The organism is Comamonas composti DSM 21721 (genome assembly GCF_000429845.1).
Lineage (GTDB): Bacteria > Pseudomonadota > Gammaproteobacteria > Burkholderiales > Burkholderiaceae_C > Comamonas > Comamonas composti.
Window position 1 is genome coordinate 62198 of record NZ_KE386971.1, and the last position, 226223, is coordinate 288420.

General features: G+C 63.5%; 207 protein-coding genes, 1 tRNA gene and 1 riboswitch (1 of these 209 cut by a window edge). Of the genes, 87 read left to right on the forward strand and 121 right to left on the reverse strand.

Annotated elements, in window-relative coordinates; genetic code table 11:
• Positions 1-1948, forward strand: a 1948-nt coding sequence (locus G486_RS22735) for a YDG domain-containing protein (RefSeq protein ID WP_245587362.1), incomplete at its 5' end; no start/stop codon positions are given.
• A gap of 200 nt (positions 1949-2148) precedes the next feature.
• On the opposite strand, the gene G486_RS0117265 is transcribed toward G486_RS22735, so the two are convergent.
• Complete coding sequence (locus G486_RS0117265) at positions 2149-2448, reverse strand: putative quinol monooxygenase (RefSeq protein ID WP_027016644.1); 300 nt, start codon at positions 2446-2448, stop codon at positions 2149-2151.
• A gap of 137 nt (positions 2449-2585) precedes the next feature.
• On the opposite strand from G486_RS0117265, the gene speG reads away from it, so the two are divergent.
• The gene (gene speG / locus G486_RS0117270) at positions 2586-3140 is read left to right on the forward strand and encodes a spermidine N1-acetyltransferase (protein WP_245587363.1); all 555 of its coding nucleotides are present in this window, start codon (positions 2586-2588) and stop codon (positions 3138-3140) included.
• 42 nt (positions 3141-3182) lie between these two features.
• Here the strand turns inward: speG and G486_RS24130 are convergent, their stop codons facing one another.
• On the reverse strand, positions 3183-3356 hold the full coding sequence (locus tag G486_RS24130; RefSeq protein WP_169728616.1) for a hypothetical protein: 174 nt from the start codon (positions 3354-3356) through the stop codon (positions 3183-3185).
• Between the two features lie 37 nt (positions 3357-3393).
• The gene (locus G486_RS0117280; RefSeq protein WP_084455398.1) at positions 3394-4128 is read right to left on the reverse strand and encodes an ABC transporter ATP-binding protein; all 735 of its coding nucleotides are present in this window, start codon (positions 4126-4128) and stop codon (positions 3394-3396) included.
• Between the two features lie 91 nt (positions 4129-4219).
• Between G486_RS0117280 and G486_RS0117285 the strand changes: the two genes are divergently transcribed.
• Both G486_RS0117285 and G486_RS0117290 read left to right on the forward strand, forming a co-directional pair.
• Entirely contained in the window at positions 4220-4579 is a 360-nt protein-coding gene (locus tag G486_RS0117285) for a hypothetical protein (RefSeq protein ID WP_027016647.1), read from the forward strand.
• Positions 4580-4805: 226 nt separating this feature from the next.
• The gene (locus G486_RS0117290) at positions 4806-6413 is read left to right on the forward strand and encodes a methyl-accepting chemotaxis protein (protein WP_027016648.1); all 1608 of its coding nucleotides are present in this window, start codon (positions 4806-4808) and stop codon (positions 6411-6413) included.
• A gap of 111 nt (positions 6414-6524) precedes the next feature.
• On the opposite strand, the gene G486_RS0117295 is transcribed toward G486_RS0117290, so the two are convergent.
• Genes G486_RS0117295 through G486_RS0117310 form a run of 4 tightly spaced genes read right to left on the reverse strand, consistent with a single transcriptional unit; the run spans position 6525 to position 15837 of the window.
• Entirely contained in the window at positions 6525-7982 is a 1458-nt protein-coding gene (locus G486_RS0117295) for an efflux transporter outer membrane subunit (protein WP_027016649.1), read from the reverse strand.
• Positions 7983-8002: 20 nt separating this feature from the next.
• Positions 8003-11158, reverse strand: coding sequence for an efflux RND transporter permease subunit (locus G486_RS0117300; RefSeq protein WP_027016650.1), 3156 nt, complete (start codon positions 11156-11158; stop codon positions 8003-8005).
• Positions 11155-14331 carry an MdtB/MuxB family multidrug efflux RND transporter permease subunit gene (locus G486_RS0117305; RefSeq protein ID WP_027016651.1) on the reverse strand — a complete coding sequence of 1059 codons (3177 nt, stop codon included), beginning with the start codon at positions 14329-14331 and terminating at the stop codon, positions 11155-11157. Before G486_RS0117305 ends, G486_RS0117300 begins: the two co-directional genes overlap by 4 nt.
• 30 nt (positions 14332-14361) lie before the next feature.
• Positions 14362-15837: an efflux RND transporter periplasmic adaptor subunit gene (locus G486_RS0117310; RefSeq protein WP_084455400.1), complete on the reverse strand. Its 1476-nt coding sequence runs from the start codon at positions 15835-15837 to the stop codon at positions 14362-14364.
• Between the two features lie 812 nt (positions 15838-16649).
• On the opposite strand from G486_RS0117310, the gene G486_RS0117320 reads away from it, so the two are divergent.
• From G486_RS0117320 to G486_RS0117330, 3 genes are all read left to right on the forward strand, one after another.
• On the forward strand, positions 16650-18365 hold the full coding sequence (locus G486_RS0117320) for a glycoside hydrolase family 9 protein (RefSeq protein WP_211233807.1): 1716 nt from the start codon (positions 16650-16652) through the stop codon (positions 18363-18365).
• Positions 18366-18642: 277 nt separating this feature from the next.
• Positions 18643-19245, forward strand: coding sequence for a TRAP transporter small permease subunit (locus G486_RS0117325; protein WP_027016654.1), 603 nt, complete (start codon positions 18643-18645; stop codon positions 19243-19245).
• Between the two features lie 18 nt (positions 19246-19263).
• Positions 19264-21060 (forward strand): TRAP transporter large permease, encoded by a 1797-nt coding sequence (locus tag G486_RS0117330; RefSeq protein WP_027016655.1) that lies wholly within the window; start codon positions 19264-19266, stop codon positions 21058-21060.
• A gap of 98 nt (positions 21061-21158) precedes the next feature.
• Here G486_RS0117330 and G486_RS0117335 read toward each other — a convergent pair whose 3' ends face one another.
• The 4 genes from G486_RS0117335 to xseB form a co-directional block, all read right to left on the reverse strand.
• Positions 21159-22241: a TRAP transporter substrate-binding protein gene (locus G486_RS0117335; protein WP_027016656.1), complete on the reverse strand. Its 1083-nt coding sequence runs from the start codon at positions 22239-22241 to the stop codon at positions 21159-21161.
• A 171-nt stretch (positions 22242-22412) separates the two neighbouring features.
• Complete coding sequence (gene dxs, locus G486_RS0117340) at positions 22413-24299, reverse strand: 1-deoxy-D-xylulose-5-phosphate synthase (protein ID WP_027016657.1); 1887 nt, start codon at positions 24297-24299, stop codon at positions 22413-22415.
• 81 nt (positions 24300-24380) lie between these two features.
• Positions 24381-25301, reverse strand: a complete 921-nt coding sequence (locus G486_RS0117345; protein ID WP_407059808.1) for a polyprenyl synthetase family protein — start codon at positions 25299-25301, stop codon at positions 24381-24383.
• A 20-nt stretch (positions 25302-25321) separates the two neighbouring features.
• On the reverse strand, positions 25322-25558 hold the full coding sequence (gene xseB / locus G486_RS0117350) for an exodeoxyribonuclease VII small subunit (RefSeq protein ID WP_027016659.1): 237 nt from the start codon (positions 25556-25558) through the stop codon (positions 25322-25324).
• 323 nt (positions 25559-25881) lie between these two features.
• Here xseB and G486_RS0117355 point away from each other — a divergent pair, with 323 nt between their 5' ends.
• The 6 genes from G486_RS0117355 to G486_RS0117380 all read left to right on the forward strand — a co-directional run bounded on the left by G486_RS0117355 (position 25882) and on the right by G486_RS0117380 (position 31103).
• Positions 25882-27009 (forward strand): aromatic ring-hydroxylating oxygenase subunit alpha, encoded by a 1128-nt coding sequence (locus G486_RS0117355; protein WP_027016660.1) that lies wholly within the window; start codon positions 25882-25884, stop codon positions 27007-27009.
• A gap of 337 nt (positions 27010-27346) precedes the next feature.
• Positions 27347-28240 (forward strand): DMT family transporter, encoded by an 894-nt coding sequence (locus G486_RS0117360; RefSeq protein ID WP_027016661.1) that lies wholly within the window; start codon positions 27347-27349, stop codon positions 28238-28240.
• Positions 28241-28595: 355 nt separating this feature from the next.
• A complete protein-coding gene (locus G486_RS0117365) occupies positions 28596-29504 on the forward strand; it encodes a sulfurtransferase (RefSeq protein WP_027016662.1) in 909 nt (302 codons plus the stop codon).
• Positions 29505-29781: 277 nt separating this feature from the next.
• Entirely contained in the window at positions 29782-30108 is a 327-nt protein-coding gene (flhD, locus tag G486_RS0117370) for a flagellar transcriptional regulator FlhD (protein ID WP_027016663.1), read from the forward strand.
• 15 nt (positions 30109-30123) lie between these two features.
• A complete protein-coding gene (gene flhC, locus G486_RS0117375; RefSeq protein ID WP_027016664.1) occupies positions 30124-30666 on the forward strand; it encodes a flagellar transcriptional regulator FlhC in 543 nt (180 codons plus the stop codon).
• 8 nt (positions 30667-30674) lie between these two features.
• Positions 30675-31103, forward strand: a complete 429-nt coding sequence (locus tag G486_RS0117380) for a hypothetical protein (RefSeq protein WP_156920087.1) — start codon at positions 30675-30677, stop codon at positions 31101-31103.
• A 182-nt stretch (positions 31104-31285) separates the two neighbouring features.
• Here the strand turns inward: G486_RS0117380 and ppc are convergent, their stop codons facing one another.
• Positions 31286-34132: a phosphoenolpyruvate carboxylase gene (gene ppc, locus G486_RS0117385; protein ID WP_027016666.1), complete on the reverse strand. Its 2847-nt coding sequence runs from the start codon at positions 34130-34132 to the stop codon at positions 31286-31288.
• A gap of 77 nt (positions 34133-34209) precedes the next feature.
• On the opposite strand from ppc, the gene hemC reads away from it, so the two are divergent.
• The 7 genes from hemC to G486_RS0117425 all read left to right on the forward strand — a co-directional run bounded on the left by hemC (position 34210) and on the right by G486_RS0117425 (position 40862).
• Positions 34210-35148 (forward strand): hydroxymethylbilane synthase, encoded by a 939-nt coding sequence (gene hemC, locus G486_RS0117390; RefSeq protein ID WP_027016667.1) that lies wholly within the window; start codon positions 34210-34212, stop codon positions 35146-35148.
• An 8-nt stretch (positions 35149-35156) separates the two neighbouring features.
• Positions 35157-36002 (forward strand): uroporphyrinogen-III synthase, encoded by an 846-nt coding sequence (locus G486_RS0117395; RefSeq protein ID WP_027016668.1) that lies wholly within the window; start codon positions 35157-35159, stop codon positions 36000-36002.
• Positions 35999-37177: a uroporphyrinogen-III C-methyltransferase gene (locus tag G486_RS0117400; protein ID WP_027016669.1), complete on the forward strand. Its 1179-nt coding sequence runs from the start codon at positions 35999-36001 to the stop codon at positions 37175-37177. Before G486_RS0117395 ends, G486_RS0117400 begins: the two co-directional genes overlap by 4 nt.
• A gap of 15 nt (positions 37178-37192) precedes the next feature.
• Positions 37193-38503, forward strand: coding sequence for a heme biosynthesis HemY N-terminal domain-containing protein (locus G486_RS0117405; RefSeq protein WP_027016670.1), 1311 nt, complete (start codon positions 37193-37195; stop codon positions 38501-38503).
• 518 nt (positions 38504-39021) lie between these two features.
• Positions 39022-39609 (forward strand): cytochrome b, encoded by a 588-nt coding sequence (locus G486_RS0117415; protein WP_245587364.1) that lies wholly within the window; start codon positions 39022-39024, stop codon positions 39607-39609.
• 44 nt (positions 39610-39653) lie between these two features.
• Positions 39654-40214: a YceI family protein gene (locus tag G486_RS0117420; RefSeq protein ID WP_027016672.1), complete on the forward strand. Its 561-nt coding sequence runs from the start codon at positions 39654-39656 to the stop codon at positions 40212-40214.
• Positions 40215-40286: 72 nt separating this feature from the next.
• Positions 40287-40862 carry a YceI family protein gene (locus G486_RS0117425; RefSeq protein ID WP_027016673.1) on the forward strand — a complete coding sequence of 192 codons (576 nt, stop codon included), beginning with the start codon at positions 40287-40289 and terminating at the stop codon, positions 40860-40862.
• Between the two features lie 225 nt (positions 40863-41087).
• Here the strand turns inward: G486_RS0117425 and G486_RS0117430 are convergent, their stop codons facing one another.
• A complete protein-coding gene (locus G486_RS0117430) occupies positions 41088-41426 on the reverse strand; it encodes a DUF805 domain-containing protein (RefSeq protein ID WP_027016674.1) in 339 nt (112 codons plus the stop codon).
• A 415-nt stretch (positions 41427-41841) separates the two neighbouring features.
• Entirely contained in the window at positions 41842-42090 is a 249-nt protein-coding gene (locus tag G486_RS0117435) for a DUF1272 domain-containing protein (RefSeq protein WP_027016675.1), read from the reverse strand.
• A gap of 161 nt (positions 42091-42251) precedes the next feature.
• Here G486_RS0117435 and G486_RS0117440 point away from each other — a divergent pair, with 161 nt between their 5' ends.
• The 3 genes from G486_RS0117440 (at position 42252) to galU (ending at position 46923) form a co-directional block, all read left to right on the forward strand.
• Complete coding sequence (locus tag G486_RS0117440; protein ID WP_027016676.1) at positions 42252-42872, forward strand: VOC family protein; 621 nt, start codon at positions 42252-42254, stop codon at positions 42870-42872.
• A gap of 169 nt (positions 42873-43041) precedes the next feature.
• Positions 43042-45954 (forward strand): valine--tRNA ligase, encoded by a 2913-nt coding sequence (locus tag G486_RS0117445; protein WP_027016677.1) that lies wholly within the window; start codon positions 43042-43044, stop codon positions 45952-45954.
• Positions 45955-46035: 81 nt separating this feature from the next.
• Positions 46036-46923 (forward strand): UTP--glucose-1-phosphate uridylyltransferase GalU, encoded by an 888-nt coding sequence (gene galU, locus G486_RS0117450; RefSeq protein WP_027016678.1) that lies wholly within the window; start codon positions 46036-46038, stop codon positions 46921-46923.
• Positions 46924-47007: 84 nt separating this feature from the next.
• Here the strand turns inward: galU and G486_RS0117455 are convergent, their stop codons facing one another.
• The 3 genes from G486_RS0117455 to cysM all read right to left on the reverse strand — a co-directional run bounded on the left by G486_RS0117455 (position 47008) and on the right by cysM (position 48903).
• Positions 47008-47235, reverse strand: a complete 228-nt coding sequence (locus tag G486_RS0117455) for a sulfurtransferase TusA family protein (RefSeq protein ID WP_027016679.1) — start codon at positions 47233-47235, stop codon at positions 47008-47010.
• Positions 47236-47241: 6 nt separating this feature from the next.
• Positions 47242-47802, reverse strand: a complete 561-nt coding sequence (locus tag G486_RS0117460) for an NUDIX domain-containing protein (protein ID WP_027016680.1) — start codon at positions 47800-47802, stop codon at positions 47242-47244.
• Positions 47803-47997: 195 nt separating this feature from the next.
• A complete protein-coding gene (gene cysM / locus G486_RS0117465) occupies positions 47998-48903 on the reverse strand; it encodes a cysteine synthase CysM (protein WP_027016681.1) in 906 nt (301 codons plus the stop codon).
• A 40-nt stretch (positions 48904-48943) separates the two neighbouring features.
• Between cysM and G486_RS0117470 the strand changes: the two genes are divergently transcribed.
• Positions 48944-49028, forward strand: a tRNA-Leu gene (locus tag G486_RS0117470).
• Positions 49029-49602: 574 nt separating this feature from the next.
• Here the strand turns inward: G486_RS0117470 and G486_RS0117475 are convergent.
• The gene (locus tag G486_RS0117475; RefSeq protein WP_027016682.1) at positions 49603-49824 is read right to left on the reverse strand and encodes a hypothetical protein; all 222 of its coding nucleotides are present in this window, start codon (positions 49822-49824) and stop codon (positions 49603-49605) included.
• A gap of 188 nt (positions 49825-50012) precedes the next feature.
• Here G486_RS0117475 and G486_RS0117480 point away from each other — a divergent pair, with 188 nt between their 5' ends.
• Both G486_RS0117480 and G486_RS0117485 read left to right on the forward strand, forming a co-directional pair.
• Positions 50013-50408, forward strand: a complete 396-nt coding sequence (locus G486_RS0117480) for a CidA/LrgA family protein (RefSeq protein WP_027016683.1) — start codon at positions 50013-50015, stop codon at positions 50406-50408.
• Between the two features lie 50 nt (positions 50409-50458).
• Entirely contained in the window at positions 50459-51136 is a 678-nt protein-coding gene (locus G486_RS0117485; protein ID WP_407059809.1) for an LrgB family protein, read from the forward strand.
• A gap of 245 nt (positions 51137-51381) precedes the next feature.
• On the opposite strand, the gene G486_RS22745 is transcribed toward G486_RS0117485, so the two are convergent.
• On the reverse strand, positions 51382-52344 hold the full coding sequence (locus G486_RS22745) for a DMT family transporter (RefSeq protein ID WP_051303653.1): 963 nt from the start codon (positions 52342-52344) through the stop codon (positions 51382-51384).
• An 86-nt stretch (positions 52345-52430) separates the two neighbouring features.
• Between G486_RS22745 and G486_RS0117495 the strand changes: the two genes are divergently transcribed.
• Positions 52431-53360 (forward strand): LysR family transcriptional regulator, encoded by a 930-nt coding sequence (locus G486_RS0117495; RefSeq protein WP_027016685.1) that lies wholly within the window; start codon positions 52431-52433, stop codon positions 53358-53360.
• 192 nt (positions 53361-53552) lie between these two features.
• Here G486_RS0117495 and tenA read toward each other — a convergent pair whose 3' ends face one another.
• Complete coding sequence (gene tenA, locus G486_RS0117500) at positions 53553-54230, reverse strand: thiaminase II (RefSeq protein ID WP_027016686.1); 678 nt, start codon at positions 54228-54230, stop codon at positions 53553-53555.
• Positions 54231-54378: 148 nt separating this feature from the next.
• Positions 54379-55335 carry a LysR substrate-binding domain-containing protein gene (locus tag G486_RS0117505; protein ID WP_027016687.1) on the reverse strand — a complete coding sequence of 319 codons (957 nt, stop codon included), beginning with the start codon at positions 55333-55335 and terminating at the stop codon, positions 54379-54381.
• Positions 55336-55536: 201 nt separating this feature from the next.
• Here G486_RS0117505 and G486_RS0117510 point away from each other — a divergent pair, with 201 nt between their 5' ends.
• The 3 genes from G486_RS0117510 (at position 55537) to G486_RS0117520 (ending at position 59498) form a co-directional block, all read left to right on the forward strand.
• Complete coding sequence (locus G486_RS0117510) at positions 55537-56733, forward strand: acyl-CoA dehydrogenase (protein ID WP_027016688.1); 1197 nt, start codon at positions 55537-55539, stop codon at positions 56731-56733.
• A gap of 394 nt (positions 56734-57127) precedes the next feature.
• Positions 57128-58387, forward strand: coding sequence for a CaiB/BaiF CoA transferase family protein (locus tag G486_RS0117515; protein ID WP_027016689.1), 1260 nt, complete (start codon positions 57128-57130; stop codon positions 58385-58387).
• Positions 58388-58517: 130 nt separating this feature from the next.
• A complete protein-coding gene (locus tag G486_RS0117520; protein ID WP_034388315.1) occupies positions 58518-59498 on the forward strand; it encodes a tripartite tricarboxylate transporter substrate binding protein BugE in 981 nt (326 codons plus the stop codon).
• A 337-nt stretch (positions 59499-59835) separates the two neighbouring features.
• Here the strand turns inward: G486_RS0117520 and G486_RS0117525 are convergent, their stop codons facing one another.
• Positions 59836-60906, reverse strand: coding sequence for a helix-turn-helix transcriptional regulator (locus G486_RS0117525; protein ID WP_027016691.1), 1071 nt, complete (start codon positions 60904-60906; stop codon positions 59836-59838).
• A gap of 84 nt (positions 60907-60990) precedes the next feature.
• On the opposite strand from G486_RS0117525, the gene G486_RS0117530 reads away from it, so the two are divergent.
• Entirely contained in the window at positions 60991-62979 is a 1989-nt protein-coding gene (locus G486_RS0117530; protein WP_051303655.1) for a TonB-dependent receptor domain-containing protein, read from the forward strand.
• Between the two features lie 132 nt (positions 62980-63111).
• A complete protein-coding gene (locus tag G486_RS22750) occupies positions 63112-64875 on the forward strand; it encodes an alpha/beta hydrolase-fold protein (protein WP_084455403.1) in 1764 nt (587 codons plus the stop codon).
• A 37-nt stretch (positions 64876-64912) separates the two neighbouring features.
• Here G486_RS22750 and G486_RS0117540 read toward each other — a convergent pair whose 3' ends face one another.
• From G486_RS0117540 to G486_RS0117550, 3 genes are all read right to left on the reverse strand, one after another.
• Complete coding sequence (locus tag G486_RS0117540; protein WP_027016693.1) at positions 64913-66130, reverse strand: sugar transporter; 1218 nt, start codon at positions 66128-66130, stop codon at positions 64913-64915.
• A gap of 192 nt (positions 66131-66322) precedes the next feature.
• Entirely contained in the window at positions 66323-67456 is a 1134-nt protein-coding gene (locus G486_RS0117545) for a branched-chain amino acid ABC transporter substrate-binding protein (protein WP_027016694.1), read from the reverse strand.
• 163 nt (positions 67457-67619) lie between these two features.
• Positions 67620-68144, reverse strand: coding sequence for a 6,7-dimethyl-8-ribityllumazine synthase (locus tag G486_RS0117550; protein WP_027016695.1), 525 nt, complete (start codon positions 68142-68144; stop codon positions 67620-67622).
• 97 nt (positions 68145-68241) lie between these two features.
• Positions 68242-68403: riboswitch (FMN riboswitch) on the reverse strand.
• A gap of 239 nt (positions 68404-68642) precedes the next feature.
• Between G486_RS0117550 and G486_RS24135 the strand changes: the two genes are divergently transcribed.
• Complete coding sequence (locus G486_RS24135) at positions 68643-69074, forward strand: hypothetical protein (protein ID WP_156920088.1); 432 nt, start codon at positions 68643-68645, stop codon at positions 69072-69074.
• A 101-nt stretch (positions 69075-69175) separates the two neighbouring features.
• On the forward strand, positions 69176-69859 hold the full coding sequence (locus G486_RS0117560; protein ID WP_034388317.1) for a DUF4124 domain-containing protein: 684 nt from the start codon (positions 69176-69178) through the stop codon (positions 69857-69859).
• Positions 69860-69949: 90 nt separating this feature from the next.
• Here G486_RS0117560 and G486_RS0117565 read toward each other — a convergent pair whose 3' ends face one another.
• Positions 69950-70906 (reverse strand): NAD-dependent epimerase/dehydratase family protein, encoded by a 957-nt coding sequence (locus G486_RS0117565; protein WP_027016698.1) that lies wholly within the window; start codon positions 70904-70906, stop codon positions 69950-69952.
• Between the two features lie 104 nt (positions 70907-71010).
• Here G486_RS0117565 and G486_RS0117570 point away from each other — a divergent pair, with 104 nt between their 5' ends.
• Together G486_RS0117570 and G486_RS0117575 are read left to right on the forward strand one after the other, a co-directional pair.
• Positions 71011-72060: a CDP-6-deoxy-delta-3,4-glucoseen reductase gene (locus G486_RS0117570; protein WP_027016699.1), complete on the forward strand. Its 1050-nt coding sequence runs from the start codon at positions 71011-71013 to the stop codon at positions 72058-72060.
• Between the two features lie 99 nt (positions 72061-72159).
• Entirely contained in the window at positions 72160-73128 is a 969-nt protein-coding gene (locus G486_RS0117575; protein WP_027016700.1) for a Bug family tripartite tricarboxylate transporter substrate binding protein, read from the forward strand.
• A gap of 118 nt (positions 73129-73246) precedes the next feature.
• On the opposite strand, the gene G486_RS0117580 is transcribed toward G486_RS0117575, so the two are convergent.
• The 4 genes from G486_RS0117580 to ptsP form a co-directional block, all read right to left on the reverse strand.
• Positions 73247-74266, reverse strand: coding sequence for an SIS domain-containing protein (locus tag G486_RS0117580; protein WP_027016701.1), 1020 nt, complete (start codon positions 74264-74266; stop codon positions 73247-73249).
• Positions 74259-75362, reverse strand: a complete 1104-nt coding sequence (locus G486_RS0117585) for an N-acetylglucosamine-6-phosphate deacetylase (protein WP_027016702.1) — start codon at positions 75360-75362, stop codon at positions 74259-74261. Before G486_RS0117585 ends, G486_RS0117580 begins: the two co-directional genes overlap by 8 nt.
• Before the next feature lie 127 nt (positions 75363-75489).
• Entirely contained in the window at positions 75490-77190 is a 1701-nt protein-coding gene (gene nagE / locus G486_RS0117590; protein ID WP_027016703.1) for an N-acetylglucosamine-specific PTS transporter subunit IIBC, read from the reverse strand.
• Positions 77191-77254: 64 nt separating this feature from the next.
• Positions 77255-79810 (reverse strand): phosphoenolpyruvate--protein phosphotransferase, encoded by a 2556-nt coding sequence (ptsP, locus tag G486_RS0117595; RefSeq protein WP_027016704.1) that lies wholly within the window; start codon positions 79808-79810, stop codon positions 77255-77257.
• A gap of 648 nt (positions 79811-80458) precedes the next feature.
• Here ptsP and G486_RS22755 point away from each other — a divergent pair.
• Both G486_RS22755 and G486_RS0117610 read left to right on the forward strand, forming a co-directional pair.
• Positions 80459-81247, forward strand: a complete 789-nt coding sequence (locus tag G486_RS22755; RefSeq protein WP_245587365.1) for a GntR family transcriptional regulator — start codon at positions 80459-80461, stop codon at positions 81245-81247.
• Between the two features lie 169 nt (positions 81248-81416).
• Positions 81417-81956 carry a hypothetical protein gene (locus G486_RS0117610; RefSeq protein WP_027016705.1) on the forward strand — a complete coding sequence of 180 codons (540 nt, stop codon included), beginning with the start codon at positions 81417-81419 and terminating at the stop codon, positions 81954-81956.
• Positions 81957-82036: 80 nt separating this feature from the next.
• On the opposite strand, the gene folK is transcribed toward G486_RS0117610, so the two are convergent.
• Genes folK through hda form a run of 4 tightly spaced genes read right to left on the reverse strand, consistent with a single transcriptional unit; the run spans position 82037 to position 85609 of the window.
• Positions 82037-82549 (reverse strand): 2-amino-4-hydroxy-6-hydroxymethyldihydropteridine diphosphokinase, encoded by a 513-nt coding sequence (gene folK, locus G486_RS0117615; protein ID WP_027016706.1) that lies wholly within the window; start codon positions 82547-82549, stop codon positions 82037-82039.
• Complete coding sequence (pcnB, locus tag G486_RS0117620) at positions 82533-84161, reverse strand: polynucleotide adenylyltransferase PcnB (protein WP_027016707.1); 1629 nt, start codon at positions 84159-84161, stop codon at positions 82533-82535. The genes folK and pcnB overlap by 17 nt, the downstream gene beginning before the upstream one ends.
• Complete coding sequence (locus G486_RS0117625; protein WP_027016708.1) at positions 84158-84859, reverse strand: histidinol-phosphatase; 702 nt, start codon at positions 84857-84859, stop codon at positions 84158-84160. Before G486_RS0117625 ends, pcnB begins: the two co-directional genes overlap by 4 nt.
• Positions 84860-84910: 51 nt before the next feature.
• Positions 84911-85609 carry a DnaA regulatory inactivator Hda gene (gene hda / locus G486_RS0117630; protein WP_027016709.1) on the reverse strand — a complete coding sequence of 233 codons (699 nt, stop codon included), beginning with the start codon at positions 85607-85609 and terminating at the stop codon, positions 84911-84913.
• A gap of 294 nt (positions 85610-85903) precedes the next feature.
• Here hda and purM point away from each other — a divergent pair, with 294 nt between their 5' ends.
• Both purM and G486_RS0117640 read left to right on the forward strand, forming a co-directional pair.
• Positions 85904-86974 (forward strand): phosphoribosylformylglycinamidine cyclo-ligase, encoded by a 1071-nt coding sequence (purM, locus tag G486_RS0117635; RefSeq protein ID WP_027016710.1) that lies wholly within the window; start codon positions 85904-85906, stop codon positions 86972-86974.
• Between the two features lie 29 nt (positions 86975-87003).
• Positions 87004-88065 carry an AI-2E family transporter gene (locus G486_RS0117640; RefSeq protein ID WP_027016711.1) on the forward strand — a complete coding sequence of 354 codons (1062 nt, stop codon included), beginning with the start codon at positions 87004-87006 and terminating at the stop codon, positions 88063-88065.
• Between the two features lie 76 nt (positions 88066-88141).
• Here the strand turns inward: G486_RS0117640 and G486_RS0117645 are convergent, their stop codons facing one another.
• A complete protein-coding gene (locus G486_RS0117645; protein ID WP_027016712.1) occupies positions 88142-88987 on the reverse strand; it encodes a SirB1 family protein in 846 nt (281 codons plus the stop codon).
• Positions 88988-89051: 64 nt separating this feature from the next.
• Entirely contained in the window at positions 89052-90617 is a 1566-nt protein-coding gene (murJ, locus tag G486_RS0117650; protein WP_027016713.1) for a murein biosynthesis integral membrane protein MurJ, read from the reverse strand.
• A 170-nt stretch (positions 90618-90787) separates the two neighbouring features.
• Here murJ and rpsT point away from each other — a divergent pair, with 170 nt between their 5' ends.
• Positions 90788-91084 (forward strand): 30S ribosomal protein S20, encoded by a 297-nt coding sequence (gene rpsT / locus G486_RS0117655; protein ID WP_027016714.1) that lies wholly within the window; start codon positions 90788-90790, stop codon positions 91082-91084.
• 126 nt (positions 91085-91210) lie between these two features.
• On the opposite strand, the gene G486_RS0117660 is transcribed toward rpsT, so the two are convergent.
• A complete protein-coding gene (locus G486_RS0117660) occupies positions 91211-92758 on the reverse strand; it encodes a TerC family protein (protein WP_027016715.1) in 1548 nt (515 codons plus the stop codon).
• A 247-nt stretch (positions 92759-93005) separates the two neighbouring features.
• Positions 93006-93851, reverse strand: a complete 846-nt coding sequence (locus G486_RS0117665; RefSeq protein ID WP_051303657.1) for an AraC family transcriptional regulator — start codon at positions 93849-93851, stop codon at positions 93006-93008.
• A gap of 163 nt (positions 93852-94014) precedes the next feature.
• On the opposite strand from G486_RS0117665, the gene G486_RS0117670 reads away from it, so the two are divergent.
• Positions 94015-95187, forward strand: coding sequence for an MFS transporter (locus tag G486_RS0117670; RefSeq protein ID WP_027016717.1), 1173 nt, complete (start codon positions 94015-94017; stop codon positions 95185-95187).
• Positions 95188-95280: 93 nt separating this feature from the next.
• On the opposite strand, the gene G486_RS0117675 is transcribed toward G486_RS0117670, so the two are convergent.
• Positions 95281-95586, reverse strand: a complete 306-nt coding sequence (locus G486_RS0117675; RefSeq protein ID WP_027016718.1) for a DUF3579 domain-containing protein — start codon at positions 95584-95586, stop codon at positions 95281-95283.
• A gap of 263 nt (positions 95587-95849) precedes the next feature.
• Here G486_RS0117675 and G486_RS0117680 point away from each other — a divergent pair, with 263 nt between their 5' ends.
• From G486_RS0117680 to G486_RS0117700, 5 genes are all read left to right on the forward strand, one after another.
• The gene (locus tag G486_RS0117680) at positions 95850-97046 is read left to right on the forward strand and encodes an aspartate aminotransferase family protein (RefSeq protein ID WP_027016719.1); all 1197 of its coding nucleotides are present in this window, start codon (positions 95850-95852) and stop codon (positions 97044-97046) included.
• A gap of 9 nt (positions 97047-97055) precedes the next feature.
• Positions 97056-97985 (forward strand): ornithine carbamoyltransferase, encoded by a 930-nt coding sequence (gene argF / locus G486_RS0117685; protein ID WP_034388320.1) that lies wholly within the window; start codon positions 97056-97058, stop codon positions 97983-97985.
• Positions 97982-98146 (forward strand): hypothetical protein, encoded by a 165-nt coding sequence (locus G486_RS24360; protein WP_169728620.1) that lies wholly within the window; start codon positions 97982-97984, stop codon positions 98144-98146. Before argF ends, G486_RS24360 begins: the two co-directional genes overlap by 4 nt.
• 31 nt (positions 98147-98177) lie before the next feature.
• The gene (locus tag G486_RS0117695; protein ID WP_027016721.1) at positions 98178-98396 is read left to right on the forward strand and encodes a hypothetical protein; all 219 of its coding nucleotides are present in this window, start codon (positions 98178-98180) and stop codon (positions 98394-98396) included.
• 121 nt (positions 98397-98517) lie between these two features.
• Positions 98518-98868, forward strand: a complete 351-nt coding sequence (locus G486_RS0117700) for a YkgJ family cysteine cluster protein (RefSeq protein WP_027016722.1) — start codon at positions 98518-98520, stop codon at positions 98866-98868.
• A 117-nt stretch (positions 98869-98985) separates the two neighbouring features.
• On the opposite strand, the gene G486_RS0117705 is transcribed toward G486_RS0117700, so the two are convergent.
• The 3 genes from G486_RS0117705 to G486_RS0117715 all read right to left on the reverse strand — a co-directional run bounded on the left by G486_RS0117705 (position 98986) and on the right by G486_RS0117715 (position 103984).
• Positions 98986-99939, reverse strand: coding sequence for an alpha-E domain-containing protein (locus G486_RS0117705; protein ID WP_027016723.1), 954 nt, complete (start codon positions 99937-99939; stop codon positions 98986-98988).
• 29 nt (positions 99940-99968) lie between these two features.
• Positions 99969-101432, reverse strand: a complete 1464-nt coding sequence (locus G486_RS0117710) for a circularly permuted type 2 ATP-grasp protein (protein ID WP_027016724.1) — start codon at positions 101430-101432, stop codon at positions 99969-99971.
• A 122-nt stretch (positions 101433-101554) separates the two neighbouring features.
• The gene (locus G486_RS0117715; RefSeq protein WP_051303659.1) at positions 101555-103984 is read right to left on the reverse strand and encodes a ComEC/Rec2 family competence protein; all 2430 of its coding nucleotides are present in this window, start codon (positions 103982-103984) and stop codon (positions 101555-101557) included.
• Positions 103985-104348: 364 nt separating this feature from the next.
• Here G486_RS0117715 and G486_RS0117720 point away from each other — a divergent pair, with 364 nt between their 5' ends.
• Positions 104349-104807, forward strand: coding sequence for a RidA family protein (locus tag G486_RS0117720; protein WP_027016726.1), 459 nt, complete (start codon positions 104349-104351; stop codon positions 104805-104807).
• 66 nt (positions 104808-104873) lie between these two features.
• Here the strand turns inward: G486_RS0117720 and G486_RS22760 are convergent, their stop codons facing one another.
• The 4 genes from G486_RS22760 to G486_RS0117740 all read right to left on the reverse strand — a co-directional run bounded on the left by G486_RS22760 (position 104874) and on the right by G486_RS0117740 (position 112012).
• Positions 104874-106412 carry a methyl-accepting chemotaxis protein gene (locus G486_RS22760; protein ID WP_034388384.1) on the reverse strand — a complete coding sequence of 513 codons (1539 nt, stop codon included), beginning with the start codon at positions 106410-106412 and terminating at the stop codon, positions 104874-104876.
• 180 nt (positions 106413-106592) lie between these two features.
• Positions 106593-108974, reverse strand: coding sequence for a DNA topoisomerase IV subunit A (gene parC, locus G486_RS0117730; protein ID WP_027016727.1), 2382 nt, complete (start codon positions 108972-108974; stop codon positions 106593-106595).
• A gap of 35 nt (positions 108975-109009) precedes the next feature.
• Positions 109010-109837, reverse strand: coding sequence for a lytic transglycosylase domain-containing protein (locus G486_RS22765; protein WP_034388386.1), 828 nt, complete (start codon positions 109835-109837; stop codon positions 109010-109012).
• A gap of 192 nt (positions 109838-110029) precedes the next feature.
• Positions 110030-112012 (reverse strand): DNA topoisomerase IV subunit B, encoded by a 1983-nt coding sequence (locus G486_RS0117740; RefSeq protein ID WP_027016728.1) that lies wholly within the window; start codon positions 112010-112012, stop codon positions 110030-110032.
• A 139-nt stretch (positions 112013-112151) separates the two neighbouring features.
• On the opposite strand from G486_RS0117740, the gene G486_RS0117745 reads away from it, so the two are divergent.
• The 5 genes from G486_RS0117745 to bamC all read left to right on the forward strand — a co-directional run bounded on the left by G486_RS0117745 (position 112152) and on the right by bamC (position 116337).
• Entirely contained in the window at positions 112152-113375 is a 1224-nt protein-coding gene (locus G486_RS0117745) for an MFS transporter (RefSeq protein ID WP_027016729.1), read from the forward strand.
• 7 nt (positions 113376-113382) lie between these two features.
• Complete coding sequence (locus G486_RS24140) at positions 113383-113535, forward strand: hypothetical protein (protein WP_156920089.1); 153 nt, start codon at positions 113383-113385, stop codon at positions 113533-113535.
• Between the two features lie 41 nt (positions 113536-113576).
• A complete protein-coding gene (locus G486_RS0117755) occupies positions 113577-114131 on the forward strand; it encodes a class I SAM-dependent methyltransferase (protein WP_027016730.1) in 555 nt (184 codons plus the stop codon).
• Positions 114132-114288: 157 nt separating this feature from the next.
• Positions 114289-115185 carry a 4-hydroxy-tetrahydrodipicolinate synthase gene (gene dapA, locus G486_RS0117760; RefSeq protein ID WP_027016731.1) on the forward strand — a complete coding sequence of 299 codons (897 nt, stop codon included), beginning with the start codon at positions 114289-114291 and terminating at the stop codon, positions 115183-115185.
• 42 nt (positions 115186-115227) lie between these two features.
• Positions 115228-116337, forward strand: coding sequence for an outer membrane protein assembly factor BamC (bamC, locus tag G486_RS0117765; protein WP_027016732.1), 1110 nt, complete (start codon positions 115228-115230; stop codon positions 116335-116337).
• A 228-nt stretch (positions 116338-116565) separates the two neighbouring features.
• Here the strand turns inward: bamC and G486_RS23770 are convergent, their stop codons facing one another.
• The 4 genes from G486_RS23770 to G486_RS22775 all read right to left on the reverse strand — a co-directional run bounded on the left by G486_RS23770 (position 116566) and on the right by G486_RS22775 (position 120416).
• Complete coding sequence (locus G486_RS23770; protein WP_034388323.1) at positions 116566-116853, reverse strand: hypothetical protein; 288 nt, start codon at positions 116851-116853, stop codon at positions 116566-116568.
• Between the two features lie 330 nt (positions 116854-117183).
• A complete protein-coding gene (locus tag G486_RS0117775; protein WP_027016734.1) occupies positions 117184-118314 on the reverse strand; it encodes a JmjC domain-containing protein in 1131 nt (376 codons plus the stop codon).
• A gap of 94 nt (positions 118315-118408) precedes the next feature.
• Positions 118409-119323 (reverse strand): bestrophin family protein, encoded by a 915-nt coding sequence (locus G486_RS0117780; RefSeq protein ID WP_027016735.1) that lies wholly within the window; start codon positions 119321-119323, stop codon positions 118409-118411.
• Between the two features lie 103 nt (positions 119324-119426).
• Positions 119427-120416 carry an AraC-like ligand-binding domain-containing protein gene (locus G486_RS22775; protein ID WP_051303660.1) on the reverse strand — a complete coding sequence of 330 codons (990 nt, stop codon included), beginning with the start codon at positions 120414-120416 and terminating at the stop codon, positions 119427-119429.
• Positions 120417-120720: 304 nt separating this feature from the next.
• Here G486_RS22775 and G486_RS0117790 point away from each other — a divergent pair, with 304 nt between their 5' ends.
• From G486_RS0117790 to G486_RS0117800, 3 genes are all read left to right on the forward strand, one after another.
• Positions 120721-121950 (forward strand): amino acid ABC transporter substrate-binding protein, encoded by a 1230-nt coding sequence (locus G486_RS0117790; protein WP_027016736.1) that lies wholly within the window; start codon positions 120721-120723, stop codon positions 121948-121950.
• A gap of 202 nt (positions 121951-122152) precedes the next feature.
• Positions 122153-123604, forward strand: coding sequence for an aldehyde dehydrogenase (locus G486_RS0117795; RefSeq protein WP_027016737.1), 1452 nt, complete (start codon positions 122153-122155; stop codon positions 123602-123604).
• A gap of 282 nt (positions 123605-123886) precedes the next feature.
• Entirely contained in the window at positions 123887-124408 is a 522-nt protein-coding gene (locus G486_RS0117800) for an FKBP-type peptidyl-prolyl cis-trans isomerase (protein WP_027016738.1), read from the forward strand.
• A gap of 42 nt (positions 124409-124450) precedes the next feature.
• Here G486_RS0117800 and G486_RS0117805 read toward each other — a convergent pair whose 3' ends face one another.
• The gene (locus G486_RS0117805; protein ID WP_027016739.1) at positions 124451-124810 is read right to left on the reverse strand and encodes a PepSY domain-containing protein; all 360 of its coding nucleotides are present in this window, start codon (positions 124808-124810) and stop codon (positions 124451-124453) included.
• 188 nt (positions 124811-124998) lie between these two features.
• Here G486_RS0117805 and G486_RS0117810 point away from each other — a divergent pair, with 188 nt between their 5' ends.
• From G486_RS0117810 to G486_RS0117820, 3 genes are read left to right on the forward strand one after another with little or no spacing between them, the layout of a single operon-like run.
• Positions 124999-125340, forward strand: coding sequence for a PepSY domain-containing protein (locus G486_RS0117810; protein ID WP_051303671.1), 342 nt, complete (start codon positions 124999-125001; stop codon positions 125338-125340).
• 2 nt (positions 125341-125342) lie between these two features.
• Positions 125343-126017 carry a response regulator transcription factor gene (locus G486_RS0117815; protein ID WP_027016741.1) on the forward strand — a complete coding sequence of 225 codons (675 nt, stop codon included), beginning with the start codon at positions 125343-125345 and terminating at the stop codon, positions 126015-126017.
• A complete protein-coding gene (locus G486_RS0117820; RefSeq protein ID WP_027016742.1) occupies positions 126014-127462 on the forward strand; it encodes a sensor histidine kinase in 1449 nt (482 codons plus the stop codon). The genes G486_RS0117815 and G486_RS0117820 overlap by 4 nt, the downstream gene beginning before the upstream one ends.
• A 126-nt stretch (positions 127463-127588) precedes the next feature.
• On the opposite strand, the gene G486_RS0117825 is transcribed toward G486_RS0117820, so the two are convergent.
• The 4 genes from G486_RS0117825 to coaBC form a co-directional block, all read right to left on the reverse strand.
• On the reverse strand, positions 127589-128359 hold the full coding sequence (locus G486_RS0117825; RefSeq protein WP_245587366.1) for a hypothetical protein: 771 nt from the start codon (positions 128357-128359) through the stop codon (positions 127589-127591).
• A gap of 516 nt (positions 128360-128875) precedes the next feature.
• Positions 128876-129325 carry a dUTP diphosphatase gene (gene dut / locus G486_RS0117830; protein ID WP_027016744.1) on the reverse strand — a complete coding sequence of 150 codons (450 nt, stop codon included), beginning with the start codon at positions 129323-129325 and terminating at the stop codon, positions 128876-128878.
• 115 nt (positions 129326-129440) lie between these two features.
• On the reverse strand, positions 129441-130025 hold the full coding sequence (locus G486_RS23180) for a hypothetical protein (protein ID WP_027016745.1): 585 nt from the start codon (positions 130023-130025) through the stop codon (positions 129441-129443).
• A gap of 27 nt (positions 130026-130052) precedes the next feature.
• The gene (gene coaBC, locus G486_RS0117840; RefSeq protein ID WP_027016746.1) at positions 130053-131273 is read right to left on the reverse strand and encodes a bifunctional phosphopantothenoylcysteine decarboxylase/phosphopantothenate--cysteine ligase CoaBC; all 1221 of its coding nucleotides are present in this window, start codon (positions 131271-131273) and stop codon (positions 130053-130055) included.
• 104 nt (positions 131274-131377) lie between these two features.
• Here coaBC and G486_RS0117845 point away from each other — a divergent pair, with 104 nt between their 5' ends.
• The 5 genes from G486_RS0117845 to G486_RS0117865 all read left to right on the forward strand — a co-directional run bounded on the left by G486_RS0117845 (position 131378) and on the right by G486_RS0117865 (position 136241).
• Positions 131378-133036, forward strand: coding sequence for a CTP synthase (locus G486_RS0117845; protein WP_027016747.1), 1659 nt, complete (start codon positions 131378-131380; stop codon positions 133034-133036).
• A gap of 28 nt (positions 133037-133064) precedes the next feature.
• Positions 133065-133922, forward strand: coding sequence for a 3-deoxy-8-phosphooctulonate synthase (kdsA, locus tag G486_RS0117850; protein WP_027016748.1), 858 nt, complete (start codon positions 133065-133067; stop codon positions 133920-133922).
• Positions 133923-134068: 146 nt separating this feature from the next.
• Positions 134069-135355, forward strand: coding sequence for a phosphopyruvate hydratase (gene eno / locus G486_RS0117855; protein ID WP_027016749.1), 1287 nt, complete (start codon positions 134069-134071; stop codon positions 135353-135355).
• Between the two features lie 57 nt (positions 135356-135412).
• A complete protein-coding gene (locus tag G486_RS0117860) occupies positions 135413-135691 on the forward strand; it encodes a septum formation initiator family protein (RefSeq protein ID WP_027016750.1) in 279 nt (92 codons plus the stop codon).
• 82 nt (positions 135692-135773) lie between these two features.
• Positions 135774-136241, forward strand: coding sequence for a hypothetical protein (locus G486_RS0117865; protein WP_245587367.1), 468 nt, complete (start codon positions 135774-135776; stop codon positions 136239-136241).
• Positions 136242-136244: 3 nt separating this feature from the next.
• Here G486_RS0117865 and hslO read toward each other — a convergent pair whose 3' ends face one another.
• Both hslO and G486_RS0117875 read right to left on the reverse strand, forming a co-directional pair.
• Positions 136245-137237: an Hsp33 family molecular chaperone HslO gene (gene hslO / locus G486_RS0117870; protein ID WP_027016752.1), complete on the reverse strand. Its 993-nt coding sequence runs from the start codon at positions 137235-137237 to the stop codon at positions 136245-136247.
• Between the two features lie 95 nt (positions 137238-137332).
• Positions 137333-137857: a gamma carbonic anhydrase family protein gene (locus tag G486_RS0117875; protein WP_027016753.1), complete on the reverse strand. Its 525-nt coding sequence runs from the start codon at positions 137855-137857 to the stop codon at positions 137333-137335.
• 214 nt (positions 137858-138071) lie between these two features.
• Between G486_RS0117875 and G486_RS0117880 the strand changes: the two genes are divergently transcribed.
• The 7 genes from G486_RS0117880 (at position 138072) to G486_RS0117915 (ending at position 145052) form a co-directional block, all read left to right on the forward strand.
• Positions 138072-138878, forward strand: coding sequence for a ferritin-like domain-containing protein (locus tag G486_RS0117880; protein ID WP_027016754.1), 807 nt, complete (start codon positions 138072-138074; stop codon positions 138876-138878).
• Positions 138879-139123: 245 nt separating this feature from the next.
• A complete protein-coding gene (gene glnH / locus G486_RS0117885; protein ID WP_034388326.1) occupies positions 139124-139846 on the forward strand; it encodes a glutamine ABC transporter substrate-binding protein GlnH in 723 nt (240 codons plus the stop codon).
• Between the two features lie 27 nt (positions 139847-139873).
• Positions 139874-140530 carry a glutamine ABC transporter permease GlnP gene (glnP, locus tag G486_RS0117890; RefSeq protein ID WP_027016756.1) on the forward strand — a complete coding sequence of 219 codons (657 nt, stop codon included), beginning with the start codon at positions 139874-139876 and terminating at the stop codon, positions 140528-140530.
• Positions 140527-141252: a glutamine ABC transporter ATP-binding protein GlnQ gene (gene glnQ, locus G486_RS0117895; RefSeq protein WP_027016757.1), complete on the forward strand. Its 726-nt coding sequence runs from the start codon at positions 140527-140529 to the stop codon at positions 141250-141252. The genes glnP and glnQ overlap by 4 nt, the downstream gene beginning before the upstream one ends.
• A gap of 10 nt (positions 141253-141262) precedes the next feature.
• Complete coding sequence (locus G486_RS22785; protein WP_034388328.1) at positions 141263-142291, forward strand: C45 family autoproteolytic acyltransferase/hydolase; 1029 nt, start codon at positions 141263-141265, stop codon at positions 142289-142291.
• A 302-nt stretch (positions 142292-142593) separates the two neighbouring features.
• A complete protein-coding gene (locus G486_RS0117910) occupies positions 142594-143514 on the forward strand; it encodes a MurR/RpiR family transcriptional regulator (RefSeq protein WP_034388330.1) in 921 nt (306 codons plus the stop codon).
• Between the two features lie 260 nt (positions 143515-143774).
• The gene (locus G486_RS0117915) at positions 143775-145052 is read left to right on the forward strand and encodes an EAL and HDOD domain-containing protein (protein ID WP_027016759.1); all 1278 of its coding nucleotides are present in this window, start codon (positions 143775-143777) and stop codon (positions 145050-145052) included.
• Positions 145053-145098: 46 nt separating this feature from the next.
• Here G486_RS0117915 and xerD read toward each other — a convergent pair whose 3' ends face one another.
• Both xerD and G486_RS0117925 read right to left on the reverse strand, forming a co-directional pair.
• On the reverse strand, positions 145099-146052 hold the full coding sequence (xerD, locus tag G486_RS0117920) for a site-specific tyrosine recombinase XerD (protein WP_084455430.1): 954 nt from the start codon (positions 146050-146052) through the stop codon (positions 145099-145101).
• A gap of 149 nt (positions 146053-146201) precedes the next feature.
• Entirely contained in the window at positions 146202-147164 is a 963-nt protein-coding gene (locus G486_RS0117925; protein ID WP_027016761.1) for a tripartite tricarboxylate transporter substrate binding protein BugE, read from the reverse strand.
• A gap of 266 nt (positions 147165-147430) precedes the next feature.
• On the opposite strand from G486_RS0117925, the gene G486_RS0117935 reads away from it, so the two are divergent.
• Positions 147431-148336: an AEC family transporter gene (locus G486_RS0117935; RefSeq protein WP_027016762.1), complete on the forward strand. Its 906-nt coding sequence runs from the start codon at positions 147431-147433 to the stop codon at positions 148334-148336.
• On the opposite strand, the gene queG is transcribed toward G486_RS0117935, so the two are convergent.
• Positions 148337-149422 (reverse strand): tRNA epoxyqueuosine(34) reductase QueG, encoded by a 1086-nt coding sequence (queG, locus tag G486_RS0117940; RefSeq protein ID WP_034388332.1) that lies wholly within the window; start codon positions 149420-149422, stop codon positions 148337-148339. It lies immediately after the preceding gene.
• Between queG and tsaE the strand changes: the two genes are divergently transcribed.
• From tsaE to G486_RS0117955, 3 genes are all read left to right on the forward strand, one after another.
• Positions 149405-149947, forward strand: coding sequence for a tRNA (adenosine(37)-N6)-threonylcarbamoyltransferase complex ATPase subunit type 1 TsaE (tsaE, locus tag G486_RS0117945; protein WP_027016764.1), 543 nt, complete (start codon positions 149405-149407; stop codon positions 149945-149947). The two genes, queG and tsaE, sit on opposite strands and share 18 nt — an antisense overlap.
• A gap of 17 nt (positions 149948-149964) precedes the next feature.
• The gene (locus G486_RS0117950) at positions 149965-151458 is read left to right on the forward strand and encodes an N-acetylmuramoyl-L-alanine amidase (protein ID WP_027016765.1); all 1494 of its coding nucleotides are present in this window, start codon (positions 149965-149967) and stop codon (positions 151456-151458) included.
• A gap of 163 nt (positions 151459-151621) precedes the next feature.
• Positions 151622-151849 (forward strand): glycine zipper domain-containing protein, encoded by a 228-nt coding sequence (locus tag G486_RS0117955; RefSeq protein WP_027016766.1) that lies wholly within the window; start codon positions 151622-151624, stop codon positions 151847-151849.
• 33 nt (positions 151850-151882) lie between these two features.
• On the opposite strand, the gene G486_RS0117960 is transcribed toward G486_RS0117955, so the two are convergent.
• Complete coding sequence (locus G486_RS0117960) at positions 151883-152533, reverse strand: DedA family protein (RefSeq protein ID WP_027016767.1); 651 nt, start codon at positions 152531-152533, stop codon at positions 151883-151885.
• 219 nt (positions 152534-152752) lie between these two features.
• Here G486_RS0117960 and G486_RS0117965 point away from each other — a divergent pair, with 219 nt between their 5' ends.
• The 3 genes from G486_RS0117965 to gdhA all read left to right on the forward strand — a co-directional run bounded on the left by G486_RS0117965 (position 152753) and on the right by gdhA (position 157049).
• Positions 152753-153013: a glycine zipper 2TM domain-containing protein gene (locus G486_RS0117965; RefSeq protein WP_034388394.1), complete on the forward strand. Its 261-nt coding sequence runs from the start codon at positions 152753-152755 to the stop codon at positions 153011-153013.
• A gap of 382 nt (positions 153014-153395) precedes the next feature.
• Positions 153396-155420 (forward strand): DNA mismatch repair endonuclease MutL, encoded by a 2025-nt coding sequence (gene mutL / locus G486_RS0117970; RefSeq protein ID WP_211233808.1) that lies wholly within the window; start codon positions 153396-153398, stop codon positions 155418-155420.
• 282 nt (positions 155421-155702) lie between these two features.
• Positions 155703-157049: an NADP-specific glutamate dehydrogenase gene (gene gdhA, locus G486_RS0117975; protein ID WP_027016770.1), complete on the forward strand. Its 1347-nt coding sequence runs from the start codon at positions 155703-155705 to the stop codon at positions 157047-157049.
• Positions 157050-157058: 9 nt separating this feature from the next.
• On the opposite strand, the gene G486_RS0117980 is transcribed toward gdhA, so the two are convergent.
• Positions 157059-157928, reverse strand: a complete 870-nt coding sequence (locus tag G486_RS0117980; RefSeq protein ID WP_027016771.1) for a hypothetical protein — start codon at positions 157926-157928, stop codon at positions 157059-157061.
• 306 nt (positions 157929-158234) lie between these two features.
• Here G486_RS0117980 and miaA point away from each other — a divergent pair, with 306 nt between their 5' ends.
• Complete coding sequence (gene miaA, locus G486_RS0117985; protein ID WP_027016772.1) at positions 158235-159203, forward strand: tRNA (adenosine(37)-N6)-dimethylallyltransferase MiaA; 969 nt, start codon at positions 158235-158237, stop codon at positions 159201-159203.
• Here miaA and G486_RS0117990 read toward each other — a convergent pair.
• The 8 genes from G486_RS0117990 to G486_RS0118025 all read right to left on the reverse strand — a co-directional run bounded on the left by G486_RS0117990 (position 159200) and on the right by G486_RS0118025 (position 168297).
• Positions 159200-160996, reverse strand: a complete 1797-nt coding sequence (locus tag G486_RS0117990; protein WP_027016773.1) for an acyclic terpene utilization AtuA family protein — start codon at positions 160994-160996, stop codon at positions 159200-159202. The two genes, miaA and G486_RS0117990, sit on opposite strands and share 4 nt — an antisense overlap.
• Positions 160997-161009: 13 nt before the next feature.
• A complete protein-coding gene (locus G486_RS0117995; protein ID WP_027016774.1) occupies positions 161010-161783 on the reverse strand; it encodes an enoyl-CoA hydratase/isomerase family protein in 774 nt (257 codons plus the stop codon).
• 21 nt (positions 161784-161804) lie between these two features.
• Entirely contained in the window at positions 161805-163058 is a 1254-nt protein-coding gene (locus G486_RS0118000; RefSeq protein WP_051303661.1) for a CaiB/BaiF CoA transferase family protein, read from the reverse strand.
• A 14-nt stretch (positions 163059-163072) separates the two neighbouring features.
• Complete coding sequence (locus G486_RS0118005) at positions 163073-164044, reverse strand: Bug family tripartite tricarboxylate transporter substrate binding protein (protein ID WP_027016776.1); 972 nt, start codon at positions 164042-164044, stop codon at positions 163073-163075.
• On the reverse strand, positions 164038-164898 hold the full coding sequence (locus G486_RS0118010) for an enoyl-CoA hydratase/isomerase family protein (RefSeq protein ID WP_084455411.1): 861 nt from the start codon (positions 164896-164898) through the stop codon (positions 164038-164040). The genes G486_RS0118005 and G486_RS0118010 overlap by 7 nt, the downstream gene beginning before the upstream one ends.
• 16 nt (positions 164899-164914) lie before the next feature.
• A complete protein-coding gene (locus G486_RS23185; RefSeq protein ID WP_051303662.1) occupies positions 164915-166057 on the reverse strand; it encodes a porin in 1143 nt (380 codons plus the stop codon).
• Between the two features lie 82 nt (positions 166058-166139).
• Positions 166140-167114, reverse strand: coding sequence for a Bug family tripartite tricarboxylate transporter substrate binding protein (locus G486_RS0118020; RefSeq protein ID WP_027016778.1), 975 nt, complete (start codon positions 167112-167114; stop codon positions 166140-166142).
• A 40-nt stretch (positions 167115-167154) separates the two neighbouring features.
• Positions 167155-168297: a CaiB/BaiF CoA transferase family protein gene (locus G486_RS0118025; protein WP_027016779.1), complete on the reverse strand. Its 1143-nt coding sequence runs from the start codon at positions 168295-168297 to the stop codon at positions 167155-167157.
• A 119-nt stretch (positions 168298-168416) separates the two neighbouring features.
• Here G486_RS0118025 and G486_RS0118030 point away from each other — a divergent pair, with 119 nt between their 5' ends.
• Positions 168417-169307, forward strand: a complete 891-nt coding sequence (locus G486_RS0118030) for a LysR family transcriptional regulator (RefSeq protein ID WP_027016780.1) — start codon at positions 168417-168419, stop codon at positions 169305-169307.
• On the opposite strand, the gene G486_RS0118035 is transcribed toward G486_RS0118030, so the two are convergent.
• The gene (locus G486_RS0118035) at positions 169304-170083 is read right to left on the reverse strand and encodes an AraC family transcriptional regulator (RefSeq protein WP_027016781.1); all 780 of its coding nucleotides are present in this window, start codon (positions 170081-170083) and stop codon (positions 169304-169306) included. The two genes, G486_RS0118030 and G486_RS0118035, sit on opposite strands and share 4 nt — an antisense overlap.
• A gap of 112 nt (positions 170084-170195) precedes the next feature.
• On the opposite strand from G486_RS0118035, the gene G486_RS0118040 reads away from it, so the two are divergent.
• Positions 170196-171017 carry a sulfite exporter TauE/SafE family protein gene (locus G486_RS0118040; RefSeq protein ID WP_156920098.1) on the forward strand — a complete coding sequence of 274 codons (822 nt, stop codon included), beginning with the start codon at positions 170196-170198 and terminating at the stop codon, positions 171015-171017.
• Positions 171018-171243: 226 nt separating this feature from the next.
• On the opposite strand, the gene G486_RS23190 is transcribed toward G486_RS0118040, so the two are convergent.
• From G486_RS23190 to G486_RS0118105, 14 genes are all read right to left on the reverse strand, one after another.
• Positions 171244-172272, reverse strand: a complete 1029-nt coding sequence (locus G486_RS23190; RefSeq protein WP_051303664.1) for a GGDEF domain-containing protein — start codon at positions 172270-172272, stop codon at positions 171244-171246.
• Positions 172273-172500: 228 nt separating this feature from the next.
• Positions 172501-174009: a PIN domain-containing protein gene (locus G486_RS23775; protein WP_169728621.1), complete on the reverse strand. Its 1509-nt coding sequence runs from the start codon at positions 174007-174009 to the stop codon at positions 172501-172503.
• Positions 174010-174136: 127 nt separating this feature from the next.
• Positions 174137-174355 (reverse strand): DUF2274 domain-containing protein, encoded by a 219-nt coding sequence (locus G486_RS0118050; protein ID WP_027016783.1) that lies wholly within the window; start codon positions 174353-174355, stop codon positions 174137-174139.
• Positions 174352-175629, reverse strand: a complete 1278-nt coding sequence (locus G486_RS0118055; protein ID WP_027016784.1) for a TrbI/VirB10 family protein — start codon at positions 175627-175629, stop codon at positions 174352-174354. The genes G486_RS0118050 and G486_RS0118055 overlap by 4 nt, the downstream gene beginning before the upstream one ends.
• A gap of 2 nt (positions 175630-175631) precedes the next feature.
• Positions 175632-176624: a P-type conjugative transfer protein TrbG gene (gene trbG, locus G486_RS0118060; protein WP_027016785.1), complete on the reverse strand. Its 993-nt coding sequence runs from the start codon at positions 176622-176624 to the stop codon at positions 175632-175634.
• Positions 176621-177325: a conjugal transfer protein TrbF gene (gene trbF / locus G486_RS0118065; RefSeq protein ID WP_027016786.1), complete on the reverse strand. Its 705-nt coding sequence runs from the start codon at positions 177323-177325 to the stop codon at positions 176621-176623. The genes trbG and trbF overlap by 4 nt, the downstream gene beginning before the upstream one ends.
• A 17-nt stretch (positions 177326-177342) precedes the next feature.
• The gene (gene trbL, locus G486_RS0118070; protein WP_027016787.1) at positions 177343-178725 is read right to left on the reverse strand and encodes a P-type conjugative transfer protein TrbL; all 1383 of its coding nucleotides are present in this window, start codon (positions 178723-178725) and stop codon (positions 177343-177345) included.
• A gap of 13 nt (positions 178726-178738) precedes the next feature.
• Entirely contained in the window at positions 178739-179476 is a 738-nt protein-coding gene (trbJ, locus tag G486_RS0118075; RefSeq protein ID WP_027016788.1) for a P-type conjugative transfer protein TrbJ, read from the reverse strand.
• On the reverse strand, positions 179473-181923 hold the full coding sequence (gene trbE, locus G486_RS0118080; protein WP_027016789.1) for a conjugal transfer protein TrbE: 2451 nt from the start codon (positions 181921-181923) through the stop codon (positions 179473-179475). Before trbE ends, trbJ begins: the two co-directional genes overlap by 4 nt.
• A gap of 12 nt (positions 181924-181935) precedes the next feature.
• Positions 181936-182205 carry a VirB3 family type IV secretion system protein gene (locus tag G486_RS0118085; protein WP_027016790.1) on the reverse strand — a complete coding sequence of 90 codons (270 nt, stop codon included), beginning with the start codon at positions 182203-182205 and terminating at the stop codon, positions 181936-181938.
• Entirely contained in the window at positions 182202-182570 is a 369-nt protein-coding gene (locus G486_RS0118090; protein ID WP_027016791.1) for a TrbC/VirB2 family protein, read from the reverse strand. Before G486_RS0118090 ends, G486_RS0118085 begins: the two co-directional genes overlap by 4 nt.
• Positions 182567-183643 carry a P-type conjugative transfer ATPase TrbB gene (gene trbB / locus G486_RS0118095; protein ID WP_027016792.1) on the reverse strand — a complete coding sequence of 359 codons (1077 nt, stop codon included), beginning with the start codon at positions 183641-183643 and terminating at the stop codon, positions 182567-182569. Before trbB ends, G486_RS0118090 begins: the two co-directional genes overlap by 4 nt.
• Positions 183640-184104, reverse strand: a complete 465-nt coding sequence (locus tag G486_RS0118100) for a ribbon-helix-helix protein, CopG family (RefSeq protein ID WP_027016793.1) — start codon at positions 184102-184104, stop codon at positions 183640-183642. The genes trbB and G486_RS0118100 overlap by 4 nt, the downstream gene beginning before the upstream one ends.
• A complete protein-coding gene (locus G486_RS0118105; RefSeq protein WP_027016794.1) occupies positions 184101-186095 on the reverse strand; it encodes a conjugal transfer protein TraG in 1995 nt (664 codons plus the stop codon). The genes G486_RS0118100 and G486_RS0118105 overlap by 4 nt, the downstream gene beginning before the upstream one ends.
• Positions 186096-186184: 89 nt before the next feature.
• On the opposite strand from G486_RS0118105, the gene G486_RS24145 reads away from it, so the two are divergent.
• Entirely contained in the window at positions 186185-186364 is a 180-nt protein-coding gene (locus G486_RS24145) for a hypothetical protein (RefSeq protein WP_211233809.1), read from the forward strand.
• On the opposite strand, the gene G486_RS0118110 is transcribed toward G486_RS24145, so the two are convergent.
• Genes G486_RS0118110 through G486_RS0118130 form a run of 5 tightly spaced genes read right to left on the reverse strand, consistent with a single transcriptional unit; the run spans position 186331 to position 191647 of the window.
• Entirely contained in the window at positions 186331-186594 is a 264-nt protein-coding gene (locus G486_RS0118110) for an EexN family lipoprotein (protein WP_027016795.1), read from the reverse strand. The genes G486_RS24145 and G486_RS0118110 overlap by 34 nt on opposite strands.
• The gene (locus G486_RS0118115; RefSeq protein WP_027016796.1) at positions 186591-187535 is read right to left on the reverse strand and encodes a LysR family transcriptional regulator; all 945 of its coding nucleotides are present in this window, start codon (positions 187533-187535) and stop codon (positions 186591-186593) included. Before G486_RS0118115 ends, G486_RS0118110 begins: the two co-directional genes overlap by 4 nt.
• Before the next feature lie 7 nt (positions 187536-187542).
• A complete protein-coding gene (locus G486_RS0118120; protein ID WP_027016797.1) occupies positions 187543-189060 on the reverse strand; it encodes an MFS transporter in 1518 nt (505 codons plus the stop codon).
• A gap of 2 nt (positions 189061-189062) precedes the next feature.
• Complete coding sequence (locus G486_RS22800; RefSeq protein ID WP_051303665.1) at positions 189063-190205, reverse strand: HlyD family secretion protein; 1143 nt, start codon at positions 190203-190205, stop codon at positions 189063-189065.
• Complete coding sequence (locus tag G486_RS0118130; protein WP_027016798.1) at positions 190202-191647, reverse strand: efflux transporter outer membrane subunit; 1446 nt, start codon at positions 191645-191647, stop codon at positions 190202-190204. The genes G486_RS22800 and G486_RS0118130 overlap by 4 nt, the downstream gene beginning before the upstream one ends.
• Positions 191648-191728: 81 nt before the next feature.
• Between G486_RS0118130 and G486_RS0118135 the strand changes: the two genes are divergently transcribed.
• Together G486_RS0118135 and G486_RS24150 are read left to right on the forward strand one after the other, a co-directional pair.
• A complete protein-coding gene (locus G486_RS0118135) occupies positions 191729-192382 on the forward strand; it encodes a TetR/AcrR family transcriptional regulator C-terminal domain-containing protein (RefSeq protein WP_027016799.1) in 654 nt (217 codons plus the stop codon).
• A 17-nt stretch (positions 192383-192399) separates the two neighbouring features.
• The gene (locus tag G486_RS24150; RefSeq protein ID WP_156920091.1) at positions 192400-192777 is read left to right on the forward strand and encodes a hypothetical protein; all 378 of its coding nucleotides are present in this window, start codon (positions 192400-192402) and stop codon (positions 192775-192777) included.
• 53 nt (positions 192778-192830) lie between these two features.
• Here G486_RS24150 and G486_RS0118140 read toward each other — a convergent pair whose 3' ends face one another.
• From G486_RS0118140 to G486_RS0118180, 9 genes are all read right to left on the reverse strand, one after another.
• Positions 192831-194774, reverse strand: a complete 1944-nt coding sequence (locus G486_RS0118140) for a relaxase/mobilization nuclease domain-containing protein (RefSeq protein WP_027016800.1) — start codon at positions 194772-194774, stop codon at positions 192831-192833.
• A gap of 436 nt (positions 194775-195210) precedes the next feature.
• The gene (locus tag G486_RS0118145) at positions 195211-195810 is read right to left on the reverse strand and encodes a S26 family signal peptidase (protein WP_027016801.1); all 600 of its coding nucleotides are present in this window, start codon (positions 195808-195810) and stop codon (positions 195211-195213) included.
• Entirely contained in the window at positions 195807-196352 is a 546-nt protein-coding gene (locus G486_RS0118150) for a DUF2840 domain-containing protein (RefSeq protein WP_027016802.1), read from the reverse strand. The genes G486_RS0118145 and G486_RS0118150 overlap by 4 nt, the downstream gene beginning before the upstream one ends.
• Positions 196349-196636 (reverse strand): hypothetical protein, encoded by a 288-nt coding sequence (locus tag G486_RS0118155; RefSeq protein ID WP_027016803.1) that lies wholly within the window; start codon positions 196634-196636, stop codon positions 196349-196351. Before G486_RS0118155 ends, G486_RS0118150 begins: the two co-directional genes overlap by 4 nt.
• Complete coding sequence (gene parA / locus G486_RS0118160) at positions 196636-197271, reverse strand: ParA family partition ATPase (protein WP_027016804.1); 636 nt, start codon at positions 197269-197271, stop codon at positions 196636-196638. Before parA ends, G486_RS0118155 begins: the two co-directional genes overlap by 1 nt.
• A 265-nt stretch (positions 197272-197536) precedes the next feature.
• Entirely contained in the window at positions 197537-198385 is an 849-nt protein-coding gene (locus G486_RS0118165) for a replication initiator protein A (RefSeq protein ID WP_211233810.1), read from the reverse strand.
• Between the two features lie 26 nt (positions 198386-198411).
• Positions 198412-198696, reverse strand: coding sequence for a helix-turn-helix transcriptional regulator (locus G486_RS0118170; RefSeq protein WP_027016806.1), 285 nt, complete (start codon positions 198694-198696; stop codon positions 198412-198414).
• 112 nt (positions 198697-198808) lie between these two features.
• Positions 198809-199579: a DUF2285 domain-containing protein gene (locus G486_RS0118175; protein ID WP_027016807.1), complete on the reverse strand. Its 771-nt coding sequence runs from the start codon at positions 199577-199579 to the stop codon at positions 198809-198811.
• A 321-nt stretch (positions 199580-199900) separates the two neighbouring features.
• Positions 199901-200248, reverse strand: a complete 348-nt coding sequence (locus G486_RS0118180; protein WP_027016808.1) for a DUF2958 domain-containing protein — start codon at positions 200246-200248, stop codon at positions 199901-199903.
• A 271-nt stretch (positions 200249-200519) separates the two neighbouring features.
• Here G486_RS0118180 and G486_RS0118185 point away from each other — a divergent pair, with 271 nt between their 5' ends.
• Both G486_RS0118185 and G486_RS24155 read left to right on the forward strand, forming a co-directional pair.
• Positions 200520-200825 (forward strand): helix-turn-helix domain-containing protein, encoded by a 306-nt coding sequence (locus tag G486_RS0118185; RefSeq protein ID WP_084455420.1) that lies wholly within the window; start codon positions 200520-200522, stop codon positions 200823-200825.
• Positions 200822-201712, forward strand: coding sequence for a hypothetical protein (locus G486_RS24155; protein ID WP_156920092.1), 891 nt, complete (start codon positions 200822-200824; stop codon positions 201710-201712). Before G486_RS0118185 ends, G486_RS24155 begins: the two co-directional genes overlap by 4 nt.
• Positions 201713-201894: 182 nt before the next feature.
• Here the strand turns inward: G486_RS24155 and G486_RS0118190 are convergent, their stop codons facing one another.
• The 11 genes from G486_RS0118190 to G486_RS0118240 all read right to left on the reverse strand — a co-directional run bounded on the left by G486_RS0118190 (position 201895) and on the right by G486_RS0118240 (position 213560).
• Positions 201895-202809 carry a HEPN domain-containing protein gene (locus G486_RS0118190; protein ID WP_027016810.1) on the reverse strand — a complete coding sequence of 305 codons (915 nt, stop codon included), beginning with the start codon at positions 202807-202809 and terminating at the stop codon, positions 201895-201897.
• A gap of 352 nt (positions 202810-203161) precedes the next feature.
• Complete coding sequence (locus G486_RS24725; protein WP_281171921.1) at positions 203162-203287, reverse strand: hypothetical protein; 126 nt, start codon at positions 203285-203287, stop codon at positions 203162-203164.
• Between the two features lie 81 nt (positions 203288-203368).
• Positions 203369-204208, reverse strand: coding sequence for a DUF932 domain-containing protein (locus tag G486_RS0118205; protein ID WP_027016811.1), 840 nt, complete (start codon positions 204206-204208; stop codon positions 203369-203371).
• Positions 204209-205281: 1073 nt separating this feature from the next.
• Positions 205282-206094, reverse strand: coding sequence for an HNH endonuclease (locus G486_RS24165; RefSeq protein WP_124207739.1), 813 nt, complete (start codon positions 206092-206094; stop codon positions 205282-205284).
• Positions 206091-207812, reverse strand: a complete 1722-nt coding sequence (locus G486_RS0118210) for an AAA family ATPase (RefSeq protein WP_027016812.1) — start codon at positions 207810-207812, stop codon at positions 206091-206093. Before G486_RS0118210 ends, G486_RS24165 begins: the two co-directional genes overlap by 4 nt.
• A gap of 2 nt (positions 207813-207814) precedes the next feature.
• Positions 207815-209443 (reverse strand): restriction endonuclease subunit S, encoded by a 1629-nt coding sequence (locus G486_RS0118215; protein WP_027016813.1) that lies wholly within the window; start codon positions 209441-209443, stop codon positions 207815-207817.
• 93 nt (positions 209444-209536) lie between these two features.
• On the reverse strand, positions 209537-210952 hold the full coding sequence (locus G486_RS22805; RefSeq protein WP_034388336.1) for a class I SAM-dependent DNA methyltransferase: 1416 nt from the start codon (positions 210950-210952) through the stop codon (positions 209537-209539).
• Positions 210953-211095: 143 nt separating this feature from the next.
• The gene (locus G486_RS0118225) at positions 211096-211398 is read right to left on the reverse strand and encodes a helix-turn-helix domain-containing protein (RefSeq protein ID WP_027016815.1); all 303 of its coding nucleotides are present in this window, start codon (positions 211396-211398) and stop codon (positions 211096-211098) included.
• Positions 211382-211765, reverse strand: coding sequence for a type II toxin-antitoxin system RelE/ParE family toxin (locus G486_RS0118230; RefSeq protein WP_003462995.1), 384 nt, complete (start codon positions 211763-211765; stop codon positions 211382-211384). The genes G486_RS0118225 and G486_RS0118230 overlap by 17 nt, the downstream gene beginning before the upstream one ends.
• A gap of 137 nt (positions 211766-211902) precedes the next feature.
• A complete protein-coding gene (locus G486_RS0118235; protein WP_027016816.1) occupies positions 211903-213102 on the reverse strand; it encodes a tyrosine-type recombinase/integrase in 1200 nt (399 codons plus the stop codon).
• A 164-nt stretch (positions 213103-213266) separates the two neighbouring features.
• The gene (locus tag G486_RS0118240; protein ID WP_169728622.1) at positions 213267-213560 is read right to left on the reverse strand and encodes a hypothetical protein; all 294 of its coding nucleotides are present in this window, start codon (positions 213558-213560) and stop codon (positions 213267-213269) included.
• 573 nt (positions 213561-214133) lie between these two features.
• On the opposite strand from G486_RS0118240, the gene G486_RS0118245 reads away from it, so the two are divergent.
• The gene (locus tag G486_RS0118245) at positions 214134-214568 is read left to right on the forward strand and encodes a VOC family protein (RefSeq protein WP_027016818.1); all 435 of its coding nucleotides are present in this window, start codon (positions 214134-214136) and stop codon (positions 214566-214568) included.
• 74 nt (positions 214569-214642) lie between these two features.
• On the opposite strand, the gene G486_RS0118250 is transcribed toward G486_RS0118245, so the two are convergent.
• The 11 genes from G486_RS0118250 to nuoK all read right to left on the reverse strand — a co-directional run.
• Positions 214643-215635, reverse strand: a complete 993-nt coding sequence (locus G486_RS0118250; protein ID WP_027016819.1) for a branched-chain amino acid ABC transporter permease — start codon at positions 215633-215635, stop codon at positions 214643-214645.
• A gap of 15 nt (positions 215636-215650) precedes the next feature.
• Entirely contained in the window at positions 215651-216535 is an 885-nt protein-coding gene (locus tag G486_RS0118255; RefSeq protein ID WP_027016820.1) for a branched-chain amino acid ABC transporter permease, read from the reverse strand.
• Between the two features lie 96 nt (positions 216536-216631).
• On the reverse strand, positions 216632-217828 hold the full coding sequence (locus tag G486_RS0118260) for an ABC transporter substrate-binding protein (protein WP_027016821.1): 1197 nt from the start codon (positions 217826-217828) through the stop codon (positions 216632-216634).
• A 101-nt stretch (positions 217829-217929) separates the two neighbouring features.
• Positions 217930-218652, reverse strand: a complete 723-nt coding sequence (locus G486_RS0118265; RefSeq protein WP_034388339.1) for an ABC transporter ATP-binding protein — start codon at positions 218650-218652, stop codon at positions 217930-217932.
• Between the two features lie 169 nt (positions 218653-218821).
• Positions 218822-219592 carry an ABC transporter ATP-binding protein gene (locus tag G486_RS0118270; protein WP_027016823.1) on the reverse strand — a complete coding sequence of 257 codons (771 nt, stop codon included), beginning with the start codon at positions 219590-219592 and terminating at the stop codon, positions 218822-218824.
• Between the two features lie 633 nt (positions 219593-220225).
• Entirely contained in the window at positions 220226-220729 is a 504-nt protein-coding gene (locus G486_RS0118275) for a DUF1178 family protein (protein ID WP_027016824.1), read from the reverse strand.
• A 43-nt stretch (positions 220730-220772) separates the two neighbouring features.
• Entirely contained in the window at positions 220773-221078 is a 306-nt protein-coding gene (locus G486_RS0118280; RefSeq protein WP_027016825.1) for a DUF2818 family protein, read from the reverse strand.
• 63 nt (positions 221079-221141) lie between these two features.
• Positions 221142-222644, reverse strand: a complete 1503-nt coding sequence (gene nuoN / locus G486_RS0118285; protein WP_027016826.1) for an NADH-quinone oxidoreductase subunit NuoN — start codon at positions 222642-222644, stop codon at positions 221142-221144.
• 24 nt (positions 222645-222668) lie between these two features.
• Positions 222669-224144 carry an NADH-quinone oxidoreductase subunit M gene (locus G486_RS0118290; RefSeq protein WP_027016827.1) on the reverse strand — a complete coding sequence of 492 codons (1476 nt, stop codon included), beginning with the start codon at positions 224142-224144 and terminating at the stop codon, positions 222669-222671.
• Positions 224145-224160: 16 nt separating this feature from the next.
• Positions 224161-226185, reverse strand: a complete 2025-nt coding sequence (nuoL, locus tag G486_RS0118295; RefSeq protein WP_027016828.1) for an NADH-quinone oxidoreductase subunit L — start codon at positions 226183-226185, stop codon at positions 224161-224163.
• A gap of 29 nt (positions 226186-226214) precedes the next feature.
• On the reverse strand, positions 226215-226223 hold the 3' end of the coding sequence (gene nuoK / locus G486_RS0118300; protein WP_027016829.1) for an NADH-quinone oxidoreductase subunit NuoK. It continues 300 nt past the right edge of the window; only the last 9 of its 309 coding nucleotides appear in the window; its start codon lies off the right edge, out of view — the gene reads right to left on this strand; the stop codon is at positions 226215-226217.

Sequence of the window (226223 nt, forward strand, 5' to 3'; positions counted from 1 at the left end):
CCAAAGCTATGCCACGGGCAGCGCCACGGCATCGGGGGGGAGCTACGGCAACTTTGCGGGCGCTTTAGTTGGTAAAAAAGATGGTGGAGCCATTGAGACCAGCTTTTGGAATGCCGATGCCAGGGATGCCAGCAACGTTCTGTTGAATGGCGTGGGTTCTGGCTCGGTCACAGACCCGAATGTTTCCACAGGCTTGACCCTGGGCCAGATGCAAAACGCTCGCAGCTTTGCCGCATGGGGATCGGACATTGACGACCAGGGCGGCACAGGCGCGGCCTGGCGTATTTATGAGGGCCAGAGCACCCCGCTGCTGCGCAGCTTTTTAAAAGCGGTGTCTGTCAGCATTTCCGACCAGGAATACAGCGGCACAACGGGCTTCACGCTGGACAGCAACCAATACCAGATTGGCGCCTTGCAGCCCGGTGACGCCCTGGACCAAAGCGCTGGCGGCCAGTTAAGCGCCACCACCGGCAGCAAAAATGTGGGCAGCTACCAAACCGGCAATGGCAGCTTGACGGTGTCTGGCCTGTACTCGCACCAGCAAGGCTATGACATCAGCTATGCGTTAAAAGTCACGCCCAAGGCGCTGACCGTGAGCGGTATCACCGCTGATGACAAGGTCTATGATGGTCTTACCGATGCGACCGTTAACTCCGGTGCAAACAGTCTCAGCGGACTGATTGCGAACGACCATGTGAATGTGACGGGCCAGTTTGACGACAAGAACGTGAATGCCAACAAAAACGTGACGCTGGCTTTTAGCGGTGCGGATGTTGACAACTACACCATCACCGGGCAGGCCAGCACCACGGCCAGCATCACGCCCAAAGCGCTGACGGTGAGCGGCATCGCCGCTGATGACAAGGACTATGACGGCACAACGGGGGCGGTCCTCAACACTGCGGGCGTCCACTATGCGGGCTTGATCGCGGGCGATGATCTGAGCGTCAGCGCCACGGGCGTGTTTGCCGACAAGAATGCGGGCCATGACAAGAACGTCGCCCTGACCAGCCAGTACGCAGGTGCTGATAAAGGCAACTACACCATCACCGGCCAGACCAGCACCACGGCCCGCATCACGCCCAAAGCGTTGACCGTTACGGCGGATGCTGCCAGCAAGGTCTATGGCGACACCGATGCATTGCGCTATACCAGCAGCGGTTTGCTGGCCGGTGACAGCCTGAGCGGCAGCCTGGGCCGTGCCGCTGGCGACAACGTGGGCAGCTATGCCATTGACCAAGGCACGCTGGCCAATGGCAATTACGCCATCAGCTTTGTGGGCAATACGCTGACCATCACGCCCAAGGCTTTGACCATTGCTGGCACCACGGCGGACGGCAAGGTCTATGACGGCACGACCACTGCCAAACTGAACGCTGGCACGCTTGTTGGCCTGGTGGGCAACGAAACCCTGGGCGTGAGCGCCACAGGCCAGTTCGACAGCGCCAATGCAGGTGCCCGCAACGCCACGGCCCAGTACCAACTGGCCAATGGCACAGGCCTGGCCAGCAACTACACGCTGGCGGACACCCATGGCCACAGCGCCACCATCACGCCCAAGGCGCTGACGATTACCGCAGCCCATGCGCACAAGACGGCGGGCGAGGGCCTGGTGTTCCAGGGCCTGGAGTTCACGGCACAAGGCCTGGTCGGTGGGGAGCAGATTCAGAGCGTGCAGCTGGACAGCGCAGGGGCCGCAGCCCGCGCTGCACCAGGCAGCTATGCCATCGTGGCCAGCCAGCCGCATGGAGGCGCAGGCTTTGATGCGCGCAACTACGACATTCGCTATGTGGATGGGCAGTTGCAGGTACGAGTACCGCGCACTGCCTTGGGGGGCGGCGATCTCTGGCGCATCTACCACCCGCAGCAGATGCAGCAACCAGACCCGCAGCAGAAAAAGCCGCTGCTGACCATAGAGCCCGACCACATTCGGATGGCTGCCATGTAAGAGCGTGCTCACGATCTCCTCGCGGCAGCGTAGAGATCGTGAACACGTTCTGAGGCCTGGCTAGCCTGCCAGCCCCAGCAGATCCGACCTATTGCCCCGGTCTGCACCGGAGCCGCAGGGCGGAGATGCACTCAAAAGCAGCAGCCATGACAGGGCTGGTTTCTGGAATTTGGCCTGGGGTTGAAGCAGGTATTCACACCCTAGGTTTTCCGAGGCTCTCCCACCTCATAAAGCTGCAGGTTCCTGCCCCCAATCCCCAGCCCCGCCCAACTCTCCCGCCAGGCCTCAAGATGCTCCGACACAAAATGCGCATCCAGCGCGGCCTGGTCGGTCCAGCGCTCTTTCACATGGATGAGCCCGGGCACAAACAAGTCCTCGGCATAGACATATTCCAGACAGCCCGCTTCGGCGCGCGAGGCCTCGACCATGGCCCGCATCACGGGTTTGGCGCGTTCCAGGTTTTCCGGCGGCAGGTGCACGGTACCGACGATGAGCAGCATCTCCAGCCTTTCTCTGAAAGTCCGCATGAGGCCCGCACTCTTGAGGCAGTACAACCCCGAGCCTCGCCGGGCATCGCATTTTGGCAGCAGTCCTGATGTATATATCCGGGACATCCGGCTTGCTGCACAGAACCTTCATGAAATCCACCGACGCCCCAGCTTCCCAATCCGACCGCAAGGCCATGCTGCATCTACGCCCGCTGGAGCGCGAGGATCTGCGCTTTGTGCACCTGCTGGACAACAACGCCACCGTCATGCGCTATTGGTTTGAAGAGCCTTTCGAGACCTATGACGAGCTCAGCAGTCTCTACGATGCCCATGTGCACGACCAGGGCGAGCGGCGCTTTGTGATCGAGCATGAGAAAGAGCGCGCAGGTCTTGTGGAGCTCGTGGAGATCGATCTCGTGCACCGCCGTGCCGAGTTCCAGATCATCATCGCCCCCGAGCACCAGGGCCGGGGCATGGCAGCCCAGGCAACGCGGCTGGCGCTGGACTACGGCTTCAAGGTGCTGAACCTGCACAAGATTTATCTCTATGTGGATCTGGAGAACGAAAAAGCCATTCACATCTACGAAAAAATAGGTTTTATCCCCGAGGGCGAGCTCGTGGACGAGTTTTTCTCGAATGGCAAATACCGCACGGTTCTGCGCATGTACATTCTTCAGACCCTGTATCTGAATCTGAACCTTTGATCCCCCGGAGCCCCAGAAGCCTGGGCGCCCGGGTTCAAGGTCTCATGGGCTGAAGAGGGCTTTTCCCCTGAGCAGCAGATGAATCGCCAGGGGCCAGAAGCAAGTGTTGGCGATATCGTGCAGGCTTGCTCTCCAGCGCCAGTGGCCCAGGCTTTGCAGGTCGTCGCGCATGTCCAGGGCCTCGCCAAGACAGGCTGCGAGCACGGCCAGCGCCAAGGGCCAGGTCGAGTGCAGGGGTTTTCTCAGAACGTGTTTACGATCTCCTCGGTGCGATGTCCTGCACGGGCAGATCCAGCACCTGGTCCCAGACCAGGCCCGGTGCGCCCTCCATGGCATCCCAGTGGGCCACGATGATGCAGCGCGGCGGCTGCTCAGGCCTTTCCTGCTGGTGGCTCCAGCGCCATTCGGCCAGGGCTTTTTGCACCTGGATCACGGAAGCCCTGTCCAGCGCGGCCAGAGGCTCGTCCATGAGCACCAGCGTGGCGCCGCTGGCCCAGGCCGCTGCCATGAAGAGCTTGCGCAGCGTGCCCGTGGACAGGGCCAGCAGGGGCTTGGCCATATGCGCCTGCAGATCCAGGGCCTGGACATGTTGCGCCCAACCATGCGCGCTCCAATGCGGATGGCGCAGGCTTTGGTCCCGGGCCCAGTCGCTGGCAAGCATGGCGCGCAGCTTCTCGCTCAGCGGCTCGCGCGGGTCCTGCCAGAAGACCGAAGGCGGGTCGGGGCTCCAGTCCTGGTCATGGGCCTGCCGGTATTGCAGGCTGCCGGCCTGCAGCTGCAAGTGGTGCGGCCGCTGCTGGCCGGACAGCAGGCGCAGCAGGCTGCTCTTGCCGCTGCCTTCGTCACCGCGCACCAGGCACAGGCCTGCAGGCCAGCTGTGCGATGCGCGATCCCACAGACATTGCTGCGGCGGGCCGAAGCGCAGGCCCCGGGCCTGGAGCAAGAAAGGGGCGGTGGCGGGTGGCGGGTGCCTGGGCTGGTCGGCCATGTTGTCTCCTTGGTGGTCCTGGTGGCTGTAGGCTTTGCGCCATGGCCTGCGGCACAATGGCCGCCCTTTCCTATTGTGTTGCTCCACTGCCATGCCGTTTGACTATCTGGATTTTGACTACAGCGAGGACGACGAGGGCACGGGCTGCTGGGATGCCATGGCCAACGTGACCGCACCCCGCGTGCCGGCGCTGGCCGCCGAGATAGCGCAGTTGCTGGCCTGGGCCCATGGGGGCTTCAACGGCCGGCGCGGCCCCGTGGAGCAAGGCGGGGACTGGGATTATGAGCTGCAGGCCCAGGATGATGAAGGCCGGCCCCTGGGCTGGCGCTTCGAGGCCGGGAGCCTGCAGGCGCCGGCCGCAGCCCCGGGCAGGACCACGGTCAGCCTGTCGCTGAGCGGCAACCGCTTTTTTGCCGATGCGCTGCACCAGGTCTTCGACCTGGAGGATTGAGCGCGCGCCCCATGCCATAAAACCGGCATGGAACTGGCATGAAAAGAGGCTGTTTACCAAGGCACGAGCACGGGTCTGCGGGCAATGAGCGTCCGTACGATGGGTAAGCTGGGCTTGAAGAAGCCGAGAGCTTGATCTGCTGCGGCGTTTGCAGGCTGTCTGCCTCTTGCCAGAGGGCGTGGTCAGCGCGGCGCATGGCTCCAACCTTTTCACACCACTCCATGCCATGAATCTGTTCAACCAATTGAAAGTGTCCGGCAAGCTCGCTGTGGCGTTCTTCATCATCGTGCTCATGATGATCTCGCTGGGAGCCTTCTCCATCAACCGCTTGCACAAGCTCAACGAGCAGACGAATTTCATGGTCTCGGCGCGCATGGCCAGTGTGCGTGACGCAGGCCAGATGAGCGAGGCCGCGAACACGCTGCGCCTGCTGGAGTTCAAGCTCGCGACCTCGCCGCCGCAGGATTGGCCGGGGATACGCAAGAGCATGGCCGAGGCCATTGCAGCCTATGACCAGGTGGACCAGCGCTACCCGGACTCCATTGGCGACCCCAACGAGCAGTCGATCTACGACCAGGTCAAGGCGCGCCATCCCGCGTGGCTGGCCATGCACCAGCGCGTTGACGGGCTGGTCGCACAGGGCCTGAGCGATCAGGCGGTGGAGCTTCTCAACGGCGAGAGCCAGGGCTTTTTCGTCGCGCTCAAGGAGCCGATTGCCAGGCTCGTCAAACACAACGAGGACAGCGCAGCCGCCGAGGCCAGGGACAGCAACGAGACCTATGCCAACGGCGTCTGGTTCATTCTTGGCGAAGTGGTGGCCGCAGCCGGGGCCGCGATCTTTCTGGCCTGGGTGCTGTCGCACAAGATCGTCGAGCCCCTGAGCCATGCGGTAAAGCTCTCCCACGCCATCGCCGCAGGCGATCTGACCCAGAGGCTGGATGCGCGCGGCAAGGATGAGGTCGGCGATCTGCTGCGCGCCCTCGCCTCCATGCGCGACAACCTGGTGCACATGCTGTCGGGCATGCGCGACAGCAGCGAATCCGTGGCCACGGCCAGCGCCCAGATCGCCTCCGGCAATGCCGACCTGTCGAGCCGCACCGAGCAGACCGCCAGCAGCCTGCAGGAAACGGCGGCCTCCATGGAGCAGATCACGGGCGCGGTCAAGAGCTCGGCCGATGCAGCCCGGCAGGCCAACAGGCTCGCACTCGAGGCCTCGGACATTGCGGTGCGCGGCGGCGAGGTCGTGAGCCAGGTCGTGGGCACCATGCGCGCCATCGATGCGAGCTCGCAGAAGATCTCCGACATCATCGGCACCATAGACAGCATTGCGTTCCAGACCAATATCCTCGCGCTGAATGCTGCGGTCGAGGCCGCCAGGGCCGGCGAGCAGGGCCGGGGCTTTGCGGTCGTGGCCAGCGAGGTCAGAAACCTCGCCCAGCGCAGTGCCGTCGCGGCCAAGGAGATCAAGAGCCTGATCAACCAGTCCGCCGAAACGGTGGACACGGGCACGGCCCTGGTGACCAGGGCCGGCGAGACCATGGGGCAGGTCGTCGACAGCGTCAAGAAGGTGGCCGAGATCATCAGCGAGATCAGCGCCGGGGCCATCGATCAGACCCAGGGCATAGAGCAGATCAACTCCGCCGTGGCCCAGCTCGATCAGATGACCCAGGCCAATTCTTCCGTGGTCGAGGAGTCGGCGGCCGCATCCTCCAGCCTCAAGGAGCAGGCGCTGCATCTGTCGGCGCTGGTGGAGCGCTTCCAGCTGTCGGATGCGGCACGCACGCCGCGAGCAGCACCCGCCTCCGCGCCCCTGCAGATGGCCCATATCGGTTGAATCGCCTGAGCCGCCTGCACCGCCTGAGCCACCTGTACCGCCTGCACCGGCCAGCCTGTGCACGACTGGCCGGGCTCGCACACCGGGCCTGACTGCAGGCCCGGGCCGTGCTCACCGCTCCAGCGGCTCCCAGCGCCCGGCCACGTTCTTGAGCAAGGTGTTGATGGCTGCGAGGCGCCGGTTCTGCACGCTGATCACATTGCTCTGCGTGCTCAGTACCGTGGCCTGGGCCGTGAGCACGTTGAGATAGGCCACGGTGCCGGCCTTGTACTGGTTGCTCACGATGTCCAGGGCTTTCTGTGCGGCCGCCAGTGCCTGGTCCTGCACCAGTTGCTCGCGCGCCAGGGCTTCGGCCGCAGCCAGGTTGTCCTCCACCTCCTGCAAGGCCGTGAGCACGGTCTGGCGGTAGTTGGCCGCCGCCAGATCCATGGAGGCGCGTGCGGATTCGACGGCGGCCGAGCGCGCCCCGCCATCGAACAGGGTCTGGGCCAGGGCCGGCCCCAGCGACCAGAACAGATTCGGCAGGCGCACCAGGTCCGAAAGACTGCTGCCCTGGTAGCCGCCAGCGGCCGACAGGGTCAGCGCCGGGAAGAAGGCTGCGCGCGCCACGCCGACCTGCGCATTGGCGGCGGCCACGCGGCGCTCTGCGGCAGCGATGTCGGGGCGCTGCTCCAGCAGCTGCGAGGACAGCATGGCCGGCACCTGGGGCGGCGCGGGCAGGCGCCCCGTGGCCTCGATGCCGAAGGCCGCAGGCGCCTGGCCCAGCAAGGCCGCAAGCGCATGTTCAAGCTGGGCGCGCGTGAGCCGGGACTCTATGAGCTGGGCCTCGGTGCTCTTGATCTGGGTTTCGGCCTGGGCCACATCGGCCGCCGAGGCCACGCCCGCCGCATAGCGGTTGCGCGTGAGCTGCAGGCTTTGCGCATAGGCCTTGAGCGTGTTCTCCAGCAACCGGGCCTGGGCCTCGGCCGCGCGCAGCGAGAAATAGCTCTGGGCCACCGAGGCCTGGGTGGACAGCCGCACGGCGGCGAGGTCGTCGCTGCTGGCCTGGGCGCTGGCCTGGCTCGCGGAGACCGCCCCCGACACGCGCCCCCAGAGATCGAGCTCCCAGCTGGCATTCAGGCCCAGCGAATAGCTCTCCGAGATCCTGCCGCTCCCCGACCCCGATGCGCTGCCCGTACTGCTGCTGCCGCTGCTGCGCGAGCGCGTGCCGCTGGCCGAAGCGCCCAGCGTGGGAAACAGGCTGGAGCGGCTGCCGGCCAGCGCCGCCTGGGCCGAGCGCAGATTGGCCACGGCCTGGGCAATGCCGGGGCTGCCCTCGGCGGCGATTGCCTGCAGGCGATCGAGCTCGGCATCGCCGAACCGTTGCCACCACGGGCCGGGCAGCTCGGCCTGGCCGCGCGCGGTCTGCCAGATGCCGGCTTCGCCCGCATCTGGCATGGCCTGCTTGAATTGCTCGGGCACGTCCATCACCGGCTTGCGGTAGGCCTCTTGCGTGGAGCAGCCGGCCAGCAGCAGCACGAGCAGGCTGATGGCGAGAGGCGTGGAATAATTTGGTTTTGATAGCTGCATGCGCTTGTCCTGACTTGACATCAGCTTGATATAGCCTTCAAAGCGCCATCTGACGAGCGCTTGCCGCTATTGAATTTATTGAGCACGCGTGTGCGCAGCCGGTCGAGCAGCACATACACCACGGGCGTGGTGTAGAGCGTGAGCAACTGGCTCATGAGCAGGCCGCCGACGATGGCAATCCCCAGGGGCTGGCGCAGCTCGGCGCCGTCGCCCCGGCCCAGGGCCAGCGGCAGGGCACCGCAAATGGCCGCCAGGCTGGTCATGAGGATGGGGCGCAGGCGCAGATCGCAGGCGCGGTAGATCGCCTGGGCCGCAGTCACATGGCCGCTGCGCTCCCTCTCCAGCGCGAAGTCGATCATCATGATCGCGTTCTTCTTCACGATGCCTATGAGCAGGATCACGCCGATCAGCGCGATCAGCGAGAACTCGGTCTTGAACAGCATCAGCGCCAGCAGCGCGCCCACGCCGGCCGAAGGCAGGGTGGACAGGATGGTCAGCGGGTGCACGAGGTTTTCGTACAGCACGCCCAGCACCAGGTAGATGGTGATGATGGCCGCCAGGATCAGCAGCGGCTGGTTCTCAAGCGCCTGCTGGAACACGCCTGCCGTGCCGCTGAAGCTGCCGCGCACGGAAACCGGCACGCCGAGCTCGGCCACGGCCTGGCGTATGGCTTGCGAAGCCTGGGACAGGGGCACGCCTTCGGCCAGGCCGAAGCTGATGGTGCTGGCCGGCGCCCCCCGGTCGTGGTTCACGGTCAGCGGCGTGTTCGTGGTCGTGATGCGCGCAAACGCGGTCAGCGGCACCTGCTCGCCATTGCCGTTGACGAAGAAGAAGCCGCGCAGGGTCTCGGGACTTTGCAGATAGCGCGGCGCGGCCTCCATGACCACGCGGTACTGGTTGAGCGGGTTGAAGATCACCCCCACCTGGCGCTGGCCGAAGGCGTCGTTCAAGGTGTTGTCTATCAGGCTCATGTTCAGGCCCAGGCGCGCGGCCGCATCGCGGTCCACGACCAGCGTGGTCTGCAGGCCGTAGTCCTGCACGTCGCTGTTCACGTCGGTGAGCCCGGGCAGTTGGGAGATCACCTGGCGTATGCGCGGCTCCCAGGCGCGCAGGTCCTGCACGCTGTCGGCCTGCAAGGTGTAGGAATACGAGCCCATGTCCTGGCGCCCGCCGATGCGCACATCGTTCTGGCTCATCATGAACAGGCGCGCGCCGGGCTCGTTCTTGAGCTTGTCGCGCAGCCTGGCGATCACCTGCTCCGACGAAGCCTTGCGCTCGGCCAGGGGCTTGAGCGAGATGAACATGTTGGCCGAGTTGCGCTGGCCGCCGCCCGTGAAGCCGGTCACGTACTCCACGGCCGGGTCCTGCTGGACGATGGCCAGAAAGCGCTTGAGCCTTTGCTCCATCGCCTGGTAGGAGCTGGCCTGGTCGGCGCGGATGAAGCCCATGATGCGGCCCGTATCCTGGTCGGGCAGAAAGCCCTTGTCTATGACCTTGTACAGGTGCACGTTGAAGGCGACCACGGCCAGCAGCGTGAGCAGCACCAGCGGCTGGTGGCGCAGGCACCAGGCCAGGCTGGCGCGGTAGCCCTGCATGCAGCGGCGCTCCAGCCGGCCCAGCCAGCCGGAAAAGCCCAGCCACCAACGCCCCCAGGGCCCGCGCGGCGCCCGGGCGCGCCCGGCCCCGGGCGAGCGCAGCAAGGCCGCGCACATCATGGGCGTGGTCGTGAGCGAGACCACCATGGACACCAGGATGGCGGCCGACATGACGACCGCAAACTCGCGAAAGAACCGCCCCACGATGCCGCCCATGAACAGAATCGGCACGAACACCGCGATCAGCGACAGACTCATGGAGACCACGGTGAAGCCGATCTCGCGCGCCCCGTCCAGCGCGGCCTGCAGCGCGGTCTTGCCGCGCTCCATGTGGCGCATCACGTTCTCCAGCACCACGATGGCATCGTCCACCACAAAGCCCGTGGCCACGGTCAGGGCCATCAGCGAGAGGTTGTCCAGCGTATAGCCGGCCAGATACATCACGCCGAAGGTGCCGGCCAGCGAGGCCGGCACGGCCACGCTGGGAATCAGGGTGGCGCGGCCGTTGCGCAGAAACAGGAACACCACGAGGATCACCAGGGCCACGGCAATGACCAGCGAATGCTCGACCTCCTTGATCGAGGCGCGCAGCGTGGGCGTGCGGTCCGAGACGATGGTGATGTCTATGGCCTCGGGTATCGAGGCCTTGAGCTGGGGCAGCAGGGTGCGCACGCGCTCCACGGATTCGAGGATGTTGGCCCCCGGCTGTTTGAAGACCTGCAGCAGGATGGAGGGCTTGCCATTCGCCACGCCGTAGTTGCGCACGTCCTGCACCGAGTCCGCGACCTCGGCCACATCGGCCAGGCGGATCGCCTGGCCATTGTTCCAGCGCAGCACCAGGGGGGCGTAGTCGGCAGCCTTGCTCGCCTGGTCGTTGGCCGTGACCTGCCAGTAATGGTCTTCACGCTCCACCGCGCCCAGCGGGCGGTTGGCATTGGTGTTGGTGATCGCCGTGCGTACCTGCTCCAGCGAGACGCCGTTGGCTGCCAGCCGCACGGGGTCCAGCTCCACGCGCACCGCAGGCAGGGCGCCGCCGCTGATCGAGGCCTGGCCCACGCCCTCGACCTGGGACAGCTTCTGCGCCAGCACCGTCGAGGCTGCGTCATACATCTGGCCGCGCGTGAGGCTGTCCGAGGTCAGCGCCAGAATCATGATCGGCGCATCCGCCGGGTTCACCTTGCGATAGGTCGGATTGCTGGGCATGCCCGTGGGCAGCAGCGTGCGCGCGGCATTGATGGCCGCCTGCACATCGGCGGCTGCACTGTCCACGGTGCGCGAGAGGTCGAACTGCAGCGTGATGCGCGTGCTGCCCAGGCTGGAGTTGGAGGTGATCTCGTTCACGCCCGCGATCGCGCCCAGGGCGCGCTCCAGCGGCGTCGCCACCGTGGCCGCCATGGTGTCGGGGCTGGCGCCCGGCAGGCTGGCCGTGACCGAGATCGTGGGAATGTCCACCTGCGGCAAGGGCGCCACGGGCAGCAGGAAATACGACACGGCCCCGGCCAGCGCCAGGCCCAGCGTGAGCAGCATGGTCGCTATGGGCCGGTAGATGAACGGCGCCGACAGATTCGCCAGGCCGCTCATGGCACCGCTCTTTCAGCGGCACCACGGGCTGCGCCGCGCTCTCTCCACTTGCGCGCCCAGTCCTCGAAGGTCAGGTAGATCACGGGCGTGGTGAACAGCGTGAGCAGCTGGCTCAGCAGCAGGCCGCCGACCATGGTCACGCCCAGCGGGTGGCGCAGCTCGCTGCCCACGCCACCGCCCAGCATCAGCGGCAAGGCGCCGAGCAAGGCCGCCAGCGTGGTCATGAGAATCGGCCGAAAGCGCAGCAGGCAGGCCTGGAAGATGGCCTCGCGCGCCGCCAGTCCCTGCTCGCGCTGGGCTTCGAGCGCGAAGTCGATCATCATGATGGCGTTCTTCTTCACGATGCCGATCAGCAGCACGATGCCGATCACCGCAATGATGTCCAGATCCAGCCCCGCCGCGAGCAAGGCCAGCAGCGCGCCCACGCCGGCCGAAGGCAGGGTGGAGAGAATCGTCACCGGGTGGATGGTGCTCTCGTAGAGCACGCCCAGCACGATGTACATCGTGACCACGGCGGCCAGCACCAGCAGCAAGGTGTTGGACAGCGAGGCCTGGAAGGCCAGGGCCGCGCCCTGGAAGCTCGCATCCACGGACAGCGGCATCTCCCCGGCTGCGCGCAGCTGCTGCATCTGCGCCTGCACCGCATCCACCGCATGGCCCAGCGAGACGCCGGGCGCGGTGTTGAACGAGATCGTGGCCGCAGGCAGCTGGCCCACATGGTTGACGGCCAGGGCCATCGGCCGTTCGCTGACCGTGGCCACGGAGGACAGGGGCACGGGCGCGCCGCTGGTGCTGGCCACGTAGATGGCGTTCAGCGCCTCGGGCCCGATCTTGAACTGGGGCGCGACCTCCAGCACCACGCGGTACTGGTTGGACTGGGTGAAGATGGTGGAGATCAGGCGCTGGCCGAAGGCGTTGTAGAGCGCCGTGTCCACGGCCGCCACGGTCACGCCCAGACGACTGGCCTGGGCCCGGTCGATCTCCACATAGGCCTGCAGGCCCATGTTTTGCAGATCGCTGCTCACGTCCATGAGCTCGGGCAGGCCGTGCATGGCCTGCACCAGGGCCGTGGTGCTTTTCTCCAGCTGGGGCATGTCGGGCGAGGACAGCAGCAGCTGGTACTGGGTACGCGCCACACGGTCCTCTATGGTCAGGTCCTGCACGGACTGCGCGAACAGGCGGATGCCGGAAAGCTGCTGGGCGTCGTCGGACAGGCGCCGGATCACGGCCGGCGCCGCATCGCGCTCGCCATGAGGCTTGAGGTCGATGAGCAGGCGCCCGGTGTTGAGCGTGGTGTTGCTGCCGTCCACGCCGATGAAGGAGGAGATGCTTTGCACGGCCGGGTCCTTGAGCAGCAGCTCGACCAGGGCCTGCTGGCGCTCGGCCATGGCCGCAAAGGAGATCGACTGGTCGGCCTCGGTCGTGGCCTGGATGGTGCCCGTGTCCTGGTCGGGGAAGAAGCCCTTGGGGACCGCGAAATACAGCAGTACGGTCACGGCCAGCGTGGCCATGAAGACGGCCCAGGTGAGTGCGCGGTGGTTGAGCACCTTGTCCAGCAGGCGGCCGTAGGCTTCGAGCACGGAGCCGAAGAATCGGTCCGAGGCCTGCAGCAGGCGCGCGGTGCCACTCTGCGGCCCGGACTCGGTCTGGACCCGCTTCTCGCTGCTGCCGGCCTCGGGCCTGTGGCGCAGCAGGCGCGCGCACAGCATGGGCGTGAGCGTGAGCGAGACCACGGCCGAGATCAGTATGGCCACGGTCATGGTGATCGCGAATTCATGGAACAGCCGCCCCACGACATCACCCATGAACAGCAGCGGGATCAGCACCGCGATCAGCGAGATCGTGAGCGAGATGATCGTGAAGCCGATCTGCTTGGCGCCCTTGAGCGCGGCCTGCATCGGCGGCTCGCCCTTTTCCACATAGCGCGCAATGTTCTCGATCATCACGATGGCGTCGTCCACCACAAAGCCCGTGGAAATGGTCAGGGCCATCAGCGTGAGGTTGTTGATGGAAAAACCCGCCATGTACATGATGCCGAAGGTGCCTATCAGCGACAGCGGCACGGCCATGCTGGGTATCAGGGTCGCCGAGGCGCTGCGCAGGAACACGAAGATCACGGCCACGACCAGGACGATGGCCAGCAAAAGCTCGGCCTGCATGTCGCTCACCGAGGCCCGGATCGTCACCGTGCGGTCGGTGAGCACCTGTACGTCCAGCGAGGCCGGCAAGCTTTCCTTGAACTGGGGCAGCAAGGCCTTGATGCGGTCCACGGTCTCGATCACGTTGGCGCCGGGCTGGCGCCGGATATTGAGAATCACGCCCGAGCGCGAGCCGGCCTCGGGCGAGCCCGCCCAGGCTGCCAGCCGCGTGTTCTCGGCCTCGTCCACGGTTTCGGCCACGTCCGACAGGCGCACGGGGTTGCCGTTCTTGAAGGCGATGATGAGATTGCGGTACTCGGCAGCCGATTGCATCTGGTCGTTGGCGTCTATGGTCGAGGCACGCGCAGGCCCGTCAAAGCCGCCCTTGGCCGTGTTCACGTTGGCCGCTGCCACGGCCGTGCGCACATCGTCCAGCGTCATGCCCAGGCCGGCCAGGGCCGTGGGGTTGGCCTGTATGCGCACCGCAGGGCGGCGTCCGCCCGCAATCGCCACCAGTCCCACGCCGCTGACCTGGGACAGCTTGGGCGCGATGCGGTTCTCCACGAGGTCGTTGACCCGGATCACGGGCATGGACGGCGAGGTGATGGCCAATGTCAGGATCGGCGCATCCGCAGGGTTCACCTTGCTGTACAGCGGAGGCATGGGCAGATCGCTGGGCAGCAGGCTGGTGCCCGCATTGATGGCCGCCTGCACCTGCTGCTCGGCCACATCCATGGCCATGTCCAACGCAAACCTCAGCGTGATCACCGAAGCCCCGCCCGAGCTCGTGGACGACATTTGCGACAGGCCCGGCATCTGGCCGAACTGACGCTCCAGCGGCGCCGTGACGTTGGAGGTCATGACGTCGGGGCTCGCGCCCGGGTAGAGCGTCGTCACCTGTATCGTCGGGTAGTCCACCTCGGGCAGGGCCGAGATGGGCAGCAGCCTGTAGGCCAGCAGGCCGGCAATGAGCACCGCCACCATGAGCAAGGAGGTGGCAACAGGCCTGAGGATGAAGATCCTGGAGAGATTCATGGCAGCAGTCGTGGGTCGCTAACGAAGCGCTCAGTGCGCTGCTGCAGGGCCCAGGGGCGCGGCTGCCGGCCCTGCAGCAGGAGCCGTCGGTGCAGGAGCCGCCGCCGGGGTCTGGCCCTTGGCCTGGGCTGCATCGCGTTCGGCCCTGAGCTTTTGCAGATAGGCGCGGCGCTCTTCGGGGGCCATGGTGGCAAGCCTGGCTCTCACCTCGGGCGGCAGATTGCGCACGCCGCGCGGCTGGCTGCCGGCCTCCTGCACGGCCTGGTCGACCTTTTGCAGCTTGTCGTCGGCAATCACCGTCACCGCAGCGCCTTCGCGCAGGCGGTCTATGCCATCGGTGACCACCTGGTCCCCGGGCTGCAGCTCGCCTTCGACCACCACGCGGTCGCCATCGGCCGTGCCGACCGTGATGCGCCTCTGGGTGACGGTGCCGTCCTGCTGCACCAGATACACATAATTGTTCTGCACGGCCGTTGCAGGCACGGTCAGCGCCTGCTCCAGCAGGTTGACCTGCAGCTTCACGTTGACGAACTGGTTGGCGAACAGCTTGCCTTCGCGGTTGTCGAAAGCCGCCTTGGCCTTGATCGTGCCCGTGGTCACATCGATGCTGTTGTCCAGCGCATTCAGGCGCCCCACGGCCAGACGGTTTTTCTGCTCGCGGTCCCAGAGCTCCACCGGCATGTCCAGACCCAGGGCCAGGCGCTGGGCCAGCTTGTCCACATGGACCTCGGGCACCGCGAACAAGGCGTCTATGGGCTTGACCTGGGTGATGGTGACGATGCCGTTGGCATCCGAGGGATTGACCACGTTGCCACGGTCGGCCTGCCTCAGGCCCAGGCGCCCGGCAATGGGCGCCGTGATGCGTGTGTAATCGAGTTGCAGCCGGGCTGCATCGACCTGGGCCTGATCCGAGGCCACGGTCCCCTGGTACTGGCGCACCAGAGACGCCTGGGTATCGACCTGCTGGCCCGCAATCGAGTCCTGGGCCTGCAAGTCCTTGTAGCGCTGCAGATCGAGCTGGGCATTCTTGAGCAAGGCCTGGTCGCGCAACAGCGCGCCCTTGGCCTGGTCATAGCTGGCCTGGTAGCTGCGTGCGTCGATCTCGGCCAGCAGCTGTCCGGCCTTGACCTCATCGCCCTCCTTGAAGTGCAGGCGCTGCAGCTCGCCCGAGACCTTGGCCCGCACCACGGCCGTGGCGCGCGCATTCATGGTTCCTATGGCGCTGACCAGAACACGCATGTCGCGCCTGTCCACCAGGCCCACGGACACGGGCTGGGCTGCTCCGCCTGCGGGACCACGCGCTGCGCTCTTGCCGCCGGGCTGAGCAGGGCCGGCCGCTGTGGCCTGAGACGCATCGCCTGCGGCATTCTTTTGCCACCACCAATAGCCGCCTGCGGCCAAGGCTGCGGCAATCAACAGACCAAGGACCAGAGCCTTGTCCGCACGCCCTTGCTGATGCCTGGCAGATGGGAAAGCGTTCAGGAAATGGCGAGGCAGGTGGGTCATGATCACTGCGTACAGAGCTGAGAGGAGGAGGATTCTTGTGGCGGCACAAGCCCACGGCCGATGCCCGGCCCAGGCTCGGCATATGGTATGCGAGCCCCCTTCCCAGCAAGGCCTGGGAACAACATGTTTACCCAGGCTTTACCACCCTGCTTCACCCGATGCGCAGGGGAAATAATTGTCAGATCGTGTTCACGATCTCCCCGGCATGCGCATCTCTTGCGGCCTACGGCACGAAGGCGGCAAGCCGAGAACACTTTCAAACCTCAACCCCAGTTTCCCCTCTCCTTCGGCAGCTCGCCGCAGCGCCGCCCACGCAGCCGCCAACCGGCCCAACTCCCCCCAGGACATGCGCCTTTTGAAGGCAAAGAGCCCGGATACCACGATGCAGCCAGCTTTTCTGCGACACGAGCGAGCAGGGCCGCAGCGCGCCTGCGAGTTACAGGCTCTGCTCAGCCTTCGGCAGCCCCGCAGCCTCGCCGGAAAGCCCTGTGGATGCATGACTTCTCAAGAAAAACCAGAAATTGACAATGCTGTCACTTTGCAAAGATAGTTCACCGACCGTCACGAATGTGGACGTTTCCACATGCGTGACAGCTCCCAAGGCGGCCATTCTGCGCAGACTCCGCCGTGTACGGCACCCGAATCCTGGAATCGAAGACTGCTGAACAACTCAGCCGAATGGCTCGACTGCCGTGACACGAAGACTCTGTGTGGGATGGCTTTATGTTTGGCTGCTGACGCACCGCGCAGGTGCTGCATGAATTGCGGGAAATATGCGAACCAACCTTCAATTTCCTCTGAAATGCCTGCCTTTGGTCATCACTCTCACAGGGTGCTCCACCCAGACCACGAATCAGCATGCGACACCCGCCATGTCACCCCAGGTGAACCAGGTGGGTTTTTTGCCCCAGGCCTCCAAATGGGCCGCCATCCCCGCCAATCGCACGCTGCAAAGCGATGCCTTCGAAGTGGTCAACGCCTCCACCGGAGTCACGGCCTGGCAGGGCAAACTGGGCCCTGAATACGACTGGGCACCGGCCGAGCAACGCTTTCGGATGGCTGACTTCTCCGCCCTCAAAACACCTGGACGCTACCAGGTTCGGGTCGAGGGACAGCCGGACTCCGCGCCCTTCGAAATAGACGAAAAGGCGCACGAAGCACTGGCCCAAGGCGTCATCAAGGCCTATTACTTTGCGCGCGCCGGCATGCCCCTGGAGGAGAAATATGCAGGCGCTTTTGCTCGCGAGGCTGGCCATCCGGACACCCAGGTGCTGGTTCATGCCTCGGCCGCAGATGCACTTCGCCCAGCCGGCAGCCTGATCTCCAGCCCCAAGGGCTGGTATGACGCAGGCGACTACAACAAGTACATCGTCAACTCGGGCATCACCACGGGCTTGCTGCTCGCGGCCTACGAGCATTTCCCCGAGATCGCAGGCACGTGGCAAAGCGGCATTCCCGAGGAAGGCAATGGGCTGCCGGATGTGCTCAATGAAGCCTCATGGAACATCGACTGGATGCTGAGCATGCAGGACCCTGCCGATGGGGGCATCTATCACAAGCTCACCAATCTGCGCTTCGATGGCATTGTCATGCCGCAAGCAGCCACCACGCCTCGGTATGTGGTGCAGAAGACGACTGCGGCCGCGCTGGATTTCGCTGCCGTCATGGCCCTTGCCAGTCGTGTCTATGCACGCCACGAAGCCCAGCGCCCCGGCTATTCCAGTCAGTTGCTCGCAGCGGCCCAGAAGGCTTTCCAGTGGGCCGAACAGCACCCCGATGTGCTCTACGTCCAGCCCGTCGATGTGGCGACCGGCAAATACGACGACCAGAACCTGCGCGATGAGTTCGCCTGGGCGGCAACCGAGCTGTTTCTCACGACCCAGGACCCGCTCTACCGCGAGCGGCTGGACTTGCGCAACCTCTCCGCCACCCCGCCGTCCTGGAAAGACGTCAGCGGCATGGCCTGGCTGTCGCTGGCCCAGCACGTGGACCAGCTGTCTGCCTCAGATGCCGCGCTCGTGCGCCAGACCCTGAAGACAAATGCACGGCGCTATACACATCAATGGAAGTCATCGGCCTATCGGATCACCCTGCCGCCGGTCTCATTTACCTGGGGCGGAAACAGCGTGATTCTGGGCGAAGCCATCTTGCTGGTCGCAGCCTATCGCCTAGAGGAAGCGCGCTCCACCCTGGATGCAGCGCAAAGTGCGCTGGACTACGTGCTGGGGCGCAACCCCCTGGACATGAGCATGGTGACGGGATTTGGAACGCGCACGCCCATGAATCCGCATCACAGGCCCTCTCAGGCGGATGGGGTGAAGGCGCCAGTGCCGGGCTTCATGGTCGGAGGGCCCAACCCCAATCAGCAAGACAAGGCGGAATGCCCACCTTACCCGTCTGCCCCGCCGGCGCTGGCCTATGTGGATCACACCTGCAGCTACGCCAGCAATGAGGTGGCGATCAACTGGAATGCCCCCCTGGCCTACCTTCTGGCTGCGCTCACCGCGCTCACTCCTTCGACGCACTGACCGGAAAGGACCGCAGAAAGGCCGCACACCGGCCCTGCTCGCACATCACTGGCCCCAGCTTCGGGCGGAAATGCCTTTTTGATCCCGCCAAGCATGGACGCCAGCCACACGCTCTTACGGGCCAGCCCCGATTTATGCCGGCAGACGATCCAGTTACGCTTGCACACTTCGTAGAATCGCCCTCTTGCGCCCGAAGCAAAGGCAGAAGGCGCCATGCACGGATCTACCCGCTCCGGGGCATGACAACGCACAACACGGCCTATTTTTTGGAGACACCATGCAGGCTTTACTCAAACTCTCGCGTGCCATCGACGGGCTCAACAGTCTGGTCGGCCGCGCAGTCATCTGGCTGATTCTCGCGTCCACCGTCATCAGTGGCATCAACGCCCTGGTACGCAAGATCCTGCACACCAGCTCCAACGCCTATCTCGAGGTGCAGTGGTACTTGTTTGCGGCCGCCTTCTTGCTCGCCGCCGGCTATACCCTGCTCCAGGGGGAGCACGTAAAAGTGGACGTCTTCAGCAGCCGCCTGCCCAAGCGCACCCAGATCTGGATAGAGATCTTCGGCTTTGTGTTCTTTCTCACACCCATGGTGCTGACCATTCTCTGGTTCAGCGTTCCCTTCGTGAAGCAGGCCATGGTCACGGGCGAGATGTCGGGCAACTCCGGGGGACTGATCCGCTGGCCCGTCTACCTGATGATTCCCGTCGGCTTCACCCTGCTCTTTCTGCAGGGCGGCTCCGAGCTCATCAAGCGCATCGCCTTTTTGCGCGGCCTGATCGACGACCCCACGATCAAGAAGAGCGAAAAGACGGCCGAGGAAGACCTTGCCGAGGCCTTGCGCGGCCTGGTCAAGACCAAGGATGGCCAGAAAGCCTAAACAAGAAGAAGACCCATCATGGAATTTCTGATTCACAACCTGGCCCCGATCATGTTCGTGGGCCTGATGCTGTTCCTGCTGCTGGGCTTTCCCGTGGCATTCAGCCTGGGCGCCTGCGGCCTGTTCTTCGCCTTTGTGGGCATCGAACTCGGCGTCCTGCCCGAAGCCTTGCTGCAGGCCTTGCCGTTGCGCGTCTTCGGCATCATGCAAAACGAGACCATGCTTGCCATTCCGTTCTTCACGCTCATGGGGCTGATCCTGGAGCGCAGCGGCATGGCAGAGGACTTGCTCGAAACCGTGGGCCAGCTCTTTGGCCCCATACGCGGCGGCGTGGCCTTTGCGGTGATCTTCGTGGGCGCGCTGCTGGCCGCCACCACCGGCGTGGTCGCGGCCTCGGTGATCTCCATGGGCCTGATCTCCCTGCCCATCATGCTGCGCTATGGCTACGACCGGCGCATCGCCTCGGGCGTGATCGCGGCCTCGGGCACGCTTGCACAAATCATTCCGCCCTCCCTGGTGCTGATCGTGCTGGCCGACCAGCTCGGCCGCAGCGTGGGCGATATGTACAAGGGCGCCCTGCTGCCCGGCATGATGCTCACCGGCAGCTATGCCTTGTTCATCATCGCCCTGGCCATTTTCAAGCCATCCCTTGTGCCTGCCCTGCCGCCCGAAGCGCGCACGCTGCGCGAGGCCGATGGCCGCTCGGGCCTGCCTTCGACCCTGGTGATGCTGGTCCTGTGCACCACGGCATCGGTCATCGTCGGTCACTACATGCCGCAGATCCACACCTGGTGGACCGGTGAGCTCGTCGAAAGCGTGGCCCTGGATGAAACGATTGTCGTGGCCATGTGCTTTGGCGTGGCCCTGGCCTTCGTCATCGCCATGTTCAACAAGCTCACGGGCCTGCATCTGCTGAGCAAGATGGCCGAGCGCGTGACCTTTGTGCTGATCCCGCCGTTGCTGCTGATCTTTCTCGTGCTGGGCACGATCTTCCTGGGCGTTGCCACCCCCACCGAAGGCGGAGCCATGGGCGCGCTGGGCGCAGCCATCATGGCCCTGGCACGCGGGCGCCTGAACATGGACCTGCTCAAGCAGGCCCTGATGACCACCACCAAGCTGTCGTGCTTTGTGATGTTCATTCTGATCGGCGCCACCATGTTCGGCCTGACCTTCCAGGGCGTGGACGGCCCCAAGTGGGTGGAGGAGTTGCTGGTGTCCCTGCCCGGAGGCGAGCTCGGCTTTCTGATCGTGGTCAACATCATGATCTTCCTGCTGGCCTTCTTCCTGGACTTCTTCGAGCTGTCCTTCATCGTCGTGCCCCTGCTCGCACCCGTGGCAGAGAAGCTGGGCATAGACCTGGTCTGGTTCGGCGTGCTGCTGGCCGTGAACATGCAGACCTCGTTCATGCACCCGCCGTTCGGCTTTGCGCTGTTCTTCCTGCGCAGCGTGGCTCCCGAGAAGCCCTATACCGACAAGGTCACGAAAAAGACCGTGGCCCCCGTGACCACCATGCAGATCTATGCGGGTGCAATTCCCTTCGTGGTGCTGCAGCTCATCATGGTGGCGCTGATCATTGCCTACCCGGGCATCGTCTCCAGCAATCTCGACAAGAAGGTGGAGTACGACCTGGACAAGGTGCGCCTGGAGATGGAGGCCGCCATGCCCGATGCCGTGGACTTCGACGACCCCATGTTCGGCAACGACGGCGCACCCGAGGCCGAGATGCCCGAAGCCCCGTCCAGCGACGACGATGCGCTCAAGGCCCTGGAGCAGCAGATCGAGCACGAGCAATCCGCAGCAGAACCTGCAAAATAGGATCAGACGCCCTCATGCAAAAAGCCCCCGGACCTGAAAGTCCGGGGGCTTTTTTTCAGACCCGGGCCTGGCGTCTGGCCGGCCCGCTCGCGCCTGGCTCAGAGCTTGACCGTGGTCATGTAGCTGTTGTAGCGGAACTCGGAGAAACGCTCCCACAGCATCTGGTCGCGCTGGAAGGTACGCAGGCTCTGGTGGATCTTCTTGAACTGGGGCGACTTGGCATCGTGCTCGGCCATGATTTCCATGACGGCCTTGTAGCCTGCATCCATGAAGTCCTTGGGAAAAGCCTTGAGCTGGGTCTTGTCGGCCACCAGCTTCTTGAGCGCCACGGGGTTGTGGGCGTCGTACTTGGCCGTCATGTCGCGCGCCGCGACCTGGGTGGCCGCATCGACCATGGCCTTGAACTCGGGCGTGAGCGCCGCATAGGCCTTGGTGTTGATGAAGAACTCGAGCTCGGCGCCGCCTTCCCACCAGCCGGGATAGTAGTAGTAGGGTGCGACCTTGTTGAAGCCCAGCTTCTGGTCGTCGTAGGGGCCGACGAACTCCACCGCGTCCAGCGTGCCTTTTTCCAGCGCCTGGTAGACCTCGCCCACGGGCATGTTCTGTGCAACCACGCCGAGCTTGAGCATGGCATCGCCGAACAGACCACCACCCAGGCGCATCTTCAGGCCCTTGAGGTCGGCCACGGACTTGATCTCCTTGCGGAACCAGCCGCCCATCTGCGTGCCGGTGTTGCCTGCGCTCGCGCTCTTGATGTTGTACTGGGCGTAGAACTCGTCCATGAGCTTGCGGCCGCCGCCGTGCTCCATCCAGGCATCCATCTGGCGTGCGGTCAGGCCGAAGGGCACGGCGCAGCCGAAGGCAAAGATGTAGTCCTTGCCCGTGAAGTAATAAGGCGCAGTCAGCGCCATCTCGATGGTGCCGTTCTGGATGCCGTCGACCACACCGAAGGCCGGCATCAGCTCGCCTGCCGCATGCACCGAAACCTCGAACTTGCCGCCCGACAAGGCCTTGACCGTTTTCGCAAAGGTCTCGGCCGAGCCGAAGATGGTGTCAAGAGACTTGGGGAAACTCGCCGCCATGCGCCAGCGCACCGCCGTCTGCGCGTGGACTGCAGGTGCTGCGCCTGCAGCCAGCACTCCGGCAATGCCTGCATGTTTGATGAGTGAACGACGGTCCATGAATGTCTCTCCGCAGTTGGTAGGTGTCTGTGTCAAAAAAAACGCACGTCCTCACGTGCATGGCCACTGTAACAGGTGGCCATCATTCTAAAAACGCCGCCAAGTCAAGCCCGCCGGGGTTTTCCCGACGGCCTCAGCCTTGCGCAAGCTTTGGGCCGCAGAGCCTGGAAATCAGGCCGCAGCAGGCACCCGGGCAGGGTCCAGACGCGCGCGGATCGAAGCCTCTATGCCTGCGGCATCCAGCCCCTGCAGGGACAGCAGCTTCGCGGGGTCGCCATGCTCGATGAATGCATCGGGCAAGCCCAGCTGGAGCACGGGGCGCACCATGCCCGCGGCCTGCATGGCCTCCATGACGGCGCTGCCGGCTCCGCCCATGATGCAGCCGTCCTCCACGGTCACGATGAGCGCGTGTTCGGCAGCCAGCTTGAGCACCAGCTCCTTGTCCAGCGGCTTGGCCCAGCGCATATTCGCCACCGTGGCATCCAGTGCTTCGGCTGCGGCCAGGGCCGGGTGAAGCAAGGTGCCGAAGGCCAGGATGGCGACCTGCTTCGCAGCGGATTCACGGCGTATCTCGCCCTTGCCAAACGGCAGGCCTTGCAGGCTCTTGAGCGGCTCCACGCCCACGCCTGCGCCGCGCGGATAGCGCACGCACACGGGATGGTTCTGCTCGTAGGCCGTGCTCAGCAGTTGGCGGCATTCGCGCTCGTCGGCCGGGCAGGCCATGCTCATATTGGGAATGCAGCGCACAAAGGCGATGTCGTAATTGCCCGCATGGGTCGCACCATCGGCGCCGACCAGGCCTGCGCGGTCGAGCGCAAACACCACGGGCAGGTTCTGCAGGGCCACGTCGTGGATCAGCTGGTCGTAGGCACGCTGCAGAAAGGTCGAATAGATCGCAACCACGGGCTTGAGCCCTTCGCAGGCCATGCCGGCCGCAAAGGTCACGGCATGCTGCTCGGCAATGCCCACATCGTGATAGCGATCGGGAAAGCGCTGATGGAACTCCACCATGCCCGAGCCCTCGCGCATGGCCGGGGTGATGCCGGCCAGACGCTTGTCCTGCCCGGCCATGTCGCACAGCCAGCTCCCGAAGACCTGGGTGAAGGTCTGCTTGGGCGGGGTCGCTGGCTTGACCAGGCCTACGCTGGGATCGAACTTGCCCGGGCCGTGGTAGGCCACGGGGTCGGCCTCGGCGAGCTTGTAGCCCTGGCCCTTCTTGGTGACCACGTGCAGGAACTGCGGCCCCTTGAGGCTTTTGATGTTCTCCAGCGTGGGAATCAGCGAATCGAGGTCATGGCCGTCGATCGGGCCTATGTAGTTGAAGCCGAACTGCTCGAACATGGTCGCAGGCACCACCATGCCCTTGGCCTGCTGCTCCAGGCGCTTGGCCAGCTCCAGCAAGGGCGGCACCTGCTTGAGCACGCTCTTGCCCACATCGCGCGCCCGGGCGTAGAAGCGCCCGCTCATGAGCTGGGCCAGATAGCGGTTGAGCGCGCCCACGGGCGGGCTGATGCTCATGTCGTTGTCGTTGAGTATGACCAGCAGGTTGGCGTCGGCCACACCGCCGTTGTTCAGCGCCTCGAAGGCCATGCCGGCCGTCATCGCGCCGTCGCCGATCACGGCGATCGCATGCCGGCTGTCGCCCTTTTGCTTGGCCGCCAGAGCCATGCCCAGAGCCGCAGAGATGCTGGTCGAAGAGTGCGCCGTGCCGAAGGCGTCATATTCGCTTTCACTGCGCAGCGGAAAGCCCGAGAGTCCGCCGAGCTGACGCAGCGAGGCCATGCGCTCGCGCCGGCCCGTGAGAATCTTGTGCGGATAGGTCTGGTGGCCCACGTCCCAGACGATGCGGTCGCGGGGCGTATCGAAGACCGCGTGCAAGGCCACGGTGAGCTCCACCGTGCCCAGGTTGGAGCTCAGATGACCGCCGGTCTTGGAGACGCTCTCCAGCACATAGGCACGCAGTTGCTGGGCCAGGGTCTTGAGCTCGGCACGCGACAGGCCTCGCAGATCCGCAGGATCGTCGATGCTTGTGAGCAGGGAATAGTTGTTCGTGGTCATGCTTTGCTTTTTTGATAGCTGCCTGCGCTTACCCATCAAGCGCTAGCGGCCATTAAAACCATGCGGCCCAGGCCGCGACTGTCAGTGGCTGCGGCGCACCACCATATCGGCCAGGGCCGCCAGGGCCCGGGTGTCGGGCAACCCGCTGGCCTGCAGAGCCTCGTGGGCCTGAGCGCAAAGCTCGTCGGCATGGGCGCGTGCCCTGTCCAGTCCCAGCAGGGAGACATAGGTGGGCTTGTCATTCGCCGCATCCTTGCCCGCCGTCTTGCCCAGCGTGGCCGAATCTGCCACCACATCGAGAATATCGTCCACGACCTGGAAGGCCACGCCCAAAACCTGTCCGTAGCTGGACAGGGCCTGCCAGGCCTTGGGCGCCACGGCCTCGTTGCAGGCCGCGCCCATGAGCACGCTGGCCTGCAGCAGGGCGCCGGTCTTGAGGCGGTGCATTTCGCGCAACTGGGCCTCGCCCAGTTGCAGGCCTACGCTGGCCAGGTCGATGGCCTGGCCGCCAGCCATGCCATGGGCCCCGGCCGCACGGCCCAGCAGCCGGCACAGCCGGGCCTGCAGGCTGGCCGTCATCAAAGGCTCTTGCGCGGCATCGGGCACCAGCAGCTCGAAGGCCAGGGCCTGCAACGCATCGCCGGCGAGCAGGGCCGCAGCCTCGCCAAAGCCCACATGCACCGTGGGCTTGCCACGGCGCAGCACATCGTTGTCCATGCAGGGCATGTCGTCATGCACCAGGGAATAGGCATGGATGAGCTCCACGGCGCAGCCTGCGCGCAGGGCCGCAGGCTCCAGGCCGCCCACGGCCTCGGCCGCAGCCCAGACCAGCAAGGGGCGCAGACGCTTGCCACCATCAAGCACGGCATAGCGCATGGCCTCGCCCAGACCTGCGGGCGCATCCACGCCCACCCAGAGGGACAAGGCCTGCTCCGTGCGCTCCAGGCGCTGTTGCATCCAGGCCTGGGAATCCAGCGCTGGCAGACTCGTCACTGCGCTCATCACGGCACTCATTGCTAGCTTCACTCCTGATTCCAGGGAGCCAGCGCCCCCTCGTCCAATACTTTGACCTGATCCTGCACCGCGTCGAGCTTGCTCCGGCAGTAGTTGAGCAGCAGGGCTGCACGCTGGTAGCCGGCCAGCATCTGCTCCAGCGGCAACTGGCCCGACTCTACGCTGGCAATCAACTGCTCCAGCTCCTGCAGCGCGGCTTCATAACTGGAGGGCTCGGCAGAAGCCTTGGGGGCGGCACGTGGCATGAGCAAAAAGTGCGTTGTGGCAAAGCGACGATTTTAGGCCGTGCTCCGGATCGGTGCAGCCAACATGCAGGCCCGGCGTCCAGGGCCTTTCGCTGGCGCAGGGGGTCAAAGTCCTCAATACACGTAGCAAACTCCCGGAAATAACCCCACCACCTATAATCCCATTCCCGTCTAACCGGCCCTGATTGGTCTTATGGCCCGGCCTCCGGCAATGTGCAGTCCTGCATTCCGCGATGCCCCATGTTCCAGCAAGGCCGGTTTTGTTTTCCCATCCTGTGCGCACGCGCACCCTCCCTGTGGGGAGTCTTTAGGTCAGGTCATCCATGACTGATTTAAGTCTTCAACTGCAGCAGGCCGCAAGCCAACTACCAGTTTCCAGCTACTTCGACCAGGCGCTGTTCCAGCGCGAGTTGGAGAGCATCTTCAAACCCGGCCCACGCTATGTCGGCCATGCGCTGGCCGTCCCCGAGATCGGCGACTACCATGCCCTGCCCCAGGAGCAGGAGGGCCGGGCGCTGGTGCGCAACGCCAGGGGCCAGATAGAGCTGATCTCCAACGTCTGCCGCCACCGCCAGGCCATCATGCTCAGGGGCCGGGGCAATCTGCTGACCGAGGGCAAGGGCCATGCGGGCGGCAACATCGTCTGCCCCCTGCACCGCTGGACCTACAGCACCAGCGGCGAGCTGCTGGGCGCGCCCCACTTCAGCCACGATCCCTGCCTGAACCTCAACAACTACGGGCTGCGCGAATGGAACGGCCTGCTGTTCGAGGACAACGGCCGCGACATAGAGGCCGATCTTGCAGGCATGAAGCTGCGCGAGCAGCTGAGCTTCGACGGCTTTGTGCTCAGCCATGTGGAGATGCACGAGTGCAACTACAACTGGAAGACCTTCATCGAGGTCTATCTGGAGGACTACCACGTGGGCCCGTTCCACCCGGGCCTGGGCAACTTCGTGACCTGCGACGATCTGGAGTGGGAGTTCGCCAAGGAGTATTCGGTGCAGACCGTGGGCGTGGCGCCCAGCTTCGGCCAGCCCGGCTCCGACATCTACAGGAAGTGGCACGAGGTGCTGCTGCAATACCGCAATGGCGAGCTGCCCGAGCGCGGCGCGATCTGGCTGACCTACTACCCGCACATCATGGTGGAGTGGTATCCCCATGTGCTCACGGTCTCCACGCTGCACCCGCTGGCCGTGGACAAGACGCTCAACGTGGTGGAGTTCTACTATCCCGAGGAGATTGCGGCCTTCGAGCCCGAGTTCGTCGAGGCCCAGAAGGCCGCCTATATGGAGACCTGCATCGAGGACGACGAGATTGCCGAGCGCATGGACGCAGGCCGCAAGGCCTTGTTCATGCGCGGCGACAACGAGGTCGGCCCCTACCAGAGCCCCATGGAAGACGGCATGCAGCATTTTCATGAATGGTATCGAGGGAGGATGTCCTCCCCCTGAGGCGCCTTTGGCGCCTTCCCCCCAGGGGGCGGCAGCCTCGCTGCGGGGCGGCCCTTGCTCGCTGCCCCTGGGGCCGCGCCGGTTTCAAACGCTGTGCACGAAGCAGCAAGGGTTCCGAATTTCTGCCAGAGCGGGCTTGAGAAGCGCAGCGGACGCTCGACCTCCCCCACAACGCCAAGACAGCCCCTCAGGCCAGGCGCCTGGCCTGCAGACAGTACTTTGGTACGGCAAGGGCTAGCAACAACGCATGAGGGGCTGTTATTGGCGTCTCAGCACGATTGACTCACCAACCTCACAGCTTGGCACTCCCACGCCCCAAGCAAAAAACCAATTGAATATGCAAGCCCTGTGGATGGTGGCCGCGGCCTTTGTTTTCGCGCTCATGAGCGTGTGCGTGAAATTTGCTTCCCAGGACTTCAATGCTGCGGAGATCGTCTTCTACCGCGGCTTTGTGAGCATGCTGGCGCTGTGGTGGCTTGCACGCCGCCAGGGCGTGAGCCTGCGGACCGACTATCCGGGCCAGCATGCTTGGCGCAGCTTTGTGGGCGTGATCTCCATGAGCGCCTGGTTCTTCGCCATCGGCCATCTGCCTCTGGCAACGGCAGCCACCCTCAACTCCATGAGCAGCATCTGGCTGGCGGCCTTTCTGGTCGTCAAAGGCCTGTGGCTGCGCCAGCAGATGCGCAAAAACGGGGGTCGGCTGCCGCCCTTTGCCTGGGCCCTGGTGGCCACGGTGGTCACGGGCTTTGCGGGCGTGGTGCTGGTGCTGCGCCCCGAGGCCGCGCCCCAGCAATGGCTGGCCAGCGCCGTGGGGCTATTTGGCGGCATCTTCGCAGCCATGGCCTATCTGCAGGTGGTGACGCTGTCGCGCATGGGTGAGCCCGAGGCGCGCGTGGTGTTTTATTTCGCGCTGGGCTCGTCCGTGGTGGGCGGATTCACCATGCTGGCCACGGGAGCCGTCTCCCCCTGGCCCGGCTGGAGCGCGCTGTGGCTGCTGCCCACGGGCCTGCTGGCGGCCGTGGCGCAGATCTGCTTGACTGCGGCCTACGCCTCGGCCAGCAACAGCCGCAACACCCTGGTCGTGGCCAATCTCCAGTATTCGGGCATTGTGTTCTCTGCCCTGCTCAGCCTGGTGCTGTTCGGCGAGCGCGTACCCCTGATCGGCTGGGCGGGAATTGCGCTCATCGTGGGCAGCGCCGTGCTGGCCACGGCCTTGCGTTCACGTTCCTGAGATCGTGAACACGTTCTGAGAACGTGTTTACGATCTCCTCGGTGCCGCGCCAGTGTCTGTGCGGGATGGGATGCAAGGCGCGACACCGCAGCAATAGCCGTGCTATTGCGAGGATTCGCAACGCTGCAGACCGCCCGCAAAGGCACTGGCCCGAAGGGTTGGAGCGAAATCGGGCTATTTTCTAGCGCTAAAGCTTGCTTGCACCCCGGTGCAAGCTGCGCCCCATCGCTTTGAACTCATCCCGATTGCGCTCCAACGCGGCAGCGTAGAGATCGTGAACACGTTCTGAGCGCGGCAAGACGACCCGCAAGGCTGCACGCATAATTCATGGATCTTTGTCAGAAAGAGTCAAGCCATGAACAGCGCCAGCAGCTTTTTTGAAACCCTGATTTCCGTGGAGCAACTGGCTCGCTTGCAGGCAGGCGGCCAGCCGCTCATGGTGTTCGACTGCAGCTTCGACCTCGCCCAGCCTCAGGCCGGGCGCGAGCAGTATCTCCAGGCCCATATTCCAGGCGCCGTCTTCGCCGATCTGGAGCAGAACCTCAGCGCCAAACACGGCGCTCCCGGCGCGCACGGCACGGTGCTCAGCAGCAGCCAGGCCGCATCGGGCGGGCGCCACCCCCTGCCCAGCCGCGAGCACTTTGCGGCCTGGCTGTCCAGCACAGGCTTTGACAACGGCATGCAGGCCGTGGTCTATGACCGCAACGGTGCCAACTACTGCGCCCGCCTGTGGTGGATGCTGCAGTGGGCGGGCCACGCACATGTGGCCGTGCTCGATGGCGGCCTGCAGGCCTGGCAGGCCGCAGGCCAGCCCCTGGCCCAGGGCGAGGAGAGCACGCATTTCGCAAGCAACTTCGAGCTCGGCCAGCCGCTGCAGCAACTGGTGAGCGCAGCCCAGGTGCTGGAGGATCTGGGCCGGCCCGCGCAGACCGTCATCGATGCACGTGCACCGGCGCGCTACCGCGGCGAGGTCGAGCCGCTGGACCCCGTGGCCGGCCATATCCCCGGAGCCCTGAACCGCCCGTTCAGCGAAAACATCGCGCTGGACGGCCGCTTCAAGCCTGCGGCCCTGCTGCGCGCGGAGTTCGAGCAACTGCTGGCCGAACGCGCCCCCGCCAGCGTGGTCCACCAGTGCGGCAGCGGCGTCAGCGCCCTGCCCAATCTGCTGGCCATGCGCATTGCAGGCCTGCCCGCCACGCGCCTGTTCGCGGGCAGCTGGAGCGAGTGGTGCAGCGATCCGAAGAGGCCCGTGGAGCGCGGCTAGTTTCCCCCATGGCGCGGACATGGCCCGCGCCACAATGGCAGGCATTGCGACCTTGGACCTGGCCCGTGGCAGCCCTGGTTTTTTTCGCATTGCCCTGCAGGCTTGTAGGCCGAGCCCTACAAGAGCGGCTGCACAACCAGACATGGCGCGCAGCCCAAGCCTGACTACAGTTCTTTGGCCGGCTCCAACAAAATCCTCCTCAACACATCGCAACAAGTTCAACACCTTGTCTATGTCAGAAGTTGCGACTGACAGAACTTGCCAACAGGAGGGCCCTATGAACAACGAACAAATTCTTGCCGAGATACGTGAAACCAATCTCACGTACTTGATGCTGGCCCAGACCCTGATCCGCGAGGACCGGGCCGAGGCCGTGTTCCGTCTGGGCCTGAACCAGGAATCCTGCGATCTTCTGGCCGCTCTGTCTTCGGCCCAGGTGCTCAAGCTCGCAGCGCGCAACACCCTTTTGGCCAGCTTTCGCGTGAACGATGAAATGGTCTGGAGCCTGCTGACCAACCACAGCAGCAACAAGGTCGGCAACAGCGCCACCAATACGCTGCACGCCAACATCCTGATGGCCAGCCACATCACCGAAGTCCTCTGAAGCCAGGAGCCGCCCATGTCGACCCCGCCCAAAAGCGTACTCAACGAATCCCGGCAGATCGAACGTGCCGCCCTGCTGATTGCCATGGGCGCGCGCATGCAGGTGCTGGAATCCGAGACCACGCTGTCCTACGAGCGCCTGATCCGCCTGTACAAGGAGATCGCGGGCAAGTCCCCGTCCAAGGGCCAGTTGCCGTTTTCCACCGACTGGTTTCTGACCTGGCAGGAAAACATCCACAGCTCGCTGTTCCTCAACATCTACGAGTACCTGTCCAAGGGCGCCGAGCTCGACTTTGTCGATCACCTGACCCGGGCCTACAGGCTTTATACCGAGCAGATCCAGACGGCCGAGCTGGATGCGCTGCTGTCCTTTACCCGCGCCTGGCGCCTGGTGAAGTTCGTCGATGCGCAGATGCTCACGCGCACGCCCTGCTCGGCCTGCAAGGGGCAGTTCGTGACCGAGCCCTACGAAAACGGGCGCCATTACCTGTGCGGGCTTTGCAATCCTCCCGCGCGCGCCGGCAAGAGCAAGAGCTCGGGTTCGCTGATGCTGCACTGAACAGGGACATGAGAGCTTCCGAGATAACCGCCCTGATCACAGACAGCGCCTCAAATCAGACCAATCCTCAACTGTTCGCTCAGTTGCACTCGCTGCTGAGCGAGCACAGCCAGCCCCAGGTCGCACTGGGGCTGCTCAAGGTTTTCACACATGGCTCCCCCCCGCCGACGGGCTCCGATGCCCAGAGGCTGGCGGGCCGCCTGCTTCTCACGCTGCAGCCCCAGGCCAAGCTCGACCTGGGCTCGGTGCTGCGCGCCTGCCTGCCTCGCTACGAGCCCAGCGTGAAACAGTTGCCCTATTACCTGGGCCAGATGTTCGGCACCGAGCAGGTCCTGCGCGAGCTGCGCAGGCTCGCCCACGAGCCGCTGGCCGAGTCCGAGCGCCGCGCCATGGAGACCATGCAGGGCTGGCTGCATCTGCCCCAGGACCCGGGCTGATCTGCGCACCGTCGCCTCCACGAAAGCGCAAATACAGATACAAAAAAGAGAGCTGCTAGCGCTCTCCCCATCTAGATCTCAGCATTGAAAGCATCTGAAAGCCGGATACAGCGTGCGCTAGCAGCTCTCTTTTTGAAGAGCCGGCATGGGCCGGCATCAAGAACGTAAACACGTTCTAAAGCTCAGCCGGTATTTCTCACCCCGGCCGCAATCCCGTTGATGGACAGGTGGATGCCGTTCTTCACCCGGTCATCGGTCTGGCCCGCGCGCCAGCGCCGCACCAGCTCCACCTGCAGGTGGTTCAGCGGATCGATGTAGGGGAAGCGGTGGCGTATGGAGCGCGCCAGCGCCGAGTTGTGGGCCAGGCGCTCCTTGTCCCCGGTGATCTGCACCAGCGCATCCACCGTGCTCTGCCACTCAAGCTCGATGGCGCTGAAGATGCGCCGGCGCAGCCGCGTGTCGGCCACCAGCTCGCTGTAGCGCGAGGCCAGGTTCAGATCGCTCTTGGCCAGCACCATGTCCATGTTGGACAGCAGCGCGCGAAAGAACGGCCACTGCTTGTACATGCGCTGCAGCAGCGCCCACTGGGTCTTGGCGTCCTTGCCGGGCTGCTCGACAAAGGCCTTCACGGCCGCGCCAAAGCCGTACCAGCCGGGCAGCGTGAGCCGGCACTGGCCCCAGCTGAATCCCCAGGGGATGGCGCGCAGGTCCTCGATCTTCTGGCTGGGCTTGCGCGAGGCCGGGCGCGAGCCGATGTTGAGCTCGGCGATCTCGCGTATCGGCGTGCTGCTGAAAAAGTAACTGGTAAAGCCCGGCGTCTCGTAGACCAGGTGGCGGTAGGCGTCCATGCTGGCCTGGGACAGAAAGGCCGCCGCATCGAGAAAGGCGCGGCTCGCGGCCTTGGTGGGCTGCAGCAGCGTGGCCTCCAGCGTGGCCGCGACCAGGGTTTCGAGGTTGCGCCGACCGATCTCGGGATTCGCGTACTTGGAGGCGATGACCTCGCCCTGCTCGGTCAGCCGGATCTGACCGCGCACCGTGCCCGGGGGCTGGGCCAGGATGGCCTGGTAGCTGGGGCCGCCGCCACGGCCCACGGTGCCGCCGCGGCCGTGGAACATGCGCAGGCGTATGCCATGGCTGTCGGCCAGCTCGTCGAACAGCTCCACCAGCGCAATCTCGGCGCGGTACAGCTCCCAATTGCTGGTGAAGATGCCGCCGTCCTTGTTGCTGTCGCTGTAGCCGAGCATGATGTCCTGCTCGCCGCCGCTGCGCTGGACCATGGCGGCCACGCCGGGCAGCGCATAGTAGCGGCGCATGATGGCGGCCGCGCCGCGCAGGTCCTCGATGGTCTCGAACAGCGGCACAACGATGACGTCGCCGAACGCATCCTCGTCCAGCGTGCCGCGCAGCAGACCGGTCTCCTTTTGCAGCAGCAGCACTTCGAGCAGATCGCTGACCGACTCGGTATGGCTGATGATGCAATGGCGTATGGCCTGGGCGCCCAGGGTCTCGCGCAGGCGCTTGGCAGCCTCGAAGATGGCCAGCTCGCCCTGGCTGTGGGCCGAGTATTCGGCGCCCACCACGCGCAGCGGGCGCGCATCCTCGAGCAGGCGGATCAGCAGCGTGCACTTGGCGTCTTCCGGCAGCGCGCTGTAGGCGGGCTCGATGCGGGCCTTGGCCAGCAGTTCGGCCACGACCTCCTCGTGCTTGTCCGAGCTCTGGCGCAGATCCACCGTCGCCAGGTGAAAGCCGAACACCTGCACGGCGCGCATCAGCGGGCGCAGGCGCTGCGCAGCCAGGGCCTGGCCGTGGTTGCCGCTGAGCGAGGCGTCGATGATCTTCAGATCGGCAAGGAACTCCTGGGCCGAGGCATAGGCGTTCTGCGGCGCCACCGCATGGCGCGCGGCCTCCCCGCCCGTGAGGCCCTTGAGCGTGGCCGCCAGGCGCGCATAGACGCCGGTCAGCGCACGGCGGTAGGGCTCGTCGGCGCGGTGCTCGCTGACATCGGGCGAGCGCTGGGCCAGCTCCTGCATCTCGGGCGAGATGTCGGCCAGGCGCAGCGACAGCGACAGCTCGCCGCCCAGGTAATGCACTTCACGCAGATAGTGGCGCAGCGCCACTTCGGCCTGGCGCGACAGCGCCAGATCCAGGCTCGCGGCCGTGACGTTGGGGTTGCCGTCGCGGTCGCCGCCAATCCAGTGCCCCATGCGCAGAAAGCTGTGGATGGGCGGCGTATTGCCCAGCTCCTGCTCCAGGTGCGCATAGAGCTTGGGAATCTCGCGCAGAAACGTGGCCTCGTAGTAGGACAGCGCGTTCTCGATCTCGTCGGCCACGGTGAGCTTGGAGTAGCGCAGCAGCCGCGTCTGCCACAGCTGGCTCACCAGCGCGCGCAGCTGCTCCTCGTTGCGCGCGAGCTCGCGCGGCGTGAGCGCATCCTTGGCGCTGTTGTAGAGCTGGGCGCGCACCTCGATGTCCTCGCGCGCGGCCAGCAGCTGGGAGATCTCGCGCTCGGCCACCAGAATGCTCTGGCGCTGCACTTCCGTGGGGTGGGCCGTGAGCACGGGCGAGACATAGCTTTGCGCCAGCGTCTGGGCCACGGCGCCTGCCGAGATGCCGGCCCAGCGCAGGCGCGCCAGCGCCACCTCGATGCTGCCTTCCTGGGTATTGCCCGCACGCTCGTGCACCGCGCGGCGGCGTATGTGGTGCCGGTCCTCGGCCAGGTTTGCGAGATGGCTGAAGTAGGTGAAGGCGCGGATCACGCTCACCGTCTGGTCGGCCGTCAGCCCCTTGAGCAGACGCTTGAGCGTCTTGTCCGCCGACTCGTCGGCATCGCGCCGGAAACTCACCGACAACTGGCGCACCTGTTCGATCAAATCGAACGCGGCCACGCCCTCCTGCTCGCGAATCACGTCGCCCAGAATGCGGCCCAGAAGACGGATGTCCTCTATCAGCGGCTGATCCTTGTCGACTCGGCGCACGGTTTTCTCATCTCGCACAGCTGGCGCGCTGCTCTTGCGGGAGGGGGATGCCATCAATGTGTCTCCTGAGTGTCAGTTATGGGTTACTGCGGCGCAGCATGCTAGCATCCCTTGTTCCCCCAAGGTCAGAGATGAACACAGAATCCAGCTCCCCCACCTCCCTTGTCATCGCCACGCGCGAGAGCCAGCTGGCCCTGTGGCAGGCACGGCATGTTCAAGCCTTGTTACAAGAACGCGGCCATGCGGTCGAATTGCTGGGCATGACCACACGCGGCGACCAGATACTGGACCGCACCCTCTCCAAGGTCGGCGGCAAGGGCTTGTTCGTCAAGGAGCTCGAAGTGGCCCTCGAAGAAGGCCGCGCCCATATCGCCGTGCACTCTCTCAAGGACGTGCCCATGGAGCTGCCCCAGGGCTTTGCGCTGGCCTGCGTGATGCAGCGCGAAGACCCGCGCGACGCCTTTGTCTCCCCGCGCTACGCAAGCCTTGACGAGCTCCCCCAGGGCGCCGTGGTCGGCACCTCCAGCCTGCGCCGCCAGGCCCTGCTGCAGGCGCTGCGCCCCGATCTCAGGATAGAGCCGCTGCGCGGCAATGTGAACACCCGCCTGCGCAAGCTCGACGAAGGCCAGTACGACGCCATCGTGCTCGCCGCCGCCGGCCTCATGCGCCTGGAGCTGGGCGATCGCATACGCATGAAGTTCGAGCCCGAGCAGATGCTGCCCGCCGCAGGCCAGGGCGCTCTGGGCATCGAAATCCTGGCCGCGCGCCAGGACCTCGTGGCCGCGCTCGCCCCCCTGGCCGACCAGGCCACCTGGCTCACGGTCACGGCCGAGCGCACGGTCAGCCGCTGCATGGGCGGCAGCTGCTCCATGCCCTTGGCCGCCCATGGACGCTTCAACGGCCCAGTGCTGCAGCTCGATGCCGCCTGGGGCGACCCCGAAGGCAAACTGCCCCTGGTACGCGTACAGGCGCGCGCCGAAGTGCGCGACTTCGACAGCGCCAACGCCCTGGGCGAGCATGTGGCCGCGCTGCTGCAGGCTGCAGGTGCCAAGCCTGCGGACAAGCCATAACAGCCGTCATGCCCGCCTGCGTTCTGATCACCCGCCCGGCACATGACGCCAGCGGCTGGGTGCAGACGCTGCAGGACCATGCGCTGGACGCACAGGCCCTGCCGCTCATGGCCATAGGCCCCTGCAACAGCGCAGCCGCTCACCAGGCCCTGCAAGCTGCGCACCGCACGGCGGGCGCCGGCGGCTATCGCGCCATCATGTTCGTGAGTGGCAATGCGGTACAACATTTTTTCCAGAAAAATCGACCTGAAGCGCTTGCTGGACAAGCGCTTTTAGCTCCTGAAACAAGAGCATGGACACCAGGCCCGGGCACGGCCAAGGCCTTGCTGTCCCTGGGGCTGAGCCCCGAGCGCATCGACGGCCCGGCGGCCGATGCGCATCAGTTCGAGTCCGAAACCCTGTGGCAGCAGGTACATGCACAGATACGCCCTGGCGACCGCGTCCTCATCGTGCGCGGCGACAGCCCTGGCAACTTCTACGGCCCCGGACAGGCAGCCGAGACGCCTGCGCCCACGGCCGGCGCCGGCCGCGACTGGCTGGCCGCCAGGCTGCGCGAGGCCGGCGCCCAGGTCGAGCTGCTGGCTGTCTATCAGCGCCAGTTGCCGATCTGGAATGCAGAGCAGCGGCGGCTGGCACAGCAGGCTGCAGGCCGCCGCTTTTTGTGGTTATTCAGCAGCTCGGAAGCTGTTGCTAATCTGCAGCAGTTACTGCCCGGCCAGGACTGGAGCCGGGCTCAGGCCCTGACCACGCATGAACGCATTGCCCGGCGCGCCACACAGGCAGGCTTCGGGCTGGTGGGGCTATGCCGGCCTGCGGTGCAGGATGTGATCGCGTCTATAAAATCCCGGGCATGAGTTCAGACCCCACGCAAGAAAGCTCGACCCCGCCGCCTGCGCCAGCCAGCAGCGCCACAGCAGCTCATGCCTCATCCGCAGCCTTTGCGGCAGGCTCGGCCCAGGATGCGCAGGCCCTGCCCGTGCCAACGGGTGCGGGCAAGGGGCTGGTGCTGGGCCTGGGCTTGCTGACGCTGGCCGCACTCCTTGCCAGCGGCCTCATGTGGCAGCGCCTGGGCAATATCCAGGAGCAGCTCGCGCGCCAGTCGGCCCAGACGGGATCGCAGTCGGTCGAGGCCCGCACCCTGGCCAGAGACGCCCAGGACCTGGCACGCGACAGCGCAGCCCGCACCTCGGTGATGGAAGCGCGCCTGTCCGAGCTCACGCTGCAGCGCAGCCAGCTCGAAGAGCTCATGCACAGCATGTCGCGCTCGCGCGACGAGAACCTGGTCTCCGATATCGACTCCTCGATTCGCCTGGCCCGCCAGCAGGCCGAACTCTCGGGCAGCACCCAGCCCCTGGTCGCCGTGCTCACGAATGCGCGCCAGCGCGTGGAGCGCGCAGCCCAGCCGCGCCTGGCACCCGTGCTGCGCGCCATCAACCACGATCTGGACCTGCTGGCCCGCATGAGCGTCACGGACACGGCCGGCCTGCTGGTGCGCATAGAAGAGCTGGTGCGCCAGATCGACGAGTTGCCCCTGCTCAACGCCGTGGCCCAGCCGCGCGCACGCCGCCATGCGGCAACGGCCGGCCGCGCAGGCCCGGCCATGACGCCGCGCACTGCGGCGCCCGACAACGATGACGCCAGCTTTACCCAGTGGCGCTGGTGGCAGGCCTGGGCCGAGCGCGGCTGGGCGGCGGTGCGTGAGGAAACCCAGGACCTGGTGCGCGTCAGCCGCATTGACCAGCCCGACGCCATCCTGCTGAGCCCCGACCAAAGCTATTTCCTGCGCGAGAACCTCAAGCTCAAGCTGCTCAATGCACGCCTGGCCCTGCTCTCCCGTCAATGGGAGGCTGCACGCGCCGACCTGGCCGCCAGCAGCATTGCCGTGCAGAAGTACTTCGATCCCGCATCCAGGCGCACCCAGACCCTGCAGGCCCAGATGCAGCAGATACTGACCCATCTGCACCCCTCGGAGCAGCCTGCACTCAACGAGACCCTGTCAGCCCTGGCCACGGCCGCAGCTGGCCGCTAAGCCAGAGGACCACCCATGCGCGCAGCACTGTGGCTCATAGGATTGTTTGCAGCGGCCGTGGCCGTTGCCCTGTTCGCGGGCTCCAACCAGGGCTCGATCACCTTGTTCTGGCCGCCCTACCGGCTGGACTTCTCGCTGAATTTCGCGCTGCTGCTCATGGCCCTGGCCTTTGGCCTGCTCTACGGCGCCCTTCGCACCCTCTCGACCCTGCTGCAAATGCCGCGCCTGGCGCGCAGCTGGCGCAATCTGCAGCAAGAGCGTGCCATGCACAACGGCCTGCTCGAAGCCCTGTCCCACCTGCAGGCCGGACGCTTTCTGCGCGCGCGCAAGTCAGCTCTCATGGCGCTGACCATGGAGGCCGCCCAGGGCGATGCCAAGATCAGCCCCATCCACCGCGCACGCCTGCGCGCCATGGCCCACATGGTGGCCGCCGATGCCTCGCACGCGCTGCAGGACCACTCGCAACGCGACACACATTGGGACCGGGTCATGGCCGATGCGCCCGCGCATGGCAGCACCCAGGCCAAGGAAATGCGCGAAGGCGCGCAAATGCGTGCCGCACGCTGGGCGCTTGACGATCGCGATGCGCCCGAGGCCTTGCGCCGCCTGGGCGAGCTGCCCCAGGGTGCGGGCCGGCGCACGATTGCACTGCGCATACGCCTGAAGGCCTCGCGCCTGGCCGGCCAGGCCGCCACGGCCCTGGACACGGCGCGCCTGCTGGCCAAGCATCGCGCCTTTTCGCCCGCAGCTTCGGCCAGCGTGGTGCGCGGCCTGGTGCTGGAAAACATCCAGGAGGCACGCGATACCTCCGAGCTGCAGCAGTTCTGGCTGTCACTGGACAGCGAAGAGCGCGCCATGCCCGAGATCGCACTGCCCGCCGCCTCGCGCCTCATGGCCCTGGGCGGAGAAGCCGGCCAGGCCCGCTCCTGGCTGCTACCTGTCTGGGAACAATTGCTGGTGCACGACGGGCTGCGCGGACAAGCCCATCTGCCGCGCCTGATCCAGGTACTGGAGAACTGCCTGGACGGCCTGGACAGCGCCTGGCTCGCACGTATCGAGACCGCCTGCAACACCCAACCCCAGGAGCCACGCCTGCAATACCTGGCCGGCATGGCCTGCGTGCAGCGCCAGCTCTGGGGCAAGGCCCAGCAACTGCTGTTGCGCAGCGCCCCACGCCTGCAGGAGAGCGACTTGCGCACCCGCGCCTGGCAGCGCCTGGCCTTGATGGCCGAGCACCGCAGCGACACCGACGCCGCAGCCGCAGCCTGGAAAAATGCCGCCCAGGCCGTGGCTGTGCTGCCTGCCAATCCCTCGTTCAAGAACTGAGCATCTGCTCACGATCTCTACGCTTGCGCAGCGTCGGGAAGATCGTGAGCATTTTTCAAGACCTGCATCCCGCCATGCCCATACGCTGCAGACTCTTCATCTTTTTTGAATCAAGCAGTCAATCTGGCTGAACTTTTTGGGTTTTTCAGCTCCTTAAACTGCAGTCATGCTGCAGTGCAAGGTGTTCGGACACCATGCCGCAGCTCCTAGAACGTGTTTACGATCTCCTCGGTGCCGCGCCAGTGTCTGTGCGGGATGGGATACAAGGCGCGATACCGCAGCAATAGCCGTGCTATTGCGAGGATTCGCAACGCTGTAGACCGCCCGCAAAGGCACTGGCCCGAAGGGTTGGAGCGAAATCGGGCGATTTCTTCGCGCTGTGGCTTGCTTGCACCTCGGTGCAAGCTGCGGCCCATCGACTCGAACTCATCCCGATTGCGCTCCAACGCGGCAGCGTAGAGATCGTAAACACGTTCTTATCACCTCAGACCTGTTCTGAATTCAAGAGTTTTGCATTCATGTCCTCAACCCATGTTTCCGCCCACATGGCCGCTGCCAGCCCGGCCCGGCGCTACACAGGCACGGCCATGGCCGCCCACTGGCTGCTGGCCATCGGCCTGCTGTCGGCGATCGGCCTTGGCTGGTACATGACCGGCCTGCCGTTCTCGCCTGCCCGCCTCAAGCTCTACAACTGGCACAAGTGGCTGGGTGTGAGCCTGCTCGCGCTGAGCCTGCTGCGCCTGCTGTGGCGCCTGGGACACAAGCCTCCGCCGCTGCCTGCAAAAATCTCCGAGGCCATGCCTGCATGGCAGCGCCTGGCCCATCACGCCACCCAGCATGCAATGTATCTGCTGTTCTTTGCCGTCCCCCTGCTGGGCTGGGCCTACAGCTCGGCAGCAGGTTTTCCCATCGTCTTTCTGGGACAGATTCCCCTGCCCGACTTTGTCAGCCCCAGCGCCGAGCTCGCCGAAGCCATCAAGCCCTGGCACGGGGCCAGCGCCTGGGCTTTGACCGCACTCATCGCCGTGCATGTGGGAGCCGCGCTCAAGCACCAGTTTCTGGATCGCGACGGCCTGATCTCGCGCATGCTGCCCGGACGCGGCTGAACCCGCCTCTTCTTTTCCCCTGTTCATTTCACAAGGAGTTCGCCATGCGTTTTTCCTCGACCCTGGGCGGCCTGGCCCTGGCCTTGCTGGCCAGCCAGAGCGCTTTTGCCGCACAGCAACTGGTCCCTGCCCAAAGCTCGGTGAGCTTTACCGCCAAGCAAATGGGCGTGCCCCTGCAAGGTCATTTCAAGAAGTTCGACGCCCAGATCCAGTTCGACACCGCCAAGCCCGAGGCCAGCAAGATCCGCTTCACCGTGGACACGGGCAGCGCCACCATGGGCTCCAAGGAGACCGATGCCGAACTGCCCAAGGCAGACTGGTTCAACGTGGCCAAATTCCCCCAGGCCAGCTTTGACTCCACCAGCGTCAAGGCCCTGGGCAACGGCAAATACCAGGTCGAAGGCAAGCTCACCATCAAGGGCCAGAGCCAGAGCATTGCACTGCCGGTCCAGTTGACCCAGGCCGCTGCGACAACCACGGCCACGGGCACGCTGCCTCTCAAGCGCCTGCAATTCAAGATCGGTGACGGCGACTGGTCCGACACCTCGATGGTCGCCGATGAGGTGCAGGTGCAGTTCAAGCTCACGATGACCGGGGTCAAGTGATCCTCTGATTCAATAGCGCCATTCGCACTGGCGGCTTCCATTTTTTGTGCAATCCCATCAAGGAGTTTTTTCATGCGCATTTCCGTGTTTGCCCTGGCCGTTGCCGGCCTGTTCGCCACCGCCGCCCAGGCTGCTCCCGCAAGCTATGCCCTGGACCCCACGCATACCTTCGTGACCTTCGAGATCGACCACATGGGCGCCTCGACCAACCGCGTGCGCTTCGACAAGAAGAGCGGCAGCGTGGAGTTCGACAGGGCAGCCAAGACCGGCAAGGTCGAGGTGGTTCTCGAGATGGACTCGCTGAACTCGGGCACAGCCACCTTCGACAAGCACCTCAAGAGCGCCGACATCTTCAACACCGCCAAGTTCCCCCAGGCCAGGTTCGTCTCCGACAAGTTCGTGTTCGACGGTGACAAGCTCAAGGAAGTCACAGGCCAGCTGACCATCCTCGACAAGACCCAGCCCGTGACCATCAAGGCCAACAAGTTCACCTGCTACCCCAATCCCATGCTGCAAAAGCGCGAGACCTGCGGCGGCGACTTCGAGGCCGTGATCGACCGCAGCGCCTTTGGCGTGAACTATGGCCTGGACTATGGCTTTCCCAAGCAGGTCCGACTCGTGATGAGCATCGAGGCCGTGAAACAGTAAGACAGCACACCCTCAACGCCCAAAAAAGCCCTGGCCTTTTGAAAAGGCCAGGGCTTTTTTGCATGCTCAGCGTGCCTGCATCCATCGGCGCTTGCGAACCGCAGGCTTGAGAGGCAGGCCAGAGCCTGCCTGATCACCAGGGCCGGGCCGCTCTGCGGCAATCTTCAGGGATTCCTCTTTATTCTTCTGGAACCCATTTACCCCAAAAACCCCGGAAATTCTTTCTCAAATACTTTTGGGATCATCTCCATATTTATTGCTGCCTTTTGTTCCACCAATAAAATACACCAAAATCGCGCCATAAACAGGAGCCAAAATCCACCAGCCGTTATGATTCACATCATGCGCACGACGCACGGTTATTGCCAGCTGAGGGACAAGAGTCAATACAAAATAGGCCACCATGGCGATGATGGCTTCAAATTCCCCCATAAAGAAATAAACGCCATAAGCGATTACCATCATCACCAGCATGCTTATCAGCTGGAACATCCAGTATTCCTTGCGCCTCGCCCTTCCCTTGAAGTTTGCGTAATTCTTCAAGGCATTAAGATAATGTTTCATATATTCCCTCTCGAAGTTTGATCTCTATTATTCAGCAGAAAAATAAAGCGGCATGATACTTGATCTCTCTTCAAATCAGGAACAGACAGAATGTCAAATATAGGCATCAGATCCGGCATGGAGAATTACTAACATTCTTCATTGCTATTTCAATGCCCGAAAAGACATAAGCCAGAAGCCTCTGTATAACGATTTCATGCCCTGGCTTGAATATTTCAAAAAATTTACAAACGCCCCCTCAAACCGATGCAGATCGCGCCGCGCAAGCTCTTCTCGCGTGGATGGCTCCCAATCGAACACTTGCACTCAAAGAGCGCCAGGCCGGCAGCGGCATGTCCACTTCGCGTGCGCCGTGCCCTGGCACGCAGTCGGCCAGCCTCCCTTGCCCTGAAGGACCGGCCCCGCCAAGGGCCCATCACCCGGGGCTGGCGCAACCCTGCGCCTTGCGCACCCTTTGCACCGATGCCGGGAACTTCGCCAGTTTGCCATCGGGGCGCCGGGGCCGGGCCACCAGTTCGCCGCCGCAGTTCGGGCAGATGCCCTGGAGCACGGTCTCTGCGCAGTCCGCGCAGAAGGTGCATTCGAAACTGCAGATGCGCGCCTCGGCCGACGCAGCAGGCAGGTCCTTGTCGCAGCACTCGCAGTTCGGTCTCAGTTCCAGCATGGACGCCCCTCCGGTAGAAGAAAGCCACAGCCTAGCAGTTCGCCCGCGTGGACCGGCCCTGTCCACCAGGCCTCGGGCATATCCCTAGTCGCACGACCAAGTTTCATTTAGGTTAATTTATTATGAATAGTAGAATTAGCACGCCAGCCAAGGAGACACCGATGAATGCCACCGCCCGTCCCGACCTGTCCACGCTCCCGCCGCCTGCGGCCGTGCAGCAGTTGCACCACTACGCCTACAAGGCGCGCGATGCCGAGGAAACGCGGCACTTCTACGAGGACATACTGGGCCTGCCGCTCTACCACATCATCCAGAGCGACTACGTGCCTTCCACGGGCGAGTACTGCCCCTACACCCATTTCTTCTTTCGTCTGCGCGACGGCAGCTTCATCGCCTTCTTCGACATAGGCGACGACGAGAAGGCCCTGCCCTCGCCCAACACCCCGCTGTGGATCAACCACATCGCGTTCCGCGTGGACACGGTGCAGGAGCTGGAGAACACCAAGGCCCGCCTGCAAGCCCATGGCGTGGAGGTGCTGGGCGTGACCGACCACCACATCTTCAAGAGCATTTATTTCTTCGACCCCAACGGCATACGCCTGGAGCTGTCGGCCCAACTGGCCGACGAGGTGCAGATGGCGCGCGAGAGCCAGACCGCCCATGCACGCCTGGCCGAGTGGACGGCACGCAAACAGCAGTGGCGCCAGGAGCGCACCGAGGGCAGAAGCAGCACCCCACTCAAGCCCCAGAGCAATGACAGACCCGAGTTCGTGCCGGACTGACTGGCCCGTCACTCGTCCCACCTGAGCCTGTGTGCATCAGGGCCGCTGCGCGCGAGACAGGGACAGGGTGGCTAAAATCGGTGGCAATCCGTCATTTATTCGTTAATACATGCAAGACGGCATCCCTTGACCGGATGCCGTTTTCATTTGTCCCACGACGCCACAAGCCATGAGCGACTCCATTGCACAGCCGGGCCTCAACAGCCTTTCCAAATCGTTTGAACCCGCCGCCATAGAAGCCCAATGGGGCCCGGAATGGGAAAAGCGCGGCTACGGCAATGCCGGCTACCGTGGCACGGGCCAACCCGGCGCCGAAGCCGTGGCTGCAGGCCAGAACTTCGCCATCCAGCTGCCGCCGCCCAATGTGACCGGCACGCTGCACATGGGCCATGCCTTCAACCAGACCATCATGGACTCCCTCACGCGCTACCACCGCATGAAGGGCTTCAACACGGCCTGGATTCCCGGCACCGACCATGCCGGCATTGCCACGCAAATCGTGGTCGAGCGCCAGCTGCAAACCCAGGGCGTGAGCCGCTACGACCTGGGCCGTGACGCCTTCGCCCAAAAAGTCTGGGAGTGGAAGGAGCAGTCCGGCAACACCATCACCACGCAGATGCGCCGCATGGGCGATACCGTGGACTGGAGCCGCGAGTACTTCACCATGGACCCCAATCTGTCCCAGGTGGTGACCGACACCTTTGTGAAGCTGTATGAGCAAGGCCTGATCTACCGCGGCAAGCGCCTGGTGAACTGGGACCCGGTGCTGCAGTCCGCCGTGTCCGACCTGGAAGTGGAAAACCAGGAAAAAGACGGCTCGCTGTGGCATATCGCCTACCCGCTCACCAGCGGTGAAGGCCAGTTGGTGGTGGCCACCACCCGCCCCGAAACCATGCTGGGCGACGTGGCCGTGATGGTCCACCCTGAAGACGAGCGCTACCAGCACCTGATCGGCCAGACCGTGACCCTGCCGCTGGTGGGCCGCGAGATCCCCATCATTGCCGATGACTATGTGGACCGTGCGTTCGGCACCGGCGTGGTCAAGGTCACGCCCGCGCACGACAACAACGACTACCAGGTCGGCCAGCGCCACAAGCTGCCCATGATTTGCGTGCTGACGCTGACCGCCAAGATCAACGACGAGGCGCCCGAGAAATACCGCGGCATGGACCGCTTTGTGGCGCGCAAGGCCATCGTGGCCGATCTGGAAGAAGCCGGCCTGCTGGTGGAAACCAAGAAGCACAAGCTGATGGTGCCCATCTGCGACCGCACCGGTCAGGTGATCGAGCCCATGCTGACGGACCAGTGGTTTATCGCCATGAACCAGGTGGCCAAGCCCGGCACGGGCGACGCCACGGGCAAGTCCATCGCCCAAAAAGCCATCGATGCTGTGGACTCCGGCGCCGTGAAGTTTGTGCCCGAGAACTGGGTCAACACCTACAACCAGTGGATGAACAACATCCAGGACTGGTGCATCTCGCGCCAGCTGTGGTGGGGCCACCAGATTCCCGCCTGGTATGACGAAGACGGCAAGGTTTACGTGGCCAAGAACGAGGCCGAAGCCCAGGCACAAGCCCCCGGCAAGACGCTGACCCGCGACCCCGACGTGCTGGACACCTGGTACTCCTCGGCCATGGTGCCCTTCTCCACCATGGGCTGGCCTCACCAGACCGATGCGGCGGACGACAACTACAACCTCTACCTGCCTTCTTCGGTGCTGGTCACGGGTTACGACATCATCTTCTTCTGGGTCGCCCGGATGATCATGATGACCACCCACTTCACCGGCCGCGTGCCCTTCACCCATGTCTATATGCATGGCCTGGTGCGCGACGCCCAGGGCAAGAAGATGAGCAAGTCCGAAGGCAATGTGCTGGACCCGGTGGACTTGATTGATGGCATCGCCCTGGAGCCCCTGCTGGACAAGCGCACCCAAGGCCTGCGCAAGCCAGAGACCGCCCCCCAGGTGCGCAAGAACACGCAAAAGGAATTCCCCGAAGGCATTCCCGCCTACGGCGCCGATGCGCTGCGCTTCACCTTTGCAGCCCTGGCCTCGCTGGGCCGCTCCATCAACTTCGACAGCAAGCGCTGCGAGGGCTATCGCAACTTCTGCAACAAGCTCTGGAACGCCAGCCGCTTCGTGCTCATGAACTGCGAGGGCCAGGACTGCGGCCTGCTGCCGCACACCAGGGAGCAGTGCCAGGCCGGCGGCGAGTTCGAGAACTACATGCACTTCAGCCAGGCTGACCGCTGGATTGCCTCGCAACTCGAAAAAGTCTCGGCCGAAGTCGCCAAGGGCTTTGCCGAGTTCCGCCTGGACAACGTGGCCAACACGATTTACGACTTTGTCTGGAACGAGTTCTGCGACTGGTATCTGGAAATCGCCAAGGTGCAGATCCAGACCGGCAATGAAGCCGAGCAACGCGCCACGCGCCGCACGCTGATCCGCACGCTGGAAGCCATCCTGCGCCTGGCCCACCCCATCATCCCGTTCGTGACCGAGGAGCTGTGGCAAAAGGTCGCGCCCGTGGCCGGGCTGCAGGGCGAGTCGGTTGCCGTCGCCGTCTATCCCGAGGCCCGCCCCGAAAAGATCGACGAAGCCGCCATCGCCTACGTGGGCCGCATCAAGCAGATGGTCGACACCTGCCGCACGCTGCGCGGCGAGATGGGCGTCTCCCCGGCCCAGCGTCTGCCGCTGCTGGCCGTGGCAGGCAACGCAGCCGATGCCCAGTTTCTGCGTGCGAATGCCGCCGTGCTGCAGAACCTGGCCAAGCTCAGCGAGGTCAAGGTGTTCGACGACGAGGCCGCCTGGAGCCAGGCCGCACAGGCCGCGCCCGTGGCCGTGCTCGGCGATGCGCGCCTGGCCCTGTTCGTGGAAGTCGATGTGGTGGCCGAAAAGGCCCGCCTGTCCAAGGAAGCCCTGCGCCTGGAAACCGAGATCAAGAAGGCCCAGGCCAAGCTCGGCAACGAGGCCTTTGTGGCCAAGGCTCCGCCTGCCGTGATCGAGCAGGAGCAAAAGCGCGTGGCCGACTTCGGCGTCACGCTGGCCCGCATCCAGGAACAGCTGCAGCGGCTAAAGTAAATCTTTGTAAAATAAAAGCTTTGACCTGTAAGGGCACGGGATCCCGTGCCTTTTTTCCATGTATCCCAAAAAGGTATGCAGATGAGCAACCAGACGCGCGTTCGCAAGGCCGTGTTTCCCGTGGCCGGACTTGGCACACGCTTTTTGCCGGCCACCAAGGCCTCGCCCAAGGAAATGCTTCCCGTGGTGGACAAGCCGCTGATCCAGTACGCCGTGGAAGAAGCCTATGAGGCCGGCATACGCGACATGGTGTTTGTCACCGGCCGCAGCAAGCGCGCCATCGAGGATCATTTCGACACCGCCTACGAGCTGGAGAACGAGCTGGAGAACGCAGGCAAGCAGGCCATGCTGGAGCTGGTGCGCAGCATCAGCCCGGCCGACATGAACTGCCTGTTCGTGCGCCAGCCGCGCTCGCTGGGCCTGGGCCATGCGGTACTGTGCGCCGAACCGCTGGTGGGCAACGAGCCGTTTGCGGTCATCCTGGCCGACGACCTGATGCGGGGCGACAACGGCGGCCCGGGCGTGATGGCGCAGATGACGGCAGCCTTCCAGAAGCAGGGCCGCTCCCTGCTGGCCGTGCAGGAGGTACCGCTGGAGCACACCAAGCGCTACGGCATCGTCAAGGGCGAGCCTGCAGGCGCCTCGCTGATGCGCATAGAGCAGATCGTGGAAAAGCCTGCGCCGGAAGCCGCTCCCTCGCGCATGGGCGTGGCCGGCCGCTATGTGCTCACGCCCGCGATCTTCGACGAGATCCGCAAGCAGCCCAAGGGCGTGGGCGGAGAGATACAGCTCACCGATGCCATCGAGCGCCTGATGGCCAGCGAAGCCATCTACGCCTACCAATACCAGGGTAAGCGCTATGACTGCGGCAGCAAGGAAGGCTTTCTGCAAGCCACGGTGGAGCTGGCCCTGCAGCACGCCGAAGTCGGCGCCCCGTTCCGTGAATACCTCAAAAATCTGAGCTTGTAGCGCTTGTCCCTTATGGGTTTCAAATAGAAAAGGCCTGGAAATCCAGGCCTTTCTTGCGCTAGCAGCTCATATTTTTGCAGCGCCTCAGCGGCGACGCAAGATGTGGATGAATTCGGCCCCCAGGGTCTGCTGCTCGACCAGCTCATTGCCGGTTTGCTTGGCAAAGGCCTGGAAGTCGCGCAGCGAGCCCGTGTCCGTGGCCACGACCTTGAGCAGCTGGCCGCTTTGCAGCTCGGCCAGCGCCTTCTTGGCCTTGAGAATGGGCAGCGGACAGTTCAGGCCGCGCGTATCGATTTCCTTGTCAACGTCCATAGCTATTCAACTCTTGAGCACCACGCCCGCGCGGCGCGCGGCGTTCTCTTCCTCGGTAAAGAACACGGGTTCGTGCCCTCGGCTCCTGAGCCAGTCGGCCAGCGCATAACCCGTTCCCGCAGGCCAGCACCTGAGCTGGTCCAAATCATACATGCGATAGTCGAGCAGCTCGGGCGAGAGCCTGACCTGGCCCGTGGCCTGCACATGGTAGGCAATGATGACCTGGTTCATGCGCAGGAACTCGTAGGCGCCCACGAGCGTGCAGGACTGCACATCGAGATTCGTCTCCTCCTTGACCTCGCGCGCCACGCCCTGCTGCGGCGACTCGCCAGCCTCCATGAAGCCCGTGATCAGCGCGAACATGGTCTCGGGCCAGGCCGCATTGCGCGCCAGCAGCACCTTGCCGTCGATCTCGACGATCGCTGCAAGCACGGGCGTGGGATTGTTCCAGTGCGTAAAACCGCAGACCGGGCAGCGCAGCCGCGTCACATCGCCGCTGTCCTCGACCTGGCTGAGCCATTGCAGCTCGGTCGCACAATGGCTGCAATAACGAACCTCATATCGCATGGCTATGTCTCCTTGCTCTTTTTCTTGATGGCTTCCAGCGTATCTTCATCAATCGTGGTCTGCCTTGATGAGAACCGCGACCCTGGGTGACGACGCGCAATGCCCCCGGCACAGCGGATAAAACCGGCGCCCCCAGGTTAGAAACACCGAGGAAGGGCCGCCACGCACCGAAAGCGACTCAGAGGGCAGCCCATCTCACGCCGGAAAAACGCCCGTGGACAGGTATCGGTCGCCCCGGTCGCAGACCACGAACACGATGGTTGCGTTGCGCTCGCGCTCGGCAATCTGCTGGGCCACCCAGCAGGCTCCTGCGGCCGAGATGCCCGCAAAAATGCCCTCCTCGCGCGCGAGGCGGCGTGCATAGTCCTCGGCATCATCCTGGGTCACGAGCACCAGCTCATCGACCAGGGATGCGTCATAGATCTTGGGCAGGTACTCCTGCGGCCACTTGCGGATGCCCGGTATGCGCGCACCCTCCGCTGGCTGGGCGCCGACGATGCGTATCGCCGGATTCTTTTCCTTGAGAAACCGGGCCACACCCGTGATCGTGCCCGTCGTTCCCATGGCGCTCACAAAGTGCGTGATCTCGCCACCGGTCTGCTCCCACAACTCAGGACCCGTGGTCTCGTAGTGGATGCGCGGGTTGTCGGCATTCGCGAACTGATCGAGCACCACGCCCTTGCCCTGGGTCACCATCTGGTCGGCCAGATCGCGGGCATATTCCATGCCGCCGCTCTTGGGCGTGAGCACCAGCTCCGCGCCATAGGCCTTCATGGTCTGGGCCCGCTCTATGGACAAATCCTCGGGCATGATGAGCACCATGCGATAGCCCTTGATGGCTGCGGCCATGGCCAGCGCAATGCCGGTGTTGCCCGAAGTCGCCTCGATCAGCGTATCACCCGGCTTGATCTCGCCACGCTCCTCGGCCCGCTGGATCATGGACAGGGCCGGCCTGTCCTTGACCGAGCCAGCAGGATTGTTTCCCTCGAGCTTGCCCAGAACCACATTTCCCTTGTCGAGCCGGGCCTGCGCCCCTATGCGCTGCAGGGCCACCAGAGGCGTGCGGCCGATGGCATCTTCGATGGTCGGATAGTTTTTCATAGACTCATACTGTGCCATAATTCGCATCTTCGCTAAGCGAGCCCGGGTGGTGAAATTGGTAGACGCAGGGGACTCAAAATCCCCCGCCGCAAGGCGTGCCGGTTCGATTCCGGCCCCGGGCACCAGAGACCCAAGCAGCCGAAAAAGTCACCATGGCTTTTTCGGCTCTTCTTTTGCCCTGCCTTCGGCAGGCGCCCGCCACTCATCTGGCAAGGCCCCATCAGCCATCTCATCCAGCAAGCCATCGGTCTTCCCGGGCTTGGACATTGTTGTGCGCGCGACTTTCACAAGCTGTGCATAACTTTTTCCGTCCAGGCATTGCGGCCCGATTCGCCCCCTGCGCCAAGCCCGACCCCACATCCAGCCCGAAGAGAGTGCCTGCAGGTCCGTCAGCGCATGCACGGCGCTTGCAAGCCGCTGTCCTCTCTCTGAAAAACCCTTGCCGGCAAGACTGGCACTAGATCCTGTACCGCGCGTTACAGGCGGTACGCTCTTGTCATACGCGCTTTGGAGCGGCTCGAAAAGCCGTACTGAACAGCCTGTAGCTTCTCCACAGCAGCACTGGATAACTCTGTGGAAAATTAGTGCCCATCTTGTGCAATGTGGCGCCAAGTGCTTGCATGCACTTGGCGCCAGGTAAGCTGCCTTTAAATCAGGCAGGGAAAACTCAAGGGTAAACCCGCGAATTCTCCAGTATCGCTATTGCCGCCTGATGACGGCCCGGCCCGCCTCGGTAATGCTCCAGCAGCGCTCTATATCGACCTCGACCAGCCCACGCTCCAGCAAACGCCTGGACAAGTGCTCGCGTGCAGCGCTTTCGAGGGACACAGGCTGGCCCAGCTCCAGGTGCTTGAGCACCGCCAGCTCATCCACCGTGGGCTCGTACACAGGGGCGTGATAGGTTGGGACATGGTTTTGCATTGCAGCTCCTTTCAAAGCCATATGTGCGATACAGGGATCGGACATAGCGCCAACATAGCCATCCATAGGCGCTCACGCAACCGGCAGTCCGCGTATTCCCGCGCTCTGTGCAATGAACAAAAACATTGAACACAATAACTTACAAACATCCTCTCCCCTCGACACTTCTGCAAGTCCCAACCTGACCCATGCTCTACGCCATTACCGCCTTGTTTGCCTTTCAACTGCTGGGCGAAGTCATTGCCCGGCTCAGCGGCCTGCCCCTGCCGGGCGCCCTGGTCGGCACGCTTGCGCTTTTGGGCGCACTCTTGCTGCGTGGCCATCTGCCTCAGGCGCTGGAGCGCACGGCCAGCGCGCTGCTGCAGAACATGATGCTGCTCTTCATCCCCGTGATTGCAGGCGTGATGCTGGAGTTCGAACATCTGGCGCGCGAATGGCTGCCGTTCGTGATCGCCTGCGTGGCCGGCGCGGCCATCACCTTTCTGGCCACAGCTCTGAGTTTTCGCTTTTTTCTTGCGCGCATGCCCACCCACCCGGGCACTGACGACGTCGGCAAGCCCGCACAGGCGCAGCGCAGGACATGAGCAGCATTTTTTCAAGCTCACTCTGGAGCACCTTGAACGCCTCACCGGCCATGGCCCACCTGCCCTGGCTGGTACTGACCCTGGTGATCTATCTGGCAGCCATGGCCTTGTACCGCCGAAGCGGCAGCCATCCGCTGCTGATTCCCGTTTTCACGGCCGTGGTGGTCGTCGTGAGCCTGCTGCACCTCACGGGCACCCCGTATGAAAGCTACCGCCACGGCGTGTCCCCGCTGGGGCTGCTCATTGGCCCGGCCACCGTGGCGCTGGCCATACCCCTGTACGCCCAGCGCCAGCGCATACGCACCTTGTGGCGGCCCGTGGGCGCAGCCTTGCTCATAGGCTGCATCACGGCCTTGCTCTCGGCTCTGCTCATAGGTTGGGTCCTGGGCGGATCACATGCAAGCCTCATGGCCCTGGCCCCCAAGTCGGCCACGATTCCGATTGCCCTGCCCATGGCCAAGCGCTATGGCGCCCCTGCTTCGCTGGCCGCCGTGGCCGTCGCCATCACAGGCATTACCGGCGCCATGATGGCCCCGCTGCTGATGCGCCTGGTGCGCAGCCAGGACCCTGCCGTGCAGGGCTTTGCATTGGGGCTGACGGCCCATGCCATCGGTACGGCCCGCGCCTTGCAGGTTCACCCTGCCATGGGCGCCTTCGCTGCCCTGGCCATGGGCCTCAATGCCGTAGCCACGGCCGTGCTCATGCCACTGCTGATAGCTTTACTGTAGGTAGATCTGCTTTTGCTCTTGCCAAGTCTTCAACTTGTTGGGCGAATCATTTTGAGGTGCCGGACAGCGCTTCATACTTTCTTGATCGCACTTGCCGTAGATGGTCACAGTCTACGGACGAGACGCCGCACCTGAAGCGCTGCCTGGGCGTTGTGAAGGGTGACCCGGCGCTCTCTCGTCTTTTCTGGCCCACTCTGACCAGCCATCGTCAGCCGCCTTGCTCTCGGAACAAAAGCTACCCATGCTTATTTACCCTGTGTTACCGCCTGTTTGGGCTTGGATTTTTCAGCCCCACGCCGCCAGCCCCAGACTGCGCCCAGAATCACCGCCATGCCCAGCCATTGCCCCGGCGTGGGCCGGGCACCAAACCACAGCAAGTCCACCAGCAAGGCCATGGCGGGGTAGATAAAGGACAGGCCGGCAATGGCCTGGGCCGGCAGGCGCTGAAAGGCGGCATACATCAGCGTGTACATGCAGGCCGTGTGCACCAGACCCAGCACCAGCACCGCCGTCCAGGCCCTGGCGGTGAAGTCGGCGGCGCCACCTTCCAGCCAGGCCGGCCCGGCCAGCAGCAGCCCACCTACGGCCATTTGCAGCATGGCGATCTGGGCTGCAGGAATGCGCTGCAGCCGCTGGGTGAGCAGCGTGGCCACGGCATACAGGCTGGCCGCCAGCAGCGCCAGCGCCACACCGGCCCCGGAGGTGGTGCTGGCCTGGCCCCCATCAAGGCCGCTGCTCAGCGCCACACCGACCAGAGCCAGACCCAGCCAGGGCAGACGGCGCAGCGGCAAGGCCTGGCCCTGGAAAACGGCCACCAGCACCAACAGCAAAAACGGCTGAACGTGGTAGACCACCGTGGCCACGGCAATGCTGCTGTAGCGGTAGGCGCTGAACAAGGCCAGCCAGTTGCCCACCAGGGCCGCACCGCCCAGCAGCACCCAGCCCCATTCGCGGCCCGTGGGCACCACCCATTGGCGTGCGCACAACAGCCAGGCTGCCAGACCCAAGCCGCCCAACAGACAACGCAGCCACACCACCAGCAGCACGGGCAGCCCGCTCTCCACCACCAGCAGGCCTATGGTGCCCGACAGCGCCATGGCCAGCACCATGCGCCAGGTTCCGCCCTGGGGAGTCGTCGCAGCAGCACCGCAGGCTGGGGAATGGTCGGCGCCAGGGTTTGCAGCGCCATGGGAATGCAATGTTTTCATGGCGCTAGCGTCTCGCATTGCATGAAGATCATCAATTAGCTCCCATTCAAATTACTATTGCGCTCCATTCAACAGTCAGCGGATATATGCGCAACGAACACGCCCTGGTGCCCGAGATGCTGGTGTTTGCCACCGTGGTGGAGCTGCGCGGCTTTGCCGCTGCCGCGCGCCAGCTGGAGCTGACCACCTCGGCCGTCAGCCGCAGCGTGGGCCGGCTGGAGGCCCACTGGGGTGCCAGGCTGCTGCACCGCACCACCCGCTCCATCTCGCTGACCGAATTGGGGGCCGAGGTTTATGCTGGCTGCGCCCAGATGGCCCAGCTGGCGCGTGAAATCCATGCCACGGCCGGCCACTATGGCGACACTCCGCGCGGCAAGGTGAGGATGACGGCGCCCGAGGTGTTTGGAGAAATCTGGCTGGCGCCGCAGCTGCCAGCCTTTCGTGCACGCTGGCCGGAGGTGGAGGTGGCCGTGCAGCTGACGGACCGCATGCAGGACCTGACCGAAGAAGGCCTCGACCTGGCCATACGCCTGACCATGCCAGCCCAGCTGCCGCCCGGCATGGTGGCGCGGGCCCTGTGCCAGGTGCGCTATATCGCCGTGGCCTCGCCCGAATGCTTGCGCCTGCTGCCCGCGCCGCTGGAACACCCCAGCGACCTGGCGAGCCTACCCTGCATCACCCTGGGCTATGGCGAGTTTCAAAACCAGCTGCGCTGGGAGCCCGTTGACATGGCGGCCCTAACCCTGGCAGCCCAGGAGGTACGTGTGCACACCCCGCTGTCCATCACCAACAGCGTGGGCATTCTAGCTCTGGCCCAGCAACACCAGGGCGTGGGCATCGTGGCCGACTTTGCTGCCAAGGCCGCGCTGGCCCAGGGCCAGCTGGTGCAGTTGTTTCCCGGCTGGCAACTGGCCGGCGCCTATGCCCCGCGCACAGCCTATGCACTCTACCCGCCCACACGCCATTTGCCACTGAAGGTTAGGGCGCTGATCGACCATCTCACCCCACACAGCTGAGTCTGTAGACCATGGCGTAGTTCTCCCCAAAGCCCGGCCACAAGCTTGTGGACAACTGTCAGGCACGGCCTGGATAAGCGGCTTAAGTGCTTGATGTTCCTGACAATCTCAAGCAGTGCTTATTTTTTAGGCAAAGCATGTCTCCATGCATCAGCCCCGGTCTGAAGCGAGCTGAAGAAGGCGCGAAGCGGCTCAGGGGGTGCCCATTCCCTGCGGCCAGTCCGCCAGCCGGTAGGCGCTGTCCCAGAACAGCCACTCCAGGCGGGCGGCATCGGTATAGGCGGCGTGCATGGCCGCGCGGGTCGGCTCGCTGGCCTGCTCGGCCAGCCGGTCCACGGTGGTGCAGACGCCGCGCACGGCCGCATGAAAGTGCTCGCCCGCATAGGTGTCCACCCAGGCCTGATAGGGGTTGCCCGGGGCCGAGCGTGCATGGATGTCGCGCCCGACTTCGGCATAGATCCAGAAGCACGGCAGCAAAGCCGCCACGGCCACGGGATAGGAGGAGCTCCAGGCCGTAGCCACAAGATAGCTGGTGTAGTGGTGGCAGGCAGGTGTGAGCGGTGTGGCTGCGAACTGATCGGCCGTGATGCCGAAGTCGCGCATGAAGCCGTCGTGCAGGCTGCGCTCCACGACCACGGCCTCGTTGGCTGCATTCGCGAACTGCACCACGCCTTCGGCGTTGTCGGACTTGGCCGCGGTCACGGCCAGCGCGCGGCCATAGGCGACCAGGTAGTGCGCGTCCTGGATCATGTAGTGGCGAAAGCGCTCCATGCTGAGCGTGCCGGCAGCAAGCTCCTGATTGAACGGCAACTCCAAGGTCGCCTGGTACAAGGCCTCATTGGCCTGCCAAAGGCTTTGGCTGAAAGACATGCAAACTCTTCCTACTCAAACAAATGCATAGCAGCCCACGCTTGCGCAGACTGGGGTGAACGGTCATTTTGGGATGAATACCCGGGGATTGCCAGCATGGCCTTACTTTCCTCAGCAGCGTTCGGCCCGGGAGATGAGAGAGACACGGTCAGGCCGGGCGCTCGCCCCGGGCCTGTGCGGCCTTGCGCTGCAGCCATTGCGAAAAGATGCGCAGCGCGGGCGCAGGCTGGGCCTCGGCCGCCAACTCGGGTGTGACCAGATAGTAGGCACGGTTGCCGCGCAGCGGCTGTGCGCAGGCAATGATGAGATCGCCGCGCGCGAGCTCGGCCTCGATGAGCATGGGCGGCATCAGGGCCACGCCCAGGCCCTGGCTGGCGGCCACGGCCAGCATGGAGAAAAGCTCCAGCCGCATGCCGTCCAGCGCACGCGGCGCATTCACGCCCATGGCGTCGAACCATTGCTGCCAGCCATGGGCACGCGTGCTTTGCTGCAACAGCGGCATGCGGGCCAGCACTTCGGGGCCCACGGGCAGCCAGGCACGGCCGGGTTCGCGCGACTGGGCCGTGGCCAGCAACTGGGGGCTGCACACGGGCACGACTTCCTCGTCCATGAGCCACCTGGTCTGCACGCCGGGCCAGCGCGCCACCTGCTCGCGTGTGCCCGCATACAAGGCGGCATCGAACACCGTATCCGCAAACAGAAAGGGCCGGGTCTGCACATCGATGTGCACGGTGATGTCCGGATTCTCCCGGGTCAGCTCGGGCAGGCGCGGCAGCAGCCAGCGCGTGGCGAATGTGGGTACGGCCGCGAGGCTCAGCGTGCCGCCCTCTCCCTGGCGGGCCATCATGTCCAGCGTGTCACGCTCCAGGCCGTGCAGCCAGCGCGAGACCTGCTGCGCATATTGGGCGCCGGCCTCGGTGAGCAGCACGCCGTGGCGCGTGCGCTTGAACAAGGGCACGCCCAGAAACTCCTCCAGCGCAATGATCTGGCGCGAGACCGCACTTTGGGTGAGCGACAACTCCTGCGCGGCCTTGGTATAGCTCACATGGCGGGCGGCCGATTCGAAGCAGGCCAGGGCTTGGGTGGATGGCAAAGCTCTACGCATGACATGCATTCAATGCATTTTTCAAAATAAATCCCTGGGAATAACCCGAACCACATTGGTTATACATGCATTTTTCTCATTCATGGATGCGCAATCATCGTTTGCGCAAGCCAGCGACCGGCTTCTAAGATCGCCGCCAGACCGACAAGGGCCGCGCTCTCGCGCCCTGGAACTTGAATTTCTTGTTAGGAGATGGACGACATGGCACGCAACAGCTTTCAATGGGACGACCCTTTTCAGCTGGACCAGCAACTGAGCGAGGACGAGCGCATGATCCGCGACGCCGCGCGCGATTACTGCCAGGACAGGCTGGCGCCGCGCGTGCTGGAGATGTTCCGCCACGAAAAAACCGACATCAGCATCTTCCGTGAGATGGGCGAGCTGGGTCTGTTAGGCCCCACCATTCCCACCGAATACGGCGGCGCTGGCCTGAACTATGTGAGCTACGGCCTGGTGGCCCGCGAAATCGAGCGCGTGGACAGCGGCTACCGCTCCATGGCCTCGGTGCAGTCCTCCCTGGTGATGGTGCCCATCAACGAATTCGGCACCGAAGCGCAAAAGCAGAAATACCTGCCCAAGCTGGCCAGCGGCGAGTTCATCGGCTGCTTTGGCCTGACCGAACCCGACCACGGCTCCGACCCCGGCTCCATGGCCACCCGCGCCTACAAGGTTGACGGCGGCTACAAGCTCAAGGGCAGCAAGATGTGGATCACCAACAGCCCGGTGGCCGACGTGTTCGTGGTCTGGGCCAAGGAAGTGTCCGAAGGCGGCGCTGTGGGCCAGATTCGCGGCTTCATCCTGGACAAGGGCATGAAGGGCCTGTCGGCCCCCGCCATCCACGGCAAGGTGGGCCTGCGCGCCTCCATCACCGGTGAAATCGTCATGGACGATGTCTTCGTGCCCGAAGAAAACGCCTTCCCCGAGATCCGTGGCTTGAAGGGCCCCTTCACCTGCCTGAACAGCGCCCGCTTCGGCATTGCCTGGGGCGCCATGGGTGCGGCCGAGTTCTGCTGGCACACCGCCCGCCAGTACACGCTGGACCGCAAGCAGTTTGGCCGCCCCCTGGCCGCCAACCAGCTGATCCAGAAAAAGCTGGCCGATATGCAGACCGAAATCACCCTGGGCCTGCAAGCCGCCCTGCGCGTGGGCCGAATGAAGGACGAGCACCAGAACGTGGTGGAAATCACCTCGCTGATCAAGCGCAACAACTGCGGCAAGTCGCTGGACATTGCCCGCCTGGCACGCGACATGATGGGCGGCAACGGCATCTCCGACGAGTTCGGCGTGGCCCGCCATCTGGTGAACCTGGAAGTGGTGAATACCTATGAAGGCACGCACGATGTGCATGCCTTGATCTTGGGCCGCGCACAAACCGGCATCGCAGCTTTTTCTAACTGAGGTCGCGGCGCATACAAGCCCTGATACGTCGTTATGGAGCCTGGTCGTAGCGCTCACGCCTTGTCTCAGGACTTGTCTGCACCGCTGGACTGTGGTTTCGCTAGCCCAGCCCGTACATCCGCCGTGCCTGCCGGTATGACTCCTTCCCCCGCCGGGGGAAGGCGGGGATGGGGGCTCACACAGGTAGCCCCCCTCCTAACCCTCCCGGGCTCTGCTTGCGCTGGTGGGATGCGTCAGCCCTGGCACTCTTCTGGGTCAGCTATTTATTTCATAGCCACCTTAGCGCTGATGAATTGGGTTCTGGGTTGATTTCGACTCAGAACCCAAGCACATAGCGCGCAAGCCGCTTCTTTTTTGAGAGCTTTTGCTCTGCACTTTTCCGGATCGACTGGATATGAACGCCTCTGCAATCCCCGCCCAAGCCGCGCTGGCTGGCATCAAGGTGCTGGACCTGTCCCGCGTGCTGGCCGGCCCCTGGGCCACGCAGATGCTGGCCGACCTGGGCGCCGATGTGATCAAGGTCGAACGCCCGGTGGCGGGCGACGATACGCGCCATTGGGGCCCTCCGTTTTTGAAGGACGCGGCCGGCAACGACACACGCGAGGCCAGCTATTTCACGGCCTGCAACCGCAACAAGCGCAGCATCACCGTGGACATGGCCCACCCCGAGGGCCAGGCCCTGCTGCGCCGCATGGCAGCCGAGGCCGATGTGGTGGTGGAGAACTTCAAGGTCGGGGGCCTGGCGCAATACGGCCTGGACTACGACAGCCTCAAGGCCTTGAACCCCAGGCTGATCTACTGCTCCATCACCGGCTTTGGCCAGGATGGGCCCTATGCCGAACGTGCCGGCTACGACCTGATGGTGCAAGCCATGTGCGGGCTGATGAGCATCACCGGCCATGCCGATGGCGAACCCGGCGGCGGCCCCTTGAAGGTGGGCGTGGCCGTGATCGATGTGTTCACCGGCCTGTATGCCAGCAACGCCATCCTTGCCGCGCTCAATGCCCGCGACAACGCGCGCTGCGGCACAGGCCAGGGCCAGTACATCGACATGGCCTTGCTGGATGTGGGCATGGCCGTGCTGGCCAACCAGGCCGCAGGCTATCTGGCCACGGACAAGGCACCGGCCCGGGCCGGCAACATCCACCCCAGCCTGGCGCCCTACCAGGACTTCAAGACCCGCGACGGCAATGTGCTGCTGGCCATTGGCAACGACGGCCAGTTCGCCCGCTTTTGCGCCGCCGTGGGCCAGCCGGCCTGGGCGCAGGACGCACGCTTTGCCACCAACACCGCACGCGTGCAAAACCGCAGCGCGCTGCTGGCGCTGATGGTGCCGCTGATGCAAACCCGTGGCACCCAGGACTGGATTGCGCTGTTCGAAGACAAGGCCGTGCCCTGCGGCCCCATCAACACCGTGGCCCAGGCCTTTGACGATCCCCAGGTCCGGGCCCGTGGCATTCGCGTGCAGTTGCCCAGCGGCCAGCCCGGCCTGCCCGATGTGGCCGGCGTGGCCAGCCCGCTGCGCCTTCAGGGCACGCCGCCGGTGCTGCACAGAGCGCCGCCAGCCCTTGGTCAGCACACCGACGAAGTGCTGGCCGAGATGGGACTGACGCCCGCGCACATAGCCGAGCTTCGGGGCAATGCCGTGATCTGAGCGCGCCACCGCGCCATGCCAGCGCCCCTGGACAAGCCCACGACAGAGGCCGGACACACCGGCCCATGGCTTGCCTTTTCCCCCAGCGCCTCACGCGCTGAACCTACCACCTGACCCAAGGAGACAAAGCATGCAATTTTCACCCACCTCAACCCTGGCCCGCGGCCTGTTGATCAGCCTGGCCCTGAGTGGCACGGCTCTGGCCCAGAGCAACTACCCCAGCAAGCCCATACGCCTGCTGGTTCCGTTTGCCGCCGGCGGCACCACGGACCTGATTGCACGCATCGTGGCCGAGCCCCTGGGCCGCGCCCTGGGCCAGCCCGTGATCGTGGAAAACAAGGGCGGTGGAGGCGGCGCCATCGGTGCAGCGGAAACGGCACGCGCCCAGCCCGATGGCTACAACCTGGGCATTGCCACGGTCTCGACCACGGCCACCAATCCGGCCATCAACCCAAAGATCAGCTACAACGTGGCCACCGACTTCACGCCCATTGTGAACATCGCTGCCACACCCAACATCATTGCGGCCAACCCGAAATTCCCGGCCAAGAACTACCAGGAATTCCTGGCCCAGATCAAACAAAACCCCGGCAAGTTCTCCTATGCCTCGCCCGGCAACGGCAGCATCACGCACTTGATGATGGAGATGTACAAGCTTGCCACCAGCACCGATGTCACCCACGTGCCCTACCGCGGCAGCGGCCCTGCACTCAACGATGCGGTCGCCGGCCAGGTTCCTCTGATTTTCGACAACCTGCCCTCCACCCTGGGATTTGTGAAGGAAAAGCGCCTCATCCCCATTGTCGTGGCCGCTCCCCAGCGCCTGGATTCCCTGCCCGATGTACCCACCTTCAAGGAGGTAGGCCTGCCACAGGTCAACCGCATGGCCTACTACGGCATCGTGGGCCCCAAGAACATGCCGCGCGAACTCGTGGACAAGATCAACGCGGCCACACACAAGGTCTTGCAAGACCCGGCCGTGAAAAAGCGCATCGAGGAGACAGGCTCCATGATCGTGGCCGACACGCCTGAAGCCTTTGCCAAGCAGATGCAGGAAGAGCTCGCGGTCTACAAGGAGGTCGTGGTCAAGCAGAAGCTGACCATGGATTGAGAATCTGCCGAAGCCCCTGGATGCCCGGCCAGGGGCATGGCCCAAAGCCTAAGAGCGTGTTCACGATCTAAGAACGTGTTTACGATCTCCTCGGCGCCGCGCCAGTGTCTGTGCGGGTTGGGATGCAAGGCGCGACACCGCAGCAATAGCCGTGCTATTGCGAGGATTCGCAAAGCGGCAGACCGCCCGCAAAGGCACTGGCCCGAAGGGTTGGAGCGAAATCGGGCTATTTTCTAGCGCTAAAGCTTGCTTGCACCCCGGTGCAAGCTGCGGCCCATCGACTCGAACTCATCCCGATTGCGCTCCAACGCGGCAGCGTAGAGATCGTAAACACGTTCTAAGGCCCAAGCCTGGCCTTGAGCGCCGATGGGCTGCAGCCGAAGTGCGCCTGGAACGCCCCCGAGAAATGGGAGCTGCTGCGATAGCCGGCCAGCTGCGCGGCCTGGGCCACCGTCACCTGCCCCTGCTCCAGCGCGGCACGCGCTCTTTGCAGGCGCTGTGCACGCACAAAGCGCCCCAGACTCTGCCCGTCTGCGACCGCAGGAAAATGCCGCTGCAGATGCGCGAGGCTCATGCCTGCATGCCGGGCGATCCGGGCCATGTCCATGCCATCGGCGGCCGAAGTGCAAAGCCAGTCGCGCAAGGCCGCCAGGCGCAGATACGGCTGAGCCGCCACATTGCGCACCGGTGCCAGCGCGGGAGAGATCTCCTCCCCGCCTGCCGCGGACGGAGCAAGCGCCAAACCCTTGGCCGCAGCCGCACGGCTCACGCCGGCAATGGCCTCGAGCACGATCTCCAGGCAGCGGCTTTGCGTCCACAGCATCTGCAGATGCGCAGGCAGGGTTCGGCCACGATGCAGTTGATCGGCCAGGGCCAGCACCCGCGCCGAGGGCTGCCAGCAAGAGTAGGCGAGATGCCGGGTCATGAACTCGGCCATGGTCTCGCGCATCACGCCGGCCTGCTCCAGCCATTGCGGAGTCAGCGTGAGAATGAGCTTGCGCTCGCGCCGGCCAGCGCGCCACTGGCGCATAAAACGATCGGTGCGCGTCAGCGCCACCACGGCCGCACATTGCCCTGCCTGGCCCGCACGCAGATGCAGCCTCAGACCGCCGTAGGAGAGCTCGGTCTCGCCCTCCAGCAGCAATGCGATCTTCAGCCCCGGATACAGCAGATTCGAGGTGCGCATGGTGCGCAAGTCCTGCACCCTGGTGCGGTAGAGCACCATGCCCGGCTGCACGCAGTCGATTTTCATGCTGCCCTGGAGCAAATCAGTGGCAGACGTGACAGCCAGATCACCCACGATGTACTCCCGGCCAAGAAATTCCAGAGAGCGCTCCAGATCGGACACTTGCAGCAAATGCGGGCAAGCGGAGTGAAAACCGAGGTTTTTGGATGCAATAGCAGACATGTTGCAAGATGCCAGACGGCGTGAATCAGGCGGACAAATAAAATTGATTCTCATTTAAGCACATGCCACCCCGGCGTTCTTCTCATGTCCTCAGTCTTGCGCCCCCTCTCCCTGGCCTGCCTGTGCGCAGCCGCCAACCTCTCCCATGCCCAGACCGCTGCTCCCCCTCAGGACCCGCTGGGCACGGTGGTGGTCACCGCCAGCGGCAGCGCGGTGGATATCAAGGACGCACCGGCCAGCATTTCCGTCATCACCCAGGAGGAATTGCGCAGCCGCCCTTCCCATGAGCTGGCCGAGCTGCTGGCCGGCGTGGAAGGGGTGACGCTGAACCGCAGCGCCAATGGCTCGCCCACCATACAGATGCGCGGCTTTGACCAGGCCTACACGCTGATGCTGATCGATGGCAAACGCGTCAACGCCAGCACCTCCATGTTCCGCGGCGGCGCGGCCTATGACAGCGGCTGGGTGCCGCTGGACGATATCGAGCGCGTGGAAGTGGTGCGTGGCCCCATGTCCTCGCTGTATGGCGCCGACGCCATAGGCGGGGTGATCAACATCATCACCAAACCCGTGGGTACGCGCTGGAAGGGCTCGGTCACGGCCGAAACCGTGCTGCAGCAGGACCGCGACCTGGCCGACAGCCAGAAGCTGGGCTTTTTGCTCAGCGGCCCGTTGGTGAGCGAGCGCCTGGGCATCAAGCTCTACGGCAACTACGACCACCGCTCGGACAGCAAGGCCGAGAGCGGCTTCAACGCCGGCTACCCGCTGTTTGCCCGCACCCGCAACCGCCATGCCGGCGGCCAGCTGGCCTGGCGGCCCGATGCCCGCCAGAACGTCACCTTCGATGCCGACACCAGCAGCAAGACCCAGGGCATGTACACCATGGAGCGCGATGCCTTTGCGCTGCGCCACAAGGGCAACTGGGGCGCAGCCACCACCGAGCTGACGCTGAGCGCCGACGAGATCCGCAACCTCAAGGGCATGATCGACACCCAGAACAATCCCAACCACTCCAACAGCTATGCCCTGAATGGCAAGGCCAGCTTTCCGGTGGACTGGAGCAATCAATTCCTCACCGTGGGCTTTGATGCCCGCAAGGAAAAACTCTACGACCCCGCCAACCTCAGCGGCTGGCCGGGTGTGTCCTCCACCCAAGGCAACCCCAGCACCTCGGTCAGCCAATATGCGCTGTTTGTGGAAGATGAAATCCGCCTCAGCGAGCGCCTGGCCATTACGCTGGGTGACCGTTTTGACCACCACGAGAACTTTGGCGGCAACCACAGCCCCCGCGCCTACGGTGTCTTCCACCTGAACCCGGCATGGACCATCAAGGGCGGGGTCTCGCGGGCCTTTCGCACGCCCACCCTGGTGCAAAACAGCCCCCATTGGGGCTCGGTATCCTGCGGCAGCGCCACCAGCGGTTGCTACATCATTGGCAGCAAGGACCTGAAGCCCGAAACCGCGCTGAGCAAGGAAATCGGCCTGCAATACCAGCAGGGCGCACACAACGCCAGCGTCACCGTGTTCGACACCAAGCTGAAGAACATGATCGACATCGAAAGCCGCACCCGCGATGCGGCCCTGGCCCCGGGCTTTGACAACTTTGTCGGCTTTTTGCCCGATGGCCGCCCCATCTTCAGCTACCAGAACATCAACAGCGCCCGCACCCGGGGGCTGGAAGCCAGCTGGAAATGGCAGGCCACGGCCGACCTGGGCTTCAAAAGCAGCTACACCTATCTCTCGGCCAAGAACACCAGCAAGGCAGTGCACACACCGCTGCTCAATCGCTCGCGCCACAACCTCAACGTGGCCGCCGACTGGCGCCTGAATGCGCAATGGAGCCTGGCTGCCAACTGGCGCTTGCAAAGCGCGCAGCCGCTGAACACCGCCAACACCGTGCGCAAGCCCGGCCATGGCCTGGTGGACCTGAGCGCGGCCTGGAAAATCAGCCCCAGCACCACGCTGCGCACCGGTATCTTGAACCTGGCCAACCGCAGCTTCGAGCGCATCAACGCCAGCGATTACAGCGAGGAAGGCCGCCGCATCTATCTGTCGCTGAACGCCCAGTTCTGATCCCCTTCCGCTTGCCCTGCCATGCCCTCCATGTTTTCACACCGTTTTCTCCCACGCCCCCTGCGCTCCTTTCAACCCTTCCAACCCTTACACGGACTGCGCGGGCTGATCGCCTGCGGCCTCGCCGCCGCCGTGCTGCCCTCTGCCCTGGCCGCAGGCCCTGCAGACACAGCGGGGCTGCGCTGCCAGGCCCAGGCGGCCCCTGCCCCCCAACACTGGCAGCGCTGCGACCAGCCCCTGCAAGGCCCGGTGCTGCACATCCAGGCTCCGGCCGGACAGCTGCTGCTGTGGACGCTGGAGGGCGGAAGCCACGCCCATGAGGTGCAGCTATTCGGCCCGGACGGGCAGTTGCTGCGCCAATGGCCTGCGGTGCACAACGGCCGCCAGGAGCTGGGCTGGGCCACCACCAGCGCCGGCCACTACCGGTTACAGGCCCGCAACCCCTATTTCACGCCAGGCCCGGATGCCGCGCCCCTGCAGTGGCAGCTGCGCACCAGCGCCCCCGCCCAGCGCGACCTGCCCGCCACCGGAGCCACGCCTGCAGCACCGGCAAGCAGCCCGTTGCACTCGCCACTCTTGCTTCAGCTTCAGGAGCAGCTAGCGCAGGCCGGTGCTGCGCAAAAGGCCAGTTTGATTCAAAACTTCTGGCGCAGCGTGCAGGCCCAAGGCACACCGCTGCTGGAGCCCCTGCCCCATTCCCAGGAGGTGTTGACCACCTTTTTGTGGCGCGCACCGGCCGGTACGGCCGACCAGGCCCACCTGGTGCGGCTGGACTGGGCCATGCGCTCGGACTCGCCCTTCCAGCTGCAGCAGCTGCCGGGCACGGATATCTGGCAGCTCAGCCTGCCGCTGCCACGCGGCCTGCGCGCCGCCTACCAACTGGTGGTGGACCCGCTGCGCTACCCCGCAGCCGCGGGCCAGGCCCCCAGCCGCATGCAGCAGATGCAAACCCAGCAGTTGGCCGCCCAGCGCGATGCCCTCAACCCCCATGTCTGGCATGCGGGCAACCCGGACCTCGCTGCCGACAGCGAAGCCGCCCGCCATGCCCAGCGCTCGGCCCTGGACATTCCCGCCAGCGGCCCACTGCGCAACCAGGCCAGCGACGCAGCGCTGCCCGCGTTAAAGGGCAGCTTGCAGCACCTGCGCTTTGCCAGCAGCCAGTTGGACAAGCAACGCAGCCTCAGCCTCTATCTGCCGCCCGGCAGCCATGCCCCAGGCAGCCTGCCCCTGCTGCTGTTGTTTGACCGCGAGGCCTATCTGGAACGGGTGCAACTGCCCCAGCGCCTGGAAGCCTGGATAGCGCAAGGCCTCATCCCGCCCATGGCCGTGCTGTTGGTGGCCAATCCCACGCGCGAGGACCGCGCCAAGGAACTGCCCCCGCACAGCGATGCCTTTGGCCGCATGCTGGCCACCGAGCTGCTGCCCTGGCTGCGCGCCCGCACGCCGGCGCTGGCGCGCGATGCCAGCCAGGTGGTGGTGGCCGGCTCCAGCTACGGCGGCCTGGCCTCGGGCTATCTGGGCTGGGCCCACCCCGCGTCCTTTGGCAATGTGCTGAGCCTGTCCGGCTCCTACTGGTGGGCACCCACACCCGCGGCCAGCCAGGCAGCGCACCGCTGGAGCGAAAGCGATTGGTTCATGCAGCAGGTGGCGCAAAGCCCCACCCGCCCGGTGCGCTGGCACCTGGGCTATGGCCTGCTGGAGCGTGGCGTCAACGGCGAAGGCGGCCTGGTGGACAACAACCGCCATCTGCGCAATGTGCTGCAGGCCAAGGGCTACACGGTGAGCAGCGACGAATTCGCCGGCGGCCACGACTACTACGCCTGGGACCAGGCCATTTTGCGCGGCCTGCAGGCCCTGGGCTTCAGCGGCCCGGCGGCTGCCTGCGGGCACTGCTGATGGTCAGGCGCACACCACGGGCCATGGCCGGCCATAGCTAACGCTGGGGCACGGGATGAAAGCTGCCCGCCCATTTCCAGCCGGCATAGGCGCACCACAGCAGGCCCAGCAAGGCCAGGCTGCCACCCACATGGCCCAGGTGTTGCATGCCGGCGTGCAGGCCCACCTGGCTGCCCAGCAACGCACCAGCGCCTATGCCCACGTTGAACAGGCCGGAAAACAGCGACATGCCCACATCCGTGGCGTCAGAAGCCAGGCGCAGCACCTTGGCCTGCAGCACCAGGGCCATGCACAACATGGCCACGCCCCAGACGGCACACACCGCATACAGGCCGGGCAGCCAGGCCGTGCTGGGCAGCAGCAGCCACAGGCTGGCCGTCAGCACCGCCAGCGCCAGCAGCAAAAAGCTGCGCGGAAAACGCAGGCCAAAGGCGCTAAAGCATAGGCTGCCCACAATGCCCATGCCGCCAAACAGCAGCAGCACCAGGGTGGTCACATGGTTGCTCAGCCCACCCACCTGCTGCACCAGGGGCTCGATATAGCTGTAGACGGTGAACTGCGCCGTCACCATCAGAATCAAGAGCCCATAAGTGGCCAGCAGCGCCGGTCGGCGCAGCAACACGGGAATGGAGCTGGCCGAGCCCGCGTTCTCGCTGGGCAGGGGCGGCAGCAGCGCGCGCAGCACCAGCATCACAGCCAGCGCCACCACGCCGATGACGCCAAACGTGGTGCGCCAGCCCAGGGCCTCGCCCACCACACGGCCCAGCGGAATGCCCAACACCATGGCCAGCGTGGTGCCGGTGGCCAGCAGGCCCAGGGCCTGGGTCTTGCGCCCCGTGGGCGCCACGCGCACGGCCAGCGCGGCCGTGATGGACCAGAACACCGCGTGCGCCAAGGCAATACCGATGCGGCTGGCCAGCAGCACGCCATAACTCCAGGCCATGGCCGACAGCGCATGGCTGGCAATGAACAGCGCAAACACCCCCATCAGCAAGCGGCGCCGCTCCCAGTGGCGGGTGAGCAGCATGCAGGGCAGCGAAGCCAGGGCCACCACCCAGGCATAAATGGTCAGCATCAAACCGACCTGCTCGGTGCGCATGCCAAAGCTGGTGCCCAGGTCGCTGAGCAGGCCCACGGGCACAAATTCGGTGGTGTTGAACACAAAGGCGGCCAGCGCCAGGGCGATCACGCTGGCCCAGGCCTGGGCCGAGGAGCGGTTCTGAAGACTGGTTGGGGGCGGGGCAGGCGAGGTCATGAAAAATCAGAAAAATAATTTGCTGCAGCGCAATATTCTGATTCCCCGGCTTTGCATTCCAGCCCAAGCAAGAGCCAAGCCCCCTGGAGTCTGCGGGTCTATGCCCAGGCCTTGGCGATGAGAGTCCCGCAGCGTCTGCCCTTGCGTAAAAAAGCCCGCATGCTGCGGGCCTGCGAGCAAGCGTCTGCCCAGTCAATCCAGAGCCGTCTTCTGCCCGTTCTTGAACACGCTCAGCGTGTAGGTGGGATTTTTCATCTCGCCATTCTTCTCGAAGGCAATCCTGGCGGTCACCCCCGAATATTCGCTCTTTTGCAGAAAGGGAATATAGACCTTGGGATCCCAGGAGTTGGCGCGCTTCATGGCATCGGCCATGAGCATGGTGGCATCGTAGAAGTAAGGGCTGTAGACCTGAAACTGCCCGGGGAACTTGGCGTCGTAGCGTTTTTTCCATTCCATGCCGCCAGGCATCTTGGCCAGGGACGATCCCCCTTCGGCGCAGACCACATTCTCCAGGGGCTTGGCCCCTGCAGCCACCTTGGCCAGTTCCAGCACGCAAATGCCATCGCCGCCAAGCAGCTTGATGTCATTCATGCCCAGTTGCCCCATCTGGCGCAGCATGGGGCCGGCCTGTCCATACATTCCGCCATAGAAGATGGCTTCGGGCTTCTTGGCCTTGATCGAAGTCAGAATGGCCATGAAGTCCGTGGCCTTGTCGTTGGTGAACTCGCTGGCCACGACTTTCACCCCCAGTTGCTGGGCCTCTTTCTTGAACACATTCGCCAGCCCCTGGCCATAAGCCGTGCGGTCATCGATGACTGCCACGTTCTTGAGCTTGACCGTCTTGCCCACGTAATTGGCCAGAGCTGCGCCCAGAGCGTTGTCGTTGGCGATCACGCGGTAGGTCGTGTTCCAGCCGGGCTTGGTCAGGTCGGGGTTGGTGGCCGCCCCGGTAATCATGGGGATGCCGCAGTCCTGAAACACCTTGGACGAAGGAATGGCCACGCCCGAGTTCACAAAGGCGACCACGCCAGCCACTTTCTCATCGCAAAGTTTCTGCGCAGCCGCCGTGCCTTGCTTGGGATCGGCCACATCATCTTCGGCAATCAGTTGGAACCTGACCTTTTTGCCCCCGATCTCGAAGCCCTTGGCATTCAGATCGTCCACGGCCATGCGCACGCCGTTTTCATCATCCTTGCCGAAGTGCGCCTGGGGCCCCGAGACCGGGCCTATATGGCCTATGCGGATGATCTGCTCCTGGGCCCAGGCCGCACCAGCTCCCATGCCGGATGCCAAGGCCACGATACACAACTGGCGAAAACTCTTCATTGCGTACTCCTCACAGCTAGGAAAAGCGCCACGTTATGCGCCGCTTCACTGCTTGGCAATGCGCGTTATGCCGCGTGACCGCATTGCCACACTTGGCCCTGGATCAACGCTTTCGCTCAGCGACTGGCGCACAAACTGTGTTTCATGCGCCAGTACATGGGAGTTATGCGGCCCTGGACAGATCCTCGACCAGATCCAGCTGGGTCAGTGCCGCCAGGCAGGCCTGGGCAACTTCAACACCCTTTTTCACAAAATGAGCGCTGAAAAACTCGATGTGGTCGCCATGCTCATGGAAGTCGCGCGGTGTGAGCACGGCCGAGAACACCGGCACATCGGTATCCAACTGCACGCGCATCAGGCCGTCGATGACGGCTGCCGAGACGAACTCATGGCGGTAGATGCCGCCATTCACGACCAGGGCACAGGCGATGATGGCGTCAAAGCGCCCGCTCTGGGCCAGCTTCTTGGCCAGCAACGGAATCTCGAATGCACCCGGCACATTGAAGTGAGCGATCTGGCCTGCAGGCACGGCATGGGCCTGAAGCTCGGCTGCCAGGGAATCACGGGCCCTGTACACCACATCGGTATGCCAGCTCGCGCAGATCACGGCCACGCGGCTGCGTGCTGCCACGGCCTTGGAAACAGCGGGCTTGATCTGGGTGGGAAGGGAAGCAAAAGTCTGATTCATGATGATCTTTTTGAATGAAGACAACAGAATCAGGGCGCGCGCAACAGCAATGCACAACAAGCCTCCGTGCAAGACAGGACTTGTTGATGCAAATGCTGCGCGATCTCTTTCATCCGGACTATGACCGTCGGCTCTGGCATCTCACCAGATCTGCTGACCCCGGCAGGCAGGCCTGTCGGGCGCTCGCGGGCTGCCGCACCAGACCTTGGTCTGCACGGATACCGCCGGTGGGGAATTTCACCCCGCCCTGAGAACGCAGTTCTTCGCGCAAGCTGATGCGCGCAGAACCCGGCCATTCTAGCTCGATGCAAATGGTAATAAGAGCAAAGCTTTGGAGGCCCCAGACCTAGGCTGTCAACGCAAAGCCTGCCGCACGCGTCTTAAGAGAACACCAGAACGTGTTAATCACCTTCATACTGACCTTGCTGAAGCTAGGCCCGCGCCCCCTCAAGACATGCATCTGGCCATTTGCCACCGGCCACCCAGGAGACTTTGCACATGCACGACGAACCCAAGCGACTTCGCTCTCCCATGCGGGCTTTGCTGGCGCTGGGAGCCAGCAGCCTGCTCACGGCCTGCGTCCTGCCGCCGCCAGACCACTACAGTGCAGGCTCTCCGATGATCGGGGTCGGCACAAGCATCTACTACGAAACCTATCACACGCCCTACTACGCCCCCTATTACGGGCAGCCTCCGCTGGGCGCTGGCATACATCACCACCGACCTGTGCCCGTCTACCGCGAACAGCACCGCAGACATGAACACCGACACCGTGAGCATGGCCGGCCCCAGGAGCGGCCTCAGCGTCCAGGCTGGCAAGGCCATCACAGACCCAGGCACCAAGCCCAGCCTCCAGGGTCTGCAAGGCCTTCCCATCCAGGTCCCAGGCACAGACCCGAGCACCGCAGCGAACGGGACCCAAAGCGCTGACCTTGCGCAGGCCAGGACGCAGCGCAAACCATGCACGAGTGCCACGAGTTCCAGCAACAGATAATCGCGCCATTGCCTTGCTCTCAAGGGAGGAATCCGCCATGCAGCGGCCAATCACACACGCCTATCACCCCCGGCTCTTGCGCCCATCACCGGCCTTGATCGTGATCACGGGGCTATGCCTTGCCGGCCTGTTCTGCACGACACAGGCCAGCTCCCAGGTACTGCGCTGCACCAACCCCAAGACGGGAACGGTCACCTACACCAACGGCAGTTGCGCAGCCACCGACTCCGGCCTGCAAATCCAGGCTGCGCCTTCGCCAGAAGAGGTTGAGCGTGAGCGGGCCCAGGCCAAGGAAGCCCTGGAGCGCCTGGACCAGCAACTAGCACGTGACGAAGCTGCGCGCCGCGCCCGCATCCAGCAGGAGCAGCGCGAAAAGCGCGAACGTGAACGTGCTCAGGCCCAGAACGGCAATGCGAGCTCCCCTGCCTGCGATATTGCCAGGCGCCGTCTGGACGCCATTTTGGCCGAGGAGAAGCCAGAGCCAGTCAGCTGGAGCAGCCGCAGCCAGCTGGCTCAGCAGCGTATGGAGATGGCCTGCATGAGTCCCCAGGCCTATGAGCAGCTGCAGCAAACCCGGGCCTTGCAACCAGTCCATATCCACCGCCCCGGCTGGGCCGTGGCTCCCAGACCGCCACGTCCTCAGCCGCCGCCAGCGCCCATCACCTCCTGCAATGTGTTTCGCTGCTATGACCGCAACGGTGGCATTCACCCCATCCCCTGACCCCGGGAGGCCTCTCGACAAGGGGCGATCTTCTTGTCTGGCTGCGTCAGCGTCGCTCGCAACGCTTGACGCTCAGCGCCCTGGCAAGCGCTAGCCGTCCTCGCTCAGCCCCAGGGCCACATGAGGGTAGCGCAGTCTCAGGCCCAGCTCATGCTTCAGACGGCCGTTATCCAGCCTGCGCGACTCGCCCATGAAGCTCAGCAGGCTGAGGGGCAGCTCGCGCTGGGCCTGGGGACGACTGATGCGCGCCGGCCTTGGCAGGCCATAGATGTCGGCTGCCAGATCGAAGTAGTCTCCCATGCGCAGCTCGCTGTCGTCGCAGACGTTGTAGGTCCGCTGCGGCCTGCCGCGCCATAGAGCGAGCAGGCAGGCACGCGCCAGATCGTCGGCATGGATGTGGCTGGTGAACACATCATCCTCAGACCTCAAGACCGGGGTTCCACGCAGCAGGCGCGCACGCGGCGTGCCGCCTGCGCGGTCCGGGGCATAAATGCCGGGGATGCGCAAGATACTGGCCCGCTGACCCAGGCGGCCTGCAAAGCGCACGGCAAGCTCGGCGTTCACACGTCTTTGGGCGCGCGCCGTGGAGGGAGCAGCAGGCCGGCTCTCGAACACTTTTGCACCCTTGCAGTCGCCATAAACCCCGCTGGTCGATCCGTAGACCAGGCTCCGAGGCCTGGAGCGCAGATGCAGAGCGCGCAGCAAGACCGTGGTACGCGGATCCAGCCACCAGGGACCCAGCTCCTGCGAGGAGTTCGGCGGAGGCGCCAGATGAACGATACGCGTGGCCAGCCCTGCCAGCCGCCGGATCGAAGCCGCCTGGTCGAGGTCGCCAAGCAGGGGCGTGACTCCACGCATCCTGAGCTCGGCCATGCGCGGCCCGCCACGCGTCAGCGCCAGCACCCGAGGCCGCCGGCCCGTATGGACCTGGCCGTGCTGCAATGCCGAAGCCACGCGCAGACCGACATCGCCACAACCTACGATGAGCACGCGCTCACGGCGAAAGCGCGCCGGCAGCGCGCCCAATGGGTTTTGATTTGAGGGCAAAATCCTGACCTGTTGCGAGGGCGGCACCCGCGCGCCGCCAGTGCGGCCGCAGCATGTCCGCCAGGGGAATCAAGGCGTTTCAACGCCCCAAGGATACAGAGAACATGAGCGAGATTGCGAACAACTCCTACGATATCGCTGTCCAGCCCAGCGGCCGGGCCTTTACTGCACAGGCTGGCGAAACCATTCTGGCTGCGGCCATACGCTCCGGCGTGGGCCTGCCATACGGCTGCAAGGACGGAGCCTGCGGCTCCTGCAAATGCAAAAAGGTCAGCGGCGAAGTCACCCACGCCCACCACTCCGACAAGGCCTTGTCCGCCGACGAAGAGGCCGCCGGCTTTGTGCTCACCTGCTGTGCCACGCCGCATACACCCGTGGTTCTGGAGTCGCGCCAGGTCACGGATGCGAGCGCCTATCCGATCAAGAAAATGCCGGTGCGCGTTGCAGCCCTCACACCCCAGTCGCACGACGTCATGCAGTTGCGCCTGCAACTGCCTGCGGCGGACAAATTCCGCTATCACGCAGGCCAGTACGTGGAATTCATACTGCGCGACGGTGCACGCCGCGCCTATTCCATGGCTACGGCGCCGCACTTCCAGGACACTGCCCCCGGAATTGAGCTGCACATACGTCACATGCCTGGCGGCAAGTTCACCGACCACGTCTTCGGCTCAATGAAGGAAAAAGACATCCTGCGCGTGGAAGGCCCGTTTGGCAGCTTCTTCCTGCGCGAGGACAGCGACAAACCCATGATCCTCCTGGCCTCGGGCACAGGCTTTGCCCCAGTCAAGGCTTTGATCGAGCACATGCAGCACAAGCAGATCCAGCGCCCCACCGTGCTCTACTGGGGCGGTCGCCGACCTGCCGACCTGTACATGGACGGCTGGATGCGTGCGCAGACAGCAGCCATGCCCAGCTTGAGCTATGTGCCCGTGGTGTCGAACGCCCTGGCCGAAGACGGCTGGAGCGGGCGCACGGGCTTTGTGCACCAGGCCGTGCTCGACGACTTTGCCGACCTCTCTGGCCACCAGGTCTATGCTTGTGGCGCACCCATCGTCGTGGACTCCGCGCGCAGCAGCTTCACCGCCGAGCGCCATCTTCCCGAGGAAGAGTTCTTCGCCGATGCCTTCACCAGCGAGGCCGACAAGCTCTGACAGCGCACTCATGTCCTCAGCGCATACGGGATGCAAAAAAATTGCAATGAGGTTTCATAAAGAAACAGTCCTGGCAATTTTTTTGCACAATAGCGCCCCATGAACCGTAGAAACAGCCTTCTCTCGGTCTTCGCAGCCATGGCTGCCCTGGCCTCTCCTCTTGCCCTGGCTCAAGAGCCCGTACGTCTCATCGTTCCCTATGCACCTGGCGGGCCTCTGGATATCACCTCCAGAGCCCTGGCCGAGCGCGTGCGCGAATCCCTGGGCGTGGTCATCATCGACAACAAGGCCGGCGCGGGCGGCAATATCGGTGCCGATGCGATCGCCAAGGCCGCACCGGACGGCTTGACCATCGGTCTTGCAGCCACCGCCACACATGCGGTCAACCCCTGGCTTTACGCGCGCATGCCTTACGACGCGAGCAAGGACTTTGCAGGCATCACACAAATGGTGCGCGTGCCCAATGTGCTGGTTATGAACGCAGCGCGTGCCGAGCAGCTCGGGATCGGCTCCGTGGCCGACCTGATCGCCTATGGCAAGGCCCATCCGGGCAAGCTCAACTACGGCAGTGGCGGCAACGGCAGCTCGGGCCATCTGGCTGGCGAGATGCTCAAGCAAAAGGCCGGCATTTTTGCCCTCCACGTGCCTTATCGCGGTGCCAATCCGGCTCAGTTGGCGCTGCTGTCGGGCGAGGTGGACTTCAACATCGACAACCTGGCTGCAGCCGCGCCCAACATCAAGTCGGGCAAGCTCAAGGCCCTGGCCGTGACCTCATTGAACACCTCGCCGCTGCTGCCCGGCGTACCGGCACTCTCCCAGACCTTTCCAGGCTTTGCCATAGACACCTGGTGGGGACTGGTTGCGCCCGCAGCAACGCCCAAGCCGGTCCTGGAAAAGCTCAGCAAGGCGTTTACCGAGGCGCTCAAGGCGCCCGAGACCAAAACCCGCTTCGAAGCCCTGATGGCCGAGCCCGTAGGCTCGACTCCAGCCGAGTTCGACAAATTCATGGCCGCCGAGCGCGCCAAATACCAGAGCATCGTCAAGGCTTCGGGCGCGCAAGTGGATTGATGCATGATCCGCTGAGAGCGTGTTCACGATCTCCTCGCGGCGCGCCAGTGTCTTTGCGGGATGGGATACGAGACGCGACACCGCAAACCTGCGGTTTGCCGGGTCGTGTCAGCCGCTCTTAACGTGTCTCCGTGACCTTGCGCAAATGCCGGGGTTCATCAGGCTCGCGCCCTCGCGCACGCGCGAGTTGCTCGGCCGCAGGATAAAAGCTCTGTATGGCCGAGATCGGATCCAGCAGCACATGGGCTGTCTCGGCGATCGGCAATGCGACCTGGGGGGTGCCTGCAGGTGCGGCCAGCAGCACTTTTGCGCCACGCGAGCGCATCTCCGAGGCAAAGGCGAGCAAGCCCATTTGCTCGGGCCCACGCGGTGCGAACACCAGCAGTGGATAGTCCTTGTCGATGATCTCCATGGGGCCGTGCCGCACCTCGGCGCCGGAAAAAGCCTCGGCCTGTATGCCCGAAGTTTCCTTGAGCTTGAGCGCCGCCTCCTGGGCAATGCCCAGCCCGCTTCCGCGCCCGACGACCATCATTTTCTCGACACCCGCCAGCTCATGCGCGAGCGCCGACCAGTCCTGCTCCAGAGCCACAAGCAAAGCGGCCGGCAAAGAGGCCAGCGCATCAAGCAGCTGCGTATGCCCATAACGCTCATGCTCCAGATGCGCAACAAGCAAGGCAGACATGGAAAGCATGGCGATATAGCTCTTGGTCGCCGCCACGCTGTGCTCCACCCCGCCGGCCAGAGGCAGGCTGTAGGCACAGGCCCTGGCCAAAGGCGAGTCCGGCATATTCACCAGGGCCAGCGTGGCCGCGCCCTCACGGCGCAGGGCCTGCATGGTCTCCACCAAATCCGGGCTGCGTCCCGACTGCGAAAAGGCCACGGCCAACTGCCCGTGGACCTTCATGACACTGTCATGCAGGGTAACCGTGGACATGGGCAAAGAGGCCACAGGCAGCCCCAGCCGACTCATGACCAAACCTGCAAAATAGGCCGCAGCATGATCCGAGCTGCCGCGCGCCACCGTAAGCACCACGGACAAGTTCTGGCCTGCCAGCTCCTGAACGAACGCACTGACCAAGCCAATCTGCTCCAACTGGACAGCAACCACGCCCGGGGCGCTGCGCGCCTCCTCAAGCATTTTCGACACAGCATTCCCCTTCCACATAGACGGCCATCACTTCAAGCTCGCGACTCAGGACCGTGACATCGGCCCAGGCTCCGGCAGCCAGCACCCCTCGGTCGGCCAGGCCCAGGTACTGGGCCGGATAAAGCGACACGCGCCGCGATGCATCCTCTACATCCAGGCCCAGAGCCACAAAATTGCGCAGTGCCTGATCCATGGTCAGCGCACTGCCTGCCAGCGTGCCGTCGGCCAGACGCACGCTGCCCCGGGTCTTGAACACGGTTTGATCGCCCAGGTGATAGCTGCCATCGGGCATGCCGGCAGCCGCCGTGGCATCGGTCACTGCATACAGGCGCGGAATTGCGCGCAGTGCTGCCCGTATGGCCCCCGGATGCACGTGCAGCAGATCGGGAATCAGCTCCGCGAACTCGGCATGTGCAAGAGCCGCAGCCACCATGCCCGGCGCCCGGTGCTGCAGCGCCGTCATGGCGTTGAACAGATGCGTGAAGCCGCTCGCGCCATGCGCCAGCGCAGCGACTGCGTCCTCGTAACTACCCAGCGTATGCCCGAGCTGAACCCGCACGCCGCGCCGTGCCAGCAAAGCAATGATGTCCAGATGGCCGGGCAGTTCGGGCGCCAAGGTGACGACCCGGATCGGGGCCGCCGCCAAATACTGCTCCACCTCTTCGCGTGTGGCCATTGCCGAGGCATCGGCCTGGGCGCCCAGCTTGCCGGGGTTGATGTAGGGTCCCTCCAGATGCACGCCCAGCATGCGCGCCGCACCCTTGGGCCGTTCACGGCCCGCTCTCTCCAGTTGCTGCAGCGCGGGCAGCAGCACGGAATACGGCGAAGTCATGGTGCTGCCCAGAAGACTGGTCGTGCCAAAGCGTACATGGGTGCGCAAAATGCCGGGCACGGCCTGTTCACCATCCATGAAGTCGGCCCCGCCTCCCCCATGGTTGAGAAGGTCCACAAAGCCGGGGAGCACATAGGGTGCGTCATTGCGCTCCGGCACAGCCGAAACTCCTTCTATGCGCGCAATGCGTCCATCCTCTCCCGTATGGATCTGCCCCAGAACCCAGCCCCGGGGCGTGAGAATATTGCCCTTCATATCATCTCCAGGAACACCAGGCCCGGCACCGCGTGGATGGAGGGCAGCGCCGCTGCACTACGTGTCATGGATTTACTCCTTTGCAAGAACTGCGGGCCAGCAAAAGCTCCGGCCCTGCATAAAACACTCACGGCTTGCCGGCCAGGGCGCGCTCGAAAGCTGCGGCGTATTCATCCGCAGAGTGTCCAAGCACGATATGCGCCGTGTCATCAGCCACCCACATCAGCCCGCTGACCTCCCCTGCCGGGCGCTTGCGCACCACGACGCGCAGACGGCTGCCAGCGACCTGATCAACACTGACGATATTGGCCAAGCCCCCTAGAGTCTCTATCCAGTGGCGAGCCTCCATGGGTATGCCTTGGACCAATGCAGGAGCTACCGGCTGCGCGTCATTCGCGGCGGCCTTGGTCTGCTCTTGGAGCGCTTCATCCAGGCTCATGAAGGCGCGAATTTCGTCGGCAATGCGCTCGGCCTGAGGCCCGATCACCACCTGCACGGCCTGGGGAGTGAGCCTCAGCAGGCCCACGGCGCCCAGGGCTTTGAGCCTGGACTCCGAAACGCTGTCGGCGTTGACCACGCTCAGACGCAGGCGTGTCGTGCAGGAGTCGACCTCGCGCAGATTGGCTGTGCCACCCAGGGCCAGAACATAGCTTTCGGCCTGACTGCGGCCGGATGCTGGCTTGACCGCCTCCGGCTCGGCCGTTGTTGCAGCAACCGGCTCACGGCCCGGAGTCAGCAACCGAAAGCGGCGGATGCAAAACCGGAAAACCGTGTAATAGACCAGGGCGTACACAGCTCCCAAAGGCAGAGCCATCCAGCCATTGCTCGACAGCCCGTAGCCCAGCACATAGTCGATGGCACCTGCCGAGAAAGTGAACCCCAGGTGGATGTTGAGCAGCTCGCAGATGGCCAGGGACAGCCCTGTCAGCACTGCATGCAGGCCGTAGAGCAAGGGCGCCAGAAACATGAAACTGAACTCAACAGGTTCGGTGATACCGGTCAGAAACGAGGTCAGCGCCATGGAGAACAACAAGCCGCCGACCACGGCACGTCGTTCACGCGGGGCTTCGTGGTACATGGCCAGGCAGGCAGCCGGCAGGCCGAACATCATCACCGGGAAGAACCCCGTCATGAAGGTGCCGGCGGTCTTGTCGCCCGCGAAGTAGCGATGCAAGTCACCCGTGACCACAGCAGCGGTATTCGGGTCCGTGTAGGAGCCGAACACAAACCAGGTCAAGGTGTTGATCACATGGTGCAGGCCCGTCATCACCAGCAGCCGATTCAGCGCACCGAACACAAAGGCGCCTATGGGACCTGCCGTGGTCAGCCAGGTGCCTGCGCCATTGATACCCGCCTGCACGGGGGCCCAGATGTAGGCCAGCACAATGCCCAGCACCAGGCAGACCAGCCCCGTCACAATGGGCACGAAGCGCTTGCCCCCGAAGAACCCCAGATACGAGGGAAGTGTGATGTTTCTATAGCGGTTGTAGAGCAGGCCCGCGATCACCCCCGTCAAAATACCGGCCAGCACGCCCATGTTGAGCGACTTGTCCATGGTCTTGAGCACGGCCGTCAGCACCAGATAGCCAATGGTGCCGGCCAGTGCCGCCGTTCCGTTGTTGTCCTTTGCCAGGCCAACGGCCACACCTATGGAAAACAACAAGGCCAGGTTGGCGAAGACCGCATCGCCGGCCTGGGCCATGAGCGCGATGTTCAGCACATCGGGCTGGCCCAGACGCAGCAGCAGGCCTGCGATAGGCAGCACCGCAATCGGCAGCATCAAGGTGGCGCCAAGGCGCTGCACCTTGGCAAGCAGGTTTAGCTTCATCAAAGTCTCCTTTGCTTGTGGGCACCCAGGCCCGTGGCAGTTGACATGGAGTCCTCAGCTTTTCTCATGACGGCCAGCGTTGCCGGCTTTGCGCCCGCACCGCTTGGGCCGAAGGCAGGTTCAGCAGGGACTGGACCTGCTCTCGGCACTCGTCCTGCGAGAGGCTGCGCAGGCGTGCCTTGACGCCGGGTACAAGACCCGCATCGACCGACAGCTCGGCAACCCCCAGCCCGACGAGGATCGGCACCGCCAGCAGATCGCCTGCCAGCGCGCCGCAGACACCAACCCAGCGCTTGTGCCGTGCCGCACCCCGCACCGTGGCCTCGATCAGGCGCAGCACGGCGGGGTGCAGGCCGTCGAGACGATCGGCGAGCTCCGGCTGGCAGCGGTCCATGGCCAGTGCGTACTGGGTCAGATCATTGGTTCCTATGGAGAGAAAGTCCGCATGCTCGGCCAATTGATCCGCGAGCAGCGCTGCGGATGGGACCTCCACCATCACCCCCAGCTCCACGGGCTGGGCGCCGCGCATGCTTTTGGCCAGCCGCAGAATGTGCTCGCGCAAGGCAATGAGCTCGCCCACCTCGGTCACCATGGGCAGCAAGATGCGCAGCGGCCCCGGGGTGCGCAATGACAGCAGCCCCTGCAATTGGTCTTCGAGCAGTTGCGGGCTCCACCGGGCCAGGCGGATGCCGCGCAGGCCCAGCGCCGGGTTGGGCTCGTGCGGCAGACTCAGATAGCCCACCTGCTTGTCGGCACCTATGTCCAGCGTACGGATGATGGCGCTGCGCCCGCCCAGGGCATCGACGATGGCCTGGCATGTCTGCGCATGTTCGGCGATCGTGGGCGCATGCCTGTGACTCATGAACAGCATCTCCGTGCGCAGCAGGCCTACGGCATCGGCACCATGGGCCACGGCCTGACGGGCATCCTCCAGGCTGCCGATGTTGGCCGCGACCTCGATGCGCTGACCATCGCGCGTCACGGCCGGCGCGTGAGCAGCCTCGCGCTCGACCTCGCGGCGCAACTGGCGCTGCTGCACACGCGCTCTGGCACTGGAGAGGGCTGCAGCATCGGGAAGCAGGTCCAGCCGGCCGTTGTCCGCATCGACGATGACTTCAGTGCCCCCAGCCGCCTGCCCCAGCCCGCTGCCCACGGCAACCAGGCAGGGCAGGCCCAGCTGACGCGCAATGATGGCCGCATGCGATGTGGGCCCACCACCCGCCATCAGCAGGGCGACCACGCGTGACGCATCCAGCCCTATGAGATCCGAAGGCATGAACTCGTGCGCTGCCAGAACCACGCTGGCCTCGCCCTCGGGCAACCTCAATGCCTCTTGCCCAGGCTGGCCGGGCTCGGCCATCAGGCAGCGCAGAACACGCTGCTCCAGATCACGCATGTCGCTGGCGCGCTCGGCCAGCCTTTGCTCGTCGAGCGCCGACAGGGCCGCTGCCTGATCACGCATGGCCTGGCGCCATGCAAAGCCTGCGCTCTTGCCGGCAGCGATCAGGCGATCGACCTGCAACTGCAGCGTGCGATCTTCGAGCAAGGCACGATGGACGGCGAAGATCCCGGCCTCGCCAGTTGCGCCCTGGCGCTCGGCCTGGGCAATGGCCTGCGCCAATTGCGCATGGGCCTGCTCCAGGGCCTGACTCAGCGCCTGGCGTTCATGCTCCAGACCTTGTCCGGCCTCGGCAGGCTCGAATTCTGCCGGACTCCACCAGAACAGCGATCCCACGGCGATGCCGGGCGCAGCCACCACAGGCCCGTGCCCGGCAAGCGCAGGCTGCGTCCGGCCAGCATCAGGGGTCCCGGGCAGGGTATCGGCCTCTCCAGCCGCTTGGCGCTGCAGCTCGGCGATCACCGCACTGGCAGCCTCTGCGGCGTCCACACCGCCGGCCACCAGTTCGAGAGTGGCCGACTCGCCAGCTCCCAGGTTGAGCAGCTCCACCAGGCTGCTCATGCGGGCCTGGCGCCCCTGGTAGTGCAGGAGCACATCGGCATCAAAGGCTTTTGCCACCGCCATGGCCCTGGCTGCAGGGCGTGCATGCAGACCGCCAGGACAGGCCAAGGCAAACGAGCGGCGGATGCTTGCCGGAGCAAAGGCCTGCAGCGCAGGCGGTGCGGGGGGCGCAGCGGACTCTGCAGACTTCGGGCATATGCGCAGCACTTCGCCCCTGCCGGCCTGCACCACGGCCGGGCCGACGCTCTTTGCCACGCTGAAATCCTCGCCATTGCCGAGCACCAGCATCGTCATGAGGCTGGGTGCAGTCGCAGCGATGCGGTCGGCATCGAAGCGTATGAGCACATCGCCGGCCTGCACCAGATCGTTCTCAGCAACGCAAGGCTCAAACCCCTGGCCGCGCAGCTTGACCGTGTCGATACCTATGTGCAACAGGATTTGCGCTCCATTGGCCGCCGTCAGCGTGAGCGCATGGCCGGTACGCGCAAGCTGGGTAATCCGGCCATCGCAGGGCGCAAGCAGTTCAGCCGAGGTGGGATCTATGGCCAGGCCGGGGCCCAGCATGCCGCTCGAAAAGACGGGGTCGGGCACCTGGGATAACGGAGCCAGCAAACCACTTAACGGAGCAATCAATACCAACTCATTATGGGACTCGGGCATTTCTTTTCCTGTCATTCGCCCAAAGCCGGGCATGCACGATCAATGCATGCCACATGCGGGCTGGATGGTTATTCGCTCTTATTACAACCCATTCCAGATAGCATTTGAAAACATTGAATTCAATATGGTATTCATTGGTATCTACATCACCATTCAATATCGAAAAATAGAACGGATTATTGATATCCATTTAAAATAATAATCATCAGCACGGATCAGGGCTTTGACAGCAAAAACATCCAGCCGCCCTGCTTTGGGGAATCGCTTTCCCCATGCACCCTCACCATCGGAGAGTTGTGAGCATTTAACCATTAGTGACAAATAAAACGCTAGTTTTCAAAATCTTGAATCGAATCTTTATATTGAGATCATCTTTAACAAGATGATCGGAATTCATTTCAAAAAATGGTATTAAAAGTGGTATTCAAATGGAATTTTCCACAAACCATCAATGGCCAAGCAAGTGCACAAACAGCCTACCGCAGCTCCCTGCAAGGGTAATTACCGGGTATTCTTTGAGCAATCTGATACCCATTCATTAATCGGGACTTCATGCGGGCCAATAACAGTCCAGCAAGAATATATGGCGCGGGGCCTCGGCCAGTACGTTCAACCCGGCTTCGCAGGGAATATGCAATGAATGCGCGAATGCTTTCGCTTTCACTCAAGCCCGACACGGGGAGCAGCACGCCCATGTATCTTCAGCTTTCCCGCAAGCTGATCTCGGCCATACAGGCAGGCCAATGGAAGGCCGGCGAGGCACTGCCCTCGGAGCGCATGCTGGTCGACGCCCTGGGCATCTCGCGAGTCACGGCCAGGCGGGCACTGCAGCTTCTGGCCGAACGAGGCCTTGTCATTCGCAGCCGGGGGGCAGGCACCTTCATCACGCCCTTGGCCGTCCACCAACCTGCCCGGGTGGACAGGTTCAGCGAACTCGCCCAGCGCCATGGCCTGGTTCCTCACAGCGAGCTGCTGAGCTTCGAGCGCCGCCGCGCAGAGGCTGACGAAGCCTGCGCCCTGGGCATCACACAGTGCGATGAAGTCGTCAGGCTGACCAGGCTGCGCAAAGCCGGCGGCAAGACCTACTGGATGGACGTGAGCACACTGCCGGCGCCAATCCTTCCCGACGCCAGCATGATCGGCGAGTCGCTCTATGCCTACCTGGACAAGATTGGCAAGCCCGTGCTGCGGGTGAGCGAGCAGCTGCAGGCCATCGTCGCCACCGAACAGGTCGCGGCCCGGCTGGGCATCGGCCCAGGCGAGCCTCTGCTGCTGGTCATCCGTACCGGCTACAGCCATGACGAGCAGCCCGTGGAGTGGACCGCAGGCTATTGCCTCAACGAGTTCTGCGGGCTGATTCCATTTCCCCTACGATCGAGTCCGCGCAACTGGAGCGCAGGCAGTGGCGCACCCGGGCAGGCGCAGCCGGCAAAGTAACCGCCGGCCTTGGTTTCGGAGCCGGGCAGCAAGCGATCCGCAAAGCCAAAGTTCCTCAGCGGTAACCTCGGCTTTCTCCATGCTGACTTGAAGGCATTAGCATTGCGCCACGCGCGCATGCGCTGCTTACAGTTTCTGATCGCATCTCATCCCATCTCAGCCCCCAAGCATGACTCCCGAACAATTTCACGCCCGTATCTGGGACATTCTCGAACCCATCGATGGCGATGTCTTTCATGTGGTCGCAGCCCCTGCTCCCGATGATGCCGCCGTGGCCGCTGTCGAGGCCAGGGCCGGCTTTGCAATGCCTGCAGAGATCCTGGCGTTCTCCAAAAGAACCAACGGCCTGTGCCTGCAGGCCCGCGAGGAGGTCTGGCCCCAGGCCAAGCTGTACTCGGTGGGGCCGGCCTGGACCTTCTGGCGCGGCCTGATCTTTCTGGGCATAGACACGCCCGACCTGCCCGAGTGGGCGCGCATCTCCACGGCCCAGCAGCAACTCGCCGATGCCGGTGTGACAGGGGTCCTGCCCCTGCTCAAGATCATGGGAGACGGCGGCCGCATCTGGGGGATGAGCGCTGAGGGCAAGACCGTGCTGGTCATGGACGATGATGTCAGCGAGCTCGAAGGCGACTTCTGCGATCTCTACGCCGAGCAGCTCCTGGAGCTCATGCAGCGCCAGCGGGATATGGCCGCCAAGCTAGGCAAATAAGTGAGCTGCCAGCGCTTGTCAGTATTCGATTTCAGCCATAAACATAGTGAAATTCGAGACAGGTCAAGCGCTAGCCGCTATCAAATTGATGAATTCTCCCACCCCTGAGCAAGCCAGACCTCGATGCGCTGGCCGGCCACGGCCTGCAGCTGGGCTGGCGTGACGCATCCGGGCGCGATCTCGGCCAGCGGCACGAGCACAAAAGCCCGCTCATGCATGCGCGGGTGGGGGATCTGCAGCTCGGGCGCATCCATGTGCCGCCCACCCCAGAGCTCGATATCCAGGTCCAGAGGACGCGGCGCATTGCGGTAGGGCCGCTCGCGCCCGGCCCGCTCTTCCAGGGCCTGCAGGCTGTGCAGAAAGGCCAGCGGCTGCATGCGCGTGTGCACCAGCGCCACGGCGTTCAGATAATCATCGCCGCCCGCATTCACGGGCGCCGTGCGGTACAGCGAGGAGACGGCCAGCAGCCGGGTCTGCTCCAACTGCGCAATGGCCTGCACGGCCTCGGCGAGAACCCTGCGCATGTCGCCGAGGTTCGCGCCCAGGCCTATGGCCACGGTCTCGTGGACGGCAGCCTCAGTCGGCAGCGCCATGGCCGCCCTGAAGCTGCAGGCTTTCGTCCTGGCCGCCGGCCTCGCCGGAGCCGGGCTTGCGCCTGCGGCGGCGGCGCTTCTTGGGCGCTGCGCCGTCCTCCACGGGCAAGGGGCTGGTCTGCAGCTCATCGGCCTCGGGCCTGGCACGGGCCTTGGCATTGCTCTTGCCCTCACCTCGGGCCGGAGCTTCGCCCTTGGGCACGCGGTGCACCTTGGGTTCGGCGCTGCGCTGGCGCGCGCGCTGCTCGTCGCGCGCCTGGGCGATCAGATCGTCGCGGCGCGCATCGTCGGCCTGCTGGAATTCCTGCCACCAGCTGCCCAGACTTTCCTCGACTTCGCCGATGTCGGCACGCAGGCGCATGAAGTCGAAGCCGGCGCGAAAGCGCGGCTGGGCCACCATGGAGTACGGCGTGGCGCCCGTGCGCTTGTCGAAGCGCGGCTGCATGACCCAGATCTCGCGCATGTCGGCGGCCAGCTTGCCGCGGCCCGAGACATCGCCTATGCGCTGGTCGAACACCTCGTCGATCGCCTCCTGCAGCGCAGGATGGGTGTGGTAGCGCTGCTCGATGCGCGCCTCCCAGCCCTTGCGCACGTCTTCCCAGAGCACGCAGGCCAGCAAGAAGCTCGGGGCCACGGGCTTGCCTTCCTCCACGCGGCGATCGGTATCGGCGAGCGCGGCCTGCACGAACGGGTGATCGGCGCGCTCCACCACCAGGTCCAGCAGCGGGTAAATGCCGCGCGACAGGCCCAGGTGGCGCAACTGGTTGACCGAGGCCAGCGCATGACCGGTCTGCAGCAGCTTGAGCATTTCGTCGAACAGGCGGCTTTGCGGCACATCGGCCAACAGGGGCTCGCATTCGACCAGGGGCTTGGCGGTCTTGGCATCGAGCTTGAAGCCCTTGGCCTGCAGCTTGGCCGCAAAGCGCACGGCGCGGATGATGCGCACCGGGTCTTCGCGGTAGCGCGCGGCCGGATCGCCAATCATGCGCAGCACGCGCTTTTGCGCGTCGGCAATGCCCTTGTGGTAGTCGACCACGACCTGCGTGGCTGGGTCGTAATACATGGCGTTGATGGTGAAGTCGCGGCGCGTGGCATCCTGGTCCTGCGGGCCCCAGACGTTGTCGCGCAGCACGCGGCCACTGGCATCCACCGCATGCTGCATGCCGGCCAGCTGGGCCTTGCTGGTGCGCTCGTTGCCGCTCACGGCCTCGGCCTGGCTGTTGTCCAGAAAGGCGCGGAAGGTCGAGACTTCGATGACCTCATGCTCGCGCCCGCGGCCATAGACCACGTGCACGATGCGAAAGCGCTTGCCGATGATGAAGGCGCGGCGGAACAGCTGCTTGACCTGCTCGGGCGTGGCGTTCGTGGCCACGTCGAAGTCCTTGGGCCTCAGACCCAGCAGCAGGTCGCGCACGGCGCCACCCACGATGTAAGCCTCATGGCCCGCGTCCTGCAGGGTCTGCACGACATCGACGGCACGCCGGTCCACGAGGTTGGGGTCGATGCCGTGCACCTGCACGGGCACTTGCTCGCGCTTGCCGAAACGCGGCTTGCGCGCGCGCGATGCGGCAGGCGCCTTGCCCAGCAGCTTGTCTATGAAGGTCTTGATCATGCTGCCTCGCCAAACAGTTCCAGGATGCGCCAGCCCTTTTGCTCGGCCAGCGCGCGCAGCCGCGCATCGGGGTTCGTGGCCACGGCGTGCTCCACACGTTCGAGCAGGGGCACGTCGTTCCAGGAGTCGCTGTAGAAGTGGCTTTCCACCTCGGCCAGCGTCAGCCCCCGGCTCTTCAGCCATTGCTCCACGCGCACGACCTTGCCCTCGCGCATGCTGGGCGTGCCCGAGATCTCGCCGGTGAACCAGCCCTTGTCATCGCGCTGCAGCTCCACGGCGATCAAATGCTCCACGCCCAGTGCCTTGGCAATGGGGCGGGTCACGAACTCGTTGGTGGCCGTGACGATGACCACCTCATGGCCCGCGTCCTGGTGGCTGCGCAGCAGCTCCAGCGCCCGGGGCTTGATCGCGGGCTCGATCACCTCGCGCATGAAGCGCTCGTGCGCTGCCCCGGCCTCGGCCGCGCTGCGCGCGCAAAAGGCCTCGGTGGCAAAGCGCACATAGTCGTGCACATTGAGCGTGCCTGCCTGGTAGTGCGCGAAAAACTCGGCATTGCGCCGGCCGAACTCGGCCGCATCGGTCCAGCCGATGCGGGTCGTGAACTCGCCCCACTCGTAGTCCGAGTCCAGCGGCAGCAAAGTGTGGTCCAGGTCGAACAAAGCCAGTTGTGGCCGCGACAGCTTCTGATCAGAAGTCATTCAAATCCTAAAAAAGCGCCCCGCGCAGCCTGTCGCAAACGGTGCGCAGGCTCATTCGGTTTCCAGCATGGTCTTGAGCAATGGAATCGTGATCGCACGCTTGTTGCGCAGTGCAAAGCCGTCGAGCATGTCGAGCAGCTGCATCAGACTGCCCAGATCGCGCGAAAAGCGCTTGAGCATATAGTCCATCACATCATCGCCCAGAAAAACGCCACGGGCCTCGGCCTCCTGGCGCAACACCGCGCGGCGCGCGGTCTCGTCAAGCAACTGCAGCTGGAACACATGACCCCAGCCCAGCCGCGTGCGCAAATCCTCGCGCAGTTTCAAATCCGCCGGTGGCAACTGGCCTGCAGCCAGCACCCAGCGTGGCGAGCCCGTTGCGGGGCTCGTGGCATTCACAAACCAATTAAAGGCGCGAGCCTGTTGCAGTGGTGTGTAAATATCCACATCGTCCATGAGCACGGCTGCCCAGCGCTCGTCGAACAAGGGCGGGAAGGGCATGCTTGCATCCATCCAGCCGACCATGGTGCCCTGTTCCTGCAGCGCCTGGCGCACGGCCTTGAGCAAATGCGTCTTGCCCGAACCCGACTCACCCCACAGATACGTGGGCACGGGAGAGCGTGCAGTCTGCGCACAGCCATCTCCGACCCAGTGGCGCAAATAATCGATCAAGGCCTCGTTGGGCCCCACGAAAAAGCGCGACAGCGTTGGGCTCGAAGCCATGCTGATATCAAGCGCCAACTGCTTCATTTGCGGCATGCGCGCAGCGCCCCCCTTGCTACGCTCAGGCAGGTCCATGCGTCAATGGCTGGCAAAAGAAACTTCGACGGCATCAGAATGAAACAAGGTCAGGTCCGCAGGGCACAGGCCGGCTGCGGGACTTGCGGCAGCACATATGCTTGAGTCGCCGCGCAGGGGATTTTAGTCTGCACTGAGGGGCAAAGCCCTTTGAACCCATGGCAACTGCGCCGCGCCAGAGTGCTCGCCGTAGAATCACGGGGTCCAAGGCCCGACCCCTTGTGGCCTTTTGCATAGCATCCACTCATGAGCTCCACTGCCCCTTCTACCCCTATTTCCTACAAAGACGCCGGCGTTGACATCGATGCGGGCGACGCCCTGGTCGAGCGCATCAAGCCCCTGGCCAAGAAAACCCTGCGCGAAGGCGTGATGGCCGGCATCGGCGGCTTTGGAGCCCTGTTCGAAGTGCCCAAGCGCTACAAGGAGCCCGTGCTGGTCTCGGGCACGGACGGCGTGGGCACCAAGCTCAAGCTGGCCTTCGAGTGGAATATGCATGACACCGTGGGCATCGACCTCGTGGCCATGAGCGTCAACGACGTGCTGGTCCAGGGCGCCGAGCCCCTGTTCTTCCTCGACTACTTTGCCTGCGGCAAGCTGCATGTGGACACGGCAGCAGCCGTGGTCGGCGGCATTGCCAAGGGCTGCGAGCTCTCGGGCTGTGCACTGATAGGCGGCGAGACCGCCGAGATGCCGGGCATGTACCCCGACGGCGAATACGACCTCGCAGGCTTTGCCGTGGGTGCGGTGGAAAAGTCCAAGATCCTCAACGGCCAGGGCGTCGCTGCAGGCGATGTGGTGCTGGGCCTGGCCTCCAGCGGCGTTCACTCCAACGGCTTTTCGCTGGTGCGCAAGTGCATAGAGCGTGCTCTGGCCCAGGGCGGTCTGCCCGAAACGCTGGACGGCCAGCCTTTCAAACAGGCCGTGATGGAGCCTACGCGCCTATACGTGAAGAACGTGCTCACAGCCCTGGCCAAGCATCCCCATGACTCGGCGGCCGGCGGCATCAAGGCCCTGGCACACATCACGGGTGGCGGCCTGCTGGAGAACATTCCGCGCGTCCTGCCCGAAGGCCTGGCCGCCCATCTGGATGCCGGCAGTTGGCCCCAGACCGAGCTGTTCGCCTGGCTGCAAAAGACCGCCGGCATCGATGCCGTGGAAATGAACCGCACCTTCAACAACGGCATAGGCATGGTGATCGTGGTCTCGGCACAGTCCGCCGAGGCCGTGGCCTCCACCCTGCGCGAGCTCGGCGAATCCGTGCACACCATTGGCCGCATCGCAGCCCGAGGTACCGGCCAGCCCGTGGAAGTAAACTAAAAGACCTCCACTCCAAGCTACGGCTGCGCATGTCGCAACACCTGCCCTCACCCCTGGTTACCGGCGAACCTGCCCCTCCACGCAACGTAGTTATAGCCAGTTACCTGCTCATGGCAGCCGGCTTGCTGCTCATCATGTGGCAAGGCCTGCTCCCAGGTCTGTTATGCGTTTGCGTGGGCTTTGTGATTACGCGCAGCCTGGCCGGCATGCTGTGGCGCCTGCAGCCACGGGCACGGCGCGCGCGCCAGTTGCCGCACTGGGCCCAGGTGATCGCCACGGCCGTGGTCATACTCGCCCCGCTGATCCTGCTGAGCAGCGCGCTCTCGCATACGCGCAGCTACATCACCGAGGCACCCCAGCAATACAAGGAATTGCTTGACTACCTCGCGCGCACCGTGCTTGAGCTGCGCGACAAGCTGCCCGTGGACATGGCCGACCAGTTGCCCGACGGCGCCCAGGAAATCCAGCATCTGCTGGCCAGCTACCTGGGCACCAAGGCCGGCATGCTGGCCAATGCGGGCCGGGCTTGGCTGACCGGTCTCTTGCACGCCTATGTGGGCCTGATCATCGGTGCCCTGGCTGCCGTACGTCCGATTGCGCGGCGCAGTGCGCCACTTTCTATCGCACTCGGCCAGCGCATCCACCTCATGGGCCTGGCCTTCAAGCAAATCATTGCCGCCCAGTTCTGGATCGCGGCCTTCAACACCTTGCTGACGGCGATTTTCCTGCTTGCCATCCTGCCGCTCTGGGGCCTGCCCCTGCCCTATACGCCGGCCCTGATCACGCTGACCTTTGTCGCAGGGCTGATCCCCATCGTGGGCAACCTGCTGTGCAATGCAGTGATCACCATCGTCGGTCTGTCGGTCTCACCGATTGCGGCGGCGGCCTGCCTGGGCTTTCTGATCCTGATCCACAAGGCCGAGTACGTGATCAATGCCAAGGTCGTAGGCCAGCGCACGCATATGGGCGTGTGGGAGCTGCTGGCCGTGATGTTCGTGGCCGAATCGGTCTTCGGCCCTGCAGGCCTGGTCGCGGCCCCGCTGTTCTACGCCTATCTCAAGAAAGAGCTGGAAGCGAAAGGACTGGTTTGACCCCCTGAGGCGCTGTGCGCCTCCCCCTTGCACAGGGGATGAGGCCTTCGCCGCGAGGCGGCTCCTGCCAACCTGTCTACAAGCCCTTGAGGCGGCGCACCACCTCGCGCACGGCCAGGGCTTCGGCGCCCGCAGGGTGCTGCAGATAGTGCTCCAGGTCTTCGATGGCGCGCTCCGTCACCCCCCATTTGGCAAAGGCCATGCCACGATCACGGTAGACCTCGGGCTGGTCGGGGCGCAGCAAGGCCAGGCGATTGAGCACAGCCACGAGCAAGGGCCAGTCCTGCTGGGTCTGATGGATTTCCTGCAGATTGCGCAGCATGCGCTCCAGAATGTCGCGGGCCGAGGCAGCTTGCAGATAAAGACCCAGGGGAGCTGCCTCGTCGGCGGACAAACCCAGGCCCTGCCAGTAGGGCTCCAGCCTGTGAGCCAGGGTGTCTGCGGACAGCGACTCGCCACTCAAAGGGTCCAGAATGATCTGCCCCTGGGGCAAACGCAGCTTGACCAGAAAATGCCCTGGAAAACTCACTCCCTGGGCCTGCAGCCCCAGGCCCAGGGCCAGCTCCAGCCAGATCACGGCCACGCTGATGGGAATGCCGCGCCGCGTCTGCAACACATGGTGGATATAGCTGTTGGCCGGGTCGTAGTAATCGTTGCGATTCACCGCAAAACCCAGCTCGCCATAGAAGAAGCGGTTGAGCACGTGCAAGATCTGCAAAGTGTCGGTCTCGCCGGCCAGGCGCTGCCCAAGCCGTACCTGCAGTCTGTCGAGCTCGGCGATGATGGATTGCAGGTCCAGGTCCGGCACCGCATCCTGGGCGATGCTGATCGCCGCTTCCATCAAGGGCAAGGACTCATCGCTTTGCACCAGAGAGGCAAAGTACTGCAAGGACGAGGGGCTGTCTTGATAGCTCCAGTTCATAGGGCGATGAAGTTCAACTCCTGACAGTTTGCCGAAAGTCCCACATCAGATAAATCACTCGGGCTCAACGCCTGAGCAGCTCGCGCAACTTAAGACCTGCAACCCACAGAATGCCGAAATACAGCAGCATGGAGGCAAGCAGCATGGCCGCCAGCAGCCCCGCCCGTTGCAGCCCATGCGCGCGCATGCCTATCCAGTCGAAGTGCTGGCTGCCCCAGGTCAGCAGCAAGGCCAGCAGGCTGCTGGCCGCAACAACCTGGGCCAGCAGGAGAAACCAGCCGGGCCTGGGCCTGTAGACACCGCGCCTGAGGAGGCCTACGAGCAGCCAGCCCGCATTCACCAGCGCAGCCAGCCCGATCGACAAGGCCAGCCCCGTATGTGCCAGCCGAGGCACCAGCAGCAGATTCAGCAACTGCGTGATCACCAGCACGACTATCGCTATTTTCACCGGCGTACGTATGTCCTGGCTTGCGTAGTAGCCCGGAGCCAGCACCTTGATCGCCACCAGCCCCACCAGGCCTGCGCCATAGCCGATCAGGGCCAGGGCGATCTTGCCCACATCCTCGTCGCGCAGCGCTCCGCGGTGAAACAGCGTGGCCACCAGCGGTTCGGCAAAAGTCAGCAGCCCCACGGCACAAGGCACAGCAAGCAGCAGCACCAGGCGCAGGCCCCAGTCCAGCATGTTCGAGTAGCGCTCGTCATCACCGGCGGCCTTGGCCGAAGCCAGTTGGGGCGTGAGCACCACGCCCAGGGCCACGCCCAGCAGCGCCGTGGGAAACTCCATGAGCCGGTCTGCATAGAACAGCCAGGTCACACTGCCCGGCTGCAGATAGGAGGCGATCTGGGTGTTGATCATCAGCGACACCTGGGCCACCCCCACACCCAGCAGGGCCGGAGCCATGAGTTTCAGAATGCGGCGCACGCCAGCCTCGTCCCAGGCTGCGCGCAGCGCCTGCACGGACATGCCTATGCGCGGCAAAAGGCCTAGTCGCCTGAGCGCTGGCAACTGCACTCCGAGCTGCAGCACGCCGCCCAGCATGACGCCGCCGGCCATGGCGTAGATCGGCTCCACGCCTTGCTTGTCGAACCAGGGAGCGCCAAAGACCGCAGCCGCAATCATGGACAGATTGAGCAGCACGGGCGTGGCCGCAGGCACGGCAAACCGCTTCCAGGTATTGAGAACCCCGGCCGAGAGCGCCACCAGGGACATGAAGCCTATGTAGGGGAACATCCAGCGCGTCATCAGCACGGCGGCTGAATAGCCCTCGGGCGACTGGCGCATGCCGCTGGCCAGCAGCCAGACCAGCAACGGCGCGCCCACCACGCCAAGCACACAGGTCACCAGCAAGGCCCAGAACAGCAGGGTTGCCACATGCGAAATCAGGCGGCGGGTGGCCTCTTCCCCGTGCTGGGCCTTGCTGGCCGCGAGCACGGGTACAAAGGCCTGGCTGAAGGCTCCTTCGGCAAACAGGCGGCGAAACAGGTTGGGAATGCGAAATGCGACGTTGAAGGCGTCGGTGAGTGCATTGGCTCCGAACATGGAGGCCATGAGCAGATCACGCACCAGGCCCGTTACACGGGAGGCAAGCGTCAGCAGAGAGACGGTGGAGGCGGCTTTGAACAGTGACACCGTGCGAAGTGTATGCGCAGGCGCAGGAATGCCGCGGACTGCTTCTCGATTCTTTCAATCCGTAGCAAGACCCATCCCACGCGGGCTGGCGCGCCTGCGGCTCTTGCGACAGTGCATGCTACAATCGCCGGCTTCGCTGACAACATCCACAGACAACCCAAGGAATACACATGGCATCCAAGCCCACCAAAAAGAACCCCCGTCTGGCATCGGGCCGCAAGCGCGCCCGCCAGAACGTTGCGCTGAACGCAGCCAACACCTCGCTGCGCTCCAAGTACCGCACAGCCGTGAAGAAGGTCGAAAAGGCCGTTCTGGCTGGCGACAAGGCCAAGGCCACCGAGCTGTTCGCGTCCGCCCAGTCCGTGATGGACATCGTGGCCGACAAGGGCATCTTCCACAAGAACAAGGCTGCTCGCGACAAGAGCCGTCTGTCCGCCAAGGTCAAGGCCCTGGCCGTAGCCGCCTAATATTTAGGCAACCGCCCGGATGGCTTTAACCATCCGCCGTTTGTAACGGGTGCGCTGTCAACGAACAAAAAAACCGCCGCAAGGCGGTTTTTTTGTTGCTGCATGAAGGATGCAGCCGCTTCCAGATCATGGACATTCCTGGATTTGCTCCACCCGCACGGACTTGATGCGGTGCTCATCCATGTCCATGACGCGAAACCGCAGACCGCCATGCTCCAGGCTGTCGCCCTTGGCCGGCAACTGCCCGAACCGCTCCAGCAAAAATCCCGCCAGAGAGTTGTAATTCCCATCCTCGCTGACCAGGTCGTCAACGCCCAGCATGAGCTCCAGTTGGTGCAGATCCGCCGTTCCGGCCACGCTCCACTGCCCGGCTGCGATCTCCTCAACCTCCAGAGCCTCATCCTCGTCGGGAAACTCGCCGGCAATGGCCTCCAGCACATCCAGAGGCGTGACCATGCCTTGCAGCATGCCGTATTCGTCGCTGACCAGCACCAGATGCTCGCGCGCCTGACGCAAGGTATCCACCAGCTTAATCACGGAGCTGGACTCCGGAACATACATCACCGGCCGCAAGTCGCGCTCTCTGGAGATCGCGCCATGCCGGTCCAGGGCCCCGAGAAGGTCCTTGGCACGTGCAATGCCGACGACCTCGTCCAGCGAACCGCGCCCCACCGGAAACATGTTATGCGGCGTCTCCAGCAGTTGCGCCCGAATGCTCACGGGATCGCTCTCCAGATCCACCCAGCTGATGTCGGAGCGGGGCGTCATGATGGAGCGCACATTGCGCTCGGCCAGGCTCAGCACGCCACTGACCATGTTGCGCTCCTGCGCCGCAAAGGCCGGCGGCTCCTGCTCCTGGCCCGCATCGGAGTCCTGCCGCCTGTCACGTACCGAGCTGCCGCCCAGCAGGCGCAGCACCGACTCGGCCGTGCGCTCGCGCAAAGGCCTGCGCGCCTGGTGTCTGGCCTGGTTGCTCAGACTCCACTGGTTGAAGAACTCGATGAGTATCGAAAAGCCGATGGCCGCATAGAGATAGCCCTTGGGCAGATGAAAGCCCAGACCCTCGGCAACCAGGCTCAGGCCGATCATGAGCAAAAAGCTCAGGCACAGGATCACCACCGTGGGATGCGCGTTCACAAAGCGCGTGAGCGGCTTGGAGGCCAGCAGCATGAGACCTATGGAGATCACCACCGCCGCCATCATCACGGGCAGATGGTTGACCATGCCGACGGCCGTAATCACGGCGTCAAGCGAGAACACCGCATCCAGCACCACGATCTGGGCCACTACCAGCGAAAAGCTCGCGTAGGCATCCGAAGACGACTCCGTGTGCTCCACGCCTTCGATTCTCTCGTGCAGCTCGGTCGTGGCCTTGAACAGCAGGAACAGGCCGCCGAGCAGAAGAATCAGCTCCCGCCCGGAAAAGCCCAGACCGAACACCTCGAACAAGGGCGTGGTCAGCGTGACCAGCCAGGAGATCGCCGAGAGCAGCGCCAGCCGCATGATGAGCGCCAGGCTCAGCCCCACGACGCGTGCCCGGTCGCGCTGATGGGGTGGCAGCTTCTCGGCAAGAATTGCAATGAAGATCAGGTTGTCTATGCCCAGCACGATCTCCAGGACCACCAGGGTCACAAGCCCTACCCAGATGGAGGGATCGGAAAGCAGCTCAAGCATGCAAGCCTCCCGGCAGCCGGTCTGCCAAAGGCTGGCCTTGCCAAGGCTCGCGCCCGGCAGTCGAGGAAATTTCCGTGGCTTTAAAGCTTGGCATGCAAAGGTCTGCTGAGATGGTTCATGTTTTCCAGTCTAGCCAGGATGGATGTAAATACATGTTCCCCTTCTCCTGCTCAAGACTCATTTGATTCCAATTGCAAGTCCCCCAGAGCAATCAGCACACGCTGCAACTGGAGCATACGGCTTGTGCTCAGCGCCCGCGCCTCGATTTTTTCTGATACGCACTGGGCGGCTGGCCAAAACTCTGCTTGAAGACGGCCGTAAAAGCGCTGGGGCTTTCATAGCCGTGGGCCAGGGCCACCTCCAGCACCGAGGCGCCCGAAGCCAGCATGGGCACGGCCAGCAAAAGCCTCACCTGCCTGCACCAGGCACCGAAGTTCAGCCCCGTCTCGCGCAGGAAAAGCCGTGCCAACGTGCGCGGATGCATGTGCAGCGCATGTGCCCACAAAGCCAGATCCACAGGCTGTGCGGGTGCATCGATGAAGCTGCGGCAGCGCTCCAGCAAGCCTGCATGGGCAGGCATGGGCACGTGCAGGGCCAGGGGCCTGGCGGTTTCGATCTCGTCGAGAATGAGCTCCATGATGCGCTCGGCGCGCCCGCCCATGGGGTAGTCCAGCGGCAGCTCCATGGCCGCCATGATGAGCTGCAGCAGCAGGGCCGAGACCTCCACCACCTGGCAGTGCGCCCAGAGCCCAGGCCTCAGGTCCGGCTCCACGAACACCGTGCGCATGGCCACGGGGCTGCCGGCCATCACGATGCCGTGGCACACGCCGGGCGGCACCCAGACCGCACAGCCTGGCGGCACGACCCAGCTTCCGCCTTCGGCACGGATCAGCATCACGCCCTCGGTCGCATGCAGAAGCTGGGCACGCCTGTGGGTATGAGGCGGGATATAGGTGTTGGCCGGCATGTCCGTGCCATAGACCGCGACGCTGCGCATGGTCTGCTCTCCCTGCATGGGAGAGACATGGGGATCGGCCACGGGAATCAGGGCGGGCTTTCTGGTGCGCTGGCGCACGGCCTGGGGAAGGTTCACGACTGCAAGTCCAAGTTGTCTTTTTTGCGACGATTGTTGTTAATTCTGCGCATGAATGCAATTGCAGGCCTTTCTACGATCAGCCGCTTGCCTACCAACCATCTGCAAAGGAAGCATCGATGCCTGATCTTGGCCCTCGCCCCCATTTTCTTCGGGAGGTGCAATGAACCGCTCCCGTCTCGGCCTGCTCACGGGCACCCATGCCGTCAACGACCTTTATCAGGGACTGATACCTGCACTGCTGCCCTTCATGGCTCTGGAGCGCGGCTACAGCTATACCGCTGTCAGCGGTCTCATGCTTGCTGCCACCGGGCTTTCCAGCGTTGTCCAGCCTTTGTTCGGGCTGTATGTGGATCGCGCCTCGCGCCCCTGGATGGTGCCTCTGGGCTTCATGACTGCGGCCATCGGCCTGGTCCTGGTGGGGCTGAGTGCGGATTACTGGGTCAGCTGGATTGCGGCCGTGCTCTGCGGACTGGGCATTGCCGCCTACCACCCGCCAGCCACCGTGGCTGCGCGCGCTGCGGGCGGTACATCGCAAAAGGCCATGAGCGTGTTCTCCGTGGGCGGCACGATTGGCGCATCGTTTGCGCCTTTGCTGGCCGCCTCCGTGGTCGGCGACGGCCAGTTGCATCGCAGCTGGCTGCTGATTCTGCCGGCCATCTGCATGCTTGCGATATGGATGTTCTGGACCCGGCGCGATGCACAGGGCTCGGCTTCTTCCACTGGCCCGGCCGGCATGAAGAAGACGCCCCAGACCAATGACTGGCGCGCCTTCTTCGTGCTGTGCGCCGTGATCCTGACCTGGTCCGTACCCTATGTGACCCTGATTTCCATGCTGTCCCTGTATGTGAGCCGCGAGCTCTCGGGCAGCAGCTTCATGGGCGCCGCCGCGCTCACCAGCTTCACGGCGGCCGGCGCCGTGGGCACGCTGCTCGGCGGCTGGATGGGTGACCGCTTCGGGCGCATGAGCGCCATCCGCCTGGGCTATCTGCTGGCCTTGCCCGCCATGGGAGGCCTGGTCATGACCCCCTCGCCCGCGATTGCCCTAGCCTGCGCCCTGGCTCTTGGCATCAGCATGTTTCTGCCCTTTGCACCGCAGATCACGCTGGCCCAGGACTATCTGCCACGCAACCAGGCCACGGCCAGCGGCATCACGCTGGGTCTGGCGCTGTCCATAGGCGGCATGATCGCCCCCTTGTTCGGCATGCTGTCCGATGCCCACGGCCTGCGCACCACGCTGACCGCCGTGCTGTGCGTGCTGGTCTCAGCCTGCGTGCTCGCCTGGTGCATGCGCGAGCGCCGCGATCTCCAGCCGCAGTTCATGGTGCGCACCTGAGCCTCTGGATACGCTCTGACCATTCTGCGAGGGCCGAAGAGCAAAAAAGCACCCCCAGGGTGCTTTGGCATCTACGGCACAGCGCCTGCGGCTTCAGTCCGGCAGCAGGCAGGCCTCGACGACCTGCAGATGGTTGTCCTTGGCGAAGTTCAGGCAGAAGTCCCAGGCCATGGGCTCGTAGTCGCGCAGATCCTGATGCACGACCACGCATTTGACGCCGTTCATGGTCGTGGGAATGCACCAGGGCGAATAGTTGAGATGACTGCCAGGCTGGGCCCCACCAGGACGGAACTGGCTCATCACGCCGGCCAGTCTTTCAGCCCAGTCGCTGGGTCTGAAAGTCTTGCCCTCATGGGTAATGCCCTGTATGAACAGTTCTTTGCTGGAAGGGGAAACCATCAAAATACACGCCCAAAATAGTTAGGGCCTGCTGATGGGATCGCCACCTGCAGGCCGGATGCGGCATTTTATCTCTTGTATAAGAGTGAGTACCCAGCCCCCGAAACTACCCCAGTGCGACGTAGGTTCATTGCATGGCTGTGATGCGAAATCCGCAACGCTCGCCCATGCCGCGCCCTCTAGAATCGGGCTTCGCTGTTTTCAAGGCATCCGAGGCGAACCACCCGGATGCCGTTTACTTTCTCGCAACGGAGATTTCTGCAATGACCGCTTTCATTGAGGCTGCCTCGCCCCACGTGATGAACACCTATGGCCGTTTACCCATCGCCCTGGAGCGAGGCCAAGGCTGCCGCGTGTGGGACGTGAACGGCAAGCAATACCTCGATGCGCTGGGCGGCATTGCCGTGAACACCCTGGGCCACAACCACCCCAAGCTGGTGCCCGCGCTGCAGGAGCAGATCGCCAAGCTGATCCACACCTCCAACTACTACCATGTGCCGGGCCAGGAAGTCCTGGCCAAGCTGCTGACCGAGCGCTCCAAGATGAGCAATGTGTTCTTTTGCAGCACCGGCCTAGAGGCCAACGAGGCGGCCATCAAGATCGCACGCAAGTACGGCGTGGACAAGGGCATTGCCAAGCCCGTGATCGTGGTCTACGAGCATGCGTTCCACGGCCGCTCCATGGCCACCATGACGGCCACCTGCAACCCCAAGGTGCGCAGCGGTTTCGGCCCCCTGCTCGAAGGCTTTCTGCGCGTGCCCGTGAATGACTACGAAGCCCTAGTCAAGGCCACCGAGGCCAACCCCGATGTCGTCGCCGTGTTGATGGAGCCCATCCAGGGCGAGGGCGGCCTGCACCCCATGCGCGTGGAATACATGCAGCAGGTGCGCCAGCTGTGCGATGCCAAGGGCTGGCTCATGATGTTCGACGAAGTCCAGGCCGGCATGGGTCGCACGGGCAAGTGGTTTGCCCACCAGTGGGCGGACATCGTGCCCGACGTCATGACCCTGGCCAAGGGCCTGGGCTCGGGCGTGCCCATCGGCGCCGTGCTTGCCCATGGCGCCGCGGCCGATGTGCTGCAGCCCGGCAACCACGGCTCCACCTTCGGCGGCAACCCCCTGGCCATGCGCGCCGGTGTGGAAACCATCCGCATCATGGAGGAAGAGAACCTGCTGGCCCACGCCACCAAGGTCGGTGCGTACCTGAAGTCCAGGCTGCAGCAGGAACTGGCCGAGGTACAGGGCGTGGTCGAAGTGCGCGGCCAGGGCCTGATCATCGGCATCGAGCTGAACAAGCCCTGCGGTGCGTTGCTGGCGGCGGGCGCCGAGGCCGGCCTGCTGTTCTCGGTGACCTCCGACACCGTGATCCGCCTGGTGCCCGCGCTCATCCTCAGCGAGGCCGAGGCCGACGAGCTCGTGACCAAGCTCAAGCCTCTGATCGTGCAATTCCTGTCTGCCTAAAGGCTCTCCATGCCCCATATCAAGCATTACCTGCAGTTCTCCGACTTCGCGGCCGACGAATACGCCTACCTGCTCGATCGCGCGGCCCTGATCAAGAAAAAGTTCAAGAACTACGAAAAGCACCAGACGCTGACCGACCGCACGCTGGCCATGATCTTCGAGAAGGCCAGCACGCGCACGCGCGTGAGCTTCGAGGCCGGCATGTACCAGCTTGGCGGATCGGTGGTGCATCTGACCACGGGCGACAGCCAGCTGGGCCGCTCCGAGCCGATTGAAGACAGCGCGCGCGTGATCAGCCGCATGACCGACCTGGTCATGATCCGCACCTTCGGCCAGGAGAAGATAGAGCGCTTTGCCCAGCATTCGCGCGTGCCCGTGATCAACGGTCTGACCAACGAGTTCCACCCCTGCCAGATCCTGGCCGACATCTTCACCTTCATCGAGCACCGCGGCCCGATTGCAGGCAAGACCGTGGCCTGGGTCGGGGACGGCAACAACATGGCCAATACCTGGCTGCAGGCCGCCGATCTGCTGGGATTCAGCGTGCACCTGTCCACGCCCAGCGGCTATGAGGTCGACGAGAACCTGGCCTTTGGCGGCAAGACGCCGCGCGCGGGCTGCTACCAGGTCTTCCAGAACCCGCTGGACGCCTGCAAGGACGCCGACCTCGTGACCACCGATGTCTGGACCAGCATGGGCTACGAGGCCGAGAACGAAGCGCGCCGCAAGGCCTTTGCCGACTGGTGCGTGGACGAGGAGATGATGGCCTGCGCCAGAGGCGATGCGCTGTTCATGCACTGCCTGCCCGCACACCGTGGCGAAGAGGTCACGGCCGAAGTCATAGACGGCGCCCAGTCCGTCGTCTGGGACGAGGCAGAAAACAGAATGCACGTGCAAAAGGCGCTCATGGAGTACCTTTTGCTAGGCCGCACGGCATGACATGCCGGGTGGCGGCGCGCCAGCGCCTGCATTCTGTTTCGGTGAAGGCTCATCTGCGCACCGCGCAGGTGAAGCAGCCCCAGGCTGCGTGCCGCAACCAAAACAGCCATGTGCAAAAGGCGCTCATGGAGTACCTGCTGCTGGGCCGCCAGCCCGGCTGATTCAGCACGGGCTCATCTGCATTCACCAACCATGCACTTGAGCCCCGGCACATTCAAACACCGCCTGCAGGCCGCTCGCCCGCAGGCGGTGTTTGCGTTCGGGGCCCATGCCCTGCGCCATCCGCGCATTGCCCGGCATACGCGTGTGCCCTCGGTCTACGGGCCGCGCAGGCGCTTTGCGGCCAGAGTCCAGGCGCTGTACGTGCGCATACACACCTTTTATCTGAAGTTCCTCCAGGGCCACACCTAGTGCCCCGGCCAGGCGCCCTGCCCGTTCGCTGCGGCAGATGCGCGCCTTTCCTGTCGATTCCTGTCCTGGCCGGCCTGCGCTGTTGCGCAGCCCGGCCCGTCGTCGATGGCCTGGAGCTTTCATGTCCCAATCCCTGCACCCCTGTCTGAGCTGCGGAGTCTGCTGCTGCAACTACCGCGTTGAATTCTCCGTCTACGAACTCCAATCCCAGGGCGGTACCGTGCCCGACACCCTGGCCCATGAGGTCAGCGGCAACCGCTGGCGCATGAACGGAACCTCGCACTTTCCCATACGCTGCGTGGCCCTGACCGATTTTTCCGATGGCCACAAGGGCTGCGGCATCTACGAGCAGCGCTCCAGGCCGTGCCGCGACTTTCCGTTCGCCTCCTACGGCTGCCACGACACGCGCAGCAAATACGGCCTGCCCGCGCTCAGCGAGGAGGAGGTGCGGCGCTGGAGCGAGGCCGCATGATGTCTGATATTGATAGCTGCTAGCACTTGCTTCTATTGGTCTTCAGGTACTTTTCTATATGAAACCAAGATGTATCAAGCGCTGGCAGCTATGAAAACATAGATCTCACGACCTTGTTCACTGCATGAGGAAATCCCGGCTGATGCCCAGGCCGAGCACATGCACGCGCTCCAGGAACTGGTTCAGATAGGCGTGCAGGCCCGTGGCCAGAATCTCGTCGATGCGTGCATATTGCAGATCGGCGAGCAATCGCCCGGCCTTGCGCTGGGTGGCGCGCGACTGCGCATGGGCCACGGCCTCAAGGTTGTTCACGACCTCCTGCATGCAGGCCAGCAGGGAGCGCGGCATCTTGCTGCGCAGCATCAGCAGCTCGGCCACGCGCTCGGGCGTGATCACGTCGCGGTAGACCTTGCGGTAGACCTCGAGTGCCGAGACGCTGCGCAGCAGCGCGCTCCAGTGGTAGAAGTCCAGCGGCACGCCCGAGTGCCCGGCCGCTGCGGCCTGGGGCTCATGGGCCAGCGCGTGGAACCTCACATCCAGCAGGCGCGCCGTATTGTCGGCACGCTCCAAAAAGGTGCCCAGGCGCAGAAAGTGGAAGGCCTCGTCCTGGAGCATGGTGCCGTAGCTGACGCCGCGCCACAGGTGCGAGCGGAACTTCACCCATTCGAAGAACCGCGCCGGCTCCCGCGCCCATTCGTCGCCGGCCAGGCGCTTGTCCAGCTCCAGCCAGGTCTGGTTCTGCGTCTCCCAGGCCTCGGCGCTCAGCGCGCCGCGCACCGCGCGTGCGTTCTCGCGCGCGGCGCGCAGGCAGGAGGCAATCGACGAGGGATTGCTCTCATCGCACACCATGAAGTTGAGCACGGCCTCGCGTTCGACCTCGCCCAGAAGCTGGACGTAGGCGGGCATCAGCTCGCTGATGGAGAGCACGCCGCTCCAGATCTGGCGCGCCTGGTCCGCTGGCTGGGGCAGCATGGATGTGTCGTAGCTCACATTGAGCATGCGAGCCGTGTTCTCGGCGCGCTCCGTGTATCGGGACATCCAGTAGAGATGGTCGGCGGTGCGGCTCAGCATGGGCGTGCTCCAGATGATGTCGACGGCATTCAGCGCTCCTGCGTGCTCTGTCCCCGGGCTTCGAGCACCCAGGTGTCCTTGGTGCCCCCGCCCTGGGAGGAGTTGACCACCAGCGAGCCCTGCTGCAGGGCCACGCGCGTCAGCCCGCCCGCGACCATGCGTACATCGCGGCCGCTGAGCACAAAGGGCCGCAGATCCGTGTGCCGGGGAGCCAGCCCCTGGCCGACCAGGGTCGGGCAGGTGGACAAGGCCAGCGTGGGCTGGGCCACATAGGCGTCGGGGCGGGCCTTGATCCTCTGACGGAACGCATCGAGCTCGGCGCGCGTGGCCGCTGGGCCTATGAGCATGCCGTGCCCGCCCGCACCATGGACCTGCTTGACGACGAGCTCATGCAGATGATCCAGCACGTAGCCGAGCTCGTCTCGGTTGCGGCACAGCCAGGTGGGCACGTTCTGCAGCAGCGGCTCCAGCCCCAGGTAGAAGCGAATCATGGCCGGCACATAGGGGTAGATGGATTTGTCGTCGGCCACGCCCGTGCCCGGGGCATTGCAGATAGCCACATTGCCGGCGCGATAGGCGCGCATCAGCCCCGCGCAGCCCAGGCTGGAGTCGGGGCGCAAGACCTCGGGGTCGAGAAAGTCGTCATCCACGCGCCGGTAGATCACGTCCACGCGCTTGAGCCCGCGCGTGGTGCGCATGTAGACCACGTTCTTGCTGACCAGCAGATCCTGGCCCTCGACCAGCTCCACCCCCATTTGCTGTGCGAGGAACGCATGCTCGAAATAGGCGCTGTTGTACATGCCCGGGGTGAGCAGCACCACCGTGGGCTCGTGCACGCCGGGCGGCGCGCTCGCACGCAGGGTCTCCAGCAGCATGTCGGGGTAGTGCGCCACGGGCGCGACCGCATGGCGCAGGAACAGCTCGGGAAACAGGCGCATCATCATGCGCCGGTTCTCCAGCATGTAGGACACGCCCGAGGGCACACGCAGATTGTCCTCCAGCACATGGAACACGCCCTGCCCTGCGGCATCGCCCACGCGCACCAGGTCGATGCCCGCAATGTGCGCATACCGGCCATGGGGCACCTGCAAGTCCTGCATCTCGGGCCGGTACTGGCTGTTGCCCCGGATCAGCGCCCCGGGCATCAGGCCTGCACGCACGATCTCCTGGCCGTGGTAAATGTCCTGCAAAAAGCGGTTGAGCGCCGTCACGCGCTGCACCAGCCCCTCCTGCAGCAGCTGCCACTCGTGGGCAGGAATGATGCGCGGCACCAGATCGAAAGGAATCAGCCTTTCCGTGCCCGCCGCATCCTCGTCCTTTTCCCCGTGCACGGCGAACGTAATGCCCACGCGGCGGAAAATGAGCTCCGCCTCGGCGCTGCGCGCCCGCAGCCACTCGGGCGGCTGGTCTTGCAGCCACTGCGCATAGTCACGGTAATGCGCGCGCACCTGTGCGCCATCAGGCGCGGCATACATCTCGTCAAACGCAAGCATTCCTCATCTCCCTTCGTATCGCCTCACCTGGCGCTGAAGCTGCAGACCAGCTCTTGCTGGCCAAACTAGTTTGGCCAGAAATTCTGCAAATTGATAGCACGCTCATCAAGCTCCTCCTGGCCTCAAGGCCTGTGCAAATCCCAGTAACGCGCGGAAAGCTGGCGCTCGCAGCCCATGTCCCGTGGCCGCTCCGAAGACCAGTGCGCGGCTCCGCAGCGCGATGACTGCACCACCGCCGTCCCCTGGTCCTCATAACGCTGCACGACCTCGGCCACCGGGTGGCCGTAGCGGTTGCGATAGCCGGCCTGGATCACGGCCCAGCGCGGCCTCAGCGCCCGCACCCAGCCGGGGCTGGACGAAGTGCGGCTGCCGTGGTGCGGCACCAGCAGCCAGTCCACGGGCTGCAGGCGGCCGGCCCTGAGCAGCGCGCTCTCCTGCGCGGCTTGCAGATCACCGGCCATCAGGGCCACAGCGCCGCTGCCAGCCCGCAGCCGCAGCACGCAGCTGCCCGCATTCGAGCTGGGGCGTCCCAGCTCCGGGGACCAGGCGGCGGGCGGGTGCAGGACCTCGAACTCCACCCCATCCCACTGCCAGCGCTGCCCGGCCTCGCAGCGCCTCACCGGGGCCAGCCCAGCGAGGGCCGGTTCGCCGATCACCGAATCCGATCCCCAGACCTGCGCTGCCGGCTGACTCGCATGCAGGGCCAGGGCTGCGCCCGTATGGTCGCTGTCCCTGTGGCTCAGCCAGAGCGCATCCAGCCTCACGCCCAGGGACTGGAGCAGGGGCAGGATCACGCGCTCGCCCGCATTCGACTGCGCACCATGCGAGGGCCCGGCGTCATAGAGCAGATCATGTGCGGCCGTGCGCACCAGCACCGCATTGCCCTGGCCTATGTCCACGGCCAGCAGCTCGAACTCCCCGAGCCTGGGCCTGGCCAGAGGCCACCACAGCGCAGGCAGGCACAAGACCAGCCCCCACAGGCGCCAGGTGCGCGGCCAGGGCGCGACCAGGGCCAGCCCGCCTGCAATCGCCACGAGGCTGATGCCCAGCGGCGGCTGGGGCAGGTACAGCACGGCCCAGGCCCAGCCGTCAAGCAGACGCAGCAAACCGTCCAGCGGCACCAGCGCCAGGGCCGCAGCCCCCCACAGCGGCGAGCACAGGGCGCCCAGCAAGGCCAGGGGCGTGACCACCAGCGTCACCCAGGGAATCGCCAGCAGATTCGCCAGCAGCCCGGCCAGCGACATCTGGCCGAACAGCAGCAGGCCCAGCGGCGCCAGCGCCGTGGAGATGCGCGCCTGCTCGGTCCACAGCCGCCAGGCTTTGTGCGCCAACGCAGGCCTGAGCTCATCGCGGCCTGGGCCATCGGTGGCAAACAGCACGCCCACGGCCACAAAGCTCAGCCAGAAGCCCGCCTGCCACAGCGCCCAGGGATCGGCGATCACCACCACGGCCAGGGCCGTGCACCAGACCGCAGGCCAGGGCCAGCGCAAGCCCAGAGCCCGCAGCAGGCCCACCGTGGCCAGCATGCACAGCGTGCGCTGGGCCGGCACGCCCCAGCCACTGAACAGCGCATAGCCTGCCGCCAGGAGCACGCCGCCCACCAGGGCCGCCAGCGGCGCCGGGCAGCACAGGCAGGCACGCGCGCTCAAGCGCCACACCCGCCTCAGCAGTTGCGCGGCCAGCCAGGCGAACAAGGTGATGTGCAGGCCCGAGATACTCATCAGATGGGCCACGCCGGTATGGCGAAACAGCGCCCAGTCATCTCGGCTGATGGCCTGCTGATCGCCCATGGCCAGCGCGGCGACCACGCCCAGAAGGCGCGCGGCCCGCGCTTCGTCGCCGCCGGTCCACGACTGCAGGCCGGCGCTGCCTGCAAGAATCGCCGCGCGCATCTGCTGGCGCCAGCGCTGCACGCGGTAGGCCGGGGTGGATGCGAGCAGCCGCGCCGGCGGACGCTCGCGCACATAGCCCGTGGCCTGCACGCCCTGCTCCCACTGCCAGAGCTCGTAATCGAAACCATGGGGATTGCGTGCGCCATGCACGCGCTTGAGCCGCAGCGTGAAAAGCCAGCGCTGCCCGGGGCGCAGCTCTTCATGCCCGGCCCCGGCATCCAGGGCCCCGGCCTGGGATGCGCGCGGCGCATACCAGGCAACGTCGATCAGCTCGGGAAACGCCGCCAGAGGCAGGCTCCGCCCGTCGCGCCAGACCTGCTCCACGGCCAGCCGCCAGCGCTGGCCTTGCTCGCCCACCTGGGGCAGGGAGGCCACCAGGCCCTGCACCTGCAAATCCTGCCCCTCAAGCTGCGCGGGCAGGATGCGGGCGGCAAAGCTCTGGGCGCGCCAGCCGCTCATGCCCGCGACCAGCAAGCCTGCAGCCAGGGCCCAGCACAGGGCCTGCACGGCCCGGCCCGAGTGCCGCCACGGCCTCAGCACCAGGCCGCCCAGCAGGCCGGCCCCCAGCAGCATCTGCAGCAGATAGGCGGCTGCGGGCCAGAGCCCGCCCTGACAGACCTGCCAGCCCGCACCAGCCACGGCTCCAAGCGCTGCTGCCATGCCTCTGGACGGCACGAAACGAGGTGCAAGAGCAGGCCCGGCAGCGGTCATGCCCTCATGCTAGCGCTGCCACCGGGCGCGCAGTGGCAGCGCTATCCCTGATGTCCTGACCCGGGGCTTCAGAATTAAAAAACCATGATTTTCATAGCTATTAGCGCTTGATACATAACACTTTCAAGCTATTTAGTGTCTGAAATCGAATAGGGGAAAGCGGTAGCAGCTACTGTTTCAGAAGTACCGCTTGAGAAGCTGTCCAGAACCTCTGCGCGCCACGAGCAGGACCATCGTCTGCAGCCGTGCCTGCCTGTGTCACACTGCCCGGCGTTGCGGCATCCACCGCATGACCACATTCAAAGGAGAATCCATGAGCGTTTACGACCAACTCAAAGCCCTGAACATAGAACTGCCCCCGCTGGCCATTCCCGCAGCCGCCTACGTGCCTTACGTGCAAAGCGGCAAGCAGGTCTTTCTGAGCGGCCACATCGCGCGCAAGGACGGCAAGCCCTGGGCCGGCAAGCTGGGCCTGGACATGCAGACCGCCGAAGGCCAGAGCGCGGCCCGCGCCATCGCCATCGACCTGATGGGCACATTGCAGCATGCGGCAGGCGGCGATCTCAGCCGCGTGCGCCGCATCGTCAAGCTCATGTGCCTGGTCAATTCCACGCAGGACTTCACGGAGCAGCACCTGGTGGCCAACGGCTGCAGCGAACTGCTGGGCCAGGTGTTCGGCGAACGCGGCACCCATGCGCGCAGCGCCTTTGGCGTGGCCCAGAACCCCATGGGCGCCTGCGTGGAAATCGATCTGGTGGCCGAGCTCGACTAAGAACGTGCCCACGATCTCCTCGCGGCGCGCCTGCGTAGAGATCTTGAACACGTTCTAAGCCCGGACTCAGGCCGTCTTGAACACGGCCACGCTGGCCATCAGCTGCTGGGCCTGGTCTCTCAGGCTCTGGGCCGCAGCCGCGCTTTGCTCGACCAGGGCCGCGTTCTGCTGGGTCATGCGATCGAGCTCGCTCACGGCCTGGTTCACCTGGCTGACCCCGGTGCTCTGCTCGCCCGAGACCGCCGTGATTTCACCGATCATGGCGGTGACGCGCGACACCGACTCCACGATCTCGCTCATGGTCTGCCCGGCCTGCTGCACCAGGCGCGCCCCGCCTTCGACGCGCACCTCGGATGCGCTGATCAACTGCTTGCTCTCCTTGGCGGCCTCGGCGCTGCGCTGGGCCAGGCTGCGCACCTCGGCGGCGACCACTGCAAACCCCTTGCCCAGCTCGCCTGCACGCGCGGCCTCGACCGCGGCATTCAGCGCCAGGATGTTCGTCTGAAAGGCAATCGAGTCGATCACGCCGATGATGTCCGAGATCTTGCGGCTGCTCTCGTTGATGCCCTGCATGGTCTCGACCACCTGGGCCACGACCTCGCCGCCATGTCTTGCAACCGCCGAAGCGCCTTCGGCCAGGCTGCTGGCCTGGCGGGCGCTGTCCGCGCTTTGCTGCAACGTGCTGGTGAACTCCTCCATGGCAGCGGCGGTCTGCTGCAGATTGCTCGAAGTCTGCTCGGTGCGCGTGGACAGGTCCTGATTGCCGGAGGCGATCTCGGTGCTGGCCAGCGCAATGCGGTCGGTGCTGGAGCGCACCTGCTGCACCATGGCCGACAAGGCCTCGCACATCGCATACAGCGAGCGCAGCAGATCGCCGAACTCATCGGTGCGCCTCACCTGCTGCCTGGCGCTCAAGTCTCCCTGGGCGATACGCGCGGCCAAGGCCTGCGCCTGGGCCAGAGGCGCCTGGATGCTGCCGATCAGAAAATAAGCACCCATCACGATGGCCAACAGCAAAGCGGCCACGGCCATGGCCGCCAGCTTGACGGTCAGCAGACGCTCCACCGCCATCTCCTGCGCGCTGACCTGTGCGGCCTGCTGCTGCATCTGCACGAACTCCTGGAGCGTCTTTAGATAGGCGACCACGGCCGGATCGTAGGACTGCCTGACCAGGCTCACGGCCTCTTCATGCAGGCCCTGAGCCTTGAGCTCGCGTGCCTTGCCACGCAAGTCGATCATGGTCTTGCGGGCCGCTGCAATCTTTTCCATCTGCAGCCGGTCGGCCTGGTTCAAGGCCATGGCTTCCAGGGATTTCTGCACCTCGGTGATGCGCGCCGTGGTCTCGGCGATCGCGGACTTGAACTCATCCTCGACCACGGGATCACTGCTCACGACCAGCGCCTTGGTGCGCACGGCATTGGTCTCGGTCAGCCCCATCCAGCGCACGGCGGCATCCACGCGCACGCCCATTTCGGCGGCCTTGGCATTCGACACCGTCTGCACCGAGGCCGACCTGTAGCCCGCCATGCCCAGCACGGCGACCAAGGCCGCAACAATCGCGAACACGGCCAGCCACAGCTTTTGCACCATGCGAATTCGCAGCATTCCCGTCTCCCAAAGCCAATACCGCCATGGTGACAAACTTTGAGATTCGGAAAAGCCCAAAAACCGCCGGAATCCTGCTCCAGTTCACGCGAGTCGCGACCCGGCCTCGGAACGTGTCCACGGCCGCTGCGCTGCGGCAGCGCCGCAGAGCGCGTCAACGCGCGCTCTGCCGCAGGGCGCTTACTCCACGCGCGTCACGCTTTGCGGCTTGAAGCCCAGGTCGGCAGCCTTGCCCTTGCGCCCGCGCACTCCGCGCGCATTGTTGAGACTGCGAATTTCCAGGGTTTCGCTGCGCGCCTTGCCGCCGCGCCCCAGGCCGTCCAGGCGGATGCTGCGCGTATAGGCGGCCGCACCGGCCAGGCTGTCCTTGTCTTCGAGGCCCAGCAGCATCAGGCCGCGCCCGCCCTTGGGCATGGCCTTGAGCTCGGCGATCTCGAACGTGAGAATGCGCCCGCCCACGGAAGCGCAAACCACATGCGTGGCCGCCAGCAAAAGGCCGGCGCCCTGCTCCCCGTCCTGGGGCTCGGCACGCGCCCCCATGGGCACGCCCAGAACCACCGAGGGCGCGCAAGGCGTCTCGGCTTCCCCCAGGCTGATGAAGGCCTTGCCGGCCTTCTGGCGCGAGACCATGTCGCCCACCTGGGCCAGAAAGCCATAGCCGCCCGAGCCCGAAAGCAGCAGCTGCGTGCTCTCGGCGCCTGCGAAGTAGTAGAGGATCTGCGTGCCGGCTTCGAGCTCGATCAAGGTGGTCACGGGCTGGCCGTCGCCGCGCCCTCCGGGCAGCTGGGACACGGGCACCGAGTACACGCGGCCGTTGCTGCCGAAGGCCAGCAGCTGGTCCACGGTGCGGCATTCGAAGATGCCGTGCAGGCTGTCGCCGGCCTTGAAGCTCAGCGTGGCCGCATCCACGCCATGGCCCTGGCGCGTGCGCACCCAACCCTTGTCGGAGATGATGACCGTGGCGGGCTCGTCCACCACCCTGACCTCGGCCACGACCTTTTTCTCCTCCTGGATCAGCGTGCGGCGCGCATCGGCAAACTGCTTGGCATCGGCCTCGATCTCCTTGCAGATCAGGCGGCGCAGCGCGCTGTCGCTGCCCAGAATGTCTTCGAGCCTGGCCTGCTCGGTGCGCAACTCCTTGAGCTCCTGCTCGATCTTGATGGCCTCCAGGCGCGCCAGCTGGCGCAGGCGGATTTCCAGAATGTCCTCGGCCTGGCGCTCGGACAGCTTGAAGGCATCGATCAGCGCCTGCTTGGGCTCATCGCTGGCGCGGATGATGGCGATCACCTTGTCGATATTGAGCAGCACGGCCTGGCGGCCTTCGAGGATGTGGATGCGGTCCAACACCTTCTCCAGCCTGTGCTGGCTGCGGCGCGTGACCGTGGTCTGACGAAACGCTATCCACTCCTCCAGCATCTGGCGCAGGCTTTTCTGCACGGGCCGACCATCAAGGCCGATCATGGTCAGGTTGATGGAGCTCGACGACTCCAGGCTGGTGCGGGCCAGCAGCGCCGTGATCAGCTCCTGCTGCGGCACCTTGCCGGTCTTGGGCTCGAAGACCAGGCGCACGGGCGCATCCTTGCTGGACTCGTCGCGCACGCCGTCGAGCACGGCCAGCATGCTGGCCTTGAGCTGGGTCTGCTCCTGGCTCAGCGCCTTCTTGCCGGTCTTGACCTTGGGATTGGTGATGTCCTCGATTTCCTCGAGCACCTTCTGCGCCGAGACGCCGGGCGGCAGCTCGGTGACCACCATCTGCCACTGGCCACGCGCGAGCTCCTCCATTTTCCAGCGCGCACGCAGCTTGAGGCTGCCGCGGCCCGTGCGGTAGGCATCGCGGATGTCCGAGCTGCTGCTGATGATCTGGCCGCCGCCCGGATAGTCGGGGCCGGGAATCAGCGCGAACAAGTCCTCGTCCGAGAGCTGGGGCTTCTTGATCAGCGCCAGGCAGGCATCGGCCACTTCGCGCAGATTGTGGCTGGGGATTTCCGTGGCTAGGCCCACGGCAATGCCGCTGGCGCCGTTGAGCAGCGAAAACGGCAGGCGCGCCGGCAACTGCTGGGGCTCGGAGGTCGAGCCGTCGTAGTTGGGCACGAAGTCCACCGTGCCCATGTCGATCTCGTCGAGCAGCAGACTGGTGATCCTGGACAGCCGCGCCTCGGTGTAGCGCATGGCCGCTGCGCCGTCACCGTCACGGCTGCCGAAGTTGCCCTGGCCATCGACCAGCGGGTAGCGCTGGTTGAAGTCCTGGGCCATGCGCACCAGCGCGTCATAGGCCGACTGGTCGCCATGGGGGTGGAAGCGCCCCAGCACATCGCCGACCACGCGCGCGCTCTTCACGGGCTTGGCCGCCTGGTTGCGGCTGGGTCCGCCATAGCTGAGGCCCATGCGGTCCATCGCATAGAGAATGCGCCGCTGCACGGGCTTGAGCCCGTCGCTGACATCGGGCAGGGCCCGGCCCTTGACCACCGACAGCGCATATTCCAGATAGGCGCGTTGCGCGTACTGACCCAGATCCAGGGCATCGCCCGTTGATGCCAACTCCAGCGTGGTTTGATCGCTCATAAAAACCTGATCTCAAAAAATACGGTGAATACGGCTCAGTGCAGCAGCGCAGCGCCGTCAGGCGGCGCGGCCCGCAGCGTCATGCGCAGGCGCCCTCCAGATGCGGCCTTCGTCACCGCCCTGGCATTCAGGCCGCCGGCCTGCAACTGCTCATAAATCCCCAGCACGGCCTTCACATAGTTGCGAGTTTCCCGAAACGGGGGAATGGCCTGGCCCGCACGCTGCACCGCGCCTTCTCCGGCGTTGTAGGCCGCCAGCACCAGGTCCAGCCGGTCCGGGAACAGACCTATCAAATAGTTCAGATAGCGTGCCCCTGCGGACACGTTGACGCCGGGATCGGCCAGTTGCTGCTCCAGGCTGCGCTGCTGGCTTGCAGCCACGCCAAAGCGCTGGGCCGTGGCCGGCATGAGCTGCATCAGGCCGACCGCGCCCCTGGGCGAGACGGCCTGGGCATCGAAGCCCGACTCCACGGCGATCACGGCCTTGAGCAGGTCGTAGTCCACGCCCGTGTTGTCGGCCGCCCTGCGCAAATGCTCGCGCACGCTTTTGTAGCGCGGCGAGATATCGAAAAAGCTCTGCATGCGCGTGCGCGCCCGAAGCTGCTCGCCGGCATCGTCATCGCGCCCGGGCTGCAACCCTGGCGCGCTGCTGTCATAGACAGCGCCGCGAAAGTACAGCTTGTAGCGCTCGTCCAGGGCCTCGCCCGCGAAATGCGTGACCCCGGCCTCGTCCACAAAGGCCCACAGGTCGGCATGGGCCATGCCCATGAGCGCCCAGGTCAAGCCCATGGCAAAACCCAGGCGCTGCAGCAGACGCCGCAAAGCCGCGCCCGCATGGCCTGTACCTGAAGTCACGCACTGCATCATGCCGGCCAGCCCCTCACCCCAGCCCTCGCCCCAAAGGGGCGAGGGAGCAAGTCCAGGGGCGCTGCGCACAAAACCGGCGTGGCCCAAAGCAGGGGGCTGCGAGCAAGGGCCGCCCCGCAGCGAGGCTGTCGTCCCCCTCCCGAAGAGAGAGGGGCAAGGCGCGCAAGCGACTCAGGGGATGCTTCATGTCTATATATCCACCTCGATCGCATCCCCATGCAGCTCCATGAGCTCGCGGCGCGCGGCCGCCTCGCCCTTGCCCATGAGCTTGGTGACCACCTGCTCGGCGGCCGCAAAGTCCAGGTTCATGAACTGCACGGGCAAAAGACGGCGCGTGTCTGGGTTGAGCGTGGTCTCCCACAGTTGCTCGGCATTCATCTCACCCAGGCCCTTGAAGCGGCTGATCTGGCACTTGTCGCGCGCCACACCGTCCTTGGCGCATTTATCCAGAATGCTGCCGAGCTCGGCCTCGTCCAGCGCATAGATCTTGGCCGCCGGCTTTTTGCCGCGTGCGGGCACGTCCACGCGGAACAGCGGCGGCAGGGCCACATGGATATGGCCGGCCTCGATGAGCTTGGGGAAGTGGCGGAAAAATAGCGTGAGCAGCAGCACCTGGATATGGGAGCCGTCCACGTCGGCGTCCGAGAGAATGCAGACCTTGCCGTAGCGCAGGCCCGAGAGGTCGGGCGTATCCTGCGGCCCGTGCGGGTCCACGCCTATGGCCACGGAAATATCGTGGATCTCGTTGTTGGCGAACAGCCGGTCGCGGTCCACCTCCCAGGTATTAAGCACCTTGCCCCGCAGCGGCAGTATGGCCTGGGTCTCCTTGTCGCGCCCCATCTTGGCGCTGCCGCCAGCCGAGTCGCCCTCGACCAGAAAAACCTCGTTGAGGCTGATGTCGCGGCTTTCGCAATCGGTGAGCTTGCCCGGCAGCACGGCCACGCCCGAGCCCTTGCGCTTTTCCACCTTCTGCCCGGCCTTTTGTCGTGTCTGGGCAGCCTTGATCGCGATTTCGGCGAGCTTCTTGCCCCAGTCCACATGCTCGTTGAGCCACAGCTCCAGCGCCGGGCGAACAAAGCCCGAGACCAGGCGTACGGCATCGCGCGAGTTCAGCCTCTCCTTGATCTGGCCCTGGAACTGCGGGTCCAGCACCTTGGCCGAGAGCACATAGCTGGCGCGCGCAAACACGTCGTCGGGCATGAGCTTCACGCCCTTGGGGCACAGCGCATGCATCTCGATGAAGGCCTTGACGGCCTGGAACAGTCCGTCACGCAGGCCGCTGTCGTGCGTGCCGCCGGCCGTGGTCGGGATCAGGTTCACATAGCTTTCGCGCAGCGGCGCACCGTCTTCGGTGAAGGCCACGCACCAGGCCGCGCCTTCGCCTTCGGCAAAGCTGTCATGGTGCTTGTCGGCAAAGCCCTCGCCCTCGAACAGGGGAATCACAGGCTCACCGTGCAGGCTTTGCTGCAGGTAGTCGCGCAGGCCGCCCTTGAACTGCCAGGTCTGGGTGTCGCGCGTTTTTTCGTTGATCAGACTGACCGAAACGCCGGGCATGAGCACGGCCTTGCTGCGCAGCAGATGCACGAGCTCGCCCATGGGCAGCTGGGGTGATTCGAAGTAGCGCGCATCGGGCCAGGCGCGCACGGTCGTGCCCTGCTTGCGCTCGCCGCTGGCCAGCGGCCGTATCTTCAGGGGCTCGATCACGTCGCCGCCCGAAAACACGATGCTGGCCACCTGACCTTCGCGGTGCACGGCCACTTCCAGCCGCGTGGCCAGGGCATTCGTGACCGACACGCCAACCCCGTGCAGGCCGCCCGAGAAGCTGTAGGCCCCGCCCTTGCCCTTGTCGAACTTGCCCCCTGCATGCAGCCGCGTGAACACCAGTTCGACCACGGGCGCGTTTTCCTCGGGGTGCAGGCCGAAGGGAATGCCGCGGCCGTCATCCTCGACGCTGAACGAACCATCGCCGTGGATGATGAAGCGGATCTTCTTGCCAAAGCCCGCCAGGGCCTCGTCGGCCGCGTTGTCCACGACCTCTTGCAGAACGTGCAGGGGATTGTCCGTGCGCGTATACATGCCGGGGCGTTGCTTGACGGGCTCCAGGCCCTTGAGCACGCGGATTGAACCTTCGCCGTAATCGCTGGCGGATGTTTGAGAGGGTTTAGCTGCCATGGGGGCGGATTGTAGTGTGCTGCTCAAGAGAACGCTGGATACATTCACAGTTGTTGAGCATTAAAACAGAGCTTGCTGCCAACCCGCGCAAACGCCAAGCCGGCACACGCATTTTGCAAAGTTTCGCTACAGTGCCGCCATGCAAGAAAACCGCCAAGCCATGTCCATGACGCAAATACTGCTGTGCGGAGGCGCAGTCGTCACGCTGTCCATGGGAATACGCCACGGCTTTGGTCTGTGGCTGCAGCCGATGACCCAGGAGATGGGCTGGACGCGGGAATCGTTTGCGCTGGCCATTGCCATACAAAACCTGTCCTGGGGCGTGATCGGCATTTTCGGCGGCATGCTGGCAGATCGCTTTGGCGCCTTCCGCGTGCTGATCGCAGGCGCCCTGCTCTATGCTCTGGGCCTGGCCGGCATGGCCTTGTCGCCCACCACCACCTGGTTTGCGCTGACAGCCGGCCTGCTCATAGGCGCGGCCCAGGCCGGCACCACCTATGCGGTGATCTATGGCGTGCTGGGCCGGCAGATTCCTGCGGCAAGGCGCAGCTGGGCCATGGGCGTGACGGCCGCGGCCGGCTCCTTTGGCCAGTTTTTCATGATGCCCGTGGAAGGCTCGCTCATCGCCCAGTTGGGCTGGTCCAACGCCCTGCTCGTGCTTGCGGTCTGCATTCTGCTCATCATCCCGCTGGCCTTTGGCCTGCGCGAACCCGGCTTCTCCCAGGGCGCAGCAGCACCTGCACGCGGTCAGAGCGTGGCCGAGGCGCTGCGCGAGGCCTTGCGCAACCCCAGCTTTTTGCTGCTCACGGGCGGCTACTTCGTCTGCGGCTTTCAGGTCATGTTCATAGGCGTGCACATGCCCAGCTATCTCAAGGACCATGCGCTGGCGCCGCAAGTGGCCAGCATTGCGCTGGCCCTGGTGGGCCTGTTCAACATCGGCGGCACCTATGTGGCCGGCATGCTGGGCCAGCGCATGCCCAAGCGCTATCTTCTGTCCACGATCTACATCGCACGCTCGGTGGTCACGGTGATTTTTCTGCTCACCCCGCTGTCGCCATGGTCGGTCTATATCTTCTCGGCTGCCATGGGCGTGCTGTGGCTGTCCACCGTGCCCCTGACGAATGCCACCGTAGCCCAGATCTTCGGGGTCCAGCACTTGTCCATGCTCGGCGGCATGGTGTTCTTCAGCCACCAGTTGGGCAGCTTTCTCGGTGTCTGGCTAGGCGGCTATCTCTACGATCACACGGGCAGCTATGACGTGACCTGGTATCTGTCGGTTGCCCTCGGGGTCTTCGCAGCCCTGGTCAACCTGCCTGTGCGCGAAACCCCCGTGACCCGCCCCGGCCTGCCCCAGGCCGCCTGAGCTACCTATGCCTGCCCCACAAGCCAACGCCCTCATGCGCCGCCTGCTGCGCCTCACGGCCTGGCTGGGCCTGGCCCTGATACTGGGCCTGGTGTTCATGCTTTATCTTCGGCCGGACTTTGTTCTCGGCATGGCGGATCAGCTTTGGGCCTGTTTCTAGCCGACGGCCTGCATCGCCTGACCTTTTCTTGCACGTTTTTCATGCTCAAGACAACCCCACCCTCTTCCTGGATTCAACGCTGGGCCCATCTGCTGACACCACAAGGCAGCGTGCTTGACCTGGCCTGCGGCCATGGCCGCCACCTGCGCTGGCTGCAGGCTCTGGGCCACCAGGTCACGGGCGTGGACCGCGATGCCCAGGCCCTGCAGGAGCTGCACGCCCTGGGTGAAGTCCTGTGTGCCGACATAGAGAACGGCCCCTGGCCCTTGCCGGGCAGGCAGTTCGACGCTGTAGTGGTCACAAACTATCTCTGGCGACCTCTGTGGCCGCAGATCCTGGCCAGCGTTGCACCGGGTGGAGTTCTGCTCTATGAGACTTTTGCCCAGGGCAACGAGGCCTATGGCAAGCCTTCCCGCCCGGACTTCCTGCTCGCCCCGGGCGAGCTGCTGCAGGTGTTCTCAGACTGGAATATTGCGGCCTATGAGCACGGCTTGCTGCATGCGCCGGAACGCGTGGTGCAGCGCATTGCCGTGGTCCGCCCGGGCTCCGTGAACGCCGCCCAAGTGGCAGCCCTCGCCCCCAAAACTCCGATATGAGCATCGCCGGCAATTGCACTTAAAATCGCCCTTTTGCCTTTCGCGCTTGCCGACCTGCAGGCAAGAACGCCGGGTGCCGGCACAGCCGCCGGCAAACCGCACAGGCTTTACAGGAGCCTGTTTGTAGAATGGACTTTTCCCGTTTCAGATTGCGGACATGACATCACCCTCCGTCGCTCTTACCGGCAGCATTGTTGCCCTTATCACACCCATGCACGAGGACGGTAGCGTTGACTACCCGTCTCTGAGAAAACTCATCGATTGGCATATCGCCGAGGGCACGGATTGCATAGGCGTTGTCGGCACGACCGGAGAATCCCCCACCGTCAACGTGGAGGAGCACTGCGAAATCATTCGCGTGTCCGTGGAACAGGCTGCAGGACGCGTGCCCGTAATGGCCGGCTGCGGCGCCAACAGCACGCATGAGGCCATCGAGCTTGCCAAGTACGCCAAGAAGGTCGGCGCCAACAGCCAGCTGCAGGTCGTGCCCTACTACAACAAGCCCACGCAAGAGGGCCAGTACCAGCACTTCAAGGCCATTGCCGAAGCCGTGGGCGACCTGCCCGTGATCCTCTACAACGTCCCCGGCCGCTCCGTGGCCGATATGCAGCACGACACCGTGCTGCGCCTGGCCCAGGTGCCCGGCATCGTGGGCATCAAGGAGGCCACGGGCAATATAGAGCGTGCCCAATGGCTGATACGCGATGTTCCCCAGGGCTTTGGCGTGTACTCGGGCGACGACCCGACGGCCGTGGCCCTCATGCTGTGCGGCGGCCATGGCAACATCAGCGTCACGGCCAACATCGCTCCGCGTCTCATGAGCGAGCTTTGCAAGGCAGCGCTGGCCGGCGATGTGCGCCGCGCGATGGAGATTCAGCTGCGTCTCCTGCCCGTGCACAAAAATCTCTTCATCGAAGCCAACCCCATTCCGGTGAAATGGGCTGCAGCCCGCATGGGCCTGTGCGGCCCTGCCATGCGCCTGCCCATGACACCGCTGAGCAAGAATCTGGAAGCCACGGTGGAAGCCGCACTGAATGCAAGCGGCCTGCTCTGAACACAGCCACCAGCCCTACCGAACCAACGCAAGGATATTCGCGTGAAACAGCCCATCGCAAGACTGAGCCTGCTGAGCCTGGCCATAGGCCTGTCGGCCTGTACCACCACGTTTGAAGAAAGCAAGATCGACTACAAGAGCGCAGGCAAGAATCAGGCGCCCTCGCTGGAGGTGCCGCCGGATCTGACCCAGCTGACCAACGACTCCCGCTATGCCGTGCCTGGCGGCGTGGTCTCGGCCGCTGCACTGGAAGCCGGCGCCAAGAACCAAAAGCCCGACGAAGGCCAGACCGCAGCCGCCAGCGTGGGCGATGTGCGCATTGAGCGCAGCGGCGAGCAGCGCTGGCTGGTCGTCAAGCGCCCGGCCGACAAGCTCTGGGAGCCCGTACGCGACTTCTGGCTCGAAAACGGCTTCATCTTCACCACCGAAGACCGCCAGCTCGGCATCCTGGAGACCGACTGGGCCGAAAACCGCGCCAAACTGCCTCAGGACGTGATCCGCAAGACCCTGGGCAAGGTGTTCGATTCGCTGTACTCGACCAGCGAGCGCGATCGCTTCCGCACCCGCATGGAGCGCGGCACCGATGGCACGACCGAGATCTACATCACGCATCGCGGCATGCAGGAGGTCTATACCAACAGCAACAAGGACCAGACCATCTGGCAGCCGCGTGCCGTGGACCCCGAGCTGGAAACCGAGTTCCTGCGCCGTCTCATGGTCAAGCTGGGTGTCAGCCAGGAGCAGGCCCAGGCCATTACCCAGGCAGCGGCCACGACTGCTGCAGCCGGCGTGCGCATGACCAGCGGCGTAGACAACCAGCCCGTGCTGGAGATCGACGAAAGCTTTGACCGCGCCTGGCGTCGTGTGGGCCTGGCCCTGGACCGCACAGGGTTTACCGTGGAAGACCGCGACCGCAGCCGCGGCATCTACTACGTGCGCTACGTGGCGCCCGATGCCAAGGCAGAGTCCAAGGGCTTTTTCGGCAAGCTGTTCAGCAGCAAGCCCGATGCGGCCCCTCCGGTCAAATACCAGATCCAGGTGCGCGAGCAAGGCCAGCAATCCATGGTCACGGTGCTCAATGCCCAGGGCCAGCCCGAGACCTCGAACAATGCCCAGCGCATTATTCGCGTGATCACCGACGACCTCAAATAAACAGACGCTCCAGCCAAGGAGCGCATTGCCTGGAAACGGCCGCCTGCGAGCGGCCGTTTTTGTTATTGTCACGGAGCATGTTCACGCTCTCGGGCCGTTATCTCAACAGGCGGCCTGGCAAGCCATCTGAGCGGCCTTGCTTCCGAAGAAACGGCCAATAAAAAACCCGCAGCCTCTGGCGCGGGTTTTTTATTGGCCCCGGACAGGTCCGGGGTCAGGGCTTGCCAATTACTTGGCAGCGCCTTCTGCAGCAGGAGCTTCGGCTGCGGGTGCTGCGTCGGCAGCAGGTGCCTCAGCGGCAGGAGCGGCGTCGGCAGCAGGTGCTTCAGCGGCGGGAGCTGCGTCGGCAGCAGGTGCCTCAGCGGCAGGAGCTTCAACAGCAGGAGCCTCAACGGCGGGAGCAGCAGGAGCCTCGACAGCGGGAGCTTCAGCGGCAGGAGCTGCATCCTTCTTGTCGCCACAGGCGGCCAGGGCAGCAGCAGCAATCACGGTAGCCAGGATCAAAGAGTTCTTCATCACAGTTTCCTAACGATTAAGAGTAAGAAGTCATTGTTCGGATTTGCCATCACGGTCAGCGATTCGCAACCATTGATCGCTAAGGCAGAACCGTCAAAGGTTCGACACGGGGAGGATTATAGGGTTGTTTCGTCAATGCTGACTAATACTGACAGTCACGAAAATGTCCCCATCCATCACAGCCCGGCGAACCGGACCGAGCAAGTCGGACTTGCCTTGGAGACGCACTATGGGCCAAGCCATGACAACTGTCAATTTCCTGACATCACGAAAAACGGGTTTTTACAACAGCGTGTTGCAAGCCCGCCTACGTCATCTCAAAGAAGCAATTCAGCCCTCGTCACCTGCGCGGACCCAGCCCGAATCGAACCATGAGGAGAGCAGCTCCAACGCATCATCGCTGGCACGGGCCAGGTCCGCTCGCGACAGGCTGCGGGTGTCAGCCAGCTTGCGCATCAGCGTCGCATCGCGCCCGCCGGCCAGATAGCTCTCGCCGTTGATGAAGATGTGCCTGGCGTCATAGAGCATGCGCGTGCGCCTGTCCAGCACCACGCTCTCGAACATGCCTCTCTCGTCGCCATGCTCGAACCAGACATTCGGCTTGGGCTCGCTCATGTACTCGCCCAGCGCGCGCTCCAGCGCCAGCGGCTCGGCCAGGGCACGCTCCAGCGCCTGGCGGGCAAACGCATGCAGCTCCACGGGAATCGCGCCCGGCTGCTCCACCGCCAACTGGCCCGCATCCTTGTAGACCACGGGCGTCTCGGGCTCATCGGGCTCGTCCGACATGCGCAGCAGCAACTCGCGCGCCAATTCGTCCCGCGCGGGCGACCTGAAGCCTATGGAGTAGGTCATGCACTCGCCTTCGGCCACGCCGTCATGCGCCCACTTGGGCGGCAGGTACAGCATGTCGCCAGGTTCGAGCACATGCTCTTCCTCGGGCTCGAACTGGGCGAGTATCTTGAGCGGCACATCGGGCTGCAGCGCCAGATTCTTCTGCCGTCCTATGCGCCAGCGGCGCCTGCCATGGGCTTGCAGCAGGAACACATCGTAGTTGTCGAAGTGCGGGCCCACGCCGCCCTGGTCGGTGGCAAAGCTGATCATCAAATCGTCCATGCGCGCATCGGGCACGAAGCGGAACTGCTGCAGCAGCTCATGGGCGGACTGCAGATGCAGGTCCACGCCCTGCACCAGCGCGGTCCAGCCGGGCTGGGTCAGCGAGGGCAGCCTGCGGCGCGGGAAAGGACCGTGCGAGAGCTTCCAGCGGCCGTCGCCCAACTGCTCTATCAGGCGTGCCTCGACCCCGTCTGCGCCGGCCAGCGACAGCAACTGGGCACGATTCAGCAGCGGCTTGAAGCCAGGAATCGCCTGGCGCACCAGCAAGGGTTTCTTGTGCCAGTGGCGACGCATGAATTGGGAAGCCGTGAGCCCGCCCAGAAGGGCAAGCGGAGTGTTCGTGTCCATGAAGAGGTCCGCAAAATCAATCTATGGCCGGCATTGTCCTATGCAGCTGCAGCCAGACCGTTTTCTCGGTTATCCGCGCCTGCTCCTGCGGCCCTCAGTCGAGGATGAAGCCCCGCTCGACCACCGGCGCCTCGGTGCGCGGCGGCTCGCCCAGCATGTCCAGCACCGACGACTCGATCCCATGGGAGATGGCGCCCAGGGGCAGGTCGTTGGGCTCGTTGCCGAAAGGGTTCTCGATCTCCGCGCCCAGGGCTTCCAGCGCAAAAAACGTGTAGGCGATGAAGCAGACGATGACCGGCGTCATCCAGCCTATGGCATCCAGCAGGCCAAAGGGCAGCCAGAAGCAATACAGGTAGATGCAGCGGTGGATGATGACCGCATAGGTGAACGGGATCGGCGTGCTCGCAATGCGCTCGCAGCCGCCCAGGGCGCCGCTCAGATGGCTGAGCGAGGCCTCCAGCGCCGGCACCACCGGGGGCGGCACTTCGCCGGCCTGCATCCGGTCGCCCAGCCACTCACCGGCCAGCAGCAGGGCCATGGCAGGCTTGAAGCGCGCCAGGGCCAGGCGCTGGCAGTCGGCGGGCGGCAAAAAACGCGCCATGTCGGCGGCACCATCGCTGCCGCGCAGCTGGTGCTTGAGCGCATGGGCAAACGCACACAGGCGCAGTGCCAGGATCTGTGCCTGGGCCGGGTTGCGGCACAGCGTCAGCGCCTGGCGTGTCAGCGAGCGCGACTCGATCAGCACCGATCCCCACAGCGTGCGCGCCTCCCAGTAGCGCGCATAGCTGGTGCCGTTGCGAAAGCCCAGAAAAATAGCCAGCGTCAGCCCGATGAGCGAGAACGGCACGAAGTTCAGCGACACCTTCCAGTCCAGCACACGACCATGCACAAAGGTCACGGCCAGCGCAAACAAGGTGGTGGCGATCAGTTGCGGCGCAATCTTGGGAAGCACCGAGCCGCGCCAGACAAACAGCATGCGCAACCAGTGCATCGGAGGCCGGACGATCATCTGCAAACTCGCAATCGATAGGGGGAGGGAAGGCCACGCGGGCACAAAGCCCAGGACAGCAGCGGGCTACCGCGCCGCATTGTAGGCCTCGTGCCTGCAGCGGTCAGGCGCCTGGCCTGCGGGCGCCGCAGGGCGACTGCGCGCCCGCCCCCATGGCCCTGAAGTCCGAGGGCGACAGCCCCGTATAGGCCTTGAAGGCGCGGCTGAAATGCGCGCTGGAGCCAAAGCCGCAGTCCATGGCGATATCCGTGATCGTGCGCTGGGCCAGCTCGGGCCTGAGCAGATCGCGCATGCACAGCTCCAGGCGGCTGTGCTGTATGAAGACCCCCAGGCTCAGCTGGCTGTCAGCAAACGCATTGTGCAAATGCCGCTTGCTGCAGTTGAGCGCGGCGGCCAGCGCCTCCACCGACAGGCCGGGATCGCGCAGATGCGCCATCACATGGGCGCGTATGCGGTCCTGCAGCGCGAGCTTTTGCGTGCCAGCCGTGCCCTGGCCTGCAAGCTCCTGCAGCGACAGGTGCACCATGTCCACCAGCAGCTCGCCTGCGCGCCGCGCAAGCGCGGGCGCCATCCCCGGCAGCTCCTGGTAGGTGCTGCGCATGGCCTCCAGCGCGATGCGCGCAATGCCCGAGCTGCCTCCCACATTGCGCCCCATCAGGCCTTCGAGCCGTATGCCGCGCTCCACGATGGCCTGGCGCGGCAGCATCACGATCAGATGCTCGGACCAGCCAGGATTGGCCACCTCGTATGCACGCGTGGTGTCATAGATCACCCAGTTGCCCGCGCTGGCGCTGCTTTCATGGCCTTGCTGGCTCACACAGGCCGTGCCCTTCCAGGGAGCGACGATCTTCAGATAGGGCGACTCATGGGAGCGCAGGCCCTGCAGGCTGCGGATCACGCGGTGGCGTCCGGCCTCCAGCCGCGTCAGTACCAGGTCGCCCGCATTTGCCACGCGCACATGGCCTTCGAAGCGGCTGTCGCCGTACAAATCCGTCTCCAGCCCTGCGAACAAACGGGCCATCCACGCATGCCAGGCAGGCGCCGTCTCGCGCTGCGGCAGGCCGTCGGTGCTCAACACCATGGCATCGGTCATGTCTGCAGGTCTCCTTCCACCAGTGGCCGGCACACGGCCGGCATGGGCCGATTATCGGAAATCACGCCCCGGGAACAGCCTTGCACTTTCCCTTAGAGCGTGAACACGCTCTTAAGCATCCAGGATCACAGAAAACGGGTAAACCCTAGGCCGCCTGCACGATTCGTCATGCGCGCTGTGCACCGGGCGTACAGCAGCACTGGATATTCACTCCTACCATGACCCCATCCCCGGCCCACAGTCCAGACCCATATGCCCGGCCAGGCCGCAGGGGAGCCCCAACCGACAGCACAGGAGAGCAAGCATGGACACAGCAAGCAAACACCTCTGGGTGCGCAGCCTGGCCGCTGCCTGCCTGATCGCCTGGGGTGCGCCGCCGGCGCTGGCGCAGCAGGCCCCGAAGACGGTGCGCATCGGCTGGGCGGTTGCCAAGACCGGCCCCAATGCGGGCGGCACGGCGGCCACGGTGACACCGAATTACAGACTCTGGGTGGAGGAGATCAATGCCGCCGGCGGCCTCATGCTCAAGGCCTATGGCAAGCGCGTGCCCGTGGAGGTCGTCGAATATGACGACCGCTCCAGCGCCGAGGAGGCCGTGCGCGCCACCGAGCGTCTCATGACCCACGACAAGGTGGATTTCGTGCTGCCGCCCTGGGGCACGGCCAGCAATCTGGCCGTGGCGCCGACCTACGAGAAACACCAATACCCGCTGCTGGCCGCGACCTCGGTGACCGACAAGGCGCCCGAGCTCGTTCAGCGCTGGAAGCATGCCTTCTTCTTCCTGGGCACGAGCGCCGCCTATGCCGAGCAATTGCTCGGCGTTCTGGCCCGCGCCAGGGACCAGGGCCGGATAGACAGCCGGCTTGCGCTGGCCCACATCGCCGACGGCTTTGGCGTGGAGCTGGCCACGGCCGCGCGCAAGGCGGCGGCGCGGCACGGCTTCGAGCTGGTCTATGACAAGAGCTACCCCATAGGCAGCCAGGATCTCGCGCCCTTGATCGGCGAGGTCCGGCACAAGGCGGCGGACAGCTTCATCGCCTTCTCCTACCCGCCCGACAGCATGCTGCTCGCCGAGCAGGCGCGCCTGCAGGGCCTGGCCCCGAAGATCATGTTTCTCGGCGTGGGCGCTCAGTTTCCGATGTTCAAGCAAAAGTTCGGCACCGACGTGCAAGCCATCATGGCGCCGGGCGGCGTGGATTTCGACAGCCCCTTGATCCGCGACTACTTCCGCCGCCACAAGGCCTTGGCCGGCTATGAGCCCGACCGTTTTGCGAGCACCATCCAGTACACGGCGCTGCAGATGCTGCAGCAGGCCATAGAGCGCGTGGGCAGAATCGATCGTGCGGCCGTGACCCAGGAGCTGCGAAACGGCCGCTTCGAGACCGTGATCGGCCCCGTGAAGCTGGACAACCAGATGCTGACCAAGCTCTGGTACGTGGGCCAATGGCAGGACGGCGAGTTCCACGGCATCGCCCCCGCCACACGCGAAGGCGCCAGGCCCGCCCTGATCCCCAAGCCCGCATGGAAGAACTGAGCCCGCGCCTGAGCCCCACGTCATCAGCAAAAACAAGAGCACCTACCACCTTTTGCACATGGATTTCAACACTATTTAAGCTTGAAATGTCCATACATCAAGCGCTAGCAGCTTCTTTTTAAATAGCAATCCGCAGGCATCCCCCATCATCAACGCACGCCGGCCCAACCCGAGGCCGGCCTTATTCCCCCAAGGAGAATCCATGATCGAACAAACCATGCTCATCGGCGGCCAGGCGGCCCAGGCCAGCAACGGCGCCAGCTTCGAGCGCAAGAACCCGCTGGATGGCTCGGTGGCCACGCGCGCACCGGCAGCCACGCCCGAAGATGCGGTGCGTGCGGTCGAGGCGGCCCAGGCCGCATTTCCCGCATGGTCGGCCCTGGGCCCCACCGAGCGCCGCCAGATGCTCATGAAGGCCTCCCAGGCCCTGGCCGCCAAGGCCGATGCGTTCGCGGCCGCCATGGCCGCCGAGACCGGCGCCTCGGGCATCTGGGCGGGTTTCAACGTGCATCTGGCCGCGAACATGTTCCTGGAGGCCGCCTCGCTGACCACGCAGATCAACGGCCAGCTGATTCCCTCGGACGTGCCCGGCAGCATGGCCATGGCCGTGCGCCAGCCCGCGGGCGTGGTGCTGGGCATGGCGCCCTGGAATGCGCCCGTGATCCTGGCCACGCGCGCCATCGCCACGCCCCTGGCCTGCGGCAACACCGTGGTCCTCAAGGGCTCGGAGCTGTGCCCCGCCACCCACGGCCTCATCATCGAGGCCTTGCAGGAAGGCGGCCTGCCGCCCGGCGTGGTCAACTTCGTGACCAATGCGCCCGCCGATGCGGCCGCCGTGGTCGAGGCCATGGTCGCCCACCCCGCCGTGCGCCGCGTGAACTTCACGGGCTCCACGCGCGTGGGCCGCATCATCGGCCAGACCTGCGCCAAATACCTCAAGCCCGCCATCCTGGAGCTCGGCGGCAAGGCCCCGTTCCTGGTGCTCGACGATGCCGACATCGACGCTGCCGTGGCCGGCTGCACCTTTGGCGCATTTGCGAACTCGGGCCAGATCTGCATGTCCACCGAGCGCATCATCGTGGACGAGGCCGTGGCCGAGGAGTTTCTGGCCAAGCTCACGGCGCGCGCCACCAGCCTGCCCCTGGGCGATCCGCGCAAGGGCCCGGTGGTGCTGGGCTCGGTGGTGGACATGAGCACCGTGCAGCGCGTCAACACGCTCATCGACGATGCGCTGGCCAAGGGCGCGCGCCTGCTGTGCGGCGGCAAGGCCACGGACACGCTGATGCCGGCCACGCTGATCGACGGCGTCACGCCCGAGATGCGCATCTTCCGCGAGGAGACCTTTGCCCCGGTCAAGGCCATCGTGCGCGTGCGCGGTGAGGAGCAGGCGATTGCCATGGCCAACGACAACGAGTTCGGCCTGTCCTCCGCCGTCTATACCCGCGATGCCGCGCGCGGCTGGCGCGTGGCCGCGCGCATCGAGGCCGGCATCTGCCACGTCAACGGCCCCACGGTGCATGACGAAGCGCAAATGCCTTTCGGCGGCGTGAAGAACTCGGGCTACGGCCACTTCGGCGGCCAGGCCGGCATCGACGCCTTCACCGAAACGCGCTGGATCACGATCCAGACCGAGGCACGCCACTACCCGTTCTGAGAACGTAAACACGTTCTGAGCCCCCGGTCCGCAGCCATCGCCCCGGGCCAGGCGCTGCAGAAAATCTTGCAGCAATTGCTGCTCCTGAGAAGCCAGGACAGCTCCTTTCCAGCCCGGGGGACAGGTCCTCGGAAATGCAAGGCCTGGCCGGCAAGACCCACCGCGCAGCCGGGTCTGACTTCATGGGCGTGGGACAATGCCGGACATTGAAATCCCGGACCGTGGCGCCTGCGCCGGCTCTTGCCAGGCTTGTGCGCCCATGGCCTCAATCCCCCGAACACCATGGAAATCACCGAACAATGCGTGGTCGCGCTGACCTGGACCCTGAAAGACACCCTGGGCGAAGAGCTGGATGTGCTCGACGAACCCGTGGAATTCCTAGTCGGCGGCGATGACCTGCTGCAGCGCATAGAGCAGGCCTTGCAGGGCTTTGGCATGGGCAAGGCCCTGGACCTGCACCTGGAGCCCGAGGAAGCCTTTGGCGACTATGACGAAGGCCTGATCTTTCTGGAGCCGCGTGCGCTGTTCCCGGCCGAGCTCGAAGAGGGCATGAGCTTCGAGGCCAGCGCCCTGCCCAAGGGCTGCAGCGCCGTGCCGCCCGACCTGCTCTACACCGTCACCGAAATCTATCCCGAGCATGTGGTGCTGGACGGCAACCACCCTCTGGCCGGCATTGCGCTGCGCCTGCACCTGAAGATCGAGGGCGTGCGCGAGGCCACCGAAGAGGAGATCGGCCGCGGCACCGTGGGCACGGGATTTTTCCGCATCCAGCCCATGGCACCGGGCAGCGAGAGCCTGCACTGAGCCAGGCCCCGGCCCGCGCCCTGCAGCCATGCCTAAGACACATCAGTCGCGCAGGCGCTGGCTCAGGATCTTGCCGTTGTGGCCGTCCACATAGAGCTTGATCGGATGGCCCTCGGCATTGCGTGCCTTGACCTTGTAGAGGCCGTCATCCCACTCGATCTCCCGCACCTCGCTATAGCCCTGGTTTTCGACGCGCTGGTAGATCTCGCCCATGTTCAGGCTGGGCCCTTGAAAGACGCTGCGCACCGCAGCCGTGGCCGTCGAGGCCTGGGTCGCGACGCTGCCGGTGCTCTCCGTGGCCTGGGCATAGGCGATGAAGCCGGCGCCCGCAATCACGGCCACACCCAGGGCCGAGCCGACGTAACGAACAATGCGGGAAGACAGGGGACGAATGCTTTGCATGGAACTTCTCCTATTCAGGTTGAACTGCGGGCTTCTCGCCCTGGTCTTGACGCTGCGGCGCCCTCTGCACCATCAACGTGAAGCCATTGTTCAAAACCATGCATGAACGCAGTCTGAAGCCTTTGTTCAGCCTGCGTTCATGCTGCATTTGCTATACCTGTGACCGTCTTCGTCTGCCGGAAAACGCCATGCCCACACACTCCCCGCACCTGACCCGCCGCCAGCCGCTGTGGCTGGCCGCCTCCGCGCTGCTGTTTGCGGCGCTGTCGCTCTCCAGCCCGCCGCTGAGGGCGGACAGCGATCATGAGCTCGCGCGCCAGGCCCTGGAAAAAGGCCAGGTGCTGCCGCTGCGCAGCGTGCTCGACCGCGTCGAGCGCGAATACCAGGGCCAGGCCATCAAGGTCGAGTTCGAGCACGACGACGGCATCTTCATCTACGAGATACGCCTGCTCCAGGCCGGCGGTCGCGTGATCAAGCTCGAGGTCGATGCCCGCGACGGTCGCGTGCTCAAGCTCAAGAGAAAGGACTGAGCATGCGCATCCTGGTGGTCGAGGACGAAGCCACGCTCTGCGCCCAGCTGGTACAGGCCATGGAGCAGGCCGGCCATACCGTGGAGACCGCCAGCGACGGCGCCACGGCCCAGTACCTGGGCGAGGTCGAGGAGTTCGATGCCGTGGTGCTGGACCTGGGCCTGCCCGTGCGCGACGGCCTGTCCGTGCTGCGCGCCTGGCGCGAGCAGGGCCGCGTCATGCCCGTGCTCATTCTCACGGCGCGCGGCGCCTGGCATGAAAAGGTCGCAGGCATGGATGCGGGCGCAGACGACTACCTGGCCAAGCCGTTTCACATGGAAGAGCTCATGGCCCGGCTGCGCGCCCAGTTGCGCCGCAACAGCCCCCATGCCAGCGCGCACTGGCAGTGCGGCCCCATCATGCTCGATTCGCGCCAGGCCACGGTCAGCGTGCACGGCCTGATGCTGAGCCTGACCAGCCATGAGTTCAAGGTGCTGGCCCAGCTCATGCAGCGCGCAGGCCAGGTGGTCTCGCGCAGCGAGCTGTCCGAGCACATCTACCAGCAGGACAGCGACCGCGACTCCAACACCATCGAGGTGTTCGTGGGCCGGCTGCGCAAAAAGCTGCCTCCGGGCAGCATAGAGACTGTGCGCGGCCTGGGCTACAAGCTCGTGGACAGCAGCGAGCTTGCGACATGAGCCCGCCCCAGGCCGGCAACAAGGCCCCGCGCAGTGCAGCGCGCCTGGGCGACTCGCTGCGCCTGCGCCTGGTCGCGGGCACGCTGGCCTGGGTGCTGCTGGCCGTGCTGGTCGCAGGCTGGGGCCTGCGCGGGCTGTTCCGCGAGCACGTGACCCAGCAGTTGCAGGCCCAGCTCATGCTGCAGCTGGACCTGCTCAGCGCCAGCGTCAACAGCCTGCCCGGTGCACGCATCGAGCTCGGCGCCGAGCCCACCAATCCCCAGCTGTCCCAGCCGCTGTCAGGCCTGTACTGGCAGATAGACCGCCTCAACGAGGACGACAGCACGGCCCAGGCCGGGCTGCTGCGCTCGCGCTCGCTATGGGACCAGACCCTGGACTGGAGCCGCTTCGAGCACCAGTCCTTCAAAGAAGGCCGCGCCACGGGCACGCAACTGGCCAGCGGCTCGATCGGCCCGGCCCGCGACCAGGCCCTGGTTCTCGTGGCCCGGCGGCTGCAGCTGCCCGAGGACGATGCCCCGCCACTGCGCATCATGGTTGCCGCCGACAGCGCTCTCATGGCCGAGCCCCTGCAGCGCTTCACCAAGATGCTGGCTGCCGCCCTGGGCACGCTGGCCGCAGGCCTGATGGTGGCCGTGCTGCTGCAGCTGCGATTGGCGCTGCGCCCGCTGGAGCAGTTGCGCCGCAGCCTGGCCGATGTGCGCGGCGGCGCCTCTCCCCGGCTGCAGGGACGCTTTCCGCAGGAGCTTGAGCCGCTGGTGCAGGAGTTCAACCATGTGCTGGACGTGAATGCCGACATGGTGGAGCGCGCCCGCACCCAGGCCGGCAATCTGGCGCATGCGGTGAATACGCCGCTGACCATTCTGGGCAATGCCGCTGCACGCGACAACGGCGCTCTGGCCGAGCTGGTGCGCGAGCAGGTGGCCAGCGCCAGCCGCCAGGTGGATCACCACCTGGCGCGCGCACGCGCGGCCGCACGCCAGGCCACGGGTCTGCGCACGCCCATAGAGCCCCCGCTGGCGGCCCTGGTGCGCACCATGGGCAAGCTGCATGCCGGGCGCGGCATTGCCTTCAGCCTGCAAGGCCAGGCCCTGGACTGGAGCTTTCTGGGCGATGCCCAGGATCTGCAGGAAATCCTCGGCAACCTGCTCGACAACGCGGGCAAGTGGGCCCGCCATGAAGTGCGGCTCAGCGCCGACCCGGGCCCGGAGCATGGGCAGCTGCAGATCACCGTGGACGACGACGGCCCGGGCATCCCCGCAGACCAGCAGGAGCGCATTTTTGCGCGCGGCCAGCGCCTGGACGAGCGCCGCCCCGGCGCAGGCCTGGGCCTGGACATCGTGCGCGACCTGGTGCAGACCTATGGCGGCAGCGTGCAGGCCGGGGATTCGCCTTTGGGCGGGCTGCAGATGCGCGTACATCTTCCGGGGAACCCAAACACGCCCTGAGCCGCTTCGCGTCCTCCCTGTCTCGCAAGCGGAGGGGACGATGCCGAAGCATCAGGGGCGGCCCTTGCTCGGCATCCCAGGCTTGGACCGCGCCAGTTTCACGCGCAGCGCCATGGACAGCGGATCTCACCCACCTCGCAAGACCTTGAAGACCTGGGCCAGGGTGTCGGCCCCGGGGAGCAGCCAGTCGGCCAGGGCGCCAAGCATCACTGCGGCAACCAGGACGCCCAGCATGGGTTTGTAGCTCAGGCGCAGGGCGGCCAGCAGCCAGCCTTCGCGCTCCACCACGTACAGGGTGCGCGCCATGAGCAACGCAAAAGCGACTTCCACGGCCACGGCCAGAAACAGCTCCGAGCCCAGGACCAGCCACAGCAGCGAGCCCGCGCCCGTGGCCAGCACCAGCAGGCCCGCAAACAGCAGCAGCACAGGCACCAGCACGACGCCTTCCAGGTCGAAGTCCACCGCATCCAGCCCGGGCAGTTCAAAGCCTGGGGATGAGGAAAGGTCGGCCAGACTGGGCGGCTCCTGCAAAGCCTCGCCAGAGGCAGCACCATCCCATTGACCGCTGGCGCCGCCGCCACCAAAAGAGCCGCCCTCGCCGCTTTCCAGACGGGCTGCCGAAGCGCTTGAGGGCGATGAACCGCCCGAGCCGCTGCCCGAATCCACGGAAAGGTCACCCGTCCAGTCGCGGCTCAGCATGCAGCCGGCCCACAGCCTCACCAGCAGCAGATAAAGCACATAGCCGCCGCCCAGCGCCAGCCCGTAGCGCAGCGCCATGCTGTGCACACCCGCATGCAGCAGGGCATGGCTCAAGAACAGCATCAGACCCAGGCTCAGAGTGCCCGTCATCAGCGCATGCAGACGCAGCCAGTGGCGCTGCTGCAGCCGGCGGCGCATATGGACCTCCTGCATGAACTGCACACGGGTCCAGGCCGTCAGGCTTTTCTTGTAAGAACGTGTTTACGATCTCTACGCTGCCGCGTTGGAGCGCAATCGGGATGAGTTCAAGGCGATGGGCCGCAGCTTGCACCGGGGTGCAAGCAAGGGCCAGCGCGAAGAAATCGCCCGATTTCGCTCCAACCCTTGGGGACAGTGCCTTTGCGGGCGGTCTACAGCGTTGCGAATCCTCGCAATAGCACGGCTATTGCTGCGGTATCGCGCCTTGTATCCCATCCCGCAAAGACACTGGCGCGGCACCGAGGAGATCGTAAACACGTTCTAAGCACGCTTGCCGGTTCCTGCCATGGAAGCCTTGAGATTTTGCTATTGAAAATAGAGCTAGCAGCGCTTACCCTGTATCAAAATCCAAATAAAACCATCCAAAATCAATACAGGTCAAGCGCTAGCAGCTATCAAAATTAATACCCATCACTGCGTCCAAGCTGCGCGCGCCCCCGGCCTGCGCAAGCCCGGTCACTGTTTCCCGGTCGATCCGTAGCCGCCTTCGCCGCGCTCGGAAGCCGCCTCGAACTCCTCGACCACGTTGAAGCTGGGCTGGACCACGGGCACGATGACGAGCTGGGCCAGACGATCCATGGGCTGCAGCGTGAACGCCGTGTCCGAGCGGTTCCAGGCGCTGACCATGAGCTGGCCCTGGTAGTCCGAATCGATGAGGCCCACGAGATTGCCGAGCACGATGCCGTGCTTGTGGCCCATGCCCGAGCGCGGCAGGATCATGGCCGCGTAGCCCGGGTCCTTGATGTACATGGCCATGCCCGTGGGCACGAGCTGCCACTGGCCGGGTTCGAGCGTGAGCGGCGCCTCCAGGCAGGCGCGCAAATCCAGGCCCGCGCTGCCCGGCGTGGCGTAGGCGGGCATGTTCTCGCGCAGACGCGCATCCAGGATCTTGATATCTACATTCATGGCAATGGCTTAATGAGCGGCAAGCCTTGCTGCCCCGGTGTCGCGGCACCGGCCGGCATGCAGGCCTGCGTTTGGAATCACAAAACGCGCATTGTGCCGTGCCATCCGCGCCATCTCAGCGACGCGGCTGCTGCCCGGCGCCCTGCTTCGTGTCTTGCCTGGCATCCTTCAAGCCCTTGCCCATCCCCTTGCGAATTGCATTGATCACGGTAATGGCAATGATGAAGGGCGCCAGGGCCGGGAAGATCATCGAGAGCACGACCGCAAAGATGATGGGAAACAGCCAGGCGTTCTTCTTTCCCTGGTCCTGTTCCTTGTCCGCAGGCCGGCTCCCCGCATGGCCCTGGGCGGACTGCGGCTGCGCCGGGCCGGCCGTCCCGGCGCGGCTGCTGCCCTGCCCGGCCTCGGCGGCCTCGCGCGCACGCTGGATCTCGGCCTGGGCCTTTTCGGCAGCGGCCCGCAGCTGATCGCGCAGGCGCTGCGCCAGGGACGGGCTCTGGCCTCCTGGCGTGAGTGCGCCCGGCGCACCCGGCGTTCCCTGGACATCGGCATGCTTGCGCCCGGCCTTGCTCAAGGTCTGGCCCGTGGCCAGGGCAACACTTGCGCGATAGCTGCGGTAGCTGGGGCTGGCGCTCAGCAACTGGTCCACATAGCGCACATAGTCGCCATTGCGCGGGCCGTCATAGGTCTGGGTCTGCATGGGCTGGTTTCCTTGCTGCGTGCCGCATCAGCGCGCGGCGGGCAGCCGATGCGCAAGCTCGATCACGAGCTGACGCGCGAGTTCGTCCTTGGAGGCGCGTGGCAACTCCCTGCTGCCCTGGTCATCGATGAGCAGCAAGGCGTTGTCGTCCTGGCCAAAGGTAGCAGGCCCGATATTCCCGACCAGCAAGGGCACCTTCTTGCGCAGACGCTTGGCGCTTGCATGCTGCAGCAGGTCATGGCTTTCGGCCGCAAAGCCCACGCAGTAAAGAGCCCCGCTTTGCGCACGCGGCGACTGGGCCACGGCCGCGAGGATGTCGGGGTTCTCGACGAAGGCCAGCGCCGGCACCTGGCCCGAGCCGTCCTTCTTGAGCTTTTGCTCGGCCGCACTCGCAGGCCGCCAGTCGGCCACGGCCGCCGTGGCCACGAACACGTCGGCCTCGTCGGCCTGGCGCTGCACGGCATCGAACATCTGGCGCGCCGACTGCACGTCGATGCGTTTCACGCCGCGCGGCGTGGCCAGGTGCACGGGCCCTGCGACCAGGGTCACCTCGGCGCCGGCCTCGCGTGCGGCGCGAGCAATCGCAAAGCCCATCTTGCCGCTGGAATGGTTGGTGATGCCGCGCACCGGATCTATGGCCTCGAAGGTGGGGCCGGCCGTGATCAGCAGGCGGCGCCCGGCCAGATGCCCGGGCGTGAAAAAGGCCGCAAGCTCCTGCATGATCTCCTCGGGCTCCAGCATGCGGCCGTCGCCGGTTTCGCCGCAGGCCTGGTCGCCCACGCCCACGCCCAGCACCTGCGCGCCATCGGCCTGGACCTGGGCCAGATTGCGCTGCGTGGCCGGGTGGGCCCACATCTCGCGGTTCATGGCCGGGGCCAGCAGCAGCGGTATGCGCTCCATGGGCCGGGCCAGGCACATCAGGCTGAGCAGCTCGTCGGCCCGGCCCTGGACCAGGCGCGCAATGAAGTCCGCGCTGCAGGGCGCGATCAGCATGGCATCGGCCTCGCGGCTGAGGTTGATGTGCGGCATGTTGTTGGGCTCGCGCGCATCCCACTGCGAGCCGTAGACCGTGCGCCCGGACAGGGCCTGCATGGTCACCGGCGTGATGAATTGCTCGGCCGCCCCGGTCATCACCACCTGCACGGTGGCCCCGGCCTTGGTCAGCAGACGGCACAAATGGGCCGACTTGTAGCAGGCCACGCCCCCGGAGAGGCCCAGCACGATGTGTTTTCCAGCAAGCTGTGTCATGGGCGGTGAATTTATCAGACTGGCCCCAAGGTGATAGCCGCGCCACGGCAAGCACCCATCGGGGTGCCCCCTATAATCCGAATTTCCCACCACCAATAAAAGACATGACCAAGTTCGTCTTCGTCACCGGCGGTGTGGTGTCTTCCCTGGGCAAGGGAATCGCCTCAGCCTCCCTTGCTGCGATCCTCGAATCGCGCGGCCTCAAAGTCACCCTCATCAAGCTGGACCCCTATATCAACGTGGACCCCGGCACCATGTCGCCATTCCAGCACGGCGAAGTGTTCGTGACCGACGACGGTGCCGAGACCGACCTGGACCTGGGCCACTACGAGCGCTTCATCGAAACCCGCATGAAGCAGTCCAACAACTTCACCACGGGCCGCATCTACCAGTCCGTGCTGGAGAAGGAGCGCCGTGGCGACTACCTGGGCAAGACGGTGCAGGTCATCCCCCATGTGACCAACGAAATCCAGGAGTACATCAAGCGCGGCGCCGGCATCGGCACGCCGGACGCCGTCGATGTGGCGATCTGCGAAGTCGGCGGCACCGTGGGTGACATCGAGTCCCTGCCCTTTCTGGAGGCCGTGCGCCAGCTGGCACTCAAGCTCGGCCCCAACAACTCGGCCTTTGTGCACCTGACCTATCTGCCCTGGATTGCCACGGCCGGCGAGCTCAAGACCAAGCCCACCCAGCACACGGTGCAAAAGCTGCGCGAGATCGGCATCCAGCCTGACGCCCTGCTATGCCGCGCCCAACACAAGGTGCCTGACGAGGAGCGCGAGAAGATCTCGCTGTTCACCAACGTGCCCGAATGGGGCGTGATCTCCATGTGGGACGTGGACACCATCTACAAGGTGCCACGCATGCTGCACGAGCAGGGCCTGGACGGCCTGATCTGCGACAAACTGCGCCTGAACACACCACCCACCAGCCTCAAGCGCTGGGACTCCCTGGTGCACGAGACCGAGAACCCCCAGGGCGAAGTCAAGGTGGCCATGGTGGGCAAGTATGTCGAGCTGTCCGACGCCTACAAGTCGGTCAACGAAGCGCTCAAGCACGCCGGCATGCAAAGCCATGTGCGCGTGAAGATCACCCACGTGGACTCGGAAACCATCAGCGACGCCAATGCCAGGGAACAGCTGGCCCCGTACGACGCCATCCTGGTGCCCGGCGGTTTCGGCTCACGCGGCGTGGAAGGCAAGATCTCCACCGCCAAGTTCGCCCGTGAGAACAAGGTGCCCTATCTGGGCATCTGCCTGGGCATGCAAGTGGCCACCATCGAATACGCCCGCCATGTGGCCGGCCTCCAGGGCGCCAACTCCACCGAGTTCGATCCGCACACGCCCAACCCCGTGATCGCCCTGATCACCGAGTGGAAGGATGCGGACGGCACGATCAAGACGCGCGACGAAAGCTCGGACCTGGGTGGCACTATGCGCCTGGGCGCCCAGTCCTCGGATGTCTCGCCCGGCACGCTGGCCCACGAAATCTATGGCGATGTGGTCACCGAGCGCCACCGCCATCGCTACGAAGCCAATGTCCAGTACCTGGACCAGCTGCGCGAGGCAGGCCTCGTGATCTCGGCCCTGACCCAGCGCGAGCAACTGACCGAAATCGTCGAGCTGCCCAAGGCGGCCCACCCCTGGTTCATCGGCGTGCAATTCCACCCCGAATTCAAATCCACGCCCTGGGACGGCCACCCGCTGTTCAACGCCTTCATCAAGGCTGCGATCGCGCACCAGAAGCCGGCCACCAAGGCCTGAACGACCTCACCAAAGATAGGCAAGCACCATGAAACTCTGCGGCTTTGACATCGGCCTGGACCAACGCTTCTTCCTGATCGCCGGCCCTTGCGTGGTCGAGTCCGAGCAGCTGCAGATGGACGTGGCGGGCCAGCTCAAGGAAATCACCGCCTCCCTGGGCATTCCCTTCATCTTCAAGAGCAGCTACGACAAGGCCAACCGCAGCTCGGGCGCGAGCTTTCGCGGCCCGGGCATGGAAAAGGGCCTGGAAATCCTGGCCAAGGTCAAAAAGGAAATCGGCGTGCCCGTGCTCACCGACGTGCACAGCGAGGCCGAGATCCCGGCCGTGGCCCAGGTCGTGGACGTGCTGCAGACGCCGGCCTTTCTGTGCCGCCAGACCGACTTCATCAACGCCGTGGCCCAGTCCGGTCTGCCCGTGAACATCAAGAAGGGGCAATTCCTCGCGCCGCATGACATGAAGAATGTCATGGACAAGGCCCGCGCCGCAGCCCGCGAAGCCGGCCTGTCCGAGGACCGTTTCATGGCCTGCGAGCGCGGCGCCAGCTTTGGCTACAACAACCTGGTGAGCGATATGCGCTCGCTGGCCATCATGCGTGAAACGGGCTCGCCCGTGGTGTTCGATGCCACGCACAGCGTGCAGCTTCCCGGCGGCCAGGGCACGAGCAGCGGCGGCATGCGCGAGATGGTGCCCGTGCTCTCGCGTGCGGCCGTGGCCGTGGGCGTGGCCGGCCTGTTCATGGAAACCCACCCCGATCCCTGCAATGCCATGAGCGACGGCCCCAATGCCGTGCCGCTCAAGCACATGAAGGCCTTGCTCGAAACCCTGGTGGCCCTGGATGCCGTGACCAAGAAGAACGGTTTTCTGGAAAACCATTTCGAGGCCTGATCCCGGGCCCCTAGCGTGCGCAAGCCTTCGGGCGTGGATGCCGTGGCGGACTTTTCCGCCTGCCCGGCAGCCATGTGCCGAAGCGCCCCAATGCCTGGCGGATTTGCCCGCCTCAAACCGACTTCAAAAACCTCAAAGGAGATGCCATGAGTGCAATTGTTGATATCGTTGGCCGCGAAGTGCTGGACAGCCGCGGCAACCCCACCGTCGAGTGCGACGTGCTGCTGGAATCGGGTGTCATGGGCCGCGCGGCCGTGCCCTCGGGCGCCTCCACGGGCTCGCGCGAGGCCATCGAGCTGCGCGACGGCGACAAGAGCCGCTACCTGGGCAAGGGCGTGCTCAAGGCCGTGGAGCACATCAACACCGAGATCTCCGAAGCCGTGCTGGGCCTGGACGCCTCCGAGCAAGCCTTTCTGGACAAGACCCTGATCGACCTGGACGGCACGGACAACAAGAGCCGCCTGGGCGCCAACGCCATGCTGGCCGTGTCCATGGCCGTGGCCCGCGCCGCTGCCGAAGAAGCAGGCCTGCCCCTGTACCGCTACTTCGGCGGCATGGGTGGTGTGCAGTTGCCCGTGCCGATGATGAACGTCATCAACGGCGGCGCCCACGCCAACAACAGCCTGGACCTGCAGGAATTCATGATCATCCCCGTGGGCGCGCCCACGTTCCGCGAAGCCCTGCGCTGGGGTGCCGAGGTGTTCCATGCGCTCAAGAAGATCATTCACGACAAGGGCATGAGCACCGCCGTGGGCGACGAAGGCGGCTTTGCGCCTTCCGTGGAGAACCATGAAGCCGCGATCCAGCTGATCCTGGATGCCATCGACGCCGCAGGCTACAAGGCCGGCGAACAAATCGTGCTCGGCCTGGACTGCGCTGCCAGCGAGTTCTACAAGGACGGCATGTATGTGCTGGCCGGCGAAGGCAATATGACGCTGACGGCCACGCAGTGGGCCGACATGCTGGCCGGCTGGTGCGACAAGTACCCGATCATCTCCATCGAAGACGGCATGCACGAAGGCGACTGGGATGGCTGGAAGATCCTGACCGAGCGCCTGGGCGCCAAGGTGCAGCTGGTGGGCGACGACCTGTTCGTGACCAACACCAGGATCCTGAAGGAAGGCATCGACAAGAAGATCGCCAACTCCATCCTCATCAAGATCAACCAGATCGGCACGCTGACCGAAACCTTCGCCGCCATCGAGATGGCCAAGCGCGCCGGCTACACCGCCGTGATCTCGCACCGCTCGGGCGAAACCGAAGACTCGACGATTGCCGACATCGCCGTGGGCCTGAATGCGGGTCAAATCAAGACCGGCTCCCTGAGCCGTTCGGACCGCATCGCCAAGTACAACCAGTTGCTGCGCATCGAGGAAGACCTGGGCGACATCGCCCACTACCCCGGCCGCGAAGCCTTCTACAATCTGCGATAAAGCAACAGGCACGTAAGATCCAGGGCCTGCACCCACAGGCCTTGTTGCCCGCCCCCTATGGTCAATCGCGTTGTCCCCCTGGTACTGATGAGCTTGCTCGCCATCGTCCATGCCCAGCTCTGGCTCGGCCATGGCAGCGTGGCCTATGTCAAGGAGCTGCAGCAGCAAATCCAGGAGCAGAACGCGGCCAATGCCATAGAGAAGGCGGAAAACGACAGGCTGGCCTCCGAGGTCAACGACCTCAAGGACGGCCTGGCCATGGTCGAGGAAAAAGCACGCAGCGAACTGGGCATGGTCAAGCCCAATGAGATCTATGTGCAGATCATGAAGAAATAGGCCTGCCTCGACTCGAACCGCCCTGGTTCTGCAGGCCTTGGGCCAGCCTCACCAGCGCGTACAAGCCATTTCCAAACCCCATATGGCCTTGGCAACCGTGATTCTTCTGGGTCCGCCCGTGGCCCGATCCATGGCTCATGGCTTGAACCAGGCCTGCAGGCAGCGCACCGCACCAGCCTCGCCCTGGACTTGCACCGCACCAGGACCCGACGAGGCCTTGCCCCCTGCGGGCAGAATTTTTCTATTGGGCCAGGACTGGCGCAGCGCCGACCCGCATCACGCAGGCTTGCTGCAATTTTGGCGAGCCCGGCTGCAGGCACAAGGGCGTGACTATCAAGTGCTGTACGGCACGGCAAACCAGCAATGGAAGCAGTTGCGGGAAGTCCTGCAATTCCTGGAGCCCGATGGCGACTGGTCCTGGCTGGAGACACCAGCCCTTGATCAACCCCAGGCCGAGCGCCCCATGCTCCTGCGCCCTGCAGGCTGCGAGCAATGCGGCGATCCCGAGTGCGAGCGCAGATTGTTCGATGCGCTACGCACCCAGTGCTGAGTTTTATTGAACCGTCGAGGGGCTGGGCGGCTGCTTGCCGGCCTCGGTAAACAGGCGCGCGGCATCGATGGGATCGAACAGGTATTGCTGGCCGCAGAAATCGCAGCCCACTTCCACACTGCCGCGCTCGGCAACGATGCTCTCCACCTCTTGCACGCCCAGGGAAACCAGCATCGCACCCACGCGTTCGCGGCTGCAGGTGCAGGCAAAGCGCGGCCCGCTCTCGCCTTGCTCGGGCACGAAGCGCAGCAGCTTCTCCTCCCAGAACAAGCGCCGCAGCACGGTCTCCACATCCAGGGTCAGCAGCTCTTCGGTGGTCAGGCTTGCGGCCAGCGTGGCAATGCGGTTGTATTCCTCGTTGAGGCCCTGGGCATCCTGCGCGGCGCTTTCGCTTTCCGTGGCCGCCGCCAAATTGGCTTCGCCCTTCACGGGCATGCGCTGAATTATGAGGCCGGCAGCGACTTCCTTGTTCGCAGCCAGCACGATGACGGTGTCCAGTTGCTCGGACTGCAGCATGTAGTGCTGCAAGGCATCGGAGAGCCTGGTGAATTTGCGCCCCTGGGCATCGGACAGAGGCACCACGCCCTGATAAGGCTGCTGGCCCGGCTGACGGCCCTTGGGATCGAGCGTGATCGCGCAGCGCCCGCTGCCCTCGACATTGAGCAATTCGTCCAGGCTCGCCCCATCATGAACCTCGCCGATCAGGGTGGCCGTGGCACGCAGGTCGAGGTTGGACTGGACTTCGGCCACGGCCAGCTTGACCGGGCCATCGCCCATGACCTGGAACACCAGGGCGCCGTTGAACTTGATGTTGGACTGCATGAGCACGCCGGCTGCCGCCATCTGGCCCAGCAGTTCGCTGACCGCTGCAGGGTAGCTGCCGGTTTCCTTGTTGCCCGCACGCCGTTGCAGGATTTCCTGCCAGGCATCGGTGAGCCTCACCATGGCGCCGCGTACGGGCAAGCCCTCGAAAATGAATTTATGCAGTTCAGACACGCTGATGTTTCCGTAGTAAATCTTGCCCCAGAGCCTGAGTGCAGAGCACGCTGCAACCCCAGGGCTGCCCGACAGCGCAAACTGCCAGGCCTTGTTCAGCCCAGTTTTCGCAGGCCGGTCTTGAAGCGCTGCGCATTTTCCACGTAATGCCTGGCGCTTTGCCTCAGGCCCTCGATCTGCTCGGGTGTGAGCTGGCGCACGACCTTGGCCGGGCTGCCCATGATCATGGAACCGTCGGGGAACTCCTTGCCCTCAGTGACCAGAGAGCCTGCGCCCACGAGGCAGTTCTTGCCGATCTTGGCGCCATTGAGCACCACCGCGCCAATGCCGATCAGCGACTCATCCCCTATCGTGCAGCCATGCAGCATGACCTGGTGGCCCACGGTCACATCACGCCCTATGAGCAAGGGCTTGCCGTAGTCGGCATGAAGCACGCTCGCGTCCTGGATGTTGCTGCCCTCCCCCACGACAATGCTTTCGCAGTCGCCGCGCAGCACGGCGCCAAACCAGATGCTGGCTCCCTCGCACAACTGGACATTGCCCATGACCTCGGCGCTGTCGGCCACCCAGGCCGTGGGCGCCACATCGGGGGCTACACCTTGAAGTTCGTAAATCGCCATCTCTTGTCTCCACTCGTAGTTGCTAAGAACGTGTTCACGATCTCCTCGCGGCGCGCCAGTGTCTTTGCGAAATCGGGCGATTTTTTGGGGCTGGTCCTTGCTTGCACCCCGGTGCAAGCTGCGGCCCATCGACTCGACATCATCCCGATTGCGCTCCAACGCGCCTGCGTAGTGATCGTGAACACGCTCTATAGGTAAACCTACAATTGTAGGGATGGAGTTACGTCATCGCGCCCTGGAGGTCTTGTGTCTTTCAGACCCCGAACAAAAAGCCTCTGCAGCCCTTGAGCTGCATGCGCAACAAGCTCTTTATTCAATAGCAGCCACGGCACCGCCCCTGCTCTGCGCCGAATCCGATCTGCCGGGCCGGCCCGCGCGTCCCGAGCTGCGCCATCACACGGCCGTGGCCCGCCGCTCGCCTGCCTCCCCCGAAGGGCGCGCCGTTCTCATCCATGCCATCGCGCATATCGAGTTCAATGCCATCAATCTGGCGCTGGATGCCATATGGCGCTTCGATGACATGCCGGCGCAGTTCTATCGCGACTGGCTGCAGGTGGCCGCCGAAGAGGCCAAGCATTTCCGGCTGCTGCGCACGCATCTGCAGCAGCACCTGGGCCATGATTACGGCGACTTTCCAGCCCACCAGGGGCTGTGGAGCATGTGCGAGAAGACGGCGGGCGACATCACCGCGCGCATGGCCCTGGTGCCGCGCACACTGGAAGCACGCGGCCTGGATGCGACACCGCAGATTCAGCTCAAGCTGCGCAACGTGGGTACACCCGATGCGCTGGCCGCCGTGGACATTCTGGACATCATCCTCGGCGAGGAAGTCGGCCATGTGGCCATAGGCAACCACTGGTATCGCTGGCTTTGCGAGCGCCAGGGGCTGGATCCAGAAGCGCATTACCTGGTTCTGACCGAGCGCTACGAGGCTCCGCGCCTTCGGCCCCCCTTCAACGAAGCAGCTCGCCGCGCTGCCGGCTTCAGCGAAACCGAACTGGCCTGGTTGCAACAGATTTAATCCGTACAAACCCCAGGACCGAGTCGTCCTCCCCCTCTGAGAACTTTCAAATCCCTTTATATGAAGGGATGTTTCCTGGTTGTTTCAGCTTGTCATGAGCATACGTTGCAAATACATTTGCACAAATAGATATTGCGCAAATATAGATTGCAAATCTATTCCTCCAAGCCTCGACGCCTGGAGGATTCTTCTATAAATCGGGAGGAACACTCATGGGGGCGACGAAACGCGCTTTGCTGACAGCCATGGTGATGGGAGGAGTTTTGCACAGCCTGTCCGTACGGGCCCAGGACCAGCCTCTGATCGTGGCAACGGATACGGCCTTTGTGCCTTTTGAGTTCAAGCAGGGCGACAAATACGTAGGCTTTGACATCGACCTCTGGGATGCAATAGCCAAGCAGCTGGGCCTGAGCTACAAGCTTCAGCCCATGGATTTCAACGGCATCCTGTCAGCCCTGCAGACCAGGAATGTGGATCTGGCCCTGGCCGGCATCACGATCAAGGAGGAGCGTAAAAAAGTCATCGATTTTTCCGATGGCTATTACGACAGCGGCTTCATGCTGCTGGTGCCCAAGAGCAGCGGCATCAGGAGCGCAGCCGACCTCCGCGGAAAAAGCCTGGCGATCAAGACCGGAACCTCGTCGGCCGACTATGCCAAGACACATTTCACAGGCACGCAGCTGCGCCAGTTCCCCAATATCGACAACGCCTATCTGGAGCTGATGACAGGCCGGGTGGATGCCGCCATGCACGACACACCCAATGTGCTGTACTTTGCAAACACGGCCGGCAAAGACAAGGTCCAGGTGGTGGGCGAACAAATGCAGGCCCATCAATACGGCATCGGCTTTCCCAAAGGCAGCCCGCTGGTGCCCAGGGTCAACCAAGCCTTGGCCGGGCTCAAGGCCGATGGCCGCTATGCCGCCATCTACAAGAAATGGTTCGGCACAGAGCCGCCCAAACCCTGATGACCCGGATGACGCAGCCCATCCGCCATGGACTTCGATATCTCCGTCATCACCCATGCCCTGCCCGCCTTGATGCAAGGCGCCAAGCTCACGGTCTGGATCACTCTTGCCGGGCTTGCAGGGGGCACCGTCGTGGGGCTGGTCTTCGGCCTCATGCGAGCCTATGGCAACCGCCTGCTTGACACGCTGAGCTTTGTCTATATCGAGCTGGTACGGGGCACGCCCATCGTGGTGCAGGTCATGTTCATCTACTTTGCCCTGCCCATGATCGCCAATGTGCGCGTGGACCCGCTGACTGCCGCCATCGTCTCCATCATCGTCAACTCGGGGGCCTACATTGCCGAGATCGTGCGTGGGGCATTCCTGTCCGTCCCCAAGGGGCTTGCCGAGGCGGGCCTGGCCCTGGGCCTGCCGGGCTGGCGCGTTCTGAGCTTTGTGGTCGGCCCTGTTGCCCTGAGGCGCATGACCCCGCCCCTGGGCAACCAGTTCATCGTCAGCCTCAAGGACACCTCGTTGTTCATCGTCATCGGTGTGGGCGAGCTCACGCGCCAGGGCCAGGAGATCATGGCTGCCAACTTCCGGGCCGTGGAGATCTGGAGCGCCGTGGCACTCATCTATCTGCTCCTGATCGGTTGTCTGACCTTCGCGCTCAGAACCCTGGAAAAGAGGATGCGTATCCTATGACCATGGTTGAATTTCGCAAGGTCAGCAAGCGCTTTGGCGCCACCGTGGTGCTCGACCAGGTGGATCTCTCCATCCAGCGCGGCGAGGTCGTGGTGCTCATAGGCCCTTCGGGCTCGGGCAAGTCGACCCTGTTGCGCTGCATTAACGCGCTGGAGAGCATCGACAGCGGTGACCTCGTGGTCAACGGCCTGAGCGTGCGCGCAGGCAAGGCCAAGGTGCGCGAGATCCGCCAGGAAGCCGGCATGGTGTTCCAGCAGTTCAATCTGTTCCCGCAAATGACGGCACTGGAGAACGTGGCCTTCGGCCCCAGGCAGGTACGCGGCCTGGACTCGCATGAGGCCCGGTCCCTGGCCCGGGACTTGCTTGGCAAGGTCGGCATGGGAGAGCGCGAAAACCATTACCCGGGCCAGCTCTCAGGCGGTCAGCAGCAGCGCGTGGCCATTGCCCGGGCGTTGGCCGTCAAACCTCAGATCATGCTGTTCGACGAGCCCACCTCGGCCCTGGACCCTGAGCTGCGCCAGGAGGTGCTGCGTGTCATGCAGTCCCTGGCCGAGGAAGGCATGACCATGATCGTGGTCACGCATGAAATCGCTTTCGCACGCAAGGTGGGCACACGCCTGATCTTCATGGAAAACGGAAAGATCACCGTGGACGGCCCCCCGGCCGAGCTCATAGATCAGCCCAGCAATCCCCGGCTGCGCGAATTCCTTCAACACGTTTAATCACCGACCCATGCTTGATTTTCTGCGAATCACAGGTACCTCGTTCGAGGTCGGCCAAGCCCTCGGCCGCTTCGGCGCCCGAGCCATGCACTCCTACGCCCAGACTTCGTCCGCCTGGAGCCAGCTCATGCGCTGGCGCGGCCACCCCAGGGTGCTAACCATGGCCAGGTTGGTGCGCGAGCGCCATCCCGACTACTGGCAAGAGCTCAAGGGCCTGGCCCAGGGCCTGGGTCTGCCCGAGGAGGATGTCTTCATCTGGAACTGCCGCGGCGACCTCTGGGCCATGACGCCCGACGGCTGCACCACGCTGCAATATCCGGGGCCGCTGCCGCTGATTGCTCACAACGAGGACGGCGACCCGGCGTTTGGCGGGCATTGCGCCATAGCCCAGATCAGCATCACCAACGGTGGCCGCTTCACATCCTTCGTCTATCCCGGCTCCGTTCCAGGCCATACGTTTGCGGTCACCGAAGCCGGCATGGTGATGACGGTCAACAATCTACGCAGCCTCCAGGCCGAGGCGGGCCTGCCCAGAATGCTGCTCACGCGCGCCCTGCTCGACATGGACCATGTCGAGGCCGCCATCTCCTACCTGCGCACCAGCCCGCGGGCCGGCGGCTTTCACCTGACCCTGGCCCAGGCCGGCGCCACCGACATCGCCAGCGTGGAGTTTTGCAATGCCCTGGTTTCGGTACAGGCCGTGGATCAGCGCTCATTGCATGCCAATCACATGGTCCATGCGGCCATGACCCACCAGCCGCAAATCATCACCCGCTCTTCGAGCAACCGCCAGACCCAGGGCATGGAGTTACTGCAGAGATCGCAGCACCCCGATGCACTGGACATCCTGTTCGACCGCAGTCACCTGAACTTTCCGATCTACCGCGATGCGCCCGATGACAGCGACAACGAGCACACCATGGCAACCGCGGTTTTCGAGGTCGGCGAGCAGGCTGTGGACTGGCAGGTCTATGCGGGGGCCTGCCGCTCCAGCCTGTTTATCATGCGCAACGCCCAACGCTGCGAGCTGGTGTCCTGATGCCTGTGCGCCTTCTATGCAGATGGCGCACAGCCTCATGGACAACCGAGATGAACCTGACCGGGCCTGCTTTTCCTGCACCAGCAAGCACGGCTTTGCCTGCCGGCGTCTCGCAACCAGCCTGGGCTCGCAGGCATGAGGCGACAGCTTCTGAATCGGCTTCGCTCTCATTCCATTTCCGGACCCATCGAGTACACCAGGATGGAGCTGCCGCAGCACAGGAGCAGGGCCAGCGCCGCCAGCGAGTCATCGCCTGACTCGGTTTTGGAATTCTCCAGTCTCCTCATCCACCTTCTCCACCCATGTCCTCTGCCGCCGTCTCCAATGTCCATAACCTGGACTCCCTGCGAAACCTGGTCATTGCCATAGGCCGGGGCCAGGCCAATGTCTCGCTGGGCACCAAGGCCCACGCCGTACTGGCCAAGCTGGTGGACAGGCCCGGCGACGTGGCCGTCAGCACGATCTCCGAGCTTGCCAGCAGCATGGGCGTGCATGCCTCCACGCTCACGCGCCTGGCGACACGGCTGGGTTTCGCAGGTTTCGGAGAGTTCCAGGCGGTGTTTCGCGAGCACCTGACCCAGGACGGCCCGCATTTCTATACGCGCCAGGCAGGCCGCCTGCTGGACGGGACCACAATCCACGAGCCACTGAGCTGCTGTGACCTGGTCACCCAGCTGGCCCAGGAGTCGGTGCGCAATGTGGTCGGCTTTCTGCAACAGCTCGATGAGTCCGAGCTGCAACAAACGGCCCGGCTGCTCGCGCACGCGCCCAGGGTTCGCATCTACGGCATACGGCAGATCCATTCTCTTGTGAGTTTTCTGAACTACGGCCTGAACCTGCTGCGCGCCGAGGTCTCCCTGCTCAGCGGCCCGGGCCAGGGGGTTGCCGAAAGCCTGGCCCAGATGACGCACGGCGACGTGCTCGTGGTCTCCAGTCTTGCGCCCTACTCGCGCATCGTGGCCGAGGTGGCCCATGCGGCGGCCCGATCCGGCATCCACGTGGTCGCCATCACCGACACCCGCGCCTCCCCGCTTGCAGCCGCCGCACGCCATGCATTCTTCATCCCTTATGAAAGCAGCTTCATCAGCAACAGCATGGGAGCCTGCATGATTTTCTGCGAAGGCCTGATCAACCTGGTGGCACGCGAGCTTGGTGAAAAAGGACTCAAGGCCCTGGAGCGGCGCGAGGGCTTCATCAACGCCCTGCACATAGAAACGCCCTGAACCTGAAAACCTGGTCCGGCGCCCGGAAAAACTGTCAAACATTCGCAAACCAGCGAACCGCTCCCACATCCCAAAACTGGACAGGAAACCGGCTCCGGACAGACGCGCAACCGGCCTGCGGCATGCCTGGCGATGCGCTCCATTCCCGGCCTGGAAGGGGCTTCTTCGGGGCTTATCGGCAGGCGGGATCGTTGTAGGATAGGGTTTGCTACAGTTGTAATGTGTGCACTGGATCACGCATCAACCTCTCCCCCTCCGCCATGAAAAGCAATAAATCTTCTACTCCGTCTGCTTTGCCAGAAGGCATTGAAGACGATCAGGTGACGGTGATCGCACGCCAGGCCATCGTCAATGAGCAGCGCGACGTGTTCGGATATGAGCTGTTCGACCGCTCGACCGCCCAGGATCAGCACACGGCGGCCTCGGACGCGGCCTTGCTGTTCAATGCGCTGTCCTATGCAGGTGCCGAAGCCCTGGTCGGCAAGAAGACGGTCTTCATCAACTGCACGCATGAAAGCCTGAGCGGCGGCCACCTGGAATTGATTCACCCCGACAAGGTGGTGCTGGAAATCCCCACGCTGCACGACAATGCGAGCGCCGAGGAGATCGCCGCCTGCCTGCCCCTGTTCAGCGACCTGCGCGAACGCGGCTTTCGCCTCGCGTTCAACCAGAGCCTGCTGCGCCGCGCCTATGCAAGCTGGCTGCCTGCGGCGGCCTTCATCAAGCTGGACATGCAGGCGCTTTCGCTGGCCGAAGCCCAGGTACTGGTGAAGTTTGCACAAACCCATACCCTCGCAAGAATCGTGGCCGAGAAGGTGGAGACGCCCGAGCAGTTCGAGCGCATGCGCGAGCTCGGTGTGATGCTGTTCCAGGGCTTCTGGTTCGCCCAGCCCCAGCTCGTGCAGGCGCGCGCCATACGCCCGGCCCAGGCGACCATCATCCAACTCATCAACCTGGTACGCCAGCAGGCCAGCACGGACGAGATCGAGGAGCTGCTCAAGAAGGATCCCACGCTGTCCTTCAATCTGCTGCGCTTCATCAACTCCTCAGGCTTTGGTCTGTCCTGCGAGATCACCTCGTTTCGCCACGCAGTGATGATTCTGGGCCTCAAGAAGCTGTTCCGTTGGGCCGCCTTGCTGCTGACCACCTCACGCGCCAATGGCACGCCACCGGCCGTGGGACAGACGGCCGTGGTGCGCGGGCGCCTCATGGAGTTGCTCACCGCCGAGCTGCTGCCCAGCGAGGACTGCGACAACGCCTTCGTGGTCGGCGTGTTCTCACTGCTGGACGTGATGCTCGGCCAGCCCATGGAACAAGCCCTGTCCTCGGTGGCCTTGCCGCAGTCCGTGGTCGATGCGCTGGTGCACAACAAGGGCGTGTTTGCCCCGTTCCTGGATCTCACACGCGCCTGCGAAAGCGGCGACGAGCAAAGCTTTGCCGAAGCAGCCAATGCCTTGCAGCTATCCAACCACCAGGTCAACTGGGCGCATTTGCAGGCACTGGCCTGGGCAGACAGCCTGATCGCAGAAGAAGTCTGACGGCCGTGCTCTTCAGGCTGCATGTCCTCAGAGCGTGTTCACGATCTCAGCCGCGCGGGTGGTGCTGGGCGTGCAAGGCCTTGAGACGTTCTCTGGCCACATGGGTGTAGATGGTGGTGGTGGAGATGTCGGCATGGCCAAGCAGCATCTGCACCACGCGCAGATCGGCGCCGTGATTGAGCAAATGGGTGGCAAATGCATGGCGCAGCGTATGCGGTGACAGAGGTGCGGTAATCCCTGCAAGCTGGGCGCAGCGCTTGACGATGATCCAGAACATGACGCGTGACATGCCTGCGCCACGCTGGGTCACGAACACCGCATCGCTGCGCTGACCACCCAGGATGGCGCTGCGCGCAGTCTGCAGATAGTGCTCCAGCCACCACTGCGCCTCCTGGCCAAAGGGCACCAGGCGCTCCTTTTGCCCCTTGCCCGTAACGCGCAGCACGCCCGCGCGCAGGTCCAGCTCGTGCAGGCTCATGCCGACCAGCTCGCTGACGCGCAGGCCGCTCGCATACATGAGCTCCAGCATGGCACGGTCGCGCAGGCCCAATGGCGTCTGCGTGTCGGGCGCGGCCAGCAAAGCCTCGACCTGCTCCTGGCTCAGGCTATGAGGCAGGCGCGGCGCCTGCTTCGCGGCCAGGATGCGCACCGTGGGATCGACGGCAATGCGCTGCTCGCGCAGCGCCCAGTGGTAGTAGCGGCGCAAGACCGTGAGGCGACGGTTGGAAGAGCTGGCCTTGGTCTGCGCAAACCGGACGGCGAAATACGCCTGCAGCTCGTCCTCCTGCGCCTCATCGAGCGCCCGCCCCGCACGCGCCAGCCACTGGCCCCAGGCCATGAGGTCGCGCCGGTAGGCAGCCAGGGTATTGCGCGACAGGCCGTCTTCCAGCAGCAGCGCGTCCATGAACAAGTCCAGGGCCTCAAGGCTTGCGGGCAGGGGCTGGGGCCAGTGCGCAGGGTTGTCGGTTTCGGCGCCTGACGGCTCGGCAGATAAAGGCATGGGCGAAGGGTACACGCTGCCACGACAAATAAAAAGAGAGCTGCCAGCGCTCGTCACTCATGGGTTTCAACTACTTATATGCCTGAAACCCAGTACTGACTGGCGCTAGCAGCTCCTTTTTCAAGAGCCGCCATCATGGCGGCCGACGCTCAGTCCAGCGCCAGCTTCTGCTCGACCACAACCCTCTTGTAAATTTCGTACTCGTCCTTGAGCTGCTTGCCGAACTCTTCGGGCGTATTGCCCACGACCAGGGAGCCCGTGTCCTCGATGCGCTTTTTCACACCCGGATCCTGCAGCACCTTGCGCACGGCGGCATTGAGCTTGTCCACGACCTCCTTGGACATGTTCTTGGGGCCCAGAATGCCGTAGAAGGCCATGCGGTTCACGGGCTCCAGGCCGACTTCCTTGAACGTGGGCACATTCGGCAGAACCGCGAGGCGCTGAGGCGCAGCCACGACGATGGGCACCAGGCGGTTGTCCTTGATGAAGGGCAGGGCCGAGGGCAGATTGTCCAGCACCATGGGCACCTGCCCGGCAACCACGTCATTGAGCGCAGGGCCCGCACCACGGTAAGGAATATGGGTCACAAACGTCTGGGTCAGGTTTTTATACAGCTCCATCAGCATGTGCTGAATACCACCAGTACCAGATGAGGCATAGGAGTATTTTCCCTGGGATCTTTTCAGCTCGGCCTCAAAGCTCTTGTAATCCTTGGCCGGGAATTTGGGATTGACCGCAATCACATTGGGTGTGGCCGCCACATTGATGATGGGCGTGAAGTCGGTAATCGGGTTATAGGACACCTTGGGGTTTATGGCCGGATTGGTGGCCATGCTCGATACCGTGGCAATACCCAGCGAATAACCATCGGGAGCCGAGCGCGCGGTTTCCATGGCGCCGATAATGCCGCCGCCGCCGCCCTTGTTCTCCACGATCACAGGCTGGCCCAGTTCCTTGCCCAGGGGGTCGGCAATCACACGCGCAATAATGTCCGTGGTTCCGCCAGGGGCGAAGGGTACAACCAGTTTGATGGGCTTGCTGGGATAAGCCTGGGCCATGGCAGCAGAACTTGCAAGAGCCAGGGTCAGGCCCATCCATTTGCGGCGATTCATAGAACTATCTCCTTGTGGAAGTCATTGTTGATGACGTTATTTTTCAGACGCAGACCTGGTGAGGCCTGGCCTCGCTTAAAGCGGATTTGATTATCACGTGTACAAGACGGGATTTCGATCAATCAAATCCCTACGACCCTGCATAAGTCAAAACTCATAAGAATAATTGGCATCGAAGACAGCTTGACCTGCTACCTTCAGCCCGGTGTCGCCACGGCGCACGGCGATACCGGCACTGGCGCTCAAAACGCTTATGCTTGGGGGCCGTGAACTATGCACAACTGCTTTTCCCCGACTTTTCGCTGATCGCGCTCGGCTATCTGCTGTGCCGCCATACGCAGTTGGACCGTCCGCTATGGCAGGCCACGGAATCACTGGTGTATTACCTGCTGTTTCCGGTGATGCTGTTTCACTCCATCGTCAAGAACCCGCTGGACTGGGGTGCAACCAGCGTGCTGCTTGCCGCCGGCATCTGCACGGCCCTGCTGGGCATTGCGCTGGCCTACAGCCTGCCCCACTGGCCCTGGCTGGGCGCGCGCCTGGACCGGTCTTTGCACGCGGGCTCGGCCCAGGTGGCGTTCCGCTTCAACTCCTTCATCGGCCTGGCGCTCGCGAATCGCCTCGCCGGCCCCGAGGGCCTGCTCTACATCTCGGTGCTCATCGGGGTCAGCGTGCCGCTTTGCAACATCGCTGCCGTATGGCCCATGGCACGCATCAGCGGCCAGCCCTTCATGGGCCAGCTGGTGCGCAATCCGCTGATCATCGGCACGCTGGCCGGACTGATGTTCAGCGCCCTGGGTCTGAGACTGCCCGAATGGCTGGAGCCCTCGGTCTCGCGCATAGGCGCGGCCGCGATTGCGCTGGGCCTGATGTCGGCCGGCGCAGGCATGCAGTTCGGCGCCCTGGCCGCAGGCAAGCTGCTGGCCGTGCAGCTGCTGGGCCTGCGCCATCTGGCCCAGCCCCTGATCGCCCTGGCCATGGTGCATGTGTTCGGGCTCTCGGGCGCCCAGGCCCTGGCCCTGATGGCTTTCTCGGCCCTGCCCACGGCCTCGTCCTGCTATCTGCTGGCCGTGCGCATGGGCCATAACGGCTCCTATGTGGCGGGGCTGGTGACCCTGTCCACCTTGCTCGGGGTCCTGAGCCTGCCGTTTGCGCTGAGCCTGGTGAACTGATCAAGGCTCGCGCTGGGCAAGCGCCCAGGCCACATGCTCGCGCACCAGCGCATCCTCATGCCCGGCACGGCCGGCCAGGGCCGCACGCACGGCCTCGTCCCCCGTGTCGCGCCAGGCATTGCCCAGGGCCACGGCCAGGTTGCGCAGCCAGCGCTGATGGCCTATGCGGCGTATGGGGCTGCCTTCGGTGCGCCGCAGGAACTCGGCCTCCTCCCACGCAAAGAACGCCACCAGAGAGCTGCCGGCCAGGCCCGGGCGTGCATCAAAGTCCGGCAGCCGGCTGGGCTGGGCAAACTTGTTCCAGGGACAGGCGAGCTGACAGTCGTCGCAGCCGTAGATGCGGTTCGCCATCAGCGGGCGCAACTCCTCGGGAATCGCGCCTGCATGCTCAATGGTCAGATAGGAGATGCAGCGGCGCGCATCCACGCGCCGGGGCGCAACAATCGCCGCCGTGGGGCAGGCATCGATGCAGGCCGTGCAACTGCCGCAATGCGCGCTCACCGGGGCCGTGGGCTCCAGCGCCAAGTCCACATAGATCTCGCCCAGAAAAAACATCGAGCCCGCCTCGCGGTTCAGAATCAGCGTGTGCTTGCCGCGCCAGCCCTGGCCGCTGCGGCTGGCCAGCTCGGCCTCCAGCACCGGGGCCGAATCAGTGAACGCCCTGTGACCAAAAGGCCCGATTTCCGCCGCAATGCGCTCGGCCAGCTTTTGCAGCCGCGAGCGCAGGACCTTGTGATAGTCTCGCCCCCTCGCGTAAACGGAGACGATGGCTTCCTCGGGGCGCCTGAGCCTGTCCCATTCGACGGCCTGCCAGCCGCGCCCCTGACCGGCGAACATGCTGGCCGGCAGATAGTCCATGCGGGCCGTGATCACGCTCACCGTCCCCGGCACCAGCTCGGCCGGCCGGGCACGCTTGAGGCCATGGCTTTGCATGTAATGCATCTCGCCATGGAAACCTTTCTCCAGCCACTGCATCAAACCCGGCTCCGCAGACGACAAATCCACGCCAGCCACGCCGATTTGGGAAAATCCAAGTTCGCGAGCCCAAGCCTGTACCGAAGGAACCAATTGACTGCTGCACAACATACTCCCCCGATTGTAGAAAGCGGCGTCCGGCCGGGCGCGTCTGCGGCGTCGGCTTCACTGCAGTCCCGGCAATGGCTTTGGCATGGCGAGCAGGACACCGAGCGCTTTGCACAGCAACTCGCTGCCCTGCCGGCCCTCGCGAATGCGTATGTCACCCTGCATGGCGACCTGGGCGCAGGCAAGACCACCCTGGTGCGCCACCTGCTGCGCGCCCTGGGCGTGCAGGGACGCATCAAAAGCCCCACGTATGCAGTGGTCGAACCCCATGAGGCACCGGGGCTTGCGATCTGGCACTTCGACTTCTACCGCTTCGACGATCCGCGCGAATGGGAGGATGCGGGATTTCGGGATATTTTCTCCAGCCCCGGCCTCAAGCTGGCAGAATGGCCCGAAAAAGCCGCAGCACTGACTCCGCCTGCGGATATAGCTATTCATATTGAAGCAATTGACGAAGCGCAGCGGCGCGTGACCCTGATGGCCCAGACCGAGCCGGGTCGCCTGCTCCTCGCGGCCCTGAAGCCCTAAAGCCCCAAAGCCCAGGCATGAGCGACGTTCTCTCCCCCACTTCTTCCCGCATGTCGCGCCGCAACCTGCTGCAGGCAGGCACGGTGGTGCTGCTCCTGGGCCGCCAGCAGATCGTGCACGGTGCCACCATCGTGGCCGTACGCGTCTGGCCTGCGCCCGATTACTCGCGCGTGACCATAGAGTCCGACACCAAGCTCTCGGCCAAGCAGTTCTTCATAGACCAGCCTCCGCGTCTGGCCGTGGACATCGACGGCATCGAGCTCAACCCCGCCTTGCGGGAGCTGGTGGCCAAGGTCAGAGCCGACGATCCGAACATCGCCGCCATCCGCGTGGGCCAGAACTCGCCCTCGGTCGTGCGCCTGGTGATAGACCTCAAGCAAGAGGCCCGGCCCCAGGTCTTCACGCTGGAGCCCGTGGCTCCGTACAAGCACCGGCTGGTTTTCGACCTCTATCCAGCCAAGGCCGTGGATCCGCTGGAGGCATTGATCAGCGAAAGACTGCGCGACCGCCTCCCGCCCCTGGATGGCGACACGAACGTGGCCGCCGCACCAACGCCCCCGGCGCCGGCGCCGATTCCCATGCCCGCCGTCACCGGCAAGCCGCCAGCGCCAGCACCAGCACCAGAAGTCGATCCTCTGGGCGACCTGATTGCCCAGCACAGCGGCTCCAGGCCAGAGCCGGCGCCGCCCGTGATTGCCCAGGCCCCCGTGCCGCCCCCCGCACCGGAGCCGGCCCCGGCTCCCGCGCCCCGGCCGGCCCCCAGCCCGCCACCGGTGGCTCGCCACACCGACCGCATCATCATCGTGGCCCTGGACCCCGGACATGGCGGCGAAGACCCGGGCGCCATAGGCCCCAAAGGAACGCGTGAAAAAGACGTGGTGCTCAAGATTGCGCATTTGCTGCGCGAGCGCATCAACAACTCGCGCATAGGCGGCAGCCCCATGCGGGCCTTTCTCACGCGCGACGGCGACTTCTTCGTGCCGCTGGCGACACGCGTGGAAAAAGCCAGGCGCGTGCAGGCCGACCTGTTCGTCAGCATCCACGCCGACGCCTTCACCACGCCGGCCGCGCGCGGAGCCAGCGTGTTCGCGCTCAGCGACAAGGGAGCATCGAGCACGGCCGCACGCTGGCTGGCGAACAAGGAAAACCAGGCCGACCTCGTGGGCGGCCTCAACATGGGCAGCCAGGACCGCCATGTGCAGCGCGCCCTGCTGGACATGAGCACCACGGCCCAGATCAAGGACAGCCTCAAACTGGGCAGTGCCCTGCTCGGCGAGATCGGCGGCATGGCCAAGCTGCACAAGCCGCGCGTAGAGCAGGCCGGCTTTGCCGTGCTCAAGGCGCCCGACATTCCCAGCGTGCTCGTGGAAACAGCCTTCATCAGCAACCCCGATGAAGAAGCCAAGCTGCGCAGCACGGCCTACCAGGTGCAGCTGGCCGACGCCATCATGCGCGGCATACGCAACTACTTTGCCCACAACCCGCCGCTGGCCCGCAGCCGCTCGGTCTGAGGCAGGCAATACAAGACGCCTACAAAAGAAACTTGCGGTGATTTATGACCGCAAACTGCATGCCAGGGGCCCGGCTTGTGCCAGCATAGGCGCCGGTCCCACTCATGGCCCCGCAAGCGCTGACTACCTCTTTGCAGCAGACGTGGCCCCAAGGAGAGCTCTCATGCGTTTGCGACTCATTGTTTTGCTCGCCGTCCTGGGCTGGAATCTGGCGGGCTGCGCCCTCCGTCCCAGCTATGCGCAGGTCGGCTCGGGCATGGGAGCCATTGTCGGCGGCGTCGTGGGCAATGTGCTGTTCGGCTCCACGCTGGGCACGATCACCGGGGCTGCGACCGGGGCCTTGATCGGCCAGCAGGCCGGCAGGGCCAACGACTACGACCCCAACCCCTGAGAGCGTGAACACGTTCTGAGATCGGGCTCCAGGTCAGGCCTGCGCCTTCTCCTTGCGTCCGGCGCGCCAGGCACCGAATATCGCGATCAGGCCGGGCACGAGAATCAGACCCCAGATGATCTTCTCCAGGTTGTCCTTCACCCATTGCATGTTGCCGAAGAAATAGCCGGCGGCGCTGATGCCCACCACCCAGACCACGGCCCCTCCCACGTTGAACGCCGTGAAGCGGCTGCGCTCCATGTGCGCCACACCCGCCACAAAGGGTGCAAACGTACGGATGAAAGGCATGAAGCGCGCCAGAACAATGGTGATGCCGCCATAGCGCTCATAGAACGCATGGGCCTGATCGAAGGCGCGGCGATTGAACCAGCGCGAATCCTCCCACTGGAACACCTTGGGCCCTATGAAGCGGCCAATGCTGTAGTTGCACTGGTCTCCCAGGATGGCCGCCACCAGCAGCACCACGCAGGCCAGCTTGTAGTCCATGAGACCTGCGCCGCTGAGCGCTCCCACGATGAACAGCAGCGAATCGCCGGGAAGAAACGGCATGACCACGACACCGGTTTCCACGAACACGATGAGAAACAGCAGCGCATACACCCAAGGCCCGTAGGCCAGAACGAACGCCTCCAGGTGCTTGTCTATATGCAGTATGAAATCGATGAGAAAGGAGATGGCTTCCATGGCTGCGCATTATCAGCGCCCCGGGCCAGACCCAGGACATGGGCCCGGCCTGCAGACCGGCAATATGCGTCAGGGTTTCATAAATTCTGTTACCTCTTTTATTCAACCGATACCTCAAGCACATAGATCTGTCAGCCTTTTGCAGGCAAAGTCCATGAATCGTCAGCGGAACCAAGGTCCCGCTTCCCGCAACCCTTCATGAACAAAGGCCACAACCGCATGTCCACACCTCGCACTCTCCTCAAATCCCTGACTCTTATGGGAACGCTTGCAGGCGCTCTGGCTCTGGGCGGCTGCGCCCATCACCCGAACAATGCCCAGATCGGCACGGGCGTCGGCGCCGTGGCGGGCGGCGTGGTCGGCAATGCCTTGTTCGGCTCCACGCTGGGCACGGTGGGCGGTGCAGCCGCCGGCGCACTGATCGGCAACCAGGTCGGCAGTGACAGCGACAATGCCGGCCGCCGCGGCCGCAGGCGCTGAGCATTCCAGGAGCGGGCATGCAGCTCCAGAAGCTGCAATACGCCCTGAGAACGTGTTGACGATCTCCTCGGTGCCGCGCCAGTGTCTGTGCGGGATGGGATGCAAGGCGCGACACCGCAGCAATAGCCGTGCTATTGCGAGGATTCGCAACGCTGCAGACCGCCCGCAAAGACACTGGCCCCAAGGGTTGGAGCGAAATCGGGCGATTTCTTCGCGCTGTGGCTTGCTTGCACCCCGGTGCAAGCTGCGCCCCATCGCTTTGAACTCATCCCGATTGCGCTCCAACGCGGCAGCGTAGAGATCGTCAACACGTTCTGACAGAACCCTGCATCTCAAGGGCCGAAAGCCGCGCACCTAAAATCATGCTGTGAACCCAGACAGCATGACTCCCCTCTCCGATGCACGTCGCCCGATTCGCGACCTGCCCGATGAACTCATCAGCCAGATCGCAGCCGGCGAAGTGGTCGAGAGACCGGCCTCCGTGGTGCGCGAGCTTGTGGACAACGCCCTGGATGCAGGCGCCAGCCAGATCACGCTGCGGCTTCTGGCCGGCGGCGTGCGTCTGATCTCCGTGGAGGATGATGGCGTGGGCATTCCGCAGGCCGAACTGGCCGTGGCCCTGCGCCGCCATGCGACCAGCAAGATCACCGACCTGCACGACCTGGAAACCGTGGCCACCATGGGCTTTCGCGGCGAGGCCCTGGCCGCGATCGCATCGGTGTCCGAAACCTCGATTTTCTCGCGCCCTGCAGGCCAGGAATCGGCCTATCTGCTGGATGCACGCAGCGGCGAGTTGCGGCCTGCAGCCCGCAACCAGGGCACTACCGTCGAGGTCAAGGAGTTGTTCTTCTCCACACCCGCGCGGCGCAAATTCCTGAAGACCGACGCCACGGAGCTCGCGCATTGCATAGAGTCCGTGCGCCGCCATGCGCTGGCCCGGCCCGATGTGGGCTTTGCGATCTGGCACGAGGGCAGGCTCGTGGAGCAGTGGCGTGCGGCCACGGATGCCGATCCCGCCCAGGCCCTGGCCCAACGGTTGGCCGACGTGCTCGGCGAGGACTTTGCCAAGAACTCCGTGGCCGTGGACCACTGGTCGGGTTCGGTCCATGTCACGGGCCGGGCCGGCATTCCCGATGCCGCGCGCTCGCGCCCCGACCAGCAGTTCTGCTATGTCAATGGCCGCTTCGTGCGCGACAAGGTGCTCACCCATGCGGCACGCAGCGCCTATGAAGACGTGCTGCACGGCCACAAACAGCCCATCTATGCACTGTATGTGGAGATCGATCCCGCACGCGTGGATGTGAACGTGCACCCGACCAAGATCGAGGTGCGCTTTCGCGACAGCCGCGAAGTCCACCAGGCCGTGCGCCACGCGGTGGAGAACGCGCTGGCCGCGCCGCGCGCCGTGGCAGCCGCCGAAGCGGCGGCCCTGGAAGCCGGGCGCAACCCCGAGCTTCTGCCGGCCACGCCGCAGACCACGGCCAGGCCCGCAGCCCCGGCCTGGCCCCAGGCGCGCATGAGCTTTGGTGACGAGCGCCCCGGCCACAAGGTCAGCGACATGGCCGGGCTCTGGGCTCCGATGCGCACCCAGCCCCCGGCCCCGGCCGCCTCCTTCGTGCAGGCTGGCGGCACAGAGCCCTCAGCCCCTGCAGGTCACGCGCCGACGGAAGCAGCCCCGAGCGCCGAGGCCGGCATGGCGGCAGATGCAGGCGGCGCGGCGGCCGCCCCGGAGTTTTCGGGCGCGCCGGCCTCGACCATCAATGCCAATGCCAATGCCAGCGCCACGCCCCATGCCGCAGATCCGGCCGACGCCGAGCCCGTATGGCCGCTAGGCCGGGCCGTGGCCCAGATCCATGGCGTATACATCCTCGCGGAAAACGCCCAGGGCATGGTCATCGTGGACATGCATGCGGCCCACGAGCGCATCGTCTATGAACAGCTCAAGAACGCGGTCAACGGCGATGCGCAGATTCCCAGCCAGCCGCTGCTGATTCCGGCCACCTTCGCGGCCACGCCCGAGGAAGTGGCCACGGCCGAAGCCCATGAAGCCACCATGCTCACGCTGGGCCTGGAGATCTCGCCCTTCTCGCCCAAGACCCTGGCCGTGCGCGCCGTGCCCGCAAGCCTGACGCAAGGCGATGCCGTGGAGCTTGCGCGCAGCGTGCTGGCCGAACTCGCCCAGCACGATGCCAGCACCGTGATCCAGCGCGCGCGCAACGAAATCCTGGCCACCATGGCCTGCCACGGCGCAGTGCGTGCCAACCGCAAGCTCACGCTCGATGAGATGAACGGCCTGCTGCGCCAGATGGAAGTCACCGAGCGCTCCGACCAATGCAACCACGGCCGCCCCACCTGGCGCCAGTTGAGCATGAAGGAGCTGGATGCACTGTTTTTGCGCGGCCGATGACATCAAAAACCATAGCTGCTAGCGCTTGCTCTGCTTGTGTTTCAGGCATTAACAAGCTTGAGATGCTTATCTGACAAGCGCTAGCAGCTAGCAAATTCTCTAAACATCAAGCCCCGGCTTTGTCGGGGCTTTGTTTTTTGCGACGCTCTGCACTGCAGACCAGGCATTCGATGCACCATCCATGTGCCACCGAACACCAAAACAATGCATAACCGCATAACTTTTTGGCATAATCTTGGTCTGCACTTTGCATCATCGCGTTTTTAGCCAGAAGGTTTTTCTATGAAGTACGAGTCCGTGAACCAGTTCCTCGCAGAAGTCGCCCAGCGCAACCCCGGCCAGCCCGAGTTCCTGCAAGCGGTGACCGAGGTCATGGAAAGCCTGTGGCCCTTCATCGAGAAGCATCCAAAATACGCCGAGTACGGCCTGCTCGATCGCCTGGTCGAGCCCGAGCGCGTGGTCATGTTCCGCGTGAGCTGGACGGACGACAAGGGCCAGGTGCAGATCAACCGCGGCTTTCGCATCCAGCACAGCATGGCCATCGGCCCCTACAAGGGCGGCCTGCGCTTTCACCCCTCGGTCAACCTCTCGGTGCTCAAGTTCCTGGCCTTCGAGCAGACCTTCAAGAATGCGCTGACCACCCTGCCCATGGGCGGCGGCAAGGGCGGCTCGGACTTCGATCCCAAGGGCAAGAGCCCGGCCGAGGTAATGCGCTTTTGCCAGGCCTTCGTGACCGAGCTGTTCCGCCACGTGGGGCCCGACACCGACGTTCCTGCAGGCGACATCGGCGTGGGCGGGCGCGAGGTCGGCTACATGGCCGGCATGTACAAAAAGCTCTCCAACAGCGCGGCCAGCGTGTTCACGGGCAAGGGGCTGGCATTCGGCGGCTCGCTGATACGCCCCGAAGCCACGGGCTACGGCACGGTGTACTTCGCCCAGGAGATGCTGGCCACGCGCGGCCAATCCATGGAGGGCAAGACGGTCTCGGTCTCCGGCTCGGGCAATGTGGCCCAGTACGCCGTCGAGAAGGCCATGCAACTGGGCGCCAAGGTGATCACGGTGTCCGACTCCTCGGGCACGGCCCATGACCCCGCTGGCTTCACTCCCGAGAAGCTGGCCATCCTCATGGAGATCAAGAATCACCACTATGGCCGTGTGAGCGACTATGCCGCCAAGGTCAGCGATGTGCAGTTCCTCGCAGGCCAGTGCCCGTGGTCGATCAAGACCGATATAGCCCTGCCCTGCGCGACCCAGAACGAGCTCGGCGAGCAGGATGCCAAAACCCTGATCGCCAATGGCGTGCAGTGCGTGGCCGAAGGCGCGAACATGCCTTCGACCAACGAGGCAGCCAAGGCCTTCGAGCAGGCCGGCGTGCTGTATGCGCCCGGCAAGGCCAGCAATGCGGGCGGCGTGGCCACCTCGGGCCTGGAGATGAGCCAGAACGCCATGCGCCTGTCCTGGACCGCCGAAGAGGTCGATGCCCGGCTGCTGCTCATCATGCAGGGCATACATGCGGCCTGCCTCAAGTACGGCCAGCGCGAGGACGGTACGGTCAGCTACATCGACGGCGCCAATGTCGCAGGTTTTGTGAAGGTGGCCGACGCCATGCTTGCGCAGGGCGTGATCTGATGGCGTTTCCTAGCGCTTGAGCGCAGCCTCGCACCAGCGCTGGGCCACGGCCGGCGAAGTGGTGCAGACCGCCTCCGTGGTGACCGTGGTCACGGCGCGCTCCAGCAACTGGATGTCGGCCTCGTGCTGGCGCGCCACATGCGGATCCTCGAAGAAGATCACGCGCTGGCAGCGGCGTTCCAGCACCAGGTCGGCGATCTGGGCATCACCACCCAGAGGGCCGCTGTTGTAGCGCTCCACCCAGGGCCGGCCCTGGGGCCAGCCCCGGCTCCAGGCCAGCTCGTTGAGCCTCTGCCCCGTGGTGCCCGTGGCCACGCGCCGCCCGAAGCGCGAGAGCAGCTCGAAGTTGAGGGCCGCAAACTCCAGCATGCGCGACTTGAGCGCATCGTGGGCGATCAGCGCCAGCGTCTGGCGCCCGAAGTCGTGAAAGCGCTGGGCCCCGGGATCGGGCGCCAGGCCTGCATGCAGGCGCTCCATCTCCACCCAGTCGCGCGCCGAGGCCAGGGTCGACAAAAAGGGCTTGCCATGGATTACGCACTGGCGCTTGAGCGCCACGGCCTCGGGAAAGGTCGAGGAAGGATCCACGGGATCGGTCAGGTAGATCGCGCCATCCAGGCGGCGCGCATCCCCCTCCATGCCCACGACCTCGGCCACCAGCTTCATGAGCCCGCCCTCGCGCCCATAGGGGTAGCGATGCAGGGCGCCATAGCCGCCGAGCATGCCGGCCCCCTGGATGGCGTCATAGGTGCGTCCCACCGCATGCAGGGAAAGACCGAGCTCGCGTATGCCGGCCTCGCAGGCACGCAGCCAGGCGAACAGCGCCGCATCTTCGGTTTGGTGGTGGATTCGGTTGGCCGCAAGACCCAGGCATAAAGGCATAGAGTTCATCCCTTGGAAGACGGCCGATGCGACTCCCGCCCGCGACCGAGGGCATCAAGAATAGCGCGTATCACGGCGCTGCCCGCGCACCGCAGCGAAGTCCCTCCATGCCCTGCAAGAGAAGTTCGCAGAGCCAGTCACCCCAACCTTCCTCGCAGGACATTTTCGCCGGGGCCATTCGCCAAAGCCGCACGACTTGTCTGCTACGCTTTGGCGCTTGCACCGGCCCGGCCCCGGGCTGGCTCTGCGGCCAGAGCCCCGCACCACGCCCTGGCCTCTTCTCCATGCCTTGATCTTCTGCTGCCCATGTCCTGCCCCAAGCCTCCCTCCTGCCTGGCCATCGCCGGCCCCACCGCCTCGGGCAAGACCGCCGCCGCCCTGGCGCTGGCCGATGTGCTGGCGCGCAAAGGCCGGGCAGCGGAGATCGTCAGCGTGGACTCGGCCCTGGTCTACCGCGGCATGGACATAGGCACGGCCAAGCCCGATGCGCGCGAGCTGGCCACCTGCCCGCACCATCTGATCGACATCCGCGACCCTTTGCAGGCCTATAGCGCGGCCGAGTTCGTGCAGGATGCGAAGGCCCTGGTCGCACAGATCCATGCGCGCGGCGCCATTGCCCTGCTCGTGGGCGGCACCATGCTGTACTTCAAGGCCTTGCTGGACGGCATGGACGACATGCCGCCCGCCAACCCCGAGATACGCGCGCGCATCGATGCCCAGGCCACGGAGCGCGGCTGGCCGGCCATGCATGCCGATCTCGCACGCATCGACCCCGAGACCGCCGCCAGGCTGGCGCCCGCGGACAGCCAGCGCATCCAGCGCGCCCTCGAAGTCTGGATGATCTCCGGGCGCCCGCTGTCGAGCTTTCACACTATCAAAAAGAGAGCTTCCAGCGCAAGCCTGATAAGCGCTGGAGGCTTTTTCTCCTTGGAACCAGAGAACCGGGCCTGGCTGCACGAACGCATAGCCCGGCGCTTCGAGGCCATGCTGGCCTCGGGCTTTCTCGACGAAGTCCGGCGCCTGCGTGCACGCGGCGACCTGCATGCCGACCTGCCCTCGATCCGCTGCGTGGGCTACCGCCAGGCCTGGGAGAGCCTGGACGGCCTGCACAGCATGGACAGCCTCGGCGAGCGCGGCATCGCCGCCACGCGCCAGCTTGCCAAGCGCCAGATCACCTGGCTGCGCGGCATGGAGTTCCGCCATGCCGTGGCCTGCGATCAGCCCGCCGCCCAGGAGCGCCTGATCGAGGCGGCGCTGCGCGTGATCGGGGATTAGGAGCCGGCGCCGTCTGCGGCCAGCAGCCCGCAGGGTATGCGCACCGGCATGGCTAGGAGGATCTGGGCCATGCCCTTGCCCAGCGGGTCGTTGCGCAGCGAAGCCATGCCGCCGCCATCGAGCGCCGACTCGCAAACGAAGTTGAAGGCATCAAAGCCCGGCAGCTCATAGCGGGTGACGCTGCCTTGCACCAGATGCCCCAGCCAGGCCTTGACGCTCTGCGGGGTGACGGCCGCACGCAGCACGGGCAGATAACGGGGATGCCTGGCAATCAGGCCGATGTTGGAGATATCGCCCTTGTCTCCGCTGCGGCCATAGGCGAGGCGGATCAAAGGGACTTCGACCGCATCCTGCGCCTCGTCTGCCGGTGGGCTTTCCTCGGCCGGGCGGTCCGGCAGATCCAGCTCTCCGCCATCGGGAATCGGCACGGCCGTGCGCACGCCATCCATGAGGACGCTGGGATTGAGCGCGAACTTTTCCAGCAAAAAGCCATATTGCCGTATCGAGGGCGAGGGGCTGGGCCGCCCGCCTCCCGAGCCCGTGGTGCCAGGCGCCCAGCTCGTGCCGGCGGCCGCGATCTCGCGCGCGAACAGCTCCAGCGCCGCTTTCTCCTCGTGCATCACGGCCAGCCGCATCGTGGCTTCACGCGTCTGCCAGGTGCCTGCATGGGGGCCGAAGCAGGATTCGGTGCCCAGAACCTCGATGCGCGTGCGGCTGTAATCGGCCCAGCCATTGGCCTCAAACAGCTTGCGCGTGCGCGCCAGAATCGCCTCGGCCGTGCGCTGCGCCTTGGCTGCGGCATCCACCCCGACGATGGACAGCTGGGCATCGCAGCGATAGCCCTGCATGAAGGTGGCGCTGACCTTGTACGCTCCGCCGGGCGCATATCCGCGAGCACCGCTGACCAGCACCCGGTCCGGGCCTTGCTGCTGCAGCCGCACCTGAGTGAAGTCGCAGCGCACATCGGGCAGCAGATAGGCTGCAGGGTCGCCGATTTCATACAGCACCTGCTCGCCCACGGTCGCCGTGCTCACCAGCCCGCCCGTCGCATCGGGCTTGCCCACGAGAAAGCTGCCGTCCTCACGGCACTCGACGATCGGGTAGCCGATGTTGGCCCAGTCCGGCACGCTTTCCCAGTCGGTATGCAGGCCGCCGGTGGCCTGGCAGCCGCACTCCAGGATATGGCCAGCCAGGCTGCCCTGGGCCAGGCGGTCGTAATCATGGGCCTGCCAGCCGAATTCGTGCATCAAAACCCCCAGGGTCACGGCGCTGTCCACACAGCGGCCCGTGATCACGATCTGCGCGCCCTGGTCCAGGGCCTGGCGCACAGGCAGCGCTCCCAGATAGGCATTCGCGCTGATCACCCTGTCCGGCAGCGGCCGCCCTTTTTGCATGTCGCGCACGCCGGCATCGCGCAGCGCAGGCAACAGCGGCATCACATCGTCGCCCTCGACCACGGCGATCTTCACCGACAGGCCTTGCTCGGCGGCCAGCGCGGCAATGGCCTGGGCGCAGCCCTGGGGGTTGATGCCCCCGGCATTGCTGACCACGCGGATCCCGCGCTCCACGATCTCCTTGAGCAGGCCCTTCATGGTCACCGTCACAAAGTCCGTGGCATAGCCCATCTCGGGCTTGCGCATGCGGGCCGAGGCCAGGAGCGACATGGTCAGCTCGGCCAGGTAGTCGAACACCAGATAGTCCACCTTGCCGCTTTGCACCAGCTGCGGCGCACCGACGCTGCTATCGCCCCAGAAGCCCGAAGCGCCGCCGATGCGGATGTTTTTCTTGCTCATTGCTCAATCCTCTTTATCGTCCAGTCCACCGGGGCTGGCGTTTTTCGCGAAAAGCCAGCTGTCCCTCGGCCGCATCCTCGGTCAAGGCGAAAAGGCCGATCTGGCTTTCGGTGAAGGCCATGGACTGCTCGAACGGCATGGCCTCGATCTGCTTCATCAGGTAAAGCCCCCGGCGTATGGCTGCAGGCGACTTGTCCAGCACCCGTGCCAACAGCTGTTGCAGCCGGGCATCGAGATCATCCCCCACATCATTGACCAGGCCGCAGGCCAGGGCCTGGTGCGCGTCGATGGACTCACCTGTCACGCACAGCTCGGTCAGCAGACGCCGACCCATCAGACCCTGCAGCACGCTGAGCACCTGGGCCGGGAAGACGCCGACCTTGACCTCGGGCAGGCCGAAACGCGCATGCGAGGCCGCCACAGCCATGTCGCACATGGCCATCAGCCCCATTCCTCCGGCCATGCATGCCCCGTTGATGCGCGCGATCTTGGGCACATGGGTGGCCCGCGCCAGGCGCAGAAGATCGGCCAGGCCCTGGCTGGGCTCGGAATAGTCGAACTTGAAGGACTTTCCCGTCTGCAGATCGGCACCCGCACAAAAAGCCTTGTCACCCGCACCCGTGAGCACGATGGCGCGCAGCGAGCGGTCCTGCGCAGCCTGGGCAAAGGCCTCGCACAGCCCCTGGAGCACGCCCGGGCTCAAGGCATTGCGCCGCTCTTCGCGGCAAATGGTGAGCCACAGCACGCCGTCTTGCCGGCGTACATCGAGCTCCTGGTCTGCGTTCATTTTTTCCTGCGTCATCACATCTCACTTTGTCTTGGGTGCGGGCCTGGTCTTGTCCAGGGCCGCAACCAGGTTGTCGATCTCGGCCGGGTCATAGCCGGCCTCGGCCAGCACCTGCTGCGTGTGCTCGCCAAGCACGGGAACGGGGCGGCTGCGCGCCGGAGGCGTGCCCGACCATTCACTGGGCACGGCGGTCTCCAGAATGGCGCCGGCCACCGGATGCTCGGTCTGCCGGAAAAAGCCGGTCTCGGCAAGGTGCTCGTCCTCGAGCAGGCTCTCCAGGGTATGCATGGGAAAGATGGGTATCTCCGACTCGGGCAGCAGCTGCGTCCACTCGGCCGTGGTGCGCTGGGCCAGCTCATCGGCCACGAGCTCGTAAAGCGCATCTATGGCCTCGGTGCGCGCGCGGATGTTCTTGAAGCGCGGATCGGTATCCAGCAATCCGGCCTTGCCCACGGCCTCCAGGAACAGCGCCCAATGCCTGTCGGTGTAGATCAGGCAGCACACATAGCCATCCTTGGTCTTGTAAGGACGGCGATTGGGCGACATCAGCCGCGGATAGCCAAAGCCGCCCCTGGCCGGCGCAAAGGTGTGACCATAGAGATGGTCCCCCAGCACATAGGGAATCATGGTCTCGAACATTGGTATGTCGATGCTCTGCCCCAGGCCCGTGCGGTGGCGCGCATGCAGGGCCGCACAGATCACGCCAAACGCATACATGCCGACCGAGCGATCGGCAATCGTGATCGGCAGGTATTGCGGCTCGGTGCCGCCCGCCTGTCCGACCGCAGCCGCCAGGCCCGTGGCCGCCTGGATCATGTCGTCGAACGCAGCCTTGCCCGCATAAGGGCCGCGCTGGGAGAAGCCGACCATGCTCGCATAGATCAGGCGCGGATTGACCTGCGACAACTGCTCATACCCGAGCCCGAGCCGGCGCATGGCCGCAGGACGCACATTGGTCGCGAACACATCGGCGCTCTTTGCCAGATGCAGCAAGGCCTTGACGCCCTGCGGCGTCTTGAGGTCCAGCACCACGCTGCGCTTGTTGCGGTTCAAGCCCAGGAAAAGAGGCCCGAGGCCCTGCTCCCCGCCAGGCCCGATGGCGCGCGTGGAATCACCTACCGGGGCCTCGATCTTGATCACATCCGCCCCCAGATCACCCAGATACTGGGTTGCCGAGGGGCCCATGAACACCGTGGTCAGATCCAGCACCCGAACGCCGTCCAGCGGCCCCGCAGCGGCACTGGCCGAAGCCGGCCTGGCTTGCTCTGCAGTCATATCAACTCCCTGTCTCATTGCGGCTTGATACCTGCGCGCTGGAACGTGCTTTTCGCACGCTCGATCTCGGAGCGGATGAACTGGTTCATCTGCTCGGGGCTCAGGCTCTCGTAAAAGCCTGCATTCTCGGCAACGTATTTTTCGTACTCGGCGCTTTGCAGATAGGGGGTGAAGGCCTGTCTGAGCTTTTCAAGCACCGGCCCGGGTGTCCCGGCCTTTGCGAAGAAAGCGGCCCAGCCATTGAGCCGTATGTCGGGCAGGCCGGCCTCGGCCATGGTCGGGGTGGACGGCAGCGCCGAGACGCGCCGGCCCGAAGTCACGGCCAGGGCCTTGAGCATGCCCGAGCGGACCATGGGCATGGCCGCACCGCCGTCGACGATGGTGAAGTCCACATGGCCGCCCACAAGATCCATCATGGACTGGGCACTCCCCTTGTAGGCAACGTCACGGAAATCGAGCCCTGCCTCATGACGCAGCAGGTTCACGGCCAGTTGCTGGAAGGTACTGCCGGTCGCAGCCGTGTACTTTGCAGGCTCTTTGCGGATCAGCTCTATCAGCTGGGCTGCGCTGTCCACGCGCAAAGAAGGCCGGGCCAGCAGCACCATGGGCGCAAACACCACGGAGACCACGGGCACCATGTCCTTGATCGGGTCATAGGGCAGTTGCCTGAACAGCGCCGAGTTCACGCCGTGCGTGGTCCCGCCCGAGTACAGCAGGGTATGGCCGTCCGCCGGCGCACGCAGGAAGTCGTGCACGCCGATGAAGCTGTTTCCCCCGGGCTTGTTGTCCACGACAAAGGTCCAGCCCATGGCCTCGCCCACCTTGCTTGTCACATAACGCACGCTGTTGTCCGAGCCGCTGCCGCTGGCAAACGGCAGGACGACCCGGATGGGCTTGCCGGGAAAGTCGGGCTGCGCGAACGCGCTTGTTCCGCCCAGGGCACTGCCGGCCAGAGGCAGGGCCAGAAGATGGCGTCGGTTCAACATGTTTTGTCTCCTTGAAGTGAATTGCTTTTCTGCGCCGGCCACCTGAACAGCGGCGGCTGCTTGTTCACGAAGCGCTCGACCGCCTGCCGGTGGTAGGCGGTCGCAAAAGCCACGCCCTGGGCATTCGCCTCCAGCTCCAGCATGGCCTGCCAGTCGCTGGACAGCGAGGTGTTGAGCGCAGCCTTGGTCATGGCCACCGCCGAGCGTGACGCCGAGGCCAGGCTCTGGCCCAGTTGCAGCGCACGCGCCAGCGCCTGGCCCCGGGGCACGACCTCGGCGGCAATGCCCCAGGCCTGTGCCTGCCGGGCATCGAGTTCGCGCGCGCTGAGCATCAGCTCCTTGGCGCGCTGCACCCCCACAATGCGCGGCAGCGTGTAAAGCGCGCCGCTGTCGGGCACCAGGCCGACCCGCGCGAACGACATGCAAAAGCGCGCGCCCTCGGCCGCGATCACCAGATCGGCAAGCAGCGCCATGCCGAAGCCGCCGCCAAAGGCACAGCCCTCGACGGCGGCCAGCACCGGCTTGTCGCAGGTGTAGAGCGCGGACACGCTTTGCAAGGTCCGGCGCATGCGTTCACGCCCGGACTCGGCATTCATGCCGCCATCGGCATCCATGGAGCCGATGTCTCCACCTGCGCAGAAATGGCCGCCACGCCCGGTCAGAACAATGGCTTTCACGCCGTCGTCGCCGATGACCTGCGCCACGAGATGCGCGTATTGCGCGCGCATCTCCATGTCCATGGCATTGCGCCGCTCGGGCCGGTCGAAGGCGATCACCGCGACCGCTCCATGCAACTCCAGCTCCATGCCGGACTGTGCTGGAGCGGGCATCATGCGTTGGCTCTCATACGTCATGACTTGGATGCCGGCTTCAGAAGCTGTGCTTCACACCCAGGGCCAGCACATCGACCTTGGCGCCTGCAGCCCCGGCAGCAAAGGAGGTGTCGCTGCCCGTGACGCCGAACTGCCCGGTCGCATTGTTGCTGGAGCGGCTGTAGGAGGTATACAGCGATGTGCGCTTGGACAGGCCATGCTCGAAAACCGCGCCCACGACGGTGGCCCTTCTGTCCTTGCCGGAGGGATTGTCCTGGCGCAGCCTCTGGACCTGCAGCTTGACGGTGTTCACACCAAACGTATAGCCCGCTCCCAGCCAGGTGTCCTCACCCTTTTGCGGGGCGTTGACACGAAAGTGTCCGGCGGACAGCAGCCATGGGCCGGTTCTGTACTGGGCTCCGAAAATCAGGTCCTTGCGTGTACGCAGGCCCGTGAATTCCAGCGGGGCGCCGCCCACAGTCGGCAGCTTGATCTGCTGGTAGGCCGCGCTCAGCACCAGACCACCCGTGCTGAAGTCTGCGCCCACACCATAAAGCGTATGCGCATCCTTGGGCGGATTGCCCGCGCCTCCCGGGCTTTCAGCACCAAAGCCATAGGCCGCGCGCAGGCGCAGGCCGCCGAGCTGAGGCGAGGTATAGAAGACGCCATTGCTCATGCGCGCCAGGCGCTCCGAGCCACCAGCCAGAGAAAGCAGGCCCTGGACATTGCCAAGATAGGCGAGCTTGAGGGTATCCGTTGCCAGAGCCGTGTAATACATGGGCGTGTAGTCGCGCCCCAGCAAGACGGTTCCCCAGTCCGACTGCAGGCCGACATGGGAGCGGCGGTTGAAGCCGCCGGTCGAAGGCAGTCCCCCAGGAGCTGACGGTGTGGCCGAAGCATAGTTGCCGGTAAAGGTCTTCAAGGCTCCGCTGTCGGCCTCCAGCCCCATCTCCAGCTGGAACAAGGCCTTGAGGCCGCCCCCCAGATCTTCCTGACCCCGCAAGCCTATGCGCGAGCCTGTGCCCACCCCCGAGGACAGGCCGGTGACCCGGCCCGAGCCGCGTGCGCCGTTGTCGCTGGAAGTCACGCTCAGATCGAGAAAGCCGTAGAACGCAAGATTGCTCTGGGCCTGGGCGCCAAGCGCGCAGCACAGTGCCGTCGCGCCCAGCAGCACGGGGCGCGGCCATGATGGAAAAGCCATTTTTGTCTCCTTTGGATTTTATGAATGAGCCCTTGTTTTTCGACCAGTACGCTCTGTTGGTCGGGTGCACTGCACAGGCCTGTTATTCAGGCTGGATTCCTGCCTCTCGGATGATGCGTCCCCATTTCCTGGACTCGGCCGCCTGGAACCGGGCCAGGCCCTGCGGGCTGCTCAGGGCGATCTCACCGCTGGCCTTGAGCTGGAAATTCCTGACCTCGGCAGAGGCCGAGACTTTCGCCAGCAACTGGTTGAACCTCTCCACGATGGCTGCAGGTGTGCCTGCAGGCATGTAGGCGGCGGTCCAGTAGCTCATGTCATAGCCTGCGACCCCTGATTCATCCACGGTGGGAATGTCTGGCGCCACGGCCATTCTTTGACGCCCGCTGGCCGCCAGCGCGCGCAGCTTTGCAGCCTGGACCTGGGGCAGTGCCGTAGGCGCATCGGCGAACATGAAGTCCACTTGCCCTCCCAGAAGGTCGGTGATCGCCATGGGGTTGCTCTTGTAGGGCACATCCACCATCTCCACCGCAGCCAGCTGCTTGAGCAGCTCGCTGGCCACGCGACTGGAAGAGGAGCCACTGCCGAAGTTGAGCTTGCCAGGGCTTTTTTTCGCCGCCGCAAGCAGATCGGCCAGTGTCTTATAAGGCGAGTCGGTGCGCACGAGCAACAGCATCTGGCCCTTGGACAACAGGCTGACCGGGGCAAAATCCTTGACCGGATCGTAGGGCAGGCTTTTGAACAAATGCTCATTCGCCGCCTGGGTCGTGTTCGTGGTGATGAGCACCGTATAGCCGTCGGGAGCAGCCTTGGCCACATGCTGGGCTGCAATCAGACCGCTGGCACCGGCCTTGTTCTCGACGATCACGGGCTGCCTGGTGTCGTCGCTGAGCACTTGGGCGAGCACGCGCGCCTGCTGGTCGGTGCCGCTGCCTGCGGCAAACGGCACCACCAGGGTCATGGGCTTGCTCGGAAAGCCCGGCTGGGCCCGAGCGCCCGGCACGATGGCCGCCATTGCGGCCGCACACAGCATGGCAATACGCCAACGGGGGTGGATCATGTTGCTGTCTCCTTTTTTATCGGCTGAGTGATGAGGCGAGTCATGAGGCTTTCGCAGCCGCAAGCCCGTAGAGCGCGTTGTGCTCCCCTAGGCGCGGCGCCGGGGCCGAGATCCCTGGACGGGCACCATCGAAAGACAGGGGCAGAGCGGTGAGGCAAAAGTCTTGGCCGGGCACGGGGGCCAGCATGTCCTGGGCCTTTACCTGGGGAGTGGCCAAGGCCTCGGGCACATCGTGGATGGGCGCACACGGCACGCCCTCGGCCTCGAACAGCGCCACCCATGCGGCCCTGGAGCGCTTGCGCAAGGCCGGCTCCAGATCGGCGAGCAGCGCCGCCTTGTTCTGCAGCCGCGCACGGTTGCTCATGAAACGCGGATCCTCCAGCCACTGGCTGCATCCCAGCACCCGGGCCAGCTTGGCAAACAGGCGGTCATTGCCACAGCAGACCAGCAGCGGGCCATCGGCCGTTTCAAAGGCCTCATAGGGCACAAAGCCCGGATGGCCCGAACGATGGCGCTGCGGCAGGTGGCCCTCGTTCAGAAAGGCATCGCTCTTCTGGGCACTCCAGGCCAGCGCCGTTTCCAGCAGCGAGGTCTGCAGCAGGCCGCCACGCCCGGTCTGCGCGCGCCGGTGCAGCATGGACAGAACACCAATCACCAGCCACATCCCGCTGCCCTGATCGCATATCGAGGCACCCGCGCGCAGCGGCGGGTCATCGGGCCCGCCATTGAGGCTGGACAGGCCGCTGAAGGCCTGGATCAGGGGCTCGTATCCCGGGCGCAAGGCCATGGGCCCACGATGCCCGAAGGCGGAGATCTCCCCATAGATCAGGCGCGGATGACGAGCGCAAAGCGAAGGGCCGTCCAGGCCCAAGGCCTTGGGCACATCGGGGCGCAAGTTGTGGATCAGCACATCGGCCCTGGCCACCAACGTCTCGAATGCCTCAAGCCCCTCACGCGAGCGCAAGTCCAGCGCCACCGAGCGCTTGCCGCGATTGAAGACATGGAAGTTCAGCGCATCGCCCTGACGGAACTCTGCCCCCATGCGACGCCCGTCATCACCGCCCTCGAGGCGCTCGATCTTGATGACCTCGGCACCCAGATCAGCAAATATCGCCCCCGCAAAAGGACCGGCCAGCACCTGCCCAAGCTCGACGACGGTCACACCTTCCAACGGCCCTGTCATTGCTGCACATCCTCTTCATTAGCTGTATGCGAAGGCAGTTTAGTCAGCGCTCATCTATATTGGAATCTATTCAATTCTTTATCTGTGATAAATTTTATGGATCAATCAAACAGACTTTCATGCGCATCAACCTAAGCCTTCAGCAGCTGGAAGCCGTGGTCCGCATCGCGGAGGCGGGCAGCTTTCGCGCCGCAGCGCGGCAGCTGGACATCTCCCAGCCCGCACTGAGCCGCACCCTGCGCCTCGCAGAAGAAACCCTGGGCATGCGGCTTTTCGATCGGGATACGCGGCATGTGAGCATCACGCCAGCCGGCGAAGAGCTGTTGCACATTGCACGCCGCGTGCTGCGCGACTTCGACAGCGCCCTTGGTGAGCTGGGGCATTTCATGCAAGGCCACCGCGGCCGGATCACGGTGGCAGCCCTGCCCTCGATCAGCGTCGCCCTGCTGCCGCAGGCCATTGCGGGCTTCAGGCGCGAGTATCCCGAAGTCGAGTTCAGGCTTCTGGAGCTACCCGCCGAGCCCTTGCTGGCAGCCATCGAGGACGGCCATGCCGACTTCGGCCTGTGTACCAAACCCGCTCAGGACCAACGCCTCAAATACCAGCACCTGTGCAACGATCCGATGATGCTGCTTTGCCGAGCGGGCGACCCATTGGCTGCCAGCAACAGCCTGCCCTGGAGCGCCTTCATGGGACGCGACTACCTGACCGTGCAGGCAGGCAGCAGCATCAGAAGCATCGTGGACCCGGTCTTCATCCGCAAGCGCCTGCAGGTGCAGCCGGTCATGGAAACTGCAAGCGTCGCCGCCTGCTGCGCGCTGGTCAAGGCCGGCTTCGGGGTGACGGCCCTGCCCCGCTTCGCCCTGGGCCTGGCGGACATGCAGGACCTCGTGGCCGTGCCCTTGTCCCAGCCAGCCGTGTCAAGGCCCATAGGCCTGGTCACCCGCATCGGGCGCTCGCTCTCACCGGCAAGCCAGCGCTTCATCGACCGCATGAGCCGGCAAGATTAGTGCGCCGGGCTGAGGGCGCGCGCAAAACCCGAGGGCGGCTGGCCCAGCTGTCTCTTGAACATGGTGGAGAAGGCGCTGGGGCTGTCATAGCCCAGGTCCAGCGCCACCTCGGTCACGCTGGCCCCAGCCGCGAGCCTGGACAAGGCCGCCATGAGACAGGCCTGCTGGCGCCATGCACCAAACGACATGCCGGTCTGCTGGCGAAACAACCGCGTAAAGCTTCTAGGGCTCTTGCACAGCTCCCGCGCCCAATCCTCGGGGCTGGCGCGGATATGCGGAGACTGCATGAAGGCCTTGCACAGACCCGCAAGCCTCTCGTCTTCTGGCATGGGAGCGAACAGCGGCATGGTCGGGGCCAGGGCGATCTCATGCAGCAGGAGTTGCACCAGGGCACCATCGCGCCCCTGCTCCTCATAAAGCGCAGGCAGATCTGCGGAGGCCAGCAGCAATTGGTGCAAAAGCGCTGAAACAACCAGTACCTCGCAATGCCTGCCCGTACGCGGCACGGCCGCAGGCTCTATGTAGAGACTGCGCGTGCTCACGCCCTGCATGCGCACCTGGTGCGGCTTGCCCGCAGGAATCCAGACCCCGCTGAACGGTGGAATCACCCAGGCGCCATCCGAGGTCTCGACCTCCATGAGACCGCTCATTCCATACAGCATCTGGGCCCGCCTGTGGGAATGCATATTCAGCAGGCTGCCGTGCGCATAGTCCGTGCCTATGGCCAGCACCGCACGATCCACGGCATCCACGCTCTTCAATGCAATGTTTCGCATACCTCAGTGCCAGACGCGAGTCTGGCCGAATCTCAAACATCAATGACCCATCTTCGAATGCGGGCCAACTCATGGCCGCCTATTGTGTAGCTTTCCCCATTCCGTTACGCCAATCATGTATTTCATCTTGCTGCTGTTCGGCCTGCTGGCCGGAATCACCACCGTTCTGTTCGGCTTTGGTGGCGGCTTTGTCGTCGTTCCGCTTTTGTACTCGGTGCTGCTGACCACCTACGGTCCGCACAGTGCCATTGGCGAGGCCGCCATGCATGTGGCCGTTGCCACCTCGACCTGCGTGATGATTTTTGCGGCCTCCATGGCCACGCTGCGCCATCACAAGGCCGGCACGCTGCAGTGGGAGCAGGTGCGCCCCTTGATGGCCTTCATGGCCGTGGGCGCAGCCCTGGGCGCATTCGCCGCCACGCGCTTTGGTGGAGACTGGCTGCGCTGGGCCTTCATCGCCTATCTGGGACTGACGATTCTGGACAGCCTGCTGCGCTCGGGATTCCTGCGCCAGCCCGACGCCTCAGCACAGCGCATGTCTCCCATCAGCCGTCCCCAGGCAGCGGGCTTCGGTCTGGTCATAGGCGCGATTGCCGCCTTTCTGGGCGTGGGCGGCAGCGTGATGACCGTCCCGCTGATGCGCAGGCGTGGCGCCAGCATGACGGCGGCAACCGCCATGGCCAATCCCCTGTCCCTGCCCATGGCCGTGACCGCCAGCCTGAGCTATGCGCTGCTGACCTCGCGCGACATGGCGCCGCTGGGCAACTGGTATGCAGGCTATGTGGACCTTGCGGCCTGTCTGGCGCTGGTGGCCGGCTCCTGGCTGGGCATCCGCCTCGGCGGCCTCTGGATTGGCAAGATTGCCGACCGCACCCATGCCCGCGCCTATATCGGCCTGCTGAGCCTGGTGCTGCTGGTAATGCTCATCGTCTAGCCCCCGGCACTGGAGGTTCGCTAAGAGCGTGTTCACGATCCCCTCGCGGCGCGCCAACGTAGAGATCATGAACACGCTCTTAGCGCGGACCGACACCTGCAAACATACAAGCGGGTCTAAATCACGAGTCGCGGCAGGCATCCACCAGCCATGGTCACGGCGATGGCATGGGGATTCGGAGGCGACCTCAACAAGCCCCCATTTGAGGCCCCGGCCTACGGGTACTTCAGGACATGGCCACGGCCTCAAACCCTTCGCAGACCACGCGGTTGCGCCCCGAATGCTTGGCCTCATACATCGCCTGGTCGGCACGCTGCTGCAGACGCTCCAGCAGTGGCGGCGGATCGCAATGAGCAGGGCTGCAGCTCACGCCTATGCTGGCGGTCACGCGCAACACCTGCTCATGAAACGAGATGGGCAGGCTCTCCAGCGCCGCACGTATGTTCTCGCCCACATTGCGCGCGCTTTCCAGGGCCGTGTTCGGCAGGAAGATAGAGAACTCCTCTCCGCCGACCCGGCCCAGCAGATCGCTTTCGCGCAAACACTCCCTGAGCACCATGCCGGCCTGACGCAGCACATGATCGCCCATTGCATGGCCATAGTTGTCATTGATGCTCTTGAAATGGTCGAGATCCACAAACAGCACGGATACCGGCAGGCCCAGGCGCTGGCACAGGTGAAGCTGGGCGTTCGACTGCTCGTAATAGGCACGCGCATTGAGCGCGTGCGTCAGCGGGTCATAGCTGGCAAGAAGCTGCAAGGCCTGCTGCTGCTCCTGGAGACGGTCATAGAGATAGTAAAAGCGGGCCACATAGATATGCCCCATCAGAGCACTCGCAAACATGGTGAAGCACAGGGTCTCGTACACATTCGGATAGGCCGAGAGATCCAGCCGGCCCAGCAGCCACAGGCTTGCCCCCAAGGTCAGCCCCAGGGTGCCCCAGCCCCAGATGCGGCCCAGCATGATGAAAGCGCCTATCACCTGCAGGATCAGCCATATGGGCAGCAATGGATCTGGTGGCAGCCACAATGCCGTCACACACAGGTTGGAGCAATAGAACAGGCCCGTGCGCAGACTGGTGCCCACCAGCTGACGCGGATGCCGCCGTATCCAGGCCCAGTGCAGCAGGTGGATCAGGGTAAAGCCGACCCAGCAGACCGCCACGATGGGAAGATAGGGCTGGCCTTTGGACATCAGGTGAAAGAACAGCATCAGCGCCATGTTGCAGACCGCTGCGCTCAGCGCAACGGCCACAAAAAAGGGCCGGTGTCAAGCCTTTCGTGCAAATCACGAGAGGCTTGAAACCATATATGGGGCAATAGGTTAGCTCTGTTTCGTGCCGCTTTCAGGGGGTGCAGCGTTACAGGCTGGGAGCCACGTAAGAGCCTTGGGAAAGCAAGCCGAGGCGCGCTGCAGCGACGAAGTTTTGCAAAGCACAAGCAGGCACCCAGTCATCATAGCTCACTCCTTCACGCCACTGAATTAGCCGAGCTGCTCAATCAGTTCGGTCGCCTTTTCCCAAGTGTTCCCTATCCTGACGGATACCTTAATCGGAATTGCCTTCTTGATGGGGTCTGTAAGATTCGATGCATGAATCTCCACATGCAACGCCCCTACACACTCATCCCTATCAAATGGTGAAATAATCTCGAATTCAAACGATTCGGGCTCTGTACGGTGCCGCCATTGTTCGCAGGTGAGTTCAGTCCCGGGCCTTGGGTGTTCCGGGCGTGCACCCGTTTTCCAATAGAAGGCATCAGGTTCGCGGGGAGTAGGAAACGCGGGGGGATTGATAAGAGGCGTTAGGGGTCGCACCATTGAGGACAGTATTCCTGCTCGGTTCATTGCCCCCATCAAACTACTGACACTAGTTCTCTTCCAATGGCCAGTTGGCACAGATGGCCGACGCGGCAGTGCAATACGGCGGCTGGCCATTTCAATTTCTCGACTTAGGTTTTCGTCGTCATCAAGACTCTCTGATACATCGTCTTCTTGGGGCAGCTTCAGCAATAAGCCACCACCACGAAGATAAAATACTACTCTCACTCCCTCAGCAGGACGTGAACCTTCGTTGAGTAAATCCACTTCGATTCTTGGCAGTTCTTTAGCACCATGGAGTTGGTGATGCAATTCGCGGAAACATGTCTCACAGCTCGACAGCCAATCTGGATATTGCTCATTCTGGTAGAGAGTTATTTCTTCATCGGATGCAGGGACAAACTCCTCCCGCCCATAAAGTGCATCAATTCCGCTTAGTCCGAGCCCCGGGCGGCGCTCTGCTTTTTCTCGTGAGCCGAAATCAGTTGCCGCTGGAAATCGTTCCTTAAGCGTCGTCATCAATGATTGTATTTGTTCTTCCGTCAAAGGTTGAAAGCGCTCCACGCCGAACTCCCATGGTTCCCCATGTGGCTGGATAACGCACATCGGCTCAGCGCTTTTCAAGCGTTTGACTTCCCCCTCCAGTGCTCGTAAGCGCTTTTGATCCTCGTCACCCTCGGCGGGAAGCAACCAATCTGACGGCACCCGATGAAACGGGACGCCTACACGACGCGCACTCATCAATGGCCCATTGTCATTCGATAACAGGGCAACAGGCCGTCCTTCTTGAGCATTTAAAAACGCTGAAACGATACCCACGATGGAATCATCAGCCTGGGTAAAATCTAAGTCGTCTTGAAGAGAGGGATTTGGCCTGAGCTCAGGCATAGCAACTAAGGTTACTATCGGCCGCGCCCTCTCGCCTGAAAGTTCAACGTGAGGTGAATCAATGAGTCGGCCAATTAAGCTATTGGCGGCTCGCGCACGTTTAGCCAAACGGCCCTGTCCTCCTTTTTGTCTATCAATTTCTCTTATTACTGGTGCAACAAGCACGACGACAATGGCATCCCACTCTGGAAATGCTGTACTCCAAGGCAGCTCGTGAAGGTGTCTACATTGCATGAACACATTAGTGTCTGGAATGAGGTGAAGTGTCTTGTGTGTGGCAGGCATCGAGGCGGCGTCCAAGGGGGCTTTCGAACGAGCAAGGTTTCAGGACTCATGTCATGACAATTCTGCATAGTTCCTTGCAACTTATAAATGCCATTTAATCACCAAAAAGGTACCTGTCGCCCTGGAATCAGGAGGTTTTCTTCTTGAACCCCCGATCCCCCGCCATGAACGCCTCCAGCATGTGCGGAATCAGTGTCGTCGCATCGACCGCTTCGCCATAAGTCTGCGCATGAAGTGCGGCGTAGCGGTCAAGATCGGCTTTCAGGCTCGCCGGGCAGGCGAAGGTCAGTTTGACGCTTTCGGTCTTGGGTAGCGGCCCCAGCCGCAATTTCCTAGTCGTGCTCATCTCGAAGTCCCCTTGTTGAAAAAGAGCGGCTGGTACGGGCGGAGTACCAGATCGCGACCGATCACGATACGCACCGGAATTCCAGGCCGGATCGTCAGCGTGGGCTGGATGTTGAGGTTGCGCCGGGTCACTTCCTGGCCAACCTGATTCACGGTGTCCTGCAGGCTGTCGCGTCCGGCGATGATGACGCGATCACCATTCCGACGATTCTCGGGCGCAGCCAGCTCGGCTCCCACGCCCAGCAAGGTGGTCATGACCGCGCCAGCAAATATCCGATCCCAATGCCAGTCCACATCGTCTTCCAGACCGGCATAGCCTGCTGGGTCGGTGCCGACCAGGTTGTCGAGCGTGAGCGATGAGGTATCGGGCAGGATGATGCGGTTCCACATTACCTGCACACGGCTCTGTCCGTAGCTGACCTGGCTGTTGTACTTGCCCAGGATGCGCGAGCCCTGCGGGATCAGCAGAAACTTGCCGGTCGCCGTGTCATAGACCGGCTCCGTCACCGTGGCGATGACATCGCCTGGCAGGTCGGACTTGATGCCCGTAACCAGCGCCCCAGCAATCACGGTTCCAGCCATGACCTGATATGGCGATGTCGGCATTTGCAGGTTGCCGGAATTACGGGTTTCTACAGAACCGCCTGTCAGGAACGCTTCTTTCTGGTCTTGCCGGTTCTGCACAGCAGTCGGGTCGGCAGGCTGAGCCGCCGTCGAGGCCGGGCCAGCGGCGAGCGGATCGAAAGCAGCATTGGCGGCGAAGCCAGGCGCGGCAGCGACTTGCGACTGCGCCACTGGCGCAGCCTGCGGGGAGCCGGCGCGGAAAAACACCGACGAAGCTGCAGCCGCTTCTTCCTCCTTGCGCAGCGCATCGTTGGGGTCGTAGCCCGGCGCGGCATAGGTGGCGGCGACCGGCTGTTGTGAATTGACGATGGCTGGCCCCAAATCACCCGGCAATGGTGGGCCCAGCTCCGGCACATCGGGCGGCAGCGCTGGCAGCTTTGAATAGTCTGTCGGCAGCGCATCCAGTCCTTCGGAGCGCGAGACGCGATCCACGTTGTACAGCTCGGTGGATTCGCCCGCGCCGCGTTGCTGCGGTTGCAGCGACCAGATCAGCGCGCCCATCACGCCAACCGATAAGCCGCCTGCGAGCATGGCCAGCGTACGCCGGTTCAAGCGCGTGACCGGGCGCGGCTGAGCACGCAGCGCTACCGCCTCGGGTGCTACCTTGCCCGCCTGCGGCGTGGTAAGGTCGGGAATGTCATCCTGGCTCATGCTCAGTTCCTCCCGGCGATGCCATCCGTGCGCTCGATGCGCACCACGTCGCCCTTGTCGGCTCCCAGGCGCAGTTCGGCTGCACCGAACAGGCGATCCACGATGTAGTACGGCGAGCGGAAGCGATAGTTCACCAGTTGCCCGTCGCCCTGTGCGCCGATGACAAACAGCGGCGGCAGCTCGCCTTGGGCGATGCCTGCCGGGAACTGGATATACACCTTCTCGCCATCGTCGAAAGCGCGCAGCGGCTTCCATGGTGGATTACTACCGCTGATCGCGTAGCGGAAACGGATTTTCTCCAGCGAGAGACCGGTATCGACCGGCGCGGCGGCGCTGGCGGCCTCCGCCTGGCGCTGCAAGGCCAGCATCCGATCCTTGGGATAGTCCCAGGACACCGATGCCATCCATGCCTTGTCGGTCGAAGTCAGTTCCAGCAGGTACGTCCTGCGGCTGGTGGTGATGACCAGATTGGTCTTCAACCCGGAGCGAATAGGCTTGACCAACACATTGACGCGCAGATCGGCACCGCTGCCGCTGGACGTGTCGCCCACGATCCAGCGCACCGTGTCACCCGCAGCGACCGTTACCAGTTCCTCGCCGGGCTGGAGCGCGATCACCGTCACACGGCCCACGGACGCATAGACTTGGTACAGCGCGCCGTCGGTGAATGGCCAGACCTGGATTGCATTGACGTAGCCCTCGCGGGTCGGCGCGATACGCGCTTCAGCATTGGCACGCGAGACGCGCACCTTCTCGTCGGCAGGCTCCGGTGCCGTTGGGGTTGCATCGACCTCCGGCAGCGGCTTTAACTGCGCAGGCAACGCCAAGGGCTCAGGCATCGTCACGACTTCGATGGGCTTGGGCGGTTCGGGCAATGGCTGCGCTTGCACCGCTTCATCGAGCGAGATCACCGGCGGCGGTTTGCCCTGCGTGGCGCAGCCTGCCAAGGCAAGAAACAACAACGGCAAAGCGTAAAAACGGAAAGGCACACTCATGGCTTCACTCCTTCAGAAGAATCCAGTTCACGGCTCCAAGACAGGCCATTGACGTAGATGCCCAGCGGGTTGCGGCGCAGGCGTTCTTCGGTACGCGGGGTCTGCTGCACGATGGACACCACTGCCGTCCATCGCTCCAGGCCAGCAGCCGCCCCCTTGACGTAGCGGCGTTCTGTCCAGCGCACGTTGAACGACGCATCGCTGGCGCGAACCACGCTGGTGATCTGCACCGTCACCGATTCCTTGCCGATGCGGGCGAACGGATCATTGGTGCGGGCGTAGTCGTTCAGCACTGCCGCACCCCGGTCGGTGGTGTAGTCGTAGGCATCGAGCCAGTTCTGCCGCACAACGATCGGGTCGATTGACAGTGAGCGCACCAGCGTCATGAAGCGCGCGATGTGGTGCGCGGTCTGCGCATCGGTGGGCCGGTACGGCGTGGCCGCTTCGCCCACGGTGCGCACCTGGCCGGACTGATCGACCTCGATGACATAGGGCGTGACGATGGACTGGGCCGAGCGCCACACCAGGCCACCGGCCATCAGCAGCGCGAGCATCAGGCAGCCAAAGGCCATCAGCCGCCAGTTCTTGGCCTGCACCCGGGCCGAGCCGATGCGCTCGTCCCAGACTTGGGCAGCGGATTGGTATGGAGTTGCAGGCTGCGGCGTATCGGCATAGCGCACCTGAGGTCGTTTGAATCGCATGGAGTTCTCCTTGAAAATCAGCTATCGGAATCCCGCAGGCTTGGGCCTTGGCCCGAACCACCTCCGTCGCCACCGCGCAGCGTGTGCGCGGCAGTCGTAGTGGCCTGGGTGAGTTGTTGGCGGCGATGCAGGCGCTTGGCCCAGCCGGGTTGTTCTTGCTTCTGAGAGTTGGCTTCTCCAGAGCCGGCGGCTTGCTCGGAAGCGGCAGCGCCACCACCTGAGCCACCATCTGTGCCAGAGCCTTGCCAGCCCGCCTTGAAAGGCGCAGCCGTCTTCGCCGCCGCTGACTTGATGCCTGCACCGGCGCGTTGGCCAGCCGCCTGCGCGCCACTCTTGGCAACATTACTCAGCCCCGCCATCGCGCCTTTGGCACCTCCGCCCGCAGCAGCGGAACCGACCTGAAATGCCGACTTGGCGCTGCCAGCTGCTGAGGTGGCGGCTCGCGCACCAGCCCCTGCGAGCTTGGCAGCAGCCGGTGCCATCTTTGCCCCGGCCATCACGGCACCGCCCACGCCTGTGGCGGCAGCCCCTACGGCAACCGCCGCACCAGCAGCGCCAAGGGCAGCACCGGCCATGGCCCCTGCACCCAACTGCGGCGCACCCGATACCAGCCCGGTGGCAATGCCTGGGCCGAAGATCCCCAACGCCAGCAGCGTGAGCGCGGCCAGCATGATGACCAGGGCATGGTCGATAGAGGGTTCGGCCGGATGCACCTGGAACTGGGCGAACAGGCTTGAGCCGATGCCGACGATCACAGCCAGTACAAGTACCTTGATGCCCGACGACACCACATTGCCCAGCACCTTTTCGGCGAGGAATGAGGTCTTGTTCCACAGCGCGAATGGCACCAGTACAAAGCCCGCGAGCGTGGTCAGCTTGAATTCGATCAGGGTGATAAAAAGCTGGATCGCCAGCACGAAGAAACAAAGAATCACCATCGCCCAGGCCAGGAACATGACCACGATGGGCGTCATGTTCACGAACACTTCGGGAAAGCCCGCCATGTCGCTGATCTGGTCAAGAAGCGGCGCAGCCGCGTCAATGCCTGTTTTGGCCAATCGGCCCGGCTGAAGAAAGTTCTCCATCGTCAGCGTCGAGCCGGATGCGGTCAGACCCAGTCCGGCAAAGGAGCGGAACACGATGCCGGCCAGCCAGTTGAAATTGTTGAGGATGTAGGCGAAGGCACCGACGTAGAGCACCTTGCGCAGCAGCTTGGCGATCACGTCCTCGCCCTGGCCGGTGGCGTGGCTCATCGCCCAGTACAGCCCGGCAATCGTCATGTCGATGACGATCAACGTGGCGGTCAGGAACGCCACTTCGCCCTGCAGCAGCCCAAAGCCCGAGTCGATGTAGCGCGAGAAGGTATCGAGGAAGCGATCAATGACCGTCACGTTGTTCATGGCAGCCCCTTCGTCAGTTCCCGTAGAAATTCACGCGTTCAGGCCTGTACGGCGTGCCGCTGCCCAGAAAGCGCCGGGTCACTTCGCGCCCGCGCTCCACAGCCGCCGCCTGCCGCGCCAGTTCCAGCGAGGCCGCGCGGTCTTGCGTGATCTGGAGCTGCTGGGCCTGGATGGACTGCTTGGCCTGCAAGGCCAGAAGCTGGTTCGTCGCCTGCATGGCCTGCAAGGCACCCGTGGCCGATTGGCTCTGGCTCACAAGGTCGGCCAGCGCGCTTTCGTCTTGGGCCAGGTTCTGCGACACCTGCGCCTGCATCCGCATTGCGGTGTGCAGGCCGTTCAGGGTGTTCTTCCAGCGTTCCTGCGCATCGCGCAGCATCTGGTCGCCGCTGACGGTGGCGGCGTACTGCTCCGGGTACAGGCGCGAGAACGTGGCATCCATGTTCTGCACATCAAAAGCCAGCCCCTGCGCCTCGGCGATCAAGCGTTCGGTCGTGGCGAGCGTCGAGCGCAGGCGGTTAACGATGTTGAAATCCAGCTTCGCCAGGTTGCGCGCCTGGTTCATCAGCATCTGCGCTTCGTTTTGAAGCTGGTTGATCTGGTTGTTGATCTGCTCCAGCGTGCGAACAGCGGTCAGCGTGTTCTGCACGAAGTTGGACGGGTCGAACACCGTCAGCGCCGATGCGGGCTGCACGGCCAGCAGCGACACTGACAGCGCGGCGGCCAGCGTTACGGAAAGCACACGGGTCTTCATGGCAGGTTCTCCTGTCGTGGTTGGGAAAGGAAAGAAGCCGCCGCCGGCGAGGACGGAAGCAGGTCGGCGGCCCAATCGAGGCCGCGATGGCGCAGCCACGCGCCGGCAAAGCCGGGAGCGCCGGCCTGCGTCAGCACGCGGTCAATGTCGCGTTGGTCTTGCGGAGTTGATGCGCCCGCGAAGGCGAGCGCAGCCGGCCCCAGATCGAGGTCGAACAAGCGATTTCCCAAGCGGGATTGGTAGTAGTAGTCACGCTTGGGCTGCGCGGTGGCGACGATTTCGATTTGCCGCGAGTTCAGTCCGAAGCCTTCGTAGATCGTGCGAATCTGCGGTTCGGTCGCTTGTGGGTTGGGGAGAAAAATCCGGCTCGCGCAGCTTTCGATGATCGCGGGTGCGATGGTCGAATCCTTGATGTCGGCCAGGCTCTGTGTGGCGAAGATCACCGACACGTTTTTCTTGCGCAGCGTCTTCAACCATTGCCGGATGCGCGCCGCAAACGATGGTTCATCAAGGAACAGCCACGCTTCATCGAGGATCAGCAGGGTGGGCGCACCGTCGAAACGTGCATCGAAGCGGGCGAACAGGTAGCGCAGCACCGCTTGCACGGCTGCGGGGCTGTGCATCAGTTCTTCCATCTCGAAGCACTGCACACTGCCGGAACCCAGGCGGTCGGCATCGGCATCCAGCAGCTTGCCGTGGGCACCACCCAGCACATAGGGCGCGAGCGCCTGGCGCAGTGCGTTCGATTGCAGCAGCACCGACAGACCCGTCAGCGTGCGCTGCTCAACCGGCGCACCGGCGAGGCTGCCGAGTGCCGACCAGATCGCGGCCTTCTCGTCCGGGCCGATGGCCACGCCTTCGTGCAGCAAGCGGCCTTCCACCCATTCGGCGGCCCAGGTGCGGTAGCCCTCCTGGTCGATGCGAGCCAGCGGCTGGAACGCAATCGCTCCGTCGTTGCCCAGGTCGTAGTGTTCGCCGCAGAGGCCCAGGACCGTGGCGCGTATCGAGCGCCCCATATCGAAGGCGAAGATGCGCGAGCCGGGATAGCGGCGGAACTGCAAGGCGAGCATCGCCAGCAGGACGGATTTGCCCATGCCGGTCGGCCCGGCGACCAGCGTGTGGCCCACGTCGCCGATGTGCGTCACCAGCCGGAACGGCGTCGCGCCATCGGTGCGGGTGACGACCAGCGGCGGGCCGTCGAGGTGGGCGTTCTTCTCCGGGCCGGCCCACACGGCGGACACCGGCACCATGTGCGCCAGGTTCAGCGTCGAGACGATGGGCTGGCGCACGTTGGCATAGGCATTGCCAGGGACGGACGACAGCCACGCATCTACGGCGTTGAGCGTTTCGGGGATGGTGACGAAGCCGCGCCCCTGGATGACGCGCTCCACCATGCGCAGCTTTTCGTCGGCCACGGTCGGGTCGGCATCGAGTACCGTCACCGTGGCGGTGAGGTAGCCGAAGGCCACTTGATCGCTGCCCAGCTCCTGCAAGGCGGCGTCCGCGTCGGCCGCCTTGTTGCTGGCATCCGTGTCCACCAAGGGCGATTCCTGCTGAAAGATCGTTTCGCGCAGCAGCGCGATGACGTTCTTGCGCTTGGCAAACCATTGGCGGCGCAGGCGGCCCAGTTCCTTTTCCGCCTCGGCTTTGTCGAGGCAGAGAAATCGCGTACTCCAGCGGTAAGCAAAGCCCAGGCGGTTGAGGTCGTCCAGCAGGCCCGGCCAGGTCGAGGTCGGGAAGCCCCGAACCGACACCACGCGCAGGTGCTGGTCGCCCATCATGGGCGCGAGGCCGCCGACCAGGGCGGAGTCGGCCAGCAGCGCGTCGAGGTGAAACGGCACTTCCGGCACGCCCACGCGGTAGCGCCGCGTCGAGATGGTCGCGTGCAGATAGGTCAGCGTCGCGGCATCGTCCAGCCAGGCGATTTCCGGCATCACGCCATCGAGCAGGTCAAAGACGCGATCGGTTTCCGCCACGAAGGCATCGAGCCGACCGCGCCAGTCCACGCCATCGCCCGGTGCATGCTCGTAGAGCAGCTTGGCCGCACGGACGCGGGATTCTTCGGGCGGCAGGTAGGCCAGCGTCAGGTGATAGGCGCTCTCGAAGTGGTTGCCCGATTCCTCGAAGGCGGCGCGGCGTTCCTCGTCCACCAGCCACGACAGCGGTTCAGGGAAGTCAGAATGCGGATAGTCCGCTGCCGGTTGGCGCTCGGCTTCCACGAACAGCGCCCAGCCCGAACCCAGCCGGCGCAGCGCGTTGTTCAGCCGCGCCGTGGTGGCGATCAGTTCGCCCTGTGTCGCACTGTCCAGATCAGGCCCGCGAAAGCGCGCCGTGCGCTGAAAGCTGCCGTCCTTATTCAAGACGACACCCGGCGCGATCAGTCCAGCCCAGGGCAGCCAGTCGGCCAGCAGCGCGGGCCGCTGGCGGTATTCGGCAAGGTTCAGCATGGCGGCATCCCCCTACACGTCCAGCAGCGGCTTGTGCTTGATGTGCCGGGCGAAGACCTGCATGAACTGCGGATCGACGCGCGCGCCCCACACGGCCAGCGAGTGGCCGACGATCCAGAGCACGACACCGGGAATCCACAGTTGCAGTCCCAGCCCGACGGCGGCGGCCAGCGTGCCGTTGGCAATCACCACGGTGCGCGGTGCGCCGCCCATCAAGAGCGGTTCGGTCAGCGAGCGATGCAGCGGCACTTCAAAGCCTGGAAGATCAGTGGCCGTGCTCATACAACAGCTCCACCGGAGAAGCTGAAGAACGACAGGAAGAAGCTCGAAGCCGCGAACGCGATGGACAGGCCAAACACGATCTGGATCAGCTTGCGAAAGCCCCCCGACGTGTCGCCGAAGGCCAGCGCAAGGCCCGTGGCGATGATGATGATGACCGCGACAATGCGCGCCACCGGCCCCTGGATGGATTCGAGGATGGATTGCAGCGGGCCTTCCCACGGCATCGAGGAACCTGCGGCCTGCGCCGTTCCGGCCAGGAACAGCAGCAGCGCGGCCAGAAGCAGCCCTTGCGCCGCAGGGCGTGCAAGGATGATCAGCCGGGAAAGCGGATTTACAGAAAAATGGAAAGCATCAACGTGCGTCATGGCAGTTCTCCAGGTTGGTCAGGGGTCGAGGAAGGCGCAGCGGTAGCCGCTGCAAGATGAACCGGCGTCAGCTCGGGAAACGGCGTTTCCAGCGCCTCCAGTGCATTCACCAGGCGGTAGCCCACACCGTCGAAGCCGACGACGTGGGCGATGCTTTCGACGCGGCGCTTGCGGCCGCGTCCGGCGATGTGGATGACGACGTTGACCGCCTCGGCGATCAGTGCACGCGGCGGGTTCACCGCCACTTCGAGAATCAACTGTTCCAGGCGCAGCAGCGCGCCCAGCGCGGAACCGGCGTGGATGGTGGCAATGCCGCCGGGGTGGCCGGTGCCCCACACCTTCACCAAGTCCAGGGCTTCGCCGCCGCGCACTTCGCCGACGATCACACGGTCGGGCCGCAGGCGCATCGTGGCGCGCACCAGTTCGGTCATCGACACCACACCAGCGCGCGTGCGCAGCGGCACATGGTCACGGGCGGCGCATTGCAGTTCGATGGTGTCTTCGAGCACCAGCACGCGGTCGCCCGTGGCGGCAATTTCCGCAAGCAAGGCATTGGCGAGCGTGGTCTTGCCGCTGCTCGTCGCCCCGGCGATCAGGATGTTCTGGCGCTCGCGCACGGCGCGGCGCAGGAACTCGGCCTGCACGGTGGTCAGGATGCCGTCGGCCACATAGCGATCCAGGCCGATGATGCTCACGGCGCGCTTGCGCAGCGCAAAGGCCGGCCCCGGCGCGGCCGGTGGCAAGATGCCCTCGAAGCGCTCGCCGGTTTCCGGCAGCTCGGCGGTCAGCAGCGGCCGTCCGCGATGCACCTCTGCGCCGACGTGCGCGGCCACCAGGCGAATGATGCGTTCGCCATCGTCTTCGGACAGTTCCACGCCCAGCGGCGTGCGGCCCGAGGACAGCCGATCGACCCAAAGGGTGCGGTCGGGGTTGAGCATGATTTCCACCACATCCGGGTCGGCCAGCGCGCTGGCGATAACTGGCCCCATTGCCGTGCGCAGCATCTGGATGCGGCGATCCAGCGAAGCCGCGGTGGATGAGCGTTCGGGTGGGGACTGTGGAACGGTGCTCATGAGGCACGCTCCTGCGCTTCGGCCAGCGCCGCCGCGTCGTCCATCCGCACCGGGTCGGGATGCAGCTCCTCCACCACATCGCGCACCAGGCTGCGGCCGCGCAGCAGGTGGCGGCCCAACTGTTCAACGAACTGCTCGAAGCGTGCCCGGCCTTGGGCTCGCGCCGCGTCTTGATGGGCTTCGGGAACCGGCGTACTGACGGTCAGGTAGTAGCGGATGAACAGCGCCAGCGTTTCGATCTGGATGTTCTGGTCGCGCTCCATGCGTTCGGCCTGGCGCGACAGGCGATCGAGCCGCTTGGCGATGGCCGCCTCGCGCTGGTCGCCTGCATCGGGCGACAGCCACGATGCGAGCGCCGCCGCGACGATGGACGACTTGGAAACGCCTTTCTTGGCGGCCAGTTCTTCGAGGCGCTTGGCGTGCTCGGGCTGAATGAACAGATTGAGGCGGTATTGGCTCATAAGTCGATTCCGTCGTTGGGGTCGAGGGAAGCCAGCCGGGCCGTGCGCTGCATGGCCGGATCGAGCTGACTGGGAAGTGGCAACAGGTCGGCGTCATCGAGCAACGACAGATCGCTGGCCGAGTGCGCTAGTTCGGGGTCGTAGGCGACGGATTCGGACAGTTCGGGTTGGCGGCGGGGGCCGCCGTTATCGCTTGAAGGCATATCCGCCAGACCATCACTCGCAGCCGTGACCGGCATGGCAGGAATCGCCAGCCCGCTCCAGTCGTTAGGACGCGCAGGCGGCACATCGGCATAACGGCCTGCCGTCACCGCTGGCGGTGGCAACACCCGTTGCTTGAAATTGGCATCTGCGTAGTAGCGCAACTTCCTCGCCTTGATCGGTGCCAGGCTGGACACCATCACCACGGCCTCGTCGGTCGGAAGCTGCATCACTTCGCCGGGCGTCAACAGCGGGCGGGCCGTCTCCTGCCGCGACACCATCAAATGCCCGAGCCACGGCGCAAGGCGGTGGCCCGCATAGTTGCGCTGCGCACGCAGTTCAGTGGCAGTGCCCAGCGTCTCGGATATTCTTTTGGCCGTGCGTTCGTCGTTGGTCGCAAACGTCACGCGCACATGGCAGTTATCCAGAATCGAATGGTTCTGGCCGTAGGCTTTGTCGATCTGGTTGAGTGACTGCGCGATAAGGAAGCTGCGGATGCCGTAGCCCGCCATGAAGGCCAGCGCCGTCTCGAAGAAATCGAGCCTGCCCAGCGCCGGGAACTCGTCGAGCATCAGCAGCAATTTGTGGCGGCGCTCGATGCCGTCGCTGCCGTCGAGCGATTCGGTGAGCCGCCGCCCGATCTGGTTGAGGATCAGGCGGATCAGCGGCTTGGTGCGCGAAATGTCCGAGGGCGGCACCACCAAGTACAGCGACACCGGGGATTCGGACGCGATCAGGTCTGCGATGCGCCAGTCGCAGCGCGAGGTGACTTCGGCCACCGTGGGGTCGCGGTACAAGCCGAGGAACGACATGGCGGTGCTCAACACGCCCGAACGCTCGTTGTCCGACTTGTTGAGCACTTCGCGCGCAGCGGACGCGACAACCGGGTGCGGCACGTCACCCAAGTGCTTCGTCGTCATCATCCGGTGCAAGGTCAGCTCGAACGGGCTGGCCGGGTCGGACAGGAAGTTGGCGACGCCGCGCAGCGTCTTGTCTTCACCCGCGTACAGCACATGCAGGATGGCTCCGACCAGCAGCGCATGGCTGGTCTTCTCCCAGTGGTTACGCTTCTCCAGTGCGCCTTCGGGATCGACCAGAATGTCGGCAATGTTCTGCACATCGCGTACTTCATGCGCGCCGCGCCGTACCTCCAGCAGCGGGTTGTAGGCCGCCGACTTCGCATCGGTTGGGTTGAACAGCAGGCAGTGGCTGAAACGGCTGCGCCAGCCTGCGGTGATCTGCCAGTTCTCGCCCTTGATGTCGTGAATGACAGCGGATGCTGGCCAGGAAAGCAGCGTGGGAACCACCAGGCCCACACCCTTGCCCGAGCGCGTAGGCGCAAAGGTCAGGACGTGCTCCGGCCCTTCGTGGCGCAGGTAGTGGCCATCATGCTGGCCGAGGAACACACCAGCGGCCTGTGTCAGCCCGGCCTTGCGAATGTCGGCAGTATCGGCCCAGCGGGCCGAACCATAGGTCGTCACCTTTCGTGCCTGGCGCGACCGCCACACCGACATGGCGATGGCGACCACCACCGCCAGCAGGCCGCTGCCCGCCGCGATCATGCCGCCAGTGTCGAACACCTGCGGCGCGTAGGCGTCGAAGAAGAACCACCACTCGAACAGCTTCCAAGGGTAATAAACCGGCGTGCTGTACAAGTCGAACCAGGGCGAACCCAGGCGTAGCTGGTAACCCAAGGCGGCTGCTGTCCATTGCGTGGCACCCCACACACCGGCGATCACAATGCCGAACACGGCGGCGATCTGCCCGAACAACACCCCTTGAGCTTGCATACCCTGGCCTCCGATTTCTCCTGCGCTGATTCCCCGTGGAAAACGCGGCACAAGGGCGTGCCGCAGGCGTCAGGATCGGTGCCGGGTCAGTGCCGGTCAAAGACCGTTATCGGCAACAAGGTGATGCAAAAAGCATGGTTTCATGCAGCGACGAAACCAGTAAAAACGCCGCAGGCATGGGCGCGCTGCGGCGTGTCGAGCAAGAAAATCAGAATATGCGGCAAGCCGCCAACGGTCAGAACTTCGGCGGCGTCTCCGATGGCGTGTAAGGCACCTTGCCGTCGCCAAAGAAACGCTTGTTCGTCGCTTCGGCCATGCGGTTGCACAGCACATCACCCATGGTCGGGCGCTCAGTCTTGCATTGCTGGCGCAGTTCCTTCAACCGCGCCGGATCGGCGGCCAGCTCGTCCACGGTCGGCACATTGGCGGGCTTGGGGGTTTCCGACTGTCCGCAGGCCGTGATCGCAGCGATCAATAGCAATGGGGCAATGCGTTTCATGGCGGGGTGTCCTCCTGCGGATCAGGTTCAGGTGTCGGCGCGGGCCTCGCGCCTTCGGGAAGGTCGATGGCCTGCACCCGTTCGATGAAGCGGGCAAGCGTCTCCGAAGGCTCGCCTTCCGGGCGCAGCAGGTAGGTCGTCAGCATGGGCGAGCGCCCAGCCAAGGGCCGGGCCACCACACCAGATTCCTGGCTTGCCGCGATGTGTGGCGCACCGGCCAGGCCCAGGGCGAAGCCTGCCGACACCACGACCATCATCAACTCGAACGAGGCCACGCGCTCGGCGATCAGGGGTTCGCGCTCGGAACGGCGCAGCAGGCGATCGACCTGGCGCGCATGTCCCTCGCACGCCTGCGGGTCGCATAGCACAAGAGGAAATTGCAGCACTTCATCCAGCGGAATCCGCTTGTGCTTGAGCAGAGGATGGCGCGCTGGCACAGCCACCATCAGCGGGTCATTCCACACCGCTTCGGCAGCGATCCCTTCGCCCACTTCGTCCGACTGCGCAAAGCCCACGTCGTACAGGTCGTCTTGCAGTCCTTTGATTTGTTGCGCCAGCGGTACTTGAAACAACCGAATATCGACCTCGGGTTCCTCCTGCCTGCACATCGCCAACAAGGCCGGCAACCGTGACGGCGTGATGCCATCGGATAGCGCGATGCGCAATTGACCGTGGAAACCATTGGCTGCTGCTTTCACGCTGTCACGGGCTTGCTGCAAGGCGGAGAACACGCGCGGCACATGCTCCAGAAACAGCTTGCCTGCCCGCGTCAGTCGCGTGCTGCGGCTGGTGCGGACAAACAACTGTTCGCCCAGGTCTTCTTCCAGTTCCTTAATTGCCCGCGATAGCGGCGACTGCTCGATGTGCAGCCGCTCCGCTGCGCGGGCGAAATGGAGTTCTTCTGCAACAGCGAGAAAGCAGCGAAGATGACGCAGTTCCATGGCGCACCTATAGAAGTGGTGGCGCAATCGGGTTGGGCGGCGACGAGCGAATCAGGACAGCCAAAGAGATCGACAACAGGCTGCACCAAAATACGAACTGGTAGCCGCTGATATGCGCCGCGACTTGCGCCTCGCGTGCCAGTACCTGCGCAATGCCGGCCACCCCGGACGCGGCCCGCTCCATGACCCACGGATCGCCTGCCGGAACATATGAACCCAAACTTGTACGACTCATATCCGCAGCCATCCGCAGCCAAGCGGACATGATCGTGCCGGCAGCCACGGGCGTGAGAACCCGCGCGATCGGTACGTAGGCGCCCAGCGCGACTCCATGCTGCGGGTTCAGGTTGGTAACAAAAGCCGCGATCAGCCCGATCAGCATGACGCTCTCACCAAGCGATTGCAGGATCAGCATCATGACGAACTGATCAACGCGCCAATCGTGATTGATATGCGTCCCCAGCCACGCAGTCGCGGCAATGACGGTCAATCCGCAGATAATCAGGAGCCTCGGCTCGAAACGCCTCCCGAGATAAATCGCCAAAGGCGTCGCGGCAAGGTAGGCTGCGAAGGCAATCCATGTGGCGGTCCCGGCCTGCATCGGTTTCAAGCCCCCCATCTGGGCTAGAAACGTCGGTATCAGCAGGGAGGATGGCGTCATCAATACGGCGAACAGGCAGGCAATCACCAGGCAGATGCAGATGTTGCGGTTTCCGAATGCAATTAGCTGCCCAAACGAAACTTTCAGGCGAACTGCACGCATGACGGCTGCGCAGAACAGAATCGCTCCGCCCGCGAGCGCAGATACGACCAGACCCGAATCAGCCCACCCCAATCGCTCGGCCGACTCGATACCGATAAAGCACAGAACCAACCCCGTGCAGAACAAAGCCATGCCTCCCCAGTCCGCTTGCTTCAACTGGGCACGATCAACCGGTGTCAGTGGCATGGCTTTCCACGTCAGCAAGGCAATCAATGGGCCTGCTATCGCTGTGATCCAGTACACCCAATGCCAGCCAATGCCTTCAACCAGAAAGCCGGACGTACCGTATCCCGCGTCCATGCCTGTGGATACCCTTAAACTGTAGGCTGCCATGACCGCCAGCCAGAATCGAGGATGCGCGCTGCGCAATCCCAGGGAAATGGTCAGAGGCAGGTAGATTCCCAGGCATAGTCCCGCTGTGGCATGCAGGAACATCAGCAGTGGGTAGTGGTGTGCGAAGGCTGGAATGACCAACGCTACAAAACCCAGCAACAAACTCGGTGCGACGAGAACACGTGTTGGCCCAATAACCGTTGCAAGCCAGGGAACGATGGGCATGGTGACGAGTTGCGCGCCATTGAGCGCCGTCCCCAACCAGGCCGCCTCCAGTACGTCCAGACCGAACTGCCCGCGCAAATCCGGTAATGCCGCAGAAAACAGGCGTCCTTGCAGCGTGGTCAGGACAGCACCAAGAAAAATGGCCGTCACGGTGAGCGCCGGACGCGGGATAGGCGTGTTGGAAAACAGGCGGGAAAAGGCCATGATCAATCGGCCTCTCGGCCCGCGATAGCGGCAAATTGCGCCGTTTCTGCCGCTGCTGCCGCATGGACGGCGACTGTTTCGCCTTCGGTGTCGATGCGCGTCTCCGCCGACATCCCCGGGCGCAGCCGGTCGAGTGCGTCCTGTCCTGGCTCCAGTTCGATGCGAACCGGAATCCGCTGCACGACCTTCGTAAAGTTGCCCGAGGCGTTATCCACCGGCAGCAGCGCGGACTCTGCTCCACTCATGGGTGCGATTTCAGCAACCCGGCCACGAAAGTGCCGGCCCGGCAGGCCATCGACAGTCACGACAACGGGCTGGCCCGGCCGTACGCGCGCGAGCTGCGTTTCCTTGTAGTTGGCGATGACGTAGGCTGGCCTGGATGGAACGAGAGACACGATTTGCGTGCCGATATTGACCAAACTACCGGCTTGCACGTGCCGTTTGTTCAGCATGCCGTCAAACGGCGCGACAATCCGTGTATAGCCAAGGTTTCGTTTGGCTGTTTCAAGTGTTGCGATGGCAGCGTTGACGTCTGCCTGCCGAAGTTTCCGCTGGCCTTCCAGAACATCCAGTGATCGCCTGGCCAATTCAGCTTGTGCAGCGGCAGCCTCACGCTGGCTCACGGCATGATCCAAGTCGGCCTGCGCGTTCTCGAATAGTTGGCGAGACAGTGCCCCCTCTTTGACCAGTTCGGCCTGACGCGCAGGATTGCTCCGGTACTGCCGAATTCGGATTTCGGCCGCACGGACGTTAGCCTGCGACTCATTGATGCGCGCGCGCTGCTGGGCCATCTCCGCATCAAGGTTATCGAGGTTCGCTTGCGCCTTGGCCAGGGCCGCTTGGGCTGCCGATACGGCCAGTTCGTAGTCGCCATCGTCGATTTGCGCGATCAGATCTCCCGCATGGACGGGCTGGTAATCGCCCGCAGGTAGCGCATTGACGTAGCCCGATACCTTGGCACTCAACACCGCAATGTCGGATTTGACGTACGCATTTTGCGTCGTCTGAATGGTTCGGCTGCTGGTCCAATCACCCCACTGGGTGGTTGCCAGAATGACCAGAGCAATGACGGCGGCGCATCCTAGCCAGGGGGCGAGCCGCAGCGCCAAGGATCGTGGCTGTGTTGCAGTTTCAGGTGTGCTCATTGGTGTTTCCATGCCAGGTTGGTTGTCGTACTCGCTGCGTCGAAGCCGCCACCCAGGGCGCGGTTGAGTTCCACGCCAAGGACGAGTTCGCGTGTTTTCAGCGCCAGTTGCTGCTGGCGTTCGCGCAGCAAGGCGTTCTGGGCGTTGAGAACCGTCAGGTAGTCCGTCAAGCCGGCTTCGTACTGCCGCCGCGCAAGTGCAAACGCAGCCTGCCTAGCCGCGAGCGTTTGCGCTTGTGCGTTCGATTGCGGCACCAATCCATCCAGAGAGACAAGCTGATCGGCCACATCGCGCACAGCAGCAAGCAAGGTCTGGTTGTAGGTTTCGATGGCCGCGTCCAGTTCGGCTGCTGATCCTTTGAACCGGGCACGCAGCCGGCCTGCATCGAAGATGGGCAGCGTGATGGCAGGCGCAACGCCATAGGTTCGGCTGCCCGCAGTCAGCCAGTCGGACAAGCCGACCGATAAACCCTGGCGGGCAAATCCCGCGAATGCGCGCAGACTGATGTTCGGATAGAAGCCCGCTTTGGCAACTTCCATTTCCTGGGCGGCAGCCTCCACCCGCCAGCGCGCTGCGACCACATCCGGGCGATGGCCAATCAGGGCGGCAGGGACTGCTGCCGGAAACTCGCTGTCAGGCACGGCGCTGAGGCTGGGCATGGCATCGGACAGCGCATCCACTGGAAGCCCCGCCAAAGCAGCCAGCGCATGGCGTTGCAGGGCGATTTGCTCGTCCAGACTGAAAATCTCTCGTTCGGTGGCGGGCAGATCGCCTTGCGCCTGCTTGCGATCCACTTCGGTAGCAAGGCCGGCCTGAGTCCGCCGTTCCACGATACGCAGCGTATGGCTGCGTATCGTCAACGCCTCTTGCGCCAAGTCCCGCAGGGCGATCAACTGCGCCAGCTCAAACCAGGCGTTGGCAAGCCGGCTCGTCAACAGCACCCGGGCCGCCTGCACTTCCGCACTTCGCGCCGCCGTTTCCCCTAAGGCCGACTTCAAGGCGGCACGTTGCCCGCCCCAGAAGTCGAAGGTGTATTGAATTTCAGCACCGAGCGTGAGGGTCGTCCCGTGGTGCCCGGCCAGCGGCGCGTCTGCATCGTATTGCTGGGCATACCGCTTCCGGACGCCGCTGGCATCCATGTCCATCGTCGGCCACCGCTGTGCGCCGGCCTGCTCGGCCAGGGCCGCCGCCCGTGCCAGCCGCGCACCCGCGATCCTCAGATCGGGACTCTGTGCCAGTGCTCGCTCGATCAGGCGATTGAGCGCTGGGTCTTGGTAGCTTTCCCACCAGCGATCAGAGGGCCATTGCGATGGCGCACTCTCTTTGGCACCGATGGCCGTTGGCGTGTTCAGGGTCGCCCTGGGGGCTTTGTCCAGGCCATCCATGCCGGCGCAGCCCGCCAGGCTCAATGCCAAGATGCTGCATAAAACAATCGCTTTCATATCAAACCTAACATTGTTAGTCCTGTCGAATATGATACACTAACACTGTTAGATTTCAAGCCAAACGGAGAATCCCCACACGTGAAAGCCCCAAAAATCCAGCGAGAACAGGTGATCCAAGCAGCGCTGGCGTTGCTGGATCAGGACGGACTGGAAGGCCTGACGATGCGCAAGCTCGCCCAGGCTTTGCAGATACAGGCACCGTCCCTCTATTGGCATTTCGACGGCAAGCAGGCCTTGATCGACGGTATGGCCGATGCACTGGTGCAGGATGTGGCGCGCGACCTTCCTGAGAATCAGGAATGGACGGATCGAGTCCGGCAGGTGGCGACTGAGCTTCGCCAGGCTCTCCTGCAGCGCCGCGATGGCGCGCGGGTGTTTGCGGGGACATACGTTGTCACGGACAACGTGTTGCGCACCAGTGAGGCGTTGCTCTCCGCCTTCGCGCAGGCGGGGGCAGATGCTGACCTCGCGGCCACTGCCAGTTTCAGCGTGACTTATTACGTGTTGGGCTTCGTGACGGAAGAACAGGCGCTGGGGCCGGGCAGCACGCTGGACTTGGCCACGCGCAAGCAGGCATTTATTGAACTGGCGCGTGAGAAGTATCCAAACAACTGGATCGCTCGTGATGCCATTTTTTCAGAGGATTTCGATAGCCGGTTTTTGACTGGCCTGAAATTGCTGATCGCTGGTGCGCAAAACACCATCCATGCCTCTGGTAATGCAGTGGCCTAGCACTCAAGGAAGCAGCCATGCAAATTGATACTCGCCATTTTCCGTTGGTATGGATGTCTTCCTCTCAACCATCTAACTGGGAATCAAAGCTAGACGCCTTGCTGAGTGAAGGGGAGAAATTCGTATTGCTGACACGGGAGATGCCAGGCAGGGGGCATGATGCGAATGGCGAAGACCGGAAACAATTCGCGCTTTGGCTCAAACGGAACCGGGAATTGTTAAAGCGAACTTGCGCGGGTAGTGTTGTCATCGTACCGAACCAAGCCATTGCAATGTCTTTGAGTGTCGTAGCAACGCCGCTTAGCAAGGCATTTGGTTATCCAGTGCGCGTGGCAACAGAGGATCGTCTCGAAACAGAAATCAACAGCCTGCTTGGAAAAACTTGTTCCAAATGATCTTTCCTTGCAGACAGCAAGACACCTTTGTTCATGGAATGTCTCGTGGTGATCTATATCTGTGGGCCACGCTGCCGCCCAATATCCCATGACACGCCACCGCCGTGCACCGTCGCAACGATCTGCTGCCCCAGCCGCTGTTCGATCACCGGCCGCCACGGCACCAGGCTGAACCCCATGCCGTCATCGAACATGGCGTAACGCCCACTGGCGAGCATGACGGAGCGCCTGTAGATACCAGCCACGCGCTGCCCGTCAGCCACCGGGCGATGCTCCAGGCCGGTTTCCCCGGCAATGTCCTTCGCGGCCTGCGCCAGTTCCCGGTTGCGCAGCGTGCCCAGCAGGTTGCGCGCGAGGATCACGCGCTGCCCGCGTCGCTCAGCCAGTCCTTGTTCGGCCAGGAAGTTCGCGCGCTGCTGCATCGCCTGCTTGGCGTCGCCACCAAAGCCCAGATCCCCCAGCCCTTTACAGCCGCTGATCAATTGTTGGTCAAGCCAGGTCGCGCCGATGACGCGCGCCTGCCGCTCGATGGGCAGGTGCGATTTCAGTTCCACGGCTACGCCGCCCAGCCGCTGCGCGTCGTATTGGCGGCCACGCTCGGCCAGGTCGGCCGGCACCTTCCATAGCCCTTCGGCCACGCGCTCCACGATGCCTGCTCGGCGCAGGGCTTCCAGTCGCCGCACGTGAGCGGCAACAACCTCCTGCGGGTCTCGTACGGGCTTGGCCCGGCCCTGTTCGATGGCCAGGTGATGATCGGCGCGGTACAGGCCATCGCTCGCCAGCGCGACGATGTTCTTGTCAGCCGCACGCACCTCGGCAGAACCTCGCACCTCCACCACGGCACCGGTCGGGTACTGTTCCAGCTCGGTCTTGGGTGGCAAGGCGACGTAGTGGGCTTTGCCGTCGATACCATCGACAACCAAATAGCCCTTGTCGTACAGCTCATCGGCCAGACCTTTGCCAGCCACGCGGCCCACGATGGTTCTGGTGTCTTCGGCCGGTTGAAACACCGCCAGCTCGCGCTGCTGCCCGCTCATGGCACGCTGCATGGTGCGGATGATGTCTCCACGCTCGCCCATGGCCCGCAAGGTGCTTTCCGCTTCAGCATGCACGGCCCATACGCCAGTCTGCATCTCGGTGGCCAATCCCATGCGCTGCAAGCGTTGCATGCGACCGATCAGCAGCAAGCGCTGGCGTTTCAATCGGGGCTCAGTCTCCAGCCTTTCGGTGCGGATAAGTCCATCAACGGCTTCGCGCTGCAAGGTGCGATCCAGACCTGTCCAGCGTTCCTGCTCGACTTCTCGCTGCATGCTGCGTTGGATTTCCAGTTCGGTACGCGGCCCCAGCCATTCTGTCGCCAGCTCCGAAGCCCGTTCCCGCATGCCCTGGCTGATGTAGTCGCGGGAGATGATGAGGTCTTTGCTGGTGTAGTCCTTGCCGCGTAGGACGACATGGGTGTGGGGGTTGTCAGTGTTCCAGTGATCCACAGCCACCCATTCCAGCCGTGTACCCAAATCGGCTTCCATACGCGCCATCAGGTGGCGGGTGTAGGTGCGTAAGTCATCAAGCGATTCGGCATCTTCGGGCGAAACGATGAAACGGAACTGGTGCCGATCCTCGCGCCCACGTTCCTCGAACGCAGCCAGATCGGCCCCATCCGTCATCGGGCCATAGGCTTTGCCGGGCTCACCATCACGCCCCACGCCTTCGCGCTCGATGTAGCGCAGGTGCGTGCTGGTGGAACGCGCCCCGGCCTTGGCGAGATTCACCAGCCGGGTTTTGATGGTGACGCGCCGGGAATTGACGGTCAGCGATGCGCCAGTAAAGCGTGCGGCGACATGGCCGCGCCCCAGGCGAGAGCCTGGCCTACCACCCGCCTTGGCGACTTTGGCGCCGGCTTTGCTGGTCTGGCGCAACACCTGGCTGATGAAGGCATCGCCACGCTGCCTGGGTGCGCCTGGACGGATGCGGAAACGGTCATCGTCGTGGCGGCTCATACATCAACTCCATCGAAAGTCATCCAAGCCAGGCGTGGGTAGCACGCGCTTTCCCGAACACCGACAAGGCATTGGCGACCTACGTAGCACCGTGCCGCGATCAGGCGCGTGCCGCGCCACCCCCATGTGCAGACACGGTTTTTGCGAAACGGAGTGCCGCAACCTTTTATCTTGCCTTCCGCCTTTGCCCCTCGCTGTCGCTCCGGGCGTCGGCGGCCCGGCGGCGCTGGGCTGCTTGCAGCCAGCCTGCCAGCGAACGCGCCAATGGCCGCAGGCCGTGCGCGTTCGAGGCAAGACGCCTGCACGTTGGGCGGCTGCGCCGGAGGCAGCGCGAAGTGCGGTGCGAGTGCACTCGCACGACACGCGCGACGACACGGCGGCAGCCACTGGAACGACATGCCCGATGGCACGACAACGTGCAGCGAATCGGCGGCTATCATGGGCGTGTCTCCACCCAGATCGGATGCGCAACGCCGATCACGTCGGATGCGCTGACAGGCCCGAAATACCGGCTGTCGAACGACGCCGGATTGGTCACGCTCAACAGGAACAGTTCGCCCGCTTCAAGGCGGCGGCAAAGCTGCAAGGATGGCAGCGGCCGGCCCAGCCTGTCGGCAGGCAGCGCGGTGGCCGCAGGTGCGCCGTCGATGCGTACCTGCCCGGCGACGATGCAAACGTGTTGCGGCGCGACCACGCCCACACGTTTGAGCAGCGGAGCGTGTGCCGGCAGGTAGCCGCGCTGCGAAGCGAGCGCGGCAACATCTGGCGGCAATGTGGTCAGGACGACGCTGCCCACAGATAAGGGACGTGGCAGCGCGTCGGCGCCGTGGCGCTGTGGATCGACGCGATACCAGCCGACCGGAACGCTGTCGGACGGGTTGTAGATCAGGCGTGGCAGCGGCTGCACGAAAGCCGCCCAGGCCAGCGCAGCGAGGCCGACGGCGGCGAAGCCCGCCAGCACGATGCGAGCGCGCAGGCGCGAGCGAGGATGCGGTGCGGCTTCAGGCGTGCGCACGATGGTGGATTGGGCCGTCATGGCAGCACCTTCCCGGCCAGCCAGGCGGCGTGCCGCTCGGCGGTGTATCCGGGCAGCGGCAAATGCGCGGCGAGCCGGTTGGCGAGCGTGCGCCAGTACGCGGGCGACACGTCAATGGCAGCGATGCCCAGCGCCTCGATGCCGTCGATGCGTTCCAGCACGGCACGCACATTGGCGTCACCTTCGGCATGCAGCAGCAGGCACGCGCCTGGCTGCACGCCTGGGATGCACTGCACGGCATCAAGCGGTGTAGCAGCCTGCATCACCATGAGCTGCCAGCGGATCGTGCCGTAGTCGTTGGCCTGCCAACGAACGCGGCAGAGGATTGCACCCGGCAGGAACATGGCGCAGCGCCGCCAGCGGTCGAGCTGGAGCGTGCGGGCTGGTTCGCCGAAGCGCAGATAGAGCTTGAAGCGCGGTTCAATGTAGGCGAGCGATACGCGCGTCAACGGCGCGCTGCCAGGCTGGCTGGACGGTGCAGCGTGCGCAGCCGTGACCGCGATGGCGGCAGGTGCGGCAGCAGACAATGCGGATGTGGTCATGGCGTGTTCTCCCTGCGGTGTTCTGGAAACTCGCGCTCCAGCAAACCGCGCAGCAGGTCGGCCACGGTCACGCCTTGCGTGAAGGCCGACACCTTGATGCGCGCCCGCATGGCGGGCGTGATGTCGAGGGTCAGGCGCGCGGTGTAGAGGTCGCCCTTGTTGAGCGCATCCGCGTCGCCTTGGCGAATCCACGCCTCGGCGTGCGGATTGGCGGGCGGACGCGCGCCGATGCCGACCCGCTTGGCCGGGCGTTTGCCATTGGGTGGATTGCTGTTGTCGCTCATTACGGCCACCGCAGCAGCTCATCGACCAGCGCGGTGATTTCCTGCGCCGCCGCACTATCGGGGGCTGTCTCCCGCGCCAATCGCCCCGCAGCCACGCTGTCGGCAAAGACGATGCGTTGGCGCACCTCGCTGCGCAGCGCTGGCAACGGCTGTTCGGCCAAGGCTTGCCGTGCTTCGCGCCCGATCACCGTGGTGCTGACGCGCCGGTTGATGACGAAGGCCGCGCGTAGCGCAGGCCGGAACACTTGGGCCTCACGGATCAGCGCCACCATCTCAGCGCTGGCCCACAGGTCATAGGGGCTGGGCTGTACCGGAATCAGCACCCGTTCGGCCGCCAGCAGCGCAGAACGTGCCAAGGCGGCGATCCTGGGTGGCCCGTCGATGATGACGTGATCGGCTCGCCTGGCGAGTTCTGGGGCTTCCTGGTGCAGTGTTTCGCGGGCAAGGCCCACGGTACTGAACAGCCGTGGCAAGCCCTGCTGGCTTCTGCGCTGTGTCCAGTCCAGTGAGGAACCCTGCGGGTCGGCATCCAGCAGGACGACGTGCTGGCCGCGCAAGGCCAGTTCCCCCGCAATGTGCGTGGCGAGCGTGGTCTTGCCGACACCGCCTTTCTGGTTGAGCAAGGCGACGATCATGGCGCGGCCCTCCCTGCTGGAGAGCCGGGCTTTGCCTGCCCTGCGAAACGGGGTTCGCCGTGCCGTTTGGCGGTTGTCCACCGAAACGGCGCGCTTCTACTAAAAATTATGTATTTACTGTTAGGGAAGTTAAGGGGCGCAAAAACCCAGTAACGGCGCGGGGTTGCAGCCGATTTTTGTGCCTGATAGCACGAGGATTTGTTGCCTGATAGCACGAGTCCACTGTTGCCTGATAGCACGAGTGAATTAACAGGTTTTCCCGCACTTATCCCCGTGCCGTATGCAGCACGGGCCGGAAGGTCAGCAGTTCGGTTTTCTCGCCAGGCATCCGCTCGATGCCCAAGACATAGCCGGGCAACGATTGACGAGCCACCAGCGCGCGCAGGTCGGCGGCGAAGTCGTAGAAGCGCGCCACGCTGCCCGACTTGCGGTACAGGTGCTGGAAATCGAACTGCCAGCCGTGTTCCTGCCGGCCGCCATGCTTGCGCACCAGGCGGTACAACCAGCGCTCGATGCCGCCGGTCAGCCGGAAGTACGTCGGGTCGATGGTTAGCACCAGGGCCGCGTCCACCACGCCCGCATAGAACCAATCCGGCAGGATCAGCTCGATGCCCAGCGGCGTGCCGCTGGCATCGGCCAGTTCCTTCCACTCGTTGATCCACGAAAAGCGATGCAGCCGCCTTCCCGTGATTTCGCGGATGGACGTGGCCACCGTGGTTGATTGCAGTCGGTCGAGTGCTGCCTTGAGCCGCTGGTAGTCGCGCAGCGACGTACCGCGCCCGATGAAGCGCAGGATTTCGTAAGGGCGCACCTGCATCAGCCGCGAGGTCGGGATGCCCGCGTCCTTGGCTTCGACGATCTGGCTGGCGGCCCAGATCAGAATATCGGCATCCCAGATGGTGGCAATACCATGCTCCTGCGTGCCTTCCACACGGATGGTGATGTTGCCGCTGCGGAAGTCGATCGGCGCGGTGCGCCGCGACTTCGCCAGCGAGAAGAACGGATAGGCCATCAAGTCCTGTGCATCGCGCGGTGCCATGTCCTCGCCCGGCAGTGCGCGGAACAGGTCGAGCTGTTCGCGCTGCGGCAAGGCGTGCCCTGGCGGGCGAGACATGGCGATGGCCACCCACGCGCCGACGGTCAGCGGCCGTCACGGTAGTCACCCGCGTGCCGTTCGGCATATTCCGGGTCGGAAGTCGCCTCATAGCTGCGCGCATCGGCCCAGGCATCGAGGTCGCTAACGGCGTACATGACGCGGCGGCCGAACTTGCGGAATTTCGGCCCACCGCCGATCACGCGCTGCTTCTCCAGCGTGCGTGGCGAAAGGCGCAAGTAGTCGGCGGCCTCGTCGTTGGTCAGGTAGCGTTGGGGCTGCGCGGGCGCAGCGACAGCAGCGGCGGCAGGCCGCAAGGGAGCGGGTCGCATGGGGTGTACCTCCATCAAGCCCGGCCACACCACGCGGCCGGATAGAGGCACTTTCAAGAAAGATGGGCTTCTTGCTAAGGGACGAAATGCAGGGGCTGCAAAACGTCCCCCCTCACTGCGCTGCAACTGGCGGGAGCTGCGCCAGGCTGCGATAGCCGCCGCGCATCAGCGCCTCGCCACGCCGCACCAGCCGGCGTACACGAGCGCGCAAGGCGCTGTCCTTGTGCCAGTCGGCCACGACGGCATCCACGCCAAAAAGCCCTTCGGCCACCTCCCGCAAGGACGCACCCGCCAGGGTTGCATCCAGCGCCTGCAAGGTATGCACTTCCTGCAGCTGGCTTAGCGAAGGTCGGGGCCGCGCAGTGGCGACAGGAGCGGCATCCGCCGCCGCAGCCAGCCTGTCCAACGCGACGGCAAATGCGTGGTATCGAGCACACGGTACGGCGCAGGCCCGGATGGCATAGGCGTAAGCCATGCCGTCGGCCAGGCCGGGCGCGAGCACGAAGCGCAGGCAGCAGCCGGGCCAGCGCGCCACCAGCACCAGGCGCTTGCCGTCATGGATCAGGTATTTGTGGCCCGGCAGCTTCCAGAACTCAAAGCACAAGGCATCGGGCGGTGGATCGGCATCCGGGTAGAGCTGCACCACGGCATCGTGATCGGGGAACCAGGCCGGGTGCGCGTCCCGCGCATCCAGGGCGGGATCTTCCAGCAGGCGCAGCCCCCAATGCCCGGCAGCATCCGGTTGGCGACGACGGCGCAGCCAGTCGTGCCGATAGTCTGGATGACGGCGCAAGTACTCCCAGGCCAGCGCCGGGCTATCCAGATGCAGAACGTAGAGATAGGCCGCCGTGGCATACCACGGCTTGGCACTGCGATCAGCCATACGGCAACCTCCCTGTGCTGGGGGTGCGTCGCCACGGCGAAACGGCGTGCTACGAGGCCATCGTCAAAACGTCATGGGTGAAGCGTAAACTGGCAGTGTCAAGACCGATGAACTCCGATGCGTTGCTGAAATCGTCCGAGTGCGACGGCGGCAACGCACTCCAATAGCATGCCGCGTCGGTCAGCTTGCCGCAGCCCGCGCCAGACATCATGACCGTTTCGATCTGGCACGCACCGCTTCGGTACAACACTGCCGATTCAGACCGAACGAGTCACAGACCAGACCGAAATAGACACAGTGCGCCCCGCTTGGCGGTGGCGCTCAATCGGTGATCGAGCCGTTGTCTTCGGCCAGTCGCAGGTATTCCGACAGCCGCCGCACTGGCTGGAAGTAGCGATCCCGCATCACGGACTGCTGGCGCGGCCCGACGATGGCGGCAAGGTCAGACAGCTTCACCGTTCCCAGTGCAGGCATGCCAATCCCCAAGTCGATCAGGCCGTGGGCAGTATCGCCATCGGCTGGGTCGAGCGAAGCCAGCAGCCAGGTGGCATGCGCATCTGGCGTGAACAGGCGCACCACGGGCAGCGGGTCGGTGTCCTGCCCGGCAGCGCGAGCTTGGCCGTTATCCAGCAGGCGCGCGCGCTCGTCGGCGGTGATGAGCGGAGTCATGGTTGTACTTCCACGGACTTGGAGAGCAGCAGAGGCGCTTTCACGCCTTCCCACGAAAGCACCAATGCGTAACCCCACGTATCCGCAGAGACGTAGAAGCACGAAGGCACGTGCACGGAAGTCAGGAAAGACACGGATCAGGTTCTCCGCTTTTGAAGAAAGCCGCCAAGGCGGATTTCCGTAAAAGCACAAACAGGCAAAATGAACACTATAGATTGTAGCCCTATAGGGCTCAACAGGTTGTCATTCTGAATTTTGGGGAAAGTTCAGAATGACAGCGCTCAAGCCATCATTGCCCGATGCACTGCGGCGGATCAGAAAAGCGCGTGGTCTGAGCCAAGAGGCGTTCTCGGAAGTATCCAGCCGCACCTACATGAGTTCGCTGGAGCGCGATCTGAAAAGCCCGACCTTGACCAAGCTGGCTGAACTGTGCGAAGTCATGGAGGTTCATCCGCTCACACTGCTGACGTTGGCGTATGCCGATGGTGACCAGCACAAGGCTTCCTCGCTTTTGGCGTATGTGCAACGAGAGCTAACGTCTCTACTTTCCAAGGCAGGAAAAACGGAAGATAAATGATCTACATTGACTCAACAGACAGCACTCTCGATAAGCAAGTCAAGGCTGTTTGTGCCCCTCTATTTGCTACTGGTCAGTTCTTGCAAGGCGGTCATAGCGAGAACACTACCAATGCTACGGTGACGTTCATCCAGTTTGAGTCCCGCATATATGCCGTGACCTGTCACCATGTCATTTCGGCATTTTTGAGCGAAGCCCTAAAAACTAAACACCGAATCGTCCCTTCAATTCATTCGGGTCGAAATATTTACCAGTTCCATGAGCATGGGCCACAGGGGCAATACCGGTGGTCATTCACCAGCTGCCGCGATTTTCCATCCAATACCAACATCAATAATCAGCAGGAACTTTCTGATCTAGAGCGCCGGAATTTGGAACGACCTGACATCGCAATTGCCGACTTGACCAGCATCTGGCCCTTAATTCGGGATGGTCGAGATGCAGAAGCGATCAACCTGGATAACTGGGTAGAACCGGACTGGTCTACCACTCAGCCGGTATGGCTTGCTTATGGATTTCCCAATGGCCATAAATACCGGACAGACAACAAGGTGGCCGCGCCGATGCCGCGTGTAGCGGTTGAACTGGCGTCCTCGGCTCCCTCGCCAGAGAAACCTACCTATACGCTCTGCTCAACCTTGGCAGTCGAACACGGCTGGGGGTTCAGTGGCCTCAGTGGCGGCCCTGTACTAATCGCCCACACTACCGAAGATTGTTATGCGTATGTTGGCATTACGTTCGAGGGGGCTCCGAGTGCGAAAGAACTAGAAGAAAATTCGGAATCGTTCGTCGGGAAAATGGATATTATCCTAAGGGGCTATCAACTGACGCCAAATATTTTTAGATACTGGCTCTCGCAACTAAAATTTAGTGTCGAGCTTTCATGACATCAAGCAAGTAATCTTACAGACTGCAATCGAGTGCACCACCGCCTAGGCGGCGGTATGGCGTGCTGCGTAATCAAGTTAGGCATACGTGCTGTCTTCGCCTTCAATGAGGCGGGTATAGACCTCAATCGGGGGCGTTGTCGTCGCCTCTGCCGCTGGGGGTGACATTGGATTACGGTGGCCTATGAGGACGTATTGGATGTTGCTGACCCATGAAAATTCAAGATGAGGTCTAGCGCAAGATTGAAGCCTTCTTCAGCATATTTCTCAATTTCAGCATGCCCATTAAGGTCGATGCTCAGGCGTGAAGAATTGCCATGCACAAGTTCAGATCTTACATCATAAAGCTTATAAAACTCTTTAGCTCTGGCCCCACCGAGGACCTTCCTAACCAAGCGCTTTCCTGCCTTCGATATAGTCTCTATCTTCGCGCCTTCCAATAAATTGGCGAGCCGATCTTTCATTTCAGACGTGGCTTTAACTTCAGCTATTTTCTCCTTCAAATTATCAAGCGCATCCGCAACCTCCTTTTCCACACACTCTCTATCGCTAAGGATTTCAACTGCGGTCATCGCAAGAATCAGTTTAGATTTCGCATGCGGATCAGCTAAAGCTAGCCCCAATACATTCAATGCCTCTAGAGTGCGAGCAGTTCCGAAATTGAATTTATCTTCGGGAAGAGCAATATCACTGAGAATCTCAAGGTTGAACGGGGCTCCAGCAGGTGTCGCGCCAGGCCAGTGCTGAAATCTTCTTGTTTCATAAACTTGGGGCTTGTAGCTGACTGCAACTATCTTACGTTCTTCAAAGAAACTGCCAATAGCTTCCGTAGCAAACCGTTGACTGGTGTTGAATAACAGCCAGTCCTGATGGGGGATTCTGAGTTTAAGCAACGTAATTTTGGCCTTCATAAGCATAGCGGCCAGTTGCTTCAGCGCATCTTCCTCGCAAGAGTATCCATCTGATGAGATCAAGAGGATGTCATCCTCTTTTCTCTCGACTTTAATGTCTCCGCCATCACTTTGGAATGATGCTATAGAAGACTGTTTGTCAATACTGCGATCAGTTAGTTTTACCGCAAATGAGTAGGAGAACACTTTAGATTCCTTGGCGTTAATATAAGCTCAACTTGACTAAGCTCTGCGTCTAATAATAATTACAAGCAGAAGCTGCCAGGCACAGATTACACTTTCCCAGTGCCCCACGATCCACTTAATACCACGATTGGAGCACTGCGCCCCACTAAAGCAGGCGGGATCCTGCGGCGGTTACATCGCCTTGGGCTTGCTGCGCGACCTCCTGCGCGGCGTGGTCGTCGGTGATGGCAAGGGCCATCAACTGGTCAAGGCTCACGGCTTCTGCGCGGTCGCGGCGACACATTGGCGAGTTTCAGGCGGCGCTGCACCACCCCGAAATCCGCCGCTATGTCCTCGATGGGGCGACCTTCGGTCACCAGCGCGACAGCGGCACAAGAATCAGATTTTTGCTCGGGTCGGCGGCTTCCAACAGCACGGCAGGCGTGGCGCTGGCCGTGGCGTGGATGGCTTGGGCTTCGGTGTGGTTGATGGCGTTCATGGTGAAAACTCCTTGCGATGATGGAATGCAGCAGCGAATGACGCGGCAAGGGTTGCTGCCTGCCCCTGCCGCGCAGGGGAATCAGGCTTTCAGTTGGCGCAGGCCATCGGCCAGCAGCCACAGGGCGCGATTCAGGCGAATATCAGAATCAATGCCCTGCACGGGGCGGGTCTGCTGGCGGCGTCCGTTGGCGCTGCGCCCATGCAAACCGCCTTTGGTCAGGTTCTCTTGGGTGCGGTTGAACACGCTCCACAAGTCCGGGCGGCGGTCGTCGAATCGGCGCGGCATCAGGATTTGCGATTCGGTGATGGGTGCGGGCTTGTCCGGGTCGTCGTACTTGAGCGACAGCGCGGCGCGGGCGAATACTTCGGCCTCGCCTTCGTCCAACGTGATGGCCTGCATGGATTCGCGGGACTCCAGCGCACGGTCAAAACCGTGCAGTACCTGATAGGCACCTTCGATCACTTGCCCAGCCACATCGCCCTTATGCGGCACGCGCACGTCGGCCACGGTGTCGCCGCAAACAAGGCCATTGCTGCAAACGAAACGGAACATGCCGGCCAGCATCTGGTAGCTGCTGGTGCCGTCGTGCGAGTTCAGCAGGATGATTTCGTTGGCTTCGCCTCGGGCGTTGATCTGGCTGGCATGACGCAGCCGGATCATGTGCTTGGTGTAGTCGCGCCGGTCTTCGTGGCGGGTGCGGGTCTGCGTTACCATGAAGGGTTGGAACCCCTCCTTGCGCAGTTCGGTCAGCACTGTGACGGTGGGGATATAGGCGTACCGCTGGGAACGGCTTTCGTGGGGCGCTTCCGCAAAGATGGACGGGGCCACGCGGTGAATCTGGTCATCGGACAGCGGGGAGTCGCTGCGCAGTACCGGGGAACGGGAAGCAAAGCGCGAAGCAAGGGGGGATGCGTACATGGTCTTTCTCCTGACGAAAAGGGTTTGCTGTTCAAACCGCACACCGGATTCCTAGATTCGGAGCCCAGCCTTTCGGCTGTTCGGTGCGGTTGGCACGAAGAACCCGGTTGGCCCTGTTGCCACCGTCTTTCCTGAGTTCATCGCCCGCGACGGTCAGGAGCCCACGGACGTGGGCCGTCAAGGAGAAAAGCGGCAGATTGGTGCGGCCCGCAGGCGCAGCCGAGGACACGGCCTGGCGCGCCTTGACGGCACGCGGCCACGGGCTACAGTCGCGGACAAGGTGATGGAGTCAGGAGAGACGGATGGACATAGCAACGGCCGTCCCTGTGTGCCGAACCGCACGCAAGCGAAGCGCGCAGGCCCGAAGCTGGAAGCCGGGCCGTAGGCGTCAGCCGAGCGGAGCGAGGGAACGATGGAAGCCCGAAGGGGGCGAGACGCCGTAGGCGGCTCGATGCGCAGCACGACAGCGCGACCGGCCATGTTTCTTGGCCGGGGGCGCCCATTCAATCAACGTTGGACGTATAGACTAGATGCCCTGGATGAAATGCTACTGGTTCGCAAGGGTTTCTGCGTCTGCCCAGCCGGGCAACGGTATCGAGCAGTGCCAAGCACAGCGCCCCGGTTGGGGGCAAGGCATCGGCACCGAGCGCTGCAGAAAAAGCGCGTCGGCCCGAAGGAAAAAGCGCTGAATGGTCGCCGCACGGTCACTGCGCTGTCATCGCCTGCAACGGCTAAAACACGCCGCGTTGAAAGATCACACATGGCTGCCAGTCTTCGATCGGCGACGGCAAACATATCTCGTTCCAGGTGCGTTAAGCGGCGTGTGCGGTACGCCTGTTTGGGATCTGCAGCCGCTTGTCGGAGACCGGCGCGAGAAAGCCATCGTCGGAGACATTCTGAAGATCCAGACACGAGCCTCAATCGGTCATCGCTGCATGCCCATGCGCAGGAAACAATCCAGCAGAACGGCACCAGTGTCTAAGTGCTGCAGGGAAGACAAACGTATTGTTCAAGCGGCACATGCTATTTTCCGTCCATAGCGATCTCAAGCCGGCACAGGAACCAGTCTTTCATCAAGTTTCCAACAAGGTCTGGATCCAAGAGTGAGCCATATCCCTCTCTCCGCTCAACAGAAACCGCATTTCGCCGCTGAAAGCACTGTCGACATGAATAGATTTCAATATTCGCGCAGCCACCCTTTTGAACGCTGGCTCTTGTAAAGCATCAGATTGTGTCGCAATGAACAGTGCCTTTGCCTCCTCAATATCCCCTAAAAGCTTTACAGCTTCTGAATGCCGCAGTTTGCAAGTTGGCTCGTGATGCAAATGGTATATTTCTATCGAAATATCTGCACGCTGGCGTTGCTCGGGAATATCACTCGTGGCACAAGGCTTCCCATTCTCTTTTCTGCATCCTAAAAGCCGCCAATCCCCGACTTCGCAAGGATCGACCAGAATTGGTCGCTCGCCAGTGACAGCCCCTGGCTCATAAACTCGGCGCGCCTCGTCTAACAGTGGGAACCTATCAGCCTTTCCACCGGCAGTGTCACCCTCGATATCTTTCCGGCGAGAATTGCAGAACGTGCAGGCATACCGAAAATTCGACTGTTCAAAAGCGAGCCAGCGATAACCTCTATGCTCATTCTCTGCGTCTCTTACGCGGCCTTTCGGTCGAAAATGATCAACGGCGTTATCCGAGCGAGGAACTGAAACCTCGCAATACCAGCACTTGTCATTAAAAAGATTCGCCAATCCGTCTTTCAGCTCTCTCCAGATCCGGGCATAATCATCTGGATTCGCACCATTCTCGACTGCAATTTTTGCCGCAGCCGCACGCTCCAGCCAACCATCAGGCAAACGCAATCGCGTCGAGTCAATGTACCTCACTGATCGGGCTCCTGCTTATCGCGCTGCTCGGCAAGTAGTTCCCGAATGAGTCGCTGCCCCAACTCCTCCCGCTCTTCGGACTCCATTGCTATTGACCGCTTAGCTAACTGCTCCGGATCGTCCGACTCAAACTTAGCGCGCAGTGCAGCGCTTCTCAAGCGTAGGTAGCGGGAATACTCTTCATCGGGATGGAAAAATCGAAACCCAAGTCGTTCCAATTTAGAGTTAATTTCAGATAGGGCTGCGAGCTCTTCAGGTGTCAAGTGCTCTTTACCTGCGTATGCCCTTTGCCGCTCTAGGAGCAAATGCGTCGGCTGATCAAGCGTTGAGGCGATACCAAACATATCGCTTGTTACAATTGCAGCGTAGCCCAGGCCGCGCGGGTCAAGTTCCGGGTGCACGGCGACAATGCGCGTCGATTCTGCATCCTTTGATAACTGCAGAATTTGAACCTGCTCCCGCACAAGCTCTGCAATTGCCAGTGGATTATGAGTGGTTAACAGTATATGGCTATTTTCCCGATCATCATTACTTTGACCAGCAAAGGTTCGTAGATAGTTGAAATAGTCGACGGCCCAACGTGGATTTAAGTGCGTATCGGGCTCATCCAGCAAGAAAAGACTTTCACTTTCAGCCGTAAATCTAAGCAGGCCTAAAACCGTCAATAGCTGTTGTTCGCCTTCGCTAAGTTCACGAAAGGTAACTGTCCCGTCATTCTTTTGGAGGCGCACCCGAATGCGTACTTCATCAATTAGCTGGGAAACGTGGGTGCTTTCCATGTCACGAAAAAATTCAGCCGGACGCTGCTCACCCACCAGTTTGCGGAGCGAGGCGATGTCTTTAACGTATAAATATTTGAATTGAAGTACCTTGTCGCTCCAAAGGGAAACGCGCTCACGACGGCTGAGCTCGACTGGGGCCAATGCAATATTGTAGAGGCGGTCCAGAAAAGAGGCGACGACTCCCTTAGCACGCCAAAAGCGAGGGTCTCCTTCTTTAGATGTCCAAGGGGGCTCTCGCAGTACAAATAAAACCGACTCGATCCCTTCATCTGGATCAATACCCAAGTGTTCGGCCAAAAAATTCCTTACATCATCGGACTGCTGAATAAGGAATGCCAGCAGGACAAACTGGCTATGTACTGGCATGGCATAAAACAGTCTTTTTAATCCAGGATCCTCCCCCCGCCTTAATTTTTTATCAAAATCCTCCAAGTATGGACGGAATACTTGATAGAGCCGGTCACTTTCACCTGAATAATAGGCAAATACATATCGCGGCAAATACCCGAATTTAGGATCGAAGAAACTCTTCAGCGGAATTCTTTTTCCTCGTAGGGCGGAGGTTTTCGAACTTATCTCGAGAGAGGCGTCGAATAACTCATCGCTTTTAGCCTCTGCGTCTGTTGCGACATGAATAATAAGTAAATCACGCGGCCGATCCGGGTCAGCATCAATATTGACGTGCAACGCAGTCGAACCAGAAGAAATCCTGTATTCAAGATTGAATGCAAATGCAGGTTTTCGCGCCCCTTGAATGAAGTCCCGGAAGATGGTAGCAAGCGCCTCAAGTACATTTGACTTTCCCGTGCCATTCCATCCAATTACGACCGTAATCCAATGCTGCTGATCAAAGTCGATTGAGACATTTTTTAGATTTTTGAATTGATGCGTAGGGCTGCTTTTCGGGCTACCTATGGTGATCCTATCTAGGCGCATACTTACACCGCCTTCAAACGGATGCGGTCGTAAATTTTACGTCCCTGATCGTCATTGACGGCCTCCGTCTCCAGCTTTCCGGCCAAATCCAAATCTCGCAATTCCGAATACAATCGCTCAATCTCTTCGGTAGACGCTCCGTCGCCGATTCCACAGCGCTGAAATACGTCTTGCGCAGAAAGCCAATTCTTCGCCTCTGTTAAAACCTGCTCAAGTGTTCTTTCTATCGCCATGAGTTTCTCCCGTGTCTGCCCCTGGTAGATCTGCTTTCGACTTTGAATTTTTCTGGGTTGTGCCACAAATTCTGCTTTGACACGCTCTAGCAAAGCCGACGCTGGTTCGTCACCTGCGTTTTGAGGAATCAGTTGTCCTTCAAAAGCTTTGGAGAGGAGTGCAGTGTCGAGCTTTTCCAGCAACTGAGAAGCACCACCGTGACTGGCAGCGACCCGATCTAACCACATAAAAGTGCGTTCTATCCGACGAACAATCTCTACCGCTTCCTCAAAAGGAGGAACCGGCAGTGGCAGAGCCGCCACCTTTCTTTTACTGATCGAAGCTAAATTTGTCGTCTGAGTACCTTCATCAAAAAAATATTGTTGACCACGCTCGTTAGAAAAATGAGAGACAAATTCTGGCGGCAAGGTCGCCGGTTTCATACGGATACGGAAAACGTGATTTTGGTGAATACATTCGTCAACTTCACCATTCCAGACCCACCCCCGCCCCAACTTATCACGATCGCCCCCTTCGTTCATGAGCACGTCACCCTGTGCTAATAAAAGACGGGCTTTCTCTTCCGGGGTGACGAAAATCGTCTTGATCTCGTCAAGATTCAACCATCCCCTTTGAACATTGGCCACACGAAGATACGACACCTCAACTAGTTCTTCCTGTCCGCTTCTACGTTTCCCAACTTGGATTCCGCTTTGAATTTCACTGATATCGCCCAATCTTTGTATCGTCCACCCTTCGGGAAGACCAGAAGTAGCATCAGAATTACTGCCGCGAAGATCGGCTGTCAATTTTCCCGAGAAAGCTAATTCAAGCACTGCGGACTTATATGCCGCTAGTAGAGAAGGAATCTTCTTTAATTCGCTACGAGCACGCGCACTACGGGAAATCAAATTATCTATCTTAGCGACGATACGCTCTTGTTCTTGGAGAGGGGGCAGCAATAAGGGGTGGCTCCTTAAATAATCTGCCGGAACTCTTTGCTGACCAACTGCGCCAGACATTACTTTTCGCGCGTTATCCCGAAAGCTCTGTTGGCGGATGAAATACCAAAGAAATTTCGGAAGAACCGCCCCTTTGCTTCGAAAGACGTGAAATTCCGTAGAGCCGAAACCTATCCCATTAGTAAGATTGGCAGCAACGGCAGCCTTTCCATTCTCCATGGAAGGCGTAATCTTCGCGAAGATCACATCATTTTCGACAAACTGAGTGAACCCCTTATTAACTTGTCTAAGGGGGCGCCCCATCGGAGTGGCGATCGTCCCAGTTATTTCGCTAACAGCCGCCATAGGAACAAATGTTACGAACTCATCTGGCGAAAGATCGACTGATTTGCGTGGGTTAACTTCCGCCACATCTGCAATATTAACGCTCACCCATCCCTGAGGAAGCTTACTCATATGTGGCCTCCTCGAAAACTGCATTCACCTCCAGCCCGCGGCCGTCTAAATAGGCAATTCCCTGAGTCACTGCCGAAACCAAGTTCGCGGCGATCATTTGTCAGTCTCCGAGCTCTCAGCCAACTCGTCGGCAACCGCCTCTATCTCGCTCAGCGCGGCGCGTAGATGAAGTAGAATTGCCGCAGAAATGTCATCTGGTTCTGTAAGTCCATCTTCAGGATCTGCCTCCGTTTCAGAAAGCCATGAGATATTCAAATTATCGAATTTCTCGGCAATTTCTTCTCGACTAAAGCAGCGCCAGCGCCCCCCTTTACCTTGATCTTTACGTAATTTCATTGCCTCAAGATCAACGCCATATACGGCCTCGAATGGGGAGAAGTCCGCAGCCTGCAGGGGTCTTTTCTTTCCATATCTTGGGGCGTCATGGCGCATATCGTAAATCCATACGGCCCGAGTATTCCCAGTATTCTTTCGGCCACGGGTAAAGAAAAGAACATTCGTCTTCACGCCTGGACTATAGAATATCCCGGATGGCAATCTCAAAATCGTATGAAGATCGCAACGATTCATCAGATCTTGTCGAATTTTTCTTCCCACTCCGTCTTCGAATAAAGCGTTATCAGGGAGTACAACTGCTGCGCGACCACCTGGCTTAAGCCCTAAATATATATGCTGGAGAAAAGCGAGCTGCTTGTTGGTCGTGGCGTAAGCGATATCATCTCGTTGCTTTCTAGCGCTCCCAGCCTTTGATCCAAAAGGCGGATTTGCAAGAATGACGTCTGCGGGGGAAAGATCTTCTGCATCTTTTGTTAGTGCATCACCAAGAATCAGATGAGACTCAAGTCGATGGAGGAACGCATTCATGAGGCAGATGCGATACGTCCCTTTCTCAATTTCCACACCCTCATATCGTGGAGGATTACTCTTGTACTTCTTCTCACTCACTTGAGAACGCACATAGTGATCTGCTGAGATCAAGAAACCTCCGGTGCCGGTGGCCGGATCCTGTATCACTTCCCCCAATCGTGGCTGGAGTAGCTTAATCATACAATCCACCAGGGGGCGCGGCGTAAAATACTGACCCGCACCGGATCGTGCATCCTGAGAGTTCTTCGCAAGCAGCCCTTCGTAAATACCCCCCATGCCATCAAATGTTATTGAATGCCAGTCAAGCTTTGCGATTCCATCAATAACCGCCTTGAGGTTTTCTGAATGCGAGAATACGGTTGTCGGGAAGGCATAAATTTTGCGCACTGCTTCGCTTGAAGCATGCGCGCCTAGGTATGTAAGCATTTCCCGATAAAAATCTAGAAGATTATCACCCTTATAAGCGACAAGATCGCTCCATCGTCTCCCATCTGGAATGAGATTCTCCGTCTTATTTTCCTCTGCAATTTTAAGAAAAAGAAGATAAGTCAGTTCCGAAATGTATTCGTGGTAGCTAACACCATCACCTCGAAGGACATGACAAAGGTCCCATATTTTTTGTACGATACTTTCAGAATTCATAAATCCGACCTGGTAACTTTATGGCTTAAGACAGCCTGAATATATTTGAAAATTTGCTCTTGGCCGTCTTGCTTCCCCTGCCGACGCCATTGCTGCTCGATCAAGTTAACTTGTAGCCAACCCACCTCAAAATTGACTAGCCATCAGATGATGGCCTGCAAGCCCTTGTCTGCAATTAAGTTGAGCAGCTTGAGCGCCGGGCCGGCCGGGCGAGTCTCGCCTTGCTCCCACTTGCGCACGGTCGATGCCGTGGTATGCAGGTGCAGCGCGAACACCGGCTGACTGAACTTCAAGCCTTCGCGCAGGCGCTTAATGTCGGCCGCGTCGAACTCCCGCACCGGCGGCGGGCAAATCGCGTCAAACTCGCGCATCGTCACCTTGCCGATGGCTCCTGCCTCGTGGAGCGCCGCCAGGTCGCCGCGCAGCGATTCAATGATCTTGCTCACAATGCACCTCCATTAACACGCCAACCTGCAATGCTTTCGACAGGGCTTCCGCAGTCAGTTCCAGAAACACCTTGCCGGCGAATTGCAGCGCCTTCTTCTCATCCTGCGTGACGTTCGCCTTGTCGCTCTTGGGGAACCCATGTAGGAACACATAGCGGCTGCCAATCCTGGCCGACAGCAGCGTGCGGTAGCCGCCGCTCTTCCCACCACCGGGACGGGCCACCCGCTTCTTGTAGAGGAAGCCGCCCAAGTCCGCATCAATCAGACCGCTTTCCATCTCCTGAACCGCCTTGCACAATGCAGCATCGGGCAGCTTCTCGCCCGCCTGCCACCGTGCAAAGTCCTTGCGCTTGAGGATGCTCTTCACATCGACCTCCAAACTATACCCGTAACGGGCATATCTTTCAATCCCTTGCCGTACCACCACGAGAGGAACGGTACGCTCGATTGTTGTGACAGCGACACGACAATCGGGACAGGCAAGGCTGGGGTACCGGCCGCCGCTCATACCGTAGCTTCCGCAGGGCACGATGCGCCCGTAATCGCCAGCCGCCGACTCGCTACCAGTTCGGCGGCATCCCGTACAGGCTTGTCCTCGGTATGAACATAGTGCATAAACATCGCCACGGTCTTGTGACCTGTGAGCTTCATGCCCACCTTGGTTGGCACGCCCGAGTTGGCAATATCAGTGGTCGCCCGGTGGCGAATGCCGTGCGTGCCAACGTGCGGCACACCAGCGGCCTTGAGCACGCGCGTCCAGCCGCCGTAGTGTTCACCGTGGGTCATGTGCCGAGTCGGATCGTTGGGCGAAGGTAGGACGTAGGGGCAGCCTTCCCGGCGCGGCGCTGTGGACAGCAGCCGATAGGCTTCCTCGCTCATGGGCTTGGAGATGCCGCCGGTCTTGCTGTCAGGCCAGACGACGCGGCGCTTCTCCAGATCAATCCAATCCCACTCCAGCGGGCAGATTTCGGAGCGGCGGGCGGCGAACTCGAACTGCAGGCGGATCGCCAGCGGGATGACGTAGTTCTCCAGTCCTTCCGCCTCCAGGTGCTCCAGGTGGCGGAAGATCCGCACCAGTTCATCGTCCACGATGAGCCGGGTTTCCTTACCGGGCGGGTACATCGGAACGTGGCGGCACGGGTTCGTGCCGTCGGGGCGCAGCCCCCACACTTCGGCCAGGTTGAACATCTTGCGCAGCACGCCAAAGGTACGGTTGGCCTCGGCCTGCTTGTAGGCCAGCTTCTTCATCAGCGCGGCCACGTCTGGGCGCTTCACGTCCTGCACCTTCATCCGGCCCATGATCGGGATGATGCAGCGGTCAATCACGCCCTGATAGCCGCGCTGCGTGCTGGGCTTGTTGCGCTGCTTTGAGTAGTCCTCCATGAAGGTGTGGCAAAACTCCTTCATGGTCGGTGCCTTGCGGGCGGCATTCTTGGCCGCACTGGGGTCGCCACCCTTGCGCACCTCGGCCAGCCACTCCTGCGCCATCGTGCGTGCCTGATCGACCGTCAGTTCCCCGTACTGGCCCAGGGCGGGCTTACGGCGCTCGCCGGCATTCGTGCGGTACTGGAGCATGAACACCTTGCGACCTGCCGGGGTGATCTTGCACAGGAAGCCGGGCACCACGGTATCCCGCAGTTCGATGGCCTTGTCTTGAGGTTGCGCCGCATCGACTGCGGACTTGGTGAGCTTGATCTTCGCCATGATGACTCCTCGGAAAGCCCGGTTTCCAAGAGCCGCATGGGAGCCACGCGAGGGAAAGCCGGGTCAAGTTTCGGAAAGCACCGGCATATGTTGAACCCGCCTAAGTGATTGATAAACCTGCTGTATCGAGCCTTGGCGTAGTCCAGCGAAATGCCGAGCTAGAGTCATCGTGAAACAAAAAAACGGTGCTGAAAGGCGTGGACTTCCTCGTCCGGGGAAAAATCGGTCTCGCCATACAGCCAGGTGTGCAGGCGTGATGCCTTTGGGTGGCTGTCTTCGCTGGCCACGTCGTGAAACGACATCCGCGCATGCATGCGCAAGTCCATGGGCCGCATGCTGCCGCTGGAGCCGTAAGGCAGCACCCATTTGCGCAGTTCCAGCTCACCGGTCAAAGCCCTGCGGATCTTCATGACACAGGCTTGAAATGCTTTCAACAGTCGGGTCATACGTTCTGCCATGGCTTTCCTCCCGTTGGTATCGGTCGTGGAGCCTGGATCTGGAGTCCAGTCCAGCGCCCTGGGCTGTTGCGCCCTGCTGGCAAAAGATCTTTGCTTCAATGCCCAAAGTCCTAGCCCTGCCGGCACTCAAGGCTCCGGTGAGCGAGCCTTCGATGCCGGGGCAGGCAGGCCCGAGGAAGGCATGCTCTTTTACGAGTCAACCGGAGATCAGGCCCTTGCTGCCCAGATAGGTGCATGCCTTCGCACCAGGCACCATCTTCGGACAATATCCTCTGGATATCGACCATGAACAAGGCCTCATGAGCTCCCCAGGCAGGCGGCCGGCTTTGTTCTTGCAAGGATTTGCGCGAGGAAGCGACCACACACATAAGGCAAGCGCCCCCTGTCTCTGACAGTTACTTCGAATACGTCTGATGGGACCTCGGGTGAATGGTCCACCCAAACCGGCCAGCGTCGTAAACCCCGGAAACTTCGTTCACAAAAAACATCCATTGCTGTTTTCATCACAGGCGTACTGAGCGCAGACATAACAAAATGCAAAGCCATCATGCGCAGACGCAACCAAGGAGCAGCATGCAGATTCAGCCTTATTTGTTTTTTGACGGCCGCTGTGAAGAGGCCTTGCAGTTTTATGGCGCCGCGCTGGGTGCGCAGGTCACGGCCTGCCTGCGCTTCAAGGATGCGCCCGCCGACCCTGAGCCCGAGGCCGGTGGCTGCGGCCCTGCACCGGATCCCGAAAAAATCATGCACGCCAACCTGCAGATTGGCGAGACACAGATCATGGCCAGCGACGGCATGGCCGCAGGACGGCCGGAGTTCAAGGGAATTTCGCTGAGCATTAGTGCCAGCAGCGATGCCGAGGCAGAGCGCATTTTCGATGCCCTGGCCGCAGGCGGCGAAATCCGGATGCCCCTGGGTCCGACATTTTTTGCCACATGCTTCGGCCTTGTGACCGACCGGTTCGGCGTGAGCTGGATGGTCATCATGCCCCGCCCCGAGATCGGCTAGGACAGAAACGGCCGGCGTCTGATACGCGGGCCGTTTTCATCACGCCGAACCGGCCCCCAGCGAGGATGCCGGGTCTATCTTCTCTTTCCCAGCCAGGTGATCAGCTCGCCCATGATGCCCCGGCGAAAGGCAAGAACCACGACCACGAAGATCAGCCCGGTGACGATGGTCACGGACTCGCCCAGCGAGGAGAACCACTCCACGCCCGTGAGCCCGACCAGGAAGTGGCCGAATTCGCCTATCTTGTTTTCCAGCATCACGACCACGGCCGATCCCAGTATGGGTCCGGACAGCGTGCCCATGCCGCCGACCAGGGTCATGAGAATCACCTGGCCCGAAGCCGTCCAGTGCACATCGGACAAGGTCGCGAAGCCCAGAACCACGGTCTTGAGCGAGCCTGCAAGGCCTGCAAGCGCCGCCGAGATCACGAACACCAGCAGCTTGAAGCGCGCCACGTCATAGCCCAGGGAGATGGCGCGCGGCTCGTTTTCCTTGATGGCCTTGAGCACCTGGCCGAAGGGCGAATGAATGGTGCGCACGATGAGCGCGAATGCAGCCACGACGACGACCAGGGTCAGGTAGTACATGTGGATGTCGCTGGACAGATCGAACAGGCCGAACAGCTTGCCGCGCGGCACGCCCTGCAAGCCATCTTCTCCGCCCGTGAACGGAGCCTGCAGGCAGACGAAGAACAGCATCTGCGCCAGCGCCAGCGTGATCATGGAGAAATAAATGCCCTGGCGGCGTATGGCCAGCCAGCCGAAGATCAGCCCCAGAAAGGCGCCGCTGGCCGTGCCGACGAGCAGGCCCAGCTCCGGGGTCATGCCCCAGCTCTTGATCGCATGGCCCGTGACATAGGCCGCGCCACCGAGAAAGGCCGCATGGCCGAAGGACAGCAGGCCCGTATAGCCGAGCAGCAGATTGAAGGCACAGGCGAAGAGTGCAAAGCACATGAGCTTCATCACGAAGACCGGATAGGCCCCGAGCAGCGGTGCAGCCACCAGACCGCAAAGCAGCAGGCCATAACCCCAGGGCGCCATACGCCGAACCAGATTCTTGGATTTCATGTGATCGGCCCCTTGCTATTTCTCTTTGCCGAAGAGTCCGGCGGGGCGAATGAGAAGAACGATGACCATGATGAAGAACACCACGGTGGAAGAGGCCTCGGGCCAGAAGACCTTGGTCAGGCCCTCGATCACCCCCAGACCCAGACCCGTGAGGATGGAGCCCATGATGGAGCCCATGCCCCCGATCACGACCACCGCAAAGACCACGATGATGAGGTTTTGCCCCATGAGCGGAGTCACCTGGTAGACCGGCGCCGCGAGCACGCCTGCAAATGCGGCCAGGCCGGCGCCGAAGGCATAGGTCAGCGTGATCATCACGGGCACATTGACGCCGAAGGCCTCGACCAGGCGCGGGTTTTCCGTGCCCGCGCGCAGATAGGCACCGATGCGGGTCTTCTCGATCATGAACCAGGTCGCCAGGCAGACCACGATGGAGGCCACGACCACCCAGGCGCGGTAGTTGGGCAGGATCATGAAGCCCAGATCGGTTGCACCCTCGAGCAGCTCGGGCGTGTCATAGCCCAGGCCCGAGACGCCGTAAAGCGAGCGGAACACCCCTTCGATGAGCAGCGACAGTCCCAGGGTCAGCAGCAAGCCATAGAGATGGTCGAGCTTGTAGAGCCACTGCAGCAGCAGCCGCTCTATGAGCACGCCCAGAGCCCCCACGATCAGCGGCGAGACCAGCAGCATCACCCAGTAGTTGACCTCGAAGTAGTTCATGGCCATCCAGGTGATCATGGCACCGAGCATGAACAAGGCGCCATGGGCAAAGTTGATCACGTTGAGCAGGCCGAAGATCACGGCCAGGCCCAGACTCAAGATCGCATAGAACGAGCCGTTGACCAGGCCCAGCAAAAGCTGGCTCATCAGGCCTGGCAATGAAACACCGAAAATTTCCATGGGCGACACGCAATGGGTGAAAGAGGGAGCTTCAGGCGTGCGGCTCTTGCTCGCAGCCGGCCTCTTGCAAGGCTGCGGCTGCAGGGCTTGAGCGGCTTATTTCCAGAGCGCGCACTTGGTCTCGGCCTTGGTGGTCCAGACCTGGTCGGCCGGCAAGGTGGTCAGCACCTTCAGATAGTCCCAGGGCCTCTTGGACTCTGCGGGCTTCTTGACCTCGACCAGGTACATGTCATGGGCGAAGGTGCCGTCGGGGCGGATCACGCCCTTGCCGTAGAAGTCGTTGATGGGCTGGCTCTTGAGCTGGGCCATGACCTTGTCGGCATCCGTGGTCTTGACGGCCTCCACGGCCTTCAGATAGTTCATCACCGCCGAGTAGTCGGCGGCCTGCACGTCGGTGGGCATGCGCTTGGTCTTGGCAAAGAAGCGCTCGGCAAACTTGCGCGTGGCATCGTTCTGGTCCCAGTACCAGCTGGTGGTGAACAGCATGCCTTCGGTGTTCTTGAGTCCCAGGCTGTGCACATCGGTGATGAAGACCAGCAGGCCCACGGTCTTCATGCTCTTGTTGATGCCGAACTCCTTGGCGGCCTTGATGGCATTGATGGTGTCGCCGCCCGCATTGGCCATACCCAGGATCTGGGCCTTGGAGCTTTGGGCCTGCAGCAAAAAGGAAGAGAAGTCCGAGGCGTTGAGCGGGTGCTTGACCCCGCTCACCACCTTGCCGCCCTTGGCCTTGACCACGGCCGAGGTGTCGGCCTCCAGCGCATGGCCGAACGCATAGTCGGCCGTGAGGAAGAACCAGTTCTTGCCGCCGCGATCGACCACCGCCGAGCCCGTGCCCTTGGCCAGGGCCACGGTGTCGTAGGCGTAGTGCACGGTATAGGGCGAGCACTGCTCGTTGGTCAGGGCCGAGGAGCCTGCTCCGCTGTTGATGTGCACGCGCTTTTTCTCATCGGCCACCTTGGCCACGGCCAGGGCCGTGCCCGAGTTCGTGCCGCTGAATACCAGGGAGATGTTTTGCGTGTCTATCCATTCGCGCATCTTGGAGGCCGCGATATCCGCCTTGTTCTGGTGGTCGGCACTGAGCAGTTCGATCGGCTGGCCCAGCGCCTTGCCGCCAAAGTCGTCGATCGCCATCTGCATGGCGATGACGGCATTCTTGCCTTCCACGTCCGCATAGAGGCTGGACATGTCGGTCACAAAGCCGATCTTCACCTTGTCCTGGGCCTGTGCCAGAGGACTGGCAAGGCCGGCGGCGGCAAGCATGCACGATACGACGCTCAGTTTGGCTTTCATTGCTCTCTCTCCTTGGTTTGATTCGGCTTGTCTCGCAGGGCCGTTGCATGGTCCCGGCAGGCGCGCCCCAGATGCCTGCCAGATGGATGGATTCCCAGCCCTCAGACGCCCAGCAGTTCATTGAGCACGGGCATTTTTTCCTGCAGCTCGGCTGCGGCAAAGCGCTCGACCACGCTGCCGTGTTCGACCACATAGAAACGGTCGGCCAGCGGCGCCGCAAAGCGAAAGTTCTGCTCCACCATGACCACGGTGTAGCCCTTTTCGCGCAGCATGGTGATCATGCGCGCCAGGGCCTGGACGATGACCGGCGCCAGGCCTTCGGAAATTTCGTCGAGCAGCAGCAGGCGTGCACCCGTGCGCAGAATCCGCGCCACGGCCAGCATCTGCTGCTCGCCGCCCGACAGGCGCGTGCCCTGGCTGTGGCGTCGCTCGGCCAGGTTGGGGAACATGGCGTAGATCTCCTCCACGCTCATGCCGCTCATGCCGGTCTTGAGCGGCGGCGGCAGCATGAGGTTTTCCTCGCAGGACAGGCTGGAGAAGATGCCGCGCTCCTCGGGACAATAGCCCACGCCCAGATGGGCGATGCGGTGCGTTGGCAGACCGATCGCCTCTACGCCATTGATCCGGATCGAGCCCTTGCGTGCGCCCGTCAACCCCATGATGGCGCGCAGCGTAGAGGTGCGGCCCGCGCCGTTGCGGCCCAGCAGCGTGACCACCTCGCCGGGCTGAACGATCAGGTCCATGCCGTGCAGCACATGGGATTCGCCATACCAGGCCTTCAACTGCTTGATCTCCAGCGCCGGCGTATTCGTCTTGCTATTCACTCTTTGTCCCTTCACTGCACCGCCCAACCATCTACAGCCGGGTTTTGTTCCTGGGCACGGCGTACACCACAGGCACGCTCCAAGTCAGAGGCATCGAGCAAGGGCCGCCCCGCAGCGAGGATGCCGTCCCCCTGGGGGGAAGACGCGCAGCGGCTCAGGGGGAGTGCCATCAATGCGCCCCCTGGAGTTGGCCATCCGCCGTGCCCATATAGGCCTCCATCACCTGGCGGTTGCGCGAGACCTCCTCGTAGGGCCCCTCAGCCAGCACGGCTCCGCGCTGCAGCACCGTGATGCAGTCGGCAATCGAGGCAATGACCTTCATGTTGTGCTCCACCATCAAAATGGTGCGCCCTGCGGAGACCTTCTTGATGAGTTCGGTCACGCGGTCCACGTCCTCGTGGCCCATGCCCTGGGTGGGCTCGTCGAGCAGCATGAGCTCGGGCTCCATGGCCAGCGTGGTCGCGATCTCCAGCGCGCGCTTGCGGCCATAGGGCAGATTCACCGTGACCTCGTCGGCCAGGTCCTGCAATCCCACTTCGGCCAGCAGCTCCATGGCGCGGGCGTCGAGCTGGCTCAGGCTTTTCTCGCTGCGCCAAAAATGAAAGGCCGTGCCCAGCTTGCGCTGCAGGCCTATGCGCACGTTCTCCAGCAAGGTGCAATGCGGAAACACCGCCGAGATCTGGAACGAGCGGATCACGCCACGGCGCGCAATCTGTGCGGGCTCTTCATGGGTGATGTCCGTGCCGTTGAAGCGGATGCTGCCCGAGGTCGGCACCAGAAACTTGGTCAGCAGATTGAAGCAGGTGGTCTTGCCCGCGCCATTCGGCCCGATCAATGCATGAATCGCACCACGGCGCACCGATAAATCCACCTGGCTGACGGCCGTAAATCCCTTGAACTCTTTGGTAAGGCTTCTGGTTTCGAGAATGATGTCGCTCATGTGTACCTTTACGGCTTCGTAAATGCCTGTACGCCATTCATTCTTTTGGGAGAAAGGTATTGGCAGCAAAAACAGTAAGCAATAGTAGGCACCTCGAGTTTGTGCACTGCAGCGGGAAAACGCCTATGTAACACTGCCTAAGCAGAAATCCCCAAGCATCGAAAACCCGGCCAGCAAACCCATGAACGCAAGCAAATGCTCGCACCAGCGCTGGCGTGGACAAGAAGTCCTGGATTCATCCCCGGAATCGGCCATGCATGCCAATTCAAATTCAGGCACATGCACGACAGAAGATGTAGAAGCGACCCGGGTTTTTTCGACGGGCAGGATCAGCCACAGCGACCCAAGGGGAATACCCAGCTGCGATTCAGCGCACGATTACCAGACAAGCCGCATCGGGCATTGGGCAAATGGCGCCTGAACATGTTTGAATCTGCAGCCGAAAAATATTGGAAATAATCAAAACCATAGCTGCTAGCGCTTGGTATATATTGATTTCAAATAGATTTAATAGAAAATTTGAGCAGGGACAAGCGCAAGCTGCTCCTGTTTTTGCATAAACAAAGCCCTGCCGCCCAAACCTGTCATAAGTGCTGCCGCTGCGCGCTTGCGGTCTGCACTGGAGGGCTGCGCTTATTGCAGGGTTTCGGAGCTGCTTTCCGGCAGGGCCAGGGGCATGACCGCAATTCCTTCATCGAGCAGCTCCATGGCCTGTTCGGCCGTGGCCTGGCCTCGGATGGAGCGCTCATCGATCTCGCCATAATGCATGCGGCGGGCTTCCTCGGCAAAGCGCTCGCCCACATCTTCACTCTGCCTGGCCACCTCGCGCGACCAGCGCAGCCACGATGCCTGCAGGGCCTGCAGACGTTCGCGGGACTGGGCGGGCAAAGCCTCGATCTCGGCCTTGGCTGGCCCCTGGCCGGCCGGGGCCGAGGCTGACGCCTGCGGAGCCGGACCAGGCTCGGGCCTGGCGCCGAGGTTCAGGCGCGGCGCACTCAGACGCTTGGTGATGCTGGTGTCGCCGCAGACCGGACATTGCACCAGAGAACGCGACAGCTGGCTCTGGAAGTCGTCTTCCGAAGCAAACCAGCCCTCGAACACATGTTGCTGCAGGCAGTGAAGGTCTAGCACTTTCATGTCAGGCCCCCTTTGCCGTCAGATTTGCAAGCGCCCGCAGATCTCAGGCACGGCGCTGCACAAGATAACGGCCAACAAACCCCGGAAAGGCCAGGGTCAGGAACAAACAGGCCGTTACCGCATAGAACTCCCAGCCCTGGGGAGCAATCTGGCCCATGCGGCGCTCGAGCAGCAAAGCCAGACTGCCGACGGCAAGATACAGCAGCAGCATCTCCAACAGCCGCAGGCCCAGGGATTTGCGCCCGGCAATCTTCGGCCCCAGCAGCAGATAGCGCTGGCTCATAAAAGGCCAATTGGCTGCCACAAGGGCAGCCAGAATCACAAGCCAGATGGAAGCAGTTTGGGACATGGGTCTCGCATTGTGCCAGGGATGGGTGCAAGCACCCTTTCCCCGGTTAATTCGCGAATGCCGTCAGGAGGCCAGGGCGCGAACCATGGCATCCGTGCACAGGGCCATCAGGCCGCCGGGCAGAATGCCCAGGCCCAGAACCAGGGCGCCGTTGAGGGTCAGCACCACGCGCACGTCCATGGAAGCGGAAACGCTGGTGGCCGTGATCGGCTTGTCAAAATACATGACCTTGACCACGCGCAGATAGTAGAAGGCGCCGATCAGCGACATGATGACCGCGAACACCGCCAGTCCGATGTGCACGCTCTGGCCCGAAACCAGCAGGGCCTGCAGTACCGACAGCTTGGCATAAAAGCCCACCAGCGGAGGAATGCCGGCCATGGAGAACAGGCAGATCGCCATCACGCCCGCATACAGGGGGCTGCGCTGGTTCAGGCCCGCGAAGTCCGTGATCTCCTCGCTCTCGAAGCCTTCACGGGCCAGCAACTGGATCACGCCGAAGGCCGCCAGGGCCGTGAGCACATAGGTGATCACGTAGAACATGGCTGCGCTGTAGGCGTTCTCCACCGTGGGGGAGACGGCCTTGTTGTCGATCACGCCCGACATCAGACCCAGCAGCACAAAGCCCATCTGCGAGATCGTCGAATAGGCAAGCATGCGCTTGATGTTGGTCTGTTGCAGACCGGCCAGGTTGCCGATCAGCAGCGAGCCCACGGCGAGCACGGCCAGCATTTGCTGCCAGTCCACGGCCAGGGGCAGCAGACCATCGACCAGCAGGCGGATCACGATGGCAAAGGCCGCGAGCTTGGGCGCGCCACCGATCAGGGCCGTGATGGCCGTGGGAGCGCCCTGGTAGACGTCGGGCACCCACATGTGGAAAGGCACGACACCCAGCTTGAAGGCCAGGCCGGCCACGATGAACACTAGGCCGAAGATCAGGGGCTGTACCCGCAGCTGACCACCATGCGCCGAATCAATGGCCTTGAACACCTGGCCGATGTCCAGCGAGCCGGTGGCGCCATACAGCATGGACATGCCGTAGAGCAGGAAGCCGCTGGCCATGGCGCCGAGCACAAAATACTTCATCGCGGCCTCGACCGAGGCTTCGTGATCGCGGCGCAGTGCCACCAGCGCGTAGCTGGACAGCGTGAGCAGCTCCAGGCCCAGATAGATGACCAGGAAGTTGTTGCCCGAGATCATGATGAACATGCCCAGGAGCGAGAGCAGCGACAGCGTGAACAGCTCGCCGCCGCGCAGCATGTCGCGCGTGGCCGCATAGGGCCGGCCATAGACCAGGGTCACCATCATGGCCACGGTCGCAAAGCACTTGAGCCAGTTGCCCATGGAGTCGGAGACCACCATGTTGCCCCAGCCATAGAAGGTATTGCCGCTGGCCGCATACATGCCTTGCAGCACGGCCACCACGGCCAGGGTGAGCATCGTCAGAACATAGGTGGCCGTACGGCGCGTGCTGGTCACGCCCAGGTCCACCAGGGCGATCACGCAGGCCATGACCAGGAGCAAAATCTCCGGGTAGACCGCCAGCCAGCTGGAGTTGTCAATCATCTCGAATCTCTCGTTTCAGTCTGGTCACTGCAGCTTGGTCGTAGCCACATGCTTGAGCAGTTCGGCCACCGACACATTCATCACATCGGTGAAGGGCTTGGGATAGACACCCATGTACAGCACGGCCACGGCCAGCACGCCCATCACCAGGAACTCACGGCAGCTCAGGTCCTGGAGGCCACGTACGTTGTCGTTGGTGACCGGGCCCAGATACACGCGCTTGTACATCCACAAGGTGTAGGAAGCACCGAAGATCAGGGCCGTGGCAGCACCCACACCCACCCAGAAGTTGTATTCCACGGCGCCCAGGATGACCATCCACTCGCCGACAAAACCGGCCGTCGCAGGCAGGCCGCAGTTGGCCATGGAGAACAGCAGGGCAAAGGCCGCGAACTTGGGCATGGTGTTGACCACCCCGCCGTAGGCCGCGATGTCACGCGAATGCACGCGGTCGTAGAGCACGCCAATGCCCAGGAACATGGCGCCGGAGACGAAGCCGTGGGCAATCATCTGCACCAGGCCGCCAGCCATGCCCATTTCATTGAACATGAAAAAGCCCAGGGTCACAAAGCCCATGTGCGCCACCGACGAATAAGCCACCAGCTTCTTCATGTCCGTCTGCACCAGAGCCACCACGCCCACATAGATCACGGCGATCAGAGACAGCGTGATCATGAGCCAGGACCACTCATGGGCTGCATCGGGAGCGATGGGCAGCGAAAAGCGCAGGAAACCGTAGGCCCCGAGCTTGAGCATGATGGCAGCCAGCACGGCCGAGCCGCCGGTAGGCGCTTCCACGTGCACGTCGGGCAACCAGGTATGCACCGGGAACATGGGCACCTTGACCGCGAAGGCGGCGAAGAACGCAAAGAAGATCAGGGTCTGCTCTTTCGCGCTCAGCGGCAGCTGATGCCAGGTCAGGATGTCGAAACTGCCGCCCGACTGGTTGTAGAGGTAGATCACAGCCACCAGGGTCAGAAGCGAGCCCAGCAGCGTGTACAGAAAGAACTTGAAGGCCGCATAGATGCGGTTAGGACCTCCCCAGATACCAATGATCAGGTACATGGGGATCAGCGTGGCCTCGAAGAACACGTAGAACAGCAGGCCGTCCAGGGCGCTGAACACGCCCACCATCAGGCCCGACAGGATCAGGAACGCCCCCATGTACTGGTTGACGCGCTCGGTGATCGACTCCCAGGAGGCGATGACCACGATGACGGTGATGAAGGCCGTCAGCGGCACGAACCAGAACGAGAGGCCGTCCAGGCCCAGATGGTAGTGAATGCTGAAGCGCTCGATCCAGAGCGCCTTCTCCACGAACTGCATCTGCGCAGTCGAGGTGTCGAAGCCCGCGATCAGCGGCAAGGTCACGACCAGGCCTGCGAGCGAGGCTGCCAGTGCCAGCCAGCGCACGGCCTTGGCCTGATCCTCGCGGCTCAGCAGCAGCAGCAAAGCGCCACAGATGATTGGCACCCAGATTGAAAGACTCAACCAACCCATTTTTGTTCTTCCCCTACTACTTGTTGAGCCACACGAAGTAAGTCATGAGGGCGAAGATGCCCAGCAGCATGACCAACGCGTAGTGATAGAGATAGCCCGTCTGCAGGCCGCGCACCCACTGGCCGAGACGGCCCATGAGCTTCCACGAGCCATTGACCAGGCCGCCGTCGATGATGGCTTGATCGCCAACCTTCCAGAACACGGTGCCGAACGCACGTGCGCCACGCGCAAAGACGTTCTCGTACACCCAGTCCACGCCGTACTTGCCTTCCAGCACCTGGTACAGGCCGATCTTCTTGGAAAAGCTCATGATGGCAGCAGGAATCTCGGGCTTGACCATGTAGAACACATAGGACACCACCACACCCGCCAGGGCCAGCCAGAACGGCGCAGCGCTGAAGCCGTGCAGGGCCATGGGCAGCCAGCCGTGGATCTGCTCGGCCAGCTCGGCCATGGCGCCATGCTTGGCCCCATCCACGTAGATCACGTTCTTGAAGAAGTCGCCGAACAGCATGGGCATGAGGGCGATGGCTCCGATGAACACCGAAGGAATGGCCAGCAGCATCAGCGGACCGGTCACGACCAGCGGCGACTCATGGGGCTTGGCATCGTGGCCATGGCCGTGGTCGTCATGGCCGTGGTGGGCATCGGGATTCTGGTCGTAGCGCTCCTTGCCGTGAAAGACGATGAAGTACAGACGGAAGGAGTAGAAGGCCGTGATGAACACGCCGGCCAGCACGGCAAAGTGGGCAAAGCCGGCGCCGGGCAGGTTGGATGCGTGCACCGCTTCGATGATCGCGTCCTTGGAGTAAAAGCCCGAGAAGAAAGGCGTACCGATCAGGGCCAGGTTGCCCAGCAGGAAGGTGAGCCAGGTAATGGGCATGTACTTGCGCACGCCACCCATCCAGCGGATGTCCTGGTTGTGGTGCATGCCCATGATCACCGAGCCCGCACCGAGGAACAGCAAGGCCTTGAAGAAGGCGTGGGTCATCAGGTGGAACACCGATACCGAGTAGGCCGACACGCCCAGGGCCACGGTCATGTAGCCGAGCTGGGACAGCGTGGAGTAGGCAATCACGCGCTTGATGTCGTTCTGGATGATGCCCAGAATGCCCATGAACAAGGCCGTGATGGCGCCGATCACGAGGATGAAGTTCAGCGCGGTGTCCGACAGCTCATACAGCGGCGACATGCGCGAGACCATGAAGATGCCCGCCGTCACCATGGTGGCCGCGTGGATCAGCGCCGAGATGGGCGTGGGGCCTTCCATGGAATCGGGCAGCCACGCGTGCAGCGGAAACTGGGCCGACTTGCCCATGGCGCCGATGAACAGGCAGATGCCGATCACGGTCACCAGCAGCCAGCCCGTGCCGGGCAGCAGCGTGCTCTGGATCTCGGGCAGCTTGGCAAAAATCTCTGCGTAGTTGAAGGTGCCTGTGTAGGCAGCAATCAGGCCGATGCCCAGGATGAAGCCGAAGTCACCCACACGGTTGACCAGAAAGGCCTTCATGTTCGCGAAGATGGCCGATGGCTTGTTGAAGTAAAAGCCGATCAGCAGATAGGACACCAGGCCCACGGCTTCCCAGCCGAAGAACAGCTGCAGCAGGTTGTTGCTCATCACGAGCATCAACATGGAGAAGGTGAACAGCGAAATATACGAGAAGAAGCGGTTGTAGCCGTCGTCTTCCTGCATGTAGCCGATGGTGTAGATGTGCACCATCAGCGACACAAAGGTCACCACGCACATCATCATGGCCGTGATGGAGTCGATCAGAAAACCGATCTCCATCTTCACGCCACCGATCTCCATCCAGGTGTAGATGGTCTCGTCAAAGCGTGCGCCGTCGAAGACCACGCTGTTGAAGACCATGGCCGACAGGATGAAGGCAGCGAGCACGCCCAGGATGGTGAGCGAATGGCTGCCGCCGCGGCCGATCTTGTTGCCGCCGAAGGCGGTGCCCCAGATACCCGCAAGCGCGGAGCCCGCCAGCGGTGCCAGCGGCACCGCCAGGAGCATGGATGCTGAAAGGGTTTGACTCATTCTTGAGAACCTTGCAAGTAACGGCGGACTCAACCCTT

What these genes read in the sequence shown, in the direction of transcription:
- G486_RS0117265 (WP_027016644.1), bottom strand. Translation starts at nt 2,448, where the DNA reads ATGCTGCTCATCGTCGGTACCGTGCACCTGCCGCCGGAAAACCTGGAA.
- speG (WP_245587363.1), top strand. Translation starts at nt 2,586, where the DNA reads ATGAAATCCACCGACGCCCCAGCTTCCCAATCCGACCGCAAGGCCATG.
- G486_RS0117280 (WP_084455398.1), bottom strand. Translation starts at nt 4,128, where the DNA reads ATGGCCGACCAGCCCAGGCACCCGCCACCCGCCACCGCCCCTTTCTTG.
- G486_RS0117285 (WP_027016647.1), top strand. Translation starts at nt 4,220, where the DNA reads ATGCCGTTTGACTATCTGGATTTTGACTACAGCGAGGACGACGAGGGC.
- G486_RS0117290 (WP_027016648.1), top strand. Translation starts at nt 4,806, where the DNA reads ATGAATCTGTTCAACCAATTGAAAGTGTCCGGCAAGCTCGCTGTGGCG.
- G486_RS0117295 (WP_027016649.1), bottom strand. Translation starts at nt 7,982, where the DNA reads ATGCAGCTATCAAAACCAAATTATTCCACGCCTCTCGCCATCAGCCTG.
- G486_RS0117300 (WP_027016650.1), bottom strand. Translation starts at nt 11,158, where the DNA reads ATGAGCGGCCTGGCGAATCTGTCGGCGCCGTTCATCTACCGGCCCATA.
- G486_RS0117305 (WP_027016651.1), bottom strand. Translation starts at nt 14,331, where the DNA reads ATGAATCTCTCCAGGATCTTCATCCTCAGGCCTGTTGCCACCTCCTTG.
- G486_RS0117310 (WP_084455400.1), bottom strand. Translation starts at nt 15,837, where the DNA reads ATGACCCACCTGCCTCGCCATTTCCTGAACGCTTTCCCATCTGCCAGG.
- G486_RS0117325 (WP_027016654.1), top strand. Translation starts at nt 18,643, where the DNA reads ATGCAGGCTTTACTCAAACTCTCGCGTGCCATCGACGGGCTCAACAGT.
- G486_RS0117330 (WP_027016655.1), top strand. Translation starts at nt 19,264, where the DNA reads ATGGAATTTCTGATTCACAACCTGGCCCCGATCATGTTCGTGGGCCTG.
- G486_RS0117335 (WP_027016656.1), bottom strand. Translation starts at nt 22,241, where the DNA reads ATGGACCGTCGTTCACTCATCAAACATGCAGGCATTGCCGGAGTGCTG.
- dxs (WP_027016657.1), bottom strand. Translation starts at nt 24,299, where the DNA reads ATGACCACGAACAACTATTCCCTGCTCACAAGCATCGACGATCCTGCG.
- G486_RS0117345 (WP_407059808.1), bottom strand. Translation starts at nt 25,301, where the DNA reads ATGAGCGCAGTGACGAGTCTGCCAGCGCTGGATTCCCAGGCCTGGATG.
- xseB (WP_027016659.1), bottom strand. Translation starts at nt 25,558, where the DNA reads ATGCCACGTGCCGCCCCCAAGGCTTCTGCCGAGCCCTCCAGTTATGAA.
- G486_RS0117355 (WP_027016660.1), top strand. Translation starts at nt 25,882, where the DNA reads ATGACTGATTTAAGTCTTCAACTGCAGCAGGCCGCAAGCCAACTACCA.
- G486_RS0117360 (WP_027016661.1), top strand. Translation starts at nt 27,347, where the DNA reads ATGCAAGCCCTGTGGATGGTGGCCGCGGCCTTTGTTTTCGCGCTCATG.
- G486_RS0117365 (WP_027016662.1), top strand. Translation starts at nt 28,596, where the DNA reads ATGAACAGCGCCAGCAGCTTTTTTGAAACCCTGATTTCCGTGGAGCAA.
- flhD (WP_027016663.1), top strand. Translation starts at nt 29,782, where the DNA reads ATGAACAACGAACAAATTCTTGCCGAGATACGTGAAACCAATCTCACG.
- flhC (WP_027016664.1), top strand. Translation starts at nt 30,124, where the DNA reads ATGTCGACCCCGCCCAAAAGCGTACTCAACGAATCCCGGCAGATCGAA.
- G486_RS0117380 (WP_156920087.1), top strand. Translation starts at nt 30,675, where the DNA reads ATGAGAGCTTCCGAGATAACCGCCCTGATCACAGACAGCGCCTCAAAT.
- ppc (WP_027016666.1), bottom strand. Translation starts at nt 34,132, where the DNA reads ATGGCATCCCCCTCCCGCAAGAGCAGCGCGCCAGCTGTGCGAGATGAG.
- hemC (WP_027016667.1), top strand. Translation starts at nt 34,210, where the DNA reads ATGAACACAGAATCCAGCTCCCCCACCTCCCTTGTCATCGCCACGCGC.
- G486_RS0117395 (WP_027016668.1), top strand. Translation starts at nt 35,157, where the DNA reads ATGCCCGCCTGCGTTCTGATCACCCGCCCGGCACATGACGCCAGCGGC.
- G486_RS0117400 (WP_027016669.1), top strand. Translation starts at nt 35,999, where the DNA reads ATGAGTTCAGACCCCACGCAAGAAAGCTCGACCCCGCCGCCTGCGCCA.
- G486_RS0117405 (WP_027016670.1), top strand. Translation starts at nt 37,193, where the DNA reads ATGCGCGCAGCACTGTGGCTCATAGGATTGTTTGCAGCGGCCGTGGCC.
- G486_RS0117415 (WP_245587364.1), top strand. Translation starts at nt 39,022, where the DNA reads ATGTCCTCAACCCATGTTTCCGCCCACATGGCCGCTGCCAGCCCGGCC.
- G486_RS0117420 (WP_027016672.1), top strand. Translation starts at nt 39,654, where the DNA reads ATGCGTTTTTCCTCGACCCTGGGCGGCCTGGCCCTGGCCTTGCTGGCC.
- G486_RS0117425 (WP_027016673.1), top strand. Translation starts at nt 40,287, where the DNA reads ATGCGCATTTCCGTGTTTGCCCTGGCCGTTGCCGGCCTGTTCGCCACC.
- G486_RS0117430 (WP_027016674.1), bottom strand. Translation starts at nt 41,426, where the DNA reads ATGAAACATTATCTTAATGCCTTGAAGAATTACGCAAACTTCAAGGGA.
- G486_RS0117435 (WP_027016675.1), bottom strand. Translation starts at nt 42,090, where the DNA reads ATGCTGGAACTGAGACCGAACTGCGAGTGCTGCGACAAGGACCTGCCT.
- G486_RS0117440 (WP_027016676.1), top strand. Translation starts at nt 42,252, where the DNA reads ATGAATGCCACCGCCCGTCCCGACCTGTCCACGCTCCCGCCGCCTGCG.
- G486_RS0117445 (WP_027016677.1), top strand. Translation starts at nt 43,042, where the DNA reads ATGAGCGACTCCATTGCACAGCCGGGCCTCAACAGCCTTTCCAAATCG.
- galU (WP_027016678.1), top strand. Translation starts at nt 46,036, where the DNA reads ATGAGCAACCAGACGCGCGTTCGCAAGGCCGTGTTTCCCGTGGCCGGA.
- G486_RS0117455 (WP_027016679.1), bottom strand. Translation starts at nt 47,235, where the DNA reads ATGGACGTTGACAAGGAAATCGATACGCGCGGCCTGAACTGTCCGCTG.
- G486_RS0117460 (WP_027016680.1), bottom strand. Translation starts at nt 47,802, where the DNA reads ATGCGATATGAGGTTCGTTATTGCAGCCATTGTGCGACCGAGCTGCAA.
- cysM (WP_027016681.1), bottom strand. Translation starts at nt 48,903, where the DNA reads ATGAAAAACTATCCGACCATCGAAGATGCCATCGGCCGCACGCCTCTG.
- G486_RS0117475 (WP_027016682.1), bottom strand. Translation starts at nt 49,824, where the DNA reads ATGCAAAACCATGTCCCAACCTATCACGCCCCTGTGTACGAGCCCACG.
- G486_RS0117480 (WP_027016683.1), top strand. Translation starts at nt 50,013, where the DNA reads ATGCTCTACGCCATTACCGCCTTGTTTGCCTTTCAACTGCTGGGCGAA.
- G486_RS0117485 (WP_407059809.1), top strand. Translation starts at nt 50,459, where the DNA reads ATGGCCCACCTGCCCTGGCTGGTACTGACCCTGGTGATCTATCTGGCA.
- G486_RS22745 (WP_051303653.1), bottom strand. Translation starts at nt 52,344, where the DNA reads ATGAAAACATTGCATTCCCATGGCGCTGCAAACCCTGGCGCCGACCAT.
- G486_RS0117495 (WP_027016685.1), top strand. Translation starts at nt 52,431, where the DNA reads ATGCGCAACGAACACGCCCTGGTGCCCGAGATGCTGGTGTTTGCCACC.
- tenA (WP_027016686.1), bottom strand. Translation starts at nt 54,230, where the DNA reads ATGTCTTTCAGCCAAAGCCTTTGGCAGGCCAATGAGGCCTTGTACCAG.
- G486_RS0117505 (WP_027016687.1), bottom strand. Translation starts at nt 55,335, where the DNA reads ATGCGTAGAGCTTTGCCATCCACCCAAGCCCTGGCCTGCTTCGAATCG.
- G486_RS0117510 (WP_027016688.1), top strand. Translation starts at nt 55,537, where the DNA reads ATGGCACGCAACAGCTTTCAATGGGACGACCCTTTTCAGCTGGACCAG.
- G486_RS0117515 (WP_027016689.1), top strand. Translation starts at nt 57,128, where the DNA reads ATGAACGCCTCTGCAATCCCCGCCCAAGCCGCGCTGGCTGGCATCAAG.
- G486_RS0117520 (WP_034388315.1), top strand. Translation starts at nt 58,518, where the DNA reads ATGCAATTTTCACCCACCTCAACCCTGGCCCGCGGCCTGTTGATCAGC.
- G486_RS0117525 (WP_027016691.1), bottom strand. Translation starts at nt 60,906, where the DNA reads ATGTCTGCTATTGCATCCAAAAACCTCGGTTTTCACTCCGCTTGCCCG.
- G486_RS0117530 (WP_051303655.1), top strand. Translation starts at nt 60,991, where the DNA reads ATGTCCTCAGTCTTGCGCCCCCTCTCCCTGGCCTGCCTGTGCGCAGCC.
- G486_RS0117540 (WP_027016693.1), bottom strand. Translation starts at nt 66,130, where the DNA reads ATGACCTCGCCTGCCCCGCCCCCAACCAGTCTTCAGAACCGCTCCTCG.
- G486_RS0117545 (WP_027016694.1), bottom strand. Translation starts at nt 67,456, where the DNA reads ATGAAGAGTTTTCGCCAGTTGTGTATCGTGGCCTTGGCATCCGGCATG.
- G486_RS0117550 (WP_027016695.1), bottom strand. Translation starts at nt 68,144, where the DNA reads ATGAATCAGACTTTTGCTTCCCTTCCCACCCAGATCAAGCCCGCTGTT.
- G486_RS24135 (WP_156920088.1), top strand. Translation starts at nt 68,643, where the DNA reads ATGCACGACGAACCCAAGCGACTTCGCTCTCCCATGCGGGCTTTGCTG.
- G486_RS0117560 (WP_034388317.1), top strand. Translation starts at nt 69,176, where the DNA reads ATGCAGCGGCCAATCACACACGCCTATCACCCCCGGCTCTTGCGCCCA.
- G486_RS0117570 (WP_027016699.1), top strand. Translation starts at nt 71,011, where the DNA reads ATGAGCGAGATTGCGAACAACTCCTACGATATCGCTGTCCAGCCCAGC.
- G486_RS0117575 (WP_027016700.1), top strand. Translation starts at nt 72,160, where the DNA reads ATGAACCGTAGAAACAGCCTTCTCTCGGTCTTCGCAGCCATGGCTGCC.
- G486_RS0117580 (WP_027016701.1), bottom strand. Translation starts at nt 74,266, where the DNA reads ATGCTTGAGGAGGCGCGCAGCGCCCCGGGCGTGGTTGCTGTCCAGTTG.
- G486_RS0117585 (WP_027016702.1), bottom strand. Translation starts at nt 75,362, where the DNA reads ATGAAGGGCAATATTCTCACGCCCCGGGGCTGGGTTCTGGGGCAGATC.
- nagE (WP_027016703.1), bottom strand. Translation starts at nt 77,190, where the DNA reads ATGAAGCTAAACCTGCTTGCCAAGGTGCAGCGCCTTGGCGCCACCTTG.
- ptsP (WP_027016704.1), bottom strand. Translation starts at nt 79,810, where the DNA reads ATGCCCGAGTCCCATAATGAGTTGGTATTGATTGCTCCGTTAAGTGGT.
- G486_RS22755 (WP_245587365.1), top strand. Translation starts at nt 80,459, where the DNA reads ATGCTTTCGCTTTCACTCAAGCCCGACACGGGGAGCAGCACGCCCATG.
- G486_RS0117610 (WP_027016705.1), top strand. Translation starts at nt 81,417, where the DNA reads ATGACTCCCGAACAATTTCACGCCCGTATCTGGGACATTCTCGAACCC.
- folK (WP_027016706.1), bottom strand. Translation starts at nt 82,549, where the DNA reads ATGGCGCTGCCGACTGAGGCTGCCGTCCACGAGACCGTGGCCATAGGC.
- pcnB (WP_027016707.1), bottom strand. Translation starts at nt 84,161, where the DNA reads ATGATCAAGACCTTCATAGACAAGCTGCTGGGCAAGGCGCCTGCCGCA.
- G486_RS0117625 (WP_027016708.1), bottom strand. Translation starts at nt 84,859, where the DNA reads ATGACTTCTGATCAGAAGCTGTCGCGGCCACAACTGGCTTTGTTCGAC.
- hda (WP_027016709.1), bottom strand. Translation starts at nt 85,609, where the DNA reads ATGAAGCAGTTGGCGCTTGATATCAGCATGGCTTCGAGCCCAACGCTG.
- purM (WP_027016710.1), top strand. Translation starts at nt 85,904, where the DNA reads ATGAGCTCCACTGCCCCTTCTACCCCTATTTCCTACAAAGACGCCGGC.
- G486_RS0117640 (WP_027016711.1), top strand. Translation starts at nt 87,004, where the DNA reads ATGTCGCAACACCTGCCCTCACCCCTGGTTACCGGCGAACCTGCCCCT.
- G486_RS0117645 (WP_027016712.1), bottom strand. Translation starts at nt 88,987, where the DNA reads ATGAACTGGAGCTATCAAGACAGCCCCTCGTCCTTGCAGTACTTTGCC.
- rpsT (WP_027016714.1), top strand. Translation starts at nt 90,788, where the DNA reads ATGGCATCCAAGCCCACCAAAAAGAACCCCCGTCTGGCATCGGGCCGC.
- G486_RS0117660 (WP_027016715.1), bottom strand. Translation starts at nt 92,758, where the DNA reads ATGCTTGAGCTGCTTTCCGATCCCTCCATCTGGGTAGGGCTTGTGACC.
- G486_RS0117670 (WP_027016717.1), top strand. Translation starts at nt 94,015, where the DNA reads ATGAACCGCTCCCGTCTCGGCCTGCTCACGGGCACCCATGCCGTCAAC.
- G486_RS0117675 (WP_027016718.1), bottom strand. Translation starts at nt 95,586, where the DNA reads ATGGTTTCCCCTTCCAGCAAAGAACTGTTCATACAGGGCATTACCCAT.
- G486_RS0117680 (WP_027016719.1), top strand. Translation starts at nt 95,850, where the DNA reads ATGACCGCTTTCATTGAGGCTGCCTCGCCCCACGTGATGAACACCTAT.
- argF (WP_034388320.1), top strand. Translation starts at nt 97,056, where the DNA reads ATGCCCCATATCAAGCATTACCTGCAGTTCTCCGACTTCGCGGCCGAC.
- G486_RS24360 (WP_169728620.1), top strand. Translation starts at nt 97,982, where the DNA reads ATGACATGCCGGGTGGCGGCGCGCCAGCGCCTGCATTCTGTTTCGGTG.
- G486_RS0117695 (WP_027016721.1), top strand. Translation starts at nt 98,178, where the DNA reads ATGCACTTGAGCCCCGGCACATTCAAACACCGCCTGCAGGCCGCTCGC.
- G486_RS0117700 (WP_027016722.1), top strand. Translation starts at nt 98,518, where the DNA reads ATGTCCCAATCCCTGCACCCCTGTCTGAGCTGCGGAGTCTGCTGCTGC.
- G486_RS0117705 (WP_027016723.1), bottom strand. Translation starts at nt 99,939, where the DNA reads ATGCTGAGCCGCACCGCCGACCATCTCTACTGGATGTCCCGATACACG.
- G486_RS0117710 (WP_027016724.1), bottom strand. Translation starts at nt 101,432, where the DNA reads ATGCTTGCGTTTGACGAGATGTATGCCGCGCCTGATGGCGCACAGGTG.
- G486_RS0117715 (WP_051303659.1), bottom strand. Translation starts at nt 103,984, where the DNA reads ATGGCAGCAGCGCTTGGAGCCGTGGCTGGTGCGGGCTGGCAGGTCTGT.
- G486_RS0117720 (WP_027016726.1), top strand. Translation starts at nt 104,349, where the DNA reads ATGAGCGTTTACGACCAACTCAAAGCCCTGAACATAGAACTGCCCCCG.
- G486_RS22760 (WP_034388384.1), bottom strand. Translation starts at nt 106,412, where the DNA reads ATGCTGCGAATTCGCATGGTGCAAAAGCTGTGGCTGGCCGTGTTCGCG.
- parC (WP_027016727.1), bottom strand. Translation starts at nt 108,974, where the DNA reads ATGAGCGATCAAACCACGCTGGAGTTGGCATCAACGGGCGATGCCCTG.
- G486_RS22765 (WP_034388386.1), bottom strand. Translation starts at nt 109,837, where the DNA reads ATGCAGTGCGTGACTTCAGGTACAGGCCATGCGGGCGCGGCTTTGCGG.
- G486_RS0117740 (WP_027016728.1), bottom strand. Translation starts at nt 112,012, where the DNA reads ATGGCAGCTAAACCCTCTCAAACATCCGCCAGCGATTACGGCGAAGGT.
- G486_RS0117745 (WP_027016729.1), top strand. Translation starts at nt 112,152, where the DNA reads ATGCAAGAAAACCGCCAAGCCATGTCCATGACGCAAATACTGCTGTGC.
- G486_RS24140 (WP_156920089.1), top strand. Translation starts at nt 113,383, where the DNA reads ATGCCTGCCCCACAAGCCAACGCCCTCATGCGCCGCCTGCTGCGCCTC.
- G486_RS0117755 (WP_027016730.1), top strand. Translation starts at nt 113,577, where the DNA reads ATGCTCAAGACAACCCCACCCTCTTCCTGGATTCAACGCTGGGCCCAT.
- dapA (WP_027016731.1), top strand. Translation starts at nt 114,289, where the DNA reads ATGACATCACCCTCCGTCGCTCTTACCGGCAGCATTGTTGCCCTTATC.
- G486_RS23770 (WP_034388323.1), bottom strand. Translation starts at nt 116,853, where the DNA reads ATGAAGAACTCTTTGATCCTGGCTACCGTGATTGCTGCTGCTGCCCTG.
- G486_RS0117775 (WP_027016734.1), bottom strand. Translation starts at nt 118,314, where the DNA reads ATGGACACGAACACTCCGCTTGCCCTTCTGGGCGGGCTCACGGCTTCC.
- G486_RS0117780 (WP_027016735.1), bottom strand. Translation starts at nt 119,323, where the DNA reads ATGATCGTCCGGCCTCCGATGCACTGGTTGCGCATGCTGTTTGTCTGG.
- G486_RS22775 (WP_051303660.1), bottom strand. Translation starts at nt 120,416, where the DNA reads ATGACCGATGCCATGGTGTTGAGCACCGACGGCCTGCCGCAGCGCGAG.
- G486_RS0117790 (WP_027016736.1), top strand. Translation starts at nt 120,721, where the DNA reads ATGGACACAGCAAGCAAACACCTCTGGGTGCGCAGCCTGGCCGCTGCC.
- G486_RS0117795 (WP_027016737.1), top strand. Translation starts at nt 122,153, where the DNA reads ATGATCGAACAAACCATGCTCATCGGCGGCCAGGCGGCCCAGGCCAGC.
- G486_RS0117800 (WP_027016738.1), top strand. Translation starts at nt 123,887, where the DNA reads ATGGAAATCACCGAACAATGCGTGGTCGCGCTGACCTGGACCCTGAAA.
- G486_RS0117805 (WP_027016739.1), bottom strand. Translation starts at nt 124,810, where the DNA reads ATGCAAAGCATTCGTCCCCTGTCTTCCCGCATTGTTCGTTACGTCGGC.
- G486_RS0117810 (WP_051303671.1), top strand. Translation starts at nt 124,999, where the DNA reads ATGCCCACACACTCCCCGCACCTGACCCGCCGCCAGCCGCTGTGGCTG.
- G486_RS0117815 (WP_027016741.1), top strand. Translation starts at nt 125,343, where the DNA reads ATGCGCATCCTGGTGGTCGAGGACGAAGCCACGCTCTGCGCCCAGCTG.
- G486_RS0117820 (WP_027016742.1), top strand. Translation starts at nt 126,014, where the DNA reads ATGAGCCCGCCCCAGGCCGGCAACAAGGCCCCGCGCAGTGCAGCGCGC.
- G486_RS0117825 (WP_245587366.1), bottom strand. Translation starts at nt 128,359, where the DNA reads ATGCGCCGCCGGCTGCAGCAGCGCCACTGGCTGCGTCTGCATGCGCTG.
- dut (WP_027016744.1), bottom strand. Translation starts at nt 129,325, where the DNA reads ATGAATGTAGATATCAAGATCCTGGATGCGCGTCTGCGCGAGAACATG.
- G486_RS23180 (WP_027016745.1), bottom strand. Translation starts at nt 130,025, where the DNA reads ATGCAGACCCAGACCTATGACGGCCCGCGCAATGGCGACTATGTGCGC.
- coaBC (WP_027016746.1), bottom strand. Translation starts at nt 131,273, where the DNA reads ATGACACAGCTTGCTGGAAAACACATCGTGCTGGGCCTCTCCGGGGGC.
- G486_RS0117845 (WP_027016747.1), top strand. Translation starts at nt 131,378, where the DNA reads ATGACCAAGTTCGTCTTCGTCACCGGCGGTGTGGTGTCTTCCCTGGGC.
- kdsA (WP_027016748.1), top strand. Translation starts at nt 133,065, where the DNA reads ATGAAACTCTGCGGCTTTGACATCGGCCTGGACCAACGCTTCTTCCTG.
- eno (WP_027016749.1), top strand. Translation starts at nt 134,069, where the DNA reads ATGAGTGCAATTGTTGATATCGTTGGCCGCGAAGTGCTGGACAGCCGC.
- G486_RS0117860 (WP_027016750.1), top strand. Translation starts at nt 135,413, where the DNA reads ATGGTCAATCGCGTTGTCCCCCTGGTACTGATGAGCTTGCTCGCCATC.
- G486_RS0117865 (WP_245587367.1), top strand. Translation starts at nt 135,774, where the DNA reads ATGGCCTTGGCAACCGTGATTCTTCTGGGTCCGCCCGTGGCCCGATCC.
- G486_RS0117875 (WP_027016753.1), bottom strand. Translation starts at nt 137,857, where the DNA reads ATGGCGATTTACGAACTTCAAGGTGTAGCCCCCGATGTGGCGCCCACG.
- G486_RS0117880 (WP_027016754.1), top strand. Translation starts at nt 138,072, where the DNA reads ATGGAGTTACGTCATCGCGCCCTGGAGGTCTTGTGTCTTTCAGACCCC.
- glnH (WP_034388326.1), top strand. Translation starts at nt 139,124, where the DNA reads ATGGTGATGGGAGGAGTTTTGCACAGCCTGTCCGTACGGGCCCAGGAC.
- glnP (WP_027016756.1), top strand. Translation starts at nt 139,874, where the DNA reads ATGGACTTCGATATCTCCGTCATCACCCATGCCCTGCCCGCCTTGATG.
- glnQ (WP_027016757.1), top strand. Translation starts at nt 140,527, where the DNA reads ATGACCATGGTTGAATTTCGCAAGGTCAGCAAGCGCTTTGGCGCCACC.
- G486_RS22785 (WP_034388328.1), top strand. Translation starts at nt 141,263, where the DNA reads ATGCTTGATTTTCTGCGAATCACAGGTACCTCGTTCGAGGTCGGCCAA.
- G486_RS0117910 (WP_034388330.1), top strand. Translation starts at nt 142,594, where the DNA reads ATGTCCTCTGCCGCCGTCTCCAATGTCCATAACCTGGACTCCCTGCGA.
- G486_RS0117915 (WP_027016759.1), top strand. Translation starts at nt 143,775, where the DNA reads ATGAAAAGCAATAAATCTTCTACTCCGTCTGCTTTGCCAGAAGGCATT.
- xerD (WP_084455430.1), bottom strand. Translation starts at nt 146,052, where the DNA reads ATGCCTTTATCTGCCGAGCCGTCAGGCGCCGAAACCGACAACCCTGCG.
- G486_RS0117925 (WP_027016761.1), bottom strand. Translation starts at nt 147,164, where the DNA reads ATGAATCGCCGCAAATGGATGGGCCTGACCCTGGCTCTTGCAAGTTCT.
- queG (WP_034388332.1), bottom strand. Translation starts at nt 149,422, where the DNA reads ATGTTGTGCAGCAGTCAATTGGTTCCTTCGGTACAGGCTTGGGCTCGC.
- G486_RS0117950 (WP_027016765.1), top strand. Translation starts at nt 149,965, where the DNA reads ATGAGCGACGTTCTCTCCCCCACTTCTTCCCGCATGTCGCGCCGCAAC.
- G486_RS0117955 (WP_027016766.1), top strand. Translation starts at nt 151,622, where the DNA reads ATGCGTTTGCGACTCATTGTTTTGCTCGCCGTCCTGGGCTGGAATCTG.
- G486_RS0117960 (WP_027016767.1), bottom strand. Translation starts at nt 152,533, where the DNA reads ATGGAAGCCATCTCCTTTCTCATCGATTTCATACTGCATATAGACAAG.
- G486_RS0117965 (WP_034388394.1), top strand. Translation starts at nt 152,753, where the DNA reads ATGTCCACACCTCGCACTCTCCTCAAATCCCTGACTCTTATGGGAACG.
- mutL (WP_211233808.1), top strand. Translation starts at nt 153,396, where the DNA reads ATGACTCCCCTCTCCGATGCACGTCGCCCGATTCGCGACCTGCCCGAT.
- gdhA (WP_027016770.1), top strand. Translation starts at nt 155,703, where the DNA reads ATGAAGTACGAGTCCGTGAACCAGTTCCTCGCAGAAGTCGCCCAGCGC.
- G486_RS0117980 (WP_027016771.1), bottom strand. Translation starts at nt 157,928, where the DNA reads ATGCCTTTATGCCTGGGTCTTGCGGCCAACCGAATCCACCACCAAACC.
- miaA (WP_027016772.1), top strand. Translation starts at nt 158,235, where the DNA reads ATGTCCTGCCCCAAGCCTCCCTCCTGCCTGGCCATCGCCGGCCCCACC.
- G486_RS0117990 (WP_027016773.1), bottom strand. Translation starts at nt 160,996, where the DNA reads ATGAGCAAGAAAAACATCCGCATCGGCGGCGCTTCGGGCTTCTGGGGC.
- G486_RS0117995 (WP_027016774.1), bottom strand. Translation starts at nt 161,783, where the DNA reads ATGAACGCAGACCAGGAGCTCGATGTACGCCGGCAAGACGGCGTGCTG.
- G486_RS0118000 (WP_051303661.1), bottom strand. Translation starts at nt 163,058, where the DNA reads ATGACTGCAGAGCAAGCCAGGCCGGCTTCGGCCAGTGCCGCTGCGGGG.
- G486_RS0118005 (WP_027016776.1), bottom strand. Translation starts at nt 164,044, where the DNA reads ATGTTGAACCGACGCCATCTTCTGGCCCTGCCTCTGGCCGGCAGTGCC.
- G486_RS0118010 (WP_084455411.1), bottom strand. Translation starts at nt 164,898, where the DNA reads ATGACGTATGAGAGCCAACGCATGATGCCCGCTCCAGCACAGTCCGGC.
- G486_RS23185 (WP_051303662.1), bottom strand. Translation starts at nt 166,057, where the DNA reads ATGGCTTTTCCATCATGGCCGCGCCCCGTGCTGCTGGGCGCGACGGCA.
- G486_RS0118020 (WP_027016778.1), bottom strand. Translation starts at nt 167,114, where the DNA reads ATGATCCACCCCCGTTGGCGTATTGCCATGCTGTGTGCGGCCGCAATG.
- G486_RS0118025 (WP_027016779.1), bottom strand. Translation starts at nt 168,297, where the DNA reads ATGACAGGGCCGTTGGAAGGTGTGACCGTCGTCGAGCTTGGGCAGGTG.
- G486_RS0118030 (WP_027016780.1), top strand. Translation starts at nt 168,417, where the DNA reads ATGCGCATCAACCTAAGCCTTCAGCAGCTGGAAGCCGTGGTCCGCATC.
- G486_RS0118035 (WP_027016781.1), bottom strand. Translation starts at nt 170,083, where the DNA reads ATGCGAAACATTGCATTGAAGAGCGTGGATGCCGTGGATCGTGCGGTG.
- G486_RS23775 (WP_169728621.1), bottom strand. Translation starts at nt 174,009, where the DNA reads ATGCCTGCCACACACAAGACACTTCACCTCATTCCAGACACTAATGTG.
- G486_RS0118050 (WP_027016783.1), bottom strand. Translation starts at nt 174,355, where the DNA reads ATGAGCACGACTAGGAAATTGCGGCTGGGGCCGCTACCCAAGACCGAA.
- G486_RS0118055 (WP_027016784.1), bottom strand. Translation starts at nt 175,629, where the DNA reads ATGAGCCAGGATGACATTCCCGACCTTACCACGCCGCAGGCGGGCAAG.
- trbG (WP_027016785.1), bottom strand. Translation starts at nt 176,624, where the DNA reads ATGAGTGTGCCTTTCCGTTTTTACGCTTTGCCGTTGTTGTTTCTTGCC.
- trbF (WP_027016786.1), bottom strand. Translation starts at nt 177,325, where the DNA reads ATGCGATTCAAACGACCTCAGGTGCGCTATGCCGATACGCCGCAGCCT.
- trbL (WP_027016787.1), bottom strand. Translation starts at nt 178,725, where the DNA reads ATGAACAACGTGACGGTCATTGATCGCTTCCTCGATACCTTCTCGCGC.
- trbJ (WP_027016788.1), bottom strand. Translation starts at nt 179,476, where the DNA reads ATGAAGACCCGTGTGCTTTCCGTAACGCTGGCCGCCGCGCTGTCAGTG.
- trbE (WP_027016789.1), bottom strand. Translation starts at nt 181,923, where the DNA reads ATGCTGAACCTTGCCGAATACCGCCAGCGGCCCGCGCTGCTGGCCGAC.
- G486_RS0118085 (WP_027016790.1), bottom strand. Translation starts at nt 182,205, where the DNA reads ATGAGCACGGCCACTGATCTTCCAGGCTTTGAAGTGCCGCTGCATCGC.
- G486_RS0118090 (WP_027016791.1), bottom strand. Translation starts at nt 182,570, where the DNA reads ATGACGCACGTTGATGCTTTCCATTTTTCTGTAAATCCGCTTTCCCGG.
- trbB (WP_027016792.1), bottom strand. Translation starts at nt 183,643, where the DNA reads ATGAGCACCGTTCCACAGTCCCCACCCGAACGCTCATCCACCGCGGCT.
- G486_RS0118100 (WP_027016793.1), bottom strand. Translation starts at nt 184,104, where the DNA reads ATGAGCCAATACCGCCTCAATCTGTTCATTCAGCCCGAGCACGCCAAG.
- G486_RS0118105 (WP_027016794.1), bottom strand. Translation starts at nt 186,095, where the DNA reads ATGCAAGCTCAAGGGGTGTTGTTCGGGCAGATCGCCGCCGTGTTCGGC.
- G486_RS0118110 (WP_027016795.1), bottom strand. Translation starts at nt 186,594, where the DNA reads ATGAAACGCATTGCCCCATTGCTATTGATCGCTGCGATCACGGCCTGC.
- G486_RS0118115 (WP_027016796.1), bottom strand. Translation starts at nt 187,535, where the DNA reads ATGGAACTGCGTCATCTTCGCTGCTTTCTCGCTGTTGCAGAAGAACTC.
- G486_RS0118120 (WP_027016797.1), bottom strand. Translation starts at nt 189,060, where the DNA reads ATGGCCTTTTCCCGCCTGTTTTCCAACACGCCTATCCCGCGTCCGGCG.
- G486_RS22800 (WP_051303665.1), bottom strand. Translation starts at nt 190,205, where the DNA reads ATGAGCACACCTGAAACTGCAACACAGCCACGATCCTTGGCGCTGCGG.
- G486_RS0118130 (WP_027016798.1), bottom strand. Translation starts at nt 191,647, where the DNA reads ATGAAAGCGATTGTTTTATGCAGCATCTTGGCATTGAGCCTGGCGGGC.
- G486_RS24150 (WP_156920091.1), top strand. Translation starts at nt 192,400, where the DNA reads ATGCAAATTGATACTCGCCATTTTCCGTTGGTATGGATGTCTTCCTCT.
- G486_RS0118140 (WP_027016800.1), bottom strand. Translation starts at nt 194,774, where the DNA reads ATGAGCCGCCACGACGATGACCGTTTCCGCATCCGTCCAGGCGCACCC.
- G486_RS0118145 (WP_027016801.1), bottom strand. Translation starts at nt 195,810, where the DNA reads ATGACGGCCCAATCCACCATCGTGCGCACGCCTGAAGCCGCACCGCAT.
- G486_RS0118150 (WP_027016802.1), bottom strand. Translation starts at nt 196,352, where the DNA reads ATGACCACATCCGCATTGTCTGCTGCCGCACCTGCCGCCATCGCGGTC.
- G486_RS0118155 (WP_027016803.1), bottom strand. Translation starts at nt 196,636, where the DNA reads ATGAGCGACAACAGCAATCCACCCAATGGCAAACGCCCGGCCAAGCGG.
- parA (WP_027016804.1), bottom strand. Translation starts at nt 197,271, where the DNA reads ATGATCGTCGCCTTGCTCAACCAGAAAGGCGGTGTCGGCAAGACCACG.
- G486_RS0118165 (WP_211233810.1), bottom strand. Translation starts at nt 198,385, where the DNA reads ATGTCTCGCCCGCCAGGGCACGCCTTGCCGCAGCGCGAACAGCTCGAC.
- G486_RS0118170 (WP_027016806.1), bottom strand. Translation starts at nt 198,696, where the DNA reads ATGCGACCCGCTCCCTTGCGGCCTGCCGCCGCTGCTGTCGCTGCGCCC.
- G486_RS0118175 (WP_027016807.1), bottom strand. Translation starts at nt 199,579, where the DNA reads ATGGCTGATCGCAGTGCCAAGCCGTGGTATGCCACGGCGGCCTATCTC.
- G486_RS0118180 (WP_027016808.1), bottom strand. Translation starts at nt 200,248, where the DNA reads ATGACTCCGCTCATCACCGCCGACGAGCGCGCGCGCCTGCTGGATAAC.
- G486_RS0118185 (WP_084455420.1), top strand. Translation starts at nt 200,520, where the DNA reads ATGACAGCGCTCAAGCCATCATTGCCCGATGCACTGCGGCGGATCAGA.
- G486_RS24155 (WP_156920092.1), top strand. Translation starts at nt 200,822, where the DNA reads ATGATCTACATTGACTCAACAGACAGCACTCTCGATAAGCAAGTCAAG.
- G486_RS24725 (WP_281171921.1), bottom strand. Translation starts at nt 203,287, where the DNA reads ATGAACGCCATCAACCACACCGAAGCCCAAGCCATCCACGCCACGGCC.
- G486_RS0118205 (WP_027016811.1), bottom strand. Translation starts at nt 204,208, where the DNA reads ATGTACGCATCCCCCCTTGCTTCGCGCTTTGCTTCCCGTTCCCCGGTA.
- G486_RS0118210 (WP_027016812.1), bottom strand. Translation starts at nt 207,812, where the DNA reads ATGCGCCTAGATAGGATCACCATAGGTAGCCCGAAAAGCAGCCCTACG.
- G486_RS0118215 (WP_027016813.1), bottom strand. Translation starts at nt 209,443, where the DNA reads ATGAGTAAGCTTCCTCAGGGATGGGTGAGCGTTAATATTGCAGATGTG.
- G486_RS22805 (WP_034388336.1), bottom strand. Translation starts at nt 210,952, where the DNA reads ATGAATTCTGAAAGTATCGTACAAAAAATATGGGACCTTTGTCATGTC.
- G486_RS0118235 (WP_027016816.1), bottom strand. Translation starts at nt 213,102, where the DNA reads ATGGCGAAGATCAAGCTCACCAAGTCCGCAGTCGATGCGGCGCAACCT.
- G486_RS0118240 (WP_169728622.1), bottom strand. Translation starts at nt 213,560, where the DNA reads ATGGCAGAACGTATGACCCGACTGTTGAAAGCATTTCAAGCCTGTGTC.
- G486_RS0118245 (WP_027016818.1), top strand. Translation starts at nt 214,134, where the DNA reads ATGCAGATTCAGCCTTATTTGTTTTTTGACGGCCGCTGTGAAGAGGCC.
- G486_RS0118250 (WP_027016819.1), bottom strand. Translation starts at nt 215,635, where the DNA reads ATGAAATCCAAGAATCTGGTTCGGCGTATGGCGCCCTGGGGTTATGGC.
- G486_RS0118255 (WP_027016820.1), bottom strand. Translation starts at nt 216,535, where the DNA reads ATGGAAATTTTCGGTGTTTCATTGCCAGGCCTGATGAGCCAGCTTTTG.
- G486_RS0118260 (WP_027016821.1), bottom strand. Translation starts at nt 217,828, where the DNA reads ATGAAAGCCAAACTGAGCGTCGTATCGTGCATGCTTGCCGCCGCCGGC.
- G486_RS0118270 (WP_027016823.1), bottom strand. Translation starts at nt 219,592, where the DNA reads ATGAGCGACATCATTCTCGAAACCAGAAGCCTTACCAAAGAGTTCAAG.
- G486_RS0118275 (WP_027016824.1), bottom strand. Translation starts at nt 220,729, where the DNA reads ATGAAAGTGCTAGACCTTCACTGCCTGCAGCAACATGTGTTCGAGGGC.
- G486_RS0118280 (WP_027016825.1), bottom strand. Translation starts at nt 221,078, where the DNA reads ATGTCCCAAACTGCTTCCATCTGGCTTGTGATTCTGGCTGCCCTTGTG.
- nuoN (WP_027016826.1), bottom strand. Translation starts at nt 222,644, where the DNA reads ATGATTGACAACTCCAGCTGGCTGGCGGTCTACCCGGAGATTTTGCTC.
- G486_RS0118290 (WP_027016827.1), bottom strand. Translation starts at nt 224,144, where the DNA reads ATGGGTTGGTTGAGTCTTTCAATCTGGGTGCCAATCATCTGTGGCGCT.
- nuoL (WP_027016828.1), bottom strand. Translation starts at nt 226,185, where the DNA reads ATGAGTCAAACCCTTTCAGCATCCATGCTCCTGGCGGTGCCGCTGGCA.